This is a genomic window from Peribacillus sp. NPDC094092 (genome assembly GCF_050279365.1).
Taxonomy (GTDB): domain Bacteria; phylum Bacillota; class Bacilli; order Bacillales; family DSM-1321; genus Peribacillus.
Window position 1 is genome coordinate 57,672 of sequence record NZ_JBNNUC010000002.1, and the last position, 230,686, is coordinate 288,357.

Annotated in this window: 223 protein-coding genes, 1 pseudogene, 2 riboswitches and 1 other annotated feature (1 of these 227 running past the window's edge); of the genes and pseudogenes, 164 read left to right on the top strand and 60 right to left on the bottom strand. The window is 41.1% G+C overall.

Annotated elements, in window-relative coordinates; genetic code table 11:
• The first annotated feature begins 319 nt into the window (after positions 1-319).
• The 4 genes from ACQKNS_RS09250 (at position 320) to ACQKNS_RS09265 (ending at position 2,801) form a co-directional block, all read left to right on the top strand.
• The gene (locus ACQKNS_RS09250) at positions 320-583 is read left to right on the top strand and encodes a hypothetical protein (RefSeq protein WP_427642262.1); all 264 of its coding nucleotides are present in this window, start codon (positions 320-322) and stop codon (positions 581-583) included.
• 63 nt (positions 584-646) lie between these two features.
• Positions 647-859, top strand: a complete 213-nt coding sequence (locus tag ACQKNS_RS09255) for a hypothetical protein (protein ID WP_427642264.1) — start codon at positions 647-649, stop codon at positions 857-859.
• A gap of 404 nt (positions 860-1,263) precedes the next feature.
• Entirely contained in the window at positions 1,264-2,268 is a 1,005-nt protein-coding gene (locus ACQKNS_RS09260; protein ID WP_427642266.1) for a phosphotransferase enzyme family protein, read from the top strand.
• A gap of 11 nt (positions 2,269-2,279) precedes the next feature.
• Positions 2,280-2,801: an N-acetyltransferase family protein gene (locus tag ACQKNS_RS09265; protein ID WP_427642267.1), complete on the top strand. Its 522-nt coding sequence runs from the start codon at positions 2,280-2,282 to the stop codon at positions 2,799-2,801.
• Between the two features lie 92 nt (positions 2,802-2,893).
• Here ACQKNS_RS09265 and ACQKNS_RS09270 read toward each other — a convergent pair whose 3' ends face one another.
• A complete protein-coding gene (locus ACQKNS_RS09270; RefSeq protein WP_427642269.1) occupies positions 2,894-3,691 on the bottom strand; it encodes a peptidoglycan-binding protein in 798 nt (265 codons plus the stop codon).
• Between the two features lie 291 nt (positions 3,692-3,982).
• On the opposite strand from ACQKNS_RS09270, the gene ACQKNS_RS09275 reads away from it, so the two are divergent.
• The 8 genes from ACQKNS_RS09275 to ACQKNS_RS09310 all read left to right on the top strand — a co-directional run bounded on the left by ACQKNS_RS09275 (position 3,983) and on the right by ACQKNS_RS09310 (position 9,229).
• The gene (locus ACQKNS_RS09275) at positions 3,983-4,636 is read left to right on the top strand and encodes an HAD family hydrolase (RefSeq protein ID WP_427642271.1); all 654 of its coding nucleotides are present in this window, start codon (positions 3,983-3,985) and stop codon (positions 4,634-4,636) included.
• A 104-nt stretch (positions 4,637-4,740) separates the two neighbouring features.
• Complete coding sequence (locus ACQKNS_RS09280) at positions 4,741-5,247, top strand: GNAT family N-acetyltransferase (RefSeq protein ID WP_427642273.1); 507 nt, start codon at positions 4,741-4,743, stop codon at positions 5,245-5,247.
• 50 nt (positions 5,248-5,297) lie between these two features.
• The gene (locus ACQKNS_RS09285; protein WP_427642275.1) at positions 5,298-5,537 is read left to right on the top strand and encodes a hypothetical protein; all 240 of its coding nucleotides are present in this window, start codon (positions 5,298-5,300) and stop codon (positions 5,535-5,537) included.
• Positions 5,538-5,898: 361 nt separating this feature from the next.
• Positions 5,899-6,831, top strand: a complete 933-nt coding sequence (locus ACQKNS_RS09290) for an ABC transporter ATP-binding protein (RefSeq protein WP_427642277.1) — start codon at positions 5,899-5,901, stop codon at positions 6,829-6,831.
• Positions 6,831-7,787 (top strand): ABC transporter permease, encoded by a 957-nt coding sequence (locus ACQKNS_RS09295; RefSeq protein ID WP_427642279.1) that lies wholly within the window; start codon positions 6,831-6,833, stop codon positions 7,785-7,787. Before ACQKNS_RS09290 ends, ACQKNS_RS09295 begins: the two co-directional genes overlap by 1 nt.
• A 142-nt stretch (positions 7,788-7,929) precedes the next feature.
• Positions 7,930-8,082 carry a hypothetical protein gene (locus ACQKNS_RS09300; protein ID WP_427642281.1) on the top strand — a complete coding sequence of 51 codons (153 nt, stop codon included), beginning with the start codon at positions 7,930-7,932 and terminating at the stop codon, positions 8,080-8,082.
• A 62-nt stretch (positions 8,083-8,144) separates the two neighbouring features.
• Entirely contained in the window at positions 8,145-8,684 is a 540-nt protein-coding gene (locus tag ACQKNS_RS09305) for a hypothetical protein (RefSeq protein ID WP_427642283.1), read from the top strand.
• A 341-nt stretch (positions 8,685-9,025) separates the two neighbouring features.
• Positions 9,026-9,229, top strand: a complete 204-nt coding sequence (locus ACQKNS_RS09310; protein WP_427642285.1) for a zinc ribbon domain-containing protein — start codon at positions 9,026-9,028, stop codon at positions 9,227-9,229.
• Between the two features lie 72 nt (positions 9,230-9,301).
• On the opposite strand, the gene ACQKNS_RS09315 is transcribed toward ACQKNS_RS09310, so the two are convergent.
• Positions 9,302-10,168: a LysR family transcriptional regulator gene (locus tag ACQKNS_RS09315; RefSeq protein ID WP_427642287.1), complete on the bottom strand. Its 867-nt coding sequence runs from the start codon at positions 10,166-10,168 to the stop codon at positions 9,302-9,304.
• Positions 10,169-10,304: 136 nt separating this feature from the next.
• On the opposite strand from ACQKNS_RS09315, the gene ACQKNS_RS09320 reads away from it, so the two are divergent.
• Positions 10,305-11,438: an NADH-dependent flavin oxidoreductase gene (locus ACQKNS_RS09320; protein ID WP_427642289.1), complete on the top strand. Its 1,134-nt coding sequence runs from the start codon at positions 10,305-10,307 to the stop codon at positions 11,436-11,438.
• Between the two features lie 43 nt (positions 11,439-11,481).
• The gene (locus tag ACQKNS_RS09325) at positions 11,482-12,378 is read left to right on the top strand and encodes a DMT family transporter (protein ID WP_427642291.1); all 897 of its coding nucleotides are present in this window, start codon (positions 11,482-11,484) and stop codon (positions 12,376-12,378) included.
• Positions 12,379-12,412: 34 nt separating this feature from the next.
• On the opposite strand, the gene ACQKNS_RS09330 is transcribed toward ACQKNS_RS09325, so the two are convergent.
• On the bottom strand, positions 12,413-13,816 hold the full coding sequence (locus tag ACQKNS_RS09330; RefSeq protein ID WP_427642292.1) for a LysM peptidoglycan-binding domain-containing protein: 1,404 nt from the start codon (positions 13,814-13,816) through the stop codon (positions 12,413-12,415).
• 530 nt (positions 13,817-14,346) lie between these two features.
• On the opposite strand from ACQKNS_RS09330, the gene ACQKNS_RS09335 reads away from it, so the two are divergent.
• From ACQKNS_RS09335 to argS, 3 genes are all read left to right on the top strand, one after another.
• A complete protein-coding gene (locus ACQKNS_RS09335; RefSeq protein WP_427642294.1) occupies positions 14,347-15,378 on the top strand; it encodes a fatty acid desaturase in 1,032 nt (343 codons plus the stop codon).
• A 92-nt stretch (positions 15,379-15,470) separates the two neighbouring features.
• Complete coding sequence (locus ACQKNS_RS09340) at positions 15,471-16,016, top strand: response regulator (RefSeq protein WP_427642296.1); 546 nt, start codon at positions 15,471-15,473, stop codon at positions 16,014-16,016.
• A 67-nt stretch (positions 16,017-16,083) separates the two neighbouring features.
• Positions 16,084-16,302, top strand: a binding site (T-box leader).
• Positions 16,303-16,336: 34 nt separating this feature from the next.
• Positions 16,337-18,016 carry an arginine--tRNA ligase gene (gene argS, locus ACQKNS_RS09345; RefSeq protein ID WP_427642298.1) on the top strand — a complete coding sequence of 560 codons (1,680 nt, stop codon included), beginning with the start codon at positions 16,337-16,339 and terminating at the stop codon, positions 18,014-18,016.
• Positions 18,017-18,218: 202 nt separating this feature from the next.
• Here argS and ACQKNS_RS09350 read toward each other — a convergent pair whose 3' ends face one another.
• Both ACQKNS_RS09350 and ACQKNS_RS09355 read right to left on the bottom strand, forming a co-directional pair.
• Entirely contained in the window at positions 18,219-19,400 is a 1,182-nt protein-coding gene (locus ACQKNS_RS09350; protein WP_427642300.1) for an NAD(P)/FAD-dependent oxidoreductase, read from the bottom strand.
• A 38-nt stretch (positions 19,401-19,438) separates the two neighbouring features.
• On the bottom strand, positions 19,439-19,870 hold the full coding sequence (locus ACQKNS_RS09355; protein ID WP_427642302.1) for a DUF1641 domain-containing protein: 432 nt from the start codon (positions 19,868-19,870) through the stop codon (positions 19,439-19,441).
• A gap of 316 nt (positions 19,871-20,186) precedes the next feature.
• Between ACQKNS_RS09355 and ACQKNS_RS09360 the strand changes: the two genes are divergently transcribed.
• From ACQKNS_RS09360 to ACQKNS_RS09370, 3 genes are all read left to right on the top strand, one after another.
• Positions 20,187-20,357 (top strand): hypothetical protein, encoded by a 171-nt coding sequence (locus ACQKNS_RS09360; RefSeq protein WP_427642304.1) that lies wholly within the window; start codon positions 20,187-20,189, stop codon positions 20,355-20,357.
• Between the two features lie 483 nt (positions 20,358-20,840).
• Positions 20,841-22,880, top strand: coding sequence for a hydantoinase/oxoprolinase family protein (locus ACQKNS_RS09365; protein WP_427642305.1), 2,040 nt, complete (start codon positions 20,841-20,843; stop codon positions 22,878-22,880).
• A gap of 34 nt (positions 22,881-22,914) precedes the next feature.
• On the top strand, positions 22,915-24,879 hold the full coding sequence (locus ACQKNS_RS09370; RefSeq protein WP_427644145.1) for a hydantoinase B/oxoprolinase family protein: 1,965 nt from the start codon (positions 22,915-22,917) through the stop codon (positions 24,877-24,879).
• A gap of 190 nt (positions 24,880-25,069) precedes the next feature.
• On the opposite strand, the gene ACQKNS_RS09375 is transcribed toward ACQKNS_RS09370, so the two are convergent.
• Positions 25,070-25,654 carry a DJ-1/PfpI family protein gene (locus tag ACQKNS_RS09375; protein ID WP_427642307.1) on the bottom strand — a complete coding sequence of 195 codons (585 nt, stop codon included), beginning with the start codon at positions 25,652-25,654 and terminating at the stop codon, positions 25,070-25,072.
• A 149-nt stretch (positions 25,655-25,803) separates the two neighbouring features.
• Here ACQKNS_RS09375 and ACQKNS_RS09380 point away from each other — a divergent pair, with 149 nt between their 5' ends.
• Positions 25,804-26,235, top strand: a complete 432-nt coding sequence (locus tag ACQKNS_RS09380; protein ID WP_427642309.1) for an Lrp/AsnC family transcriptional regulator — start codon at positions 25,804-25,806, stop codon at positions 26,233-26,235.
• Between the two features lie 109 nt (positions 26,236-26,344).
• The gene (locus ACQKNS_RS09385; protein WP_427642311.1) at positions 26,345-27,175 is read left to right on the top strand and encodes an STAS domain-containing protein; all 831 of its coding nucleotides are present in this window, start codon (positions 26,345-26,347) and stop codon (positions 27,173-27,175) included.
• 258 nt (positions 27,176-27,433) lie between these two features.
• Here the strand turns inward: ACQKNS_RS09385 and ACQKNS_RS09390 are convergent, their stop codons facing one another.
• Positions 27,434-27,958, bottom strand: coding sequence for a GNAT family N-acetyltransferase (locus tag ACQKNS_RS09390; protein WP_427642313.1), 525 nt, complete (start codon positions 27,956-27,958; stop codon positions 27,434-27,436).
• A gap of 157 nt (positions 27,959-28,115) precedes the next feature.
• Between ACQKNS_RS09390 and ACQKNS_RS09395 the strand changes: the two genes are divergently transcribed.
• Together ACQKNS_RS09395 and ACQKNS_RS09400 are read left to right on the top strand one after the other, a co-directional pair.
• The gene (locus tag ACQKNS_RS09395) at positions 28,116-28,262 is read left to right on the top strand and encodes a hypothetical protein (protein ID WP_141994063.1); all 147 of its coding nucleotides are present in this window, start codon (positions 28,116-28,118) and stop codon (positions 28,260-28,262) included.
• A gap of 117 nt (positions 28,263-28,379) precedes the next feature.
• Positions 28,380-29,345 (top strand): quinone oxidoreductase family protein, encoded by a 966-nt coding sequence (locus tag ACQKNS_RS09400; protein WP_427642315.1) that lies wholly within the window; start codon positions 28,380-28,382, stop codon positions 29,343-29,345.
• Between the two features lie 397 nt (positions 29,346-29,742).
• Here ACQKNS_RS09400 and ACQKNS_RS09405 read toward each other — a convergent pair whose 3' ends face one another.
• Positions 29,743-31,134 carry a hypothetical protein gene (locus ACQKNS_RS09405; protein WP_427642316.1) on the bottom strand — a complete coding sequence of 464 codons (1,392 nt, stop codon included), beginning with the start codon at positions 31,132-31,134 and terminating at the stop codon, positions 29,743-29,745.
• A gap of 202 nt (positions 31,135-31,336) precedes the next feature.
• Between ACQKNS_RS09405 and ACQKNS_RS09410 the strand changes: the two genes are divergently transcribed.
• Positions 31,337-33,139 carry a hypothetical protein gene (locus tag ACQKNS_RS09410; RefSeq protein WP_427642317.1) on the top strand — a complete coding sequence of 601 codons (1,803 nt, stop codon included), beginning with the start codon at positions 31,337-31,339 and terminating at the stop codon, positions 33,137-33,139.
• A 100-nt stretch (positions 33,140-33,239) separates the two neighbouring features.
• Here the strand turns inward: ACQKNS_RS09410 and ACQKNS_RS09415 are convergent, their stop codons facing one another.
• Entirely contained in the window at positions 33,240-33,932 is a 693-nt protein-coding gene (locus ACQKNS_RS09415) for an FHA domain-containing protein (protein WP_427642320.1), read from the bottom strand.
• A 1,097-nt stretch (positions 33,933-35,029) separates the two neighbouring features.
• A complete protein-coding gene (locus ACQKNS_RS09420) occupies positions 35,030-35,470 on the bottom strand; it encodes a CoxG family protein (protein WP_427642322.1) in 441 nt (146 codons plus the stop codon).
• A 516-nt stretch (positions 35,471-35,986) separates the two neighbouring features.
• Here ACQKNS_RS09420 and ACQKNS_RS09425 point away from each other — a divergent pair.
• The gene (locus ACQKNS_RS09425; RefSeq protein WP_427642324.1) at positions 35,987-37,444 is read left to right on the top strand and encodes a protein adenylyltransferase SelO; all 1,458 of its coding nucleotides are present in this window, start codon (positions 35,987-35,989) and stop codon (positions 37,442-37,444) included.
• Positions 37,445-37,523: 79 nt separating this feature from the next.
• On the opposite strand, the gene ACQKNS_RS09430 is transcribed toward ACQKNS_RS09425, so the two are convergent.
• The gene (locus ACQKNS_RS09430) at positions 37,524-37,952 is read right to left on the bottom strand and encodes a MarR family winged helix-turn-helix transcriptional regulator (RefSeq protein WP_427642326.1); all 429 of its coding nucleotides are present in this window, start codon (positions 37,950-37,952) and stop codon (positions 37,524-37,526) included.
• Positions 37,953-38,073: 121 nt separating this feature from the next.
• On the opposite strand from ACQKNS_RS09430, the gene ACQKNS_RS09435 reads away from it, so the two are divergent.
• On the top strand, positions 38,074-38,661 hold the full coding sequence (locus tag ACQKNS_RS09435; RefSeq protein ID WP_427642328.1) for an NAD(P)H-dependent oxidoreductase: 588 nt from the start codon (positions 38,074-38,076) through the stop codon (positions 38,659-38,661).
• 346 nt (positions 38,662-39,007) lie between these two features.
• Here ACQKNS_RS09435 and ACQKNS_RS09440 read toward each other — a convergent pair whose 3' ends face one another.
• The 7 genes from ACQKNS_RS09440 to nikC all read right to left on the bottom strand — a co-directional run bounded on the left by ACQKNS_RS09440 (position 39,008) and on the right by nikC (position 45,750).
• Complete coding sequence (locus tag ACQKNS_RS09440; RefSeq protein ID WP_427642330.1) at positions 39,008-40,336, bottom strand: sodium:solute symporter family transporter; 1,329 nt, start codon at positions 40,334-40,336, stop codon at positions 39,008-39,010.
• Positions 40,337-40,339: 3 nt separating this feature from the next.
• Positions 40,340-41,038, bottom strand: coding sequence for a response regulator transcription factor (locus tag ACQKNS_RS09445; RefSeq protein WP_427642332.1), 699 nt, complete (start codon positions 41,036-41,038; stop codon positions 40,340-40,342).
• A complete protein-coding gene (locus tag ACQKNS_RS09450) occupies positions 41,035-41,802 on the bottom strand; it encodes a sensor histidine kinase (protein ID WP_427642335.1) in 768 nt (255 codons plus the stop codon). Before ACQKNS_RS09450 ends, ACQKNS_RS09445 begins: the two co-directional genes overlap by 4 nt.
• Before the next feature lie 88 nt (positions 41,803-41,890).
• Entirely contained in the window at positions 41,891-42,880 is a 990-nt protein-coding gene (locus ACQKNS_RS09455) for an ABC transporter ATP-binding protein (protein WP_427642337.1), read from the bottom strand.
• On the bottom strand, positions 42,880-43,902 hold the full coding sequence (locus tag ACQKNS_RS09460) for an ABC transporter ATP-binding protein (protein ID WP_427642339.1): 1,023 nt from the start codon (positions 43,900-43,902) through the stop codon (positions 42,880-42,882). The genes ACQKNS_RS09455 and ACQKNS_RS09460 overlap by 1 nt, the downstream gene beginning before the upstream one ends.
• Positions 43,903-43,914: 12 nt before the next feature.
• A complete protein-coding gene (gene nikB / locus ACQKNS_RS09465; RefSeq protein WP_141994078.1) occupies positions 43,915-44,835 on the bottom strand; it encodes a nickel ABC transporter permease in 921 nt (306 codons plus the stop codon).
• A 12-nt stretch (positions 44,836-44,847) separates the two neighbouring features.
• Positions 44,848-45,750 (bottom strand): nickel transporter permease, encoded by a 903-nt coding sequence (nikC, locus tag ACQKNS_RS09470; protein WP_427642342.1) that lies wholly within the window; start codon positions 45,748-45,750, stop codon positions 44,848-44,850.
• A 210-nt stretch (positions 45,751-45,960) separates the two neighbouring features.
• On the opposite strand from nikC, the gene ACQKNS_RS09475 reads away from it, so the two are divergent.
• The 8 genes from ACQKNS_RS09475 (at position 45,961) to ACQKNS_RS09510 (ending at position 57,923) form a co-directional block, all read left to right on the top strand.
• The gene (locus ACQKNS_RS09475; RefSeq protein ID WP_427642344.1) at positions 45,961-47,517 is read left to right on the top strand and encodes a glutathione ABC transporter substrate-binding protein; all 1,557 of its coding nucleotides are present in this window, start codon (positions 45,961-45,963) and stop codon (positions 47,515-47,517) included.
• A 67-nt stretch (positions 47,518-47,584) separates the two neighbouring features.
• Positions 47,585-49,093, top strand: coding sequence for an amidohydrolase family protein (locus ACQKNS_RS09480; protein WP_427642346.1), 1,509 nt, complete (start codon positions 47,585-47,587; stop codon positions 49,091-49,093).
• Position 49,094: 1 nt separating this feature from the next.
• Positions 49,095-50,594, top strand: a complete 1,500-nt coding sequence (locus ACQKNS_RS09485) for a chlorohydrolase family protein (RefSeq protein ID WP_427642348.1) — start codon at positions 49,095-49,097, stop codon at positions 50,592-50,594.
• 100 nt (positions 50,595-50,694) lie between these two features.
• Complete coding sequence (locus ACQKNS_RS09490) at positions 50,695-52,260, top strand: glutathione ABC transporter substrate-binding protein (protein WP_427642350.1); 1,566 nt, start codon at positions 50,695-50,697, stop codon at positions 52,258-52,260.
• Between the two features lie 165 nt (positions 52,261-52,425).
• Positions 52,426-53,673: an amidohydrolase family protein gene (locus ACQKNS_RS09495; RefSeq protein ID WP_427642351.1), complete on the top strand. Its 1,248-nt coding sequence runs from the start codon at positions 52,426-52,428 to the stop codon at positions 53,671-53,673.
• Positions 53,674-53,696: 23 nt separating this feature from the next.
• On the top strand, positions 53,697-54,947 hold the full coding sequence (locus ACQKNS_RS09500; protein WP_427642353.1) for an amidohydrolase family protein: 1,251 nt from the start codon (positions 53,697-53,699) through the stop codon (positions 54,945-54,947).
• 29 nt (positions 54,948-54,976) lie between these two features.
• Complete coding sequence (locus ACQKNS_RS09505; RefSeq protein WP_427642355.1) at positions 54,977-56,224, top strand: amidohydrolase; 1,248 nt, start codon at positions 54,977-54,979, stop codon at positions 56,222-56,224.
• Positions 56,225-56,627: 403 nt separating this feature from the next.
• Complete coding sequence (locus tag ACQKNS_RS09510) at positions 56,628-57,923, top strand: uracil/xanthine transporter (RefSeq protein ID WP_427642357.1); 1,296 nt, start codon at positions 56,628-56,630, stop codon at positions 57,921-57,923.
• A 242-nt stretch (positions 57,924-58,165) separates the two neighbouring features.
• On the opposite strand, the gene ACQKNS_RS09515 is transcribed toward ACQKNS_RS09510, so the two are convergent.
• On the bottom strand, positions 58,166-58,951 hold the full coding sequence (locus ACQKNS_RS09515) for a response regulator transcription factor (RefSeq protein WP_427642359.1): 786 nt from the start codon (positions 58,949-58,951) through the stop codon (positions 58,166-58,168).
• 605 nt (positions 58,952-59,556) lie between these two features.
• On the opposite strand from ACQKNS_RS09515, the gene ACQKNS_RS09520 reads away from it, so the two are divergent.
• The 7 genes from ACQKNS_RS09520 to ACQKNS_RS09550 all read left to right on the top strand — a co-directional run bounded on the left by ACQKNS_RS09520 (position 59,557) and on the right by ACQKNS_RS09550 (position 71,347).
• The gene (locus tag ACQKNS_RS09520) at positions 59,557-61,020 is read left to right on the top strand and encodes an aldehyde dehydrogenase family protein (protein WP_427642361.1); all 1,464 of its coding nucleotides are present in this window, start codon (positions 59,557-59,559) and stop codon (positions 61,018-61,020) included.
• A 52-nt stretch (positions 61,021-61,072) separates the two neighbouring features.
• Complete coding sequence (locus ACQKNS_RS09525; RefSeq protein WP_427642363.1) at positions 61,073-63,388, top strand: stalk domain-containing protein; 2,316 nt, start codon at positions 61,073-61,075, stop codon at positions 63,386-63,388.
• A gap of 439 nt (positions 63,389-63,827) precedes the next feature.
• The gene (locus ACQKNS_RS09530; RefSeq protein ID WP_427642365.1) at positions 63,828-64,082 is read left to right on the top strand and encodes a heterocycloanthracin/sonorensin family bacteriocin; all 255 of its coding nucleotides are present in this window, start codon (positions 63,828-63,830) and stop codon (positions 64,080-64,082) included.
• A 149-nt stretch (positions 64,083-64,231) separates the two neighbouring features.
• Positions 64,232-66,181, top strand: a complete 1,950-nt coding sequence (locus ACQKNS_RS09535) for a putative thiazole-containing bacteriocin maturation protein (protein WP_427642367.1) — start codon at positions 64,232-64,234, stop codon at positions 66,179-66,181.
• Positions 66,178-68,121, top strand: coding sequence for a TOMM precursor leader peptide-binding protein (locus ACQKNS_RS09540; protein WP_427642369.1), 1,944 nt, complete (start codon positions 66,178-66,180; stop codon positions 68,119-68,121). Before ACQKNS_RS09535 ends, ACQKNS_RS09540 begins: the two co-directional genes overlap by 4 nt.
• Positions 68,122-68,144: 23 nt before the next feature.
• Positions 68,145-69,713, top strand: coding sequence for a SagB family peptide dehydrogenase (locus ACQKNS_RS09545; RefSeq protein ID WP_427642371.1), 1,569 nt, complete (start codon positions 68,145-68,147; stop codon positions 69,711-69,713).
• A 203-nt stretch (positions 69,714-69,916) separates the two neighbouring features.
• Positions 69,917-71,347: a PLP-dependent aminotransferase family protein gene (locus ACQKNS_RS09550; RefSeq protein ID WP_427642373.1), complete on the top strand. Its 1,431-nt coding sequence runs from the start codon at positions 69,917-69,919 to the stop codon at positions 71,345-71,347.
• 55 nt (positions 71,348-71,402) lie between these two features.
• Here the strand turns inward: ACQKNS_RS09550 and ACQKNS_RS09555 are convergent, their stop codons facing one another.
• On the bottom strand, positions 71,403-71,615 hold the full coding sequence (locus tag ACQKNS_RS09555; protein ID WP_427642375.1) for a hypothetical protein: 213 nt from the start codon (positions 71,613-71,615) through the stop codon (positions 71,403-71,405).
• 308 nt (positions 71,616-71,923) lie between these two features.
• Between ACQKNS_RS09555 and ACQKNS_RS09560 the strand changes: the two genes are divergently transcribed.
• Entirely contained in the window at positions 71,924-72,118 is a 195-nt protein-coding gene (locus ACQKNS_RS09560) for a hypothetical protein (protein ID WP_427642377.1), read from the top strand.
• A gap of 257 nt (positions 72,119-72,375) precedes the next feature.
• Entirely contained in the window at positions 72,376-72,825 is a 450-nt protein-coding gene (locus ACQKNS_RS09565) for a YfmQ family protein (protein ID WP_427642379.1), read from the top strand.
• A gap of 93 nt (positions 72,826-72,918) precedes the next feature.
• Here ACQKNS_RS09565 and ACQKNS_RS09570 read toward each other — a convergent pair whose 3' ends face one another.
• Positions 72,919-73,797 (bottom strand): MurR/RpiR family transcriptional regulator, encoded by an 879-nt coding sequence (locus ACQKNS_RS09570; protein WP_427642380.1) that lies wholly within the window; start codon positions 73,795-73,797, stop codon positions 72,919-72,921.
• Positions 73,798-74,101: 304 nt separating this feature from the next.
• On the opposite strand from ACQKNS_RS09570, the gene ACQKNS_RS09575 reads away from it, so the two are divergent.
• The 9 genes and pseudogenes from ACQKNS_RS09575 to ACQKNS_RS09615 all read left to right on the top strand — a co-directional run bounded on the left by ACQKNS_RS09575 (position 74,102) and on the right by ACQKNS_RS09615 (position 82,948).
• Positions 74,102-75,688 (top strand): PucR family transcriptional regulator, encoded by a 1,587-nt coding sequence (locus ACQKNS_RS09575; RefSeq protein ID WP_427642382.1) that lies wholly within the window; start codon positions 74,102-74,104, stop codon positions 75,686-75,688.
• 536 nt (positions 75,689-76,224) lie between these two features.
• Positions 76,225-76,866: an aspartate/glutamate racemase family protein gene (locus ACQKNS_RS09580; RefSeq protein ID WP_427642384.1), complete on the top strand. Its 642-nt coding sequence runs from the start codon at positions 76,225-76,227 to the stop codon at positions 76,864-76,866.
• 3 nt (positions 76,867-76,869) lie between these two features.
• Positions 76,870-78,426 (top strand): OPT/YSL family transporter, encoded by a 1,557-nt coding sequence (locus tag ACQKNS_RS09585; RefSeq protein ID WP_427642385.1) that lies wholly within the window; start codon positions 76,870-76,872, stop codon positions 78,424-78,426.
• A gap of 13 nt (positions 78,427-78,439) precedes the next feature.
• Positions 78,440-79,489 (top strand): DUF917 domain-containing protein, encoded by a 1,050-nt coding sequence (locus tag ACQKNS_RS09590; RefSeq protein ID WP_427642387.1) that lies wholly within the window; start codon positions 78,440-78,442, stop codon positions 79,487-79,489.
• 14 nt (positions 79,490-79,503) lie between these two features.
• Positions 79,504-80,445, top strand: a complete 942-nt coding sequence (locus ACQKNS_RS09595; protein ID WP_427642389.1) for a DUF1177 domain-containing protein — start codon at positions 79,504-79,506, stop codon at positions 80,443-80,445.
• Positions 80,442-81,107, top strand: a complete 666-nt coding sequence (locus tag ACQKNS_RS09600) for an AroM family protein (protein ID WP_427642391.1) — start codon at positions 80,442-80,444, stop codon at positions 81,105-81,107. Before ACQKNS_RS09595 ends, ACQKNS_RS09600 begins: the two co-directional genes overlap by 4 nt.
• Before the next feature lie 120 nt (positions 81,108-81,227).
• A pseudogene (locus tag ACQKNS_RS09605) lies at positions 81,228-81,737 on the top strand (EamA family transporter); the annotation flags it as partial.
• Between the two features lie 54 nt (positions 81,738-81,791).
• Complete coding sequence (locus ACQKNS_RS09610; protein ID WP_427642393.1) at positions 81,792-82,025, top strand: EamA family transporter; 234 nt, start codon at positions 81,792-81,794, stop codon at positions 82,023-82,025.
• Positions 82,026-82,027: 2 nt separating this feature from the next.
• Complete coding sequence (locus ACQKNS_RS09615; protein ID WP_427642394.1) at positions 82,028-82,948, top strand: aminopeptidase; 921 nt, start codon at positions 82,028-82,030, stop codon at positions 82,946-82,948.
• An 80-nt stretch (positions 82,949-83,028) separates the two neighbouring features.
• Here the strand turns inward: ACQKNS_RS09615 and ACQKNS_RS09620 are convergent, their stop codons facing one another.
• Both ACQKNS_RS09620 and ACQKNS_RS09625 read right to left on the bottom strand, forming a co-directional pair.
• The gene (locus ACQKNS_RS09620) at positions 83,029-83,721 is read right to left on the bottom strand and encodes an N-acetylmannosamine-6-phosphate 2-epimerase (RefSeq protein ID WP_427642396.1); all 693 of its coding nucleotides are present in this window, start codon (positions 83,719-83,721) and stop codon (positions 83,029-83,031) included.
• A 31-nt stretch (positions 83,722-83,752) separates the two neighbouring features.
• Entirely contained in the window at positions 83,753-85,288 is a 1,536-nt protein-coding gene (locus tag ACQKNS_RS09625; RefSeq protein WP_427642398.1) for a maltose/glucose-specific PTS transporter subunit IIC, read from the bottom strand.
• 417 nt (positions 85,289-85,705) lie between these two features.
• Between ACQKNS_RS09625 and ACQKNS_RS09630 the strand changes: the two genes are divergently transcribed.
• The 9 genes from ACQKNS_RS09630 to ACQKNS_RS09670 all read left to right on the top strand — a co-directional run bounded on the left by ACQKNS_RS09630 (position 85,706) and on the right by ACQKNS_RS09670 (position 94,791).
• On the top strand, positions 85,706-86,011 hold the full coding sequence (locus ACQKNS_RS09630; protein WP_427644147.1) for a DUF2294 domain-containing protein: 306 nt from the start codon (positions 85,706-85,708) through the stop codon (positions 86,009-86,011).
• Between the two features lie 192 nt (positions 86,012-86,203).
• Positions 86,204-87,241 (top strand): ABC transporter substrate-binding protein, encoded by a 1,038-nt coding sequence (locus ACQKNS_RS09635; RefSeq protein ID WP_427642400.1) that lies wholly within the window; start codon positions 86,204-86,206, stop codon positions 87,239-87,241.
• Between the two features lie 21 nt (positions 87,242-87,262).
• A complete protein-coding gene (locus tag ACQKNS_RS09640) occupies positions 87,263-88,192 on the top strand; it encodes a nucleoside hydrolase (RefSeq protein ID WP_427642402.1) in 930 nt (309 codons plus the stop codon).
• Between the two features lie 24 nt (positions 88,193-88,216).
• Positions 88,217-89,041 carry an ABC transporter permease gene (locus ACQKNS_RS09645; RefSeq protein WP_427642404.1) on the top strand — a complete coding sequence of 275 codons (825 nt, stop codon included), beginning with the start codon at positions 88,217-88,219 and terminating at the stop codon, positions 89,039-89,041.
• Positions 89,042-89,047: 6 nt separating this feature from the next.
• The gene (locus tag ACQKNS_RS09650; RefSeq protein ID WP_427642406.1) at positions 89,048-89,836 is read left to right on the top strand and encodes an ABC transporter permease; all 789 of its coding nucleotides are present in this window, start codon (positions 89,048-89,050) and stop codon (positions 89,834-89,836) included.
• 14 nt (positions 89,837-89,850) lie between these two features.
• Positions 89,851-90,915 (top strand): ABC transporter ATP-binding protein, encoded by a 1,065-nt coding sequence (locus ACQKNS_RS09655; RefSeq protein ID WP_427642408.1) that lies wholly within the window; start codon positions 89,851-89,853, stop codon positions 90,913-90,915.
• 16 nt (positions 90,916-90,931) lie between these two features.
• Positions 90,932-92,650: an adenine deaminase gene (locus tag ACQKNS_RS09660; protein WP_427642410.1), complete on the top strand. Its 1,719-nt coding sequence runs from the start codon at positions 90,932-90,934 to the stop codon at positions 92,648-92,650.
• Between the two features lie 211 nt (positions 92,651-92,861).
• Positions 92,862-93,014: a hypothetical protein gene (locus ACQKNS_RS09665; RefSeq protein WP_155726505.1), complete on the top strand. Its 153-nt coding sequence runs from the start codon at positions 92,862-92,864 to the stop codon at positions 93,012-93,014.
• Between the two features lie 904 nt (positions 93,015-93,918).
• The gene (locus ACQKNS_RS09670) at positions 93,919-94,791 is read left to right on the top strand and encodes a MurR/RpiR family transcriptional regulator (protein WP_427642412.1); all 873 of its coding nucleotides are present in this window, start codon (positions 93,919-93,921) and stop codon (positions 94,789-94,791) included.
• A gap of 70 nt (positions 94,792-94,861) precedes the next feature.
• Here ACQKNS_RS09670 and ACQKNS_RS09675 read toward each other — a convergent pair whose 3' ends face one another.
• Positions 94,862-96,115 carry a dicarboxylate/amino acid:cation symporter gene (locus ACQKNS_RS09675; protein WP_427642414.1) on the bottom strand — a complete coding sequence of 418 codons (1,254 nt, stop codon included), beginning with the start codon at positions 96,113-96,115 and terminating at the stop codon, positions 94,862-94,864.
• 19 nt (positions 96,116-96,134) lie between these two features.
• Complete coding sequence (locus ACQKNS_RS09680; protein WP_427642416.1) at positions 96,135-97,436, bottom strand: aminotransferase class V-fold PLP-dependent enzyme; 1,302 nt, start codon at positions 97,434-97,436, stop codon at positions 96,135-96,137.
• 714 nt (positions 97,437-98,150) lie between these two features.
• Here ACQKNS_RS09680 and ACQKNS_RS09685 point away from each other — a divergent pair.
• From ACQKNS_RS09685 to ACQKNS_RS09700, 4 genes are all read left to right on the top strand, one after another.
• Complete coding sequence (locus tag ACQKNS_RS09685; RefSeq protein WP_427642418.1) at positions 98,151-100,055, top strand: endonuclease MutS2; 1,905 nt, start codon at positions 98,151-98,153, stop codon at positions 100,053-100,055.
• A gap of 202 nt (positions 100,056-100,257) precedes the next feature.
• Positions 100,258-100,671: an Rrf2 family transcriptional regulator gene (locus tag ACQKNS_RS09690; protein WP_427642420.1), complete on the top strand. Its 414-nt coding sequence runs from the start codon at positions 100,258-100,260 to the stop codon at positions 100,669-100,671.
• A 66-nt stretch (positions 100,672-100,737) separates the two neighbouring features.
• Entirely contained in the window at positions 100,738-101,643 is a 906-nt protein-coding gene (locus ACQKNS_RS09695) for an NAD(P)/FAD-dependent oxidoreductase (RefSeq protein ID WP_427642422.1), read from the top strand.
• 180 nt (positions 101,644-101,823) lie between these two features.
• Complete coding sequence (locus ACQKNS_RS09700; protein WP_427642424.1) at positions 101,824-102,456, top strand: class I SAM-dependent methyltransferase; 633 nt, start codon at positions 101,824-101,826, stop codon at positions 102,454-102,456.
• 385 nt (positions 102,457-102,841) lie between these two features.
• Here ACQKNS_RS09700 and ACQKNS_RS09705 read toward each other — a convergent pair whose 3' ends face one another.
• Positions 102,842-102,985, bottom strand: coding sequence for a YrzO family protein (locus ACQKNS_RS09705; RefSeq protein WP_427642426.1), 144 nt, complete (start codon positions 102,983-102,985; stop codon positions 102,842-102,844).
• A gap of 31 nt (positions 102,986-103,016) precedes the next feature.
• Positions 103,017-103,982 carry a DMT family transporter gene (locus ACQKNS_RS09710; protein ID WP_427642428.1) on the bottom strand — a complete coding sequence of 322 codons (966 nt, stop codon included), beginning with the start codon at positions 103,980-103,982 and terminating at the stop codon, positions 103,017-103,019.
• Between the two features lie 134 nt (positions 103,983-104,116).
• On the opposite strand from ACQKNS_RS09710, the gene ACQKNS_RS09715 reads away from it, so the two are divergent.
• The 5 genes from ACQKNS_RS09715 (at position 104,117) to ACQKNS_RS09735 (ending at position 108,043) form a co-directional block, all read left to right on the top strand.
• Positions 104,117-105,010, top strand: coding sequence for a LysR family transcriptional regulator (locus ACQKNS_RS09715; RefSeq protein WP_427642430.1), 894 nt, complete (start codon positions 104,117-104,119; stop codon positions 105,008-105,010).
• A gap of 223 nt (positions 105,011-105,233) precedes the next feature.
• A complete protein-coding gene (locus ACQKNS_RS09720; protein ID WP_427642432.1) occupies positions 105,234-105,410 on the top strand; it encodes a hypothetical protein in 177 nt (58 codons plus the stop codon).
• A 319-nt stretch (positions 105,411-105,729) separates the two neighbouring features.
• Complete coding sequence (locus tag ACQKNS_RS09725) at positions 105,730-106,434, top strand: hypothetical protein (RefSeq protein ID WP_427642434.1); 705 nt, start codon at positions 105,730-105,732, stop codon at positions 106,432-106,434.
• 171 nt (positions 106,435-106,605) lie between these two features.
• Positions 106,606-107,472, top strand: a complete 867-nt coding sequence (locus ACQKNS_RS09730; RefSeq protein ID WP_427642435.1) for an RNA polymerase sigma-70 factor — start codon at positions 106,606-106,608, stop codon at positions 107,470-107,472.
• Positions 107,473-107,581: 109 nt separating this feature from the next.
• On the top strand, positions 107,582-108,043 hold the full coding sequence (locus ACQKNS_RS09735; protein WP_427642437.1) for a carboxymuconolactone decarboxylase family protein: 462 nt from the start codon (positions 107,582-107,584) through the stop codon (positions 108,041-108,043).
• A 71-nt stretch (positions 108,044-108,114) separates the two neighbouring features.
• Here the strand turns inward: ACQKNS_RS09735 and ACQKNS_RS09740 are convergent, their stop codons facing one another.
• From ACQKNS_RS09740 to ACQKNS_RS09750, 3 genes are all read right to left on the bottom strand, one after another.
• Positions 108,115-108,342: a hypothetical protein gene (locus tag ACQKNS_RS09740; protein WP_427642439.1), complete on the bottom strand. Its 228-nt coding sequence runs from the start codon at positions 108,340-108,342 to the stop codon at positions 108,115-108,117.
• Positions 108,342-108,662 carry a YbjQ family protein gene (locus ACQKNS_RS09745; protein ID WP_427642441.1) on the bottom strand — a complete coding sequence of 107 codons (321 nt, stop codon included), beginning with the start codon at positions 108,660-108,662 and terminating at the stop codon, positions 108,342-108,344. The genes ACQKNS_RS09740 and ACQKNS_RS09745 overlap by 1 nt, the downstream gene beginning before the upstream one ends.
• Before the next feature lie 297 nt (positions 108,663-108,959).
• Positions 108,960-109,658, bottom strand: coding sequence for a response regulator transcription factor (locus tag ACQKNS_RS09750; RefSeq protein WP_427642443.1), 699 nt, complete (start codon positions 109,656-109,658; stop codon positions 108,960-108,962).
• A gap of 423 nt (positions 109,659-110,081) precedes the next feature.
• Here ACQKNS_RS09750 and ACQKNS_RS09755 point away from each other — a divergent pair, with 423 nt between their 5' ends.
• The 6 genes from ACQKNS_RS09755 (at position 110,082) to ACQKNS_RS09780 (ending at position 116,506) form a co-directional block, all read left to right on the top strand.
• Positions 110,082-110,315, top strand: a complete 234-nt coding sequence (locus ACQKNS_RS09755; RefSeq protein ID WP_427642445.1) for a hypothetical protein — start codon at positions 110,082-110,084, stop codon at positions 110,313-110,315.
• 12 nt (positions 110,316-110,327) lie between these two features.
• The gene (locus ACQKNS_RS09760; protein ID WP_427642447.1) at positions 110,328-111,443 is read left to right on the top strand and encodes a GerAB/ArcD/ProY family transporter; all 1,116 of its coding nucleotides are present in this window, start codon (positions 110,328-110,330) and stop codon (positions 111,441-111,443) included.
• A gap of 272 nt (positions 111,444-111,715) precedes the next feature.
• Positions 111,716-113,545 (top strand): LytS/YhcK type 5TM receptor domain-containing protein, encoded by a 1,830-nt coding sequence (locus tag ACQKNS_RS09765; RefSeq protein ID WP_427642449.1) that lies wholly within the window; start codon positions 111,716-111,718, stop codon positions 113,543-113,545.
• Entirely contained in the window at positions 113,517-114,263 is a 747-nt protein-coding gene (locus ACQKNS_RS09770) for a LytR/AlgR family response regulator transcription factor (RefSeq protein ID WP_427642451.1), read from the top strand. Before ACQKNS_RS09765 ends, ACQKNS_RS09770 begins: the two co-directional genes overlap by 29 nt.
• 141 nt (positions 114,264-114,404) lie before the next feature.
• Positions 114,405-116,198 (top strand): carbon starvation protein CstA, encoded by a 1,794-nt coding sequence (gene cstA, locus ACQKNS_RS09775; protein WP_427642453.1) that lies wholly within the window; start codon positions 114,405-114,407, stop codon positions 116,196-116,198.
• Between the two features lie 152 nt (positions 116,199-116,350).
• On the top strand, positions 116,351-116,506 hold the full coding sequence (locus ACQKNS_RS09780; RefSeq protein ID WP_065310844.1) for a DUF1540 domain-containing protein: 156 nt from the start codon (positions 116,351-116,353) through the stop codon (positions 116,504-116,506).
• Between the two features lie 212 nt (positions 116,507-116,718).
• Here ACQKNS_RS09780 and ACQKNS_RS09785 read toward each other — a convergent pair whose 3' ends face one another.
• The gene (locus tag ACQKNS_RS09785; RefSeq protein WP_427642455.1) at positions 116,719-117,369 is read right to left on the bottom strand and encodes an O-methyltransferase; all 651 of its coding nucleotides are present in this window, start codon (positions 117,367-117,369) and stop codon (positions 116,719-116,721) included.
• On the bottom strand, positions 117,356-117,691 hold the full coding sequence (locus ACQKNS_RS09790; RefSeq protein ID WP_427642457.1) for a hypothetical protein: 336 nt from the start codon (positions 117,689-117,691) through the stop codon (positions 117,356-117,358). The genes ACQKNS_RS09785 and ACQKNS_RS09790 overlap by 14 nt, the downstream gene beginning before the upstream one ends.
• Positions 117,692-118,025: 334 nt before the next feature.
• Between ACQKNS_RS09790 and ACQKNS_RS09795 the strand changes: the two genes are divergently transcribed.
• Entirely contained in the window at positions 118,026-118,658 is a 633-nt protein-coding gene (locus ACQKNS_RS09795) for an MFS transporter (protein ID WP_427642459.1), read from the top strand.
• Positions 118,659-118,703: 45 nt separating this feature from the next.
• On the opposite strand, the gene ACQKNS_RS09800 is transcribed toward ACQKNS_RS09795, so the two are convergent.
• Positions 118,704-119,147 carry a MarR family winged helix-turn-helix transcriptional regulator gene (locus ACQKNS_RS09800; protein ID WP_427642461.1) on the bottom strand — a complete coding sequence of 148 codons (444 nt, stop codon included), beginning with the start codon at positions 119,145-119,147 and terminating at the stop codon, positions 118,704-118,706.
• A gap of 133 nt (positions 119,148-119,280) precedes the next feature.
• Positions 119,281-120,372, bottom strand: a complete 1,092-nt coding sequence (locus ACQKNS_RS09805) for a low temperature requirement protein A (RefSeq protein WP_427642462.1) — start codon at positions 120,370-120,372, stop codon at positions 119,281-119,283.
• A gap of 225 nt (positions 120,373-120,597) precedes the next feature.
• On the opposite strand from ACQKNS_RS09805, the gene ACQKNS_RS09810 reads away from it, so the two are divergent.
• Together ACQKNS_RS09810 and ycaC are read left to right on the top strand one after the other, a co-directional pair.
• On the top strand, positions 120,598-121,158 hold the full coding sequence (locus tag ACQKNS_RS09810) for an NADPH-dependent FMN reductase (RefSeq protein WP_427642463.1): 561 nt from the start codon (positions 120,598-120,600) through the stop codon (positions 121,156-121,158).
• Positions 121,159-121,335: 177 nt separating this feature from the next.
• Positions 121,336-121,974, top strand: a complete 639-nt coding sequence (gene ycaC, locus ACQKNS_RS09815) for an isochorismate family cysteine hydrolase YcaC (protein ID WP_076372250.1) — start codon at positions 121,336-121,338, stop codon at positions 121,972-121,974.
• Positions 121,975-122,443: 469 nt separating this feature from the next.
• Here the strand turns inward: ycaC and ACQKNS_RS09820 are convergent, their stop codons facing one another.
• Positions 122,444-122,584, bottom strand: a complete 141-nt coding sequence (locus ACQKNS_RS09820) for a hypothetical protein (RefSeq protein ID WP_427642465.1) — start codon at positions 122,582-122,584, stop codon at positions 122,444-122,446.
• Positions 122,585-122,987: 403 nt separating this feature from the next.
• Here ACQKNS_RS09820 and ACQKNS_RS09825 point away from each other — a divergent pair, with 403 nt between their 5' ends.
• From ACQKNS_RS09825 to ACQKNS_RS09950, 26 genes are all read left to right on the top strand, one after another.
• The gene (locus tag ACQKNS_RS09825; RefSeq protein ID WP_427642466.1) at positions 122,988-125,054 is read left to right on the top strand and encodes a BglG family transcription antiterminator; all 2,067 of its coding nucleotides are present in this window, start codon (positions 122,988-122,990) and stop codon (positions 125,052-125,054) included.
• Positions 125,051-125,317 (top strand): PTS sugar transporter subunit IIB, encoded by a 267-nt coding sequence (locus ACQKNS_RS09830; RefSeq protein ID WP_063594735.1) that lies wholly within the window; start codon positions 125,051-125,053, stop codon positions 125,315-125,317. Before ACQKNS_RS09825 ends, ACQKNS_RS09830 begins: the two co-directional genes overlap by 4 nt.
• A 17-nt stretch (positions 125,318-125,334) precedes the next feature.
• On the top strand, positions 125,335-125,601 hold the full coding sequence (locus tag ACQKNS_RS09835) for a PTS sugar transporter subunit IIB (RefSeq protein ID WP_427642469.1): 267 nt from the start codon (positions 125,335-125,337) through the stop codon (positions 125,599-125,601).
• 31 nt (positions 125,602-125,632) lie between these two features.
• On the top strand, positions 125,633-126,901 hold the full coding sequence (locus tag ACQKNS_RS09840; RefSeq protein WP_076372259.1) for a PTS ascorbate transporter subunit IIC: 1,269 nt from the start codon (positions 125,633-125,635) through the stop codon (positions 126,899-126,901).
• 119 nt (positions 126,902-127,020) lie between these two features.
• Positions 127,021-127,866, top strand: a complete 846-nt coding sequence (locus ACQKNS_RS09845) for an HAD family hydrolase (RefSeq protein WP_427642470.1) — start codon at positions 127,021-127,023, stop codon at positions 127,864-127,866.
• A 541-nt stretch (positions 127,867-128,407) separates the two neighbouring features.
• Positions 128,408-129,433 carry a LacI family DNA-binding transcriptional regulator gene (locus tag ACQKNS_RS09850; RefSeq protein ID WP_427642472.1) on the top strand — a complete coding sequence of 342 codons (1,026 nt, stop codon included), beginning with the start codon at positions 128,408-128,410 and terminating at the stop codon, positions 129,431-129,433.
• A 245-nt stretch (positions 129,434-129,678) separates the two neighbouring features.
• On the top strand, positions 129,679-130,446 hold the full coding sequence (locus ACQKNS_RS09855) for an SDR family NAD(P)-dependent oxidoreductase (RefSeq protein ID WP_427642474.1): 768 nt from the start codon (positions 129,679-129,681) through the stop codon (positions 130,444-130,446).
• A gap of 34 nt (positions 130,447-130,480) precedes the next feature.
• Complete coding sequence (locus ACQKNS_RS09860) at positions 130,481-131,668, top strand: iron-containing alcohol dehydrogenase (RefSeq protein ID WP_427642476.1); 1,188 nt, start codon at positions 130,481-130,483, stop codon at positions 131,666-131,668.
• A 3-nt stretch (positions 131,669-131,671) separates the two neighbouring features.
• The gene (locus tag ACQKNS_RS09865) at positions 131,672-133,105 is read left to right on the top strand and encodes an aldehyde dehydrogenase family protein (RefSeq protein WP_427644149.1); all 1,434 of its coding nucleotides are present in this window, start codon (positions 131,672-131,674) and stop codon (positions 133,103-133,105) included.
• 62 nt (positions 133,106-133,167) lie between these two features.
• Positions 133,168-133,791, top strand: a complete 624-nt coding sequence (locus ACQKNS_RS09870; protein WP_427642478.1) for a cupin domain-containing protein — start codon at positions 133,168-133,170, stop codon at positions 133,789-133,791.
• 2 nt (positions 133,792-133,793) lie between these two features.
• Positions 133,794-134,507, top strand: coding sequence for an alpha/beta fold hydrolase (locus tag ACQKNS_RS09875; RefSeq protein WP_427642480.1), 714 nt, complete (start codon positions 133,794-133,796; stop codon positions 134,505-134,507).
• A 49-nt stretch (positions 134,508-134,556) separates the two neighbouring features.
• On the top strand, positions 134,557-135,333 hold the full coding sequence (locus ACQKNS_RS09880; RefSeq protein ID WP_427642482.1) for an HpcH/HpaI aldolase family protein: 777 nt from the start codon (positions 134,557-134,559) through the stop codon (positions 135,331-135,333).
• A gap of 57 nt (positions 135,334-135,390) precedes the next feature.
• A complete protein-coding gene (locus tag ACQKNS_RS09885; RefSeq protein ID WP_427642484.1) occupies positions 135,391-136,629 on the top strand; it encodes an ester cyclase in 1,239 nt (412 codons plus the stop codon).
• 64 nt (positions 136,630-136,693) lie between these two features.
• Complete coding sequence (gene hisD / locus ACQKNS_RS09890; protein WP_427642486.1) at positions 136,694-137,947, top strand: histidinol dehydrogenase; 1,254 nt, start codon at positions 136,694-136,696, stop codon at positions 137,945-137,947.
• 361 nt (positions 137,948-138,308) lie between these two features.
• A complete protein-coding gene (locus ACQKNS_RS09895) occupies positions 138,309-139,517 on the top strand; it encodes an MFS transporter (protein ID WP_427642488.1) in 1,209 nt (402 codons plus the stop codon).
• Positions 139,518-139,568: 51 nt separating this feature from the next.
• Positions 139,569-140,930 (top strand): amidase, encoded by a 1,362-nt coding sequence (locus ACQKNS_RS09900; RefSeq protein ID WP_427642489.1) that lies wholly within the window; start codon positions 139,569-139,571, stop codon positions 140,928-140,930.
• Between the two features lie 162 nt (positions 140,931-141,092).
• Positions 141,093-141,287: an aspartyl-phosphate phosphatase Spo0E family protein gene (locus tag ACQKNS_RS09905; RefSeq protein WP_427642491.1), complete on the top strand. Its 195-nt coding sequence runs from the start codon at positions 141,093-141,095 to the stop codon at positions 141,285-141,287.
• Positions 141,288-141,749: 462 nt separating this feature from the next.
• Positions 141,750-143,096, top strand: coding sequence for an ABC transporter substrate-binding protein (locus ACQKNS_RS09910; protein WP_427642493.1), 1,347 nt, complete (start codon positions 141,750-141,752; stop codon positions 143,094-143,096).
• Positions 143,097-143,248: 152 nt separating this feature from the next.
• On the top strand, positions 143,249-144,127 hold the full coding sequence (locus ACQKNS_RS09915; RefSeq protein WP_427642494.1) for a carbohydrate ABC transporter permease: 879 nt from the start codon (positions 143,249-143,251) through the stop codon (positions 144,125-144,127).
• The gene (locus ACQKNS_RS09920; RefSeq protein ID WP_427642496.1) at positions 144,127-144,996 is read left to right on the top strand and encodes a carbohydrate ABC transporter permease; all 870 of its coding nucleotides are present in this window, start codon (positions 144,127-144,129) and stop codon (positions 144,994-144,996) included. The genes ACQKNS_RS09915 and ACQKNS_RS09920 overlap by 1 nt, the downstream gene beginning before the upstream one ends.
• Before the next feature lie 99 nt (positions 144,997-145,095).
• Positions 145,096-146,208 carry an ABC transporter ATP-binding protein gene (locus ACQKNS_RS09925; protein ID WP_427642498.1) on the top strand — a complete coding sequence of 371 codons (1,113 nt, stop codon included), beginning with the start codon at positions 145,096-145,098 and terminating at the stop codon, positions 146,206-146,208.
• A gap of 158 nt (positions 146,209-146,366) precedes the next feature.
• A complete protein-coding gene (locus tag ACQKNS_RS09930) occupies positions 146,367-147,782 on the top strand; it encodes an MFS transporter (RefSeq protein ID WP_427642500.1) in 1,416 nt (471 codons plus the stop codon).
• A gap of 521 nt (positions 147,783-148,303) precedes the next feature.
• Complete coding sequence (locus ACQKNS_RS09935) at positions 148,304-149,272, top strand: ABC transporter substrate-binding protein (protein WP_427642502.1); 969 nt, start codon at positions 148,304-148,306, stop codon at positions 149,270-149,272.
• Positions 149,273-149,356: 84 nt separating this feature from the next.
• Positions 149,357-150,361, top strand: coding sequence for a FecCD family ABC transporter permease (locus tag ACQKNS_RS09940; RefSeq protein ID WP_427642504.1), 1,005 nt, complete (start codon positions 149,357-149,359; stop codon positions 150,359-150,361).
• A complete protein-coding gene (locus ACQKNS_RS09945) occupies positions 150,358-151,371 on the top strand; it encodes a FecCD family ABC transporter permease (protein WP_427642505.1) in 1,014 nt (337 codons plus the stop codon). Before ACQKNS_RS09940 ends, ACQKNS_RS09945 begins: the two co-directional genes overlap by 4 nt.
• Before the next feature lie 15 nt (positions 151,372-151,386).
• Complete coding sequence (locus ACQKNS_RS09950; protein WP_427642506.1) at positions 151,387-152,175, top strand: ABC transporter ATP-binding protein; 789 nt, start codon at positions 151,387-151,389, stop codon at positions 152,173-152,175.
• A gap of 77 nt (positions 152,176-152,252) precedes the next feature.
• Here the strand turns inward: ACQKNS_RS09950 and ACQKNS_RS09955 are convergent, their stop codons facing one another.
• Positions 152,253-152,591 carry a YmaF family protein gene (locus ACQKNS_RS09955; protein ID WP_427642507.1) on the bottom strand — a complete coding sequence of 113 codons (339 nt, stop codon included), beginning with the start codon at positions 152,589-152,591 and terminating at the stop codon, positions 152,253-152,255.
• Between the two features lie 166 nt (positions 152,592-152,757).
• Between ACQKNS_RS09955 and ACQKNS_RS09960 the strand changes: the two genes are divergently transcribed.
• From ACQKNS_RS09960 to ACQKNS_RS10005, 10 genes are all read left to right on the top strand, one after another.
• Positions 152,758-153,735 carry a zinc-dependent alcohol dehydrogenase family protein gene (locus ACQKNS_RS09960; RefSeq protein ID WP_427642508.1) on the top strand — a complete coding sequence of 326 codons (978 nt, stop codon included), beginning with the start codon at positions 152,758-152,760 and terminating at the stop codon, positions 153,733-153,735.
• Between the two features lie 162 nt (positions 153,736-153,897).
• Positions 153,898-155,208, top strand: coding sequence for an amidohydrolase family protein (locus tag ACQKNS_RS09965; RefSeq protein ID WP_427642509.1), 1,311 nt, complete (start codon positions 153,898-153,900; stop codon positions 155,206-155,208).
• A 402-nt stretch (positions 155,209-155,610) separates the two neighbouring features.
• A complete protein-coding gene (locus ACQKNS_RS09970) occupies positions 155,611-155,979 on the top strand; it encodes a DUF4440 domain-containing protein (protein ID WP_427642511.1) in 369 nt (122 codons plus the stop codon).
• Between the two features lie 101 nt (positions 155,980-156,080).
• Positions 156,081-156,563: a GNAT family N-acetyltransferase gene (locus ACQKNS_RS09975; protein WP_427642513.1), complete on the top strand. Its 483-nt coding sequence runs from the start codon at positions 156,081-156,083 to the stop codon at positions 156,561-156,563.
• A 128-nt stretch (positions 156,564-156,691) separates the two neighbouring features.
• A riboswitch (SAM riboswitch) is annotated at positions 156,692-156,803 on the top strand.
• Positions 156,804-157,044: 241 nt separating this feature from the next.
• Complete coding sequence (locus ACQKNS_RS09980; RefSeq protein ID WP_427642515.1) at positions 157,045-158,067, top strand: methionine ABC transporter ATP-binding protein; 1,023 nt, start codon at positions 157,045-157,047, stop codon at positions 158,065-158,067.
• Positions 158,068-158,080: 13 nt separating this feature from the next.
• Positions 158,081-158,731 carry a methionine ABC transporter permease gene (locus tag ACQKNS_RS09985; protein WP_095391521.1) on the top strand — a complete coding sequence of 217 codons (651 nt, stop codon included), beginning with the start codon at positions 158,081-158,083 and terminating at the stop codon, positions 158,729-158,731.
• Positions 158,732-158,752: 21 nt separating this feature from the next.
• Complete coding sequence (locus tag ACQKNS_RS09990; RefSeq protein WP_427642517.1) at positions 158,753-159,625, top strand: MetQ/NlpA family ABC transporter substrate-binding protein; 873 nt, start codon at positions 158,753-158,755, stop codon at positions 159,623-159,625.
• 74 nt (positions 159,626-159,699) lie between these two features.
• Positions 159,700-160,902: a M20 family metallopeptidase gene (locus ACQKNS_RS09995; RefSeq protein ID WP_427642519.1), complete on the top strand. Its 1,203-nt coding sequence runs from the start codon at positions 159,700-159,702 to the stop codon at positions 160,900-160,902.
• A gap of 203 nt (positions 160,903-161,105) precedes the next feature.
• Positions 161,106-161,315: a Fur-regulated basic protein FbpA gene (locus tag ACQKNS_RS10000; protein ID WP_427642521.1), complete on the top strand. Its 210-nt coding sequence runs from the start codon at positions 161,106-161,108 to the stop codon at positions 161,313-161,315.
• Positions 161,316-161,340: 25 nt separating this feature from the next.
• Positions 161,341-161,535, top strand: a complete 195-nt coding sequence (locus ACQKNS_RS10005; protein ID WP_427642523.1) for a Fur-regulated basic protein FbpA — start codon at positions 161,341-161,343, stop codon at positions 161,533-161,535.
• A gap of 15 nt (positions 161,536-161,550) precedes the next feature.
• Here ACQKNS_RS10005 and ACQKNS_RS10010 read toward each other — a convergent pair whose 3' ends face one another.
• From ACQKNS_RS10010 to ACQKNS_RS10020, 3 genes are all read right to left on the bottom strand, one after another.
• A complete protein-coding gene (locus tag ACQKNS_RS10010) occupies positions 161,551-162,144 on the bottom strand; it encodes a dienelactone hydrolase family protein (RefSeq protein ID WP_427642525.1) in 594 nt (197 codons plus the stop codon).
• A 17-nt stretch (positions 162,145-162,161) separates the two neighbouring features.
• Entirely contained in the window at positions 162,162-162,545 is a 384-nt protein-coding gene (locus tag ACQKNS_RS10015) for a VOC family protein (protein WP_427642527.1), read from the bottom strand.
• Positions 162,546-162,709: 164 nt separating this feature from the next.
• Positions 162,710-163,234, bottom strand: a complete 525-nt coding sequence (locus ACQKNS_RS10020) for a histidine phosphatase family protein (protein WP_427642529.1) — start codon at positions 163,232-163,234, stop codon at positions 162,710-162,712.
• A 290-nt stretch (positions 163,235-163,524) separates the two neighbouring features.
• Between ACQKNS_RS10020 and ACQKNS_RS10025 the strand changes: the two genes are divergently transcribed.
• Positions 163,525-164,139, top strand: coding sequence for an undecaprenyl-diphosphatase (locus tag ACQKNS_RS10025; RefSeq protein ID WP_427642531.1), 615 nt, complete (start codon positions 163,525-163,527; stop codon positions 164,137-164,139).
• Between the two features lie 139 nt (positions 164,140-164,278).
• On the top strand, positions 164,279-164,704 hold the full coding sequence (fabZ, locus tag ACQKNS_RS10030; protein ID WP_427642533.1) for a 3-hydroxyacyl-ACP dehydratase FabZ: 426 nt from the start codon (positions 164,279-164,281) through the stop codon (positions 164,702-164,704).
• Positions 164,705-164,986: 282 nt separating this feature from the next.
• Here fabZ and ACQKNS_RS10035 read toward each other — a convergent pair whose 3' ends face one another.
• Positions 164,987-165,568 (bottom strand): TIGR00730 family Rossman fold protein, encoded by a 582-nt coding sequence (locus ACQKNS_RS10035; protein ID WP_427642535.1) that lies wholly within the window; start codon positions 165,566-165,568, stop codon positions 164,987-164,989.
• A gap of 163 nt (positions 165,569-165,731) precedes the next feature.
• On the opposite strand from ACQKNS_RS10035, the gene ACQKNS_RS10040 reads away from it, so the two are divergent.
• A complete protein-coding gene (locus tag ACQKNS_RS10040; protein ID WP_427642537.1) occupies positions 165,732-166,181 on the top strand; it encodes an NUDIX hydrolase in 450 nt (149 codons plus the stop codon).
• Positions 166,182-166,234: 53 nt separating this feature from the next.
• On the opposite strand, the gene ACQKNS_RS10045 is transcribed toward ACQKNS_RS10040, so the two are convergent.
• Positions 166,235-167,638, bottom strand: a complete 1,404-nt coding sequence (locus tag ACQKNS_RS10045; protein ID WP_427642539.1) for an NCS1 family transporter — start codon at positions 167,636-167,638, stop codon at positions 166,235-166,237.
• A gap of 504 nt (positions 167,639-168,142) precedes the next feature.
• Between ACQKNS_RS10045 and ACQKNS_RS10050 the strand changes: the two genes are divergently transcribed.
• Positions 168,143-168,274 carry a DUF3953 domain-containing protein gene (locus ACQKNS_RS10050; protein ID WP_427644151.1) on the top strand — a complete coding sequence of 44 codons (132 nt, stop codon included), beginning with the start codon at positions 168,143-168,145 and terminating at the stop codon, positions 168,272-168,274.
• Positions 168,275-168,397: 123 nt separating this feature from the next.
• Positions 168,398-169,084 carry an MBL fold metallo-hydrolase gene (locus ACQKNS_RS10055; protein ID WP_427644153.1) on the top strand — a complete coding sequence of 229 codons (687 nt, stop codon included), beginning with the start codon at positions 168,398-168,400 and terminating at the stop codon, positions 169,082-169,084.
• Positions 169,085-169,176: 92 nt separating this feature from the next.
• Here the strand turns inward: ACQKNS_RS10055 and ACQKNS_RS10060 are convergent, their stop codons facing one another.
• Positions 169,177-170,565, bottom strand: a complete 1,389-nt coding sequence (locus ACQKNS_RS10060; RefSeq protein ID WP_427642541.1) for a PLP-dependent aminotransferase family protein — start codon at positions 170,563-170,565, stop codon at positions 169,177-169,179.
• Positions 170,566-170,743: 178 nt separating this feature from the next.
• Here ACQKNS_RS10060 and azlC point away from each other — a divergent pair, with 178 nt between their 5' ends.
• The 4 genes from azlC (at position 170,744) to map (ending at position 173,332) form a co-directional block, all read left to right on the top strand.
• A complete protein-coding gene (azlC, locus tag ACQKNS_RS10065; RefSeq protein ID WP_427642543.1) occupies positions 170,744-171,499 on the top strand; it encodes an azaleucine resistance protein AzlC in 756 nt (251 codons plus the stop codon).
• Positions 171,496-171,828 carry a branched-chain amino acid transporter permease gene (locus tag ACQKNS_RS10070; protein ID WP_427642545.1) on the top strand — a complete coding sequence of 111 codons (333 nt, stop codon included), beginning with the start codon at positions 171,496-171,498 and terminating at the stop codon, positions 171,826-171,828. Before azlC ends, ACQKNS_RS10070 begins: the two co-directional genes overlap by 4 nt.
• Positions 171,829-171,907: 79 nt before the next feature.
• The gene (locus tag ACQKNS_RS10075; protein WP_427644155.1) at positions 171,908-172,357 is read left to right on the top strand and encodes a PaaI family thioesterase; all 450 of its coding nucleotides are present in this window, start codon (positions 171,908-171,910) and stop codon (positions 172,355-172,357) included.
• Positions 172,358-172,591: 234 nt separating this feature from the next.
• The gene (map, locus tag ACQKNS_RS10080) at positions 172,592-173,332 is read left to right on the top strand and encodes a type I methionyl aminopeptidase (protein WP_427642547.1); all 741 of its coding nucleotides are present in this window, start codon (positions 172,592-172,594) and stop codon (positions 173,330-173,332) included.
• 234 nt (positions 173,333-173,566) lie between these two features.
• Here map and ACQKNS_RS10085 read toward each other — a convergent pair whose 3' ends face one another.
• The gene (locus ACQKNS_RS10085) at positions 173,567-174,928 is read right to left on the bottom strand and encodes a D-serine ammonia-lyase (protein ID WP_427642548.1); all 1,362 of its coding nucleotides are present in this window, start codon (positions 174,926-174,928) and stop codon (positions 173,567-173,569) included.
• A 148-nt stretch (positions 174,929-175,076) separates the two neighbouring features.
• On the opposite strand from ACQKNS_RS10085, the gene ACQKNS_RS10090 reads away from it, so the two are divergent.
• From ACQKNS_RS10090 to ACQKNS_RS10120, 7 genes are all read left to right on the top strand, one after another.
• Positions 175,077-175,622, top strand: coding sequence for a cupin domain-containing protein (locus ACQKNS_RS10090; RefSeq protein ID WP_427642550.1), 546 nt, complete (start codon positions 175,077-175,079; stop codon positions 175,620-175,622).
• Between the two features lie 214 nt (positions 175,623-175,836).
• Complete coding sequence (locus ACQKNS_RS10095; protein WP_427642552.1) at positions 175,837-176,481, top strand: MBL fold metallo-hydrolase; 645 nt, start codon at positions 175,837-175,839, stop codon at positions 176,479-176,481.
• A gap of 131 nt (positions 176,482-176,612) precedes the next feature.
• A complete protein-coding gene (locus ACQKNS_RS10100; RefSeq protein WP_427642553.1) occupies positions 176,613-177,020 on the top strand; it encodes a YbaN family protein in 408 nt (135 codons plus the stop codon).
• A gap of 555 nt (positions 177,021-177,575) precedes the next feature.
• On the top strand, positions 177,576-179,141 hold the full coding sequence (locus ACQKNS_RS10105; RefSeq protein ID WP_427642554.1) for an APC family permease: 1,566 nt from the start codon (positions 177,576-177,578) through the stop codon (positions 179,139-179,141).
• A gap of 32 nt (positions 179,142-179,173) precedes the next feature.
• Positions 179,174-180,493: an argininosuccinate lyase gene (gene argH / locus ACQKNS_RS10110; RefSeq protein ID WP_427642556.1), complete on the top strand. Its 1,320-nt coding sequence runs from the start codon at positions 179,174-179,176 to the stop codon at positions 180,491-180,493.
• A gap of 199 nt (positions 180,494-180,692) precedes the next feature.
• The gene (locus ACQKNS_RS10115; RefSeq protein WP_427642557.1) at positions 180,693-181,988 is read left to right on the top strand and encodes a hypothetical protein; all 1,296 of its coding nucleotides are present in this window, start codon (positions 180,693-180,695) and stop codon (positions 181,986-181,988) included.
• A gap of 390 nt (positions 181,989-182,378) precedes the next feature.
• Complete coding sequence (locus tag ACQKNS_RS10120; RefSeq protein ID WP_427642559.1) at positions 182,379-182,786, top strand: DUF1259 domain-containing protein; 408 nt, start codon at positions 182,379-182,381, stop codon at positions 182,784-182,786.
• Positions 182,787-183,222: 436 nt separating this feature from the next.
• Here the strand turns inward: ACQKNS_RS10120 and ACQKNS_RS10125 are convergent, their stop codons facing one another.
• Entirely contained in the window at positions 183,223-184,392 is a 1,170-nt protein-coding gene (locus tag ACQKNS_RS10125; protein ID WP_427642561.1) for a hypothetical protein, read from the bottom strand.
• A gap of 414 nt (positions 184,393-184,806) precedes the next feature.
• Here ACQKNS_RS10125 and ACQKNS_RS10130 point away from each other — a divergent pair, with 414 nt between their 5' ends.
• The gene (locus ACQKNS_RS10130; RefSeq protein WP_427642562.1) at positions 184,807-185,091 is read left to right on the top strand and encodes a DUF4183 domain-containing protein; all 285 of its coding nucleotides are present in this window, start codon (positions 184,807-184,809) and stop codon (positions 185,089-185,091) included.
• 94 nt (positions 185,092-185,185) lie between these two features.
• Here the strand turns inward: ACQKNS_RS10130 and ACQKNS_RS10135 are convergent, their stop codons facing one another.
• The gene (locus tag ACQKNS_RS10135; RefSeq protein WP_427642563.1) at positions 185,186-185,560 is read right to left on the bottom strand and encodes a DUF4183 domain-containing protein; all 375 of its coding nucleotides are present in this window, start codon (positions 185,558-185,560) and stop codon (positions 185,186-185,188) included.
• A gap of 491 nt (positions 185,561-186,051) precedes the next feature.
• Positions 186,052-186,267 carry a hypothetical protein gene (locus tag ACQKNS_RS10140; RefSeq protein WP_427642565.1) on the bottom strand — a complete coding sequence of 72 codons (216 nt, stop codon included), beginning with the start codon at positions 186,265-186,267 and terminating at the stop codon, positions 186,052-186,054.
• A 362-nt stretch (positions 186,268-186,629) separates the two neighbouring features.
• On the opposite strand from ACQKNS_RS10140, the gene ACQKNS_RS10145 reads away from it, so the two are divergent.
• From ACQKNS_RS10145 to ACQKNS_RS10165, 5 genes are all read left to right on the top strand, one after another.
• Positions 186,630-187,073, top strand: coding sequence for a MarR family winged helix-turn-helix transcriptional regulator (locus tag ACQKNS_RS10145; protein WP_427642567.1), 444 nt, complete (start codon positions 186,630-186,632; stop codon positions 187,071-187,073).
• Position 187,074: 1 nt separating this feature from the next.
• Entirely contained in the window at positions 187,075-188,151 is a 1,077-nt protein-coding gene (locus ACQKNS_RS10150; protein ID WP_427642568.1) for a threonine aldolase family protein, read from the top strand.
• Positions 188,120-188,335, top strand: a complete 216-nt coding sequence (locus ACQKNS_RS10155; RefSeq protein WP_427642569.1) for an alanine--tRNA ligase-related protein — start codon at positions 188,120-188,122, stop codon at positions 188,333-188,335. Before ACQKNS_RS10150 ends, ACQKNS_RS10155 begins: the two co-directional genes overlap by 32 nt.
• Before the next feature lie 68 nt (positions 188,336-188,403).
• On the top strand, positions 188,404-188,571 hold the full coding sequence (locus ACQKNS_RS10160) for a hypothetical protein (protein ID WP_427642571.1): 168 nt from the start codon (positions 188,404-188,406) through the stop codon (positions 188,569-188,571).
• On the top strand, positions 188,556-188,840 hold the full coding sequence (locus tag ACQKNS_RS10165) for a hypothetical protein (RefSeq protein WP_427642573.1): 285 nt from the start codon (positions 188,556-188,558) through the stop codon (positions 188,838-188,840). The genes ACQKNS_RS10160 and ACQKNS_RS10165 overlap by 16 nt, the downstream gene beginning before the upstream one ends.
• Before the next feature lie 423 nt (positions 188,841-189,263).
• On the opposite strand, the gene ACQKNS_RS10170 is transcribed toward ACQKNS_RS10165, so the two are convergent.
• Positions 189,264-189,668 carry a VOC family protein gene (locus tag ACQKNS_RS10170; protein WP_427642575.1) on the bottom strand — a complete coding sequence of 135 codons (405 nt, stop codon included), beginning with the start codon at positions 189,666-189,668 and terminating at the stop codon, positions 189,264-189,266.
• Between the two features lie 622 nt (positions 189,669-190,290).
• On the opposite strand from ACQKNS_RS10170, the gene ppsA reads away from it, so the two are divergent.
• From ppsA to ACQKNS_RS10200, 6 genes are all read left to right on the top strand, one after another.
• A complete protein-coding gene (gene ppsA, locus ACQKNS_RS10175) occupies positions 190,291-192,906 on the top strand; it encodes a phosphoenolpyruvate synthase (protein WP_427642577.1) in 2,616 nt (871 codons plus the stop codon).
• A gap of 339 nt (positions 192,907-193,245) precedes the next feature.
• Entirely contained in the window at positions 193,246-193,947 is a 702-nt protein-coding gene (locus ACQKNS_RS10180; protein ID WP_427642579.1) for a response regulator transcription factor, read from the top strand.
• Positions 193,944-195,287 (top strand): ATP-binding protein, encoded by a 1,344-nt coding sequence (locus tag ACQKNS_RS10185; RefSeq protein WP_427642581.1) that lies wholly within the window; start codon positions 193,944-193,946, stop codon positions 195,285-195,287. The genes ACQKNS_RS10180 and ACQKNS_RS10185 overlap by 4 nt, the downstream gene beginning before the upstream one ends.
• An 80-nt stretch (positions 195,288-195,367) precedes the next feature.
• Positions 195,368-196,102 (top strand): PepSY domain-containing protein, encoded by a 735-nt coding sequence (locus tag ACQKNS_RS10190; protein ID WP_427642582.1) that lies wholly within the window; start codon positions 195,368-195,370, stop codon positions 196,100-196,102.
• A gap of 299 nt (positions 196,103-196,401) precedes the next feature.
• Entirely contained in the window at positions 196,402-197,010 is a 609-nt protein-coding gene (locus tag ACQKNS_RS10195) for a beta-class carbonic anhydrase (protein WP_427642584.1), read from the top strand.
• Positions 197,007-198,764, top strand: a complete 1,758-nt coding sequence (locus ACQKNS_RS10200) for a SulP family inorganic anion transporter (RefSeq protein ID WP_427642586.1) — start codon at positions 197,007-197,009, stop codon at positions 198,762-198,764. The genes ACQKNS_RS10195 and ACQKNS_RS10200 overlap by 4 nt, the downstream gene beginning before the upstream one ends.
• A 141-nt stretch (positions 198,765-198,905) precedes the next feature.
• Here the strand turns inward: ACQKNS_RS10200 and blaOXA are convergent, their stop codons facing one another.
• Entirely contained in the window at positions 198,906-199,697 is a 792-nt protein-coding gene (gene blaOXA / locus ACQKNS_RS10205; protein WP_427642587.1) for a class D beta-lactamase, read from the bottom strand.
• A gap of 197 nt (positions 199,698-199,894) precedes the next feature.
• On the opposite strand from blaOXA, the gene ACQKNS_RS10210 reads away from it, so the two are divergent.
• The gene (locus ACQKNS_RS10210) at positions 199,895-200,554 is read left to right on the top strand and encodes an alpha/beta hydrolase (protein ID WP_427642588.1); all 660 of its coding nucleotides are present in this window, start codon (positions 199,895-199,897) and stop codon (positions 200,552-200,554) included.
• A gap of 45 nt (positions 200,555-200,599) precedes the next feature.
• Here the strand turns inward: ACQKNS_RS10210 and ACQKNS_RS10215 are convergent, their stop codons facing one another.
• On the bottom strand, positions 200,600-201,196 hold the full coding sequence (locus tag ACQKNS_RS10215) for a TetR/AcrR family transcriptional regulator (protein WP_427642590.1): 597 nt from the start codon (positions 201,194-201,196) through the stop codon (positions 200,600-200,602).
• A 258-nt stretch (positions 201,197-201,454) separates the two neighbouring features.
• On the opposite strand from ACQKNS_RS10215, the gene ACQKNS_RS10220 reads away from it, so the two are divergent.
• The 3 genes from ACQKNS_RS10220 (at position 201,455) to ACQKNS_RS10230 (ending at position 203,421) form a co-directional block, all read left to right on the top strand.
• Positions 201,455-202,225 carry an SDR family NAD(P)-dependent oxidoreductase gene (locus ACQKNS_RS10220; protein WP_427642591.1) on the top strand — a complete coding sequence of 257 codons (771 nt, stop codon included), beginning with the start codon at positions 201,455-201,457 and terminating at the stop codon, positions 202,223-202,225.
• A 242-nt stretch (positions 202,226-202,467) separates the two neighbouring features.
• Positions 202,468-202,857: an iron chaperone gene (locus tag ACQKNS_RS10225; RefSeq protein ID WP_427642592.1), complete on the top strand. Its 390-nt coding sequence runs from the start codon at positions 202,468-202,470 to the stop codon at positions 202,855-202,857.
• Positions 202,858-202,929: 72 nt separating this feature from the next.
• The gene (locus ACQKNS_RS10230; protein ID WP_427642594.1) at positions 202,930-203,421 is read left to right on the top strand and encodes a PTS sugar transporter subunit IIA; all 492 of its coding nucleotides are present in this window, start codon (positions 202,930-202,932) and stop codon (positions 203,419-203,421) included.
• A gap of 98 nt (positions 203,422-203,519) precedes the next feature.
• On the opposite strand, the gene ACQKNS_RS10235 is transcribed toward ACQKNS_RS10230, so the two are convergent.
• Positions 203,520-204,086, bottom strand: a complete 567-nt coding sequence (locus ACQKNS_RS10235) for a hypothetical protein (RefSeq protein ID WP_427642595.1) — start codon at positions 204,084-204,086, stop codon at positions 203,520-203,522.
• Positions 204,087-204,644: 558 nt separating this feature from the next.
• Here ACQKNS_RS10235 and ACQKNS_RS10240 point away from each other — a divergent pair.
• Positions 204,645-205,061 (top strand): VOC family protein, encoded by a 417-nt coding sequence (locus tag ACQKNS_RS10240; RefSeq protein ID WP_427642597.1) that lies wholly within the window; start codon positions 204,645-204,647, stop codon positions 205,059-205,061.
• A gap of 67 nt (positions 205,062-205,128) precedes the next feature.
• Here the strand turns inward: ACQKNS_RS10240 and ACQKNS_RS10245 are convergent, their stop codons facing one another.
• A complete protein-coding gene (locus ACQKNS_RS10245; protein WP_427642598.1) occupies positions 205,129-205,659 on the bottom strand; it encodes an N-acetyltransferase family protein in 531 nt (176 codons plus the stop codon).
• Positions 205,660-206,036: 377 nt separating this feature from the next.
• Positions 206,037-206,115: riboswitch (ZMP/ZTP riboswitch) on the top strand.
• 137 nt (positions 206,116-206,252) lie between these two features.
• Here ACQKNS_RS10245 and ACQKNS_RS10250 point away from each other — a divergent pair.
• A complete protein-coding gene (locus ACQKNS_RS10250) occupies positions 206,253-207,452 on the top strand; it encodes a phosphoglycerate dehydrogenase (protein ID WP_427642600.1) in 1,200 nt (399 codons plus the stop codon).
• A 179-nt stretch (positions 207,453-207,631) separates the two neighbouring features.
• Here ACQKNS_RS10250 and ACQKNS_RS10255 read toward each other — a convergent pair whose 3' ends face one another.
• From ACQKNS_RS10255 to ACQKNS_RS10265, 3 genes are all read right to left on the bottom strand, one after another.
• Positions 207,632-207,799: a hypothetical protein gene (locus ACQKNS_RS10255; RefSeq protein ID WP_427642602.1), complete on the bottom strand. Its 168-nt coding sequence runs from the start codon at positions 207,797-207,799 to the stop codon at positions 207,632-207,634.
• Positions 207,796-207,927, bottom strand: a complete 132-nt coding sequence (locus ACQKNS_RS10260) for a hypothetical protein (protein WP_427642604.1) — start codon at positions 207,925-207,927, stop codon at positions 207,796-207,798. Before ACQKNS_RS10260 ends, ACQKNS_RS10255 begins: the two co-directional genes overlap by 4 nt.
• 360 nt (positions 207,928-208,287) lie before the next feature.
• Positions 208,288-208,758 carry a hypothetical protein gene (locus ACQKNS_RS10265; RefSeq protein WP_427642605.1) on the bottom strand — a complete coding sequence of 157 codons (471 nt, stop codon included), beginning with the start codon at positions 208,756-208,758 and terminating at the stop codon, positions 208,288-208,290.
• A 316-nt stretch (positions 208,759-209,074) separates the two neighbouring features.
• On the opposite strand from ACQKNS_RS10265, the gene ACQKNS_RS10270 reads away from it, so the two are divergent.
• The 4 genes from ACQKNS_RS10270 to ACQKNS_RS10285 all read left to right on the top strand — a co-directional run bounded on the left by ACQKNS_RS10270 (position 209,075) and on the right by ACQKNS_RS10285 (position 211,934).
• On the top strand, positions 209,075-210,133 hold the full coding sequence (locus ACQKNS_RS10270; RefSeq protein WP_427642607.1) for a M4 family metallopeptidase: 1,059 nt from the start codon (positions 209,075-209,077) through the stop codon (positions 210,131-210,133).
• A 32-nt stretch (positions 210,134-210,165) separates the two neighbouring features.
• Entirely contained in the window at positions 210,166-210,477 is a 312-nt protein-coding gene (locus tag ACQKNS_RS10275) for a protealysin inhibitor emfourin (protein ID WP_427642609.1), read from the top strand.
• A 464-nt stretch (positions 210,478-210,941) separates the two neighbouring features.
• A complete protein-coding gene (locus ACQKNS_RS10280) occupies positions 210,942-211,496 on the top strand; it encodes a competence protein ComK (protein WP_427642611.1) in 555 nt (184 codons plus the stop codon).
• A gap of 168 nt (positions 211,497-211,664) precedes the next feature.
• Positions 211,665-211,934 (top strand): excalibur calcium-binding domain-containing protein, encoded by a 270-nt coding sequence (locus tag ACQKNS_RS10285; RefSeq protein WP_427642612.1) that lies wholly within the window; start codon positions 211,665-211,667, stop codon positions 211,932-211,934.
• 360 nt (positions 211,935-212,294) lie between these two features.
• Here the strand turns inward: ACQKNS_RS10285 and ACQKNS_RS10290 are convergent, their stop codons facing one another.
• Positions 212,295-212,879 carry an NAD(P)H-dependent oxidoreductase gene (locus ACQKNS_RS10290; RefSeq protein ID WP_427642614.1) on the bottom strand — a complete coding sequence of 195 codons (585 nt, stop codon included), beginning with the start codon at positions 212,877-212,879 and terminating at the stop codon, positions 212,295-212,297.
• A 139-nt stretch (positions 212,880-213,018) separates the two neighbouring features.
• Here ACQKNS_RS10290 and ACQKNS_RS10295 point away from each other — a divergent pair, with 139 nt between their 5' ends.
• On the top strand, positions 213,019-213,366 hold the full coding sequence (locus tag ACQKNS_RS10295) for a winged helix-turn-helix transcriptional regulator (protein ID WP_427644157.1): 348 nt from the start codon (positions 213,019-213,021) through the stop codon (positions 213,364-213,366).
• 14 nt (positions 213,367-213,380) lie between these two features.
• Here ACQKNS_RS10295 and ACQKNS_RS10300 read toward each other — a convergent pair whose 3' ends face one another.
• A complete protein-coding gene (locus ACQKNS_RS10300; RefSeq protein ID WP_427642615.1) occupies positions 213,381-213,638 on the bottom strand; it encodes a hypothetical protein in 258 nt (85 codons plus the stop codon).
• A 440-nt stretch (positions 213,639-214,078) separates the two neighbouring features.
• Here ACQKNS_RS10300 and ACQKNS_RS10305 point away from each other — a divergent pair, with 440 nt between their 5' ends.
• The 4 genes from ACQKNS_RS10305 to ACQKNS_RS10320 all read left to right on the top strand — a co-directional run bounded on the left by ACQKNS_RS10305 (position 214,079) and on the right by ACQKNS_RS10320 (position 218,938).
• Positions 214,079-215,401: an Nramp family divalent metal transporter gene (locus ACQKNS_RS10305; protein WP_427642617.1), complete on the top strand. Its 1,323-nt coding sequence runs from the start codon at positions 214,079-214,081 to the stop codon at positions 215,399-215,401.
• Between the two features lie 94 nt (positions 215,402-215,495).
• Entirely contained in the window at positions 215,496-216,473 is a 978-nt protein-coding gene (locus tag ACQKNS_RS10310) for a 2-hydroxyacid dehydrogenase (protein WP_427642618.1), read from the top strand.
• Between the two features lie 276 nt (positions 216,474-216,749).
• A complete protein-coding gene (locus ACQKNS_RS10315) occupies positions 216,750-218,021 on the top strand; it encodes a sensor histidine kinase (RefSeq protein ID WP_427642619.1) in 1,272 nt (423 codons plus the stop codon).
• Positions 218,018-218,938, top strand: coding sequence for a response regulator (locus ACQKNS_RS10320; protein WP_427642621.1), 921 nt, complete (start codon positions 218,018-218,020; stop codon positions 218,936-218,938). The genes ACQKNS_RS10315 and ACQKNS_RS10320 overlap by 4 nt, the downstream gene beginning before the upstream one ends.
• 184 nt (positions 218,939-219,122) lie before the next feature.
• Here the strand turns inward: ACQKNS_RS10320 and ACQKNS_RS10325 are convergent, their stop codons facing one another.
• Positions 219,123-219,380: a zinc ribbon domain-containing protein gene (locus tag ACQKNS_RS10325; protein ID WP_427642623.1), complete on the bottom strand. Its 258-nt coding sequence runs from the start codon at positions 219,378-219,380 to the stop codon at positions 219,123-219,125.
• Positions 219,381-219,733: 353 nt separating this feature from the next.
• Between ACQKNS_RS10325 and helD the strand changes: the two genes are divergently transcribed.
• The 4 genes from helD to ACQKNS_RS10345 all read left to right on the top strand — a co-directional run bounded on the left by helD (position 219,734) and on the right by ACQKNS_RS10345 (position 226,100).
• A complete protein-coding gene (gene helD / locus ACQKNS_RS10330; RefSeq protein WP_427642625.1) occupies positions 219,734-222,070 on the top strand; it encodes an RNA polymerase recycling motor HelD in 2,337 nt (778 codons plus the stop codon).
• A gap of 79 nt (positions 222,071-222,149) precedes the next feature.
• Positions 222,150-222,386, top strand: coding sequence for a hypothetical protein (locus ACQKNS_RS10335; protein WP_427642626.1), 237 nt, complete (start codon positions 222,150-222,152; stop codon positions 222,384-222,386).
• Between the two features lie 138 nt (positions 222,387-222,524).
• Positions 222,525-222,656 (top strand): small, acid-soluble spore protein L, encoded by a 132-nt coding sequence (sspL, locus tag ACQKNS_RS10340; protein ID WP_034304091.1) that lies wholly within the window; start codon positions 222,525-222,527, stop codon positions 222,654-222,656.
• A gap of 273 nt (positions 222,657-222,929) precedes the next feature.
• Positions 222,930-226,100: an ATP-binding cassette domain-containing protein gene (locus ACQKNS_RS10345; protein WP_427642627.1), complete on the top strand. Its 3,171-nt coding sequence runs from the start codon at positions 222,930-222,932 to the stop codon at positions 226,098-226,100.
• Between the two features lie 204 nt (positions 226,101-226,304).
• Here the strand turns inward: ACQKNS_RS10345 and ACQKNS_RS10350 are convergent, their stop codons facing one another.
• On the bottom strand, positions 226,305-227,573 hold the full coding sequence (locus ACQKNS_RS10350; RefSeq protein WP_427642629.1) for an ATP-binding protein: 1,269 nt from the start codon (positions 227,571-227,573) through the stop codon (positions 226,305-226,307).
• Positions 227,574-227,942: 369 nt separating this feature from the next.
• On the opposite strand from ACQKNS_RS10350, the gene ACQKNS_RS10355 reads away from it, so the two are divergent.
• Positions 227,943-228,956 (top strand): LLM class flavin-dependent oxidoreductase, encoded by a 1,014-nt coding sequence (locus tag ACQKNS_RS10355; RefSeq protein WP_427642630.1) that lies wholly within the window; start codon positions 227,943-227,945, stop codon positions 228,954-228,956.
• A gap of 211 nt (positions 228,957-229,167) precedes the next feature.
• On the opposite strand, the gene allD is transcribed toward ACQKNS_RS10355, so the two are convergent.
• Together allD and ACQKNS_RS10365 are read right to left on the bottom strand one after the other, a co-directional pair.
• Positions 229,168-230,220, bottom strand: coding sequence for an ureidoglycolate dehydrogenase (gene allD, locus ACQKNS_RS10360; RefSeq protein ID WP_427642631.1), 1,053 nt, complete (start codon positions 230,218-230,220; stop codon positions 229,168-229,170).
• 86 nt (positions 230,221-230,306) lie between these two features.
• Positions 230,307-230,686: the 3' portion of a GntR family transcriptional regulator gene (locus tag ACQKNS_RS10365; protein ID WP_427642633.1), read on the bottom strand. 286 nt of this gene lie beyond the right edge of the window; only the last 380 of its 666 coding nucleotides appear in the window; its start codon lies off the right edge, out of view — the gene reads right to left on this strand; the stop codon is at positions 230,307-230,309.

Here is a 230,686-nt window from a genome sequence, read left to right on the forward strand (position 1 = left end):
ACGGTTAAACATCCTGATTCCCATCGATTCCTGCTGCAAGCGATTACAATATGATCGAAGCAATACAGTAAAAAATGGAATTACGGTGTGGGAGTTGAATTACAAGCTTGGCATTGGAATCTGGAATCAGGAGAAACGATGCCCGCCGTTTCACGAGTAATTGAGGAAACTCACTCGTAAATCGGCGAAATTCACGAGTCAAATAAGTGATTCAGATTGCTGAAAAGCCTTATTTAATAATTTTTGTAATGATTTATTTAGCCTTGGACATACTTAATGAAGATATTAAAAAGTAACATTCATTTAAGGAGGAAACCCAATGGCTAACGAAAATATACAAATGAAAATGGAACATATTTGGCAGGATACGTGTGGATCATGGGAAAACTGTACCGAAACCACCATTCAGTCATTCTTGGCGAAATCGCAAGAAAGCAATATAGACCCGCAATATTGCATGAGCTGGGTGGAACAACATAAAGCCCAAATTCCTGAGTGGAATGCCGTTTCAAAGGTGTCGCTGAATTGGGTTAATCAACATACCTCAACGGGTTCACCCATTTCAATCAAGGAAGATTTTTAAAAGAGTTACCTTTTTCTGCTTATGATTGGTACGAACTCCACTATGTTTAAGAGGTGAAGATAGTTGTCAAATAACGAGGAACAAAACGGCAAATCAAATACTCAAGGTTCAGAGCATAATAATGATCCAGATTACAGAGTTAATGCTTGGGATGAAATGAATGATGAAGATAAATTTGTACAATCAGCCATCCAAGAGGAATTCAATAATCCAGTAATCGAAGAAACGATCTTGAAGTTCAATAAAATAGCGAATGAAGAAGAAAAGGAAACTTGATTTTGTATGCGCCCCTATAGGGCGCTTTTTTTTTTGAGAAAATCTCTTTACCCTTGTAACCATAAAGATTAAAAAAAGAATGATATACAAATAAAGGGAAAAGGCATTTTGGTATCGTATAAAGCATAGTATAAATCGTTTTTATTTTTGGCTCTTTTCGTAAAGATCGTTGTTTTTAAAACGAAACGATTTAAGGGTGATTGGAGCGCAAGTGCGAGACTCCTGCGGGAGCAGCGGGACAGGTGGGACACCACAGGCGTTTACGCCGAGGAGGCTCACCGCCCGCCTCGCGGAAAGCGTGCATCTGGAGGGGAAATCAACCACACCGCCTTACTTGTTAAATCGCAACAAAGTATGCGAAAACAGCCTTTTTTTTAGCAATATCATTAATGGGAGTGACGATCATGGAAGCATCGGTAGAGCGGATTTTTTCTAAGGAATTGGTGAAATTGGCCGGGCATCTTTTTCAAGTGAATGCTGGGGATCCAGTAAAACTTGGAGATGCAGAGAACTATGTATTTGAGGTTTACAGGGATGGAACGCCATACATTTTAAGAATGACACATCAATCACATCGTACAATAGGTCAAGTGCTTGCTGAGTTAAAGTGGATTGAATATTTACAGAATAATAATGCTGAAATTCCTAAGGTACTCTCTTCGAAAGAAGATAACTTGGTTGAAATTGTTAAGGGTTCGGATGGTACGGAATTTTATTGTTGCCTGTTTGAAAAAGCTCCTGGTGCAAGGATGAAAGTCACCGATGAAAATTTCGGTGAACCTTTATTTTTTGAATGGGGAAGAACGATTGGCCAAATGCATAAACAAACAAAAAATTATCAGCCGGAAACAAAATATAAAAGGCTGGATTGGCATGAAGAGGAACTATTGAATGCTGAACTCTACCAATCCAATGTTCCAGAGCAATTGATGCACCAACAAGAATTAATCAAGAAGAAAGTAAATGCCCTTCCAGTTCATCAAGATAATTTTGGATTGATCCATTCTGATATACATAACGGCAATTTCCATTTTCATGAGGGGAAGGTACATGTTTTTGATTTTGATGACTGTTCTTACCACTGGTTTGCCAGCGATTTGGCCATACCTCTGTACTATCTGATATGGAGCTTGGAACGTGAAGGAATAAAAGGGCTCGATGAATATGCCGCCAAGTTCATGAGGGAATTCATAAAAGGCTATGAGACGGAAAATATCATGGCACCTGAAGAATACGAAACGATTCCTCTATTCTTAAAGTTAAGGGATTTAACGTTATATAACTTTTTTCATAAAAAGTATGATTTGAAGAATGCGGATGGTCCATTATACAAAACGGTCAAAAGTATCGAACAAAGAATCATCGAAAGCCGTCCTATTGTTCACTTCGATCCGAACATGGTTCATTAAGGGGGATTGGAATGTCAGAAATGAAAAATCACATCATTCGGACTGGTGAATTGGAGGATGCGGAAGCGGTTTTGGATGTACAGAATTCCGTTATTTCCGAAGGAGAGTATTTTATTGCGGTATCGGAGGAGTTCGATAAAACACCAGAACAACAAAGGGATTGGATACGAAGGTTATTGGAAAATGAACGAGAAACCATCATCGTGGCCGAAATAGATGGCGAGGTCATTGGATGGATAGTGTTTCAATCTGAAAATAGGAAGAGAATGTCTCACAAGGGCTCATTTGGAATGATGATCAGGAAAGATTGCAGAGGGTATGGAATTGGAAAAGAGCTTATAAAAGCATTATTGGAATGGGCAGAAGCAAATCCGTTCATAGAAAAGGTGAGCTTGGGAGTTTTTTCAACAAATCAGCGGGCCATATCACTGTATAAAAAGATGGGATTTGTTGAAGAGGGCCGTAAAATAAAGGAATTCAAGATGAGCGAACGTGAATACGTCGATGATATTATCATGTACAAATTGGTTTGATCATACCGAAAGAGCATGCATTGATTCAATACATGCTCTCGCGGTTTGGTTATGTATCCATTTCTATATGAAAACGATGTGTATGTCACGCATCATCTAATTATTTTCACGTTCACTTGCTTTCTTCCCCACGTTAAAGCATCCGATTCACTCGCGATGAATACATCGATTCTGTTTCCTTTGATCGCACCGCCCGTGTCTGCAGCGATTGCTTGTCCATAGCCTTCGACTTCAACGATGGAGCCTAGCGGAATCACGTTCGGATCGACTGCTATCAGTTTGGCATCATCATATTTTTTTAGGTCAACGCCCATTCTTGTAGTGCCTGAGCATCCCTCGCAGCTCGCTGTATATGCTGTACTTGTTACCGTTATTTCTTTGACGGCAGAGCTTGCTGAACTTGCTCTTTCTTTTAATTTACTGAAGGTCCGTGCACCTGCTATTCCATCAGCGGATAATCCTTTTTGCCTTTGAAAGTTGATGACGGCTTGCTTTGTACCTGTTCCATAAATGCCATCGATCGTTGATGTGTAAACATCCCAGGCTTTCAATAATCTTTGCAGTTCAGCTACAGGTCTTCCCATATCCCCGCTTTTTAGTACCTGAATTTTCTGATTGGTTTGTGTTCCTGCTATTCCATCGACTTTCAGTCTTGATTTTTCCTGAAACTTCTTTACGGATTCTTTTGTAATCGGTCCGTAGTAACCTGTTGCTTCATGATAGGGAAAAACCCCTTTTGTCAGTAATAATTCTTGTAAGTCTTTAACATCACTATTACTCATTCCAAATGAAAGTGTGCGATCCAAATCAGCGGCTTCGCCTTTTGTTGGCATGCATACTCCTAGAATGAATACAGAAGCCGTTAGGATCGTTAATAAAATTTTCTTCATGTTTATCCTCCTCGTTGTTTCCTGCAATTAAACCATTCGTTTAACTATCATTCTTTTAGGCGCTGTTAAGGAAAAACACCGCGAAGGCACTAAGTAATTGTTAAAACATGTAACATATAAAAAAGAAATGAGGCGGACATCGGGTTACCATATCCTTAGTGATTAACTAATTATGGAAAATGAAAAAGTTTCCCGTGGAACGAACGGAACCGTTTTGTTGAACTAGGGAATTCATTCATGTACGTTTATGTTAATAGAAATTCCATTTCAACGGTAAAGGAGGAAATCATTATGATTAAAGCAGTTATTTTCGACTTTGATGGTTTAATTTTAGACACAGAAACGGCTTGGTATGAGGCTTATAAAGAAACGATGGCTTTTTATGAATCTGATTTGCCTCTTGAACATTTCGTAAAATGTATCGGAACGGATAATACGGAACTTAATCAGTACTTCAAGGATCAGCTGGGGGAAAGTTGTAATATCGAAGAAATTGAATCCAGAGCAAAAAGCCTTCATGAAGTCAAAATGAAAACATCCCTGGCACGTGAAGGTGTGAAGGATTATTTAGACGAAGCAAAAAACAATGGATATAAAATCGCCCTCGCTTCAAGCTCGACAAAAGAGTGGGTCACTCATCATTTAGGGGAACTTGGACTGTTAAACTATTTTGAAGTTCTTATCACGGGGGATGATGTTGAAAAAGTAAAACCTGCGCCTGATTTGTATGTAAAGGCAATCGAAGTCCTGGGCATTCGGCCCACAGAAGCCGTAGCATTTGAAGATTCGTTAAATGGGCTTCAAGCGGCCCTGACTGCAGGTTTAAAGTGTGTAATCGTTCCAAATCCGGTTACGGAGGCTTTAGCTTTTGAAAATCATCATTTACGTCTCCGGTCCATGAGGGATAAGAGCTTGTCTGACGTTATCAAGCATATTGAGCCATAAGCGTTCGTAGTAAATTATAGTATGATATAGGAAAGTAACCACGCCGAAGATGGCAGCGTCTTCGGTTTTTCCGGTTTTTAATGAATGGGTGGGAGAGTGACATTATGGGAGTGCAAACCAATGGCGAAGGAGTCCTGCTGCGGGAGGTCAAGGAGAGTGATCTGCCTATCCTTTTCGAGCAGCAACTAGATCCTGCCGCAAACTATATGGCTGCTTTCACATCCAAGGATCCATCAGACAAAATGGCTTTTTTGACACACTGGAAGAACATCTTATCGAACCGGGATATTCTAAAAATGACCATAATCCACAACGGATGTGTTGCCGGCAGCATTCTCAAGTTTGAACAGTTTGGCAACCCTGAAGTGTGTTATTGGATCGGGAAGCAATATTGGGGTAAAGGAATCGCTACAGAAGCACTTCTCCATTTTTTGCCGAAAATCAAAGCCCGCCCACTTTATGCTCGCGCAGCCAAGGATAATCTCGCATCCATCAAGGTGCTGGAAAAGTGCGGATTTGAAAGATTCGATGAAGACAAAGGATATTCCCATGCAAGAGGGGAAGTGGTTGAAGAATTCATTTTGAAACTTGAATCAGGAAACCCCAGTTAAGATAAGATAAAACAAAATCGTTAAACCTATGAGGAAATGGGTGGCATACTATGGGATATAAGATTTTTTCCATCATTTTTATTTTATGCGGTCTTTTTGTAATGTGGTTCGCCATTTTTGGCAAAAAGAAAGAAATCAAAGAGTTCGGCTCCGGAATACCCACGAATTTCATCGATGTAATTTTGATGATGATATATAAGCTTTTACCTTCTATTGTTAGAAAAATCCTTCTTTTTTCATTAGGTCTTGCCATTTCTCTTGGCTTTACTTATATATTGCTTAACCTGTGATTATGAGTAAAATTTCCTAATAAGATCAAATAACCCTGAAACTTTATTCATACAAAAACGTATTAAAAGAAAACGGTACATAGGAGTTGTTTCTATTTAGAGGAAAAAAGTGATGGAAGGGTTTATGAAAATGGGGCGGGAAGCGGACGCCGGCGGAAGGTTTTAATGAGAGTTTGATGTTATTGCGCAATAAGGATCGGATGGGAAATGATCATGGAATAAAAGACCGGTAAAATTCAAATCTATTGATTGCAGCTGTGCATATATCCATATGGAAGAATATCAGTATAGTAATAATATGCATAATATGGTAATGTAGGAATTGTGTGATTTTGGAAAAAATGAAAAAGGAAGGTATTATATGTCTGAATCGGTTCTTAAGGTTCAATCCTTAACTAAAAAAATTGGAAAAGCAACCATTGTGGACAATGTTAGCTTTGAAATAAAAAGCAATGAAATATTTGGTTTGCTTGGCCCGAATGGTGCAGGGAAGACCACTATCATCCGTATGATCACAGGTCTCATCAATCGTACGGGCGGTACGGTCATGATCAATGGAAGTGACCTCGATCATGATTTCGAAGGTGCGATGAATCAATTGGGGGCCATTGTTGAAAACCCGGAGTTCTATAAGTACATGACAGGCAGAAAGAATATCCTGCATTATGCCCGAATGTCATCCAATGACATATCCAATGAGAGAATAGAAGAGGTCATCAAGCTTGTCAAACTGGATCATGCCATCGATAAGAAGGTTAAAACCTATTCATTAGGGATGCGTCAGCGTCTTGGCGTGGCACAGGCCATTTTACATAAACCGTCGTTATTGATTTTTGATGAACCGACGAATGGCTTGGATCCACAAGGGATTCGAGAGTTTCGTGATTATTTGAAAGTGCTGGCGAGTGAAGGCGTCGGGATATTGATTTCATCACATTTACTATCGGAAATGCAATTGATGTGTGATAGTTTTGCCGTTATCGAAAAGGGAAAACTGATACATACGAAAGAACATATTGTTGATGAAAAAACCGAAACGATCAATGCAGTTTCATTCACTGTCAGTGATGGGAAGCTAGCTAAAAAAATCCTTCAAAAACAGTTTGGGGATATTACGGTTTTGAAATATGATGCGAAGACAATCTCCGTATCGGCCACTCGTGAACAAACGGCCAATATTAATAGGAGTTTTATTGAAAATCAACTGGATGTCTATGAAATTGGCATCACTAGAAAATCACTGGAAGACAAATTCTTTGAAATCACTGAGCAGGAAATGAGGGAGTCTGTATGATGTCCTTAGTAAAAAATGAATGGATGAAAATCTTTTCAAAAGTATCAACTTTTATATTCATCGCTTTTCTTTTATTGGCAGCATTAGGGGCTGCAGTCATCGATTATAAACTAAGTCCCGAAGAATCGGGGAAAGATTGGAAGCAAGAGTTAAAGGCAGATATACAAGAACAGGAAAAGGCTTTGAAAGCTAAGGAAATCAGTGAAGATGAAAAAGCCATGATCATGGAAGAGATCAATGTCAACAAGCAAATGCTGGCTGATGATATAAACCCTGACTTGAACACGAATTGGACCTATATGGCGGAATGGACTACATCATTAACTTCATTTGTCACTTTATTCGTCGTTATTGTTTGCAGCTCGCTCGTTTCCTCTGAATTTTCGGATGGCACCATTAAACAACTTTTGATCAGGCCTTATAAACGTTGGAAGATCTTACTTTCCAAATATATTACTTCCTTATTATTTGCAGCGTTATTACTTGCGAGCCTGCTTATTTTCAGTTATCTAATCGGCATCATATTCTTTGGCAATGGCTCGTATTCGGACAAAATCATGGATCCCGCATCTTTCGGTGAATTCAGTCCGGTGGTGGTCGGCGAATATTTCGTGGACATGATCGTTTACTGGATACCAGGATTCTTGGTCATCACCACCATCGCTTTCATGCTGAGCACATTATTTAAAAACCAAGCACTTGCAGTTGGTATATCCATTTTCATCCTATTTGCATCTTCGACATTAAATATGGTGATTCAATCATTCATCGGAAAATACGAGTGGTTAAAATTCGTCTTATTCCCCCACCTTGATTTAAGGGGATATATTTCCGGAACCATAGAAATGTTCGATGGAGCTACACTAGGATTCTCGATGGGTGTACTGGGAATCTATTATCTTATCTTTTTAGCGCTAACTTTCTTCTTCTTCCAGAAAAAAGATATCACGAATTAAATAGAGTGAAAAACCGAAATCAGTAGCTGATTTCGGTTTTTCTTATGCAACATTCAGTTGCAGCTTGATAAAGTGAAACTTTTATCCAAATTTATCCGTATAAGATAATATGAGGATAATTAGTAGTGCATTGGGGTGTAAAATGAAAAAAAATAAGGTTCTGTCAATGGGGCTTATAGGATTCTCTTTATTTCTATTAGGCATGATCATTTCACAATGGACGGTTGTTGGCGTAGTGATCGGGATAGTCGGAGGGCTCATAATGGGGATCAGTTCCTACCTGTTCGCTAGTTAGTGGCTCCATTTACAGATAGCGATCTACGGAAATAATCAGATGGAGATGGAGTAGATTCAAAGATGGGAAAAATGCATGATAAACGAAAGTTAATAATTGTACTTATTATTGGAGCGGCATTAGGTTTCTATGTGTTCTCGGCATTCTCTGAAAAATTGACAAAATCAACAGATTTGACAGATGAATCCATCGGGGGATTTAAGGTTTTGGATAACATATCGAGTCCAGAATTCATTAGGGAATATGGAGAACCCATCGATCAAGATAATAATAATGCATATGATTATTATTATTGGAAAGGCGGGCTAAAAACGGCTTCTATCAATACAGACGAGGATAAAGGGAAAATCATGCGGTTAATCATTTCAAGTACGGATGACGATCTATTTGACAACCCCCTACAAACAAGCAAAGGCATTAAATTAGGAAGTAAGAAAGCGGACGTTCTTTCGAAGTATGGAGATCATTATTATAAAAGTTATGAACAGGGGGCGGATATTATCGGTTACATTGACCATAAACGGAATATCACTTTAGAATTTTGGTGTGTTCAAGGTGGAAGGGTTGCGGAAATACGGTTGGATGATGCAGAGGTCTTGTAATGCTTTTCTCGAGTGTCCTCGCTTAAAAGGGGTTTGGCCGTTTTCTCATTTATTCTGAAAGTTTCGCGTTATTCCCTCTTAACTATCTCTGCTGATATTTTGCTTTTTCGCCAGTTTATTGAATTTCTTTAAACGTTCTTTATCATTTTTAGCCAAAATAAAATTGCCCCTTGAATAAGGGACGGGTGTGTTAGCGTCAAATTTGCATAACTGGTGTATATTTTTCATCGAATACTGGAATTTATTTCCGTTCCATCCGTATATTTAATTGGGTACGGTGCTGGGGAGCGCCGGTATTTAGCGGCATTTATTATTTTTATAAATTTGGGAGATGAAGGATTATGAGTGAAAAAGGTTGTGTGAAATGCGGAAGCAATGATGCTGCCAAGAAGGATGTAGCCATGACAGGAACAGGGTTGTCAAAAATGTTCGATGTCCAGAATAATCAATTTACGGTTGTGTATTGCAAGAATTGCGGTTATTCCGAGTTTTATAATAGGCAATCATCTGCAGGCAGTAATCTGCTGGACCTATTCTTTGGATGATCACTGACATGACAAGAATCCCCTTTTTAATGAAAAGGGGGTTCTTGTCTTTTTTTTCATCATGTCAGCTCATTACCCGATGAAATGGTCTTGAACGACTTTTGTAAATTCCTTTGCGACGGGTGAAAGGTGTTTAGATGATTTCATGACCAAGCCTATCTCCCGGGAAAGTTCCGGATTCAAGGGCAGGCTTTTGATGCGTTCGGGTTTTTCCGGTAAAGCCAGGTCGGGCATAATCGTGATGCCTAATTTTCCTGCTACCATTGAGAGCACGGTTTGATTGTCTTTTATGTCGTATGAAATGTTTGGTTTTATCTTGGCTTCCAGGAATCTATCTTCTATGAGTGTTTCACAGCCAGATCGCAGCATGATGAATGGATGTTCAACGAAGTCTTCTAGGTTCAATACGGTTTTCCCTGAAAGTGGATGGCCTTCGTATACGACAGCTGATAAAGGATCATTTAGCAGAGGGATGAATTCCGCGTTCTTCACCGGTTTTGCTGCAAAGCCGATGTCCACTGTTCCTTCTTCGATCCATTTTAAGATTTCCTCATATCCACCTTCATGAATCAGCAAATCGATATTAGGGTATTTTTCTTTAAAGGCAGAGAACAGCAAAGGTATGAATCTGGCAGTGAAGCTTGGAAAACTGCCGATCGTTATTTTCCCGATTTCCATTCCATTCACAGCTGCAATTTTTTGTTCGATATGTGCAAGGTTGGCGGCGATGGCCCGCATATGTGGAATGATCTGTTCTCCCGCAGTCGTGAGAGTAATACCTTTTCGGTCACGCTTTAATAAAGTCACACCAAGTTGCGTTTCAAGTGCTGTAATGTTATGGCTGACGCCTGATTGAGTCAGTCCGATCCGGTCTCCCGCTTTCGTAAAACTTCCGTGTTCAACAACATGTAAAAATACTTCCAGTTGAAAAAAATTCAAATGCCCCACACCTTTCCTTCTAATTGATTATACATGAGAAACTCTAATCTAAATGATGAAAAACATTCATTTTACTTATGAAGTGGTCGGGAATACAATAAAATCACAAAAATAATATACGAATGGGTGATGAAAAATGATGAAACGGAAATACGGGCAAATTTTTTCACCGTACACGCTTTCTAATGGAACGGTTCTTAAAAACAGGATTGTTGTTGCGCCAATGACCACTTATTCAGGTCAAGAAGATGGCTTGGTTTCTGACGAGGAATTAGCTTACTATAAAAGAAGGGCAGATGGACCTGCGATGTTCATTACAGCCGCTGCCGCCATTTCCCCTGTTGCAACAAGCTTTCCCCGGCAAATGAAAGTGTATGATGAACAAAGCATCGCTGGACTCACAAAGCTTTCAAAAACAATCAAATCGAAAGGTGCAAAAGCCATTCTCCAGCTTCATCATGGCGGAAGCGAGAGCCTGCCAAGCTGTACAGGCGGAGAAAAAATGGTTAGTCCGAGCGGAATCATTGCAAGCGTTTATCAAGAAATGGGCGGGGAGTATATTCCAAGGTCAATGGGCCACACCGAGATTCTATCCACTATTCAAGACTTTGGAAGAGCCACCCGCCATGCCATTCGTTCAGGATTCGACGGCGTGGAAATCCATGGAGCGAATGGATATATCCTTCAGCAGTTTTTCTCACCCCACTCTAACAGACGGAGAGATCATTGGGGAGGGAGTTTGGAGAATAGAATGCATTTTCCACTTGCCGTCATCTCGGAGGTGAAGCGGATCCGTGATCAATACGCAGACAAGGAATTCGTTATTGGGTATCGCTTCTCCCCCGAAGAACCGGAAGAAGGCGGATTGAAAATGGATGATACAGCTGCAATGGTAGATAAATTGGCAACTCAGGGGCTTTCCTATTTACATCTTTCTGTTAAAAATGTCTGGTCCATGCCTAGAAGCGGATTGAACAGGGGAGTGACAAGGACCGAAATTCTCCGCGATATCATCGCTGGCAGGACCAGTTTCATATCACTTGGATCGATTCATACTCCAGAGGAAGCAAATGCTGTGCTTGAGAAAAATATACCGCTTTTCGCATTAGGAAGAGAATTACTGATGGAACCGGACTGGGCCGCCAAAATAAAAGAAGGAAGGGAAGACGAGATCATGACGACATTGCCGCGTGATAGCAGATGTACATTAATGATTCCCAATCAAATGTGGGCAAATATCATTACTCGTGACGGCATGCCAGAGAAATGATAGTATGAATGTAAAAAATGGAAATTTTATGAGGGGAAATTAAATGAATAAAATAGCACTTTTTCAACTGTCTCTAGCCATGACAATCTTTGGTTCTGTCGGTTTCTTTTCTGAACTATCAGGACTTCCTGCATTGGAACTGGTTTTTGTTCGCTGCATTTGTGCTGCCGTATTCTTATGTGCAGCATGGATGATTACAGGCCATTTCAAGAACGAAATATGGAATTCCAGAGAGGTAATGCTCATCATTTTTTGCGCGGTGACCAATTTGTTAAACTGGATATTCCTTTTTAAATCTTTCGAACTGATATCCGTGACAATAGCCATTTCGCTCTATCATTTAGCCCCGATCATTGTACTCATTTTCGGGAGCTTCATCTTCAGGGAGAAAATGGGCTTATTCTCCATCCTGGCCATTACCCTTTGCTTCATTGGCACATTATTCATTATGGGAACAGATGGATTTCGATCATCAACCCCTGAATGGGAAGGGATCATTTATGGGATCATTGCTGCATTTTTCTATGCGGCAACCATGCTTTTAGGAAAGAGCATTTCAAAGACCAGTGTATACGCGACCACTTTTTTGCAAATGTTCATTGGATTTCTATTACTGATTCCTTTTGTCGATTTTTCAGTTTACACAACACTAAAATCTTCCGAGTGGTTTTATACGGTACTTACCGGCATCATCCATACAGGCGTCGTGTATCTTCTGTTTTTTAATAGTATCCGCCATTTGCCTACAAATGTAGTATCTTTCATGATTTTTGTCGATCCGGCAGTGGCCATCCTTTTGGATATTCTGCTTTCAGGATTTCAACCGGACAGGATTCAAATCTTGGGCATTTCATTGATATTCATCGGTGTGCTCTATTCACTTAAGACGACAAGACCGACTGAAAAGGATGTCATCGAAAAAAGGCCTTACACAATGTGAGGCCTTTTTTCTTTATCGTTTTTCTATCAATCTATTAAAAATGATATACATCCCAAATGTCAGGGGTTTCTGATCCAAGGTACCAAGCGGATACACCGCCTAAATGATTTTGGTTTACCAGGTCAATACGGAGCTTCATCGATTTTTTATCTTCTATCCATATTTGATGCTTTTCCCCTTTGGAAGTATACTCCACGTAATTTTGTTGAGTCTTTTTATCCCATGCCTTTTTAAGTTTATGAGATGAAATGATTTTGTTGACCTCAGCCATGGTACGGTCATGACTTTTCACTTTTTTGGTCGATAAATCGGTTACCCATTCTCTCGTATAAAATGGAACGGCCAATATGATCTTATGGGCAGGTACTTCTTTCATCAAAAGCTTGGTTCCTTCTTTGATCCAGGGCAACGAGGAAACGGACCCGGCTACTGGGCTCCCTCCCCAATGCTCGTCATAACCCATTATGATGATGTAGTCTGCTATTTTGCCAAGAGCTTTCCTATCCAGGCTTTTTGACCAAAAAGGGTCTTCATTTTCTCGGGTGACATCCACGGATACTTTAATTCCATGCGGTTTTAGTGCCTTTTTCAGTTCGCCTATGAAAAGTACAAAGTCCTTCTTGTTTTTTGGATCGATGTTTTCAAAATCTACATTTATTCCATCACTTTTAGTTTTAACAAGTGAATCACGTAAAGTTGAAACTAATTTCTGGCGTTTTCTTGTATTGCCTAGTACAGAACCAGTTAAAACAGGGTCAAATTGATTGCCGATAAGCTGCCAAACTTGTTTTCCTTGTTTATGGGCGTTTTGGACGAATTTTGCATCCGCAGAAACGGAAACGAAATTACCTGAATCCTTCAGCGTATAGGAACGGGGAGATACTACATTTAAATTAGGCTGTTTAATTTGTTGGGTGTAGTTTTCTTTCGATCCATTATGCGTCCAGCCCATGACGATAGGTTTTTGCGCCTTTTTTTGAATCTGGGATGTCTTTATCCATCCCTTTTTACCATCAAGCAATTGAACCTGGTAGTAATAATCAGGAATCTTCAATTTTTGGCCAACTTTAAGGGTAACCGTATGTAAGTTGTTTAATTTCGTCAAATCACTTGTGGTTACCTTATATTTAGTAGAAATCTTCCACAATGTATCTCCTGATACAACCTTATGGATCTTATATTTCTGGGGAACCTTCAGGTTTTGGCCAACCATTATTTCGGTCGAGGTTAATTTATTTTCTTTTTGTAGCTCACTTAGTGAAACACCATATTGATTTGCTACTTTCCATAATGTGTTACCAGCCTTTACTTTATGGATGATAGGCCCCGCGGAATCCCCAACGGAAGTAGAGATGAGGGGAAACTCCTCGCCCTTTTTTAAGGGCTTTAATTGAGTGGAACCTAATTTAGGAGAACTAAAAACTTTTGTATTGTCCACTTTAACAGAACCTATGTAAAGGGTTTTGCTTGATGAATTACCACTGGTTGGAAAGAGGCATGCACAAAGAAGGCTTAATATAATAAAACATCCAAAGAATTTTTTCACAATTATTTTATTCCCCTTTGTAAAATTTAACTTTACTAGTTTACTATGGAGAATCGCCATAAAATAGAGGTACATTGTGGAAAGGCCCTATATAGAAGAAAAGAGTGGATCTAATGAGGATTCTGTGTTGCAGTTCCACTCTATGGTAGGGCGGATTATTTCTGCTTACTGCTGGGAATATAAGCCTGATATTAACAGTCATGTTCTTAAAGGTAGAATGCCTGTTATTTCAAGATAACGAAATCCTGCTCATATGAACAGGTCAATCGGTTTTTACTGGTTGGCCTTTTTTACGCTTGCCGTTGAAAATACTTGTACATGACATTTGTCATCTTCTAGTCATGACACCTGGTACTAATAAATTCAGGTTGCTTTCTTTATAATATGAAATAACGACAAATAAAAGGAAGTGCAATTGACTAATGACCTTGCAAAATACGAAAAACTTGAGAAAACAAATTGCTCCTTTTGAACAATCAACGACAAAGCAAAGTATATGGCAGATCGTCAATACCTTGGTGCCGTTCATCATTTTATGGTACCTAGCATATATAAGTCTTTCCGTTTCTTATTGGTTAGCTTTAATTCCAGCTGTGTTTGCTGCTGGCTTCTTGACAAGGATATTCATCATTTTTCATGATTGTACGCATCACTCATTTTTCAAGAACCGCCGTGCGAATAGAATAGTCGGTACGATCATGGGTGTTTTGACTTTATTCCCGTTTGATCAATGGGGACATGATCATTCTGTGCATCACGCAACAAGCGGTAATTTGGATAAGCGGGGTACAGGGGATATTTGGACCCTTACGGTGGATGAGTATTTGGCTGCACCGCTTAGAATTCGTTTTGCCTATCGTTTTTATCGCAATCCATTTGTTATGTTTGGTTTGGGACCGATTTATGTTTTCCTTCTTAAAAACAGATTCAACCGTAAAGGCGCTAGAAAGAAGGAAAAAATGAACACGTATTTGACGAATGTAATAATCGTCGCTTTAGTGGCATTGCTTTGCCTGGCAGTAGGCTGGCAGTCGTTCCTTCTGGTACAAGGTTCCATCTTCATGATTTCTGGTTCAGTGGGCATTTGGCTGTTTTACGTCCAGCATACATTCGAGGACTCTTATTTCGAAGTGAATGAGGAGTGGGAATATGTATTGGCGGCAGTGGAAGGAAGTTCTTTTTATAAGCTTCCAAAACTGATGCAGTTCCTTACTGGCAATATCGGATACCATCATGTTCATCATTTAAGTCCAAGGGTACCTAACTATAAATTGGAAATGGCGCACAATAATACGGAGCCTTTAGAGAACGTTCCAACGATCACTCTTGCGACAAGCTTGCGCTCACTCCGTTTCCGTTTATGGGATGAGGAATCCAAGAATTTTGTCAGCTTCAAGGACATTAAATATTTAACGAAAAAAAGTGTCCCCGTTCAAGTGAAATCTGAACTGTAACGGTCATTATCATTCCAGACTCCCTTCATAATCCTTGGATTTTGGGGAGTCTTTGCTTCATATTAGGAACTCGATAAAGGAGAGAACTTAAAATGATTCGAATTGTCATTGCAGAGAATCAGCAAATGCTGTTAGAGGCAATAAGTTCTCTACTCAATCTTGAAGAAGATATAGAGATTGTCGGGAAAGCCAGCAATGGGGAAGAAGCGATGGCCCTTGTCCGCCATTTACAGCCTGATGTGTGTATCATGGATATGGAGATGCCTGTAATGAGCGGACTTGAGGCAGCAGAAGCATTAAAGTCATATGCATGCAAAGTGGTCATTTTAACGACATTTCGAAAGACTGGTCATTTTCAACTTGCATTGAAAGCTAATGTAAGTGGTTATTTATTGAAGGATAGCCCGGGTGAAGAGTTAGCCTGCTCGATTCGCGGCATAATGGGCGGCAAGCGAATTTACTCCCCAGAACTTATAGATGATTCTCCCGGCAATAATGACCGGGAAATGGGAGTGTTAGGGCTGTTGGCCGATGGTCAATCCAAAATGGAAGCGTCCAATAAGCAAAGCGACACAATGGGGACAGTAAGGAAATATTTTTCGGCCATCAAGGATAAAATGAAGGTGCCGGCTGGTTAGGATTTGTTTCTAAAATCCTGTTGACACGTATTTTTAAATTGTGTACGATGGATTAAATTATAATATTGAAAATTCTGTGATGAAGAGAGTAGTTCATTTCGAAATGGAAAGCGAGTTAGGGATGGTGGGAGCCTAATGCAGGACGGATGAATGAAGCGCACTTTGGAGAAATTTCTTGAAACGTTTAGTAGGGAACATCGGGGAGTCACCTCGTTAACAATGGAAAGTGGTCACAATTTGTGGCAACTAGAGTGGTACCACGGGAATTCATGCTCTCGTCTCTTATTTAGAGGCGGGGGCTTTTTTGTTTAGGAGGGAAAATGTCGATGAATAAGCCAATTGCAGAATTGATTTCAACTGCTTTGAACAATGAAATGCCAGCAAGTGATATAGAAAAATTAATGGAAAAGCCTAAATTGATGGAATTAGGTGATGTCGCCTTTCCATGCTTTACTCTTGCAAAGAAATTCAAAAAATCGCCTCAAGTGATTGCGTCTGAAATAGCCCAGCAATTGAACAGCGAGTTGATTCAAGAAGTGAACGTTGTGGGTGGTTATCTGAATATCTTCGTCAATCAACAGATGGTGACGGAAAACGTGCTGCAAACGATATTAAAGGAAAAGGATCAGTATGGTTCTCTGCAGCCTGTACAGGAAAATGTCGTGATTGATTACTCATCCCCGAATATCGCCAAGCCTTTTTCCATGGGACACTTACGCTCAACGGTCATAGGGAATGCACTGGCTAACATTGCCGAAAAAAATGGCTACAATGCCGTGCGTATTAATCATTTGGGAGATTGGGGCACGCAATTCGGCAAGTTGATCGTCGCGTATAAGCTGTGGGGCGATAAAGAGGCCATCGAAGCTGCGCCGATCCAGGAATTATTGAAAATCTATGTGAAGTTCCATGAAAGAGCTGAAACGGATGAATCGTTGAATGAACAAGCACGCGCCAGCTTCAAGTCGCTTGAAGATGGGGACGAGGAAGCACTGGCGCTGTGGAAATGGTTCAGGGATGCGTCTTTAAAAGAATTTGAGACGATTTATGATTTATTGGGCATCCGTTTTGACTCCTATGCCGGCGAAGCATTTTACAATGACAAAATGGATGCTGTTGTCGGGGAGCTAAAAGAAAAAGGCTTGCTTTCCCTATCCGAAGGTGCCTATGTCGTGGAATTGGAAGATATGCCTCCTTGTCTGATTACGAAAACCGATGGGGCGACACTTTATGCGACGCGTGATTTGGCTGCAGCCATGTATCGTAAAAAACAGTATGGGGCGAAGAAAACATTTTATGTTGTCGGAAATGAACAATCCCTGCACTTTAAGCAACTTTTTAACGTCATTGAAAAAATGGGATATGATTGGTCAAAAGATTTGCAGCATGTAGCATTTGGCATGATGTTAAAAGACGGCAAGAAAATGTCGACACGTAAAGGGAAAGTCGTGCTGCTAGCGGATGTATTGGCAGAGGCGATCGAAACGGCGAAGCGCAATATTGAAGAAAAAAATCAAGCGCTTGAACAGAAGGAACTGGTTGCAAGACAGGTTGGTGTAGGGGCGGTCATCTTTAATGATTTAAAAAATAACCGCATGAACGATATTGATTTTTCATTAGAGCAAATGATGAATTTTGAGGGGGAAACGGGTCCATATGTACAGTACACATTTGCACGGATTTCCTCATTGCTTGAAAAAGGTGAATTTAAAGAGCAGGCAATCACTTTTGAAGCTTTAGGAGAATATGCGTGGCCTGTCATCCAGCTGTTGGAGCAATACCCGATCATTGTCCAAAAATCATTTGAACAAGCCGATCCTTCTCAAATCGCCAAATTCAGCCTGCATTTATCGCGTGCATTCAATAAGTATTATGCACATTCGAAAATCTTGGTTGAAGATGAATGGAAACAAATGAAGCTATCATTCGCTTTTTCTGTAGCGATTGTATTAAAGGATGCGCTAAGTTTATTGGGAATTTCTGCGCCGAATAAAATGTAAGTTCAAATATCCCTGTAAAAAAGAATCCATTTCGATCTTTCGAAATGGATTCTTAAAAATGATGACATCGAAGATCGTGATATAAAGTGAAAGATGGCGGGAACCCTATAGCGGGTGCCCGCCTTTTCGAAATGAAAAATGCCCTTACTCCCAAATGGGAATAAAGGGCATGTACCCGTGAACAGATCACGGCGATAATGAATTAATAAGCCAGGCTGAATAGGGCTTTGATGTGTGATAGATAGCGAACATTACTTGCTTCTTTCATCAATGTAGCCGGCAGGCCTTTAAGGGAAGTGTTATTGGCCCCAACGGTTGCCACCGCATCCTTACGGCCCAGGCTCGCAAGTGTACCTGAGTTTACAGGTGAAAATTCTTCAAGTTTCTTGCCTTCAAAGGCTGCATAAAGGTTGTATCCGACTAGCTCACCCATTTGCCAAGCATTTTGTGCAGTAGGGGCGTATGGACGGCCGCCTTCTGGAGGGAACGCAACGGCACTGTCCCCGACAACGAATACGTCAGGATGGGATTTGGATTGCAAATACTCATTAACGGTCGCTTTGCCGCGATCCACTTCAAGGCCTGATTCGCCTACGATAGGAAGAGCCGCAACTCCGCCTGTCCATACAAGCGTATTGGCCGTTATCGTTTGTCCATCTTTCAATTCGATTTGATTTCCTTTAACACCCGTTACAGGCAGACCTGTCAAGAATTCAACGCCGCGTGCTTCCAAGCTTGTCATCGCACGTTCGATCAAGTGGTCAGGCAGGACCGGAAGGATTTTTGGACCAGCTTCTACAAGCTTGATTTTCAAGTCCTTGAAGTCCACTCCGAATTTTTTGGCGATTTTAGGGAAATGGTCCACGATTTCACCGATTAACTCGACACCCGTCAATCCGCCGCCGCCGATCACGATGGTTGCGTCCGCTTCATTATTCGTTTGTGCATATTCGCGGATGCGATCTTCGATATGTTTGTAAATCTTGTTTGCATCGTTTACGGATTTCAGGACCATGCTGTTTTCCTCAAGTCCCGGAATGCCGAAGAATCCTGTTTGGCTTCCTAAAGCAACAACCAGGGCATCATAAGATAAAGTGGAACCATTGGCAAGTTTCACTTCTTTGTTATCGACGGAGAAAGACTTCACTTTGGAAATGATAAGGTCGATATCTTTTCCTTTGAAAAGCTTTTCCAACGGAATGGAAACGGCTTGTTCAGAAATGGATCCGCCTGCAAGACGGTGCAATTCAGTGATGATTTGGTGTGTTGGAAATTGGTTCACCACTGTAACCTGTACTTCATCTTTTTTGTAATATTCACGTACGGATAAGGCAGATAGCAATCCAGCGTAACCTGCACCTAAGATGACGATTTGTTTTGACATAGTTAATCCCCCGTCCTTACTGATTGAAAGTTTTCAAATTATTTTTGGTTTTTATGTTCTGAAGAGACTTCAAGAAAAGCTTGGGCGAAACGGAAAAGTTTTTGTGCTTGAGGGTCTTTCATCATTCTTAACAGACCAAAAAGACCGATCACGTCATGATTCACTTCAGCACGATCCTTGGCTTCGATGGCAGTAGCCGCAAGCCCTTTCACTGAATGGACTACAGGTGTCGCGATCTCTGAAATGGCGCTGACCGTATCATTTTTCAAAACATCATCAGTCGCAACCGATTGAGCGAAATCATAAGACTTTGTTAAAATATTCACTAATTCAGTTAGTTTTGGTAACTGCTCAACTAAAGTGTTCAATGATTCCTGAACCTCAGGCTTTAATAATTGGTCCAGTACATCTAATTGTTTTTGGCTGGCATTAAGTTGTTCAGCTTTTGATTGGGTAATCGTTTCTGACATATCCAATTCTCCTTTGCAATAAGCGTTTTGTTGATGTAAATAGAAAAACTTGTAAAATATTACACAATGTGTGGCAAGAAAAATACTAACAAAAATGTAATAAAAGCTAAACTATAGTATATCCCTTTAGTTCCATGAAAACAGCTGATTTTTAAAAAAAGATTCATAAAATAATCTTTTCTCGCTTATTTAAGTACAGATTCTGCTGGAAGATTCCATTCTTTACCTAAAATGGCCTTTGAGGGTGTCTAACAACATCGCCTGTCATACATATATCCATCTTGATTTGCCATCCTAAATGATGGAGGTGAAAAATGTGACTGATTCAGAATCTACACTTACAGAAGAGAATGATGATAAGAGGGGTAATAAACTGGTTGGCAGTATGGAATATACCAAAGCACAACTATTGGAAGGGATGAATGGAATTTCTGAAGTTTACCTCAAAAGCAGTGAGGAAGGCACATCGGAAACACCTGATAAATAATCATGTTGTGTAAGCATGGAGAAACAGTCAGGGGTACTTGATTTCACTGATTTTTGTACGCTTCTTAATCCTGAAAGTTGTTTGACTATTCTAAAAATAACCTTGACTTTATGATGGATTGACGTAAGATAAAGTATATAGCCATAGTGAACAGGGAGTTTTTATCTAGCGAATACTACTCTGTCATCGCCTTAAAGGGACTTGGTGATTTAAAAGATGAATGCTATAAATAACTGTCGAATCTAATAGACTTCGCTGCCCAGCGAAGCTAAACCTAGATCAAAAACCAGTTATATCAATGATTTCTTATTGATATGACTGGTTTTTTTATTTCATCATTCATCTTGTTCCTTTTTTGGCCTAAGAAAATCCAGCGGCTGGCTGACACTCTTTCACACAGTTCCATTAAGCGGTGAAATGGGCACGAAGCAATGTCAAAAGGTATGAATTTATTTTAAATCTTGTAGCAGAGGTGGGAATTAAATGATAGGTACGAAGCAAACTAGGCTCGCAATTGATGTAGGGGGAACATTTACGGATGTGTTCGTTTTTGATGAAAGCACGAAGGAAATTTCCATCACGAAAACATCGTCGACTCCTCTGAATCCCGAAATCGGCATTTTGGATGGAATTGCAAAGGCGGAAATAGATTGTGAAAATATTAAAGTATTTTCCCATGGTACAACAGTGGGCACCAATGCCTTGATTGAAAGGAAATTGCCAAAGACAGCATTGATCACATCCGCTGGATTTCGGGATGTATCGGAAATCCGCAGAGGAACCAAGCTTGAGTTATGGGATACATATGATGATGTAGCCAAACCGTATATCCAAAGAAGAGACCGTTTTGAAGTGGAAGAGCGAATCGATTTTGCAGGGAATGTCTTGACGGAAATCAATGAAGAGGAAGTACGGTCACTGGCAAGGAAATTAAAAAGGCGCGGTACCGAATCCATTGCGGTTTGCTTCATGAACTCGTATGTAAATGGAAGCAATGAGGCGAAAGTGAAACGAATCATCCAGGAGGAGCTCCCGGACGTTTATATATGCATTTCAAGTGAAGTCCTTCCTGAGATTTTTGAGCATGAGCGCATGAGTACGACGATCGTCAATGCGGTTTTAGGACCGACTGTCAGCAACTATATTAAAACCCTTGAAGGTGAAATGACTAAACGGGGGTATGAGGATGACATATTAGTGCTTCACTCCGGCGGAGGGGTAATGACATCCCAAACGGTACCCCGTTATGCGGCAAGGCTTGCAAGTTCCGGAATCGCCGCAGGTGCGATTGCCAGTAAACATATCGCCCAGCTTTGCGGGTTCAATCATGCCATCGGGCTGGATATGGGAGGAACGAGCACGGATATTTCCTTGATGCATGATGGTGATTTGCGGATTACTAAAGATTGGTATATCGAGTATGGATATCCGATCGGTTTCCCAAGTATCGAAATCTTGACGATAGGGGCAGGAGGAGGAAGCTTGGCTTGGGTGGATGAAGGCGGTTCATTACGCAATGGCCCTCAAAGTGCAGGAGCGGTTCCTGGACCTGCTTGCTATAGCAGGGGTGGCGTGGAACCGACCAATTCCGATGCGAACATTGTATTGGGACGACTTGGCACAAAACTATTGGACGGACAAATGGAACTTGATAAACAAAAAGCGATTGAAGTCGTGGATAAGATCGCCAAGAAATTCGATTATACGATTGAAGAAGCGGCGAATGCCATCACACGGGTGGCCAATGCCAATATGTGTGATGCGCTAAGGCTGATTTCAGTCAGAAGGGGATACGACCCCCGCGACTTTGCACTTGTGGCTTTCGGCGGGGCAGGCCCATTGCATGGGGCGTACCTGGCCAAGGAAATGGATATTCCGACTGTCATCATCCCGCCGCACCCGGGTGTTGCCGCCGCAATGGGATGCCTGTTGGTCGATGTTCGTCATGATATATCCAAAACCTATGTCAAGAATGTCAAGGATGTATCATTAAAGGATTTAGAGAAGGAATTCATCGGAATGGAAAAAGAGGCCGCGGCGTTATTGCAAGAAGAAGGGGTAGCTAAGGAAGCTTCCACATTGGTGCGCTATATTGACATGAGGTATATGGGACAGTGGCGTTCATTGGCGATAGAAGTCGATTGCCCGATTTCTTCAATGGAAGAGACACTTGACCGTTTCCATCAAGAGCATGAACGGGAATTTTCTTTCTCCGATAAAGAACAGACCGTGGAAATATACGGGCTGCTCGTTACGGCTATCGGAACTGTGCCAAAACCTGAGTTCCCGACTTATGAACCAGGGGGCACACTTGCTGATGCCTTGAAAGAAACGCGTGATGTCTATTTCGAAGAGGAAGGGTATGTGACTACGAACGTGTATAACCGGGAACTCATTCCGGCCTTTTCTGAAATCTCGGGGCCTGCCATAGTCGATCAGCTTGATACAACGACTGTCATTCCGCCAAATTTCACGGCAAAAGTTGATAAATACAGAAACTTGATTCTTTCCCAAAATAAATAAAAAGAGGTGGATCTCATTGTCGAATAAACAGTTAATGGACCAATCTGGAGTTGGAACAAGTTTAGATCCGGTGACATTTGAAGTGATAAAAAATGGCTTCGTTAACCTTGTGGATCAGATGGCTGAACAAATCCTTCGGACATGCTATTCCTTCGTCATTTATAATCGGGATTTCAGCTGTGCGCTTTGTGATGCAGAAGGGAATACAGTCATGCAAGGCACGCAGGATATATCGGTCCATGTTGGGACACTGCATCTAACGGCAAAGGCGGTGCTCGAGGACTTCGAGGGTGATATCCATCCCGGGGACGTATTCTTGGTCAATGACCCGTATCGGGGCGGTACTCATTTCAATGATACAAGGGTTCTCTTGCCAGTCTTTCATGGTAACAGGCTCATTGCATTCATGCAGACGAATGGCCACTGGGCAGATATGGGCGGCTCGACACCTGGCTCATTCGATATCAATGCCAAGGAACATTTCGGCGAGGGAGTAAGGATTCCGCCGCTAAGGATATATAGTAAAGGAACATTTCTAAAAGATGTGGTCAATGTGGTCGTTTCGAACATGCGCGTCCCTGAGGAACGTGTCGGCGATCTTCGGGCTCAAGTGGAAGCGGCCAAGGTAGGCGAACGCCAGCTGTTTGCCATCATCGAGAAGTATGGAATCGATACGACTTTGTCTGCCTTTGCGGAAGTGCAGAATTATGTGGAGCGCTTGGCAAGGGCCAAGGTTGCGGCTTTACCGAATGGAACCTGGGAAACCGTTGATTATATTGATATGGACCCGGAAGCCGGGGACGGCCTGATTCCGATCCGTGTTAAGATGACCATCACGGATGACGAGATCCATTATGATCTTTCAGGATCGCATTCTTATATCGGCTGCTTTTTGAATGCCGGTTTCGGGGCATCTTTATCAGCTGCATACTCGGGAACCAAGACATTCTTTCCTGAAATACCTCTGAACTCCGGCTTTTACAGGGTGGTGAAGATCGAGCTCCCGGAAAACTCCGTCGTCAATGCGCCGGCTCCGATTGCCGTAACCGGTTTTTGTTCAGGGGCCTATGAAAAAATCATGAGTGCGTGCTTCGAACTCTGGTCCAATATCATGCCGGAAAGAGCCATCGCATGCTCATTTAACCTGGAGTATTTACTTATCGGCGGTTGGGATCAACGCCAGGAGCAAGATAAATACTTCATGTGGTATGACTGGATGGCCGGCGGTCATGGAGGCCGCTATGACCGGGACGGTGTGAATGCCACTTCGCCGACATTCGGTTTGGGCCTAAGTGTACAGCCTTGCGAAGGGCAAGAAAGATTATCACCTGTCGTGACGATGAAGCATGAAATCATCACCGACTCTGCCGGGCCGGGGAAATACCGCGGCGGGTGCGGTGTAGAAAAGGGCGGTACACTCACGAATGTCAAAAACACCGTCATGTCCTATTGCTGTGACCGTTCCCGTTCAATAACATGGGGGATTTTTGGGGGACTGCCTTCTTCCCCGCATGGAGCATGGCTGAATCCGGGCAAGGAAGACGAACGCTATTTAGGTGCGATTTTCTCAAATGTGAAAGTGCAGCAAGGAGATTCCTTTGTACGCCCATCCGCTGGGGGCGGGGGACTGGGAGATCCGCTTGAAAGAAGTCCCGAAGATGTTTTGGAAGATGTGATCGATGAGTATGTTTCAATGGAGCGAGCCAAAAAAGATTATGGAGTCGTAATCAAGGAAATCGATAAAGATCTCGATTTATTCGAAATAGATGTTGAAGCAACAGAACAAGCGAGGTCGTATATCAGGAACAACCGTAAACAATGGCTTGAGGAAAACATACAAAGCGTCGAAGATAAATTCGCCAATGGCGAGCTGGATAGTCTGGATGTCATTCGCCAGTATGGTGTCATCATCGATTATGCAACGAATAAAGTCCTGCCAGAATCAACAAAACAGTTCCGTGAATCCATGAAAACCCGTTCATTGGCTTATTGGAAGTAACGTGAAAAAGGTTCCGAATTCATTCGGAACCCCTGACTGCAGATGAACTCGAAAAAAACGAGTTTGCCTGCAGTTTTTTTCTAAGAAAACTTGAAGTTGATTGGAACGGTTGGAAGGAGACCCCGAGGCTCAAGCCGAGAAGGCTCCCCGAACGCCCGCGGAAAGCGAGTGACTGGAGCGGAAAACAACCTTAATGGAAACCCATCAACTCCTTCACATGTTTACAATTATCTTTGGAAGTGAGCATTTCCAAGAGCATAAAGGCAACATCGAATGCTGTGGAAGGATTGTAGGATGTAATGATATTGTCCGTGATGACAATCGGTTCATTAACGACAATCGCACCAAAATCTTTTAGCTGACCCTGTCTTTTACTTGTTGGATGGTTGTATGTTGTGGCCTTTCTTCCATTCAATATCCCGCTTTTTCCTAGTGGGAGAGAACCGACACAGATGGTTGCTATGATTTTGTTCTTATCATGAAAATGCTTGATCACATCAAGAAACCTCTGATCATAGGCATCCTCATAGAAACCGGCTTCTTCAAAACCTCCTGGAATGGCCAAAGCATCGAAGTCATCAAGGTTCACTTGATCGAGGGTCAATTCGGGCTGCACGATGAAATTCCATGTGCATGTCAATTGTTCATGAAGTCCTGCCGTAACCAGATCAGTCGTACCATCACCCTCTAATTTATTCCAGCCCAATACATCTGTAAACACACTTGCTTCAACCGCTTCGAATCCATTGGATAGCAGCAGCAATACTTTTTTCATCGTGAATCCCCCTTATTTATATTTGTATTTATTATATAAAAAGCGAATTCCCTAATACATACGATAAATTACGTAATCATTTCATTTCAGTTTATTTTATAATGTATTTATGTGAATTCATTTAATAATAAAAAGTGGGAGTGATTGAATTGGATCGAACGGATAAAAAGATCCTTTCCTTGCTGGAGAATAATGGGCGCATGTCCATGAAAGAACTGGCACAGGAAGTTTCCTTAACGGCTCCAGCAACGAAAGAACGTGTGAATAAATTAGAGGAAAGCGGAGTGATAAAAGGATATAAAACGGAAATATCACTTGAAAAACTTGATAGGAGCATAACGGCATTCATATTATTCGAAACGGATAGATGCAAAGACTTTTATCAATTTAGCTTGAACCATCCGGAAGTATTGGAATGCCACCGCTTAGCCGGTCAATACAGCTATTTGATTAAAATAAGTACATTTTCCATGGAAACACTGGAAGACTTCGTCGATGAAGCCATTCAATATGGGAAATCGTCCACACATCTAATATTTTCTTCCGCATTGAAAAATGTTTTTTCTGGTGAGGAGATGTAACCGGTTTTTATTTTATATAAGGAGCAATTAGCAGGAAAAAACTCCACCCATATAGAAAGTAAATAGTAACAAAAATCACAGTTGGAGTTCAAAAAGGGAGTGGGGAAGAGTGAGTTTTGTTTATGAGGAAGAAAAGTTTATGGATTTCCTTTTGCAGAATAAAAGTGAGTTCGAAGAATATCTTTTATCAGCAGCGGTCAATGTCAGGGATAAAATCGAAGAAATCCTGCTGATTGGAAATGTCGACCTTTTGAATAATGCACATAAGCTCATCCGTTATATAGTGGAACGGAATGAAACGGATATGATTACCTTTGCCGAACAAGAGGGAGCTACATGGGCCACCCACTCCTTGACGCTTTCATTCAAGCTGGAATGGATTCAAGCCCTCCGCAGAACGCTTTGGACCTTTCTATATAAGTTTGAACAAGAAAAGAAAGCGTTTATTGAGGATTCCAAGGTCTTTTTTGATTTAGAGAAAATAGTGAATGAAAAGGTTGATGTATTTCTTAAATCCTTTTTCGTCAGTTACTCAGATTATAAAGACAAATTGATTCTCGCTCAGCAAAACTTGGTGGAAAATCTATCCGTCCCGATCATTCCAATCACTTCCACCACCTGTGTCCTTCCGTTAATTGGGACAATCGATTATTCACGAATACAGATAATCGAAGAAAAAGTATTGATGGAGATAGGGAAACTGCGGATACAGACATTGATCTTGGATTTGTCCGGTATCATCGAAATGGAAGTTGAGATGATCAATGACTTGATGAAAATCCTCGATGGAACGGCAATGATGGGGTGTAAAGCTGTTGTGACTGGATTACGCCCAGAGGTTGTTACGAAAATGATCCGTTCAGGGATTCAGCTCGATAATAAAGCAGAAACAATGGGTACGCTGCAGCAGGCTTTGAAGAACTATCTTATAGTCACCTAAATCTTGAAGTTGGGGTCGCCATGTTTGGTGACTTTTTTTTGTAGGTAATATGGAATATATAGGTAATTTATTTACCGTTTTTTTCGACTTGGATAAGTAATTGGAATGGGGAAACGGATGCTCCGAACAGAACCGAATAAGTTTCAGTTGATTTCGGGAATCCGCTCCCTTTCCGCCGACTGTCTGCCAGCCTCATCAAAGCAAACGTTTCGGGGGTCTTGGCTAGACATTTATTCGGCAGGAGTGTTGCAAATTTATTCACTTCAGCAAGGAATACACATATGTATCATGAGGGATACCATTTTGGTAAATATAACTCCTTAATATTCCTTCCTGAATGAAGCCCAGCTTAAGCAAGAGCTCACTTGATGGCTGGTTTTCCAGAAAAACGACCGCGCCGATGCGGGTTAAATCAAGGCCGTTGAAACCGTAAGCGATCATTTCTTTAAGAGCTTCTGTCGCAAATCCTTTCCGCCAATGTGCTGGATGGATTTCATAACCGATTTCCGCCCGTCTGTATTTGGGGCTATAGGCATGAAAACCGATGGTACCAATCAACTCCTTTGTATCTTTTCTTTCAATTCCCCATCGGATAGCACGTTTTTCACGATAGTTTTTCGCAAAAGACGCTATGATATCCTTCGCCTGTTCGACATTTTCCAATGAATCCTGGCCATAAAAGCGGGTGACTTCATCTTTTGATAAGCATTGGAAGACAGCTTCCGCATCCCCTTCATGAATTTCCCGAAAGCGTAACCTTTCCGTGTTCAATACAGGAAACATGTTTTTCCCTCCTCATATATCAGTTTTACATCTATTCGGCCTCCGCGACGGTTTTTCCTTTATTATGAAGTGCCTATTTTGCCGGTATTTTCGGTGGTAATCGGACAAGCTAACATTAGTTCAACATAAATAGCTTTGAATGAAGGGGAGATAGATGATGGGAAAAAAACATCGTAACCGTACCGGTTCACCGAAAAAGAATAACCATATTCCGAAAGCGGACATCATTGCAGAACATGAAGCACACGGTAAGGAATATTCTGCGAATAAACGAAAGAACGGCCCTGGTTCCAATACAGATTGAGTAAACTTAGTGACCGCTCTCGCCTTTAAAGGGCAGGGCGGTTATTTGTGTTTCTTGCCACCAAAGGGTTCATCCTATATCTTAAAGAATGAAGAAGCATTGAAGGGAGTTAGGATGATGAAAGCACTTGTCTTTGATGATTTCGGCGGGCCGGAAGTTCTGTCTGTAAGGGAAATGGCAGAACCTGAACATTCTAGAACAGCCGTGATCGTTCGAATGAAAGCAATCGGATTGAATTTTGCTGATGTATATAGAAGGAAGGGGAATTATCATTTGGTAGGTGATCCCCCATTCATTCTAGGTTATGAGGGGGCAGGGGTCATCGAATATGCCGGGGAAGATGTCCATCATGTGAAAGTCGGTGATCGTGTCGGATTCGCTGATGTTCCCCATGCCAATGCGGAGCTGGTTTCAGTTCCAGCTGATAAACTGTTACCTCTGCCTGAGGGCATTTCCTTTGAAACGGCCGCATCGGTTTTACTTCAAGGATTGACTGCCCAATATTTAACCCATGACAGTCATCAAGTTAAAGCAGGTGAAACCATCCTGGTCCATGCCGCAGCTGGTGGAGTCGGTCAATTATTGACACAGATGATCAAGATGAAGGGCGGTCAGGTCATTGGCTTGACCTCATCAAATGATAAAGCGGCTGTTGCCAAACAAATGGGTGCGGATCATGTTTTCCTTTACGGATCGGATTGGGTGGATTCCGCCAAAGCTGTAAACGGCGGTAAAGGCGTTGATGTCGTTTATGAATCAGTGGGACAAACCTTGATGGATAGTTTCGAGGCGACCAAGACTGGAGGAACTGTTGTATTTTTTGGGATGGCAGGCGGTGATCCAGAGAAAATCGATCCAAGAATGTTAATGGATACATCAAAAGCATTAATAGGCGGGGACCTTTGGAACGTCCTGACTACCCATGAAGAACGGACAAGAAGAACAGCAGAGCTGTTCCAATGGATTATGGCGGGGGAAATCCTCATCAAAGAACCGACTCTTTTCTCTTTGGAAAATGGGGCGGATGCACATAGACATCTTGAAAGCCGGAAAAGTTCGGGGAAAATATTATTAATGCCATAACAAGACATGTGGGCTTTCCATTTTAAATGGGGCCCATTTCTTTTACCCGTATAGCTGCATGCCTAGATTCAACACCTTATTCATACTGATGATCAAAACCTTTTTCAGTTCCTTTATATAGCCCCATTCTTAGACCTTTAGGATAACTCCAGATAAATAACCTTGCCCATGCAGGGGTCGTGGCCTGCCGTTAAAAAAAACGGCTGACCAAGTTCCCTTATCCACAAGATCCATATGCAACATACGAATTCAGGGGAGAAATCCACAATGGGCCAATGACCAAGCCACAATCGTCATTCTGCAATTCACAGTCGGCTTTCCTTACAAGCAAAAAAAAGAGAACGAATCCGTTCTCTTGGAAAACAAATGACATATTAAAAGGCGTACACCTTTGCTTTTAAGAGGAAATGGAAAGAACGTCGAGACGCTCCTTTTGGATCGCAAAATAGGATTGGAGGGTTTCCTTTTTCTTAGTGAGAGGGAAGTTCCGGTCAGCCGGGGCAACTGCATGATTGCCGTATTTAAGAAGCAAGGTCAACAGTCTGTCCAACTGGTCATATGTATCATTCCTGATGCGCGTTATATATTCGGCCGCGGCCTGCTTATCAGCATCGGTACTTTTCCTTATTCCTTCAGCCCGGAATTCTTCTGTCACTGTCTTTACACGGGAAATGAGCCACGTTTCGCACCAGTCGTTCAGTACATGACGGATGAAGTCTGCTTGATGGTATTTTTGGTGAATGGGCTTGATATGTTCAGCCATTTCCAAATCATTCACTTCCCGGCAGTGAGCTTTCTCGGAGATGTTTCTATGAAAATGAACGCGTTCAAGCAGGCTTTTGATGGATTCTGCCTGGTGGGCATACTTGACCATCTGTTCCAATGTTTCATTGTACATGATCTTGCTTAAATAAGCAGAGGCTTGTTTTGGGGCAAGAAGTAACTGCTCATTGGCAGGAATCGCCTGGCCAAATTTCTTAAGTGAATGAGAATAGACGAAACGGGCTAACTTCTGCAGTTCCTTTTGGATATCAGTGGAGATGTTTTTCGTTTCCTGCAGAAATGAACGGAAGATATATTTGCCTACCCGTTCCAATTCCCTGCATACAGAATCATTGATATGCCCAAGGTAGCCAGAGTTAAAAACCGTTCTCCGCAGCCATGTCCGTTCTGCCCTATTTTCCTTATACTGCTCCAAGACGCCTTCGGTAAAGATGAATACCAGAACTTCTTTCTTTGAAAAAGCCCTGCTAGCAAAAGAAATCGTCACTACATGGCCTAAAGCGTCATGGATGGCATCGACTGCATCCAATAAGCGCTTCCTCGTGAATGGCGAGTTGGAATCAGGAACGATTTCATGATAATCGAAAAGCACTTCTTCAGACTTCAAAACGGACATTCGGAAAGCGCCCATAAGCAGCAGCCGTTTTCCATGAATCGTTAAGGTTTTGAAAGCATCGCAATAAAAGAATCGGTATTTCTTGCAATAACGGTCTGTCTTTCTGTTATAGCCAAGATTACTTGCAGGACCAAGGTTAAACTTATATAAAGTATCTTCACCTTGATGAACAGGCACAAACACTTTTTTTAGTGATCCTTGTGGTGCGGTGAATTTAGTGATGATCTGCCTTAAGTACTTTTCTGTCGTTCCGACTCCTCGGGCCATCATATGAAGCGGGCTTTGGATGACCCCGTCCCAATCACTGTGGAGCAAGGCGTACAAGCACGTATCGAATTCAGTGGAAGATACATTTCTTAATAGGTATTGGTAAGTTTCTTCATAAATCATAAGGCTTCGGCCCCCTTTGGCTTTTATCTTTTTCTAGAGTCTATATAAACTTTGAATCGATAAAAGTAGCATCTTTGGAACAATTGATTCCGGTAGTTTTTTTACGTTAGTTCGATATATTTAAAAAATAGTAAATTAGTTGTACATAAGTGATAAAATGGGTATATGGGAACATACATGACAAGGAGAGATTTTTAAAACCATGATACTTTCACTGCTCGTTTTCATCTTGAAAGGAATTTTATTGAAAATGCCATTTGCGATATTGGGGCTTTCCTTGATTCCGCAGAGATGGACAAATGCAATCGCCAAAAAGGAGATACCTTTTTTCATTGAACAGGTGCTTAGACTTTTAGTTTCTGCTGCCATACTTTTTTTCGTTATCGATATCATGCTGCTGGACCTCACTCCCGCTGCATTCTTTTCGAGTTTTGCCATTATTCTAGGGCTCATTCTCATCATCGATTCAAGCATATATGTGTACAGTGCCAGTGAATCTTCAAGCACCCGACGGAATCGTAGGGGAAATGAAGCTTTGAAGCAACCAAAAACACCTTGGAATGTACATTTCAACAGTTTGCTGGGTGTCGTTTTGATAGTGGCATGGGTCATCATGCTGTTTTACCCGATCACATTTGCCGCTGATCTGCACGGATTGGCGAAGGTCGATAAGAAACAAGAGCTGGAGGAAGTTCAAGATATAAAAACCATGCCGCTTGTTACAGTGAAAATGGCTGACGCAAAAGGCGATGCAGCGATTAATAAAATAGAAAATGCATCATATTTCACTGAAGGCGAATACCGTCTAACCAATATCAATGATGAATTGGCTTATACATCCCCCATTGAAATGGACGGGTTTTTGAAAGCCGGGAAAGCGGAATACACGCCAGGTTATAATCTGATTTCCGCCGTATCGACGGATAAAGGGGCAAGTACTGTCAAAGGGAAGATGCTGTATGCTCCCTCACAGTACCTCGATCATGATTTGGAAAGAACCATCCGCAAGGCATATCCGAATAAAATCATCCATGATTCCTATTTGGAACCGAACGAAAATGGAAAGCCTTTCTTCGTAGCTTCAGTCGGACATTATTTGAAATACCGCAGCGGTCCCGTAGTGGACGGGGTGGTATTGGTGGATCCGGAAACGGGGGACACGAAATACTATCCAAAAGGAAAAGAACCTGAATGGGTAGATCGGACATTCACATTGGAAACAGCCCTGGAATATTGGACCTACTGGGGAAAATATGTTCACGGGTGGAAAAACCAGTCCCTGATTGGACCGAAGAAAGATGTCCTGATTCCTAATGAGGATAATATGCAAGTTACGTTTAACGAAAAAGGCGAATTGATTTATGTAGTGGACTTTACCCGGGCTAAATCAAAAGGCAACTCCAAAACCCTTGTAGGGTATGGTGTGTTCAATGCCAAAACCGGTGAAATGACGTACTATAAAGGCGTCACGTCCGTTCTGACTGGAAAGGAGGCAAAATCCAACGCAAATGCGAGTGAGTTTTTGTCTAAATATCCAGGCTGGAAAGCCACTAATGGAATTTTCTATACGATATACGGTGCTCCCACTTATGTGATTCCGGTTACAAAGGGCAGCAAGTTCCAAGGTGTGGCAATCGTTTACGCCAATAGCGATAATCCCCAAGTGGTTTTTGGGAAAACGAAAGACGAAGCTTTCCGCAATTATAAAAAACTGATTTCCTCTTTAGGGAAGGTGAGCGGTGTGACGCCTCAAAAAGGCTTTGAGATGAAAGAAATAAAGGGGAAGGTAATAAGGATCAATGATGCCAATCTCTCCAATGGATACGTATTCCATTTAATCGTCGAAGGCAATGCCAAGAGGTTCTCGGTGGACCCTGGTGTCAATGCGCTATCAGATATTGTGTTGACGAATGTAGGGGACCGGGTTGTGCTGAAGGTGATGGATATGGAAGAAGACATCGTTCCAGTCGATGAATTCACTAATCTGGACTTACCGAAGAAATGATAATGGACCGGCCGGACACCTGCCTGCCGTCTTCGATATAAACATGAAAAAAAGCATTGTTTTCAGCAATGCTTTTTTTCATATCTTCGTATGATTGTCATTATAAGTCCGATAGATTGAATGAATGGATGGATTCCATATAATATCCTTTTTGAATGACGGCTTTTATTGCGAAGTGCCCATTTATCCGTTTCCGCACCCGGTACAGCAGTGAAGCGATTTCTTCTGCCGTCACAATTTGCTCGGGATCACCGATTCTCTCTGGCCATACTTGCTGGACAATCTCTTCCTTAGAAATAAGGTTGTCCAAATTTTCATAAAGCAGCTTAAAGCAATTGAATTCCTTTGTCGGCATTTTAATGGGTGCTTCTTCATTGATGATCACGGTCTGAAGGTGCTCATTGATAGTGACGGTTTGCAGGAACTCGGGGTTCAACGGAGTGAAATCCCTTGTTAAATCGTTGTCGATGGAAATCATGAATTCAATCAGTCCATTGATCAAAGTAATCGAATCCCCCGGTTCAATGTGACAGGGATTGCCCGGCACGAGCGGCATCTGGTTCACCGAGGTACCGTGTTTACTTGCCAAATCCTCAATGAAGAGCTGTCCTTCCTCCATATAAATTCGGCAATGTTCCCTGGAAACGAAGTCATTGTAAAGCTTGAAATCAGCTTTGGAGTGCTGGCTTGCACGGCCGATCAGCAAGCTTTTCCCTTCAAAAACATAAGCGAATTCCTCGGTTTGGCCTTTGTGCAAGGCTCTTAATACAACCTTGAAAGTTTTATAGATCATTCACTTCATACCCCTTAAAAAGTCTGAATATTTAAATTATTTTTATGGATTTATCATTTTGGCTACATGGCTGTTTAGCGGGTTCAATTTTATAATTATAAATTATCAGTCGCTTACTTACTAACGAAAAATACAAATTAGGCATAAAGCCATTATAACAAAGTCGAATGAAGGATGAAGAAGAAACTCTATTTTGGCTGATGTTCGCTTTGACTGTGGGAGGAGTGCTTCCTCAAAGCCGGACAGGCAGCACCGGAAGAAGTTTGCGATGAAAATGTACCTTGCGCTTGTGGAAAAGGAGTTGACCAAAGGTGAGTATGTGGAGAGATAGGATAAATGCCTTCAGCATCCTGCTGATGATCATTAGTATGATCGTATATATTATTTTTCCCCAGCCCTTTACCCTCATTCTGTACTGTATATTTGGCATTGCCTTTATCAGCCTGACTTTACTGAATTAAGCCTATCCTTGAATGGAAGAGGGAAAGAAGACAGAAAAAGGTGGGAGGCATTCTGAAAACATGAATGCTCCACAGCAAGTTTCTGTTCACCTGATTGGGAAAATCATAGATGTAAAAAAAAGCTGCCGAATCACCGGCAGGCTCAAACTGTAGACAAATTCGAAGAAAGCGAGTTTGACTACAGTTTTTTTTCTTTGAAAAACGTGCCAGTTGATTTTAGAAATCCGCCCCCTTTCCGCTGACAGTCTGCCAAGATTCATCAAAGCAAGCGTCTGTGGGGTCTCGTTTTCGGCAGGAGTGTCGCAATTTATTCAATCCAAATGAGGGTTTTATCCATTTAAAAAAGTAAAAAAACATGAAGGATAACCAAGTCTTCTTTAAAATCATGGTTCGGGATGGGAGTTATTCTTTTTAGATAAGTATGAGATTTTCAAACAAGTTTGATGATTTTGGTGATCCTTATGCCATTAAAGCACCCGATTCTGGAGTATTGAAAAAAAGGGGCCATCCTTTTTTGGACAGCCCCCTTTTTACTAATTATAAAATCTCCAGTAGTACATTGGTCACTTCAGAATGTTACCATCTATGTTTGAGAGAAGGTATCTCTAAAATAAATCGGCTTTCAATCTTTGAAAACTATGAGAATACTGCAATTTTACGTGCGATAGATTCTGTTAAACGAGATGCTACTTTTGGAACGGCCCATTTAATAATCGGTGTTAACACCGCACCAGATAATCCGCCTGCATGGACTTCCACCGTACAAGTCATTAGTGTTTTACCATTAACATCTTCTGCAGTGAAGCGACCGCTTCCTGTGAAATTATCGGATAAACCTTTTAGTTCAAACTTAATATTTGAAGGTTCATTCCATTCGGTAATATCTACTTGCGCTTGTATTGTCTTTTTAATACCTTTCACACTACCTTCAAATGTCCAAATAGATTGCTTATCATTTATGATTTCATGTTCTTTATAGGCTGGTACTGTCGTTGCCCATTTTTCGAGATCACTGACATAATCCCAAACTGCTTGTACGTCTGCTGGAACTACTACAGTATGCGTTCCCGTTGCCATTTTGATCCCCACCTTCACTATGTATGAATTGTAATTTACATTTCTACAAAATAATTATTACATAAAAAGCATAAACTTACACACTATTTATACATGGCTTTCCTTCTTCCAATCCTCCACAATCAACTTGTTCATTAGTGCCCCTTTAAATTCAGATGTTCTTTCCTTTTCCTATAAAAACACCCCTTTAGATAAACATCCAAAGGGGACACTTAATAGCTTAGTTGCCAATTATGAAACAATAGTTTTTTTCATTTTCGCCGAAATATAATGTGTGACATTATATAAAAACAGTTAGTTTTGGAATTCCGCTTTAGAGTATCGTTTTATGAAAACCTGGGAGTCATCATGGATTTAATGCTACTTTAAAAGAGCCATTTTTATGAAGAAACGGTATAATTAATTGGCAGAAGTAGACATTAATATGGACTGCAACTGAGTTTTATCGTGTGTTTTAATATGAATCTTGAGGGAAAGAACATGTATACAAAAGTCAAAATAAGAAAAGGAGAAACCATGTCTAATGAAACAGGATGGAATTTAGACAATAGCTATGCGCGTCTTCCGGAAAAGTTTTTCACGAGCACGAACCCGACTCCTGTACGTTCACCGGAGTTAATCATTCTGAATGAACCTTTGGCGGATACTCTAGGTTTGAACGTTCAAAAGCTTCAAAGTGAAGATGGCGTGGCGGTGTTTGCCGGAAACGGGGTTCCCGAAGGTGGTTCGCCTCTTGCCCAAGCATATGCTGGGCATCAATTCGGACATTTTAACATGTTAGGGGACGGCCGGGCGATATTGCTTGGCGAGCAGGTCTTGCCAGAAGGCGGGAGGGTCGATATCCAGCTGAAGGGCCCAGGAAGAACGCCATACTCCCGCGGGGGCGATGGCCGGGCTGCACTTGGACCGATGCTGCGGGAATACATCATCAGCGAGGCGATGCACGGACTCGGCATTCCTACCACCCGAAGTCTGGCAGTTGTGACGACAGGTGAAACGGTAATCCGTGAAACCGGGCTGCCTGGTGCCATCATGACCCGTGTGGCATCGAGTCATCTTCGTGTCGGAACCTTTCAATTCGCTGCAAAATGGGGCACGCTTGAGGAACTCCGGACACTTGCCGACTATGCCATTAAGCGTCATTTTCCGGACATTGAAGCCGATGAAAGCCGTTATCTTTCGCTGCTGCAGGAAGTGGTCAAGCGTCAGGCTGAGCTCATCGCCCAATGGCAGCTGGTTGGCTTCATTCATGGGGTGATGAACACCGACAACATGACGATTAGCGGGGAAACCATCGACTATGGCCCATGCGCCTTCATGGATGCCTATGACCCTGCAACGGTATTCAGTTCAATTGATAGACAAGGCCGCTATGCCTATGGCAACCAGCCGATTATTGGGGGATGGAATCTTGCGCGATTCGCTGAGTCCCTATTGCCGCTGTTGCATGATGACCAGGATCAGGCCGTTACACTGGCCCAGGATAAGATTTCTGTTTTTAGCGATCTGTATCAAGCTAATTGGTTAGCGGGAATGAGGGCGAAGTTGGGGATATTCAATGAAGAGACCCAGGATGAAGCCCTTATTAATGGCATCCTCAGTATGATGAAGAAGCATGGTGCCGACTATACCAATACGTTCCGTGCTTTGACCTTTGATAAAGTGGAGGACACGGTCCTTTTCGGGACATCTGAATTCGCTCAGTGGCAAGAGCTTTGGCAGGCGAGACTGGGCAGGCAGAAGGAATCGAAAGAATCTTCGGCACAGTTGATGCAGAAAAGCAATCCGGCAGTGATCCCACGGAACCACCGGGTGGAAGAGGCTTTGGAAGCGGCAGTGGAACAAGGGGACTACAGCGTGATGGAACGGTTTTTGGATGTTCTTGCAAAACCATATGCACACTGCGAGGAACAAGCTGAATACGCCGCACTGCCTGAGTCAACAAAGCCATACCGGACCTTTTGCGGTACCTGATTATAATGGAGATTATGAAGGAGCTCCCGAAATTGAAGTGGATTCTTTGTCTACTTCATCTCGGGAGCCATTTTTTTATTTAGTAAAAAAGTTTTGTTTGAAGAATGTCCAGGGCACGGTCGATATCCGCTAAATCTTCCTTTGATGCATGTTGCAGCCGGCTTTGGAAACGGGATTCCACGATTGCAAAAGCCTCGTTCATCATCATTTCCCCCTCTTTGGAAAGGCGGATATATTGTTTCCGTCTATCTTCCGAATCACTTATTTTTTTAATTAAATTCTTTTCGCTTAATTTTTTCAGTTCACGGCTCGTGTTAGGCATGGAGATGTGCTGACAGTCACTGATTTCACTTGGTGTGACAGGCTGACTGACTGTTATATATTCAAGGATTTTATATTGTACCGGCGTGATGGAATCGGATTTGGCGTTTTGGGTCAATTCGTGTGTCACTTGATGTACGGAAGTTGTAAATGCGACCATTTTTTCAAAAAGAGCTTTTTTGTCCATAACTTTCACCTCTTTAGTGAAGATATCAAAAGTGTTATCAAAATACAATTATCATTTGACAACAAAAAGGAGGTGTTGTTATATTATTGTTATCAATTGATAAGTAAAAAGGGGGTACGTCATGAACGTGCTGGTCATCTACACATACCCAAATCACAAAAGCTTAAGCCATGCTTTTTTAGAAAAAGTCATCAAGGGCAGTAAGGAGAATTCGAACATAAAGGGGCTGCAGGTCTTGGATTTATATGAAGAGGGCTTTAATCCGCTCCTGGAGTTCAATGAGCATAAAAGAAGGCGTGATATGCATCGTGATCCTCAGCTTGAAAAATATAGAAATCAAATTACCTGGGCCGACAAGATTGTCTTTGTTTATCCAATCTGGTGGGGGAGGCCTCCGGCCATGCTGATGGGATACATTGATCAATTATTTTCCGCGAATTTTGCTTACAGGGATAAAAAGGGAGTGTTCCCAGAGGGTCTTCTAAAGGGAAAGTCGGTCGTATGTGTGTCCACGATGAAGGGACCTGCAAAGTATCCGCTTCTCTGGTTGAATGATGCGCATAAAATTTTGATGAAAAGAGCGTTATTCAATTTTGTCGGAATCAAAAAAGTGAAGTTTTTCGAATTCGGTAATATGGAAAGCCCAAAGGGGAAACAGTCTCAAAAGCTGGAAAAGGTTTATCGGTATTTCAGGAAGGTGGCAAGCTAAGTTTTAGTGGGATTCCAGGCGTAGACAAACTAGTGATAATTGGTTTTGCAAACGGTTTGTTGATTTCCGCTCCAGGCACTCGCTTTCCGCGGGCGGTCCGGGAGCCTCCTCGGCGCTTTTGCGCCTGGGTCTCCCTTGGACGCGCTTTTCCAGCAGGAGTCTCGCACCTTCGGTTCAATTAACTTTGCTTTGAAATATAGTTAATACCCCTATACTGTCTTGATCTATAAAGATTAGGCTTTTTTTATTTTGTGATATGGACACCTCTGAAAAACTCGGTGCCAAATACACGCAGAGGTTTTCAGAGGTGTTTGTTATGTAACCACTTTGCCATCCGCCTTCTTGATCAATCCCGTTTTGTTTTCACGGGCCTCCATTTTTTCTTGATGAGGGTAAAGATCATGCAAATCACCAGGATCGTCAATGAAGCCAATCCGCTGAACCAAATGCTTTGGAATTCACTTACATAAGGCTTGATGATGTATGAAGCCACAATGGCCAGGACCGCGCTTATCGGTATGTAATCCGCGACTTTCCCCTTGCTGAATACGATAACCAGGATTGGGGCGAGCAATGCCGAGTATATATTGCCTGAATAAAATAAGAGCTCCAATAGGTTTGGGGAATAGAAGAGTGTAGCAACGAAAATCAATCCTCCAATACAGATGGAAAGCAGGCAGGCCATCCTTATTTTTTGCTGGTCGCTTTTTTTTGTTTGTAATGGTCCAAGAATATTGGCTACGATCAGGCTTACCAATGAATGCAGGCAGGCACCGAATGTTGAGGTGATTGCACTGAAAGCGCAGAGCACAAAAAGGATGAAAAAGAATGGTGTCGTTATTTTGTTTGCCAATCCAGCCAGGATCGAGTGTATATCAGTGAAGCCGCCCGTAAAGATAACCATGATGAACAGGGATGAAAAGGAGAGCGGGAATATGATCCAGATCAGGCCGGATAAAGAGAAGGTTAAGGGGACCTTTTTCATTTCCAACATGAATAATCGCTGCCATGATGTCAGGTCAAAGAAAAACTGGCCGAACCCGACAATAAGTCCTGCAAAAAGAAAACTCCATAAATCATACTTATTGATTACGAGCATGTATGGATGGTATAAACGAATCCCATCATAAACAGGCTGAATCCCTTCCTTGACGAAAAAGTATAAAGGAATCAAGATTACCGCGGCAAACATGAAGATGACTTGAAATGCGGCGAATCCATGAATGAGCTTTAACCCGCCGAATCCAGCATAAAGGACACAAAAGCCGAAAAAAAAGAACAATCCGACATACAGCGGGGTATCGAAAAGAAACTGACATAGGGTGGACGCAGCCATTCCCTGAATGAATAAGATGTGTAAACTGGTTATGACCAGAATCACGATCAATATCCAATATCCAAGGGGATGAAGCCGGGCTTTTAAATAGTCCCCGATGGTCAACCCCACGGGGAAATCCTGCCGAACCCTCTTCCCGATGAAGCTGAACATGGACAGGGCGATCGCTCCCATCAGGGCGTATCCAATCCCTCCGAAAACTCCATACTTCACCATCGATTCGGGGGAGGATAATATCGTGGTTCCTGTCACCCAGCGTGCCAGCAGGGAGATGATCCCTAAACCCATCCCGATTTGAATGGGGCCTTGAACGTATTCTTGAAATGTACGTGATCGCAATGTTCATTTTCCTTTCTCGCGGAACTCCTTGGGCGTGATTCCCTCTATCTTCCGGAATAACGTGCTGAAATAATGCTGGCTATTGAAACCCGAGTTTTCAGCGACGTCTGATATGCTCCAGCTGGTGTTATTGGTCAAGGCCCTTTTAGCGGCCTTTATTCTATAGTGCATTAAATATTCCGAAAAGGAAGTGCCGACTTCTTCATGGAATTTCCTGCTTAAATAAGTCGGATTGGTGTGCACTTCACGAGCGATGTCCGAAAGGGAGAGTTTTTCGGCATAATTTTCGTGAATGAATGAAAGGGAATGGTGAATAAGGGTTGAATAGTTTTGAGACGATTCCCTTTTGTCATACTTGGCCAGGACTTTATGCAAATCACTTTCTATGACGGGTTTCGTTAAATAATCAACCACGCCTATCCTGATGGATTGCTGGGCATAATCGAAACTTTGGTGCGCGGTCACCATTATGATTTCGACTTCTTTGTTCAGTGCCCTTAGGTCTTCACCAAATTCAAGACCAGATCGCCCCGGCAGATTAATATCAAGGAAAGCGAGGTTGATTTTATGATTTTGGTTGAGGGTCAGTGCCTGACAGGCATCAGCAGCTTTGTGAAACGTCCAAAAAGGGTATAAGGATTGAATCATATATTCCATTTGTTCAAGGACCAATGGTTCGTCATCGACTAATAATACATTCATTCCGGCTCCGCCTCCTCCAATTTCTTATCAAAAACAAGTGGCCATGATACCTCTACCTTAGTTCCCGATTCATTAGAAGCTATATTCAATTGCGCACGGTCATTGAAATACAAATATAAACGTTTTTGGATATTATCGAGTCCATGGCCGCCTTCGTCCGTAACGGAAGATTCATTTCCCATTAATCCATTATCCGCCACTTCCAGATATACCATCTGTGAATCCAGATAGAACCGGATATGCAGCAGGGCTTCCCCCACTTTTTTTTCCAATCCGTGTTTAAACGAATTCTCCACCAATGTCTGGAGGATGAAGGGCGGGACAAGTGCGTTTGATAATCGTTCCGGGCACTCCATGTCAATCTTGAGCCGATCACCGAAGCGAAGGGTCTGGATGTCGAGATAATGTTGGGTATACTGGATTTCCTGGGAAAGGGGGATCAATGGTTCTGATGCTTTATATTTGAATTTCAGGAATTGTGAAAATGCCTCCAATGCCCGTATCAATTCAGCTTTCCTGTTCAGGCGGGCCAAGCCCAGTATGACATTCAGCGTATTGAACAAAAAGTGTGGCTGGATTTGCTGGTTCAATTTATTATACTGTGCTTCTTGCAGTGCTTGCTCCAGGCGGATCTCTTTGTTTTTATTTTCAAGAAGGTCAATCCTTTTCTCGAATATGAATAGAAATAAAAGAGCGATAGCCCCCATGATGGGAGCTAAAATGAAGAGCATGATAATTAATGTGAATCCTTCGTAACTTAGCATGGAGAACCTCTGCTGGTTATATTTTTAAATAACTTGAATGATTCTGTTTATTAATATCTTACTAAAGACCTCTTCGGAAATCTACAGCTTATGACACGATGTGACAAGCCACTTGATGATTTTGTGCCGATCTTTTTAGTTCGGGCAGCTGTGTTTTGCAGATATCCTGAACAAAAGGGCACCGTGTATGGAAGCGGCAGCCGCTTGGAGGGTCGATGGGTGAGGGGACATCGCCCGTCAATAGGATCCGTTCCCTTTCATGCACAGGATTCGGTACTGGGATGGCCGATAGCAATGCCCTTGTATATGGATGCTGCGGCTGTTCGAAAATGGACTTTTTATCGGCTATTTCGACTATCTTTCCGAGATACATGACCATTACCCGATCCGAGATATGCCTGACCACGCCTAAATCATGCGAGATGAAAAGAAAGGTGAGGTCGAACTGGCGCTGTAAGGATTTTAATAAATTCAGCACTTGCGCCTGAATGGAGACATCCAGTGCAGATACAGCTTCGTCACATATGATCAATTTTGGGTCCACTGCAAGAGCCCGCGCAATGCCGACCCGCTGTCTCTGGCCGCCGCTGAATTCATGCGGGTATCTTTCCATGGATTCCGGTCTCAGACCGACATGTCCCAATAATTCCTCAATTCGGCTCTTTCGGTTTTCTTTAGGCACTACATTTTGAATGGCCAAAGCTTCCCCGAGAATTTGGCCGATCGTCTGCCTCGGATTGAGGGAGGCGAATGGGTCTTGAAAAATGACTTGCAGATCCTTCCTGGTACGCCTCATTTCTTTTTTTCCTAAACTCAGTAAATCCTTATCCTGAAAGTGAATGCTCCCGCTTGTTGGTTCATCCAATCGAAGGATGGCCCTTCCGGTAGTCGACTTTCCGCAGCCGGATTCGCCGACGATGCTTAAGGTCTCGCCCTGATGGATATCGAAGGTGATGTCATCAACGGCTTTAACATGATTGATGGTTCTTCCGAAAAAACCGCCCTTGATCGGAAAATATTGTTTCAATTGGTCCACTTTAAGCAGAACCTTTTTCTCTGCAGCAGGTACTCCCATCATTACATTCCCACCTTCTCTTGAGCGTCATATTCCTTCTCCCATTGGGGTGTGAACATCCAGCAGCTGACCTCGGTGCTTGGCCCGATAGCTTGGAGATCCGGTACGGCCCGCTCACAGATGTCTCTCGCATGTGCACAGCGGGGAGCGAAGCTGCAGCCCTTGGGCATGTTGTAAGGACTTGGAACGGTCCCGGGGATTGTAGTCAGTTCTTCCTGGTCCATGTCCAGACGCGGAAGGGAGTTCAATAAGCCAATGGTGTATGGATGTTTTGGGTTTGTGAATATTTCCTTGGCCAAAGTGTATTCGACGATTTTTCCAGCGTACATGACGGCAACCCGGTCACAAGTTTCGTATACGACACCCAAATCATGAGTGATCAAAATGACTGCCGTCCCGAAATCCTTTTGCAGCGTCTTGATCAGTTCGAGGATTTGAGCCTGGATCGTCACATCCAGTGCTGTTGTAGGTTCATCCGCTATTAAAACCTCAGGATGGCAGGCAAGTGCCATGGCGATCATGACCCTTTGCCTCATTCCGCCGCTTAGCTCATGCGGCTCCTGTTTTGCCCTTTTTTCGGGTGAGGGGATGCCGACGAGCCGAAGCATGTCGACCGCTTTATTCCATGCTTCCTTTTTTCCCAGCTTTTGATGGAGCCGGATCGCTTCCGCAATTTGCTCGCCCGCTGGATATACAGGATTCAATGATGTCATCGGTTCCTGAAATATCATCGAAATTTCATTCCCGCGTATGGACCGCATCTGTTTTTCAGACTTCGTAAGCAAATCCTCGCCTTTAAAAAGGATGCTGCCACCGGCAATCTTGCCGGGTGGCGATGGAATGAGCCTTAATAATGATAGAGATGTTATGCTTTTCCCGCTTCCCGACTCCCCGACGATTCCAAGCGTTTCCCCTTTATTAAGGGAGAAACTGATTCCGTTGACTGCTTTACTCGTTCCTTCGTCAGTGAAAAAGTGGGTCTGCAGATTTTTTACCTCCAGAATTTTATCATCAACCTGTTTCATCATCATACCTCCTTAGTTCAAGTCTATTCTTTTGTTAAAGTATCGATAGAGGACATCCACTGCTAAATTCATGAATACGAAGATAACGGAAGCAATGAGGACCCCGCCTTGGACCATCGGCAAATCCCTCGTTCTGATTGCATCGACTATCAATCTCCCAAGTCCATTGATGGCAAAAACGGACTCTGTCAAAACAGTGCCGCCAAGGAGTGCGCCGAACTGGAGGCCAACGACTGTAATGACGGGGATAAGCGCATTTTTCAGGCCATGTTTATAAATGATGATGTATTCTTTTAATCCCTTGGCTCTTGCGGTCCGGATGTAGTCCTGGCGAACGACTTCAAGCATGCTCGACCTGGTCATCCTTGCGACAATGGCCGCTCCGCCTGCCCCAAGGGTTATGGCTGGGAGTATCATGTGCCTGAAAGTTCCCCAACCTGAAACCGGAAACAAATGAAGGTTCACGGAAAAGAAGTAGATAAGCATGAGGCCCAGCCAAAAACTAGGTAATGAGATTCCCAGTAAAGCAACGATCATGATGGAAATGTCAGCTGCCGAGTATTGTTTGGTGGCCGAGATGATTCCTGCAATCATTCCAAGCACGACGGTTATGAAAATGCTGGCAAGTGCCAGTTCAAGGGTGATGGGCAAGCGGACCATGATTTCGTCCAAAACAGGGCGGCTGCTGCGGAGTGATTCCCCGAAGTCGCCTTGAACGGCATGGAGGATATAGTCGACATACTGATAGAGGATTGGACGATCCAAGCCAAGCTCATGCCGCAGCGATTCAATCGTTTCTTTAGTTGCTCCTTCACCAGCAAGCAGTGTTGCCGGATCTCCAGGGACCATTTGCATGATGAGGAAAACAACAAGACTCACTCCCAGTAAAACCGGTATGGTTTGAAGTACCCGTCGGATAATAAATACGAACATTTTCTCTCCTCCTTATTTTTTCATTCTTGGATCAAGGGCATCTCTTAGTCCATCCCCGAAGATGTTGAATCCAAGTACCAGTGTTGATATCGCTATCCCCGGAAACAAAGCGATGTGGGGGGCGCTGAACAAATAATCCCGGCCGCTGCTCAGCATCGCTCCCCATTCTGGCGAGGGCGGCTGGGCTCCAAGTCCCAGAAATGATAATCCGGCTGCGGACAGAATGGCCGTTGCCAGACGTAATGTGGCTTGAACGATGACTGGTGATAGAATATTCGGAAAAATATGCTTGCATATGATCGTGATGTCAGTGGCACCCAATGCACGAATGGCATCGATATATTCCAGCTTCCTTACTGACAATGTGGAGCCGCGTACAATCCGGGCAAACATCGGTATGGAAAAGACGCCGACCGCTACCATTACATTGATTAAACTTGGACCAAGGGCACTGATGATGGCAAGAGCAAGCAAAATTCCCGGGAAAGCCAGCAGAACATCGACAATCCTCATGATGACGGTATCGATCCATTTTCCGTAATAACCGGCTGTTAACCCGAGGAGTATGCCAATGAACGCCCCGAAGAATACAGAGACAAACCCGACCGTTAATGAAAGCCTTGTCCCATATAATAATCTGCTTAAAATATCCCTTCCCTTATCATCCGTACCCATCAAATGTTCGGCTGACGGAGGCTGGAGTTTGTTGACTAAATCAATTTCATACGGATCCTGCGGTGAGATCAAAGGTGCAAAGATAGCCAATAAAATATAAAAAAGTACGATGTACCCGCCTACCAATGCCAATTTATTTCGTTTGAATTTTTTATAAAAAGCCTTCCAGTGTCTTAGTTTCGGAGATTTTCTTTCGTTTACATTCAATTCGGTATTATTGATTACGACCTCTGGCTTCATTGGACTTCCTCCTTTTCTTTCATTCAATTTATTCAAAAAAGGAATTGAAGTAAATATGATGCGGAAAAGCAGTAAAGATAATTTAAAAATGAGTAAAGATTCTGAAAATATAAAATTCCGTTTTTTTTTATAATTTACATTAAGCCCGATGTACCCGTAGCTGAAAGTTACTTGGAGAAACAAAGGGAGGATGAAAAGGGAGGAAATAGAATGAGAAAAGGTATGATTGGGTTGCTTTTTGCCTCTTTATTAGGCATCTCATCCATTTTATCAGGGTGTGCAACAGAACAATCCGGAAGCAAGGAAACAGAGGAAAAAGCGAAAGAAGGAGGAACGCTGATCGTCGCGCGATTATCTGACGCGACCACCTTGGACCCTCATTTCATAACAGACATTCCATCTGCAAACGTCATTTATGAAAAGGTTTATCAAACATTGGTCGTTCCTGACAAAAACATGAATCCTAAACCGCTCCTCGCAAAAGAGTGGAAACAACTGGATGATGTCACGTGGGAGTTCAAATTGCAGGAGGGAGTCAAGTTCCATGATGGGGCACCATTCAATGCTGAAGCGGTGAAAACCAATTTCGACAGGATACTGGACCCGGCAACAGCTTCGCCGCAGGCTGGTAAATTGGAAATGATCAAAGAAATTAAAGTCGTTGACGAAACGACCGTACAATTCAAGCTGAAATATCCTTATGCTCCGCTGTTATCGATTTTAGTAAGTAATGAAGGAAGCATCATCAGCCCCAAAGCCATTAAGGAAAATAGTGACAAATTGGCTCAAAACCCCGTCGGTACAGGACCATTCGTCTTTAAATCGTGGAAGCCTGGTGAAGAAATCACACTTTCGAAAAACAAGGAATACTGGGGGGATAAGCCTAAGATCGATGGGGTCGTATTCAAGGTTGTCCCTGAAGATGCCACAAGGATTGCGATGATTGAAACGGGTGAAGCACATGTGACAGATCAAGTGCCAGTCACGGAGATTGATAGGATCGAAGCGTCGGGCACGATGGATTTATATCGCACGGAAGGACTTGCCGTTGAATACTTAAGCTTCAATGTTAAGAAAAAACCTTTTGATGATGTACGGGTCCGCAAGGCGGTCGCTCATGCCATCGAGGTGGATTCCATTATCAAAGGGGTTTATAACGACGTCGGTACGAGGGCAAGTTCAACAATGAGCCCAAAGGTGTTTGGTTATGATCCGGATATAAAAGGCTACGACTATGATATTAATGAATCGAAGAAGCTCTTGACTGAAGCAGGGGTCAAGGATGGTTTGGAGTTTACATTGACGACGAGTGATCGCAAGGAAAGGATCAATATGGCCGAGGTGATTCAATCCCAGTTAAAAGGGATTGGAATCAAGGTCAAGATTCAAGTCCTTGAGTATGGGGCTTACATTGACGCGACAGCCAAGGGTGAGCACCAGGTAACGATAGGCGGCTGGGGCAATGCTACCGGGGATGGAGATTATAATCAATTCAATCTTTTCAATACTAAATCCCAAGGTGCTGCGGGAAATAGTGCATTCTACAGCAACCCGGAAGTGGATAAATTGATTGAAAATGCACGTAAAGAATCGGATGGCGATAAACGTAAGGAACTATATTCGAAGGCGCAAGCCATTGAAAGGGAAGAAGTACCATATGTTCCTATCCGTAATTATGAACACTTGGCCGTATATGGCGAAACGGTTAAAGGACTTTGGCTGAATCCGGCCAATTATTTAATGCTTGATGATGTAACCGTGAAGTAGGAATTCATCACAAAAAGGAAGGCAGCATAAGGACGTTATGCTGTCTTCTCAATTAGGAGGGGAAAATATGATAGATTTACTGCTAATCCATGGGACCGTGATAACCATGGATCAAGATAGGAGAATTCTCCCGGATGGCGCCGTCGCCATACATCAAGGAAGGATTTTAGCCGTTGATTCCACCGAAAAACTGAAATTGCAGTATGAGGCTGTAAAAGTCATCGATTGCAGCCATCAATGCATATTGCCGGGATTGATAGATGTTCATGGGCATGGGGGTCATTCCATGTTCAAAACGATCGCAATGGAGAATATTGATTTTTGGATGCCGATCATGACGAATGCGTATAAGCATTTTGTTACAGATGACTTTTGGTATTACGAAGGAAAGCTATCCTCCCTTGAGAGATTGAAGGCGGGCGTGACGACTGGAGTGAGCGTGTTAGGATCCATGCCGCGTTCCGATGAACCGATTTTTGCCATCAATCATGCAAAAGCATACGCCGAAGTGGGGATCAGGGAAGTGGTATGCACAGGTCCTTGCAATCCCCCATGGCCCCATTCATTCAGCCGGTGGGTTGACGGAAAGAGAGTGGTGAAGGAAGTTTCTTATGAAGAAGTGTTACAGGGGGCGGAAGCTGTAATCGAGGCGCTGAACCATGCGAATGAAGACCGCACGAGAGCCTTCATAACACCATTTGTCATCGTGACATCCGTGGATCCCTCCAATCCCACATCTCCTGACAGGCTTTATGGTCTGACTGATCATGACCTTTATCAGGCGAAGAAAATAAGGGAGATTGCCAGGAAATATAACACACGCATTCACTCTGATGCCTTTGGCGGGATGGTTCATTTAGCGATACAGGATAAGGAAAATGCCCTATTGGGTCCAGATGTCCATTTACAGCACTGCCGGGGCATTTCCTTCGATGAGGCAAGAATACTGGCTGAAACAGGTACCAACGTCAGTGCATCACCTGGATTTGGCCAGGTTCATGCCCGGACCCCGATAACTGAATTATTGGAGATGGGTGCAACTGTGGCAATCTCCACGGATGGGACTTCCCCCTCCACAAGTTTCGATATGTTTCAGGCAATGAGGAAAACACAGTTTGTTCACCAGGCAGCGCTTAGGGACTACTATTATTTACCGCCGGGCAAGCTGTTGGAAATGATTACGATAGATGCTGCGAAATGCATTGGCTGGGATGATGAAATAGGCTCCCTTGAGATCGGGAAAAAAGCGGATGTCATTACGGTCAATCTGCATCAGCCTCATCTGACCCCTGAATTCATGCATGTTCACCGGCTTGTATTTCAAGCAGTGGCGAATGATGTGGAGCATGTCATCGTGGATGGGAAATTGATCATGGAAGGGAGGAATGTACGGACGGTCCATGAAAGTACAGTGCTGGATGAAGCGAATGAGGAGGCCTTTTCAACGATAAAGCGTGCGGGGCTCGAAAAGTACATGCAACCGACGAAATATTTCTGGGGCCATGCCAGGGCATATGTAGATGAAAAGCGATATGACGAAAGAGAAGACGCTGCCGCGATGGTGAAAGGGGAATAAGATGAAAACCAAGCTTAAAGGAAGATATGTAATTGGGTATGATGGATGCGATCATGTCATTTTGGAAAACGCGGAAATCGTTTATGAAAAAGAAACGATTCTGTATGTCGGAAAAAATTATCCAGGTGAAGTGGACGAAGTAATGGATGCCGGTAATGCCATTATCAGTCCCGGGTTCATAGATTTAAATGCATTAGGGGACATTGACCATGATATTTTACATTTTGAAGCCGATGCCGACAGACAGAAAAACCTTCTCTGGTCAGAGAATTATGTTAAAAGCGGACATCCTGAATGGATGACTGGGGAAGAAGAAGCGTTTAAATCACTATATGCTTATTCACAACTCATTCTTCATGGCGTGACGACGGCGATGCCCATTACTTCCGTTTTTTATAAAAGCTGGGCTGAAACCTATGATGAATTGGCAGCTGCCGCAGAGCATGCAGCTGGATTGGGGTTAAGGATTTACCTTGGACCGAGTTTCCAATCAGGAATGAGAGTCGTCCAGCCTGACGGGAATATTAAACTGCATTGGGATGAAAAAGCCGGGGAAGCGGGTTTATGGAAAGCGGTCGAGTTTGTGGGAAAATTCGATGGGGCTTATGAAGGCATGGTCAGAGGGATGTTTGCACCGGAACGTATAGAAACCCAAACGGCAGATCAATTAAAACAGATTAAATATTACAGCGAAAAATTGGACGTACCGATAAAGCTGCATGCTGCACAAGGAAGTTTTGAATTCAACACCATTTGGAAAGCCCATCAAGTTACACCGATCAGATATTTGTACGACCTTGGCTTTCTAGGACCAAGAACAGGAATCCCGCATGCCCACTTTGTTTCAGGATATAGTAAAGCGAAATATGGACAGGGTGATGACTTGGCGCTGCTCCGAGAAACGAATACAACGGTGATTCATTGCCCTCTGATCATCGGGAGGCATGGGGAGGCGTTAGAATCTTTTGCTAAATATAAACGGGCTGGGATCAATATTGCCCTTGGAACGGACACATTCCCTCCTGATATGTTCCAGAACGTTCGGGCAGGCAGCATGCTCTCACGGATGGTGGAAGGAGAAACGGAAGGCTCTGTCTATGCCGATTTCTTTCGGTCAGCCACACTGGATGCGGCCGCTTTTCTTGGCAGGAACGACTTAGGACGCATCGCAGCGGGGGCCAAGGCGGATATCATCGCGATTGACTTGGACGGTTTTCATATGGGGATAATCGATGATCCCATCCGAACCATGTTCGTAAGCGGTTCTGGAAGGGACGTTAAATTATCGATCATAAATGGAAAGGTAGTCATGAAGGATCAAATGATCCCCAATCTGGATTTGACGGAAATCAAATATAAGGGGCAACAATATTTTAAGAAGATGAGAAGAGGATATATGGAAAGAGATTATCAGGAGCTTCCCGAGAAAGAATTGTTTAAGCCATCATTCAAGGTCGTGGAATCGATAAGCGAGACGGAAGCTATCCTTGACAACAAGTAAAGAAAATGAAAAACATAGTAAAGATATTCGAAAAGAATAGTCAGAATATTTACTATAATTAGATAAATGTTCGAAAAATGAAATTGGGAGGTAGAAGACCATGGGGTTAAAACGTGGGACAGGTAAGCTTTTTCTAGTCATGATCATGGCTATCATCATTACGGGCTGTTCGTCTAACAATGACGTAAACACAACGGCAAGTGATCCGAACCGGGCATCAAACGAAGGGGGTACATTGGTCATTGCCCGCTTATCCGACGCTGAGAATTTGGATCAGCAGTTCATGTCCACGATTAACGCCGCTAGCGTCACTCACCATAAAATCTATGAAGGTCTTGTACAACGGGATGAGAATAGTGAGATACAGCCAATGCTAGCAGAAAAATGGAAGCAAATAAATGACACGACATGGGAATTCAAGCTTAGGGAAGATGTAAAGTTTCATGATGGCACGCCATTTAATGCGGACGCAGTAAAAAAGACGTTTGATCGACTATTAGATCCGAAGGTCGCTTCTCCGAGGGCAGTAGTGTTCGAAATGGTAAAAGAGGTGAAACCAGTTGATGAATTTACCGTGCAATTCATTTTAAAGGAACCGTTTTCCCCCCTCCTTTCCATATTGGCGAATCACGAAGGCGGAATCATCAGTCCGAAAACGATTGAAAAGTACGGCAAAAAGATCATCCAGGAACCGAATGGCACCGGTCCTTTCGTTTTTGATTCATGGTCCCCAGGCCAGGAAATCACATTGACGAAAAACGACAGCTATTGGGGAGACGAGCCAAAAGTGGACAAGGTCATCTTCAAGGTCGTCCCGGAAGATTCCACGAGGATATCGATGATTGAAACCGGTGAAGCGCAAATCGCAGAACCTCTTCCCGTAGCTGTCATGGACCAGGTTGAATCTTCACCTGCAATGGATGTTTACCGCAGTGAAGGGTATGGTACCGAATATTTAGGGTTCAATGTCACTAAAGAACCGTTCAAGGATGTAAGGGTCCGCAAAGCCATCGCCCATGCCATTGAAATGGACTCGATCATCAAGGGTGTCTTTAATAATGTCGGCGTGAAGGCGAACTCCTTGATGGGCTCTAAAGTATTCGGTTACAACGAAGATCTAAAAGCCTATGATTACAACCTGAAGGAAGCGAAGAAACTGATGGCCGAAGCCGGATATTCAGAAGGCTTGGATGCAACCATCCTGACAATGGACAGTAAAGAAAGAGTTAACTTGGCCGAGGTCCTGCAATCCCAACTAAAAGGTATCGGGATTAATTTGAAGGTACAGGTGATGGAGTACGGTTCCTTCGTGGAACAAGTGAATAAAGGGCAGTCGGAAATGTTCATCATCAGTTGGAGAAACGCGACCGGCGATGCTGATTATAATCAATATAATCTATTTCATACGGATTCACAGGGAGCGGCCGGCAATACATTCTTTTACAGCAATCCAAAGGTTGACAGTTTAATAGATACCGCCAGGAAGGAAAAAGAAGAAAAGAAACGCAAAGAACTATACGCAGAGGCACAGGAAATCGAGATGGGTGACACCCCGTATATTCCTGTAAGGGTCATAGAAAATGTCGCTGCGGTCGCGAAAGATGTTAAAGGATTTTCAATCAGCCCTTCAGGCTATCTGGAAATAAATGACGTAACGATAAAGTGATGCGCAAATAAGAAGAAAAGGTTCATCCATTAGGGTGAGCCTTTTTCTTTGGCACAATAAGTAAAAATAACATAAAAACGAGTAAAAATTCTGAAATTATTTGTTGATTTTTAGAACTATAATGAAAGTGATGCATATTCAATCTGAAGTGGAAGGGTGAGTTTAATGTCTCAATCATATTGGTTGACGAATGTACGCTTGGAAAATGGTTTTACTTATAATGAAAATGAAACGATCACCGGCACTGAAACCGGAAATTACCACATCAAGATTGAAAATGGAAAAATATCCTCGATTTTATTGGCAAAGGAATCGATAACGGATCAGGACCCGCAGCATGATGTACACGGTCTCCTGATGGTCCCCTCATTTAAGGAAATGCATATCCACATTGATAAAACCTACTATGGCGGTCCGTGGAAGGCTTGCATGCCTGCCATTAATGGCGTGAAAACCCGGATAGAAGAAGAGCAGGTCTTACTGCCCGAATTATTGCCTACCGCTAAAGTAAGAGCGGAAAAAATGCTGGATTTATTATTGGACTTCGGATCTACCCATATACGCACACATTGCAACATTGACCCCGTCATCGGTCTGAAAAACTTGGAAGCCACCATTCAGGCTCTGGAAGGATATAAGGATAAATTGTCGTATGAAATCGTCGCATTTCCACAGCATGGACTATTACGCAGCAATTCCGTCGGATTGATAAGGGAGGCCATGAAGAATGGAGCGAATCTGGTAGGCGGCGTGGATCCCGCCACCATTGATGAAAATATAGAGCGGTCGCTTGAAACGATCATGGATATCGCGGTTGAACACAATTCCGATATCGATGTCCATTTACATGATCCGGATCATCTTGGACTCTTCACGATGCAGCGTCTCGCTTCACTGACGGAAGAGGCAGGCTGGCAAGGAAGGGTCACGGTTAGCCACGCAAGCGGTCTGGCAGATCTATCAGTCCCGGAGGCAACGGGCATCGCCGAAAGGTTTTCGGAAACAGGAATATCGATTACATCCACAGTGCCGATCTTCAGAACGATTCCCATCCCCTTGCTTCATGAAAAAGGGGTGAAAGTCGAATTGGGTAATGACAGCATCACTGATCATTGGACACCCTTTGGCATCGGGGACAATCTGGAAAAGGCCGGACGCCTTGCCGAGAGGTTTCGCATGATTGAAGAGCGTTCCTTAGCGCAAAGCCTGCAATTCATAACAGGAGGGAAGACCCCATTAAACCAAGACGGGGGCAAGGCATGGCCTAATGTCGGGGATGAGGCGAATATCGTGTTGCTTGAAGCCGGCTGTTCTGCGGAAGCGGTGGCTAGAAGGGCAAAACGTGCCGCTGTCATCTTCAGGGGCAATGTTGTCAGCGGATCTATTTCATCTTTTGAGACGACAGGTGTTTAATCTTTTTTAAAGAGAGTGATTTGATGAATGAAGCATACTGGCTTACAAACGTTATACTTGATAGTGGATTTGTTTTTGAGAATGAACGAATTGACCGGTCGAAGACAGCTGCCTACAATATGTATATAAAAAATGGGATCATAAAGGAATTGCAATTGGCTTCAAGTATGCCTTTGAAAACGGATGACCCTGTTCACGACGCGGGAAGGCTGCTTGCACTTCCTCCTTTCAAGGAGATGCATAACCATCTTGACAAGACTTATTTAGGACTGCCATGGAAATCATGCACTCCGGTTCCGAATTTGATCGAACGTTTAAAGTTAGAAGCCAAAGAGCTTGCTGAACTGGCTGAAACCGGTCGGCTCCGGGCTGAACGGATGCTTCAACTATTGTTAAGCGGCGGTGCGACGCATGTAAGGACGCATGTTAACATCGACCCTTACATCGGTATGAAGAACTTGGAGGAGATTCAAATTGCATTGCATCGTTTCAAAGGGAAAATGACGTACGAGATCGTTGCTTTCCCGCAGCATGGACTGTTAAGAACGAATTCAAAAGGATTGATGAGACAAGCGATGAAAGAAGGGGCGTCTTTGGTGGGCGGCCTGGATCCAGGGGGCGTGGATAATAATATAGAAGCTTCCTTATTTGAAATGGTCGATTTGGCCGTTGAATTTGATGCGGATATTGATATTCATATACATGATCCCGGTCATCTAGGTTTTTATACGATCAAGAAACTGGCTTCCTTGATCGATGAAGCAGGGTGGAAAAACAGAGTGGCCATCAGTCATGCTTTTGCACTTGGTGATGTTTCAGCAGGAGAATCAAATGAACTGGCCTGTGAATTATCAAACCTTGGGATAGCCATCATGTCTACAGTTCCGATCAACCGGGTCATTCCGCCGATTGATTCACTGCATGAAAAAGGTGTCCATGTTGCTCTCGGATGCGATGGCTTTTATGACTCCTGGTCACCGTTCGGTACAGGAGATATGCTGGAAAAGGCAGGCCGGTTGGCCGAAAGGTACAACTGGAAGGACGAGTATGCATTGTCCCAATCCCTCCAATTCATTACGGGAGGGGTCAAGACACTGGACCTTGAAGGAAATCGTTTATGGCCGAAAGTGGGAAATGACGCAAGTATGGTTTTTGTGGATGCATCATGTGCTGCCGAGGCGGTTGCCAGGAGATCGAAGCGTGCTGCGGTTATGGTCAATGGAAATCTGGTTTACGGCGGACTCGATCGCGAATCTGCCTTAGAGTCGAATTAAAGATCTATTTTAAAGAAGGGATGAAGATCATGAATACAATCTATTGGTTAAAGAATGTTCGTTTGGAATGTGGTTACCAAAAAGAGAATGAAAGAGTAACAGGAACGATGACCGGGCTATTTCATCTGTTGATGGAGGATGGAAGGATCACGAAGATTGTCAAAGATGGGGAAGCCATACATGATGATTTACCGGTGGAGGATGCAAAAGGATTGCTTGCGTTACCATCCTTCATCGAAAAGCATGTTCATCTTGATAAGACACTGATGGGGGATGTTTGGAGAGCGTGCACACCTTCTTCAAGTGTCATTGAACGCTTTGAAAATGAGAAAAGGGTTCTGCCTTCCATTGCAACAAGCACCCGTCAACGTGCAGAATCTTTACTGGAAATCCTTTTAGCTTCCGGCTCTGCACATGTACGGACGCATGTTGATATTTATCCGGAAGTGGGATTGCAAAACCTAGAGCAGGTACAACAGGCGCTTGCTGGCTATTCTCATAGACTCAGTTCAGAAATCGTCGCATTTGCGCAGCACGGATTGTTGCGGTCCGGTTCTGTCGAGCTTGTCAGGGAAGCATTGCGAAACGGGGCAGGAATCGTCGGGGCGGTCGATCCAGCCACAGTCGATAACAATATTGAAGCATCGCTGGTTCAAATGATGGATTTAGCAGTGGAAGCGAACGCCGATGTGGACTTGCATTTGCATGATCCAGGCCATCTGGGCACATTCACCATGAAGCGTTTGGCAGATCTGACCAAGCAGGCGGGCTGGGAAGGCAGGGTAGCATTAAGCCATGCTTTCGGTATCGGGGACGTGTCCAAGGAAGAAGCCCGTGATCTGGCTGACATTCTTAAGGATGCGGGGATTTCCATCGTCACCAGTGTCCCTATTAACAGGCAGATGCCCCCTGTCGATTTATTACATGAAAGAGGGGTTGAAGTATCAGTAGGAAATGATAATATCTTTGATGTATGGTCCCCTCTTGGGAATGGTGACATCTTGGAGAGAGCAGGAAGGCTCGCAGAACGTTTCAAATGGGTTGATGAAGTCTCACTTTCCCGGGCACTCGGGTATATAACCGGCGGAAAAACCCCATTGGACGAAAAGGGTAACCAGGCATGGCCGAAAGCGGGGGATGCCGCAAGTCTGGTGTTAGTTGACGCAAGCTGTTCTGCAGAGGCAGTTGCCAGGCGTTCTGAACGTAAAGCGGTCATTTACAAAGGAAACTTGGTTTCCGGTTCACTCTATAAACAAAAGCAGTCAATTGAACGGTAAGACTAACCCAAAAAGGATTTCTGGATACTTCCGGATTTCCTTTTTCGTTTTGGTTATGGAACGGCTTCCATGTACTTTTACTTGCTTATGTTATATGCTGTGGAAGTGATTTTTTTTCTATATTGGTTAAGGACCCCCTCCCATGTCATTATCGTTATTTCCCCGATATCGTTTAAACGGACTGGCTTCTGCTTGTCCATTTGCCTTGCAGCCTAAGACAAGCAAACAAATTAGCAGGGAGCCGCAGTCTTTGTTACTATTAATGGTAACGTTATCATATCGCATGCCCCCGTCCGGGGATCGCGTTTATAAGCATGGTGCTCTCTTATCGCCTTTTTCAAGGGAAGGGCAATGAAATTCACCATGGGCTTCAAAAGTATCATGTTCAAAGGAGATGGAATCTATGAAAAGTTGGAGTTCTTCTGTGACTCTATTTTCTTCTTTTCAATGGTTGTTTTTTATTTTTGCAAATACGGTAGTAGTGCCCATATCGATTGGAGCAGCTTTTGATCTTCCTCCCAATGTCACGGAAATGACCATGAGAAGCTCGCTCATCTTCACTGGGATCGCTTGCGTGTTTCAGGGGTGGAAGGGGCATAAGTATCCACTCATGGAAGGTCACTCCGGTCTATTGTGGGGAGTGATGTTGAATTTGGGGTTATCAGCACCGTCCATAGGGCTCGGTTATGCTGAGATAGGAGGGGGAATTGCTACTGGCCTCATTGCAGCTGGCATCGTGACCCTCATTATTGCTGCCTTCAACCTGATTTCCTATGTCCAGAAGATTTTCACTCCCATGGTCATGACGGTTTATTTATTCCTTCTGACATTCCAGCTCATCTTTGTCTTTTTCAAGGGGATGCTGGGGATTACGGAGAATGGGGAAATTAATATCCCGGTCAGTTTCCTATCAGTGGGGATTGTACTTTTAGTAAGTATATTAAAGATAAAAGGACCAAGGACCATTAGCAATTTCTCCATATTGATCGGAATCATGGTGGGATGGATCTTTTACGAGCTGCTATTTCCGGAGGCCGGGGGAGAAATGGGATCGACGGGTTCCGCTTTTTCACTTTTCCCATTAGGTGCTCCAAACCTGGAATTCGGGATAATAGCGATTTCCTTTTTTGCAGGATTACTGAATTTGTGCAACACATTCGCTTCCATCCAAGCCGCATCGGAATTGATCGGCGATGAAGCTGAACACAAGCAGTATCGCAATTCTTTATTCATGACTGGCGGTTTTACCATTTTCGCCCCGTTGCTTGGCCTTGTTCCGTATACACCTTTTACTTCATCCATCGGGTTTTTGCAGAGCACTCAAATCTATGAGCGGAGGCCCTTCTTGCTTGGAGGCATGTTATTGACCATAATTGGGCTCATTCCCCCTTTCATCTCTTTCCTGGCCACCATGCCGATAACCGTCGGGAATGCCGTATTGTTCGTTGCGTACCTTCAGCTGTTCGGAACGGCTTTCAACAGCGTCAAGGGCCAGCATTTCACTTCAGACACGATATTCAGGCTTGCCGTGCCCGTATTGATTGGCGTGAGTTTGATGAATATCCTGCCTAGTGCATTTTCGAATGTTCCCACGCTTTTACTGCCATTTTTGACGAATGGGCTCATAATGGGCGTATTGATATCGATCGTGCTGGAAAAATCGGTGAACTGGAATCGTTATGAACAACTAGAGAACTAATTGGAAAGAGTGATGTGTGGAAATCCTATTAAGCACAAAAGGTAACTTCTTATAAAAGATTCTATACATGAAGAAATGCCTGATTGGTCACGGCAGTACATAAGTGAATCTCCCATCAATAAGGGGCAATCTTTATAATAACGATTTTTTCATTGTAAATGACGAAGAAAAAAGTTACTTGTAAGGCAATTAATATGAAAACCAGAAGGGTGTTGGGGACCTTCTGGTTTTTTTGATTGTGTTTAAGGTTTAACAATTTTATAGCATAGACTTGTTCGATTTGAGACATCAAACTTTCTATAAAGATTTTGCAAATGTCTTTTTACTGTATTAACACTAATGAATAGTTCGCTGGCAATGGTGATATTGGTATGCCCTTTTAGAACCAGTTGTAATATTTCTGCTTCTTTTAATGTTAAATCTGGTTGTTTGAGATCTTGGGAACTGGCCAGGTTCTTATTTTTCAAAGGATTAATTAGGTTTTCTTTGAAAGCGCTTACAGTGTGATTGGGGAAATCACTTGTTTTTTGCGATAAGAACCTGGAAATAACCTCTAGACACATAATATCGGATGTACTAAAAGGCTTCTCCTTTTTGGATCTAACGAAGTTCAGAAAACCTTTAATACTGTTTTTATCATATAAAAAAACACCCACATCATAATAAAATCCATATTTTAGCATGAAATCATTGTAGTATACACTTTTTTCATATAATTCAGGAGGAAGTAAATCAAGGTTTTTTATAACAGTCTGTTTACTAGCTTTTTGCATGGTATATTTTGGTACTAGCAAATCTAATTGATAAAAGTTATTAAGATAATCATCCATAACATTTTTATCTATATTTAACGTAATAGGTTCGAACAAGTCATTATTATCATCACATAACCAAAAAATAGATTGGCAGTAACCGAATAAATTTTCGAAAGTCTGCAGTACTTTTTCACGGAAATTTTCATCGGAAAAGGTGATTTCATCCATAAAAGATAAAATTTTTTTGTAGCTGCGGTTAGACATTTCCTTCATAGGCTTTCCTCCATGTTAATTTTTTTTGATTATATAACATTTTAAAATAAAATGAATTACTTTTTGATATAAAATGACCCATTTGGGTAATAGTAAATTTTCTGATTTTTCTGGATAATATAAAAATACTTACATGTAATTGTTAATAAATTAGAAAGGCTTTTTAAAATTAACCTAAGGAGATGAAAGAAACCGCAGTGTGTGAGGTAGGAAGATAAACATCTCCTTATCAAAATTGAATAAGTGGATGCATAGTACAATTTTGATTTTGATTTAAGGTTATTTGAAGGAGAGTAATGTTTATTTGTATAACATTTCTGTGACGGTTGATGAATTTTTGTATGTTTTTGTGTTGAAACGCTAACTCTTGCTGAAATAGAAGCACTATAAATGAGCATATTTCAGCCTGCATTACTTAAGAGTTCATCATCCGTGTTTAAAAACCATAAAAATGTAATCGCTTTCCAACGCTGCGTGTAAACAAATTAGGAGATTTTAGCTTATTCAAGATATGCATCACATAAGGAAACCTAGCAATCTATGTCTTTTAAAATTGGTTAGTCTTTTCGAAGTTTGATCAAAAAAATAAATAAGAGGTGGAGAAAATGAAAAAATATCAACTATTTATCGATGGAAAATGGATAGATTCACTCTCAGGAGAAACATTTGAAACGATTAATCCTGGCACAGGAGAAGTTCATGCCCTTGTTTCGCAAGGGGGCGAGGAAGATTTAAACCATGCAGTTAAAGCAGCTCGAAAAGCGTTCGTATCCGGACAATGGGCGACTATGTCTCCTAGTGACCGAGGTAGACTTCTGTATAAAGCAGCTCAGAAAATGCGGGAGAATTCAGACTTTTTAGCGGAAGTAGAATCAAAAGATAATGGTTTACCAATCAATGAAACCAAGCATATAGCGCTTCCCTCTACTATAGATGTACTGGAGTTCTATGCAGGACTTGCAAATAAGGTTCAGGGCGATACATTAGCATCACCTCACAATCGTTTCAACTACACACTAAAAGAACCATTAGGTGTAATTGGCGCCATTGTCCCTTGGAACTTTCCTTTAATGCTGACGATGTGGAAATTAGCTCCTGCTTTAGCTGCTGGAAATACAATTGTTATTAAGCCAGCAAAAGAAACATCTACAAGTATTTTAGAACTGGCTAAACTGTTCCAAGAGGCCGGTATTCCTGATGGGGTGATTAATATTGTAACCGGTCCAGGTTCAACCGTGGGATCTGCTTTAGCTTCTCATCCAGACGTCGATAAAATTGCTTTTACGGGGTCAACGGACACGGGTCGCTTAATTATGCAAGCAGCTACAAAAAACTTGAAACCGGTTTCTTTAGAACTGGGAGGGAAATCACCTAACATTGTATTTGACGATGCCGCTCTTGAAGATGCAGTTAATGGAGCGATGTTCGGCATTTACTTTGCACAAGGTCAAGTTTGTGCTTCTGGTTCTCGTTTATTTGTCCAAGAAAGTATTTATGATAAATTTATGGATCTTTTTACTAGTAAAGTACAATCAATACGGGTAGGAAATCCCCTTGAAGAGACAACACAAATGGGTCCGCAAGTTTCCGCACAACAGTTAAAGACGATTGAAAAGTATGTAGCGGTTGGTCTTGAAGAAGGTGCGGAATTAGTGACAGGTGGCCAAAGAGGCAAGAAAAATGGATATTATTTCACACCTACCATCTTTGGGGATGTAACCAACGCAATGAAAATTGCACGTGAAGAGATATTTGGGCCAGTTGTGTCGGTTATTCGCTTCAAAGATGAAGAGGATGCTCTACGACAAGCAAATGATACCATTTACGGTTTAGCTTCAGGGATATGGACCAGTGACTTAAAAAGAGCTCACCGTATGGCGCGCGGTATCCAAGCAGGAACTGTCTATGTGAATACGTACAGTATGCTAGATAGCACAACTCCTTTTGGGGGAATGAAACAAAGCGGATTTGGTAGAGAGTTAGGGGCACAAGCCATGGATATGTATACACAATCAAAGAGTGTATGGATTGATTTAGGTGAAAAAGGCTTAAATTGGTACGGTGGCTAAGACTATATTTAGCTAATGAAAGTTAAAAATAAAAAATGAAAGGAAACATTCTATGAAAACAAAGCAAAGAACTTTCAAAGCAGCAATTATTGTAATGACTGCACTAACTTTCATAATCTCTCCTAACTCACTAATCCATAATAACCATGCTTCTGCTCATGGCGGTGAAGTGGAATTAATTAAGCTAGAAACAGCTTTAGAAGGTACTGGTGCAACTGTTAAATCTGATTTTTGGAGTTTTTTTACAAAGAAAATCACCATTGAAAAAGATGATACGGTCGTAAAAATAAAACCTGATTCCGATAAAGCGTATATTAATGGAAAAGAGATTACACTGGAATCAAACGTGATAGAAAAAGGTGAGAAAATCTACGTAACTCATCATTTTGTGAATGAAGTTCTCCCTGATATCAAACAAACAGCTAAAATAAAAGAAGCTTATCATCCTTTAGATCCTTTAACTCCTAAAGAAATTAAAGCGGTGGTTAATGTAATCAAAGAGGCAGGGAAATATAAAGATACTCTTCGTTTTACAGAAATTACACTGAAGCTTCCCGAAAAAAAGAAAGTGTGGGAGTGGGAGTACGATAAAGAGAAAAAAGACAACGCATTTACAAGAAAAGCAGAGTTCATTGCTTTGAATGGCAAACAAGTTATTGAGGGTGAAGTGAATATATCATCAAAAAAACTAGTTTCATGGAATGAAATGGACGGCGTTCATGGCATGTTAATCCTAGATGATTTTGCTACTGTTCAAGGAGCCATTGAAGCAAGTGAAGACTATGCAAAGGCGCTAAAAAAGCGGGGGATAGATGACCCTAAAAAGGTCGTTGCGACCCCTTTGACAGTAGGTTATTTCGATGGTGAAGATAAATTGGAGCATGATAAGCGTCTATTGAAAATAGTATCTTATTTGGATACAGGGGATGGTAATTTTTGGGCGCATCCAATTGAAAATTTGGTCGCTGTTGTAGATCTTGAAAAGAAAGCGGTTATTAAAATAGAAGATGAAGGTGTCATTCCAATCCCGATGCAATTAAACGCATATGATGGAAGAGATTATGAGAAGAAATCCGATGCAAAACCGCTAAATATTACTGAGCCTGAAGGCAAGAACTATGAAATAAAAGGTAATACGATTAGCTGGCAAAACTGGGATTTCCACTTGCGATTGGATACTCGGGTAGGACCTGTGTTATCAACCGTTACTTATGATGACCATGGAAAAAAAAGAAAAATTATGTATGAAGGGTCGCTGGGTGGGATGATCGTTCCTTACGGAGATCCTGACGTTGGCTGGTACTTCAAATCCTATTTGGATGCTGGTGAATATGGAATGGGCACATTAACTGCACCGCTAGAACTTGGAGCTGACGTACCAGAAAACGCCGTGCTGCTAGATGCAACAATTGCAGATAACTCGGGCAATCCTTACGTTATTAAAAATGCGATTGCAGTATTTGAACAATATGCCGGGCCAGAATATAAACATGCCGACCTTGCGACATTTAAAGAAGAAAATCAAAGCCGTGAACGCCGTGAATTAGTGGTCCGCTGGGTTAGTACAATAGGAAACTATGATTATATCTTTGATTGGAAGTTATCACAAAATGGAGTAATTAATATTGATGTAGGAGCATCCGGTATTGAAGCAGTAAAAGGCGTTAAATCAAAAACAATGCATGACAAAACTGCAAAAGAGGATACAAAATATGGTACTCTGCTTGATAATAATATTGTCGGAACCACACACCAGCACATTTACAATTTCAGGCTTGACCTAGATGTTGATGGCGAAAGTAATTCCCTAATGGAAATTAATCCAAAGGTAGAAAAAAATCAAGAGGGCGGTCCACGCAAAAGTGTTATGGTAACAGAAGAAAAAACAGTAAAGACGGAGCAAGAGTCGATTCAAAAATTTGATTCTTCCACGATTCGGCTGTTCAGTAATCTTAATAAGGAGAATAAGGTAGGAAATCCAGTTTCCTATCAAATCATCCCTTTTGCAGGAGGCACTCACCCGATTGCCAAAGGAGCCTTATTTAGTGATGATGACTGGCTTTTTAAGCGAGTTAACTTTATGGATAAGCAGTTGTGGGTCACAAATTATGACCCGGATGAGCGATATCCGGAAGGTAAATATCCGAACCGCAGCAAAACAGATACAGGATTAGCACAATATTCGGCAGACAACGGTTCGATTGACAATACAGATAATGTGGTATGGATGACCACAGGTGCAACTCATGTAGCACGAGCTGAAGAATGGCCAATGATGCCAACGGAATGGGTACATGCCATGTTAAAACCGTGGAATTTCTTTGATCGCACTCCAACATTAGACTTACCAAAAGAAAATTCAAAGTGATTAAATAAAGTCCTTGCATAAGTTTGTGCAAGGGCTTTATTTTGGTTCCAAGCGCGATTGAATTCATACATTATTTGTTTGGGGCAGCATCGTAATTCATGGATGAAAAGGATATTGAGGTTCTAAGTTCTAACTTGTACAAGTTGATAAGCTAGCTTTTATCCTAGGCTTGCCAACTTAGTTCCAGGTTCTTACAGATTTGTTCGAAGTTTTTCATTTGTACCAAGCCACATAATTAATATAGTGATTATCCTGTTTCCGTCTTGAACCGTTTTAAGGAGATTCAAGGAAATTAGGCGCTTTATTCAGTGGCAATACCCACTCCCCTGACATAATTTGTTGGAGGGAATACTTGATATGGTGTTAAATTCCCTGACCATTTCGTTCAGGTTTCCGGTTCTAGGCACTACCTTAAAAAAATAGACGGAGGTTATATAAAATGTATGAATTTCAAAATCAATTGCAAAATCTGAATGTAGATGATTTCCAGGTAACTCAGCCAGTTCCTTGGGATCAAAACCAGTACAATCTGGATGATTCGTCCCGACAATTCATTGGTGTGGGTGGCTGCTTCGGCTGTTTTGGCTGTTTCTTGTGCTTTGGTTGCTTTGGTTGCGGAGGTCGCTGCGGTCGTTGTGGTCGCTGCGGTGGATGCGGACACTGCGGCGGTCGTTGCGGACGTTGCGCCGGTTAAGTATCCAGGTTTTCTAAAGGAAGTCCCTGCATGTGCAGGGACTTTTCTTTATAGCATGAGACATAAGGGACAAATTGTCGTACATAGGATTAAAGTGAAGTGCTGTGCTAAAAGCAGTACTTAGAATGCATCGGGTTAGGAGGAGCGGAATGGTGAATTTGACCCCTTCTATGCGTTTGAAAGTGAAAAGGGATACGTTTTTTCTTCCGGAACCGAACAGAGGTGTGTATTTCAGGAATAACATAAGTTCGTTCCGTATGGAGGGCAGCTCGATCGTCCAGTGGATAGAAAAGTTATTACCGATGTTCAACGGGAACCATACATTAAGCGAGTTGACGGACGGATTGCCTGACCCATACCGGAACAGGGTGATGGAAATTGCCGAGGTTTTGTACGGTAATGGATTTGTTCGGGATGTAAGTCAGGACAGTCCCCATCAATTAAGGAATCAAGTTCTTGAAAGGTATGCTTCACAAATCGAGTTCCTGGAAAGCTGCGGCGATTCCGGGGCTTACCGTTTTGAAACGTATCGAAAGAAAAAGGCGTTGGCTATAGGCTCTGGCCCATTGTTCCTTTCATTGGTGTCCTCGCTGATGGAATCCGGATTGCCCGCATTCCATATCTGCATTACGGACACGGTACCGACCAATAGAAAAAGATTGAATGAAATCGTGGCGCATGCGCGTAAGACGGACGACGAGGTTTCCATAGGGGAGGTTGTGCTTGAAAAGGGGGAGGAGATTGAATGGCAGGAGATCGTGCAGCCTTTTGACTCCATATTATATGTGTCACAAGAGGGGGATATAGAGGAGTTAAGAGAACTTCATTCGGTTTGCAGGCAAGGGAAAAAAATACTGTTTCCTGCATTGATCATCAATCAAGTAGGCATGGCTGGTCCGCTTGTCCATCCGGATTCCAATGGGTGTTGGGAGTCAGCTTGGCATCGTTTGCATCAAACTGAACTGGAAAAGGATCAGGCACCATCTTCCTTTTCCGCCACAGCCGGAGCGATGTTGGCCAATATAATGGTATTCGAATGGTTTAAAGATGCTGCTGGCGTAACGAAAGCAGAACAAGCCAATCAATTTTATCTGTTGAATATGGATACAATGGAGGGAAAATGGCATCCGTTCATTCCCCACCCGGGAGTGACGGGAAAAGGGACTGCTGCATGGATTGAAGATTTTGATCTTCGGCTCGAACAGAAATCGGAACCGAGTGAGCCGGGGAAGGTGTTTATGTATTTCAGCCGGTTGACGTCCTCGGAATCCGGGATCTTTCATCGTTGGGATGAGGGAGATTTAAAGCAGCTGCCGTTGGCACAATGCCGCGTTCAGGTTGTTGATCCGCTATCGTCTGGTCCGGCCGAACTGCTGCCCGAAATGATCCGTTCAGATTTGACGCATGAGGAAGCGAGAAGGGAATCAGGTCTTGCAGGAGTTGAAGCATATGTATCCCGATCACTCAGCCAGCTTGTTTCGGCTCTTCCGCCTCTTCAGGGGGCAGGCGATATAAAGGAATCCGTCGGTGTCGGAGCGGGGGGAACATTCGCTGAATGTGTTTGCCGTGGACTGCAAAGCAGTTTGGATAAAGAGTTTGGGAATAAGCGGTTCAACCAGGAGAAACTCGTGACGGTGCAGTTGGCTGAAGTGGAGGATGAGCGCTGCAGGTATTATCTACAAGCGCTGACCCGGCTGCAAGGAGAACCGATCATCGCGTTGGGTGAGGAAGTGTCCGGTTTCCCGGTGGTTTGGGCAGGAACGAGCGACGGCTGGTCCGGAGCTGTCGGTTTGAATGTAACGATCGCATTACGGAATGCCTTGCAAAAGGCCGTCATGAAAATCCAAAACCAAACCGTTTGCTTAACAGATCCAGGTATAGTGGTATCGCCCGTTCTTGAGGAAGAAAGGATGCCCCGGAAACTTGTGATTCCTTCATGCGAGGTGAAAGGGAATTCCGAACTAGTACAGTCTGCCATTCAAGTATTGAAGAAGAACGGTAAGCGGATCTGTGTTTTTGAATTAAATCTGGAACCTTTCTTGAAGGAAGAAATGGCAGGAGTGTTTGGGGTGTTTTTGCGAGGGGAGGAATCAGGGTGAAAACTGACGTATTGGTTGTCGGGGAAGGAGTTTTGGCCGACCATGTTCATGGGGACCTGTCCGGCCAATATCAGGTGAATCGCCAAACCGATTTCGAGGCAGGAATACCGCAAACGACGGCTATGGTCCTTCTGCTGCAAGATGCCTGGAATCCAGCTGTCCATTTAGAGGCGGAAGAGGTGATAAGGCAAGCGGGGATTCCATGGCTGCGGGGGTTCGTATCATTTGGAGAAGGAGTGATAGGGCCATTGGTGCGCCCGGATATTCCTGGCTGCTCACAGTGTGCGGACCAAAGGCATCTCATGGCCGGGCGTGATCGAAAAGAAATGTGGGAAATCCGCAAACAGCTGGAGGAAAATGGGGGAATGGACCGTGATGCGGCTGCATCACGCACGGGCCTTTTACAGATGGCCCATGTGATTTGTGCGGAGGTAAACAAGGCGATGAACGGAGAATGCGCCCGTTCGGAAGGGCGTGTATCGATCATCAACTTGAAAACGCTGAATGGCTCGTGGCACTCATTTTTACCAGATCCATTGTGTCCGGTTTGCTCAACATTACCTGAAGACTCGAAGGAGCGTGCCAGGATTTCGCTGCAGCCAAGTCCGAAAATCAGTCCCGACAGTTACCGCACCCGTTCAATGGAGGAGCTGAGTGAAGTTCTGGCCAAGGATTACTTGGACCATCGCACAGGTTTCTTGAATAATAAAATGATAGACCTTGTGCCGCCATTTGCCGATGTAAGTGTTAATTTGCCTTTATTCATAGGAGATGAGGGGGCGGCAGGACGTACACTCTCATATGAGGTCAGTGAGATGACTGCCATATTGGAGGGGTTGGAACGGTATTGCGGAATGGAGCCCCGCGGTAAACGGACGGTCATACATGACAGCTACAATAACCTTAAAGATTTTGCGCTCGATCCGATCATGATAGGGGTGCACTCGAAGGAAAATTATGCACAGCGGGATTTCCCGTTTCAACCGTTTAATCCTGACCGCTCGATAGATTGGGTGTGGGGCCACTCATTTTTGCAAGAGCGGCCGATCTTGGTTCCGGAATTGCTTTCCTATTACAGCTTGGGCTGCGGTCATGGGTTTGTCTATGAAACTTCCAATGGCTGTGCTTTAGGTGGAAGTTTGGAGGAGGCCATTTTCTACGGCATCATGGAAGTGGTCGAACGTGATTCGTTTCTTCTGGCCTGGTATGCGCAGCTGCCCCTCACACGGCTTGACCCATATTCTGCTAATGACAAAGAACTTGAGCTGATGATTGACAGGGCAAGGGCGGCTGCGGGGTATGATATCCATTTGTTTAATTCGACCATGGAGCATGGTATCCCGAGCGTATGGGCGTTGGCGAAAAACAGGAAACAAAAAGGATTGAATATCATATGTGCGGCAGGGGCCCATCTGGACCCGATCCGGGCCGTGAAAAGCGCGGTCTTCGAGTTGGCTGGCATGATGCTGACACTTGACGATAAATTGGAAGAGAATCAGGATGAGGTTGAGAAAATGCTGCATGATTCCTCACTGGTACGGAAAATGGATGATCATGGCATGCTGTACGGTTTACCGCAAGCCGAAGAGCGACTGCAGTTTCTTCTGGATGATGACCGCCCGATGCGAACATTCTCTGAAGAATTCGGGGAAAAGGTGAACCGTCCGGACTTGACGGATGATTTGCAGGATATCCTTCAGGCGTTTCGCCGATTGCAACTCGAGGTGATTGTGGTGGATCAGACGACACCGGAAATTGCACGTAATGGATTACATTGCGTGAAAGTGCTGATACCGGGGATGCTGCCGATGACATTCGGCCATCATCTTACCCGCATAACGGGGCTTGAGAGAATACTGAAGGTTCCGATGGAACTTGGATATGCTGAACGGCCGCTTGAATTCGAACAGCTCAATCCGCATCCGCATCCTTTTCCATAAGCGGTGATTTAGGAGGTTGGAGGATGAGTCTAGAGGCATTTTTACACAATTTGCATTTTGATATCGAAAAGGCAAGTCCGCCGGATTGGGAAGTGGATTGGGACGATGCACCGCTGACGTATAAGCTTTACCGTGACTTGCCTTTTTTTCCGCTATCACTGGAGGTGCCGCTGACGCTGGAGGGGGGCAGCGTGCCTTCAAAACAGGATCTCAAAGGAATCGGTCATTTCCTCTGGTATGCATATGGCCTAACCCAAGTCAGTCAGGTACCGAGATCATCGGAATCCGAGGATCTCATGCAGTCATTCCGGCGTTTTCCGCCATCAGGGGGAGCTTTGTATCCAAGCGAATTGTACGTGTACTTGAAGATGGAGGGATTGCCTGCTGGTGTATACCATTATGATGCGGCACACCACCGGCTGGTTTTGCTGCGGGAAGGGAATTTTGATTCATATATAACCAAAGCTCTTGGTGAAAACGTTGATATGTCCGCCTGCTTTGGCTCGGTTTTTGTATCGACGATGTTTTGGAAAAACTTCTACAAATATAATAACTTTTCATACCGTCTGCAAGGTCTGGATGCAGGCGTGCTTCTTGGACAGTTGCTCGAAGTGGCGAAACGGTCTGGAATCGCCGCTGGGGTGTGCTTCCAATTCCTTGATCGGGCCATTAATCATATGCTCGGGCTTTCGGAAGAGGAAGAGAGCACGTATGCGGTGATCCCCTTATCGGGAGAACCTTCTTTTAGTTTTAGTGAAGAAAGGAGTATGCACCGACCTGTCACTTCAACGGAATTATTACAGGAATTGACGGATATTCAGCCTGAACACTATGTTCGGTCGCAAAGAATCAGGGAATTTCCAATGCTGACTAAGATGAATGATGCATCCATGATTGAATCCACCCAATCATTCCGGCGGATCAGTCCGAAGAATGGGGCGAAATCCGAAGGACATATTGTAGCCCTTCCTATCGTGAAGCGGTTGTCCTATGACTTGGCATCCGTTTGCCGGAAGCGGTTTTCACCTGAAATGGACTTCGTACTCGGGAAAGTCAGTCAATGGCAGCTGGCTTCTCTCCTGCAGGAGGCAACCGCTTCGTTCTCCTATCGAAATGACTTGGATGGAAAAAACGAGAACAACGAACATCGCGTTTCATTATATGCTTGTTTGTATAATGTGGAAGACATTCAAGATGGTGCATACCATTACGACAGCGCGACACATTCATTACAACAGATACAATCAGGAGATCAGCGGCTCCGATTGCAATACGGAATGTCCCTCGATATCATGAATTTTCAGCAAGTGCCGATCTGCATACATGTAGTTGGAGAGCGGGACCATTTCAAAACGCAACTTGGATATAGGGGATACCGCATCCAGCAAATGGAGGCGGGGATGCTCGTACAGAAATTACTGCTAGCGTCGTCAGCCCTCGGAATGAACGGGCACCCCCTGCTCGGGTTTGATGTGAATATGTGTGATGAACTTTATAAGATAAGCGGTCCGCAAAGGAAAACGAGCCTGATCCAAATCCCGATCGGACACTATCAGGATCGCCCTTGGCTGAAGGGGAGCCTGCATAGTTGAAAAAGATGAAACGAAAGCTTCCATTCATTTAAGGAATGGGGGCTTTCGTTTTTATTTTGCAGGACAGTTTTTATCCTAAAAGTGCAATAATCCCGGCTGAAGATTATACTGAATAAAAGGTTTTACTGCTTTTGGGAATGAATAAGTTTATAAAGTTATTCATGTAGTACGATTTTGACTAAACATTTTAAAGGATGTAGCTTATGGAATGGAAAACTGACAGAAAATCCAAGAAGCCATTATATAAACAAATAGCCGCTTACATCGAGAGCGGCATTGCGGATGGAACATTTTTATTGGATAAGCCGCTGCCGTCTGAACGCTTCTTGGCAAGTGAACTGGGAGTTAACAGGAGCACAGTTGTTGCGGCTTATGATGAATTGGAAGCCAATGGACTTGTTGAACGAATCAAAGGAAGCGGAACGATGATCAGCAAGGATATCTGGGGAATTACACGAAAACGTATACCTAGCTGGAATCGATATATTGAAGCGGGTTCTTTTTTGCCCAATATGCCAGTAACCCAAAGAATACGCAAAGAGACGGAAGGGCATAACCTTATTAACTTAGCTAGCGGAGAGCTTTCAGAAGACTTATTTCCAGTTCAATCCTTACGTGAAATCATTTCTAATAGGTCCTTCATTGGCAGTTTGGGTTATGATCACCCTCAAGGCAATGCGGTTTTGAGGGAAACGATAACCCAACATGTTAAACAGTATAGGAGAATTGATACACATCCATCTTCCATACTCATAACTTCTGGTGCACAGCAAGCCCTGCATCTGGTGGTCCAATGCTTGTTAAAGCCAGGAGATGCCGTTATTTTGGAAGATCCATCATATAGTTACAATCTTCCCATCTTTCAATCCGCGGGGCTAAGGATTTTTCCGTTACCAGTTGATAAAGATGGCATCAACCCGGAGGATTTACTGGAACTCCATAAAAAACATCGGATCAGGATGATTTTTTTGAACCCTGTATTTCAAAACCCTACAGGAACTGTCCTTCATATCAACCGTCGCAAACGGATCCTGGAACTTTCATCCGATTATGGAATACCGGTCATAGAAGACGATCCGTATAGTTTAACTTCCTTTGCCGGTGAAGAAATTGCCACTCTTAAATCGATGGACAGCAACGGAAATGTTTTATATATAAGCTCCTTGTCAAAAATTGTTGCATCCGGTTTAAGAATTGGGTGGATTATCGGACCGAAACCCGTTATAGAGAGACTATCTGATGCTAAGCAGCAGGTTGACTTCGGACATGGCTCATTCACTCAATGGATAGCGAATGATTTTTTTGAATCAAAGTATTTTCCTGTCCATATTGCCTACTTAAGGGGGCAGCTGGAAAAAAGAAGGGATGCAATCGTTTCGGGTCTTCATGAATTCCTGCATGAAGAAGTTGAGTATTATTCGCCAAATGGCGGAATTCATTTGTGGTGTAAGCTGAAGGTGCCATTGAACGAAATAAAGTTACTGGAGGAATCCATCAAAAGAGGGGTCATCTACGTTCCCGGTTCAACATTAGGTACAAATAAGGGATATGTACGCTTTACTTTTGCAAGGGAAAATGAGGATTCCATTCACGAAGGCATCAAAAGGTTTGCAGAGGCTGTAAAAAGTTTATAATACTTTGGTTTGATATTCTTAGACTGTAGACAAACTGGATGAACATCGAGTTTGTCTACAGTTTTTTAGGGGTTAGTGCAATATGAAGGTTGATTTCCACTCCAGGCACTCGCTTTCCGCGGGCGGTCCGTGAGCCTCCTCGACGCTTCGCGCCTGCGGGGTTCCCCTGGACACGCTTTCCTGCAGGAGTTCGCGCCCTCCGTTCCACTCCACTTAGTTTTAACTTTTGGATAGTACCCTTTTGCCTAAATTCATTGAATAGGATCATGTTTTAGAAAGCCTCCTCATCTCTAAAACAATAGTCTTTGCACTTTTCTATGTATATGAACGGAAAAATTCTGCAAGTGGATGGTGGAAATTTCACTTAATTGGATGGTCCTAAAATTGGCTGTTCTTTTATTATAGAGAAGTAGGGTTTTCTACTATATTTACGATGAGTGATAGACCTGGCAGTTTAATTTTGCCCTGCCAATCAGGAACGATTTTTTGTGTAGTTTCACTGCGATATACGATGAGAATCGGAATAATTTGAAATGGCTCAAGGAAATGGATAATGATATGGGGAGGCGTTGAATCATGACGATAAGTATAATAATAGTTGTGGCCATTAGTTTAGTTGCCCTGATTGGCACCCTTTCGTTAGCGGGGAAGAGTGATAGTGATTATTCTGCATCAACAAGAGGGAATTTGCTGAACCTTAGTTATATTTATATGGGTCTTGCCCTAATATTAACTGTGGGCATCATCTACTTCGTAATAAAATTAACCTAAGCTATCACGTGAATGATTGCTATAATAGCCTATCAAAATGCATGGATATAGGCTTAATTGTATAACACTCATGTTTGTATGGATGGTTTACAAGAATACTCTATTTGTGGGGAAATGTGAATTTGTTCACAAATGTGACGGAAATGTGAACGGAAAGAGTCTGAAAGAAACACGGCAATAGAATGGTCAATTCAAAGAAAAATGGACCGCCTCTTTCAATGGATCATGAATTTATAACGTAGCGGAGATGATGAAATATGACAGTGCCTGTATTGATTTTGACAATTATCTTAAGTTTGCTTAAATTATTGGTTACCTGCCTTCCAACCGATGCAGTGAATTGGATTTTGAGTAATTTTAAAATACATTCGGAAATTAGTGACGCGCATGCAATCGTAACCTTTGATGGAAATCGTTTGGAAGGGGAAGAAAAAATTCAAGTAATTGATTATTTTAACGAAGCTAAGTTTTTGAAAAAAAATCATATATTCCCAGGGAACGAGCAATTGTTTTTACATCCAGAGAACAGTGGGATTCCAATAATGATTGATACTAAAAGAGGAAAAAACGATGTTCGATTATTTGTGTACATTTACAACGACCGCGTGGATGTAGTCAAACAGTACAAGAATAAAGTAGTTTCGTATAGTCTTCTTTCCGAGAGGCTCCAAGAACGTACCATGCCTGCAATAAGGAATTTGGTTTAAAAGGAACAGATAAAGTGGACTGCACCCCAATTGCTAGTAACACAAAGCAATTGGAGATGCAGTTTTTTGTATGATTCGTGATGTACGTTTGAGTCAGTCGTTCTCGGTCAATACCTTTAAAGTCTTTTCCCTGATGCTGATCCTGTTTTTATAATCTTTAGCGACCAACTCTGTATATATTAAATCAAATAGTAATAGCAGCGGAAGCAATGGAGAGATGTTTTGCCCCATATGCATGCTGTTCTTGCTCGTGACCAATAACGATATATCGCCAAGCTGTGAGAGCTCGGAATTTTTATCTCCAGTAAAGATCAAGATGCGTGAGCCTTGCTTCTTTGCAATTTTAACGGCTGAAATCACTTCTTTCGTTGTTCCGGAAATGGAAATGCCGATGACAACGCTATTCGCGTTACTTAAAGCTGCATCCATCATTGACTGGTGGGGGTCTGTAATAGCTTCGACAGTCAAGCCGATACGGAAAAACTTTGACTTGAACTCCTGGGCCGCTATACCTGAACTCCCTATTCCATAAACATGAATCTTATTTGCTTGTGTAAGGTAAGATACAGCTTTTTGGATATCGTCATATGTGGTTATATGAAAGGTATTATCAATGATACTTAAGTGATCTTGATACAGTTTAGCGAAATAGTCCACCTGCTTGATGTTCTTCATATTTTTCGGTGTATTTCGGAGGTCCACGAACCTTTTTAACTCATGCCTGAACTCATTGAAGCCGGAAAAGGCTAGTTTCTGGCAAAAACGCGTAATGGTTGCCGGTGAAATATGTAGCTTTTTAGCGATTTGACTAATGGTTAACTGACTTACTTCTTCAGGGCGCTGCAGAATGTAATGGGCCAATTCTTCTTCTGTTTTGGTGAATTTGTCCATGCTGCACTCAATGCCATATATAAGGTTTTCTGCGAGATATTCCATTCGATCACCCATTTCAAGTTTCTTATATGTATACATAGTTTAATGTATCCATTAAGGACGTCAATAACCTGATGATTGTTTAAAGGGTTGTTGCAACAGTCATAATAGTAAAATAAGATATTATCCATTCCCATCTCCCCACTATTCGATCAATTTGTGCCAGTGACATTTGGTTCGTAAGATTGAGGCACCGACTTAATTTTTGACCCTGCCGTACCTTTGGAAAGCTGAATCGTCTATACTTAAGGAAAAAAACGAAAGGCACTTAATGATGAAAAGGGACTTTCTCCTTCTTAGACCGGAGGTAACAACAATCTAGTTTCTTGAAAGGGGCAGAACAATGAAAATCTCGGATGCTTTAAATATTGGTGAACTCGCAACTGGAACAGTCATTGCTGGCAGAAAGGGAATAACACGCGAGATACTGTCAATCGAGGTTATGGAAGTACCAGAAGTAGGAAGTTGGGTCATGGGAGGAGTCCTCATGATGACGACTTTTTACTCTGTTAAAGATGATTATCAAAAGCAATGTGAAATCTTAAAAGCACTAATAGAAAAAAATGCGTCAGGTCTGGTAGTTAAGTTAGGTCGGTTCGTTAAACAACTCCCAAAAGAAATGATCGAGTTAGCGGAGGCTCATTCTTTTCCGATTATATCACTCCCCACAAATGTATCTTACATTAATGTGTTAACTCCATTATATGAAAAGCTCTATGAAGAAAAGAAAAAAATGAAACAAAACTTATTAAACCCCTTCCATTCTTTTATAGAAGAGGAGTATGCTACTGTTTCGGACGCCATTGAAAGTATATCGGATATCTTGGAATCTCAAGTCTATATAGAGAATTGTGAAGGGAGATTGTTATACTGCACTCAGAAGTTTTCACCAGATGGATGGAGAAAATCCAAATTGTTATTATCCAAACCTGCACATTCAAGATATAAAGAGTTAATAGATGAATGGAGTATTGAATTAAAACAATGTACGCTTAAACGAATGAAATTTTCAGATCAAAAAAATCGGTTGATCGTTCCTCTGATTTCTAAGAATAATGTATTCGCTTTCATTCATCTTCCTTATAAAAATCAGTCCGAATTTAGTGAAATTGAATCTCAGAATGTGAATGGCTTGATTCGAAAACTTTCCGAAACCGTAATGAGTGAGCAATTAGAATTGCAAAAAGAACGGATAAAGGATTTAGAAACTTTAGAATCGCTTTCTCATAACAATTTAGTGAATGATGATGCGTTTTATACACTGTTATTTTTCACAAGAAAAGACCTCGAACCTTCATTTTTTTCGCCATCGACCTTAATGGATGGTAATGTTTTAATTCGAAAAAAAATAAAGGAGTTGGTAGAAAACCTCCCGTTTGAAAAAAATATCGTATTTGAAAAGAGCAGTCATTTTTTTTCACTTGTCCAAAACCCAATTAATAATCAAAAAGTATTGGCACAATTAACAGTGGCTTTTCAGTCTGCAATGCCAGATTCTTCTATTGAAGATATGCATATTTCAATTAGTGCACCCTTCCAAGATTTAAAAGATCTTGATGAGAAGATTAAATCTGCAACGAAAATCATGGAAATGGGTCTGAAATTTCGGCCTAACGAAAAGATTTACGCTTATGACAAGCTGGGAATTTACGAAATTCTTATCAATATGAGTAACGATACATATGCTGTTAAGTATGCAGAAGAGGTACTAAAGCCGCTCGCAAACCACGATGGACATTTGTTAGAAACATTAATTGTATTTTTAGATACCAATGGAAACGTAACAAGAACGGCTGAAAAGTTATATATACATCGAAGAACTATGACCTATCGCCTCCAGAAAATCAAAGACCTCATAAATATGGAGCTTGATGATCCAGAAAATCTTTTTATTTTACGTTTTTGTTTGAAAATGAAAGAGTTATCATAGTGAAAAAAAGTCGGGTATCACCCGGCACACACTGTAGACAAACTCGATGAAAAGTCAGTTTGCCTGCAGTTTTTTAATTAATAAACGTTACAGTTGATTTCAGAAATCCGCTCTCTTTCCGCCGACTGTCTGCCCAGCCCCACCAAAGCAAGCGTCTGTGGGTCTCGGCTAGCCAGTTATTAGGCAGGAGTATCGCAAATTTCTTCAGTCTAATGAAGTTTCACCGGTATAAACAAGTAAAAAACATGAAGGATAATCAAGTGTTCCTTAAAATCATGGTTTTGGGGAGAGACCATTCGAACCTTCTTTGTCGACAAACTGAGTCGGGTTTCACCCGCCTTTTTTTTATGGATTCGTTTTGGTCGCTCTGTATAAGGTCAAGAATGCGCAGGAATAATAGGAAACGTAACGCAATGAGAATTTCTACAAAAAGTTAATTGTGAGAATAGTGGGAAAAAACCAAATAAAAAGTTTTCTCACTTTATGCATACAGATTAATAGTTTGAATTTTTATAATATAAATAGGGAGGGGTACTATGTTAGGTATTATTAGGGTTTTAACAACTGAAGATGAAAATGTTCTTCTGGAACACGGGAAGAAAATGCATGAATATGCAGGGGTCCAATCAATCACACACTGTATACAGAATCAACCGAACGGAATATATGATGACGAATCTGAGCAAGAGGCAAACCCGAAAATTATCCAGCTGGCAAAAGAGATGGAAGAAAAGTTAAAAGTGGACGCCATTACCATTAGTTGTGCAGCTGACCCGGCAATTGAAGAATGCAGAAGGGCTGTCAACATTCCTGTATTGGGGGCTGGTGCGTGTGGTGCCCGCTCAGCTTGTATGGTCGGAAGTAAAGTAGGGGTCATCGGAATTACGGAAAAGCCTCCAGGCCAAATTATAAAAGAATTAGGTGAACATTATCATTCCTATGCATTTTCTGAAAAGTTAAGGAAAACGACAGATTTATTGGAAGAAGGTGCAAAAGGAGAATTAGTGAATGTAGCGCAAGGTTTGATCGATTCTGGTGCAGACGTTATTTTATTTGCTTGTACAGGATTTTCTACAATTCGTTTAAAGGATCATTTTCGGCAAAATTTAACTGTACCTGTAGTGGACTTAGTTGAGGCGCAAGCAATTGCTTATCAATTACTTGGACAAGGAGGGTAACCAATGAATCAAAAAACCTTTGACCTATCGTTTATCGTTTTTTCCATTGTCATTGCCGTTTTTGGGGCAATCGTAGGTATGCAGCTAATTACAACACTCGGAATTACGCCAAATACATCAATCATCGGTGCCTTAATTGCGATGTTAATCTCACGTATTCCATTGCAAATGTTCTATAAATACAAGTTGCTGGATAACCAGAACTTAGTTCAAACGACAATTTCCGCAGCAACGTTCGGTGCGGCAAACAGTTTATTAATCCCGATTGGGTTACCTTATGTTTTAGGAATGCCTGACCTAATCATCCCGATGTTAATTGGTGCCGGGATTGCATTATTTGTTGATGGTTTCATTCTTTATAAAGTATTTGACTCGAATTTATTTGGTTCGAATGAGGCTTGGCCTCCGGGTATTGCTACAGCTGAAGCTCTTAAAGCAGGTGATGAAGGCGGACAAAAAGGGAAGTACCTTGGATTAGGTATTTTAGGTGGTCTTGTAGGTTCATATTTTGCTATTCCAATGTCTGCTTTTGGTGTCGCTTTCATAGGAAATATATGGGCCCTCTCCATGTTTGGGATCGGTTTGTTATTGACAGGTTACTCCAGTGCATTGTTTGGTGTGGATTTAAATGCGTATTACATCCCACACGGAATGATGATTGGCGGTGGTATTGTGGCATTGTTCCAGTTCATATATGTTTTTGTGTCTTCCAAGAAGAAAGTGGTGCGGGATACAGATCACGAATATACGCGAAAACAAGTGGATGTAAAAAAAGGGTTTGGATTAGGTTTCCTACTTTATATTGCGGGGGCTACCCTTCTTGCAATCATGGGCGGAATCATTAGCGAAATGCCTGTTTGGCAGATAGCGTTATTTGTATTATACGCTGCTCTAGCAGCCTTAATACATGAAGTCATTGTAGGGATTGCAGCCATGCATTCAGGATGGTTCCCAGCGTTTGCCGTTACGTTAATCTGTCTTATCATCGGTATGCTGATGGGGTTCCCGCCAGTTGCTTTAGCCTTATTGACAGGATTTACTGCGGCAACGGGACCTGCTTTTGCTGATTTGGGGTATGACTTGAAAACGGGTGTACTGATTCGCGGAAGTGTTGGGTCTGCTGAGGAGCTTTTCGGACGCAGACAACAATTTAAAAGTGCAATGATCGGATTTGGAGTAGCAATTGTGATGGTAGTCATTTTTGCGGATTCATTTTTCTCCCAGGACTTGGTTCCTCCAGTTGATCGGGTTTATGCAGCGACCATTGAAAAGGGTGTCACAGGAAACGTCGGCATGTTGTTATTCTTATGGGCCATTCCCGGTGCGATTATCCAGTTAATCGGAGGTCCTAAAAGACAAATGGGAATCATGCTTGCGACAGGATTGTTGATTACCAATCCGATTGCAGGCTGGGCAGTCATAATTGGAATCTTGATCCGGGTCATTATCTTGAAAGTTCGTGGTCCAGAAGCTGAAAATGCGATGTTCACGACTGCGGCAGGATTTATTGCGGGAGATGCTTTGTATAGTTTCTTTACATCTATTTGGAAAGTTCGATGATGAGGTGAAAATAATGGCAAAAAGAATTTTGACAAAACAAGATGCAATAAAAGCAGTATATGGCGGTTGTATTTTAGGAGGCGGAGGCGGGGGCTGGATTTTAGATGGACTTCAAAAAACAGAATCTGCTTTTGAAGTTGGTTCGCCTACACTTATAACGATTGATGAACTGCAAGATGAGGATTATGTTGTTTGTGTTTCCTTAGTGGGTGCACCTTCAGCAAAAGAACAATATGTTGATTCCCAACAACTTGTGGAAACGGTTCGACGAATGCAAAAGGAATTTCCACATCCAATCAAAGCAATCATGACGAATGAAAACGGGGCATCCACTTCGATAAATGGCTGGTTGCAAGCTGCCGGCACCGGTTTACCGGTTCTTGATGCTCCTTGTAATGGAAGAGCACATCCGACTGGTTCGATGGGTTCATTGAATTTATCGGAAGTCGAAGGATATCAATCACTGCAATCCTATTCAGGAGGAAAAGCAGATAACAAAGTTGAGGGGTTTGTTTCGGGCGTCTTAGACAAATCATCCAATGCTGTTAGATATATGTCCGTTGAGGCAGGCGGAATGGTTGCAGTTTGCAGAAATCCAGTAACAATGGGGTATGTAAAAAATCACGCTGCGGTTGGCGGTATTACACAAGCGATAGAGCTCGGCAACGCATTCCTTTCAGTACCTGAGGGACCAGAGAGAATTGAAGCAGTTGCATCGTTTTTAAAAGGCCGCGTCATCCATTCTGGAAAAGTACGTGCATTTAACATGAATCAAACTGGAGGATTTGATGTTGGGGTAGTGATGATTGATGATTTGGAGCTGACTTTTTGGAATGAGTATATGACAGCTGATATGAATGGAGAGCGTAAAGGAACATTCCCTGATCTAATTATGACGTTTGATGCAAAAACCGGACTTCCTCTGGTAAGTGCCGAAATTCAAGAGGGACAGAGTATCGCCGTTCTTTCAGTACCGAAAGAAAACTTGAAATTAAGTTCTACGATGTTTAATGAAAAACTATTAAAAGCGGTGGAACCTATTATTCAAAAAAATATCATTTAAAGGAGAGATTAAGAATGTCTTTGAAATATACGATGGAAGTTATGGAACTGCTGGATGATCCTAAAATAAACGGAAAGATGGTAATTGAACTTTTTACGGAATTTTCCCATGTTGAAGCATCTTATCAAACAGTGGCAGGTGATAGCGGGTCAACGGACTTTATTAAAATCCTAGTAAAAGGTGCTGAAGGAAAATCAACTGGAGGAAATGCTCCTTCATTAGGGATTGTCGGGAGACTGGGAGGATTGGGGGCCAGGCCTTCCCGTATCGGATTCGTATCTGATGGGGACGGGGCAGCCGCAGCCATTACAGCTGCTCTAAAGCTTAGCCAAATGGCTGAAAAAGGTGATCGACTTCCAGGGGATGTCTATATCACGACTCATATTTGTCCGGATGCTCCAACAATACCGCATGAACCTGTAGTTTTCATGGGCTCGCCTGTCGATATCTTCACGATGAACCAGTATGAAGTGTTACCGGAGATGGAAGCTGTATTATCAATTGATACAACAAAAGGAAACAAAGTATTCAATCATCGTGGCATTGCTCTTTCACCAACAGTAAAAGAAGGGTATGTATTGAAGTTCAGTGATGATCTAATCCGAATCATGGAGATGACAACAGGAGATTTACCAGTCACATTTGCTGTGACAACTCAAGATATTACACCTTATGGAAACGATGTATATCATATCAACAGCATTTTACAGCCAGCGGTTACGACGGATGCGCCAGTTATAGGACTTGCGATAACAGCAAAGACTGCGGTCCCTGGATGCGGAACTGGTGCAAGCCATGAGGTGGATGTGGCGCAAGCCGTTCGTTTTAGCATCGAGGTTGCTAAAGAATTTACAAGGGGCGAAATTGAATTTTACGATCAAGCGGAATTTCAGCATCTTGTGAATTTATACGGATCGATGAAGAAGCTGCAAACATTGGGAAGTACAGCAAAATGACAAAGAAATCTGTTGGTGTCTTGACGATTGGCCAGTCACCAAGGGTTGATGTCACACCTTCCATTCAACATATTTTAGGGAACACAGTCGATATTGTAGAAGCTGGAGGTCTCGACCGAATCAGGGATGATGACCTTTATTCCATTACACCTGATAAAGGTGAAGTGACGTATATTTCTAAGTTAATAAACGGGCAATCAATTAAAATAGGAAAATCAAAATTATTACCGTTATTGCAAGAGGAATTAAACAAATTGGAAGAGCAAGTATCTGCTGTCATCATGCTCTGTACAGGAGATTTTCCAACAATACTAAATAAAAAACCATTAATTTATCCTGATAAAATATTAAGCCATACCGTACAAGCCATTTTATCGAAAGGAAAACTTGGATTAGTCATTCCATTAGAAGAACAAAGAAATACTTTAACCCAAAAGTGGAAAAGCACTGGGGCAGAGCCTTGCGTAGAAGTCGCATCACCTTATGAAGACAGTGATATAAAAAGGGCTGCTCAAAAGTTGAAAAATCAAGGCGCAGAGCTCATTGTCCTTGATTGTATGGGATATAACGAAACACATAAAAAAGAAGCCATGGGGGGAAGCGGCTTACCTGTTCTTCTTCCCCGGACCTTAACTGCACGCATTGTTGCAGAATATTTATAGGAGAGGTGATCCGGTTTTCCGGATCTCTTTTTTCTGAAATTTAAGGAGAAGAATGCAAAAATGCTTATCACGGCTCTATTCCTTTTAAGTCTTCTATGGGGGTAAACGTTTTATTTAAAAAAATTGCTTCTCCCTGATTTGCATCCTCTTTCAATTGTGTTTTATCGCTGTTTTTTTGGAATGATTGCGTTATTACCCTTTTTTGTATGGAAAAAATCAAAAAAAGATTTTCAAAAAGTTCCTGCTCTCTTACTTATAACATTAATAAGTGCAGGAATTCCATGGGTCTTCATGAGCTTAAGCTTAAGAGGGCTCGATACGACTATCGGTGGGGTGCTGAATGCATCAGGTCCGATAGACGGGATTGTATGGAGTGTGTTAATTTTTAAAGCGACTGTTACTCGGCAGGTTTTATGGAGCGTAGTGATTGGATTCGGTGGAATCTGGGATGAATGGAAGCGCTCCAGTCCATTTTGGGACAGCAGGACTGCTTTTAGTGGCAGTTTGTTTCTATTCCATGTCTGCCGTGCTTTCTGCGAAGTATTTGAAGCATTGTTCCCTTATCACGCTTTCATTTATGACGATGCTTGTAGGCAGCATTTACTCTGGCATATTCATGATGTTTGTTGAGCCAAAAAGTTTTTAGCATTTCAATGATTTGAAACCATTTTTACTGTTCATTGTTTGGGTATGGTCATCTCAGGGTTCGGGAACGTTTTATATTATTATTTAGTTAAATCAGGCGGGGCACTTTTTGCATTGCTGGTTACTTATTTGATGCCGATCATGACCATTCTATTAGGTGTTCTGTTTCTTGAAGAAAAGGTAAACGGCGGTATACTCTTTGGATTGTTGTTTGTGTTTACAAGTGTTTATATGATGAATAAAAAAATGTTTAAAGAAATGGGGAGAGAATAAGCATGAGCGAGTTAGACACTATTGTTGCAAATATCATGGCAAATAATTTAAATGTCACTATAGCTGATTCCATTTTAGTATTAACGGATTATAGTACCTCATCATTAGCAAAGGAATTCAGGAATGCTTTATCAACAAACGGGTGGAGTGCTTCTTTTTATGAAATGGAAGATCGAAAGAAATCAGGAGAAGAGCCGCCGGAGGAAGCTTCTGATGAGATGCTGAAACATGATATTGTCTTTTGTTTAACAAAACATTCCTTAACACATACAGTAGCACGGAAAAATGCGAACCTTCACGGCATAGGTGTGATTACAATGCCGGGAATTACGGAAGATATGTTTTTACATGGTGCAATAAATGCAGATTATAAACGAGTGGAAAAAGAAACATTAGCAATGACGGAAAGGTTATCACAAGCTGAAAAACTAATCATAAAAACCGGAAAAAACCAGTTAACCATACCGCTGCATATGAGGAAAGGCGTTCCAAGTACTGGCGTTTTCAAGGAGAAATCCGCTTCAGGTAACTTACCTTCAGGTGAAGCCTATATTGCCCCTGTGGAGGGCGAAGCAGAAGGAAGAATTGAAATTAATGGGTCAATTGCAGGTATTGGGCTTTTGGAAAAGCCGATCGTTTTAACGATTCAAAAAGGCAAACTTGTCGAAGCAACAGGTGAAGCGGGGAAGAAATTGCTCTCAATGCTTGGGGATGGAGATGGAAGATTACTTTGTGAGCTGGGAATCGGAACAAACCATGCTGCAAGAGTAACCGGTAATATTCTGGAAGATGAAAAAGCCTACAATACGATTCATGTTGCTTTCGGTTCAAACCATACCTTTGGAGGCACTATTAAATCAAATGTTCATATTGACTGTGTAACGGTAAAGCCGGAAATGGCATGGATATTCCCTGGAATTTGAAGAATCGAGGCTTTGAATCCAGATAACAAAAGACCCAAACTGTTGCCAGTCTGGGTCTTTTCATTACTATGTGCAGCGTTCTATTCTTGGATGGCGTCCACGAATCTTTTAGTGATTTGCTGCGGCCTGGTGATCGCACCGCCCACTACTACTGCATGGACATTCATATCCAATACAGAGCGCGCGATTTCCGGCGTTATGACATTTCCTTCTGCGATCACTTTCGCTTTTTTCACTGCTTTCACTATTTCTTTTAGCACAGCATAGTCATCCTGATATATTTTCTGGCCGAACGTTTCGTCCGTATAGCCGTATAAAGTCGGCGCTACGATATCGAATCCTAATTCGTCAGCGAATATGGCTTCCTCAATGGTGGATACATCCGCCATTAGTAAAACATCCGGATATTTTGCTCTTATTTCACCATAAAACTGTTTTAGCGTTTTACCGTCCGGCCTTACCCGGGATGTAGCATCCGTCGCAATGATTTCAGCTTTCGTTTTCATCAATGCATCAATTTCGGTCATGGTGGGTGTGATATAGACATCGTTTTGTCCATACACCTGCTTAATGATCCCTATGACTGGAAGGTCCACATTTTTCTTGATTTCCATTATGTCAGCTACAGAGTTTGCGCGAATGCACTTCGCACCGCCTTCTTTTGCAGCAATGGCCATGCGGCCCATAATAAAAGAGCTATGCAGCGGCTCATTCTCCAATGCTTGACATGATACAATTAAGCTTTTGTGAATTTTATCCAGCACCTGTTGCATGTTTAACACGTCCTTATCGTTATCTATGTTCTCAATGACCCAAGTATTCTTCCACTTCATTTTTGATGATCGTCACTTGGGGACCGTATACTATTTGAATGCCATTTCCTTTTTTTACGACGCCTTTTGAGCCGGTTTGTTTAATGACGTCTTCTTTCACCAATGATTCATCCTTTACCGTGACACGCAGACGGGTTGCACAGCAATCGACTACATCGATATTTTCCTGTCCGCCTAAACCATTGATGATGGTCTGGGTTCTTTCTGATGCGGTTACTTGTGTAACGGCGGCCTGTTCATCATCTTCACGGCCGACCACTTTCAAATTCTTCTTCCTGATCAAGAATTTAAAGGTGAAGTAGTATAGGAAAAACCATGGAATGCCGACGAGCAGTACATAAATCCAGTTTGTTTTACTGATTCCCTGGAGTATCCCGAATAAAGTAAAGTCAATAAATCCTCCAGAAAAGGTTTGACCGATCGTTATATTGAATATATCTGCCATCATGAAGGCAAGCCCGTCAAACAAGGCATGAATAACATAAAGGATCGGGGCGACGAATAAGAAACTGAATTCAAGCGGTTCGGTGATGCCTGTTAAGAAAGAGGTCAAGGCAGCTGAAAGAAGCAAGCCGGCCACGACTTTCCTATTTTTAGGTTTAGCGCAGTGATAAATGGCCAAAGCCGCACCCGGTAAACCAAACATCATCGTGATGAACCGTCCGGACATGAACCGGGAAACACCCTCATAGTACTTGACGGTAGTCGGATCGGCCAATTGTGCAAAGAAGATATTCTGGGTTCCGCTTACAATCTGCCCTTTTATCTCCATCGTTCCGCCTAAAGCTGTTTGCCAGAAGGGAAGGTAGAAAATATGGTGCAGTCCTAAGGGCCCGAGCATCCGTAATATGAAACCGTAGAAGAAAGTCCCGATCGTACCCGTGCTCGTTACCAGCGCACCTAATTGGTTTATGAAAAGTTGGAAATAAGGCCACACGATGAAAAGCACGGCTCCAACCAAGATGGATGCGAAGGAAACGATGATCGGAATGAAACGGGAACCACCGAAAAACCCTAAAACTTGCGGAAGCTGAATTTTATTAAATTTATTGTGCAAAAGTGCGGCAACGATACCTACTACGATACCGCCAAACACACCGGTCTCCAGTGTTTGGATCCCGACCGCCATTCCCTGTCCGGCACCTGCCAAGTTCTCTTTGGCAAGTTCCCCGTTTATTTGAAGCAGTGCATTTATTGAACTGTTCATGACGAAGTAGCCGATCATGGCTGCAAGTGCAGCGGTCCCTTTATCCGAACGTGCCAATCCTACTGCAACACCTACGGCAAAAATGACCGGCAAGTTTCCGAATACGATGCTTCCTGCAGAACTCATGATCGTGAAGATGGCCTGCAGCCAAGCAAAGTCTAAAAAAGGATAGGCCTCAACTGTATTTGGATTGGAAAGAGCACCGCCAATTCCCAGCAATAAACCGGCCGCTGGCAAAACGGCAATCGGGAGCATAAAAGATTTACCGAATTGCTGCGCTTTCTCAAAAGCTTTCTTCATAATAATTCCTCCCTCATTTAACGAGCCTTTGATACTCTCTATTTTTTGTTCGCTCTATACTAGCTATATTAAATCCAGATGAGAGCGTTTTCAATGAGGTGCAAGGTTATATCAATTGTTTTCAACCTTGCGCTGATTTCTCTGAAAAAGTTTTCAATACAGGAAATCGCATGGCCATTCGTTGGCAAGGAAAAAGTTATATGATTATATTGAAATCCCCATATGCTTATTTTTATAATTCGTGTATTGATGAGTAAATGTACTATTTGATTAAAAAAAAACATTTTTTTGTGCGAAATCCGAATATTATCTTGTGCAATGAAGAAAAAGTATATATAATTACCTCAAACGATAGTTTGGCAGGTGATAGTCATCTTACCGATAAACTCTAACGAAACGAAGAAATTGCTTTCTCATATGTATAATGAGGTATCGAAGGAATTGTTCGGCTTTGGTACGACGCTGCTGAAGGTTACTGTTGAGCAGAATGTGATTACATTCCAGGCCAAACATCGACGGGCCCCGCGCTCTGAGGCTTTGGAAGGGGAAGTTCCCAGCCTGAAGCAGGAGGTTGACTTCCATATGTCCCTGCTTTATAAAAAGAAACTGAAACAAAAGCTGGAAACGCAAACGAATTGGGATATTGAAGCTGTCCTGAGGGATTATGACTCAGCAACGCAGCTGGCATTCACCAATATCGTATTGAAGGAAAAAACCATATAATCATATAAATGGATTTCCCTACGGATTTATCTGGAGGGAACGCCACTAGAGAACCAAATGATAAGTTTTATCTTTGTTTACAAAGAAAAGACAATCTTGGGTAGAATTTAAATTCTATTTAAGATTGTCTTTTTTTACATTTATATCAGTAAAAAGGAAATTTTAAACAATATAAACTTGGAGGTTTGAATGATGAAAAAAATATTGATGATGTTATCGCTTTTCACATTAGTGTTAGCTGCATGCTCTTCAAAAGAGGATGGAAAGGGAAAACCAGCCAAATTAGTCGTTTCCACTTGGGGATTCGCCGATGATTTCTTCCGTCCGGAAGTATATGAGCCATTTGAAAAGGAGCACAATGTCGAGATTGTCGTTGATTCCGGAAATAATGCAGATCGATTGAACAAAGTACGCCAAGCGAATAGCGATGTGGATGTTATCTATTTATCCGACTACTATGCACAACAGGGCATTGATGAAGGGTTATTTGAGAAAGTGGACCATAGCAAAATTCCGAATATTGACCATATTTACGACAAAGCAAAAGCGCCGAATGGCGATGACTTTGGACCAGCTTATACGATTGCACAATTTGGCATTGCCTATAATCCCGATGAAGTGAGTAAGCCGATCACCTCTTGGAAAGATCTTTGGAGCAAGGATTTGGCAGGGAAGATCACGATTCCGTCCATCACTTCAACAACTGGACCGATGTTTTTGGATGCCGCTTCAAAAGTTAGCGGAAGTGAAGAATTCAATGAAGATAAAGCCTTCGATCAAATGAAAAAGATCATGCCGAATGCGGTTAAGGAATATGGGCAAACATCAGAGTTCGTCAACATGTTCTCGCAAGGGGAAATCGCTGCAGGTCCGATCATGGAAATGTATTTTGGCGATTTACAGGAAGCCGTTCCTAATGCCAAGTTCATTTCCCCTGAAGAAGGCGGCTATGCAGTGATGAACACGGTGAATATCGTTAAAGCCAGCGATCAAAAGGAATTGGCCGGCGAATTCATGAATTACATCTTAAGCAAGGAAGTTCAGGAAAAATCAGCGAAAGCGAAAGTGGATTCTCCTGTCAATACCGAAGTCAAGCTCTCTGAAACGGAAGCGAAAGGCTTAACCTATGGGGATGACGTCATTAACAGCCTGCGTGTATTGGACATGAAGTTTGTAAATGAAGACTCTAAACAATGGATCGATCGTTGGAATCGTGAACTTACACACTAAGAAAGAAACGAGGTGTGCTTGATGAAGAAAAAAATGATTCTTGATGTGGATACTGGAATAGATGATGCGATCGGGATCATTCTTGCTGTGAAAAGCCGTCAATTCGACATATTGGCGGTAACGACAGTGAACGGGAATGTATCGCTTGATACGGCCACATTGAATACATGCAAAATATTGGATTTATTGGGTGAACAGGACATTTCAGTCATAAAGGGGGCAGATAGCCCAATTATCAGGAGCCCCTTTTTTGAACACCGGATCCATGGCGAAGACGGGATTGGCGGAGCCTTGAAGGATGTGCCAGTCAAAAAGCGGCCAGATGATGGATTTGCTTCTGATTTCATCATCAATTCCATTTTGAATTTTCCTGGTGAAGTGACGCTTGTCATGACGGGGCCGCTTACGAATTTGGCATTGGCGGTGAAAAAGTGCCCGCAAATCACCAAGCTCGTAAAAGAAGTCATTTTCATGGGAGGAGTCGTTCAAGGGGTTGGCAATGTCACGCCAACCTCCGAATATAACACGTATGTCGATCCGGAAGCTGCCAAAATCGTTTTACAGGCGGGATTTACATCCATCACGCAAGTTGGTCTTGATGTCACGAGAAAGGTTCTATTGGGTGAAGAGCATATCCAATTGATTCAAAACGATGCACTTGCTGACTATATAAGGGAAAGTACATCAGATTATCGGAAAAGGTATTTTGAACGTAACGGTATATGGGCTTGTGCGATGCATGATCCATTGGCTGTTGCCATTGCTTTGCAAGAAGATCTTGTCACCAGAGAAGAATATTATGTGGATGTTGAAACAAAGAGTGAGCTTTGTGACGGACAGATGGTTTGCGACTTTCAAAATAGGCTGATGAAGCCGCCAAATGCGCATGTTTGTCTGGATGTCGATGCGGAAGCGTTTTTCGACCTGTTCATTCGCATAATCAATTCATAAATAAAACGGACAGGGGGTTCCGAGGTGAAAAAACGCTATTTATACCTGTTGCTGTTTCCAGGCGTTCTATTTTTAACGATTTTCATGATCATTCCGATCCTAATGACGATTGGCACGACATTCTTTAATGAAAGCGGCGGCTTTTCCTTACAAGGATATCTCGATTTTTTCCAAGATCGATACTTTATTGAAATTCTGCTGACGACACTTAAGGTGAGTCTGTTCACGACAATCATTTGCATACTATTAGGATTTCCAGCAGCTTATTATATTTCCAAACTGAAACAACGAAAAAAAGCCATCATGCTTTTACTGACGATCTTCCCGCTATTGACAAGCCCTGTGGTCCGTTCATTCAGCTGGATGGTGATCATCGGTAAAAACGGTGTGGTGAATAAATTGCTTATGGGCATGGGCTTGATTGAAAAGCCGCTGGATATTTTGTATACGCCTACGGCCATCATCATCGGATTGGTCCATTTATTCCTGCCATTGATCATCGTGACGCTGGTGGGTGTGATGGAGAACATCGAAACGGATCTATTGAAAGCGGCGGAGAGCCTTGGAGCATCAAGGTTGGCCGTATTCTCAAAAGTGATCATCCCGCTTTCGGTCCCAGGTTTGGTCATTGGCAGCATCCTGGTATTTGTAGGGAGCTTCACGGCCTATACAACGCCTGCTTTATTAGGTGGGAAACAGCGGGTCATTTCGACATTTCTTTATCAAAACGCGATTACATTGAACGAATGGCAAGTGGCATCGATTGTCGCTACCATCATGATTGCGGTGACCGTCCTTATCATATCGATCATGAACGGTTTGGCAAAAAAATTAAATCCAAAGGGGTAGAGGTGTATGCAGGAAAAAAATCGAGGATTGGCCCTGTTTACTATCCTGGTGTTCCTTTTTTTACTAGGGCCTTTGCTGATCATATCCGTTACGTCATTCGAAGGCGGAAATATTTTGAAATTCCCGCCAGAAGAGTTTTCTTTAAGATGGTATGAAAATATTTTTAATGTGGAAATGTTTTTGGTCGCTTTTAAAACGTCCATCCTAGTTTCACTGGCAGGCAACCTTTTGGCACTGTTACTGGGAGTGCCGGCCGCCTATGCATTGAGCCGGTTTGATTTCAAAGGGAAAAGCGTAATTAATGCCTTTTTCGTTTCTCCCATATTAATACCTGGAATTGTGCTTGGCTTTGCGTTTTTACGTTATATTGTGGGGGCTTATCAGCTTCCGATTTATGCGGCACTGTTTGTGGGACATACTGTTATCATGCTGCCGTTCATCATCCGCGTGATTTCTTCAAGCTTATCAAACTTTGACTTTTCCATTGAAGAAGCGGCGGAGAGTCTCGGCGCCAGTAAATTGGGCACGTTCTTTACAGTCGTCCTTCCGAATATAAAATCAGGAATTCTTGCGGCTATCATGATCGCCTTCTTGGAATCCTTCAATAATGTGGACATTTCAGTTTATATGACAGGCCCTGGGGTAAGTACGTTTCCGATTCAGATGCTGACGTATGTAGAGAACTATTTCGATCCTACCATTTCGGCCATTTCCGTATTACTCATGTTCATAACGGCTTTCTTCATGTTTATAGTAGAACGGCTCATGGGATTGTCTTATTTCACAAAACGATAAGGAGGTAATGATGGATGGCTTTATTCACTTTACAAGATGTATCTGTAGCATATAACAAACAGAATATATTAAAAGATTTCAATCTTGAGATTGAAAAAGGGAAACTGGTATCCCTTCTTGGCCCGAGCGGCTGTGGGAAAACGACGACCCTGCGTTTAATTGCCGGGTTTTTACAGGCGAACGAAGGGAAGTTTTTATTCAAGGAAAAGGACTATACGAAAGTGCCCGTCAACAAGCGGAATTTTGGCTTTGTGTTCCAAAACTATGCATTATTCCCGCATTTGTCGATATTCGATAACATTGCATTCGGTCTCCGTCTGAGAAAGAATTCCAAAAGTGAAATCGAAAAAAAAGTAATGAATGTGCTGGAGATCGTTAATTTAAAAGGGTTTGAAAAGAGATACCCCCAAGAGCTTTCCGGAGGCCAAAAGCAGCGGGTTGCGATTGCCAGGGCGCTTGTGATTGAACCGGACATCCTATTATTTGACGAGCCATTGAGTAATCTTGATGCCAACTTAAGGGTGAATATGAGGGTCGAGATTCGCCGTATCCAACAAGAGCTGGGGATTACAACCGTATATGTTTCCCATGACCAGGAAGAATGCTTTTCGATATCCGACCAGGTGGCGATCATGAATAAAGGGATCATCGAGCAGCTTAGTGACCCTGCGACCATTTACAAATATCCGGAAACCAAATTTGTCGCGGACTTCATCGGCTTCAAGAACTTCATTGACTTCGATAAGCGGACAGATCATGACGGTAAAATTGAATTGAGCAAATCCGGATACTCATTCGTGCTGCAAAAGGATGCACAGATGACCAATACTACGGGAAAAGTAGGCGCCATCAGGCCGGACGATCTGTTGATCAGGGAAAAAGATAACACTGGAGCCATTCAGGAAAATAGTTTACCTGGCCGGGTTAAGGTAAGTACCTATCTGGGAAGAAGCTATCAATATGTCGTTGAAACTCCAATAGGGGATTTCACCGTGAACAAGGAAATGGCGGAATCCTATCGGACGGGTCAGGAAATCATCCTTGAAATTCCGAAAAACCAGATGGTGCTTGTTGACTAGCTTAGGAGGGTAAGTTATGCGAATGGATATGCTTGTAAGAGATATCAACGTGTTTAACAGCTATTTTAAAAGATTTATTAAAGGGAATGCCGCCATCAAGGATGGAAAGTTCTATTATATTGGAGAACGTGAATTGGATGCCTTCGAGCCGGATCGAATCATCGATGGGCAAGGGAAGTATATGGTTCCCGGACTGATCGATATCCATCTCCACATTGAAAGTACGATGGTGACGCCAGCGACTTTTTCCTACGGGCTAATCAAGAATGGCGTGACGACGATCGTGCCGGAACCGCATGAAATGGCCAATGTTTTCGGAATTTCCGGTGTGAAGGAAATGATCAAAGCGAGTAAAGAGTGCGTAGCGGATATGTTTTATGCCATTCCGAGTTCCGTTCCTGCCACATCGATGGAAACAACAGGCGGTTCTATCGAAATAGAGGATATAGATGAATTGATGCAAACGGAGGACATTAAATGTCTCGGCGAGATCATGAATTACTATGAGGTCATAACCGATCCTGATTGCAAAACGAATCAGATTTTGTCCCATATCCGTTCCCGTTATCCAGATCTGATCATAGAGGGGCACGTTCCAAAGCTGCTCGACTTGGACTTGCAGAAGATTGTTTATGCCGGAGTGAATTCAGATCATACGCACCAGACCGTGGAAGGGATGGATGCGAGGATCGCTGCCGGGATGTTCATTGAGATCCAAGAAAAATCAATGACTGAAGAAGTGATAGATTACTTGAAGGAAAATCAAGTGGATGAGCATTTCTGCTTTGTCACCGATGATGTCATGACCGACTCTTTCCAAAACAGGGGACATTTGAATGTCCTTTTAAAGAAAGCGATTCAAATGGGGATGGCTCCGGAAAAAGCGATTTATGCATGCACCTATACACCTGCACAGCGGATGAGGATGTATGACCGGGGGGCCATTGCACCTGGAAAAACGGCAGATTTCCTGCTGCTATCGGACTTGGAAACATTTGAAATTGAACAAGTATACAAAACAGGCGAGCTCGTTTATGAATCTTCACGGCCATATGTACAAGAAGTGAAGGAAAGACAATTTCCTGAGCATTTCTATCAAAGTGTGAAGCTTGCGGAACTTACGGAAAATGATTTTACCATCACAATTCCGGATAAGCTTGATAGCAGCAAGTGCCGGATCATAAACGTACAGAATGGTTCCACTTTCACATCTGAAACCCATGATCGTTTAGATGGGAAGAATGGTCAATTATGCTGGGAAGAAAGCCCTTATGGCCTAATCGCCACATTCGAACGATATGGGAAAAACGGTAATCGCGCGCATGGGCTGATCACCGGCGATGTCTTGAAGCGTGGAGCGGTCGCCACCACCTACTCGCATGATAACCATAATCTTTTGGTGATTGGCCATAATAAGCAGGATATGATGATCGCCGCTAACGAAGTCATAAGGAAGCAAGGCGGAGTCTGCTGCGTTGAAGACGGCAAGGTCCTATCCATGATTCCGCTTCCGGTAGGGGGGATCCTTTCCGAAGAGCCAATGGACATCGTATCCAGACAGGTTCAGCATCTGACAGATGCACTTAAATCGTTAGGCTACGAACATTATAATGTCATCATGTCATTAAGCACCTTATCGCTTCCAGTCAGCCCGGCCCTGAAAATAACCGACCATGGATTGATCAACGTCAATGAAGGGAAAACAGTCCCTCTCATAATGAGTGAAGAAGCGTAAACAGCAAAGGGGATTATCCAATGGATAATCCCCTTTTTTAAAAAGCGAAACAGGCGTCAAAAAGATGCAAGCCCTCTTTTTTATTCCATTCCTTTTTCATATAATTACCATATCGTGAAAAATGTGATAAAATAGAGGGACAACTGAGGATAGAGTGGTAGGTCACATTTTGCTTTTCCATCTACTGATAGATGGGGAAGGAGGTGGCCGTATGATTCATTTCTTATTGAACTTAATTACGGATATGGGTAAAGAGATTTTTGTTGCAGTAGCAACCAGCCTCATCCTGTCTGTGTTCGCCAAGAAACGGAAAAAGAACCACTCATCCTCCCAAGATGGCAATGGTTCTTCTTCTGACGATTAATTAAGTTAGTTGTGACCAACCACTCTTGCTAGTTGTCAGCCTCATGTTAGCGCATGGGGCTGTTTTCAGTTTATGTTAATATAAGGATAACATACCCCCTTTTTAATGTAAATATTCATACACTGAAAAGGGAGTTACTTATCATTTAAGATCATGGGCTTGTCTGCATCTTTTTCTTGAATAGGGTGATCCATTGCATTACCTCTTTTAGAAATTATTCAAAATCTCCTTTTCATTTACATTAAAATGTAAATGAAGGAGATGATATATATTATTTAAGTGCTTTAAAATCCAGCTAACTTCATAAAAGGTCAGCTGGATTTCTTCATTTTTACTGTTTTTCTAAATACCTATACACTCCATTTTTCTGCTACGTCTTTATTCGGGATACCATTTTCAATTAGTGACTTCATCGTTTCAGGAGGTCCTCCAAGGCCACCACATGCTACATCTATTCCGGCAGCCGAACGTTATTCAATTAAATACAAATTCCTCAAATAGATGAAACATCAAATTGCTTGTGTATCTATGGCTGAATTTTCTTCTGACTGTGGAAGCCCACACCACGTTCATTTATGCTATTACAATTTAAATTAAATCTTGCATTGCTGGCTAGGGTTTCCTATTCCAATGGGTATAGAATAGAAGTCACTATATATGGCAATTTTACATTTTTCTTAATTTGATTTTACTTTGATTAAGAATAGCTTAGGAAAGACTAAGACCTTTTGTGAGATAGGTTAAGTTCCTTAATCCCTTTACGAATCACTTAGGAAGAATAATGGATTGACCAAAGTTGATTTGATTTTTTTAGGTTGTTAATCATGGTATAAAAATGCTTCATGCTTTTAATAATTCTAATTTCTTATATAATAACCAATAGAGGAATATGGAGGTATATTAGATGGATTCATCACAAAAGTCCTTAAAAACAATTATAAGTAACTCCAAGCTCACAAAAAAAGAAGAAGAAATAGCAGAATATATTTTAAGTAATTTAACAGATGCGTGTCTTGTAACGTCAATAGAATTGGCTAATAGGTTAAATGTTAGCAATGCAACGATTATCCGATTCCCTAAAAAATTAGGCTTTTCTGGATATAGTGATTTTCAAAAGTATCTAAGAGAACAGTGCTATGAAGGAAGTTTGGCAATATCTGATGATGTTACCATACCTTCTGAAAGATTAAAGCTGAGTTATGATAAAGTTAAACAATCAGATTTATTAAATGATAATTTGAAAATACTTGAAAAAAATATTTTCTCTATATCAGAGAAAAACTCATCTGCAGAATTCAACAAAGCAATAAATCATATCATTGATGCTAGAAGAGTTTATATTTTAGGTAGTAGAGCTAGAACTGGTTTGACGGAGATAATGGGAGTATTTCTTAATCAGATTATTGATAATATAGTTATTAATAGTACTAATTCATTTACACCGTTTGATACCTTAGCTTCCTGTAGTAAGGATGATTGTGTCATTATTTTTTCATTTCCGAGATACTCTGAAGTAGACATTGCAGCAGCTAAAATGGCAAATGAGGCCAATGCAAAAGTTGTGATCATTACTGATAAAGCCACAGCACCCATAGCACATTTTGCTGATGTTTTACTTTTAGTTTCAGTGGATAGTAATGCTTTCTTCAACTCTTATACGCCGGTATTATTTTTAGCCGAATTAATATGTACACATGTAAGTAGAGCAACAGTTATTCAAAGTGAGGAAAAGTTAGAAAGAATTAATAAACATATCAGTCAGTTTGGGATGTATTAATAAAAAAAGGGTTGTAAAAAATAAATTTTTTACAACCCTTTTTTTATGATTAATTTAGTAAATTATTATTTTATAATGCGTTCGTTTTATTAACAACCTTATCTATAGGTTTAAGATACTCATCTTCAATCATATTTTCACTACGTGCTATACATAATGTGCTTACTACGTCACCAGTAACATTTAAGGTAGTGTGCCCCATGTCTATTATCCTGTAAATACCAGCGATCATTCCAACGATTTCCATTGGCAGTCCTAATGTAGTTAGCAACATAATTGTCATAACAATACCACCGCCAGGAATGCCAGGGGATCCAACGGATATTAATGTAGTCATTAAAATAATAAGTAATTGTTGACTTAATGGCATTTCAATTCCATATATTTGGGATACAAATATGACTGCAGCAGCATAATACACAACGGCACCATTCATGTTCATAGTTGCTCCAATAGGAAGTGTAAACTGTGCTAGTTCCTCTTTTACTTTATAGTCTTCTTTGGTAACAGAAATGGTAACGGGTAAAGTTCCGGAACTACTTGTTGTACTTGCAGTCACTATCCAAATCTTACCGATTGATTTGAAAAACTTAGATATCGGAAATTTAGCGATGAATTTTAACATAAATAGGTACATCAAAATGATTACAAAGATCAAGCCTATATAGTCAACTAAAATAAATTTGCCCAAAGGTCCAAATATTTTCAAGCCGTATTCACCAATGGTACAAGCCATTAACGCAGCTACACCTATAGGAGAAAATGCCATTATGATACCCGTCATCTTATACATTACTTCGGTACCCTCATCAAAAAACTTCTTAAGAGTTTCGGATTTGTTTCCGATTAATACGATGGAGATACCTAAGAACAAGGAGAAGATAATAATTTGCATCAGGTTCCCTTCTGAAAGAGCCTGTACAGGATTTGATGGAAATAAACCTAATATCGTTTCTCCAAAAGAAGGAATTTCAGAAGCTTTAAATTCAGATGAGGCCTCTATATTAGCTATATTTATTCCTTTTCCAGGTTTAAATAAGTGTGCAACTAGAAGGCCGATAGCACCAGCTAATAATGTCGTTCCAATATAATAGACTAAAGTTTTTGTTCCGATCCTCTTTAATTTTTGGACATCACCAATACTAAAGATCCCAGAAGTTATGGAGAAGAATATAAGTGGGACAACAATCATTTTAATTAGTGTTAAAAAGATATCTCCAATAGGTTTAACGATTAGTATTTTTTCTTTAAAAATTAAACCTAGTATAATACCAATTAAAAATCCAATAAAAACTTTTGTACCGAGCCCTAATTTTTTCTTCATTAATAGCCCTCCCCATAATTTATGAATTTGCCAATTCTCTAGTGACAGATAATTCTTTTGTTACAGATAAAAATTTATCGATATCCACTACTGTATGACAATGGAAAGGGGAAACTCTTATAGCACCTGTTAAGCCAATCGCTTCTAGTATACGTTTGGAATAAACACTAGTATTGACACGTTCGTATACAGTAACTCCTCTATCCTGATAATCTTTTCTAAGTTGTTCATAATCTCTCCCCTCAATTCCAATTGCAACAATGAGGTCTCTTTTCGTCAAATCTGGATAATCTGCAAAAACTTTTACCTTATCCATGTGTCTCAATCCTTCAATTTTATCACTTCCTTCAAGTAGTCTATGCAGCAGTGCTCTTTCATGTAAGACTATTTTTTCCATACCCTTAAGGTACAAATCTCTTCTAGACTTGTCTCCTATACTGTCATATGAACCTAACCAGCATATATAATCGATAACTGCGGACATGGATGCAAATAAAGCAGGTGTAGGTGAACCGAGTTCCCAAACACTGTCATCCTTTGCATACAGTTTTTGATGTGAAAGTTTAGATAATCTATCAGAAACATAGGCAAATCCAATTCCTCTTGATGCCATAAACTTATATGGTGCAAAGTTTGCTCCATCTATACCGAGCTTTTCTACATTGAGAGTTCCATGTGGCATGTGCTGCACGGCATCGACAATAATATATAAATCTGGCTTTTTCTCTCTAGCTGTTTTTATAATCTTCTCGAGATCCATTATATTTCCTGAAATATTACTTGACGCTATTACACTTAACAAAATTGTATCCTTATCAATTTTTTCGGTGATTGATTCAGGGTCAACAAACCCTGTATGAACATTTGCTTCAGCGACCCTAAATTCTTTATTGTTCTTTTTACAATAGAATTTTACTGCATCATAAGCAGAGGGATGTTCGATATTAGTAGTGACAGCATTGGTTCCTTCAACATTCTCAATAACAGTTGAAACCATTTTAAACATTGATTGAGATGCAGTTAAATCGGTAATTAGGGAACCAGACTTTGCCCCAAACATTACATTTAATACATCTTTAGTACATCTGTCCATAATGCTATTAAAATCTATTGCTCTTTGATGATACCTTTCAGGACAATCTGGTAATGAGTCGATTTTCCCCTTAATTTTAATAGCCTCTCTTAATCGTAAAGAACCACCTGAATTATCAAAAAACAGTCTTTCTCCATAGTCTGGATCGTGGTCAACAAAAGTAATTTTTTCACGTATTTCGGCTAATAGTTCCTCATTCATTAGTTTTCCAAATTTGTAAACGTTCATAATTGAGCCTCCTCTGTTTAAAATGCTTTTAATTCTTCAATAATAATAATAATTGAAGAATTTTCTTCATTTTGACTTTATCATAGCTATTTCTTGATTACAATGAAATGTTTAAAAATTTAAATAATTATGAAAGTTATGGGGGGCTCATATAAAAAATAGCTGTTTTTTTAGTTGGCGTGCAAAATAACACTTTTACAGATACGTTAATTATCGCTCAAAGTGACACAATAAAATGAGTAAACATTGGAAAATGGCAAAAAGGAATTGACTCTTTCTTACTGATATGGTATGTTAATTCCAATCTAAGAAAAGGTGTGGTGTTTTATGTCGGGAGTAGGTATCAACTAATTTAGTTGAATAAGGTATTTAATCACTGATATGTCAGTGGATTAAGTATGCCTTTTTTCACAGTGCAATTCCGCATTGTGGATACCTACCTTAAGACTGCTTCCTTTTCCATAAATCGTGTAACATGCAGGTGTTACGGCGAAAAGCATGGTGGGATTTGTCCTATCATGCTTTTTTGTGTACGCAGGTCTATTCGAGCTGCCCAATTTGTTATCGATTTTAGGTACTTATCCATGGATAAGTCCGTGCCCGCAGGAGCTTTCTACTCAAATGGCTTGTTCATTTGTAAAGGTAGGGGGACCATTGCGGGCATTTTTTGGATTCGGAATTTTAATCACTCACTCATTCAAGGAGGAACATTAGATGAATACAATGACTTATGAAAAATTACAATATATCCAACTCAAGGAAATGGTGAAAAACCATTGCGTAAGCGGTTTAGGAAAAGCGTTATTGGATCAGCTTAGGCCGAGCAGCATGTTGAAAGTCGTTAAAAATCGTTTGAACGAGACAACGGAGGCAAGGAACTTGCTGAATGCGGAAAGCCATATTCCTTTGAAAGGCATTTCACATATTGGACTCCATATCGACAAACTGGAAAAAGGAATGATTTTGGAGCCGTCAGAGTTAGTGGCGATAGCAGACTTCTTAAGAGGCTGCAGGAATATCAAGAAATTCATGACCGATAAAGAGTTCTTCGCTCCAACACTGCATGCCTATGCCCGCTCCATGACTGAATTCAGGAGCATTGAAGAAGAAATCCAATTCACCATAAAGGGAAATGCCGTCGTTTCCGAAGCAAGCAAGGACCTGAAACGGATCAGGAACCAAATCATCAAGACAGAAAGCAAAATAGAGGAACGGCTGAATAAGTTCTTGAAGAGCGGGGCCAATAAAGAGTTCATTCAGGAATTTTTCATCAGTAAAAAGGATGATCGCTACACCATCCCGATCAAAGCCTCCTATAAAAATCAAGTGGCCGGAACGATCGTGGAAGTATCCGCAAAAGGGGCTACCGTGTTCATCGAACCTGCCTCGGTGACGAAATTGAATGTAGAATTGGCCAGTCTAAAAGCGGAGGAATCGATGGAAGAATATCAACTTCTGGCCACATTATCCGGAACGGTTTTCGAACAGCTGAAACCGATCAAGATAAACATCGAGTTAATCAGTCAATATGACATGATCTTCGCAAAAGCCAAGTTCAGTAAAAGCATGGATGCCATCGAACCGAAAATCAATGATCATGGTTATATTAAATTGATGGGCTGTAAACATCCCCTTTTGCCGCAGGACAGCGTACCTTTGGATTTTGAAATCGGTAAGGACTATCGCAGCTTGATTATTACAGGACCTAATGCCGGGGGGAAAACAGTCGTCCTGAAAACGATCGGCATCCTTACATTGGCCGTCATGTCAGGGCTGCATGTCGCGGGGAAAGAAGGAACGGAGCTTGCCGTCTTCGACCAGGTATTCGTCGATATCGGTGATAATCAAAGCATGGAAAATGCACTGAGCACGTTTTCATCGCATATGAAAAACATCTCGGAAATCATGGGGGCCGTAACCAATAATTCCTTGCTGCTGTTCGATGAAATCGGGAGCGGAACGGAACCGAATGAAGGAGCCGCATTGGCGATTAGCATCCTCGAGGAATTTTATCAGAGGGGCTGCATAACCGTCGCGACCACCCATTATGGTGAAATCAAGCGCTATTCGGAAATACACAGTGATTTCATGAATGCGGCCATGCAATTCAACAGTGAAACACTTGAACCAAAATACAAGCTGTTGATCGGTCAATCCGGGGAAAGCAATGCCCTCTGGATAGCCAAAAAAATGAATGTCCGTGAAAAGGTTCTGCAAAAGGCAAAGCTCTATATCGGCAATAAAGACTACGACTTGGAGCGTGTCCAGGAAACTAAAGTCAAAAAATCGAAGCCAGAGGCCGTTCCTAAGGAAGCATCCTATGAATATGAAGTCGGTGACAAAGTGAAGGTAAGCGAACTGAACGGATATGCAATCGTGTATAAGAAAAAGGATTCCTACAATAATGTCGTCGTTCTTTTCGAAGATACCTTCAAGGAAGTTCATGCCAGTAGGCTCGAGCTTGAAATAAAAGCCGTCGATTTATATCCTGAAGGCTATGATCTCAATACTTTATTTGTCAGCTACAAAGAAAGGAAATTGAACCACGACCTTGAACGGGGATCAAAAAAGGCATTAAAGAATGTAGCAGCGGATATCCGGAAGAAGCTTGGAGAATAACCTGATGTAAAAACCAACATCGGCATGGTATGAGTTCTTTTTTACAGGGCTCATACTTTTTTTGCCTTACTTTCTCGTGTGGATTGTAATCTGTTGATCAATCATTAGGTGAGGTAAAAAAGTTTGCGGTTTTTTGCAGCTTGAGTTACAATCAATTACAGATATTAAAAGTCTGTAATAGTTTTAATTATGAGGTGCATCAATGAAGTATTCAAAGGCAACCAATTATGCACTGCATACAATGGTGCATTTAACGGTGGAACCAAAAGGTCAGACGGTGAGCGTGGATCAGCTGGCGTACATGCAGGATTTGTCTCCGACGTACTTGTCGAAGATTTTGACGAAGCTTGTGAAGGCAGGATTAATTGAATCAGTGCCAGGGGCAAAAGGCGGCTACAGTATTTCACGACGCGCACAGGACATTTCGTTTCTTGATGTTATTGAGGCGGTGGAGGGTCAGTCGGTGCTGTTCAACTGTGCATTTGACCATGACAAAAGCGAGTGTTTAATTGAGCGTGTGATGATCGAAGCGGAAGGCAACATGAAGAAAGAACTGGCTGGACGAACGATTCAAAGCATTGCGGAGCAGTGTCAGGAGACAAAAAAAGAAAAATAAATTTTTTTGCCGTAATTAAGGATATTAAGGGTCTTTAATAGACATTATAAAGAAGGAGTGTTTCATGTGCTGGATTGTGTAATCATTGGCGGAGGACCTGCAGGACTGAATGCCGCATTGGTCATGGGGCGTGCTGGACGGAAAACGATTTTGTTTGATGAGGATAAACCCCGTAACCGGGTGACGCAGGAGTCGCACGGCTTTATCACACAGGATGGGGTAAGGCCGTCAGAGTTCAAGAAGCGGGCAAAAACGGATGTCCAGAAATATCCGTCCGTCTCCATTAAAGAGGAGCGGGTGGAGAGTATTGAAAAAGCCAGTGATGTGTTCCGAATTCAAACGAAAGGCGGAACGGAATACATGGCGAAAAAAGTGCTTCTCGCAACAGGGCTTCGGGATGTTTTGCCGGGTATTCCAGGCATACAGAATGTATATGGAATGAGTGTTTTCAGCTGTCCGTTTTGTGACGGCTGGGAAATGCGGGACCAAGCATTGGCGGTGATTGCAGAAAATGAACGGGCTTTTCATATGGGAAAACTGCTGTCAAACTGGAGCAGAGATGTAATCGTGTTTACAAATGGCTATCAGGTGCCTGATAAGGAGAAGGGTATCTTGGCTAGGCAGCATGTGACAGTCGTGGAAGAAAAGATAGAAAGCCTTAAATCGAATGGAGGGCAGCTGACAGCGATCCGGCTGCAAAACGGACAGGAAATCAAAAGGAAGGCAGGGATTGTGGTGACAGACTTGGTGCAGTCTGCTCCTTTTGCGGAACAGCTCGGCTGCGAGACCACTCCGAACGGCGGGATTAAAGTGGATTCATTTGGACGAACAACGGTTGAAGGAGTATATGCATGCGGGGATACATCACTCAGCACGCCCTCTCAGCTGGTGATTGCGGCGGCGGAGGGCAATAAAGCGGCGGCCGGAGTCATCATGGATTTAGTTGAAGCTGCATTTCTTTTGGAGGCATAAAACCCTTGACTGCATAAGAGTAATTTTCAAAAGAAAAAGCTCTTTTCGTAAAGATTGCTGTTTTAAAAGAAACGATTTAAGTTTGATTGGAGCGAGCATCGGAGTACTTGGTGAATAGCAACAAAGTATGCGAAAGCATCCAAAGAAAAAGAGCTAATGTTTGTAAAGGGAGATTGAAGCATGACAGAATTCTGGGAAGCAAGTTTTATAGAAAATCAAATGATGTGGGGATTTGAACCTTCAGACTCCGCAATCTTGGCAAAGGACTTTTTCCTTGAGAAAAAAGGTAAGGATATATTGATTCCTGGTATTGGATATGGCAGAAACGCAAAGGTTTTTATTGATAACGGAATAAATGTAACAGGGATTGAGATTTCAAAAACAGCGATTGATTTGGCAAGGCAAAATGGGCTTAATAGCAGTATTTTTCATGGTTCGGTAACCGATATGCCTTTTGAGGACAAACGTTATGATGGTATATATTGTTATGCACTTATTCACTTATTGAATAAACGTGAGAGAGAAAAGTTCATTAAAGATTGCTATAATCAGTTAAAACCAAACGGGTATATGATTTTTACTACTATTTCAAAAGAAGCGCCAATGTTTGGCAAGGGCAAACAACTGGATAAAGACTATTTCGAGATAATGGAAGGGGTAAAAATGTTTTTTTATGATTCCGATTCGGTAAAACAAGAATTTGGAAAATATGGATTGATAGAATCTTCGGGAATTGTCGAGCCGCATAAGAATATGGAACATAAACCTCCATTTAAATTTACAATGATAAAATGTCAAAAAGGACTATCATAAAAAAATAAATAAGGCGTATGAATTGCTTACGCCTTATCCATAAAAAGGGCATGTTTTGATCAATCATTTTTCAACGCATGTTCTTTTCTATTTTTCTCGCGGCCGCCGACAAAGTGAAGGTAAGCGAACTGTGGATATGGAATCGTTTAGGATTCATGGATGATGTCGTCTTCTTGTGAATAGTACGATTATCAAAAATGCAAAAAAGCCTCTCTAAAAGGCTTCAGTTATTAGATCTAAATTTTAAAAAAGTAGATTTGGAACGGGTTTTCGAGACGCCGTGGAAAGTGAGTGCGTGGAGCGGAAATCAACGGTCAAACTGTCCACGGTCTGAAGCCTATGTCTAATGACAGGCTTTTTTGCGTTGGATCGCCAAAAATCTATTTTACGGAACTCTTTTACTTCTATTATGATATAGATCAATTAATTCTGCATTTTGCTTATTCATCTTTTTCACATTCTTATTTATTGTGGCCAATTCCCACAGTCCAGCTAATCCAATGATTAGCATAAGCGTTAATAAATCCATCGTTGCCCTCCTAGATGTTGTGTACCTTTCATTAAATGACTTTTTTCAATTTCTCTGGCTTCAATTTCTCAACTTGGGAAGGCAAGTTTTTTCTTTGATAATAATTGTTTTGAATCAATGCATATATCACTAAGAAAGTTCCCAATAATTCGAATGATGATAGTGATTTTCCTTGGATAAAAACGATGACCAACGTGGTTATTGGAACTAGATTGATAAATAGGATCCCATTGATCGGCGTTAGAAGTTTAATGCCTAAATTCCAGCTTAAAAGGGCAATGGCACCTGGGAAAATAATCATGAAAATCATTTCGCCATAAATGGATTGCATCACCTCTGCTGTAGGGACAGACAGGCCCATTGCAGTTGCGAGGAATGTTATGATCGCTGATACTGCAGTTCCCAAGATGCACGTTATAGTCGAATAGCGGAGTGTTGACCATCCATTAAATTGGTCGCCGCCCATCGTATATATAACCCAGCCGATAACCCCGATGAGAATGAAAAGGATGGGGATGAGACTATCTTTCAATAAAAATACGAATGATAAGCTGCCATTGGTTATGACAAGAATGGCCCCTATCAAGGCAAGGAACATGCTGGCGATGGTATACTTCATGGGTCTGGCATTTTTGAAGACCCAAAGAATTAAAATGGAAATCAAGGGCATTAATGATTCCATGATGGAAGCGACAATTACCCCGTTATGTCCGAGTAAGTCTTGACCTGCGAAAATGAGGAAGTTGTATACAGTGAACGCCATCGTTCCAAAAAACAATAGTTTCTTCCCTTTCCCTTCCAGGCTAAAAGATTTCTTCCCCTCTTTCATTAAAAGCAATATCGCCAAAATTACGCTAACAGCCAAATAACGCAAAAAAGAGAAATAAAATGGATCAATATACCTTAAGGCCCTTTCTGCAACTGGAAACATCGCTCCCCAAGAAACGCTGGCTGTCAAACATAAAAGTGCACCGATTAAAACTTGATTTTTTTTCATAAAAGCTTCCCCTCAAAAATAATGATTGATTACATTCCTATACACACCTTATGATAAAGTCATTATCATGTAAAATGACTTAAAATGAATATAATCATCATTATTAATGATAGTTGAGAAGGGGGGGCACTTTTATGGAAATGCGGGATTTGCAAATATTCCAGTGCGTCGCTAAATATGGAAGCATAAGTAAGGCGGCTGTTGAATTGAATTACGTCCAATCCAATGTAACGGCAAGGATCAAGCATTTAGAGCAGGAGTTACGGACGCCTTTATTCAATCGGCATAAACGTGGCATGTCTTTAACTGCAGAGGCTAGAAAAATGCTTGAGTATGTAAATAAAATTTTGCTGGATGTGGAGGAACTCAAGCAAGTATTCCTGGATAGTGAAACACCGACAGGAATTTTGAACATCGGTACAGTTGAAACGGTCAGCGATCTTCCCAAGATACTAGCCTCTTATTATAAACAGTATCCAAATGTCGATTTATCCATAAAGGCGGGGATAACCGAGGATTTAATAAAAGATGTCATCGAACATCGGCTGGATGGCGCTTTTGTTACAGGACCGATAAAACATCCGCTCATTCAGCCATACGATGTGTGTACTGAAAAACTTGTATTAGTGACCAGAAGTGAAACATTTAACCTTGAAGAAATCATAACAGAACCATTTTTAGTATTCAGTCAGGGGTGTGGCTATCGCTCTAAACTGGAACAATGGCTGAAAGAAGAAGAAGTGATGCCCAAAAGGATCATGGAGTTCAATGTATTGGAAACGATCTTAACCAGCGTGACACTCGGCCTTGGCATTACCCTTGTACCACAATCGGCGGTAAATCACCTAACAGCCGCTGAAAAAGTGCACGTGCATGCAATTCCGGAAGAATACGGCAATATCTCGACTGTCTTCATTCACCGAAAAGATGCCTATATGACAAACTCCATGCAAAGCTTTTTACAAACCATCGAAGCTCATCATGACAACCGATTTAAGCATCTTGAATACGCTCCTGAGCTAATATGAAGGGTGAGGAGCAGCATATTCTGAAGATAACTTGGAAAAGTAGACAAAAAGCCAACGATTTCGTTGGCTTTTTGTCTTTACGATCATTTCAATTTTCATACATTCAAATTAGAGAAAAAAATACCCTTCTTAAACTAAACTGGTAGTTTGGCTAAAGAAAAATTGTATTACTTTTCACGAATTGGGAAAATATATAAATAATAGAAAAAAGGAGGGAACAGAGATGGAAGTAAATATGAGTGTTGAAGAAGTCGTGAATCAAATTGCTGAATTAGTAGAAAAAGAAGGGAAGCCACCTCGAAAGAAAGAGGTAAAGAAGTCAGATCCGGAGTTAATGAAAAATGCATTGTATTATTTTCCTAGTTGGGATACGGCAGTAGAACATAGCATTGGATCTTAACCATAAACATTTATTTTTCAATTAGTATATATAAGGCAAGGGAAGTTATGAAGGCTGCCAATTGGCGGCCTTTTGAACGTGCGATTCTTTACATTATCATACATTCAAATGGAGGATTCCTTTTCCAGCCTCCATTTGAATGGTACAGTTATTTCTTATTAACGTAAGGGTAAGTTTTCATTGAGATAGTCAATGAATCAATTTCGGAAAGAGTGAAGTATCGATCACTTTTTAGTCTAAATTGCAAGAAGGATAGTGTAACTTTTTTCCATATGGGGCCGTATAATAATTTGTTAAAACACAGGAAAAGAGGGTTCCGATGAAAAAGATATTGTTGATTTTGGCAACCGTTTTTTTGGTAACAGGACTTAGTGCTTGTATAGAAGTCCAGGAGGGAAATAAGGAATCTCCGCCAATTTCAGAAAAGCCAAATGATAATCCTAAGCAAACCGACGGGCAAGATGAAGATCCTCCAGGTGAAGCGGTCGATGAGCCGACAAAAGATCGGCCAAATACGAAAACGGATATGATCATATTAGAAGGTATGGAAGAATCATTCCCATTCACGCTTCATCATAGTCAGGCATTGGGATTCTCAACCTACATCGTGGATGACATGGTCGTTGAAGAGGCTAGTTCTGGTGAAGGAGATGCAATGATAGTTTTTGCCAATTTTGCAGGCAAGAGAAATGAGGAGGCCAAAGTTCAGATATTTTCCAAAAGGGAGGGCACGAATGCGACAATAGAAGAACAGGAGGAGTTTGCGAGGGAAGTTGTGTTAAGCAACGGCTTTGAGGTTAAACAGCGATCTGATAATGCGCCTAACCGATTTGATTGGTCTGAGGCCGAATTTGACATTAGTCAGAAGGGCAGTAATTATTCTATATTGGGTACAGTGTCGGTTTTTCAACATGGCGACCGCGTTTACCATGCAATCGTTCAATACCCGGAAGAATATGAAGAAGGCTTCATACCGCGGGTTGTAAAAATGTTTGATGATATCGTATGGTATGAGGCACCTTGATGGATGAGTAACCGAAATTGGAATAATGATCGATTTCGTCTCCAGTCTGGGAGCAGCTCTTTTGCTGCTCTTTTTAAGTTGTGGATGGTGAAGAAGGATAAATGATTGGGTTAGAGAATAATTAGTCATAGGTTTTCGAAAAACTAATTTGATAGAAAATAGGTGAAGCAAGTGGAGCTGGATACATTATATAAGACATATCAACCTTTTCTTTTTTCCATCGCATACAGGATGCTCGGATCGGTTACCGACGCAGAAGATATCGTTCAAGATTTATTCCTGCAGCTTAAGCTTGATACCGAACAGATTAAGGACATGAAAGCATATCTTGCGAAAATGACGACAAATCGCTGTCTGAACTTTTTAAATTCAGCCCGTAAGAGAAGAGAGGTTTACACAGGACCTTGGCTGCCTGAACCTCGGGTAAGCGAAGCAGGCCTGCCTTTAGATAAGGTGGTAACGGATGAAACGGTTGCATATGCCTTCCTCGTTTTGCTGGAACAGCTTTCACCTGTTGAAAGAGCGGTATTCGTGCTTAGGGAAGCATTCGCTTACAGCTATGGAGATATTGCCGAAATGCTGGAAAAGAATGAAGTGAACTGCAGAAAGATCTACAGCCGGGCAAAGAGGAAATTACAGAATGATCTGCCAGTCCATCCGGAGGATACGAAACATGTCGATCTATTGGCAAAAAAATTCATAAAAGCATCTACGACAGGAAATTTTGAGGAGTTTTTGGATATCCTTACAGAAGATGTTGTCCTTGTTACAGATGGCGGAGGAAAAGTGCTTTCTGCATTAAATCCGATTGTAAACAAACAGCGCGTATCCTCCTTTCTTAAAGGGATTTCTGCTAAAGGAAGTTTCGTAGGAGAACTTTTTCCGGTGATGGTCAATGGTCAGGAAGGAATTTTGCAAATGAAAGAAGGAAAGCCTGTCAAAGTCATCTGCTTTGAATGGGATTCAAAACAAAAAAATATCCGAAAAATCTTTATGGTCACCAATCCCGATAAATTACATCATATTCCTATTCCATAATAGGTCAGACTGAGGGCTCATAACGGGCTCTCTTTTTTGAATGTCACAAATCAACCCCCCTATTTTGTCTTATAAGTGGAACTAAAAAGATGTAATGGAGGAGATAGACATGGAACAACGCATTAACTACATGAAGACAAATCGGGAAGTGGTCAAATTAATGATGGGGTTGGAGGAATACAAGAAAACAACGGGAATCGATAGCCACTTAATCGAACTGATTAAAATTCGCGCATCTCAAATCAATGGCTGTGCGTACTGCTTGGATATGCATACAAAGGATGCCCGGGCAATGGGTGAAACGGAACAAAGAATCTACTGCTTGAGCGCTTGGCGTGAATCACCATTCTATTCTGAACCTGAAAGGGCAGCGCTGGAATTGACGGAAGCGGTCACGGCCATTTCTGCAAACGGTGTACCTGATGAACTGTATGAACGGGTCCGCCTTCATTTTGATGAAAAACAATATATCGATCTCGTTGCCATCATCATCACGATCAACGGCTGGAACAGATTGGCCATTTCAGCCCAAAACATCCCGGGGCACTATAAGCCTGTCATGCAAAAATGATTAACTTCTGTGAAACCATAAATATGTAAACGATAAAAAGCCACGTTTTATTAAATCGTGGCTTTTTATGATCATTTTTCTTTTTTATAAAAGCGTTCACCCGTATCAGGATTATAATATACCCTTGTTCTTTCACCAGACACAGGGTCTATATTTATTTCATCTGTCGATTGGAATCCATTAGGAACTTTTATGCCGTGATTCCGTTTAAACCGTTTATCATAGATAAAGTATCCAAGTAAAATGCATAAGATAACTATAACAATTTGTAATATATAGTACCCTATGATGAATTTCATTATATTGCCTCCACAATGACGGCAGTTCCATATGCAACGATTTCACTCATGTTTTTACCGATTTCCCCAGAATCATATCTCATCATGATAATCGCGTTTGCTCCCATTTGATTGGCATTTTTTATCATACGGTCCATAGCTTCTTTTCTTGAATCTTCAAGCATGGCCGTATATTGCTTGATTTCTCCGCCTACTAACGATTTTAACCCTGCCATGATATCGCCGCCGATCCCTCTGCTTCTTACAATTAAACCAAAGGCCGGTCCTTTTACTTCTATAATTTTGTACCCTTCAATTTTTTCTGTGGTAACTACCAACACATTAATCGCCTCCATCTTATTTACTTTATTGAAAGTAAGTCCACAATCTCATTTATATCTATATGCTGTGAAGCCCTATAACTTTTTTTTTAGTATTTCTCCATAAACAGAAGATAATGATTTCCTTTTTATCAAGCACAAAAATCATACCATTCCTTTAAATCTTAACATAATATAAGCTTCCCCTACTTATACAATAGGAAGTTCGCTTATGTAATACGCAGCATATTCCGTGTAAACATAAAAAATCCCATTTCGCTGAAAAGAAATGGGATAAAAGGGTTAGTTTTTGCTGCATCATAATTCCTCTATATGATCGGTTTTTATCTTCTTTACTTCATGAAGAATGTCACACAATTTATTTTCATAGTACAAGCAGATTAATTGTGATCTGGAGGTTATATCCAACTCTTCAAACAATTTATTTATATAATTACGAACTGTAGAAACACTTATATGCAGATTATCGGCTATTTCTTTATCTTTGAGACCTTGAGTTATATGCTTTATGATTCGCAATTCCATTGCATGTTGTTGTTGTTCCCTGGTGATTAAAGATAATGTATCTGTTTTTATTATTTCTTCGATTACTAGTTTCTCACTCTGCACATGCAACTCGTAGGAGAGTTGAATGGCCAGCATTTCAGAAATCATTTTGAAATTTTCACTATCATCCGTTGTGATTATCCCTACATAGCCTTGCAATTCCTTATTTTTAATTTCATGAATCGGGGAAGAGATAACAATAAAATCCTTCCCGGAGATTTGATTTTTAGTTTTTACAGTAGTATTTTGCAATGAACTTAAAATAAATGCATTATTTTCAACAGATTCTTTAATAATCAATTTACTTAAATCTTTTTCTTCAAAATTACTTTTTGAGTATAAAACATTCATTTCTTTATCAAAGATAAAAAAAATAGTTTCAAAATTGAATTTGAAATTCTTAATACTGTTCAATATCTTTTTACTGATATAAATGATTTGATTATTCATATTCATACCTCATACTTGTTCCTAAAATGAAATACCCTGTTTACTCTTCTCGTTTCAAGATAAACTATTTTTGGATGTGGCGGGTTCCAAAAATGACGACTGCTATTTCAGAAATGATACCGGGGGGATGAGGATGCGGCGTTTCCCGATAACGAAACTTTTCGGATTCCTCAAAGTTTGAAAGCCAGTTAGGGCAATTCTATTAAATATAAGAAGGGCATGTTTTGATTCATCTTTTTTCAAAACATGCCCTTTATTTCATGACAAATTATTTTATTTAAATGGATATATTTGCATCCAAGGTGAAACCATAACCGTAACATTCATCTTGCCTGCTATATGTTTAAATGGCCAAGTGAATGTGTGGGTTAAAGCAAAGAGGATAACCTGAATCCTTCAAAAAGAAATCGAGGAGTAAAATCAATGTGGGCAATGATTGGAACAGTGTTTACTGGAGCTGTTATTTCATATTTCGAATTACCTCAACTTATTAAAGAGAAATGCTGGAGGGAAGTCTCCGTTTATATTCTATTGCTTTTAGTTGGCATGACGTTATGTATTTTATTAATCAAGGATATGACCATTCCTAATCCCTTGGACTGGATAACCATATTTTTTGATCCATTCACATCTTTCATGGAACGGATTCTGTCTTAAGGGGGACTGTTCATGCTCGAGAAAGGAAAAATTAGCTCCGGGGAATTTCTTATATTGGTCATCATATTCACGATTGGGGGTTCGATACTTAATGTGCCTGCTCTACTTGTCACATTAGTGAAGCAGGATGCCTGGATTTCCTATTTCATAACGACACTCATCAGTTTGTGTTTGGTATTCTTATATAATAAATTAGCCTCCATTTATCCGTCTAAAACGTATGTCGAAGTTAATGAAAAAATATTGGGGAAATGGGTTGGGAAAATCTCGGCACTGCTCTTTCTTTTTTATATTTTATACCTTTTGTCTGCTTTATTGTATGAAATAGGGAGTTTTTCAACGACACAAATTTTGGTCGGAACTCCTATCGAAATGATTATGGTTCTTTTTTTATTGACAAGCATAATCGGTGTACGCTTAGGATTGGAAGTCATCAGCCGAACTGCATCCATCTTTTTCCCTTGGATCGTTTTTATGCTTATCATGTTATTTTTGCTTCTTATCCCTGAGATCAAATTAGAACATATACAACCTGTTTTCGAAGACGGCATGAAACCAATTATTAAGGGCTCCTATCATATTTTGGCGCTCCCTTATGTACAGCTCGTTTTCCTTTTGATGATCATGCCATTTGTAAAAGAAAAGGATGAAATGAAAAAAAACTTTTATCGCGGAACATTATTAGGGGGCATGGTTCTATTCTTGGTGATTATTTTCAGTATTCTCGTATTGGGTATTGATCTAACAGCACTGCAAAACTATCCTTCTTATAGATTAGGGAAGAGGTTGAATGTGGGTCATTTTTTGGAACGTATTGAAGTCATTGTAGCCTTCATTTGGATTCTTTCCGTGTATTTCAAGCTAACGATTTGTTATTATGGACTGTCCTTGGGGTTAGCTCAAGTACTGGGATTAAAAAATCACAAAATCCTTCACTTCCCATTAGCATTTATCATTCTTGCCTTCTCCATCATTACACATCCAAATACAGTACATAGTCATACCTTTACTTTCAAAGCATGGACGCCATTTTCCTTAAGCATTTGTTTTCTGCTCCCGGTGTTATTGTTATTGATAGGAATATTGAAAAAAAAGCGTTCCAATTCAAAGGCGGTCAAAGGGTGCTAAAAAAATTCAATCACTGCCTTGCTCTAATAGCATGCAGCTGAAAAACTTGATTCTACATGAGGATGTTGACACGTTCGACTCAGTGATTTAAAAAGCCTTGGTATTTATAGGATTTTTTTTTGAATGATCACCGGAATTGAACCAACCGCAGCATTCTCATGTTAAGGAGTATTTCCGTTAAATGGATGTCAGTCTTTTCGTTTCCATGTTCTTGGATTATCGGTGTTTATCGTAAAAACAAAATTCGACAAGGATTTCATGGCTGGTGTAAGATGAATGAAAAAGCCAGAAATGGGGTGAATGCTTTGGTTGATTTATTACCGTCACTGTTTGAAAAAGTGGGAATCATCGTAATTGCCGCATTCCTGCTTTCCTACATGAAACCGTTTCGGCAAATGATAGGCCATGAACATGATATGTCAAAGAAAATCATGTTTATCGCACTTTTTGGAACGTTCGGCATCATAAGTAACTATACAGGGATCGAAATCGGGAATCAGGCCATGCCGGAGTGGGATTGGCAGGGGAATTGGCATGCTGGGATTGCACCCGAAAACGCGATTGCCAACACAAGGATTATGGGCGTGGCTATCGGCGGTTTGCTGGGGGGACCATTTGTTGGATTGGGAGTAGGTTTGATTGCGGGGATTCACCGTTATTTCCTCGGGGGTTTTACGGCGGGAGCTTGTGCGATCGCTGCGATTTTGGCTGGGGTTTTATCGGGTTTTTTGGGGAAAAGGCGCCGAAAGCATGGAACGATCACCCCTTGGTTTGCGCTGCCCATTTGCATGGCATTGGAAGCGATCCAAATGGGCATCATCCTGGTGACGGCCAAACCATTTGAAAGGGCATGGGAGCTCGTACAAGTAATCGGCCTTCCCATGATCATCATCAATGGGTTCGGGACTTTACTGTTCATGCTCATCATTCAGTCGATCACGAGGGACGAGGCACGGACGCGGGCCGTACAAACGAATCTTGCGTTCCTGATTGCGGATCAGACTTTGCCCTTCTTCCGGCAAGGTCTGAATCAAACTTCATGCAAGAGAATAGCCGAAATCATCTTGGGGCTGACTGAAGCCGACGCCGTGGCCATTACCAATGAACATAGTGTACTTGCCCATGTGGGTGCTGCGTCCGATCACCATGTCCCAAAGGTGGGAATTGCGACAGGCTTAACGAAAAAAGCTCTTGAACAAGGGAAAATCATCGTGGCCAAAACAAAAAAGGATATTTATTGTTTTCATGGTCAATGCCCATTGGAAGCGGCCGTGGTCCTGCCGTTGCAGGTCCAGCAGAAAACGGTCGGGACGTTAAAGATGTATTTCGAGCATCCGGATAAATTAAGCCAAGTGGAACAAGAGTTAGCTGAAGGGTTGGCCAAACTATTTTCCACTCAATTGGAACTCGCAAAAGCAGAAATGCAAACGAAATTATTGAAGGATGCTGAAATCAAGGCCTTACAGGCACAGGTCCATCCTCATTTTTTATTCAATGCAATCAATACGATTTCCGTTCTATGCCGGACGGATGTCGAGAAGGCAAGAAATTTATTGCAGGAGCTTAGTGCTTTCTTTCGTTCTAATTTACAAGGTGCCCGACAAATACTCGTGCCGCTGGAAAAGGAATTAGAGCATGTTAACGCTTATTTATCACTGGAGCAGGCGCGTTTTCCCAATAAATATCATATCGACTATCGCATTGAGCCGAGGCTTAAGGAAGTTCTCATCCCTCCATTCACCCTACAGCCGCTAGTTGAGAATTCGGTACACCATGCATTTCCACCTGTGAAAGGCAAAGGTGAAATCATCATTCACGCTTACTTTAAAGACGATTCGATGCAAATAGTTGTGGAAGATAACGGAAAAGGGATTTCAAGCGGGAGAATAGATGAGTTGGGCCAGCATGCTGTAGAATCGACTAAGGGTACAGGAACGGCCCTTCATAATATCAGTGAACGGCTGGAAGGAATCTATAAAGGACAGGCCAGCCTCTCGATCGCAAGTGAACCGGGGCACGGAACACAAGTGAAAATATCCATACCACTCAACGAAAAAGGAGCATATGTCAACGATGATGAAAGCATTTATCGTAGAGGATGAACCACTGGCAAGAGATGAATTGAAATATCTATTGAAGAGAAGCAGGCAAGTTGAAGTCGTGGGTGAGGCCGAGGGAATAGAAGATGCCATGAGGGATATCTCCCTCCTTAAACCTGAACTTGTCTTTTTGGACATTGAGCTTGCAGAAGGCAATGGCTTGCATTTGGCTAAGCAATTGGCGGAACTTGACCATGCACCTTCGCTCATTTTTGCGACCGCTTATGATGAGTTTGCCCTCCAAGCTTTCGAGTTATATGCATTTGATTATCTATTAAAGCCATTTAATGAAAAAAGGATTCGTCAAACATTGGATAAGCTCATGAAGCAGCGGCAAGTCGGGAAAGACGAATCCGGGACAGCACCTCCCGCCAGCCGTACGGCGGTGGAACAGACAGGTAAATTGGCTGTATCGATAGATGATCGGATCGTTTTAATCGACCGGGATAATATTTTGTTCATAGGACTCGTGGAAGGAAAGACGATCATTAAAACCGAAGAAAATGAATATAAAATCGGTGAGCCGCTCATCGTGCTTGAAAGGAAGCTAGATAATCGCTCATTTTTACGGGTGCATCGCGGTTTCATCGTGAATGTCATCCATATATCTGAAATACAGCCTTGGTTCAACTCGACTTATAATCTCATTATGAGTGACGGATCAAACATTCCGGTAAGCCGCACATATGTGAAAGAGCTAAGGCAGCTTATCGGTTTTTAAAAATTTTCATAATTCTGCATTTTACCTTCTTCATATTGCAGTCCATCCCCCGATATCTGCATTATAACTTGAAAACCCATTGAAGCCGCTTTCATTGTGATATCATCATTTTACGATGTAAGAAATAAAGGGGGTTCAAATATGAATGCGGTTACAATTGTCATAGGCTCCATTTGTATATTAATGATTGCCTACCGTTTATACGGGACATTCATAGCACTCAAAGTATTAAAACTCGATGATTCGAAGCCGACTCCGGCCCATAAATTAGAAGATGGAAAAGATTATGTTCCAACAAATAAATGGGTGGCATTCGGCCACCATTTTGCAGCCATTGCAGCGGCCGGTCCTTTGGTGGGTCCGATCCTTGCTGCACAATTCGGCTATTTGCCAAGTTTACTATGGCTTTTAATCGGGGCTGTAATCGGGGGAGCCGTCCATGATGCCGTCGTGCTTTTCGCGTCGATGCGGAAAGACGGCAAATCCCTTTCGGAAGTTGCGAAAGAAGAACTTGGGCCTGTAGCAGGATTCTGTACAGGACTCGCGATGCTTTTTATCATTACGATCACGATGGCAGGACTTTCAATGGTCGTTCTGCATGCTTTGGAAAATAATCCATGGGGGACGTTTGCAGTCGGGATCACCATTCCCATCGCCATGGGAGTAGGGCTTTACCATAAAAAAACCGGCAATCTGAAAGGTGCGACCATCGTCGGGTTTGCGCTTATCATGGCCGCGATTTTACTCGGTCCGAACATTCAAGGAACGGCACTTGGTGACTTATTGACACTTGAGGCGAGCACACTTGCCATCATCTTGCCGATCTATGCTTTCTTCGCTGCCGCATTGCCTGTTTGGCTGCTGCTGGCACCTCGTGATTACTTGAGTACATTTATGAAAATCGGTGTTTTTGCCGCATTGATTATCGGTGTTTTCGTGGTGAATCCAGAAATCCAGTTTCCTGCGTTTACCGAATTCATCAATGGAGGTGGCCCGATTGTTGCCGGACCCGTTTGGCCATTCATTTCAATAACGATTGCCTGTGGCGCGATTTCAGGATTCCATGCATTTGTCGGATCGGGCACAACTCCAAAAATGTTAAACCGGTGGAGTGATATCAAATCCGTCGGTTTCGGAGCGATGCTTGTGGAATGTGTCGTTGCCATCATGGCATTGATTGCTGCGGTTTCGCTGCAGCCAGGCGATTATTTTGCGATTAACTCTTCACCTGAAGTATTTCAAACATTAGGTATGGAAACCGTACACCTTAACGAACTCAGTGAAGAAATCGGCATTAATCTGGAAGGAAGGACAGGCGGGGCAGTTACACTTGCTGTCGGCATGACCTATATTTTTACCGAAATCCCCTTCTTTGACAAACTGGCGTCGTTCTTCTTCCAATTCGTCATCATGTTCGAGGCGGTGTTCATATTAACCGCAATCGATTCAGGGACACGTGTTGCCCGTTACTTAATCCAGGATTTCTTCGGGGAATTCTATAAACCATTAAAAAGGGTCGACTGGCTGCCGGGTAACATCTTCGCCAGTGCGTTAGCCTGCTTTATCTGGGGATACCTGCTTTACTCTGGGGACATTAGTTCAATCTGGGCACTCTTCGGCGTATCCAACCAGCTCATGGCCTCGATTGGTCTCATCATCGGTGCGACCGTCGTATTGAAAATTGCAGACAAACGCTGGTATATGTGGACATGCCTCGTACCCCTTGCCTACTTATATGTAACGGTCAATGTAGCAGGGTACTGGATGGTCAGAAACGTATACCTGAACCCGGACTCTGCAGGATTCAGCATCTTGAACGGAATATTATCGATTACGATGTTAATACTGGGCTTGATCATTCTGGTTACCGCCTTCAAAAAATGGCGGGAGCTTTGGAAAATCCCTCAAGCAGAACTACTGAAAAGATCAGCATGAACATAAAAAATCCGGGCGGAAACTGCCCGGATTTTCGTTCGTTGCGAATGTTAAAAAAGGCCCTCAATTCCAATCAGAAACAAAAACCTGAAAAAGGAAAGTATCAATAACCCCAACTTTGTTAATGATAGCAAATGAGGAGGTGTGATAAGATGGCAAAAGATGTACTATGTGAAGTGAATAATTGTAAATATTGGGATTCTGGAAACAAATGTAGCGCTGATGCTATTTATGTTGTAAGTCATAAAGGGAATCAAGCATCAAATAGCAAAGAAACGGATTGCAAAACATTTGATCCAGAAATTTAAATCATCGGAGGGTAACCATCAACTGGTTACCCTTCTTTCTTTTTATTATTGATAATAAAAATCATTTTCATTCAAGAATATAGAAATTCATTTTATTTTTCTTCATGAAAAGGAAATTTGGCGATAAATATTGATCGACAAATTTGCAAGTTTGATCGATATCCACGTGGGGGCGGGCGTTAGTTCGCACATTACTCGTGAGATTGAGCGCTTTACTCGTAAATTCGAGCATTTACTTTTGAAATGGTCAGCCCATCTCCGATAGGAATGAGCATGGATTCCAATAGTGGATGATTGGCCACCGTTTCATTGAATGCCTTCATAAATGCAGTATAGCGTTTGGGTTCAGCATCCGGATCTGCGACACTGCCTCTCGCAAGTACGTTATCCATGACGATTAGAGCACCCGGTTCTGCCAGCTTAATGCAATATTGCAGGTAATTTTCATAATTGTCCTTGTCGGCATCTATAAAGAAAAAATCAAATTTCTTGTTATCATGAACGAGTTTTTCAAGGCTTTGCAGAGCTGCTCCTGTCATATATGATACTTGATCGCCAAAGCCGGCTTTGGATAGATTGCCATAAGCTAACTTTGCGTATTCCTCCATTAATTCAAGGGAGGTCAATTTTCCTTCGCTGCCGAATCCCCTGGCAAGGCAAATCCCGCTATAGCCCCCAAGAGCGCCTATTTCCAAAACATTTTTAGCTCCTGAAATGGATACAAGCAGGGTAAGGAGTTTCCCCGATGAGGGGGATACCGATATGGACGGCATTCCGTTTTCCTGTATGGACGTAATGACTTCTTCCAAAAGGGCATCTTTGGTATAAAACACTGAATCGATATAACTGTTAATTTGTTTCATTATTTTCCATTCCTTTCTCACCATTATTGGAAGGTTCCTTTTCATCAATTTTCTTATCGGCTGCTTCATTTTCTTGTATTTCAAATAATTGTATGAATTCGTTGATCAACATATCAATGGCTTTCAATTCACCGACCAAGATTTGATTGATGGATTGAAACTCTGGTTTATCCAACTGTTCCTTAATGGTTGAACGTTTAACATTCATCATTTCTAAAAAAGCGATGGCCCTCCCGCGGCGAAACGTTTTTGGGCCACGATGATGTGAACCATGGTCTTTTCCTTTGTGATGGCCATCCCTTTTAAGTTTTTCATTTCTCATATTAAAACCTCTTCCTTTGTATACATATGTATACATTTTTTCTTATGTTAAATGTATACATACATACGTATACAAAATGTCAAATGATAATCGAATGGAGAAATCAAAAAATCGTTTATAAAAAGTTTGTCTAAATTATGAAAGCGTTATTTAGAGAGGCAAAAAAGTACTTACATCGAAAGAATTTTTTTTATTATAGTAACAAATAGACCGGTTGGTATAGTGGGGGTGTGCTACGGAAATGGATACAAAATCGTTGATAATCGAGAATGCAACGATTCTTTTCCAGAAAAAAGGCTGTCATCATCAATGCCATTTGAGAAGCTAACTCTCGATGTTGAATTTAAAAGCATTCAAATATTCACTATTTGTGCTAGGTCTTGCGATGAACATGATTACATTCCTTAACATGTTATCGATGCTGGTTGTGTTACCAATGTATATGCAAATGGCGTTATTGGTTTCTGCATTCGCCACTGGGCTAATCATGCTGCCAGGCAGTCTATTGAACTGCGTTTTTGCCCCGATCATAGGCAGGCTGTTCGATAAATATGGACCGCGTGCCGTCATTACACCAGGAACGATTCTGGTTGTCATTGGCTACGGGCTATATGCAATGTATGGAACAGACACGGCACTCTGGATCATGGTTGTTACGCATATCGTGATGATGCTTGGCATTGGCATGGTACTCGCTTCCGTACAAACGAATACATTGAATGCATTGCCAAAACAATTCTATCCGGATGGCATCGCGATTACGCAAACATCACAGCAAGTATCAGGGGCAATTGGGATAGCGGTCATGGTTTCGCTATTTTCTGCAAAGCAAAACGGCTACTTGACTGATGTCGCAAATGATTTACCGGCAGCTGCTGCCTCAGGCTCATCTCTTGTATTTAAAATTAGTTTGATTTTCGCCATCGTGAATGTGGCGTTTTCATTGTTCATGAAAAAACCGAAGTAACAAAGATAAAAAAAACAGATCACCATTCTAGCAGGTGATCTGTTTTCATTTTTGAACTTTACTAAGTAAATCCAAAAGCTGTTGTTTTTCCGCCTCATTCAAGTTGGCAAACTGTGAGGCCTGAAAATGCTCTTGTTTTGGAACAACTTCATGAAAAAATTCTTTTCCTTCCTCAGTCAATGACAGGTATTTTGTTTTCCATTCCTGTTCCCGTTTAATCAACCCCAACTCTTCCATTTTCCTTAATAGTTGAGTGATATTGCCTTTTGTCACAAAAAGCTTGTTTGCCAGTTCTTGCTGAGACAATCGTTCATGGGAACCCACTTGAACCAAGATATCGAATTGGGCTGCCGATAGATTCCATTTCTTTAAATGTTGATTGGATTCCCTGATACTCTGGTTATAGATTCGTGTTATTCGGAACCATAACATTAAACCTAGCTGTTCCTCATTATTAGATGCGGAGGGATTCGTTGTGTTTTCTTTCATGAATGTCACCTCATTCTTTCTTCGTCAAAATCAGTTTATGAATAAACCAACATCGTGTCAAATGCAAAAAATTCCATCTTTGAATCAAAGAAACCAGCATTATCGTTTAATACTGGTTTCTTTAGTTCCTTTATTATGTAGTCGTTAGTTTAGCAAAGATGATAAAAAACAGCGTTAATTCGCCTATTATCACAATATTCGGGACCCCGACAAACAAATTAATAATAAAAAAGACAGCTAAAATCCCTAAAAATAATCCTAAATGATATATTTGCAACCGCTGGTGCTTATGTCTATATTGGTGGAAAACAAAAGTGGTCGACATGAAATAGAGCAATACGGAACCGAAAACAAAATAGAGGATGAATGAATAATGGACCTCATGTAAATACAATAATCTGATGGCTGCTGCAATCATGCTTATAGACATTAAAATAAACAGATGACCGTAAATGATGATCTGGCCGGAAGATTGTACAGATTTATCGACTTTTTTCTCCATGTTATCGAAATATTGCCACCACATAGCTATTATCAGGGCAAATGAAATGATGGAAAAGGCTATCGAATCCCAATTTCCTTGTTTAGGTTGAATGACCGCAAGAGTGCTCACCAGAGCTTCCCCAAAGAGAATGATGGTAAATAGACCAAAGCGCTCCAACAAGTGGGCCGTATGTGTAGGAACCTTTTTCAAGCAATTTCTTCCAATGATTGGAACAATGATATCGATCAGGATGCCCAAATACAGCACAGCATAGCGAAGCCAGGAATCAAAAAGGACGGAGAATAATGAAATGGCGATTCCAATCCAAAAATACCTTCCCAAAAAGAGTGCTGCCTTTTTTCGAACTCCCTCTTCTATCCGCTGTACAACAAGATATTGGATGGCAGTTACGGCTCTTAAGCCAATATAACCAATTAAAAAAGAAAGATAATAAGGATCAAAATCAACAGATAAGCTTGATGTCATGATTAGGACAAAAAACATTTGCAGTATCAAAAATAGCCGTTGATGAAATACATCCTTTCCAAACCGGTTAATAAATATGGTTTGCCCTACCCAAGCCCACCAGATAGGAATGAAAATCAACACGAACTTTAATAAATACTCTGGATGGATATATCCACCTTCAACATGCAGTAAAACATGAGTGGCGCCTGCTACGGCCGCCACAAATAATAAATCATAAAAGAGCTCTAACCATGTAACTTTCTTTTCATCCATTTCCGTACTCCTCCCAATCGCCTTATAGATTATAGTATGTTGTAAATATTCAGAAAATGGAAGAGGGACTTTGGTGATGCAATGTAAAGTTCATGGTCATTTTTGGAAGTTCTTTTTACCTAGCAATTATGTTTTGCCAAATTTAGTGATTAGGAATAACGTCACTTTTTGGTGATGGTATATTATGGTACTATAGGAGATGATTTCAAACAAGGAGGGAAGTAGATGACCAGAACCATCGGCCTTATTTGCGGCAGTTTACGGGAAAATTCTTATAATCGAATCATTGCTCAATCATTGACGGATATGGTTGATTCTTATCAATTTCGCTGGATCGAAATTAATGATCTTCCGTTGTTTAACGAAGACTTGGAGATAAGTGGCATTCCAGAAACGGTGACATCATTTAAATCCGCCATTCAGGACGTTGACGGTATCATTATCGTAAGCCCAGAGTACAATTCTGGAATACCGGGCGTATTAAAAAATGCATTGGACTGGGCATCAAGACCTCGGGAGTCCGCTGTACTTACCAAAAAACCAGTTGGCCTGATCGGAGCTACTCCTGGGGGAATGGGCACTGCATTTGCTCAAATGCAAATCAGGCAAATACTGGAGGCCATGCAAGTTCATGTTCTTCCATTTCAGAAAATGCTGATATCGCAAGTACATAAAAAGATTGATTCTGATCGGAAAGTGCTTACAGACGATCAAACAAAACGTTATCTGGAGCGTTATTTACAACAATTCATTCATTGGATCGATCACACTCCAGTTCTAGATTAATTAGCCGCAGTCAATGAATCTTATTATATATATGATTGACAGGATATAAGTTTATAAGTAAACTTATAAACAACAATCAGTTAAGTTATAAACTGATTGCGACCAACGAAGGGGTTGGGGGAACTTCCCTACATATGGACTTTCTTCGATAGCTTTAATAAAAGGAGGACTTTAAAAATGTCTGATCTCTATTCTCGTATTTCCAAAGATGATGCCGCCGTTCTACTAGTGGATCATCAAACCGGTCTTATTTCAGGGCTAGTGCGTGATTATGGCGTGGATGAATTCAAGAACAATGTCATGGCTCTTGCCAACACCGCAAAGTTTTTTGATTTGCCAGTCATTTTAACAACGAGCTTTGAAAATGGACCAAATGGACCGCTCATGCAAGAATTGGAGGAACTATTTCCTCACGCACCAAAAATAGCCCGGCCTGGACAAATTAATGCATGGGATAATGAAGATTTTGTTAAAGCAATCGAAGAAACCGGAAAAAAACAATTAATCATCGCGGGCGTGGTCACGGATGTCTGCGTTGCTTTCCCGGCACTTTCCGCTTTGAACGCTGGATATGAAGTATTCGCTGTCACGGATGCTTCTGGAACAGTCAGCAAACAGGTGGCTGATGCAGCTTTAGCGCGTATGGCCCATGGCGGTGTGCAGCTTATGAACTGGTTTAGCGTAGCGTGCGAATTACAACGCGATTGGCGCAACGATGTCGAAGGGTTTGGTGCTTTACTTTCCAGCCAGCTTCCTGGTTATCAAAATATAATCGGAAGCTACAGGGGAGCTCAGCGCGATTTCAGCAAGATATAAAGAAAGATTTTACTTGTGTCCTTATACAGAACAAAAAGGTTTCGGAATGTTCTCATTCCGAAACCTTTTTAATTTTTTGACCGGATTTGAAGCTTATTTCCGATAGTGAATCCTTCGTTTCAGCAGAAAATGAGGTTCCAGTTATAGAAATGGCCTCAGCTAATGCGTGCAAGTATAAAAGTCCGGGGAAGTATTATGGAAGTTCAGCTGTACCTAAAAAAAGGTGTTTCAGCATTTGCAGCTGCAAGTGTTGTTGGCTCTGTTCCAAATAACCAGTTGCATAAATGAGAAGTATGGGGACGGCTTGGTTTTGATCCCGTATTAATTGATCCAGATTACAACGGGCAGCGTGTTTATAATGAACATCAAGAAGGGCTGTTTGTTCAATTAAAACGCCCTTTTATGGAATAATCATTGTAAAAATCCACTTAAAGTTTAGCTGGGACACTTTATTGACAAAAGTCATGATTTATTTATTTTTATTTTTATTTTCTAATTCCTCGACTCTCCTTTCCATGTTTTTTATTTCTTTGATTGAGTGAAGGGCGAGCCCTAAAGCTATTCCGCCTAAAGTGAATGCTGGAAAAGCAAAAAAAGTAAACCATTCCATCTTTTAATAACCTCCCTAAAGGAACTGTGAAATTCTATAAAGATAAGGCACGTAAATTACAAGTAGGAAAACAAGTGTGAGTTATCAAATAAACAGGTCCGGTTGGCATATTTCTTAATGGTATGAAAAAAGTGGCGGACGTTTAATCTCAAAACTTTCACCACTTTTTTGTTTTCTTTTAAGGAGTGTATGCCATTTCATTTTAATCATGCATACCCCACTTTTAATTCACCCTCCAGGTTCCCGCTAGCTCCTTTTCTGTTAGGCTGAATCGTAATAAGGATTGTGCACAAATGTTTAAAGAGTATATTATTGTGCAGTACCTATGACAACATTCGGACTTAGAAACGCTACATTTTTAATAAGAAGTGAGATATCGTAGAAGCAGGGAGAGGGATTGAGAATGTTTTTAGATGAAAGAAGCGCCAATTTACTAAAACTATTACAGCATTCGCCCATTTCAAAAATGAAAGAACTTGAAGCCCAAACAGGTCTGACGAGAAGGCAAATCCAATATGGTCTAAGCAAAGCGAATGACTGGCTCCAATTTCATGGATATCAACCGATTCAATATAATCGTGAAATGGGCTACTCCTTTTCTGAAACGATCAGGGATGAAGAATTGAATGTAAAACTGACAAAACGCAATTATATATTTTCAGAGACAGATAGGGAAAAAGTCTTTTACCTCATGATGCTGTTAAGCCCAGAAGAATTGTCCGTCTATCATTTCCAGACGATCACCGGGCTCTCACGTAATACGGTGTTGAAGGATTTAAAAAGTCTTAAAGAGAAGAACAGGGACATATCGCTCAAGATCCAGTATTCCAAACAAGATGGCTATGTGGTGATTGGGGAAACCCGAGTAAAGAGATATATCATTGAACGTCTCGTGCATGATGTCCTGAACGGTCCCAATAGTGAATTGATCATGGAGTGCATATGGGGAAATCATGAAAAGCAAATCAGCTCGATCCGGTTACAGCTTGAAAGGATCGAACGTAATTTAGGCATCACCTTTACGGATGAACGGCTTCATGAACTGAGCTATTTATTTCTATGTACAGATCAGCTCATAGGAAAAGGGGAAGAGTTACAGGCAGACCAGAGCTGGGCGCCGTTTGTTGCGACGGAAGAATACAAAATGGTCGAGGAAATGACCAGTACGAATGCCTTTCAATCAGTATGGAGCGAAACGGAAAACCTATACGCAACCTTGCATTTACTGAGCATGAATCGAACGAAGGATATTTCGCCCCTTAAGGATGATGAAGCCATTCAACACCTTTTGCAGGAGATCGTGGCAGAATTCGAGAGGCTGGCATTTGTTCACTTGAAAGACAAAGAGCAACTATGCCAACAATTATACGTTCATTTTAAACCGGCATATCATCGCCTGCGGTATGGCCTCCCACAATTGAATCCGATGACGGGGCGGGTGCAGAAGGTCTATCCTGAATTGCATCATTTGACAAAAAAATCCCTGTGGGTGTTGGAAAAAGAGATTGGCTGTCCGGTATCAGAAGAGGAAATCGCATACTTCACAGTCTATTTTGGAGGATGGCTGCGCAGGCAAGGGACGACATTGGATGATCGAAAACGGGCAATTGTCGTATGCCCGAATGGCATTGGCATCAGCAATATCCTCATTTATACATTGAGGGAATTATTTCCGGATATATTGTTCCTGGACGTTCTGTCCGTTAGAAATGCGGCTGAATATCCACTGTCGTACGATCTTGTTTTTTCAACGGTGCATATGAGAACAAAAGCGGCATTATTCGTTGTACCGCCCATTTTGGAAATGCAGGACAAACATACATTGCGCCAGCAGGTCATGCAGGAATTGTATGGATATACGACGGAAAGTGTGGATGTTGCAGCTTTATTGAAGATCATTTCCAAGTATGCAACCATCCATGAACAGGATCAGCTTGAAAAGGCTTTGAAGTCGAATGTGTATACCCATACACCAAAAATAACCCAATTTTCTTTAAAGGAGGCAGAGAAGCCTGTGTTAGAAGAACTGCTCAATATGCAAACGATTCAATTACAGCCGCATGTTTCCGATTGGAAAGAAGGCATTCAAGTTGCGGCCAAGCCTCTCGTGGACTTAGGAACCGTAGAGGAACGTTATGTGGATGCCATGATCGAGGCCATAGAAACGAATGGACCATATGTAGTGATAACGCCTGGAGTGGCGATTCCGCATGCACGTCCGGAACAGGGGGTCAGGTCTTTATCCATGAGTTTGCTGAAATTGGATGAAGCCGTGGACTTTGGACCGGATAAACCAGTTCGCCTGATTATCATTTTGGCGGCAGTGGATAACGATTCACATTTGCGGGCATTGATCCAGCTCACACAATTATTGAATGAACCAGCCAATATAGAAGAAATTTTAAGCACTTCAGATAAATCGGTCCTTATGGAGTACGTTCATAAATATTCGAAGGAGGAAGCGGAATGAAAATCATGGTAGTATGCGGGAACGGATTGGGAAGCAGCTTCATCATGGAGATGAATGTGAAGAAAGCGTTGACGGAAATGGGTAAGACAGCCGAGGTGGATCATACGGATCTTGCATCCGCAAAAACGGTTCAGGCGGATATTTTCCTAGGAGCGGCGGATATAGTCGGTCAGCTGGATGATGGAACCCGGACGATCGTCACATTGGAGAACATGATGAGCATCCCTGAAATCAAATCTAAATTGGACATGCATGTAGGATAAAAAAAGGAGAGATTGATATGAAGAAAATCATGGTAGTATGCGGGAACGGATTGGGAAGCAGCTTCATCATGGAGATGAATGTGAAGAAAGCGCTGACGGAAATGGGTAAGACAGCCGAGGTGGATCATACGGATCTTGCATCCGCAAAAACGGTTCAGGCGGATATCTTCCTGGGAGCGGCGGATATAGTCGGTCAGCTGGATGATGGAACCCGGACGATCGTCACACTGGAAAACATGATGAGCATTCCTGAAATCACAACGAAATTGGCTTCACATCTATAAGAAGTAAACATAAAGAAGAGGGGGAGAGGCAATGCTGGAACTTATCATGAATGACATCTTGGGTACACCTTCCATACTTGTGGGGCTGTTTGCCCTCATTGGACTGCTGTTACAGCGGAAATCCAGTGCGGATGTTGTATCTGGAACGCTAAAAACCGTAATGGGCTTCATTATCATTGGAGCGGGAGCGGCAGTGCTCATCGGCGCCCTTGATATATTCAGTAAAATGTTCGATCATGCATTCAATGTACAAGGCGTCATACCGAATAACGAAGCCATTGTCGCAGCCGCCCAAAGTGATTTTGGGACTTCGACTGCACTTATCATGGTTTTTGGTATGGTTGTCAATGTTTTGCTGGCTCGTTTCACGCCATTTAAATATATATTCTTAACGGGACACCATACTTTATTCATGGCTTGTTTACTTGCAGTCACGCTATCGGTCGGCGGGCTCAACGGATTTCCGCTTATCTTGGTCGGTTCCATTCTATTGGGAGTATGCATGGTGATGTTCCCAGCCCTCCTTCAGCCATACGTACGGAAAATTACCGGAAGCGATGATTTTGCCATCGGACATTTCGGGACAATCGGATATTTTGTATCCGCGACTGTTGGAAAATGGTTTGGAAACAAGGAAAAAACGACAGAGCAAATCAAGGTTCCCAAATCTTTAGGATTCCTGAGGGATACATCAGTCGCTGTATCGCTTACGATGACGATGTTCTTCGTGATTGTGGCATTGTTTGCCGGACAGAACTATATTGAAACGGAATTATCCGGCGGTTCGAACTTCATCGTATTCTCTTTCATCCAGGCGATAACATTTGCTGCAGGAGTGTACATCATCCTTGCGGGGGTACGGATGTTAATTGCTGAAATCGTCCCTGCATTCAAAGGGATTGCCGATAAAGTCGCGCCGAATACAAAACCTGCATTGGACTGTCCGACCATTTTTCCATTCGCTCCAAATGCAGTGATCATCGGGTTCCTATTCAGTTTCTTGGCTGGACTATTATCGATGTTCCTCCTTCCGGCACTTGGATTGAAAGTAATCGTTCCGGGGCTTGTACCGCATTTCTTCACCGGAGCTGCAGCAGGTGTATTCGGGAATGCCACAGGAGGCAGACGCGGAGCGATGCTTGGATCCTTTGCCAACGGACTCATCATTAGTTTCCTGCCGGCGATACTCCTGGTCTTCTTGGGGGATGTAGGGTTTGAAGGCACCACATTTGGCGATTCGGACTTCGGTGTGGTCGGTCTCTTGATCCTAAGCGTCATGAAACTTTTAGGATTATCCTAAACTGTTATACTGATAAGGTAAAGAAACAAAAATAAATGAATGAAACCAACAGCCTAAGATCTTTATTGATAATGGGCTGTTGGCATTTTCATATCTTTCGGATTTTTGAGGTGATTTGCATGACCAATAAAGCAATTGTGCTCGATTTGGATGGCACGACATTGAACGAAAGAAATACTGTGAATGAGACGCTGGAACAATACATAGGCGAACTCAGGGAAAGAGGTAAGCTGGTTTTCATTGCAACAGGAAGAACGCTGGAAGAAGTGAGGGATGTTTTACCGTCCGGCATGGAAGCCGATGGAATGGTGACCGCCAATGGAATGTCCGTATTCATAGGAAAGGAACAGATCGTCGAACACGCCCTGCCGATGGAACTTGTGGAGGAATTGGTCGCCAAAGCAGGAGCGGAAGAGATTTTTTACGAAGTTCATCCGAACGATGGAACACGGATGGCATTACTTAAAGATAAAGACTATATGGTTAAACAAGGCTTGGTGCCAAAGCCAGAGACAGTCGATGAAAATGAATGGCTATCAAGACAGGATGCAGTGGAAGACAAAATAAGATGGTCAGAACAACTGGATATAAGCAGCGTAGCCAAAATCTACTTTTTCAGCAATGAAATGAATACGATTCGAAAATGGAAAGCGGAGTTGGGGAAAATCAAGCAGTACAATGCCTTTACCACAGCTTCCTCCACCCATCATAATGTAGAAGTGACCGTGGAAGGCATCACGAAAGCAACAGGCGTTCAACTGCTGCTGAAGCATTTCCAGCTAGCACCGGAAAATATCCTGGCAGTAGGCGATGGCGAAAATGACCTCCCGCTATTTAAACTCGCCGGACATTGTGCTGCCATGAAAAACGCCACGGACCTGGTCAAAGAACAAGCCGATGAAGTGACGGAGCATTCATATAGAGAAGATGGACTGTATCGCTTTTTAAAGGGAATATTTCACTAAAAATACCTGGAAGGCAATGAAGATCCAATCTTTAGTGATGGGAATCCTGATTACCACAAATTTTAATCCCTCTATTTTAAAACAGAAAAAAGTCTGTCAAAAAAAAGTTCCATCTAAATTCAAAGCAAAGTTAATTGGAACGGAAGGTGCGAGACTCCTGCGGGAAAAGCGAGTCAAAGGAAGACCACAGGCGCAAAGACGCCGAGGAGGCTTCCGGACCGCCCGCGGAAAGCGAGTGCCTGTAGTAACGATTTTTGCAAACTCAATTATCTATCGAGCTTATCTCCAGTCTGGAGCCCATCTATAAAGATCGGCTCTTTTTCCTATAGGATAAGGTAAGCAGCAACCGCTGTTTCATTCACTTTATTTTGCGAACGTGCAACCTCAATTAATCCAAAACCCAAAACAGTTCCATAACTGGAAGTAAAATTTTAAATATTATGATATATTAAAGGGAAATCATAATGTTTATATTGATATAAATACGTTATTTTAGTTTCCTAGGATAACAATTTCTTGACGTAGAAAGGATTAATGAAGCATGAAGAGAGTGACGACAGAAGATGTGGCAAAAATAGCGGGTGTTTCGCAATCAACAGTTTCCAGGGTTTTAAATGATTATCCTTATATTAAGAAAAATACGCGTGACAAGGTTCTTGCTGTAATCGATGAACTGGGATTTACAAGGGATGAAATTGCCAGAAGCCTCGTTGAAAAAAGAACCAAATCAATAGGTTTAATATTAGGGAGCATTTCAAATCCATTCTTTGCCGAAACGGCGGAAGTCATCATAGAAAGGGCACAAGAATTAAAATATGATGTCATCGTTTACAACACTGGGCATAAAGATGAAAACTTGGAACAAGCCATTAATTTGCTGATTGGCAAAAGGGTAGAGGGAATCATCCTTACAAGCGTTAGTAAAAATTATACTGATAAAATCAAGAAGCTACATGATAATGGATTTCCCGTATTATTATATAATAGTTTCCTCGATATCAAGGACGTTAACTTTATCGTAATGGACAATAATAAAGGTGCCAGGCTCGCTGTCCAGCATTTAATAAAATTAGGACATAAAAAAATAGCGAAAATATCCGGCCCATCCAAATACTTGGCGACTTATGAGCGGACGGTGGGTTATAAAGAAGAGCTGATGGAGAACGGATATGAAATCGATGAAGGGTTGATCTTCAATAGCGAATTTTCCTATGACAAGATTTATTCATTTACAAAAAAACTTCTGAAGAAGAAGGACAGGCCGACTGCTATCATTGCCGCATCCGATCAGATGGCTCTCGCAGTCCTAGATGCAGCTTCAAGCCTGAATTTGAAAATCCCTGCTGATTTATCCGTTGTTGGGTTTGATAATATAAGATTGTCCGCTAATGAATTTATAGGACTGACCACAGTATCCCAACAAATGGATCAAATGTCTTTAACAGCATTGGAAAAATTAATCTATCTCATAGAAAATAAAGAAGCGACATCTTCATCGATACAAATTTTCCTTAAGCCTGAACTGATGGTCCGTAAAACAACAGGGCCAGCCCCCAACCAGGAATAAGGGTAAAGGCCGATTTTGGATTGGACCTTAAGTGTTTTAACACTCCTTTAAAAGAAATCGGTCATTTTTAAAATTTTTAGACTTATTATCATTTTTACTATTTACAAAAGTCAGAAAGTTGTTTATATTTTAACTTGTAATCGCCAACAAGTATTTTGTTTCATTTTGAATACGTATTCAAAATGAAAATGCAAAATGCCTGAATGTAAAAAAATCGCCTCGTTGAGGTAAAGATAGGTGATAGATTGGATATAAATCATTTATTTAATTTAAGCGGTAAAGTGGCCATCATAACAGGTGCAAGTAAAGGAATCGGTAAAGACTTAGCCCATTTGCTTGCGCAGGCTGGGGCCGATATAGCGATAGTTGCCCGCAATAAAGAGCAACTCGAAGAAGCGGCACATGAAATTGGGCAAACCGGTGCAAATGTTTTACCTGTTTCATTTGACTTAACAAAGGTTGATGAAACGGCGGAAGTGATGGAAGGCATATACAAACACTTCGGTAAGATTGATATTTTAGTAAATAACGCAGGCATAAACGTGGCAAAGCCAGCTGAAGTGTTGACATCGCAAGATTGGGATACAGTACTGGACATTAATTTAAAAAGTGTATTTTTTACGAGCCAAGCTGCAGGAAAGTATATGATCAACCAAAGAAAAGGCAAGATCATAAATATGTCTTCGCAAATGGCATTCGTCGGCTATTACAAACGGGCTGCATACTCCTCCAGCAAAGGAGGCATTACACAGCTGACGAAAGCGCTTGCGATAGAGTGGGCTCCGCATCAAGTCAATGTCAATGCCATTGCTCCAACCTTCATTGAAACACCGATGACCAAACCGATGTTTGAAGATGAAACATTCAAAGAGGAAGTATTGAGCAGGATTCCGCTTGGCAGGCTTGCCAAAACGGAGGATTTATTTGGCGGCGTGGTATATTTGGCATCGGATTGTTCAGATATGATGACTGGACAAACATTGGTGGTTGATGGCGGTTGGACTGTCTGGTGAGTTTTTTGAATACGTATTCAAAGGAGGGTGAATAATGTCAGCTGCTCAAAATGTAATCCATGATTTTCGAATGCCGACAGTTTTCCGGGTTGGTGTTGGAGCATTTACGACGTTAGTAAAGGAAATCGAATCGCTGGGAGCAAAGAAGGCAGCGATTGTAAGTGATAAAGGTCTTGAAAAAGTGGGCGTCGTTCAAAAAGTGTTGGATCACATGATGCCCCTTTCCATACCAACCATCACATATACGGAGATTTCGGGAGAGCCGACGTTTCAGCTATTGAAGGATGCCGTACAAACGCTAGATGCCGAAAAGTGTGATTTAATCATCGGAATCGGCGGGGGAAGTGCGTTGGATGTAGCGAAAGCAACAGCAGCTCTATGCGGGAAAGGCGATATAACAACATATATAAACGGCGAAAAAGTGGTTGAATCGAGAACGGTCAAATGCATTCTTTTGCCGACGACTTCAGGAACGGGTTCGGAAATGACGATGAATGCCATTTTCGGTGATGAAGAGCAGCAAGTAAAAAGGGGGATCGTAAGCCCGGAATTCCTTCCGGATGTAGCGATCATCGATCCGGAATTGACCATTTCCTGCCCGGCACGAGTTACTGCGGCATCAGGGGTGGACGCCTTTACACATGCTATCGAATCGTATATTGCCATTAAGGCTACGCCGCTTACGAAAGTTTATTCAGAGAAAGCGATGAAACTATTTCCTGAGAACATTACGAGAGCTGTCCATAACGGAAATGATTTGGAATCCCGAACCGGAATGAGCTGGGTAAGCTCGTTAGCGGGTGTGGCCCTGGCAAATGCAGGGGTTGGAGCGGTTCATGCACTGGCATATCCGCTAGGCGGTAAATATCATATTGAGCATGGAGTCGCAAATGCCCTTTTAATGCCATTTGTTTTCGAAGTGATTGGGAAAACATGCACGGAAGAAATGATGGATGTAGCATCCTTTTTACAGCTCGGTGATTTCAAGACACAACCAAGCGAAGCGTTAAAGGCAGTTGTTGATTATATGTATCAGCTTCTGGAAGATCTTGATTTACCTACATCGCTATCAGAACTTGGGATTGAAGAGGACTCATTACCGATGCTGGCGGAACAGGCTGCAAAAATTGATCGCTTGCTATCGAATACTCCTTATAAGCTAAATGAACAAAAGATTCTCGGAATCTACCAAAGCGCCTTTAAAGGAAGGGTGGGAAACTAATTGATCACGACCAATTCCGATAAAAAGAGATTATACATTGGCGGGGAGTGGCTGGAAGGAAATGATCATTACGACCTTCTATCACCTTATTCGGGAAAATTGATTGCGCAAGTGCCCTTGGCAGAAAAGGAAACCGTTCTAAAAGCGATAGAATGTGCTGAACAAGGTGCAAAAAAAATGAAAAAGTTAACGGCCCTTGAGCGCTCAAATATATTAGAACGGGCAGCAGGAATTTTTAAGGAAAGACTTGAGGAGTGTGCACGAATACTCGCTAAAGAAAATGCTAAGCCCTTGAAAGCGGCAAGAGGGGAAATTTTACGCACGATTGAAACATACAAGTTTGCAGCAGAAGAGGCAAAACGGATCCATGGTGAAACGATCCCGATGGATGCCGCTAAAAATGGCAAAGGCCGTTTTGCTTATACAAAGCGTGAGCCGCTTGGCGTTATTGCCGCCATTACACCTTTTAACTTTCCATTTAATTTAGCGGCACATAAACTTGGACCTGCGTTTGCCGCTGGCAACTCAGTCATTTTAAAGCCAGCTTCACAGACACCGCTTAGTGCATTGGCTGCAGCTGAAATATTTGAAGAAGCAGGTTTACCTAAAGGCGCACTGAATGTTGTCACAGGTAAAGGAAGCGTCGTCGGCGATCTATTGGTCACTGATCCGAGAGTTAAAATGGTTACATTTACAGGAAGTGTCGAAGTCGGGTTGGGTATCAAAGAAAAAGCGGGTTTGAAAAAGGTGACATTGGAGCTTGGTTCAAATTCAGCTGTCATTATTGACAGTGCTGATGACTTGGATGCCGTTGCACTGCGCTGTACAGAAGGTTCCTTTGCCTTTTCAGGTCAGGTTTGCATCTCTGTCCAACGAATTTATGTACAGGAAGCTTTATATGAGGCATTTTTGCAAAAGTTTATAGAAAAGACGAAGCAGCTTAAATTTGGAGATCCGGAATCAGAAGATACAGACCTTTCCGCGTTGATCACCATAAATGAAGCAAAACGAGTGGAAGGGTGGATCGAATCGGCTAGAAAGGCTGGAACGGAAATCGCATATGGCGGTCAAAGAACAGGTGCAGTCCTTCATCCTACCATTATCAAAAATGCAGGGCCAGCACAGGAGATAAGCTGCCAAGAAGCATTTGCCCCAATCGTTTCAGTGAATTCCTATGGAACATGGGATGAAGCGATCGACCTAGTGAATGATTCATTATACGGCCTTCAAGCAGGTGTATATACGACTTCGATGCCAAAAGCTTTCGATGCTGTTGAAAGGCTTGAAGTCGGAGGTGTCATCGTGAATGACATACCATCCTTCAGGGTTGACCAAATGCCATATGGCGGTGTGAAAAACAGCGGGACTGGCAGGGAAGGTGTTAAGTATTCAGTTGAGGAAATGACAGAATTAAAACTAGCCGTCTTTACTCTCTAATTAGATATGTCATGCAAATGGAGCAATGATAAAAATTAACGAACACGGAAGGGGAAATTAAAATGTCAGTACAAGAGCCTAAAGTAAAAAAAGCGGTAACGAATGAGGAAATGGAAAACAATTGGATCGTCCGTTTCGATCAAATGAAAGCAAAAGGAATACCGTTAATGTTCATTGATAGTATCATTCCGGGTCATCAACGCATCAACTATACATTAATAGGCGATACAGCAAGTGAAAATGATAACTTCACTCCTGAAATTACTGAACCGCATGGTTTTCAAATTGGAATGGTGAAAGCCCAAAAAGGAAACGGGCCTGCTTACCATACGCATGATTACATTGAATCCTTCCTGCCCCTTTCAGGAAAATGGCGTTTCTACTGGGGCAAGGGTCCAGATGAAATTGATGGCGAAACGATCATCGATCAATGGGACTTAATTTCATTACCGCCAGGCTTATGGAGAGGTTTCGAAAACATCAGTGAAGAAGATTCTTGGATTTTCGCCGTTCTTGAACAACATAAAGTATTTGATGGAAAAGACCCTTACTGGTCGCCAAAAGTGATCAAGGATGCAGCTGAATATGGATTTTTTGCCAATGATTTAGGGAAAATGATTAAACCGGATAACTTTGAAGAACTTGAAAAGGAAATTGCCGATAAATTGAAAATGGGTGAAAAATAAGGATGGACAAAGTACCGCTCATTTTGCTTCCGGGTACACTTTGTGATGAACGTCTATGGGAAACTGTGAACCTGTCAGATCTTGCAGATGTGAGAATCTGTGATGTGTCGAAGGCTGATACTATAGAAGGAATCGCTCAGGCGGTATTGGAAGAGGCCCCTGATAAGTTTGCACTTGCAGGCTTATCACTTGGTGGCATCATTTCTCTGGAAATCATGCGCCTTGCACCGGAACGGGTCATGAAATTGGCCTTGCTTGATACAAATCCAAATCCTCCGACCTTGGAACAAATCGAAGGTTGGGAGAGGTTCATCGATATGGCGAATAATGGTCAGTTTCTGGATATTACAACCCAGCACCTTCTGCCGGTGTTAATCCATCCAGACCGCAGAAATGATGAAGCATTAGTTTCCAAGATTATCGATATGGCTGAAAAAATCGGCATTGCAGGGTATATCAATCAGTTAAAAGCAGTGATGACGCGTTCGGATCAACGTCCCATCCTTCCTGCCATTGCATGCCCGACCATGATTTTGGCGGGAAGGGAAGATAGGGTATGTCCCCTGCATATGTCCGAGTATTTAACGGAAAACATTCCGTCGGCCAGCCTTGAAATTGTAGGCCATTCAGGACATTTGAGCCCTTTGGAACAGCCTGAAAAAGTAAGCGCTGCATTGAGGAAATGGTTGTCAGGTGATGGAAGTGCCGGTAACTGAATGCAATCTTCACAGCATTGAACGAGTCTGTGGAAAGAGAGGGAAGACGATGAATAATAATGCCATAAAGGAAAAAATCAAACGTGGGGAACAAGTTCTTGGTGCATTTTTAGGAATAAACTCCCCGCCATTAGTCGAAATGCTCGGTTATGCAGGCTTTGATTTTGTCGTAATTGATGACGAGCATGGTGCATTCAGTCCATCAGAGCTTGAAAACATTATCCGTACGGCAGAGTCTGTTGGGCTTGTCCCGATCGTCCGGGTTTCATATGACCCTTCCAGTATTCAAAAGGCTTTGGATCGCGGGGCAAAAGGTGTACAAGTACCGATGGTCAATACAAAAGAAGAAGCCCTTGAGGTAGTTAAGCGGGCTAAATTCCCTCCATATGGAAATAGAGGCGTATCGTATTCAACCAGACCGGCCCGTTACGGAAAAGATAGTGGAAAACCCTATTTAGATGAGAGTAATGAAAATGTTATGATAATTGTGCATATTGAAACGCTTGATGCAGCCAATAATTTTGAAGCCATTGCAACAGTCCCTGGAATTGATTTGGCATTCATCGGTTCCACAGACCTCTCGGTGAACATGGGATATCAATTGGAAGGTGCAAGTCATCCCAAAGTGCAAAAGGTCATCAATGAACTGTTCATAAAAGGTAAAGAGCTCGATGTGCCGATCGGTACCGTAGCCAATAACAGTGATGCTGCTAATGGGGCTTTTGACAAAGGAGCAAAGTTTGTTTGCATCGTGTTGAATAATGTGATTACAACTGCGTTATCGGATGTTATCTCTGCAAGCAAGGCCACTCAATCTGTTAAATGACTTTATAAGAAGTCCTGCATTTTGACGAATTTACTTTATACGAAAAGGATGGGTATTATGGCAGAAAAGAAGACAGGTTCAATCGAAGTTGCTCTAAAAGAAGAAAAAACAGCAAAGAATGCAAGCCAACCGGTCAAGAAATCAGCAAACTTCATCTTCTATGCAGATGCGGAAGACGTTAATATGCTCGATACGAAAGATGATTATGATTACATTAATATAGAAGAAACAAATCAAAAGAAACAGAGGATGAACGGTTTTAACCCAGAATACAATAACATCGTCGATTATATTGTGAAGATCACACGGCAAATCTGGAAAGAGAAAGACATCGGGCTTATTTATGATACGTATAGCACAAGCATATCTGTACATAAAGGGTTGATTAATAGTCATGGGGTTAACGAAGTCATTTCAGGTACGCTGCAAACATTGCATGCTTTTCCGGATCGGAAAGGGCTGGGATGGAGTGTAATCTGGTCAGGAGATGATGAAGCAGGATTTTTCACCTCACATCGAGGACGTTCTGTTGCAACGAACCTTGGAGATAGTTTATACGGTCCTGCCACTGGAAAGAAAGTGATGTTCAGAACAAGCGCCGATTGTATGATTTTAAATAATAAGATTTACGAAGAATGGCTTGTGATGGATACATATCATCTTGTCCTGCAACTCGGATTGGATCCGGTCGAGTTTGCTAAAAAAATGGCTAAAAGTACACAGAAGCTTGCTCCGGCTATACAGTTTGGATTTAAAGAGACAGCAGAAACGGGACTTCCTCCAAAACTATTCACTCCATCTTCTGATGAGTTCGAGATAGGGGAGTTCATGCAGCTAGTATTCAATCGAATTTGGGCTCGTCGCTCATTTAATTTTGTTCGCGAATTTTATGAAGATAATGCAGTCGTTCATTATGTCTGCAACAAGGATGTAATCGGAGTAAGTGAAATTCAAGGAATGTTCATGAGCCTCTTTGCCTCCATACCGAATGGGAAAGTGATACTTGAAAGGGTAACTTGTAATAGACGCGGATCTGATAGTGATTGGGATGTAGCGGTTCGCTGGAGGATACAAGGCGTGCACGAAGGAACAGGATACTTCGGAGCCCCTAGCGGAAAAGCCATTGATATTGCTGGCATCAGCCACTATAAAATCCGTAATGAAAAAATTTCGGAAGAATGGCTATTGTTTGATGGAATGGAAGTGTTGCGTCAAATCTATTTGCCTGATGAAAACGAAACACAACAAGATGGTGAATCCACAATCGATGATGGGAATTTTACCGGTGTATCTTGATTGACCAGTTGACGGCTGTGCTGCAGCCGTCTCTACACTAAACAATGACTAGGGGGAAAATAGGATGGAATATATGAAAAAAGCGGACGTGTTTGAACAGACCTCTTCACATGAAGTAGAACAAACGGTGAAGTCCATTATTGAAAATGTAAAAGCGGGCGGGGATGATGCAGTCCGGGAATATGAAAAAAAATTCGGTGATTCCGATCGTCCGGTCCGGGTTAGTGAAGAAGAGATCGAGCGTTGTATCAGGACACTTCCAGAAGAGGTAAAAGTGCTGATTGACCGGGTCGTGGAAAGAGTATCCGATTTTGCTAAAGCACAGTTGAGCTGCCTGACTCCATTTGAAAAGGATTTTGGCGATGGGATCAGGATGGGACATAGAATCGTACCGATCGAAAAGGTGGGAGCTTATGTACCAGGCGGAAGGTTCCCGTTATTATCATCAGGACCAATGGTCGTTGCCCCAGCAAAGGTAGCAGGAGCAAAAAGGATCGTTGCCTGCAGCCCGGCCAATTACGAAGGCGGCATCCATCCCGCAGTTTTATACGGCTTGCTCCGCTCCGGTGCTACAGACATTTTTGCAATTGGCGGGGCGCAGGCCATTGCCGCCATGGCATATGGAACCGAATCCATCCCGGAAGTGGATATCATCGCTGGACCAGGAAACCGGTTTGTAGCAGAAGCTAAACGACAGGTTTTCGGTAAGGTGGGCATAGATCTTATTGCTGGACCGAGTGAAGTGATGGTTTTTGCGGATGATTCAGCGTCACCTACGAAAATAGCGGCCGATTTACTAGCCCAGGCTGAACACGATCCGTACGCACGGGCCATTCTTGTCACAACGTCCCGAACAATTGCCGAAGAAACTGAAAAAGAAATCCAAGGCTTTTTGAAAACCTTCTCACCATCTTCCCCTGCACACGAATCATGGGAAAAAAGAGGGGAAATCATCCATGCGGATTCATTACAAGAAGGACTGGATATTTGCAATGATTATGCCATTGAACATTTACATTTGCATATTGAAAATAGCCGCGAATTGATGGAAAAACTAAATAACTATGGATCATTGTTTCTTGATGAAGGCAGTTCCGTCGTCTTCTCTGACAAAGTCTCTGGAACGAACCATACATTGCCGACTCAAAAGGCAGCAAGATATACGGGGGGACTTTGGGCAGGAAGTTATGTGAAAGTCATGACACATCAGGAAATCACAGGCCAAGGCATTCAATTCCTGGCATCCCATGCTGAAGATCAATCCGAAATCGAAGGCTTGGAAGGCCATAAATTATCGGCCACTGTCAGGTTGAAATAAAGAGTATCAATAGATAAAGTAAAATATTATTCTAGTAGTTAAATGTAAAAAGCAAACAAATGCCCATGATATTGTAATTCAATGTAGGGGGGCTGGAGTCAAAGCGCGGATTTTATACTCGGGATAATATCTGCGTTTTTGACTCTGCCCCTAAATCTATCTTACACCCAAAGTATGGTAATGAATTCAAGCCATATTGCTGTTCCTTGTTGGATATTATGGCTGTGGTACCTGTGATTTCAGGACAGGATCTACTAAGCATTCGTTAAAGGTCATCAGTCAACACAAAATTACGAGCCTAAATCAACTGCTCGTTTTTTGGGGCAAGAGTTAAGTGAAAAAATAACAATGAGGTGACCTAATGAACAAAGTCCAATTTCGGTTGAATATTATTTTATTTTTTATCATAACCGTACTCTTTTTTATTAGCATTTCAGCCTTTGATCCTTTTATTTCATCATATGCCAAAGATTTAGGGATCTCACCCGCGGTGATAGGCAGTGTGATGGGAGTGACGGGGCTGGCATCCATGTTCTTCCGTTTCCCGCTTGGCGTTTTCTCGGATATACTGAACAAAAGAAGGTTGATTATTCAAGTTGGGCTATTAGTTACAATCATTGGCTGGATAATCGCTTTTATTGAACCAAACGCCAATACTTTATATCTAGCGAAATTTTTGGATGGTATAACGGGGGCTACATGGGTTCTTTATACTGTAATGTTCGCCTCTTATTTTGGTGTCCATAATTCTGCAAAAGCTGTTGCTTTTTTAACTTTGGCAGATTACATTGGAGCTTTAGTAGGTTCGATAATAGGAGGAATAGTCGCAAACGGTTACGGATATTCATATTCTTTTCTTGTTGCGGTTTTTGCTGCTTCCATCGCCTTTATTTTAACGTTCTTTTTGAAAGAGATAAAAGTTACGGTGAAAAGGGAAAAATATCATGTAAAAAAAATCGTGAAGGAACAAATAACCGATAAAAACTTATGGCTTTTATCTTTGCTCGCAATCATAGCACTGATGGCTTCTTTTGGAATGAGAGTTACATTTACACCTCTTGTAGCAAGAGATTTAGGGGCTGAAGCGATTGCTCTAAGTTGGCTATCAAATACGTTTTTAATTGCAGGAGGGATTGCTGCCGCATTATGTGGAAGCTTTTTTTATAAAAAGTTGGGCTTGGTGAATACAGCTGTTGCCGGAGCATTTTTACAATGCATTGTTGCAATTTTAACACCATTTGCACCTAATTTACTTTTGCTCTTTTGTTTGCAAGCGCTTTCCGGGATCGCATTTGCATTGAATTTTACTGTTTTAATGTCATTAAGTATCATGGATATTCCAGAACATAAGCAATCTACGAGGATGGGATTTTTTCAAAGCGTGTTTTCGTTTGGAATGTTTTTTGGCCCGGTTTTGATGGGGATATTGACAGAGGCTTTCTCAAGAAGTTTTAGTTTTATAATAATAGGAATCCTTTCGGCTGTTTCAGGTATTTTAATAAAATGTTTCATTAAAACGAAGGCAAATGAAAACCAATACATTCTGACCGAAACGGATAGGGTTAGTTAATGGAACTATTCGGCCTTTGAAATTAAGCACAGGTAAAAGGGGTTATGCAAATTGATTTTAACGATAAAAGAACTAATGGAAGGGTATAAAAATAAACGGTTTTCCCCTACTGAAATAACAAAATGGTATATAGAAAGAATAAAAGAATTAAATCCTGCGTTGCATGCCTACATTACAATAACCGAAGAAAAGGCTTTTGATCAGGCGAAAAAGGCGGAAGTGAAGATTAGGGCTGGAGAAGTAAGCGGATTGTTAGGTGTACCTATTTCATATAAGGATTCGATCGATACGGAAGGGGTCTTAACAACTAGCGGCTCGATCATCGATGAGAAGCGAATCCCGGCTGAAAATGCTGAAGTTGTCACAAAGTTAGAGCAGGAGGGCAGCATTTCACTTGGTAAAAATAATATGTATGAGTATGCATTTGGCATCACCTCTCAAAATCCTTTTTTTGGTGATGTCATAAACCCGTGGAATAAAAATAAGACTGCTGGTGGATCAAGTGGTGGTTCAGCTGCTGCCGTAGCAGCAAATCTCTGCTTAGGTTCCATCGGAACAGATACTGCTGGATCAATTCGTGTTCCAGCAGCTTGTTGTGGCGTTGTGGGTCTGAAACCCACTTATAACTTAGTTAGCATGAAGGGTATGACCCCATTATCGTGGACTCTTGATCACGGAGGACCGATTGCAGGTAACATTGAGGATACAGCGATAATTTTGGAAACCCTTACAAGCATCCCTTACACAACGGCATGTCTGAATGGACTGGCAGGAATGAGGATCGGTCTGCCGACACATTATTTCAATGAAAATATGCAAAGCGATGTCAAGAAAATGTATGAAAAAGCTGTTCAGCATATGACCGATTTAGGAGCTGCCATAGTGGAAGTGGACACTTCTTTTTTAACAGATGTAGTAAGTGTTGCAACGACTCTTGGGACATCTGAAGTTGGGGTTGTTCACGATGAACGTATTCAATCCTCCATTCATCTTTACAGTGAAGGGGCCAAAAAAACCTTTGATAAAAGTCGGCTTATTTCGGCCTTTGACTATATAACTGCTTTGCAAAAAAGAGCGGAATGGACGCGTAGAGTGTCAGAAATCTTTTTTGGTGTTGATGTAATGATGACACCGGCGATGCCTATTGCAACAGCTGACGTACAAACAGAAGAAGTAACCATTGGGGGACAAAATGAATCTCTCGGGGATTGTATGATTCGCTACACCAGTCTTTTTAACATCACCGGACATCCGGCATTATCGATACCGTTTGGGCTTACAGAATCTGGAGTTCCGCTCGGTTTACAGTTAATCGCTAATCACAATAGGGAAGACCTCTTATTTCGTGCTGGCTATGCTTATGAGCAACATGCCTTGAAAAGTTTTTACTCTGGGAGGCACCGATTGCCCTGAAGAAAGCCGGAAGGAATAAAAAGAGTGATGATACATGTCTTATTTGCTAGTTTTCCTAATGCATTATGAGACTCGTATATATTATTACGCTATATAAAAAAATCTTATGTTGGAATTATCACATAACAAGTTTCTTGGTTTAATCGGGAGGATACAAGATCAATGATCTTAAAGAAAATATTAGAATTAAGTAAGATGATAGATGGGCACCGTAAGGATATATATGTATTGACGAAGAATAAAGGGACCTCTCATCCAGAGGTTCTAAAAATCAGTCAGCAATTGGATGAGGATATCATGAGGATGCAAAATTTCATTGATGAAATCAATCCCCGCCAACAAACATTGATTCGGTAGTGTATCCTTGAAGCAAATTAACAATCGGGATACCCGTTACATGACAATGCGCCTAAAATTGTGCTGGGGATACTTATGAAAATATACCTAAATAGTTTTTCCTTAGAGTTGAACTTTTCAAATGCAATAAACAATCAACCCACTATAAATTTATTATTGACAGAATTTTCTCACACTATTATGATAATGTTTATAAAGAATACGTATTCCTTATAATGTTTTCAGCACTAAAATATAGTTGAAAGTTTCATACTATTTTGAATACGTATTCAAAATGTTTCATCAAAGGAACTATGCAATAAGCACTAGCAACCTACATAGGTTTCATGAGTGTTGGACTTCTAAAGAAAGCGCATTCATCACCAAAATTGAATACGTATTCAAAAGCTGCAATTCAGTAATTTTTAGTTTAAGAAAAATGCAATACATCAATTCAAAACCAAATCAGAAAGGAACATGATGATGAAAAAAAGAAAAACCTTTCGTTTGATTACGGTACTCGTGTTGATACTAACTCTATTAGTCAGCGGCTGCAGCAACTCTGGTTCAGAGAATACGTCAGGTGTGAGCTTGAAAGGAAAGACAGTAAAAGTGTTATTGTCTGCTGGGGGTGTCGGTCAGTTCAATGCATGGAAAGCAAGAAGTAAAGATTTTACCGAAAAGACGGGAATTAAAATTGAGTTTATTGAAACGCCATATGAAAACCTGCTAGAAGATATCACTTCAGACGGTATTGCATCTGCTGGGGCATATGACTTGGTTGTGCATCTCGATACAATGGGTTCCTCCATAACACCATTCTTGGAGCCGCTTGATGAATATGTTAAGCGTGATGATTTCAATACTGATCGCTGGCCAGCACCGATCCTGGACCTATCGACATTCGATGGAAAGTTATACAGCCTGCCAGTCAGGGCACATGTGCAAATGCTTTTTTATCGAAAAGATATCTTTGATCAGCTAGGGCTGACTCCTCCTGCCACTTGGGAAGAGCTTGACAAGGTCAGTAAGGAAATTACGGATAAGACCGACCTTTCTGGTATCGTTCCTTATTACGGTGCAGGAAATAATGGGCAGAATCTACCTATGTGGACTTCGTACTTGTGGAGCAACGGCGGTGATATTTTGGATGATAAAATGAAGCCCGTTTTTAACAGCCCGGAAGGCATTGAAGCTACGCAACGATATTTAGATCTTCTTGTAACAGATAAAGTGGCACCGTCTGGCGCTGTCACATTTGGTGAACAAGACTCCAGAACTTTCTTTAAACAAGGGAAGGCAGCAATGTGGCTTGGCTGGTGGTGGGTGTACTCTGAGTTCAATGATAAAGAAGCATCTGCAGAAGACGTTGCTGGAAATGTGGGATTCGCCTCAGTACCGGGATGGGAAGGAAAAGGAAGCCAAGCGAACGTCGCTACATTCCCTCTGGCGATGATGAAAGGTTCAAAAAATAAAGAAGCGGCATGGGAAGTGCTTAAGTGGATTGCGGAACCTGATGAAGAGCTGGACATTGTTCTAAAAACAGTGAAAAACGAAAGTCCTTCAGCTGAGCAGTCAACTGTTATCACGCAAACGGAGAACTTGAGAAACGAAGAGTTAAATGAATTGACAGATGGATTCTACAATGTTGCTGCCGATAACTTTGATCATGCAAAAGCGCTTCCCAAAATGAAGGAGTGGCCTCGCATAGCGGATATAATTAGTGGAGCGATTTCGAAGATGGCCACTGGTGAGCCTGTAGAGCCAACATTGAATGATGCAGCAAAACAAGTGGAGCGGCTTTTAGATAAAGCTGGTTACTACGATTGATGAACAAGTTGTGTACATTCCTAGAGAAGAAGTTTATCCCTCTTCTCTAGGAGATTATGGGTGATGGGGAGCGAAGAACTCAAACAAAATAAATCGTCTTGTCTGTTAAAAGCATCACATCTTGTTCTCAAACATGGTAGGGGGAAGCTGAAATGAACCAAAAGCTCTTTAAATATGTACTATTAGCCCCGGCTTTTATGCTTATCGCCGCTACGACCTTTTATCCATTAATGAGGTCATTCTGGATCAGTTTACATGAATGGGATTTAAAAACGTCTGTTGGAATGGGCGCTTTCATTGGCCTCGATAATTATATCCGCGCTTTTTCCGATTCGCAATTTTGGAATAGCGTAAGGGCCACGCTGATTTTTGCTGCCAGTACAGTGGTGCTTACATTAATATCAAGCCTTATTGTCGCGCTCTTATTAAGTAAGGATAAAAAATATCTATCATACCTACGTGCTGTCCTTATCATTCCATTTGCAATGAGTCCGGCACTCATCGGGTATTCCTGGAGATTTATGCTAAATCCTGATTATGGATTATTTGACAAAATCATTGGGTTCCTGATACCGCCACTTTCAGATGTAGTATGGTTAGGGACGAACTCTACAGCGATGATTGCCCTCATCTCTGTAGTGGTATGGATTTGGCTGCCTTTTATGAGCCTAATGTTCATAAGCGGCCTGATGGGAATGCCAAGCGAGGTTTTTGAAGCAGCTAAAATGGATGGTGCGACTCCTTTAAAAACACTCTTCCATATCACTCTGCCCATGCTGAAGCCAATTATTCTCATAGCCTCCATATTGATGACGATGTTCACTCTTAAAGCGTTTGATCCGGTTGTCACGATGACGCGTGGAGGTCCAGGAGATTCAACGGAAGTGTTGAACTTCTTCATCTATAAGACGGGATTCCGTTATTTCGATATGGGTTATTCCTCAGCATTGGGTTACATTTTAGCCCTTATAACAATCGTGTTTGTTATTATCTACATGAGAAAATTGGTGAAGGGAGATGATTGGAACTAATGAGTCAGGTAGTTACAATACCCCAAAAGAAAAAGGTCAATACAAAAAAAATCAATTCAAAAAAAATGATGTCAGTTTTAGAAGTGATATGTGTCCTTATTATTGTCACCTTCTTGTTTCTTCCAATTTTCTGGATAGCGTTAACCGCCTTTAAGCCAGAGTCCGAAGTATATACCACTAGTATATTCTTTCAGGCAACATTAGATAATTTTAGAACCGTCTTCGGATCAGCCTTTAATTTGGGCAAATACTATTCAAATAGTTTAATTGTTGTTGTAGTGACACTTCTTATTACGATCCCGGTAAGTATTTTAGCCTCTTACAGTCTTTCGCGTTTTCAAATGCCATTCAAACAATTATTCATGTTTACGATACTTGCTACTCAGTTCATCCCGTTAATTGTAAATGTGATTCCCTTCTTCACTATGTTTCGTGACTGGGGGATTTTGGATACAACCCTTGCGTTAATTATTGTCAATCTGGGTCATACGATTCCTTATGCCATCTGGCTGACAAAGGGATTCATTGATCGAATTCCAATTGATATGGAGGAAGCAGCAACGATCGATGGGGCTAATAGATTACAAGTGCTATGGCATATTCTTTTGCCGCTTGCAAAGCCTGGCATCATTACGGCTACTGTTTTTTGTTTCGTGATCACCTGGAATGAATTCATGTTTTCTCTCGTGATAACCCAACAGGAAGCGGTTACTCTTCCGATAGCATTGTCTTTCTTTATTGGGGAAGAGGGAGTTTTATGGAACCAAATGGCTGCAGCTGGAATTATTTTCGTTCTACCAACGGTGATCTTCATGCTGCTTGTACGCAAACAGTTCATTCTTGGCATGACTTCAGGCGGTATCAAGTAATACGATCATGTAATTATCAAAGGTATGCGTGGAAGATGCGTCCAGATATTAAACCTAAAATAACCGGTTAAAGGAATCGCTTCAAGGGGGAGTTATAAGATGGCAGAGTTACGCTTAGAACACATTTATAAAATCTATGATAAAAATGCTGCAGCCGTTACCGATTTTAATCTTCATATTATGGATAAGGAATTTATCGTATTCGTAGGTCCGTCTGGCTGCGGTAAATCCACGACCCTCCGTATGGTTGCAGGTCTTGAAGATATTTCTAAAGGTGATCTATATATTGACGGAAAACGTGTAAATGATGTGTTTCCTAAAGACCGCGATATCGCCATGGTGTTCCAAAACTATGCATTATACCCTCATATGAGTGTATATGATAACATGGCGTTCGGTTTAAAATTACGCAAGTTTCCAAAAGACGAAATCGAACGGCGGGTAAACGACGCTGCACGTATCCTTGGTCTTGAACAATATTTAAAACGTAAGCCAAAGGCCCTTTCAGGTGGTCAGCGACAGCGCGTTGCTTTAGGCAGAGCCATCGTGCGTGATGCAAAGGTATTTTTAATGGACGAGCCGTTATCTAATTTGGATGCGAAGCTTCGTGTTCAAATGCGTTCAGAAATTGCGAAATTGCATCAGCGTTTACAAACAACCACTATTTATGTAACGCACGACCAAACAGAAGCAATGACGATGGCTACTCGTCTTGTTGTTATGAAGGATGGCATCATACAGCAGGTTGGTGCCCCAAAGGACGTATATGAATATCCAGAAAATATATTCGTGGGCGGCTTCATTGGATCTCCCGCAATGAACTTTTTCAAAGGGACATTAAAGGATGGAGCCTTCCAAATTGGAGAAGTAAGCATTGAAGTGCCAGAAGGGAAAATGAAGGTATTACGTAATCAAGGGTATGTTAATAAAGACATCATCTTGGGTATCCGCCCGGAAGATTTTCACGATGAACCACTTTTCATCGATGCATCCCGAGGTACAAAGGTGACTATCAAGGTAGAGGTATCAGAGTTAATGGGAGCCGAAACCATGCTATACTCCCAAATTAGTGATCAAAACTTTGTTGCACGTGTGGACGCCCGAGCAGAGGTGCAACCTGGACAACTGTTAGAACTAGCCTTGGATATGAATAAAGTCCACTTCTTCAATCCGGAAACAGAGCTTCGTATTCACCCTGGAAAGAATAGCTGAAAAAATGGCACGTTATCTGGAGATCGGACCTTTTCAGGTACAAGAAATACGGAAAGGTTGATCTCCTGGTACAATATCTTCTATGTTTACGCAGATGAAATGAATATACTTATATAAAAAATGAATCTGAATACATAATAATAGAAGATACGAAAGAAATGAAAAATAGGATGAACTGGGTTTCACCTATAATAGCCGCCGATTTACTTGACCAGGTTATCAAGGTGGGGTGTATCTGCAGATTGGCTGTCAGTCCTGGAAACCATATAGGAATATTGGTAAACATTAATAGATTCGCCCTTCGTCTAGCAGAGACGAAAGGGAGCGAGATTGAAAGGATGGAATATATGAACAAAACTAATAAAATTAATAATCGGAAAGAAACCATCTTATTCTTTATCATTAGCTTGTTGTTCTTTGTCACCATTACGGCATTTGATCCATTTATCTCCTCTTATGCTAAAGATCTTGGGTTCGATTCAGTTGTGATAGGCAGCATTATCGGCATTTCAGGGATTGTTGCTTTATTGACACGGCTTCCGGTAGGCGTATTTTCGGATATGCTGCATAAACGAAGATTGTTTATCCAAATGGGGTTGCTGGTAACCATCGTAATGTGGACGCTGGCCTTTTTCATACCAAGTTCAACAACATTGTACCTTGGGAAAATTTCGGATGGTTTAACTGGTTCCACCTGGGTCATTTACAATGTCATGTTCGCCTCTTATTTTGGTGTGAAGGAAGCGGCAAGAGCAGTGGCGATATTGGGTGTTGCATCGCCGGTTGGTTCCATACTCGGGACGACCATCGGTGCAGTAGTGGCCAATAGTTATGGGTATCGGTATAGCTTTTTAGTGGCGGTGGCCGCCGCCATACTTGCGCTGGTTTTAACCTTTTTCACAAAAGACCTAAGTATTAAAGGGGTAAAAGTTAAATACGATAAGAAAATACTTGTCGAGCAAATCACCGATAAAAAAATCTGGGTCATTTCTGTTTTGGCAACAATTGCATTGATGGTCACCATTGGAACAAGGGATACGTTCACACCTTTAGTCGCAACCGACCTTGGAGCAAATCCACTATTGATTGGCATGCTGGCAAACACTCACCTGATCATATATGGCTTAGCGGCAGGATTATGCGGGGCCCTCTTTTATAAAAAAATCGGTTTGATGAATACAGCCATTTTGGGAGCGGTTTTACAAGGGGTCATCATCATATTGATTCCTTATGCTGAAAATTTAAAGATGCTTTTTCTATTACAGGCATTTCAAGGCTTCGGATACGGACTGATCTTTACGGTCGTCACTTCCTGGGCTGTTGAAAATATCCCGGAGATTAAACAATCGACGAGAATGGGCTTGTTCCAAAGTTTATATTCTGCTGGAATGTTTTTAGGGCCCGTCCTAATCGGCATCTTGATTGAAGTGTTTTCAAGATCGACAGGCTACCTGATCATGGGGGCATTATCAATTGTTTCTACCATTCTTATTAAAACCTCCATAAAACGCTCAAAAAAAGAAGCGGTAAATGAAGAATATCCTCTTGAAGAGATGCTGATTGAAAGAAAATAGATTCTTTGAAAAGGCAAGGCAAGACAAGGAGAGCAGACCTTAACGGGTTTGCTCTTTTTTTACTTTTTTTAAGGCTCTTTTCGTAAAGATTGTTGTTTTTAAAACGAAACTATTTAAGGTTGATTGGAGCGGAAGTGCGAGACTCCTGCGGGAGCGGCGGGACAGGTGAGACCCCACAGGCGTTTACGCCGAGGAGGCTCACCGCCCGCCCCGCGGAAAGCGAGCATCTGGAGTGGAAATCAACCACACTGCATTACTTGGTAAATAGCAACGAATTATGTGAAAACAGCCTTTTTTAAAGTTCAGCTTCAAGCCCTTGCCGAATCCATACTTCAATTTCCTTCACGCAAACAATAAACTGCATACAGGTTGCCTTAATGGCCAAAATGATCTTTATTCACAAAATTTCATTAATATTGACGGTATCAATCTATGACTTTATCATAACAACAGGATAATGATAATCATTTTCAATTATGTTGGAAGTTAAATAGGCATAGAGGACGGAAAGGGTGCAAAAAATGAGAGAATCAAGAAAAGTAAGATCGTTTGGGGGAGGAGCATTAATCCTGTTATTCACGATCATGATGATGTTATCAGGATGCAATAATTCTCAAAAAACGACAGAAGCAGAGAAGACATCTGCCGAAACAAGCAATCAAGAAACTAGGACGATCAAGCATGAAATGGGAGAAACGGAAATTAAACATACTCCTAAAAAAATCGTTACGCTTGAGTTATCTTTCGTTGATTCTTTAAATGCCCTAGGGATAAAACCTATCGGGATTTCAGATGACAACAAAAAAGATATGATTACAAAACTTGTAGGACAAGAGATGGATTACACTTCTGTAGGAACACGTGAGCAGCCTAATTTAGAGGTGATCAGTTCTTTACAGCCCGATTTAATCATTGCAGATGCTGAACGGCATAAAGGGATTTATAAAGATTTACAGCAGATTGCTCCTACCATTGTCTTAAAAAGCCGGGAATCTACATATCAAGAAAACCTGGATTCTTTTAAAACGATTGCAAAGGCAGTGAATCAGGAAGATGCTGCAGAAAAAAGATTGAGCGAACATGAAAAAACGATTAAGGAACTTAAAGCAAAACTTACGGTTGATTCTAATATGACGGTTTTACCTGCAGTTGTACGAGATACTTCATTCCAAGCCCATACTTCTTCTTCTTATGATGGGGAATTGCTTGAACGCATGGGATTGAAAAATGCCATTCAGCAGGAACAGCCACATGCCGAGATGAACCTGGAGCAGCTTGTCGAGATTGATCCGGATGTGCTGCTTCTAGCGAACAATGAGGGTAAGTTACTTACGGATGAGTGGAAAGACAATCCTCTTTGGAAAGGGTTGAAGGCTGTAAAAAACGGACAAGTGTATAGTGTTGATCGGGATCTATGGACGAGATACCGTGGTGTTGTATCCGCGGAGGCCATTGCTAAAGACACTTTAAACATGCTTGGTGAAGAATAAAGGAACAAAAGCGAAGTAAGAGATCCCATTCTTACTTCGCTTTCCATTAGGTGTAAATTTAGTTAGGAAGTGTGTTGTATAGCGATGGAAACTGTAGCTAGAAGTAAACTGAAAGTGTATTGTACCGCTATAGCTGGGATCGTTTTGCTGATTTTAGGAGTCCTGGCGAGTATTTCTGTAGGAGCGGCCGATATAGATGCATCCATGGTTTTGAAGTCTTTTTTTGATGCCGACTCGTCCAAGGAACAGACTATTATAAGGACGCTTCGATTGCCCCGGGCTTTAGTTGGAGCATTGGTCGGTGCCAATTTAGCGGTGGCGGGCGCCCTCATGCAGGCTATTACCCGGAATTCATTAGCTTCTCCACAAGTGTTTGGCGTTAATGCCGGTGCCTCATTTTTCATTGTGTCCGCGTTCGTTTTCTTTCCCGCCCTTTCTTCCGTCTCTCTAGTTTGCGTTGCCTTCATTGGCGCAGCCGTGGGAGGGATGGCCGTCTATTCTTTCGCTTCGGGAGGAGGGATGACCCAAGTAAAGCTGGCCTTGGCCGGAATGGCCGTTCACTTTTTTTTATCTTCTTTAACGCAAGGTATGATCATCTTTAATGAACAGGCGAAAGATGTGCTTTATTGGTTAGTCGGGTCTATTAATGGTAAAACATGGGCGCATGTTAACATGATTCTTCCTTGGTCTTTTTTCGGGCTACTTGTCGCTGTCATGTTCTCTCGATCCGTTTCTATCCTTGTTTTAGGAGAAAATATGGCGCAGGGACTTGGGCAGCGGGTGTACCGAATCCGTATATTAGCAGGAATATTGGTGATCATTTTGGCAGGATCTTCGGTTGCCGTCGCAGGACCGGTGGGCTTTGTGGGATTGATCATTCCTCATATTGTCAGGAGACTGGTGGGCGGGGATTATCGGAGAATCATCCCTTTTTCTGCATTATTCGGCGCTTTACTCTTGGTTTACGCAGATATTCTCGCCCGGTTTATCGCTTATCCTTTTGAGTCGCCGGTAGGCATCGTAACGGCTATAATCGGTGCGCCATTCTTCCTTTATTTAGCGAAGAGAGGGAGGAATATTAAGCAATGAAACGAAAACGGACATTTGAGTTGAAATCGGCTTTGCACCCTTATTCTATTCTCCTGATGCTGACGGTCACCATGATGATTTTAGCATTGGTGAGCCTGGGCTTAGGGGCCATTTATATTTCACCTTTGGACATTCTCCAAAATTTCCTTGGAAATGGCATGCAAAGCCAGGCATTCATTCTGCACAACTATCGCATACCACGTATTTTAATTGCCGTGATTGTGGGGGCCGGATTGGCAACGGCTGGAGCCATTCTGCAAGGGGTCCTTCGAAATCCATTGGCTTCCCCAGATGTGATTGGGGTAACAAAAGGGGCCGGTTTGGCAGCTGTTGCAGTCATCGTTTTATTTCCGCAATCGCCCATTATCATTCTGCCTCTTTCAGCTTTTGTCGGAGCGGCGGTCATGGCGGCCATTTTGATGATATTTGTTTATAAAAAAGGAGCCCAGCCAAATACTATAGCATTGGTGGGAATTGCTTTAGGGGCCATATGTCAAGCGGGGATAGAGTATTTCATGGTCAAGTTCCCGGATGATGTGAACACGACATTGCTGTGGCTGACTGGAAGTCTATGGGGAAGAGGATGGGATCAAGTATTCATTTTGCTTCCATTTCTTGTCCTTGTCCCGGTATTGATTGCCTTAACTTCCAAAATGGATGTACTTAGCCTTGGCGACGATATCGCTACAGGTCTCGGTGAAAGATCAAAATTACTGCGTTATATATTGTTAAGCGTTTCCGTCATTTTAATCGGAGTCTGTGTAGCTGCGGTTGGTTCCATCGGGTTCATCGGTTTAATTGCCCCCCATATCGCACGGAGGCTGGTAGGGTCGAAATTCAAGGTTTTGCTTCCCGCTTCAGCTCTTTTCGGTTCCATCTTTCTACTCGTTGCCGATAGCTTGGGAAGAGGATTATTCCCTCCAATAGAAATACCTGCGGGAATCATCACTGCGGTGATTGGGGTGCCATATTTTTTATATCTATTACGCCGGGAACGAAAAATAACATAAGGAAGGCTGAATATCATGACAACATTATCAGCAGAGCATCTTTCCCTCTCTTATGGATCAACTCAAATCATCGATAATATCGATTTGGAAATTCCTGAAGGCAAGATCAGTATAATCATAGGCTCCAATGGTTGTGGCAAATCTACCATTCTAAGGTCCCTAGCCAGATTATTAACACCCCAGAAAGGTACGATCTATTTAGATGGAAAAGCCATTCATCTTCAATCTTCCAAAGATGTGGCAAAGAAATTGGCTATCCTGCCCCAAGCTCCGGAAGCTCCTGAAGACATAACCGTTAAAGAACTATGCTATTATGGCAGGCATCCGCACAAAGGCTTATTTTCCAGACAAACCCCGGAAGATCATGCCATTGTCGACCGTGCATTATCCGCAACAAAAATGACGGAATTCGCTGACCGGACATTGGATGCATTATCTGGAGGGCAAAGGCAAAGGGCTTGGATTTCAATGGCTTTGGTACAGGAAACCGACCTGCTTCTATTGGATGAACCGACAACCTATCTGGACTTAGCGCACCAAATTGAAATATTGGAATTACTGCGCGATTTAAACGAAACGCATGGGCGCACGATCGTCATGGTACTGCATGATTTGAATCAGGCGGCACAGTATGCCGATCATCTGATTAGCATCAAGAAGGGGAAAATCTATAAAGAAGGGCCGTCTGAAACAGTCTTTACAAAAGAGATGATCAAGGACGTCTTCGGACTGGAATGCTGCATTATTGAAAATCCTGTTGATCAAACGCCCCTATGCATCCCGATTGGTTTATCTCAAGATTAGTGAGATGCATATAGAGTTCGGAGACAAGAAAACATCAGGGGGATTTCACATCCCCCTGATGTTTTTTATCATGTATTTTATTTATTCCCTGGGGCAGGTTGGTCGACCCCTTTAATTCTATGTCTATGGCCATCATCTTCCGTTGTGTAAAAATCGTAGTAGTGAACGTGCATTCCATTTCCAACCGGAATGGGCGGTCCCGAATATGCCTTATAATAATGTGTATGTCCATCCTCAAATAACACATATCCTTCAGTATAATGAATATGTTCTCCCTCTTGTGATGGAATTGGCGGGGAAGTTACATCTAAACATTGATGGACATGGCCATCCGCTATGGAAGTATAATCAACAGACCCATGATTATGATGTGGTACGAACCCAGATACAAAATCATTTCTTCCTACTTTATTCAATCTCTTCACCCCTTGTATAAACAAATGTTTTATAAACCATATGCTTGGAAAAATAAGAAGATTCTTAACGAAAAATTTATGCAAGGTAAAAGCTCTTTAAGTGCCGGCTGGGATCCGTTTAAATGATAAAATAGAAAGACTTATATATTAGAGGAGGCTTATTATCTTGGAAGCCAAATGTGTTAAATTCTATGAGTTCGGGAATCCGCAAAAGGTATTGAAGGTTGAAAATAGATTTATTCAAAGTCCTTTCGAGGGGGAAGTCCTCGTTCGGATGACCGCACGTCCCATTAACCCGTCTGACTTGCTGCCCATTCGCGGTGCATATTCCCACCGCATTCCATTGCCTTCCATACCTGGTTATGAAGGGGTCGGCATTGTAGAAGAGGTGGGCCCATCGGTTTCGAAAGAGCTGATAGGCAAGCGTGTACTGCCTTTGCGCGGTGAAGGGACCTGGCAGGAATATGTTAAAACATCTGCGGACTTGGCCATCGTCATTCCCGATTCGATCGAGGATTATGTGGCAGCGCAATTATATATAAACCCGGTTACCGCATGGTTAATTTGTACAGAAGTATTGGCATTGAAACCGGATGATGTATTACTCGTAAATGCTTGCGGATCTTCCATCGGCCGTATCTTTACCCAGTTATCCAACATTCTTGGATTTAAGCTGATTGCTGTAACGAGAAACAATAAGTATACGGAAGAACTGCTTAAGCTTGGTGCTTCATATGTGATCGATACGTCCCGATCATCTTTGCATGATGCAGTGATGGACTGGACGAATGGGCGCGGGGCGAAAGCGGCCATAGATTCAGTGGGCGGCATCGATGGTTCAGAGCTAGCTTTTTGTGTTAGGCCTAATGGCATCTTATTAACGATCGGCCTTTTATCAGGACAGTCTGTAAATTGGGCCGAGATTTCACAAAGGACAAAAGTGGATGTGAAAATGTTTCATCTTCGCCATTGGAATCAGCAGGCTTCCGTACAGACTTGGCATGAAACGTTTAACCTTTTGATGGGCTTCATCCATGATAAAAGATTGAAGTTCATGATGCCGGCTTCCTGCTACAGCCTTCAAGATATGCAGAAAGCCATTATGGCTACGGACAATGAAGGGAAGATTTTCTTAAGCAACTGATTTCCCATGCTAAAATTGCAACGGACAGCTCTTCCAATAGGTTCCTAAGGTAAATGGAAATGTTGCCTGATAATATGGAATTACTTGATTACCTGTAAGGTGCTAGTTTAGAATGCGGAATAGAACATGTTGATACATGATACGACTTTGGAGGAAATACTTATGAAAACCATATATGTGAATGCTACATTTTTTACTATGGACAAGGAAAATCAAATCTTTGAAAACGGCATGATGATTGTACAAGGTGATACCATATCCTACATCGGCCAGCATGATGAACAACAATTGGCAGATGCAGATCAGGTGGTAAACCTTGGCGGGAAATGGATCATGCCAGGCCTTGTGAATGCCCATTCGCATATTGTAATGACCCTTTTACGCGGTATCGGGGACGATATGCTGCTGAAGCCATGGCTTGAAACGAAAATATGGCCCCTTGAAAGCCAGTTTACAACGGAAATCGCCTCTGTAAGCTCTCAGCTGGGCATTATGGAAATGATGAAATCAGGAACCACGACATTTTCGGATATGTTTAATCCTAATGGAATAGATGCAGGTGCTGTCATGGAAACGATAGGTGATACAGGAATGCGCGGGGCCTTTTCCTACACGATCTTCAGCTTGGGTACCGAAAAAGACCAAAAAGCGAACCTCATGGGGGCAGAAATGTTTTCAAAAAACTATAAAACGTTTGCCGATGGCCGCCTGACTACCATGGTCGCACCACATAGCCCATATGCCTGCACACCTGAAGCGATCATGGAAAGTGCACGGATTGCAAAAGAGAATGATTTGATGGTGCACATCCACGTATCGGAAACGGACTTTGAAATCCTCGACATCGAAAAGCGTTACGGCTCCCGTCCTGTCGAGCACCTTCGCCGTCTAGGCCTGTTCGATCAGCCTACCGTGATGGCACATGGTGTGGTTCTCAATGATGAAGAGCGGGCGATACTGAAACAGCATGATGTGCGCGTTGCCCATAACCCAATCAGTAACCTGAAGCTTGGATCGGGAATTGCCGATGTCGTCAGCCTTCTTGATGCAGGCATTAAAGTGGGAGTGGCAACAGATGGCGTCGCCTCCAATAACAACTTCGATATGTTCGAAGAAATGAGGACAGCTGCATTACTGCAAAAAGGAATCTATAAGGATGCCACCAAATTCCCTGCCCAAACAGCACTCGCCATGGCCACAAGAATGGGCGCAGAAGCGATAGGGATGGGCCATACCGGATCACTCGAAGCTGGTAAAAAAGCAGATTTCATCACCATTTACCCATATGACAAAGAACACCTGCAGCCGCTGAGTGAAGCCTATTCGCACCTGCTTTATGCAGCACGCGGAAATGATGTATGTGATGTATACATCGATGGCAAAATGGTCGTGAAAGAAAGGCGCTGCTTAACGATCGATGAAGAAAAAGTAATCGCCGAAACGAATCGCCTGCAAGGTACCCTATCACGTTAACGCTGATGGGAAAACAAACGGATGCACAGAAGAAGGAGCTGCCATTTGCAGCTCCTTTTTTTAGATTAGTCAAAAAGGAATGGCCGCTAGTATTGTGGAATTATTTTTAACACTTAGAAATCCGTCGTGAGTCCAGTTTCTTTGAAATATATAAACAAAGTAAGCCAGTTAAAAATATTAATAAGAAAATAGGGAGGGCAAAAACGGTTAAAAACGAAAATATGAAAAAAATGCCGCTTACCGCAAATATGAGCCAACTGCTAATCAGCAAGCAACTGGATAAAAAATCTTTAACCGCATGGATCATGAATTTCACCACCATATGACAATCTATGTATTGATTATACACTATTTTCCAATTATGTTACTTCGAGAAATAGCTGAAAAAGGAGGGCAAAATGAATGGAAAGTGAATCTCCGTTGTTAAAAGAGCATTTGTATGAGCTTGAGGAGAAATTGTTAAAATCTGAAGTCCGTACATCCCCGGAAGAGCTTTCATTATTATTGAAAGATGATTTCTTTGAGTTCGGCAGCTCGGGTAATATATGGTCTAAGAGCGACTTTTTGGGGCAAGAGGGAGCTCGACCGGTGAAAATGACACTAAGTCAATTTGATATGCATCCATTGTCTGAGGATACCGTGTTAACGACGTACCGGATTTTTGATGAAGATAAAGAGGAACATACCTTAAGGAGTTCAATCTGGAAATGTACGAATGGAAGATGGCAAATGTTTTTTCATCAAGGCACAAAAACGAAAAGGTCCCCTTAAGCCTATTATTCATGAAAAAGAAAAAATAAATATTTTAAATGAGCGTAAGTAAAATGAATTTTGCTTAATCAAAAACTATTTCACTAAAATGATAGGGGCGGATGAAGCTGATTTTTCGTACTATTGATACCGACAAAGATAAAGATATCATCCTTACATTCAGGAAAGATTCCTATGTTGTAAGTTTTGGATCTGAAGATGGTTTCGGAGATGAAAATACATATTTGCAACGGATGAAAGAACGGGTCCGCAAATTTCCGGGCGGACAGGTGATCATTGAAAAGGACCAAGAATCGATTGGACAAATGGAACTTCAAATTCGGGAGTATGAAGGAAAGGAAATCGGCTATGTGAATCTTTTTTATCTTATTCCCGATTACCGCAGTAAAGGCCTTGGCAAGGAATTGGTTCGCTATGCAGAAAACTTTTACAGGCAATTCAATGTCCCGGAATATCATTTAAGGGTTTCTCCGGATAATGGAAGGGCGATTCGTTTATATACGAATTCAGGCATGAAGAAGATAAGCGAAGAAAATGAAAAGTACCCTGTATGGAGAATGAGCAAATCATTAAAAATGAAATAAAGTTATATTGTTATAACTTTAAAAGCGTCATTTCACTATATTATGAAAATGTTTAGTGCGAAAAAAATAGGGTTGACTTTAGAGAAATTTGAATATATAGTGAAGGACATAATTAAATACAACGTTAATTCTTATCAAGAGATGTGGAGGGACTTGGCCCTATGATACCTCGGCAGCGGGTTTTTACTTTTGTAAAAATACTGTGCTAATTCCAACGGACGAAAGTTTGAAAGATAAGAAGGAGCTTTTCTTAGATAATTAATTTAAGAGTTTACTCTTTTTTATGTCTAAAAGAGGCCTCTTCTGTCTGATGACGGAAGAGGCCTCTTTTGTTTATTCAAAATGCAGAAGGTTAATTGGAGAATTGGTTTTCTCAGGTTTACTCGTGAATTCCAAAATTCAGCCCTACCATTATGAAACTTTGCAAAGCTCTTCTCTGGATAATGAATTCGTACAAATAAACAGCATGGGGGGAGATTGAATGATTGAGTTTCAAAATGTCAAAAAGGTTTATCAAACAAAGAAACAGACTGTCGAGGCTTTGAAGGGCATCAATTTGACAGTGGAAAAGGGCGATATATTCGGTGTAGTCGGTTATAGCGGGGCCGGGAAAAGTACGTTGATCAGGTTGGTCAATTTGCTTGAACAGCCATCAGACGGTTCGGTGATTGTCGGGGGCATGGATTTAACCAAATTGAACCCGAAGGAATTGCGGGCAGAAAAGAAAAAGATCGGGATGATCTTTCAGCATTTTAATTTGCTGAACTCAAAGACCGTTTTTGATAATATCGCCATGCCGCTGATTTTATCGGGAACCCCTGGAAAAGAAATCAAAAAGCGGGTAGGCGAGCTGTTGGAGTTCGTTGGCTTATCGAGCAAAGCAAAGAGTTATCCGGAACAATTATCCGGCGGTCAAAAGCAGCGGATCGGCATTGCGAGAGCATTGGCTACCAATCCATCGATCTTATTGTGTGATGAAGCTACATCTGCATTGGATCCACAAACAACGAGCGCCGTTCTCCAGCTCTTAAAGAAAATTAATAAAGAATACAATATTACCATTCTGCTAATCACCCATGAGATGTCAGTCATTCGGGAAATCTGCAATAAGGTAGCGGTCATGGAGGGCGGATGCGTCGTTGAACAAGGTTCGGTTTTCGAAGTGTTTGCGAAGCCGCAAACGGATATTGCAAAAAACTTCGTGAGAACGGTCATACATGACGAAATTCCACAAAGTTTCCTGAAAAGCATAGGGTCCCATATCCCGATAATTTGGAAAATTAATTTTATTGGGACTACTTCGGGTACTCCTTTGCTTTCAACCATCTCGAAGAAATATGATGTTCATTTAAGTGTTTTATCAGCCAATATTTCTGAAATTCAGGAAACGCCTTTCGGGAATTTGATCATCGAAGTGACCGGGAACAAAAATGAGGTGGACAAGGCTTATCAATATATTAAAGATGAGGGGATTCTCGTCCAGGAGGTGCAAATAAATGGGTAATACGTTATGGGGAATGGAAATAACGGCAGATCAGCTGTCAACAGCTTTCGGTGACACACTTTACATGGTAGCCATTTCATTGATATTTTCCGGATTGATTGGGCTTCCGCTCGGTATCCTGCTTGTCATTACAAGAAAGGGCCACATCCTGGAGAATAAATGGGTCTTTAATATATTGAACCCGATCATCAATATATTACGGTCGGTTCCTTTCATCATCTTGCTTGTAGCACTTATTCCGTTTACCAGAATGATTGTTGGCAGTGCGATCGGAACGAATGCGGCCATTGTTCCGCTAATCTTTTACGCGGCTCCTTATATCGCCCGGCTTGTGGAGAACTCCCTGTTGGAAGTGGACAAAGGGATCATCGAGGCGGCTCAGGCGATGGGGGCGACGACATGGCAAATCATTTATCGCTTTTTGATTCCCGAGGGACTTAGTTCGTTGATCCTTACATTTACAACAGCGACAATCGGGCTTGTTGGATCTACGGCCATGGCAGGTGCGGTCGGGGCTGGCGGGGTCGGAGATCTAGCTTTGGCTTACGGTTATCAAAGGTTCGATACGATGACGATGATCGTCACAGTGGCGGCGCTCGTGATCATCGTTCAATTATTGCAATCCACCGGGAATTTTGTTTCAAGAAAAATCAGAAGAAGATAAACATAACAGGAGGCAGGAGAAATGAAGAAAATTTTATTAACGATCATCGTATTGGCATTGGCCATCGTGTCTGCAGCATGCGGGAACAAAGAAGGGGCATCAGGCAGTTCGGATGATGTGAAAACAGTGAAAGTCGGTGTCAGCAGCGGGGATACAAGAACATGGGAATACATTGTCGACTTAGCGAAAGAAGAAGGGCTTAATATCGAACTGGTCACTTTCAATGATTATATCCAACCGAACCTTGCGCTAAGTGAGGGGGAAATTGATGCCAATTCATTCCAAACGGTCGCTTACTTCGATGAATTCATTCAAGATCAAAATCTGAAATTAGAGGCCATCGGGTCGACTGTCATTGCGCCTATGGGCCTTTATTCGAAAAAACATAAAGATCTTAAAAGTCTTCCGGATGGCGCTACGATTGCCGTTCCGAATGAAGCAACAAACTTTGGCCGTGCACTGCTTCTTCTTCAGGAAGCTGGGTTGATTACATTGAAAGAGGAATTCAATGGATCGGGATCATTGGAAATCATTAAGGAAAATCCGAAAAACTTGAAAATCCAACCTGTTGCTGCCGGCAATACACCGCGTCTATTGGATGATGCCGATGCTTCAGCCATCAATAATAACTTTGCGGTCGAAGCAGGCCTTACTTTAAAAGATTCTTTATTCCATGAAAGTAAAACGGCGAAACCATATATTAATATCATTGCAGTTAAAAAGGGAGATGCCGATCGTCCTGAGCTGCAAAAGTTAGTGGAGCTTTATCAATCGAAAGAAGTGGAAGCGTTCATTGAAAAAACGTTTAAAGGAAACACCATTCCTGCCTATGTTTCTGTAGATGAATTAGTGAATTACCAGGATGCCTGGACAAAACCAGCTAATGAAAAATAAGAACAAGTGAAGGAATGCCGGATGGATTCAAATTACCCATCCGGTTCCTTAAACCAAAAAGGGGAGATAAGAAAATGGCGAGAGAATTAGTGCAGAAGCAGCATCAGCAGATCATTGAAGATCACATCGACCTTCATTCCAAATTATATATCGAAACGAGTCAAGCCATTCATGCCAAACCCGAAATTGGGAATCAAGAATTCTTCGCTTCGGATACATTAACAGGAATCCTTCTAAATGAAGGATTTGAAGTGACCCGCAATATAGCCGGACATGAAACAGGATTCATCGCCAAAAAAACCTCTTCTAAGAAAGGCCCCACCATTGCCTTTTTAGCTGAGTATGATGCATTGCCGGGTCTAGGTCATGCTTGCGGCCATAATATCATCGGCACAACAAGTGTTGCAGCAGGCATTTCCTTGGCTCAAGTGCTGGAGGAAACCGGCGGAGAGGTGATTGTTTTCGGAACACCGGCTGAAGAGGGCGGGCCGAATGGAAGCGCGAAAGGCAGCTTTGTGAAGCACGGTCTATTTGATGGGGTGGATGCGGCCATCCTTATCCATCCAGCCGGAAAAACAGGTGTCACAAGTCCGTTTTTGGCAGTCGATCCACTTGATTTTCACTTTTATGGGAAGTCGGCACATGCAGCAGCTGCACCTGAAAAAGGCGTGAATGCACTTGACGCGGTGATTCAGCTGTTCAACGGCATTAATGCTTTGCGCCAGCAGCTCCCGGCCGAGGTCAAAATTCACGGAATCATCACAAATGGCGGGGAAGCGCCTAACATCATTCCTGAATATGCTTCTGCCAGGTTTTACATTAGGGCAACAACATGGAAACTTTGCCAAGAAGTATCCAATAAAATACGTGCTGTTGCCGAAGGTGCAGCACTCGCAACGGGAAGTACCGTAAAAGTTGACCGTTTCCAAAATGAAGTACTCGATTTTGTCATTAATTCAGTCCTGGATGAACTGTTAAAAGAAGAACTGGCTCAATTAGGGGAAGCGGTGGCTCCTCGAAAAGAGAGTGGCTTTGGCTCGACGGATGCTGGTAATGTAAGCCATGTAGTGCCCACAGCACATCCTTATATAAAAATTGGCCATGATGAGCTGATTGCCCATACGAATGAATTCCGCGACTGTGCCAAATCTCCTGCTGGAAACAAAGCCATCCTGACCGGGGCAAAAGCCCTTGCGCTTACAGGGTATAAATTGATTTCGGATCAAGACCTGTTGGATAAAGTGAAAGCGGCATTTCATGAAGCGAAGCAAAAATAATGAGATGCAGGAAAAAAATGTTGACTGCGGATCACAGAGTTAGTATTATTAAACTAATAATACCGAGTAATTAAATAGGAATTATGGGTTAATTGACCGGAAAACCGGAGACTTTTCTTTCATGTAAAGAGGTGTCTCCGGTTTTTTGTGAATGGGCAAGTCGAAAGATTCTCTTTCAAACATCCTATAAAGGGGGATTTATCATGGGGATATTATTACGTAAAGCCATTGAGAAAAAAAGAAATTTCCTGATCAACAAGTTGATTAACAGGGGAGTGTATAAAAAGAATGACATCCATCTTTTTGAATTAACCTTAACCGATTTAGAGAATGAATATATTAAAATAACGAAAATCGAAGAGAAGGAATCCGATGATCATTCCCCCTGTCTGAGGATACATCATTTCATATAATGTCAAAATAAAAGGAGAGGGTGAAATGAAGAAGGGCGTGGAAGAAAGACGTAAGGCATTGATTTATAAACTTATGATCCATACCGTAAATATGAGTGTGGAACAGCTGATGAAGTTAACCTTGAAAGAATTGGAAATAGAATATAAAAAGGTTCAAAATGACTGTCATCCCCATAGTGATGCGGGTTCGATACAATGGATCAATGCAAAACGGCAATAGGGTGAATGTGGGACCTCAATTCATCATAAAAAATTTCATCATTTTGCTAACGGCTTTCTCTGCTGATTCTGCATGATAGTTTGAATTATAAGGGTCACTGAATCCGTGTTTTCCTCTGAATTTATGAAATTCGACATTCTTTATTTCCAAAGCTGAAAGTAACTCGTCCACATTAAATGATGGCTCTTCTAGTGGGAAAAATAGCAATGCAGGGCATTGTGGCGCTAATTCTGCATAATTCCTAATACGTGAACCATAGTAACCAACTATTCCATCGACGCATTCTTCCTCACTGCACAGCCAAGCTACAGTTGCCCCTGCACTGAATCCAAGGATGAAAATCTTTTGGTATACATCTTTTATATCCGATAATATTTCCTTTATTTTTTGGATAGCGCCTGTGAAACCCACGTTCTCCATAAAATGCCGATAAGCAGCTTCCTCTTGGGAATAATCAAAAGGCGCCTCACGTTCTAACAGATCCGGACAGATCACATCATACCCCTGTTTTGATATGGACTCGCAAAAACCGTGAATATGTTGGTTCAGTCCATATATTTCGTGAATGACAATGATGACAGTATCGGAATTTTTCTCAATGTGCAGCATGTTTACCCTCCTCTAACTTAGCAATTGCAAATCATAAGTACATGACCATCAGGGTCTTGAAAGTTAAAATATGCAAAGTCTCCAATTCGCTCTATTTCTTTAACAATAGATATGTGATTCCCCTTAATGAATTTATAGGCTTCGTCTATATCCTTTACGTAAAAATTAAACAATACATTGTTGGATGGTTGAAATTTAAAACCAGGATCAAATGTATGGTCATCTAACGTTAATCCAGTTTCATATGTTATAGGAATATTGTAAACCGGCGATTCTACAGAATCACTATTATGAGGAATGCCAAGGAGATTACAATACCATCCAGCCGATTTCTTTAAATCTTTAACATGAATGAAAACATTGTTAACTCTAGGGTGAATAGGAGAATTTATTGATTTCATACTTTTTCCACCTTTCATTGAACCTTACCTAAGAATTCAACGAATCTCCATAAAAACCTTTTTTAAGCGTTAAATAGACTTACAAATTCAACAGCTGCACAGAAACGTCCATTTTTTTAATGAGTGTCAGCCTTAGAAAGACTGCCTTGAGGCAGCCCTGATCGTTAGCTATGTTCCAGATGCGTAGTACTATTTAAAAATCTTATAAGTTTGTATGGATGATCCGTATACTCAAGAAGATGTATTCCTGTATTATGAGAATTGAACCACACATCATCAATTGCGGGTGGTAATTGAAGAAAGCTTTCAATTATTTTAGTAATCATCCCTCCATGGGATATGATAGCAATTCGTTTATAATTTGCACTGTTTTCCCTAATGTAAGAAAGTACACTTTGAGCTCGTAATCTAAAATCTAAATTATTTTCCTTATCCTGCATCTCTCGTAAATCTTCCAAGAATGTTACGGGACATTTAATAGCAGTTGATAAAGTTTCGGCAGTTTTACTAGCCCGAAGCAAGGTGCTTGACCATATGAATTCAGGTGGAAACTCTTCGGATACACGTCTGCACATTTTTTCTACTTGTTCTAGCCCTTTTATAGTTAGGGGTAAATCAGTAGTTCCTTCATAATCTTCTTCTAGAAAATCGTCTTCTGACTCACCATGCCGAATTATGAGTATCTGCAAGATATCACCTCTATATTGTTTATTTATCCCAATTAATAATTCTATTCAACTTTCATAAAACCTTTAAAAGAATGGAGCTAATAGTTATTTCTCCATTAAAGTTTATTAGATCGTATGCTTTTGACAAGTAAACTTCCACACTCCATGAAGCTGAGTGAAGGGTCTTGAACCAGCATTACAACCACGTGACAAAAATGTAAGATAATGGAGTTGATTGTTAGGAAGAACGATGGAGATTTACAACCTTTCTCTTTAATATGTAAGAAAAAGAGGAAGGTTGGGTATGAAAGATGGATTTTTATGAGCTGAATATCAATGTATTTAGAATGATCAATGACTTAGGGAAACAATACGCTTATTTAAACCCTTCTGCCATTTTCATTGCCGAGTACATGGTTTTTTTCTTCGCTTTAGCTGTCATCGTAATATGGTTCACCCGGAATGAACAGAGCAGAATGATGGTTGTTTGCGGGATGATTGCATTTGTAATAGCTGAAATGATGGGGAAAATGGCAGGGCAATTGCATTCGAACAATCAGCCATTTGCTGAATTGACCCATGTTAATAAGTTAATCGAAAAAGCGGTGGATAATTCATTTCCAAGTGACCATACCATTTTGTTTTTCTCGTTTTGTGTGTCCTTTTGGCTTTTCAAAAGAGGATGGTGGATGTTATGGATCATGCTGGCTTTCCTGGTTGGCATTTCCCGTATTTGGGTAGGTGTCCACTTTCCGGCGGATGTGCTGGCAGGAGCTGTCCTGAGCACCATTTCAAGCTTGGCGGTTTACCATGTTGTTCCTAAAATAAGCTTGATTCATAAATTATTAGGGAGTTATGAGAAGTATGAACAAATGATTCTATCCCCGTTAACTAAATCGAAGGAAAGAAAAGCAAAGGATTTGTAAGTGGAATCAAAAAAAACAGGGTTGCTTAGGCAGCTTTTTGGTTGAACGAAGTGCGTTGTGGTATATACAAAAATACCCAATGATGATATTGGATGGTAAAATGAAGTGAAAGCAAACCATTGAAATGGGGGAATTAATATTGATTGATATCCAAGAAATCAAAGACATAATCAGGCATCGCTATCCATTTCTTTTAGTTGATAGAGTACTGGAATTGGAGGAAGGAAAGAGGGCGGTGGCCATTAAAAATGTCACGGCAAATGAAGAGTTTTTTACTGGGCACTTTCCAAATTACCCAGTGATGCCAGGTGTTTTGATCGTGGAGGCTTTAGCGCAGGTTAGTGCTGTTGTTATGCTTACAAAAGAAGAAAATAAAGGACGGATCGGGCTTTTGGCTGGAATCGATGGATGCCGTTTTAAAAAGCAGGTAAGGCCTGGGGACCAATTACGTTTAGAAGTAGAGATTACTCGCTTGAAAGGTCCTATCGGTAAAGGAAAAGGAAGGGCTGTTGTCGATGGAGAAACTGTATGCGAGACAGAGCTCATATTTGCTTTTGGTGATTGATCTATCATATGCAACAACGTAAAAAAAGCCTGGTGCCGTACATAATAGATATTTTTATCAAACACGTGTATATCATGTTCCTGATGAATGGGGTCATCAGCCGACGGGTGGAGGAGATGAAGAGGGGCTGACATTCCATTTCTGCTGGATTTCATCCGAACATGAAGTGCAGCTTATTGAAGGGCATGGAGATTATTTAAACCTGATATTCAATGAACCCTGTGCAGCGGTTTAACACAACCGGCCAAGATCATGATTGATCTTGGCCGGTTGTTTTTATGATCAGGTTTGTTTTTCGGTGATGAAAGTTTTTACAGTTGGCGGTTCATATGTATTCAATTGATCAAGAAGTCCATTTGGTTCAACATCTACGAGCGCCATGGAACGGAATTTTTCATGCAGGAACTGTTCGTCGGCCATATGATTGAATAAAGCGACCAAAGGATCATAATAGTGATTGATATTTAAGAGTCCGCAAGGTTTTTGATGAAGACCAAGCTGAGCCCAAGTGAAAATCTCAAAGAATTCTTCCAATGTTCCTGGCCCGCCTGGCAAGGCGACGAACCCATCTGCAAGCTCAGCCATTTTTGCTTTTCTTTCATGCATGGATTCCACGACGATCAGTTCGGTTAAGTTCTTATGTGCGATTTCCTTTTTTTCTAGAAAATCCGGCATGACTCCAATTACATTTCCGCCTGCTTCCAGAACGGAGTCTGCAACTGCACCCATGAGTCCTACGCTTGAGCCTCCGTAGACAAGGGTAATATTACGTTTTGCCAGTTCCGCACCCAGTTTTTTAGCCTCTTCTACATAGACAGCAGATGCACCTTTGCTTGATCCACAAAATACAGCTAGACTTTTCAAAATATCACATCTCCCATTTAGTAATCTTCCTTTCTTATCATACAAAATTCATGAAGATTTGTTAAACTTGAATTAACTGACTCACGGGTAAATAGCGTGAATTCACGAGTAAAACAGCACACGGCCATGTGGTTAATTAATGATAAAGGGGTCACTTTGAATCATGTTTACGTATACGGTTTGTTTTGTAAAGAGGAATGATGAACTGCTCATGCTTAACCGGGAGAAAGCTCCTATTATGGGGGTTTGGAACGGGGTGGGGGGCAAAATCGAGAAAGGTGAAACGCCTGATATAGGTGCACGGCGTGAGGTGTTTGAGGAAACGGGCATAGAGGTAGGGCCCTTTTTTTCTAAAGGAACGGTAACCTGGGAAACTCCAGATGGTGAATTGGATGGAATATATGTGTATTTGTATATGGTGGATGAGGATTTAATATATGAAACACCGAAAAAAACGCGGGAAGGCATTCTTGATTGGAAGTCCATTGATTGGATCCTTCATCCGCTTAATCTTGGAATTGCCGAGATGGTCGCGCAGTATTTGCCGGTTTTATTGAAAAAGGAAGGAAACCATGCATTCACTTACAAAGATGGCCAGACATATATTTCTTGAAACCAGCCTTACTTAAAAAGGGATACTGCCTGCCTAGTATCCCTTTCGATCTATTAAAGTTCGTTCTCGAAGATCGTACCCTTTTTGAATCTTGAACCCTTAAAAGTGAACTTCATCAGAACAATATAGGCAATGCCTGCCACGACGACGCCGATGATCCAGGCCAGCTCTACTTTTATAAAGGCAGCGCCGGCGCCGATAAGCATGGCGAGCAGCGCGCATGGATTATATCCTGCGAATGGCCCGTCTTCTCTGTACAAATCGGCGACATTCATTTTTTGTTTTCTTAATATATAATATTCGACTAATAATATCGAAACGATCGGACCTAAAAACGCGGAGTAAACCAGAATGAACACTCCAAGGCCCTTCGCGGAAGAATCCTGCACAAGCACCCAAGGGAATGAGCAAAAAGCAAGAATTCCGGTTATGATAACGGCAACCTTATATTTCAACTTTGTAAGCAAAGTAATGACATATGTCGGCGGAATAATATTGGCAACCATATTTACCGCAATTGCACCTATAACGATAAATGCAGAAACACCTACCGTGATATAAGGATTATCCACCACAATGGCAAACGCCTTAACGGGATTGGAAATGCCGGTAGCGGAAGCGAGCATTACACCGATTGTCAGTACGAAGCCGTATGCCAGTAAAATGGGCGAAAAGTACAGAAACCCCCGTTTTGCATCACTTATGCCAGACTTAAGCTCTCTTGAATAGTCTCCTGCGCTTAAAAAGATAGCCGCATAATTTCCTAAAAACATCATGATGAAAGCAAAGAACGGCAAGCCCCATGAGCCTTCAGCGTGCACCCATTTTTCCGCGATGATCTCGCTATGTGATGTAAGAAGAATGCCAAATACATAGACTAGCGCAAGCATGATAACGATGGATGCAAGCATTTCCACCCATTTGATGGCATGGAAGCCATACAGCGAAAGTGCAATTTGCAACAATTGAATCGCGATAAAGCAAATGACGGCATTATCAAAAGCACCACCCGTAATGACCTTCACGATTTCATTTAAAGCGGTGCCGCCGATCCAACTTTGAAAACCGTACCAGATGATGGCCGGAATTCCGCGTAAAAGTGATGATATGATGGAGCCTTTCATCCCGAAAGACATTCTGAGCTGAACAACATAGGGAATGCCTGTCCTATATCCAATCCTGTCATTTAAAGCGAAAATCACGGAAATGATGGCGATGGCAATGGCAGCTGCGGCAAATGTCTGAATGATGTTCAACGTTGCGGTTCCCGCTACGACCAAGCTGGCCCCCAGTGTCATATTTCCTAAATTGACGCCGTCCCCGATCCACATAAATGTATAGGATATCGGGCCAACCGTCCTATCTTCTTTTGACCTCGGCTTCAGGGATTCATCCAAATCCGCATTATTGTGGAACTCCGCCTCTTCTAAAGTTTGACTTTCTAGATATGTAGACAATTTACACTCAACTCCCATTCATAATGTTATATGATATATCTAACGGTGTTATAAAAACTAACATGGGAAAAGTATACAGGTTTCATATTCAGGAATCATTAGAAGAAGTGTGAAATTTCAGATTTTATTTTGTACTTTTTAACTAAAGGAATAACAAAAAGGAGAGGGATATATTTCTCTCTCTCCGCGTTATTTATAGTAGGATTAATTAGAAATTTTTTTGGAACCATACATGTAGTTATTCAGTAAAACAGTTGTTAAGTAATCCCCCTAATAAGAGTTTTATTAAAGCCAGTCGGCTTTATATTGCAGAAAAGTGGGTTGGTGATTGAAGGAATCTCCATTTTCTGCACAATCAAGAGGTGTTAACTGGTATGCTTAAATAAAAAATAGTACTTAAGGGGAATATTTTTGAAAATAATTAAACTCATCTTAGTCATAATCGTACTTGCATTATCAATCTATCAATTAATTACTGGGAATTTCAAGTTGATGCCGTATTCTATGTTGTTCTTGGGCGCACTTATGTTAGTAACGGGATTAGCCGAATTTCAAAAAGGTAGAAAAGGAGGATTTTTGGGGTGCGTTGTTGTCTCATTGTTCCTTTTCTTTGTTTCCATACAGGGTTTCGTTTAGAACGAACAGGTGCTTTACTTCAATAATTAAGTCAGTGAATCACCCTTTTTGTTACGCAATTAAAGGGAGATTTTGTTAAAATTAATAGTTGATGAATGTATAAATGGGAGGTTGGATGTGGAAATGAAGATCGTGGAACTGCCCATTGAATTTGAATTCAATGGTCAAAAAAACTACATTAATCCTAGCTTGATCATAAGGAAGAATGAACTGACTTTGGTCGATACAGGGTATCCTGATTTTTTACCTTTAATTGAATATGAAATTTTAAAGAATGGTTATGAATTGAAGAATTTAAAGAATATAATCATTACCCATTATGATATTGATCATATAGGTTCCTTATTTGATTTCAAGGAAAAGTATCCTTTGATTAACATTATAGCCAGTGAAGTGGAATCGAAATTTATTAGTGGTGACATGAAGTCGGAGAGATTGGTTCAAGCCGAAGGAATGCTAGAAAATATGCCGAATCAAGAAATCGAATTCGGTAAATGGTTCATACAGCAATTAAAGAAATTGAAGCATGTTTCCATTGATGAAAAGGTGCATGATGGTGATTTGATTTTAGATGATGAATGCAGGGTAGTAGCAACACCGGGGCATACTTCAGGGCATATATCATTATATTTTCCAAGTTTGAATAGTGTAATAACGGGTGATGCCGCTGTAAAAGAGAATCGTGAATTGGGCATTGCCAATCCACAATTTTGTTTAAATGTCGAGGAAGCAGAACAGTCTTTAAAGAAGATTAAAGATCTTAAAGCTGAACATTACTATTGTTATCATGGTGGGACATTCCCTTCATGAGGATACAATTTGATTTCCACTCCAGGCACTCGCTTTCCGCGGGCGGTCAGGAAACCTCCTCGGCGCTTGCCTTTGGTGAGGCTCGGTTTGAGTCAGTTGAGATACTGTTTCAATATGTCTAATCCAATTTTTAGCTCATCAAATGAGTTGGTCGAAGATAGTGCAATACGCAGGTGCATATCAGGGGTGGTCTGCCCGCTTTGAAAACGATTGGAATGAAAGACTCGAATACCGCGCCTTTTCAGATCCGTTTCCAGCTGTAATGCATCGTTATGTCCTTGAATGGGAAGCCAACGATAAAGACTGAGAGGATGTCCAACATCCTGTCTTAAAGGAAAATATTCCGAATAAATGTCATTTGCTGTCTTTGCAAGCTGTTTCTTTTGAGAAACAATTTCATGAGCCTTTCCGGATAGGATAAGCTCTGTGATAACCTCTGCATCAAAAGAAGAGGTCTTTACATTTATGTTGAAAATGGCCTGGGAAATTTTCTCGCGCAATGCATCCCCATAGACCATATAGGCAACCCTTAACCCAGAACATATTGACTTAGAGGTGCCGCAAATATAAACGCACTGTTCTGGGAGCAAGCGGTACATAGGCTGCCGGTAATCGGAGATAATGCCTGCCGTCAGAAATGCATGGATATCATCCTCGATCAAAATTAAACGATGCTTACGGATGACCGCTGCTATTTCTTGCTTTCGGATATCTGACATCATGATTGTGGTTGGATTGTTGCAAGAGGGCATCAGAAAAATGCCGTTAATATTTATTTGGGAACACTGCTTTTCAAGTTCATCTGGCAGCATTCCGGACTGGTCTCCGGGAATGGGCACTAACTTAATATGGAACATCTTTGCCAACTCGATGAAGTTTGAATAGGTGTATAAGTCGGTCGCAATTCTATTACCAGGCTCAAACAATGCAGCCAAGGCAATTGCCAATGCATTTTGGGCACCGGAAACGATTGCCATATGCTCTTGATCCGCGTGAATGCCGAAAGATTCCATCCAATTTAGGGCTGCTGTTTTTTGATGTGGAATACCAGTCGGATCGTTGTAATTCAGCAGCTGCTCCAAATAACTTTTGTTCACGGTTTTTTGAATGGTTTCCGATACAATATCATTGGTCTGCTCAAAAGAAGCCACAAAACCAAGATCAATGCTGTTTGCCGTTTTATCCGCGGAGATGGTTATAGAACGAGTGGCATTGGGAGCCACAAAGGTTCCGCTTCCCGTAACGGCATATATTAATCCCTTTACCTCGCATATTTTGTAGGAACGGGTAATCGTGGTGAAGTTCAAATCAAGAAAATCTGCCAATTCTCGTTGCGGAGGCAGCTTTGTGCCAGGTGCTAAAAAACCATTTGTTATATCTTGTTCAAGTAATGATGCAAGAGATTTATAAAAAGGACGCTTTAATGCTTTCTTATCAGGTTTCCAGGACATTGGATAATTGTCGAATGAATTTACTGGCATACTTCACCTCTGCAATCTTAGTCCATACAATCATAACATTTTTTGTATGGAATTCTAATCATGAACGAGATGATTTATTTCATGAATATCTATTGGTACCCCCCATTTTGATGAAATGGGGGTTATTTTATTTTAATTGTAATCCATACAATTAACTTGTTTTTTGTACGGATTTTGTATGTTAAGTTTAAATAAATTTAGCCATCAGGATGTGAAATATATGAAAAAAAGAACGCAAATGCTAACTGCATTTCGTGCAGCCTTTCCGTACACAGTACCCATTTTTGCAGGCTTTTTATTTTTAGGCATCGCTTATGGAATCTTTATGAATTCATTGGGTTTCAGTGCGATTTACCCAATATTGATGAGTCTAACAATATTTGCAGGATCAATGGAGTTTATTGCAGCCAATTTATTGCTTGTCGCATTCAATCCGATTAACGCCCTTTTTCTAACTTTAATGGTGAATGCACGGCATTTATTTTATGGCATTTCCATGCTGGATAAATACAGGGGAACAGGGAAAAAAAAGCTGTATCTGATTTTTGGGCTTTGCGATGAGTCTTTTTCCATCAATTGTACCGTTGATGTTCCGAAAGATGCAGACAAAGGCTGGTTCATGTTCTTCGTCACATTGCTCAATCATTCCTATTGGGTGATAGGAGCGGCGATTGGGGGCATTTTTGGATCCCTTGTCAAATTCAACACAGAAGGACTCGATTTTGTAATGACGGCGCTTTTTGTAGTCATTTTCATTGAACAGTGGATGAAAGAGAAAAACCATCATAGTGCTCTCGCAGGGCTTGGGCTGTCAGTGGTCTGTCTTATTATTTTTGGCGGAAGCAATTTCATCATCCCTGCCATGTTTTCAATTTTGGGGGTGCTCACCTTATTAAGGAAGCCATTAGAGAAAGTTGAGGTGAGAACGATATGACAATGACTTTAACACAGCAAATCATTACAATAGCAATGGTTGTTCTTGGCACGATGCTTACAAGGTTTCTTCCATTCATCGTTTTCCCATCAGGTAAACCTACCCCGAAGTATGTACAGTATCTCGGTAAAATACTGCCATCCGCTGTAATTGGGCTTTTGGTCATTTACTGTTTAAAGGATGTGAGCTTACAATCCGGAAGTCACGGCATCCCTGAATTCATGGCGATAGCGGTAGTTGCCCTGCTTCACATTTGGAAGAAAATGATGCTTCTCTCCATAGCGGGGGGGACGATTGTCTACATGATGCTGGTTCAATTGGTTTTTTAAATGGATAATAATCAGCAAAGCCAATTCACGTCAAAGTTACTGATATCAATTGTATTGGAAGGGGCAGGTAATAGTGAAGATGAAAATTGATGAATATCAAATTTATGAAAAACACTATGAACAAATTCATGAGCAAGTGAAAAACGACCCGTATGCTAAATCGTTAGGTATCCAGTTAACCAAATTCGAGGCAGGTACTGCAGAAGCGACGTTAGAAGTGCAAAGGCATATGGTAAATGCATATGGAACTGTTCACGGTGCGGTTATTTATGCTATAGCAGATCATGCTTTTTCCGTAGCCTGTAATGCCTATGGCAAAACATCATTAGGACTCTCGACAACCATCCAGTTTATTGAATCAGCTAAACCCGGAGACAAGATAGTAGCCCGTGCAACGGAAATTAAGCGAAACTATCGGACAGGATTTTATCGAATAGACGTCTTTCATGGGGAAAACCTGATTGCGACCATGGAGGCAGTGTCATACCGTAAGGATCATTATTTTATTGAACTTGATGAACAAGATTAAGCAGTTTGATAGTTAGTGTTCAAAGCTGTCCTCAAGACAGCTTTTTCTTATGGGGCTATAATATATTTGAACGTTCCTGGAATTTGTTATGGTAAACTACTAGTGACTTTGTAAAAAAAGGGGTATTGTACCAAATCCTTTACATCGCTTTTATTTTTCGAGAAAATAAAGGTACAATTAATACTTATTTAGCTTAAGGATTATAGATTATAAAAGATAATGAGGTAGGAAAAAATGATTGCAAAAACAGAAGAAGATTTTAATGGTTTAAAGGAAATTGGCAAAATTGTTGCTTCGATTAGAGATGAATTGGTGCAAAGAACAGTTCCGGGGATAACGACCAAAGAACTTGATGATGCAGCTGGAGAACTTTTAGAAAAGGCGGGGGCAGTTTCAGCTCCAAAAGGTGAATATGATTTTCCGGGCTTTACTTGCATTAGTACGAATGAAGAAGTGGCACATGGTATTCCGGGTCAACGGGTTATTCGTGAAGGCGATCTAGTGAATATAGATGTATCTGCTTCAAAGAACGGTTATTTCGCAGATACAGGAATCTCATTTGTAGTAGGGGAGGGAGAAGAAGTATTAACGAGATTATGCGACGTTACTAAAAAGGCATTTGAAGCAGGTCTTAAGAAAGCAAAACCTGGTTCCAAAAAAAGCAGAATCGGAAAAGCAGTATTCGAAACAGCGAGACAGCATGGATTCACTGTTATCAAAAACCTTACAGGACATGGTGTTGGACGTGGAATACACGAAGCACCCGACCATATTTGTAATTATAATGATCCATGGGATAATGAACTATTAAAGGAAGGGATGGTTATCGCATTCGAACCATTCATCTCAACCTTTGAAGAAGAAGTATTCCAAAAAGAAGACGGTTGGACCTATGCTACAGAAAAAAGCTATGTAGCTCAATTGGAACATACGATTATCCTTACTAAAAATGGTCCGATTATTGTCACACTTTAATTCAATTTTCGATCGGTGAACGTTAAGGGAGTTGCTTTAGCAACTCTTTTTCTTATGCAGGGCAGCATTCCTGCAGTCTACAGAATAGTTTTTTTAGGAAAATTCGAACGTTGATTGGAACGTAGGGTACGCACTTTCCCCGCAGGAGTCACGAACCTTCCATTCCAATCAACTTTGTTTTAACAGGTAGATAGAATTCCATTTGATTTCAGTATTTTATTTTATATCCACGTACTACTTCTGTTTCTCTAACGCTAATTTCAACCCTTTTTGATAATATTGCTTCATCATTTCTTCAGGAACCATGCTTCCGCCAGTCCCCCAAATAATGTGTGTACCATTACTCATCTTTTCCGTTAAATCATGCTTCAGTAAATAATCGATGCCCTCATTGCATAATTTACTTGGTCCTATCATGCCTGCTAGTGCGGAAGGTTCTAAATGAATCCCCTCTGTATCAACCAGTTCTTTTAGCCATTTATATAACTGTTCATCGCTAACCGTATAATTGCCGCTTAAAAAGGGTTCCATCGTTTTACCGACAAAGCCAGATGGCCTTCCAACAGCAAGCCCATCCGCGTCTGTCACATTATCGATGCCAACATCTTGTACAGAAACTTTATCATGGAGTCCGGTCATTAATCCGAGTAGCATGCATGGCGAGTGGGTAGGTTCTGCAAAGAAACAGTGAATATGGTCTTGATACAATAATTTCAACCCAAAAGCTACGCCTCCTGGACCGCCGCCCACTCCACATGGAAGGTAAACAAACAAAGGATGATTTTCATCTACTGTTATCTCTAGTTCTTCCAATTGTTTCTTTAAACGGGATGCAGCCACTGCATATCCTAAAAATAAGTCGTGAGAATTTTCATCATCCACAAAATAACAGGTTGGGTCACTATCCGCTTGGATTCGGCCTTCCTCTACAGCTTTACTATAATCAGCTTCATATTCAATGACATTGACATTTTTGCTTCTAAGCAAGTCTTTTTTCCACTGTTTTGCATCGGCTGACATATGAACGGAAACATTAAAACCTAACTTTGCACTGATGATGCCGATACTAAGTCCTAAATTTCCAGTCGAGCCTACTGCGATTGAATACTTTGAGAAAAGGGTCCGGAACCTATCACTATCTAAAATCGAATAATCATCTTGAATGGTTAACAATTGATGTTGGAAAGCTAATTCTTCCGCATGTTTGAGAATTTCATAAATCCCGCCTCTTGCTTTAATGGATCCTGATATAGGAAGATGACTATCACATTTTAGTAATAATTCTCCTAATATAGGTTGTTGATGATCCTGTTCCAAGGATTGTTTCATGGCAGAAATTCTCACTAAAGGAGACTCTATGATACCGTTCGTTCCTTTTGTTTCAGGGAAAACCTTGGCGATATATGGAGCGAAACGTTTCAACCTTTCCTCTGCATCTCTAACATCTTCTTGAGTAAGGGGGGATTTTTTAATTCCGGTTTGAAATTTTTCGGCATTTGGATTGAGCCAAAATACTTCATCCGTCGAAATGAGCTTCTTTAATAAAGGGTATTTGTCTTTCCATGATTGTAATTCTTTGCTTTCCATCTCTTTCATTGGGACCCTCCTCATTTTCTTGTAACAAATTGTTTGGTGAATTATAATTAAATAAAATTTAATACAGTTTAACACACAATCATCTCGTTGTTAATTTATATTAATTTTATTTAAGTATGGTTTAATATGTCGTTAAGGAGTAACGGGTATGGAAAATATAGATATTGGCAAGAAAGTTGAAAAATATAGAAAAGTTAAAGGATTGAGTAGTAGAGAGTTAGCGAAATTAGCTGAAATTACACCATCCATGTTAAGCCAAATTGAACGGGGTTTGGCGAATCCTTCTATTCAAACCTTAAAGGTTTTAGCCAAAACCCTGAATGTTCCAACATTTAATTTTTTTATTGAAGAAACGATTACGGAGGATTTAATCGTAAGGTCCGATAAACGTAAGAAAATGATCATTGATCAATTGTCTTATGAGTTATTGTCACCTGATTTTACGGGGAATTTGGCAACAGCGATTATGAAAGTTCCTCCGAATATTTCCTCGTCAGAAAGCCCTATAGAACATAAGGGGGAGGAAGTAGCATTTATTTTGGAAGGGAAAATCAAGCTGTATTTAGGTGAAGAGGAATATATATTGGAAGCTGGTGACAGTGTGAAAATACCAGCAAATTTCAAACATAAATGGGAAAATAATTTTAGTCAGAACGCAGCCGTTTTATTTTCCGTTACCCCGCCTGCATTTTAATGAAAATATTTTTCTTTCACAATTGGACGCGATTCTTTAATGAGGATCGCTTTTCTTATGGAATTAAAGGGGCAATTCAGGTGTATAAGGACTATTTAATGAATATTGGAATTATAATGAATGGAATAAATATTGAACTGCAGGTCTGGGGTTCCTTAAAAGTTGCTTGATTTTAATCTTGTTGAATCATTTGCATAGTGGGGAGATTTTTAGTATGAAAATAAAATGGTTTGGACATTCTGCCTTTTTGTTAACATCCGAAAGTGGAACCAGGGTTCTTATTGATCCATATCATCGCTTCATCCGTTATCGTATGCCGAGCGTTGAAGCCGATATAGTTGCCGTTACACATAATCATTTCGATCACAATAAAATTGAAGCTGCAACAGGTGATTATTTGCTTGTTAATGAGCCAAAGGAATACATCCGCGAAGATGTAAGAATTAGTGGATTCAAGACATTTCACGACAAGATGAATGGCGAGAAGAGAGGTCCCAATATTTTATATCGTTTCCATATGGACGGTCTAACCATCTGTCACTGTGGAGATTTAGGGCATCTACTATCAGAAGAACAAGTAAATGAAATTGGGAAAGTGGATATTCTCATCATTCCTGTAGGTGGTACATTCACGATTAATGCACTGGAAGCCACTCAAGTGATGGGGCAATTGAAATCTACTATTACCATTCCCATGCACTATAGAACAAAGGCATTGCCGGTTGTTGGCCTGATGTTTTCAAAGGTAGATAAGTTTCTTCAGATTTCCGGACAGCGAATAACCGAAGTTGGGACATTGGATATTTCCAAAGAAAACTTGTCAGACTATGCTGGGGTCGTAACTATGCTATATGAATGAATGGATAAGAAAACCTGTTTATATAACGGGGCAGGTTCGTGCAAAAAGAAATAGGGAAGATACTAATTAATGGAGTTGAATCAATTAGACTTCCTCTTTAGGGTATAAGGGGATAGAATATAAATAAAAAGGTGATTACAATTAAAAAAGTAAAAAGTATCCTATTTTTTCTTCTTGGGTCCATATCTCTTTTGATTGGTATTGCGGGGACAGTGTTACCAGTTCTTCCGGGCGGTCCGTTTTACTTATTTGCTGCTTTTTGCTTTGCTAAAAGTTCCAAGTCGATTGAGAACTGGTTCAAACGCACCTCGTTATATGAAAAATATGTTGAAGCATTCCTGCAAAAAAAAGGCATGACTCGAAAAGAGAAAATCAGAATAAATTTAATAGCCGATTTCTTCATCGTAATTTCTGTATTTTATGTGGACATCCTATTAGTGAAAATCTTGTTGATAGCGCTCGCCCTCTATAAACATTATTATTTCATTAAAAAAATTAAGACAATCGAACCGAACAATACAAAACAAAGCGCTTTTTGAACCTTCAAATAACGGGTCCTTACTCTTCAACAAGGGAGCTGCTTCGGCAGCTCCTTTTTCCTATGGAACTAACGGGGCAGGGGAGTAAGAAAATCAATGTACTTTGGATAAGAAGGCCCCTTGATCAGCTCTTGCCGCATAACCATCAAGTTAAAAATCCATAACTCCCCCGAACTTTGCAAAAAAAACCTTTTTTGTTTGGGGGTATGGGCCCGCATGAAGCGGATCATGCCTATCTTAAATGAGTGAATGAATTCCTTTGTTGTGTGTGTTGTGAATTTTCAAAAAATAGTATTGCAAAATGTAAACGGTTCAAATAAAATCAATTTAAGGTAATTACGTTTTTTTAACCTTAAAATAAACAATTGGAATTAATCCTTCCGGGTTTAGCTAATATGTCCTGGTTGTTTTTGGGGATTTGTCCCAGGCGTTAGGTGAAATTAGCTTCTCGAAGTATTACCTTGAAAAAATTTGAAAGGAGTCAATGATTAGTAAAGTACTAAGCTATCCATGTTTGCAAATAATAATATACCCCATTAAGAGAGAGGGAATTTCATGAATCAAGAACGATATTTGAAAAAGAAAATGGGCTTTTGGTCACTCACTGCATTATCTCTTGGAGGAATTATTGGATCAAGTTGGCTTTTTGGACCATGGAATACGGCAAAAATGGCTGGTCCAGCTGCTATTATGTCTTGGATTATCGCTGCATTCGTCATTACTCTAATCGCTCTTGTTTATGCTGAATTAGCAAGGGTAAGACCAGAAACGGGTGGGTTGGGCCGCTATCCCCTTTATTCCCATGGGAAATTGCTTGCTACAGTGACTAGTTATTCGATTTGGCTTGGATACTGTGCCACTGCACCCGTTGAATCATCGGGAGTTATTCAATACGCTAATGAGTTCTGGCCAGGCCTGTATGATATATCCAAGGAGCAACTGACGACAACTGGAATTCTGGCATCGACTGTCTTAATGGTGTTCTTTGTAGTGGTGAACTATTTTGGAGTGAAATTATTTGCTGTCACGAACACCATAATTACCACGATTAAATTTTTGGTGCCTGTCCTGACCATCGTTGCTTTTTTTATGACAGGTTTTCATGAAGAGAATTATACAAGTCATGGGTTTGCCCCTAATGGATATGGCGCAGGATTAAGCGCAATCTTAACCAGTGGTATATTCTTTGCCTATACAGGATTCGGGAATGTGGTAATGATGAGCGGCGAGGTGGTAAATCCAAGACGGAATATTCCGCTTGCCCTTATCACATCGCTGTCAGTCTCAGCCGTTTTATATGTTTTGCTTCAAATCGTTTTTATAGGGGCCGTACCGCCCGAAATGCTGGCTAATGGTTGGAGTGGAATTAAATTTGACTCTCCATTTGCGAATTTAGCACTTATGGCGAATATGGTTTGGCTGTCCTGGACCATTACAGCGGACGCCATGATTTCCCCGACTGGGTCGGCGCTTGCTTATACAGCTGGAACTTCAAGACATGTTTTTGGAATGGCGAAGAGTGGATTCATTCCTTCTTATTTCGGAACTATTAATAAAAGATTTGGAGTGCCGACACGTGCACTCACGCTCAACTTCCTCATTGGGCTGCTTTTCTTGTTCCCTTTAAAGAGTTGGACTGCAATTGTAGCCATCGTTGGAGCGATCGGGATCTTTAAATACGCCTCAGCATGTGTCACGGTAATGGTGTTTCGTAAGGTTGGTTTGACAAAAGACAACGGTATCCCAGGCATGAATTTTATTGCTCCTTTAGCCTTTGTATTTGCGACTCTCCTTATTTATTGGACAAATTGGAGCAGGGTTCAACTTGCCATTTGGGGATTGGCAATTGGAATTGTTGGATATTTGATTACTCATTTTATCAATAAACATAAATCGATGGAAATCATTGGCGGGATCTATCTTGTCATTTATATTCTGATGCTCGTTGGGATTTCGTCAATCGGGAATTTTGGTGGCAAGGGTATTATTCCAGAGCCATTTATGTCCTACATCGTGGCCATAATTGGATTCATTTTTTACTATTTTGCTGTTTATAACGGAGTCTGGTACATGAGGAAAAAGGGGAATGTACAAGAATTGCTGGATATGGATAACGATTAAATGCAACTCATTTTACAAAAGGAGAAATGGTTATGAAGCTTTGGGGCGGACGTTTTAGAAAAGAAGAAAATAAATTAATGGAGGACTTCAATAGTTCACTTCATGTTGATATGAGGCTTTATTCTGAAGATATTAAAGGGAGTATTGCACATGTAAATATGCTTGTGAAATGTGAATTGCTTACGAAGGAAGAAGGAGAAAGGATTATAAAGTCCCTTCTTTCTATATTGGAAGATATCGAGAGCGGGACATTAGTGATCGAAGGGGATTATGAAGATATCCATAGTTTTGTTGAAGCGACATTAACGGAACGGATAGGGGAAACGGCAAAAAAACTCCATACAGCAAGAAGTCGAAATGATCAAGTTGCTTTAGATATCCGGCTTTACGCTAAAAATAAGGCTTTGGAAGTGATCGAGTATATTGAAGAACTTCAAAATAACTTGGAAGAAAAGGCAAAAGCAAATAATGTGATTATGCCCGGATACACCCATTTGCAACGAGCGCAAGTAGTCACTCTTAAGCACCATTTAATGGCCTACTTTAATATGCTGGATAGGGACCGGAAAAGAGTGCTTAATGCAATTGAAATTTTGAACGAAAGTCCACTGGGCTGTGGAGCATTGGCAGGGACGACTCATGTCATAGACCGGGAAATGACAGCGGAGGAGTTGGGATTTTCAAAACCAGTAAACAATTTCCTTGATGGTGTTAGTGATAGAGATTACCTTTTGGAGTTAATGTCCAGTTTTTCGATCATCATGATGCATTTAAGCAGATTAAGTGAAGAACTGATTTTATGGAGCAGTCAAGAGTTTAAATTTATTACTATTGATGATGCATATTCTACAGGGAGCAGTATTATGCCTCAAAAGAAAAATCCTGATGCAGCAGAGCTAATAAGAGGAAAAACAGGAAGAGTATATGGTTCTCTTACTTCACTTTTAACAACGATGAAAGGGCTGCCATTGGCTTATAATAAAGATATGCAGGAAGATAAAGAACCATTTTTTGATGCATTGGATACGGTTTTGTCATGTCTGGAAATCATGTCCAAAATGATTTCTACCATGAAGGTGAATGCTGAAAATATGAAAAAAGCTGTAAAATATGGTTTTCTCAATGCAACAGAGGTGGCTGATTACTTAGTAAGCAAAGGGGTTGCGTTCAGGGATGCCCACAGTATCGTTGGTTCAATCGTCATTTATTGTGAAGATCATAATAAAGCAATAGAAGAGTTGACCCTGGATGAATTGAATAGCTTAAATCCAATTATTGAAGGGGACTTATATGACTTTATTGATTATCAAAATATATTAAATAAAGGCATTAAGGTGAACTTACTAAAATAAATTCGTTTTTTCCAATTGAAGAGCTATAGCATAGAGATAAGTGCAATCTATGCTAATGGCTCTTTATATTTTTTAAAAAATCAAAAGGTACAATGCCCTGTGATAAATGTTTTTCCAATAGAAGAAGGATTAAACTTTAATTTCTTTCATTTTAAAGATAAGATTAAAGAAATTAAGTTTTTGAACTAAGGAGAAAAATATGTATAAAATTGGGGTAATTGGTCCTAATTCATCCGTTGAGCGCATTATTAATTTAAGTAAAGAATATGAGTCGATCATGGAATTTAAAGCCTACCCATATCAAGATTTCAGAGAAACTGAAAAAATCGTTTTGGAATTCAATAAAAATGTGGATGTCTGGTTTTTTTCTGGTCAAATTTCATATATGGTCGCAAAAAACACTGTGGGAATAGGGGAAAATCTATTATATATTCATCATACAGAATCAGGCATCTATAAAAGTCTTTTGCATATGGGCTATTTTCAAAAGGAATTTTTAAGTAAAGTAAGTATCGATGAAATAACGACAACCCATTTAGAACAGGCGTTAAAACAAATTGATATTACTCCAAAAGAAATGTACATAAAAAACTTCAATATTAATTCAAGCACGGAAGAATTAATCGCATTCCATCTTGATTTATGGAAAGCCGGAAAAACGGAAGGTGCAATAACTTGTTTCGAGGCTGTATATCTAAATTTGAAAGAAGCAGGAGTGCCAACCTATCGAATATCTACAACTGATATGGAAATTCGCCAATCATTAAGAATTCTTGCAGAAAAATCGAGAACGTTTTACTTCAGGGACACCCAAATTGGTGTTCAAATTATTGAAATTGAACATTTTGAGAAAATATTCGAGAAAGCTAAAAGCTCGTACCATCTACAATTTTTAGAGATAAAATTAAAAGAAACCCTTCTTAGATTTTGCGAACAATTGGAGGGGTCATTAGTCGAGAAGGGAAACGGCCGTTACTTTATCTTTAGTACACGTGGGACAATTGAATCCAAAATCAAAGATTTAAAAGATACGGTCTTCCTTTTGTCAAATGAATCCAATGCTACTGTAACCGTAGGGATTGGATATGGCCAAACACTTCACTCAGCGGAAATAAATGCCCAGCGTGCCATCCAGCTTTCAAAAGAAAAGTCAGAAAAGGGCATCGTCATTGTGCAAGAGGATGGAACAATGATCGAGTCTGCGGGGGAAGAGGAAGAATTACGCTTTTCTTACCGGATAGATGACAAGGGTTTTATGGAAAAGCTAAAAAAAGCCAAAATAAGCGTGAAAAATTATAATAAATTATATGCTTTAGTTAACAGATTGAAACTGAACGATTTTACAATCAAAGATTTAACAACGCATCTCTATTGGGATGAAAGTAATGCCCGGCGTATTGTAGTAAGTTTATGTGATGTTGATTTAGCAGAAATCATTGGTGAGGAATCTTATTCTTCTCGAGGAAGACCAAGTAAAATCTATCGCTTAAAATAGCCTCCATTTTTCCTGGTGTTTTTAGACTTTCAACGGCAGCATTAAACTAGATCTTAAAATGAATGTTACCGTTATATTGCCTAAGGACTTCTATAAAGAAAATGAAATCCGAGATAGCTCGACATTTAAAGGCATCCAGTAAGGGTGCCTGATTTTTTTTATGTGAACCTGACGACCGTATAGGCTTTTTTATAATGCCTGTCCAGGTATAAATACATGTAAGGAAAGATAAAATTAAAGGATGTGTCTTAGCTTATACAATCCATATTGAATTCGAATAGACCCAATTAGGTTTGTTATTTCCGCTCATTTGCCCAATCTTAAATAATCCGCCCGCATACAATGAAACCAGATTGCGAGGTTCAAATGGTTTTATTATAAGGAGTGAATATGTTGGGGAAGGACTCGAAAAGGGATTTATGCAGTGAATTTGCAAGGATTCTTGACGGTGATGCAAGTTTTATGAATGGAGTATGTTTAGTTCAAAGATTTAGAGACATACCATTTAAAATACTTGGAAGGAGAACGAATTCACCGTTAGTAAACCCTCAATTTTTCAGCTTTGAGAATATAGATAGTAAAGGAAATGCACTGAATCTAGGTGAAACAGTTCTACTTCAAGCAGAGGTAAATCCATTGTTAACAGAATTAAGGGAAAGGGATATTATTGTAACGGCAGTTCATAATCATTGGCTGTTTGAAAATCCTAGAGCCATGTATATGCATTTTGAATCAATCGAACCACCATTGGAATTTGCCCGGAAAGTTCGGGAAGCATTCAAAGTCTTAAAAGCTTAAATTGAAAAATTTTAATCAGGAGCTAAAAGAATCTCTTATGCAATTAAATGGTGCGTTCGTATTATAAGGTTAGCCAGTTTTCACTGGGCTGGCCTTTTTTAATAAAATCTATTATTTCAGTAACCTAGGGTACGGGTGTGTGGGAAGTGGATCTCGTATAACGAACGAAGCTATGACACTTCATGGAGGTCTAGAGGGACTGCACAGAGGATGAAAAACAGTGGATCATCCAGTTGTTGGTCTGGATGTGGAAAAAGGGGAGAGTCAAGTTCAGACATTTTTACCAGAGACACTTCTTGGGTTTGGAAGACCGTATAGTGTCCCTGGCAAATGAAATGGAAGAATTTAAGAACATCCAATCGATTCCCGGTATAGGAGAAAAAATAGCACCCGCGATTATCTCTTTCTGGAATCATTCTTTCTTCTTATCTATCTTCTAAAAAACATCGACTTGAAGAACGGTATCTGACACGGCGGTTCCGGAACTTGTCGTTACTTTTAATGAGAGATTATCTCCTGCTTGAAAAGAAACGGAAACATTATTATTAATATTGGAGGTTTGTGAACCTGACAATGAAACGGTAAGGGGTGTATCAACCCCGTTTTTACGAATTGTCCAAGTATCTGTATTAGAAGTTCCCGGTCCAATAACAGCTCGTACATCCAGCGCTTTCAAAAGGCATTTTTGACTTAATCGAATGAAAATTTCCGTATTTGCAACAGAAGCTGATCCTGGCCGATAAAAACGGACTGTTCCTTTTGGCAAGCTGCCTGGATCGCCCCAAATAATGGTGGAAGGCTGTAAAACGGTAGAAAACCCCAAATTATTGGCATGCGAATTGGACAAATTTGTAGTGCCGATACTCAAAATCCCTGCTGTTTGGGAGACATCCGCTGTAACTCCTTGGACAGTCGATGCACGTATAAAAAGCTGTGCTCCTGCCTGATTTACTTCAGCGCCTATATAGGAACCAGCTCCACCTGCATTTGTTAGTAAAAGATTACTATCACGGCAATTGAATCTATGTGTATTTGTATTTACCAACAATGCCCGTTTTATACCAAGGCCAGCTGAATTTACTGTTATTTCCGAAGATCTGACAGCATCGACGTTGTCAGAAGTATTTCCTGTACCAAATGAATGAATCCCATAAACATTGGAGGTACCTGTAGTCGGGGCAGTAGAATTATCCACTTTTATGGATGTTGTTCGTATTTTAGCTGTTTGTGAAGTCGTTCCAGGGAAAGCGACTCCAATTAAATTAACATGATTGGATGAAGTTAGCTGCAAAGAGATATCTTCTACTCTTGTATTCTCACCCATGGTTAACAAAGTTGTGTTTACTCCTACATTTTGTTGGCGGATTGTTACAGTCAAGGAACTGATCCCTCTTAATGAATTCCCTGCAGGCATGATGATCTTTTCATCATAAATACCTGGAAGTACAAAGATTGTTATTCCGGTTGCGCCCGTTGCATTAATTGCTGCGATGGCCCCATTAATTGTTTTGAAAGGACTTCCGCCAATAGCTGCTTCTGAGTCATTCCCTGTTTTCATTACCAAAGCTGTATTAGCTCTGGATATTATCACTTCTAATATTCCCATTTGCACCTACCCATTCTCTTAATTTATGTTTTTAAAGTAGTCTCGTTCTATAATATGTTGTGTAATAAATCTATGCATGGGTAGACATATCATTATGTGCTCCTGACTATAGTTTAAGGCTGAAGGGCTTTCTTGCAGACTTCTAAATACATAACGCTCCGATAAAATTAATGATCTTGGGAAATTATTTATACCGTATAAATTGTTTTGCTATCCGTGACCTTGTAAAACCAATATCCAATCGTTTTTCATAAAGTGGTTTCACATTTGTATTGAGGCTAAATCGAATCAATTTGAATGATTTGCCGTTCCCTAATCCGAAATATGAAATAAGATAAATAATAGGGGATGGACAACCTCTTAAGGACTGTCTGGAAAGACCCCGTACATTTGATAGAGAAAGGAGTGAAATAAATGCCAATAATTAAACCTTTTATGGCATCCAGAAAGTATACTGCCACAATAGGAGACGGTACAGGTACAGGTGCAACGTTTGCCATTCCAGCAACAACCTTTACGGATGACACTGGTGCAGCTGTAACTGCATTTCCAGCTTCATTTGCTTATTATGTTTTATATATAAATGCTCAGATCCAAACAGCTGATACCTCAACCCTCACTACTACTACTATAACTATTCCGGATGGCGATACACTTGATGATGCAACCCCAATCGTTATTGAAGTTGTAGTCAACTAATACTCATGATTTGCTAATGAAAAAATGCCGGTAATCCATATAGGATTGTCCGGCATTTTGTTTGTTGGATGCGTAAAAACTTTCCGCTTTTTCTTTATCCATAAATTATTACAAATTGAAGAATGATAGGGGCGCCGGATAGGGGTAACTCGTTAGAGAATGTAAGTTTTCCTTGTTGCACGGTGTAATTTATATTTGGCTGTAAAATTCCATTTATAAATAAGTTTATATAGGATACGCTGTTTGGATCGAGAATCCCGGAGCTTCCGTATGTTAATACTCCATCTTGATCGGTATAAATCCTTTTTATACCGTCAGAAATTGCAGTATATTGAAAAGTTTTTACCTTTAATATGTTGGCTGGATCTGGGTTTTCCCTCACTGGATAAATATTTGGACAACCTCTTGGCGGACTTGGTGATAAACAAATATTATTATTCAATCTTGTTTTCTTTTGTTGCTGGTACATGCTGTGATAACCGATTAATCTCTTGGTCATGACTTGCTATTCAGTCCTCCTTTTTGGATAAGATGCTTCGCAAACCTCTGTATTTGTTCATATCTCCCTTACCCTTATATATTCATTTCTTTTGGTTCAGGTATGGGTTCTACAGCCTTTATAATTTTCATATCGTACACATTTATTTTCTCTTTCCGGCCTTCTGCTCTTTTATCTTCAAGCTACCATTCTTTTTACTTTCTATCTCTTTCCCATTCGGTTTTATACATAACACTTTCTAGCTGCTGTCTGCGACCGCTTATAAGCCGTGTAACTACAATAAGACCAAAACCTAGATGGAATGAATAACTTGAAAAATATGGGGTAGTACTTAACCTAAAGGAAAACGGTCACAATAAAAGAATCCATTTTGATCAACCTCAAAATGGATTTTTTTATTTACGACAATATGGGGGTTAAAGAGGACATTTTGATTAATCTTTATTTTAAAGCTGCAGCAGTTAAAACATTTCATTAATTTCCCATGATTCGACCATTTGATGCGCCATCCTTGGATCATATCCTTTACCCATCAGATAGGCAATAGCTGCAATTTCCATCATTGCATGCGGGATAGAAGTTTTTTGAGCTTCGTTTAAACCATATTGTACCCAAGGGCCAACCTGTGATAATGTTTCTTGTTTGAGATGGTGTGGGTTAGTGTAAGGCGGATACATAAGATTACATCCTTTCAAAAATAGTTAAATATCACAATCCTATTTTATGCACCTTAACTCATCCCGTGTTCGATAATCTTTAATTTTATAGCTAAAAGTTGTGAAGCAAAGGATTCCATTTTTCAACAATAGAGGAGTGCAGTTTAAACGGCTAATTTACAATTATTTCTAATTGGTTGTAAATTGCTTGAGAAGAAATCACCCTAAAAAACTAAATCAGGTTCAAGCAAAAAGTGAATTTTTGAAATGGGTTAAACTAGTGTTATCGATTGATTCTTCATAGATTGATAAAAATGTTGACAAAGTCCACTAATCGCAATAAAGTATTAGTGGATAAAGTCCACTAAAAAAGGGAGTCAAGAATGAGTATTAGTAAAAATACCATGGCTGATATACGGCAATTCAATAGATTTTATACGAATATACTTGGTGTATTGGATAAGCATATTTTGGATTCCGGATATTCTTTCACTGAGGCACGCGTAATTTTGGAAATCGGTTTGATGGAGCAGTGTATAGCGAACAATTTGGTTGATAAGCTGGAAATTGATCGCAGCTATATGAGCAGAATAATTAACAAGCTGAGTAAAGATGGACTGGTTATGAAGGAAAACTCGACCTTGGATAACAGAACTAGTCTGATTCGGTTGACTCCTGAGGGGTTGACCCTTTTTAACCAGCTTAATGAAAGATCTGACGAACAAATAGTGAGGTTATTCCAAGGGTTATCACAAAATGAAATAAAAGAAATCCATGCTTCTATGATGTTCATTCAGAAGAAACTGGATAGTTTGGGGAGAATATAGGATGATACGTTTTGAAAATGACTATACAGAAGGTGCCCATGAGCGAATTCTGAAACGATTACTAGAAACCAATGAAGAACAAACGCCCGGATATGGGGCGGATGAGCACTGTGAAAAAGCGAGAGCCTACATTCGGAAAGAGTGTGATGCGGCGAATGCGGATATACACTTTTTAGTAGGGGGAACACAAACGAATACAACGATCATCGCTTCAATTTTACGGCCGCACCAAGGTGCAGTTGCTGCTATTACCGGTCATATCGCAGTGCATGAAACAGGAGCGATTGAAGCCACTGGCCATAAAATACTTACCTTGCCGAGTGATGATGGAAAAATTCAAGCAGAACAAGTGAAAGAATTGTATGATGCTCACTGGAATGATGTTACTCATGAGCATATGGTACAGCCAGGCTTGGTTTACATTTCTAACCCTACGGAAAATGGGACGACTTATAGTAAAGCCGAATTGGAAGCATTAAGTAAAGTTTGCCGGGAATGTGGTTTGCCATTGGTATTGGATGGCGCCAGATTAGGGTATGGTTTGGCTTCACGAGACAGCGATTTAACCATGGCGGATATTGCAAGGCTATGTGATGTGTTCTATATAGGGGGAACGAAAGTTGGTGCAATGTTTGGTGAAGCGGCAGTCATCATGAATGATGCCCTGAAAAAGGATTTCCGGTATTTTATCAAGCAAAAGGGAGGATTACTGGCTAAAGGGAGACTATTGGGAATCCAGTTTGAAACCTTATTTGAAGATGGCTTATACTATGAAATTTCCAATCATGCCGTCGAAATGTCCATGATGATACGAGAAGCATTTGTTGAAAATGGGTTTTCATTACGATATGATTCCACATCAAATCAGCAGTTTCCCATTTTGCCTGAAGATGTAATTTTGGAATTAGGCAAAAAGTATTCATTCTCCTTCTGGGAAAAGGTCGATGCTACACACAGTGCTGTGAGATTCTGCACTAGTTGGGCTACGAAAAAAGAACATGTTGAAATGCTGGTAGAGGATATCAAGGTAACAAAAGGAGAAAAAAATGGCCACGATAGAGTTATATTTAGAGGATAGTTATCTAAAAGAATGTTCGGCAAATATTGTTTCGATACAAGACCGGTTTGTCGTATTTGATCAAACCATTTTTTATCCTGGTGGCGGTGGGCAGCCTTGTGACCGAGGGGCTATTAAACAAGGTGATGAAACCTATAATATAGTAACTGTAAAAAAATGGATGGTGAAATCATTCATGAACTAGAACGCCCATTACAGGATATCAATCAAAAGGTAGACATGCAGATTGACTGGTCTTGGCGGTTTCGAAATATGCAGTATCACACATTATTGCATGTCATCGCAGGTTATGTATACCAACATTACAATGCTTTAGCCACAAGCAGTCAAATTGAGAAAGATCATGCGAGATTAGAGCTGTCTTTCGCTCCTGAAGTAATGGAAGAAATCCCCCATTTGCTTCCTTGGAACGATCGATAAAAAAGGTCCTGGCCCAGCCCCATAATGTTTACACGAAAACAATTAGCAGGACGGAGGCAGAGCAAAAGGAAGGATTCATTAAAACGGTCATTATTTTACTTCCAGCTTCTCTTAACGAAATTCGGATCGTTCAAATAAAAGATATTGATGAGCAAGCATGTGGCGGAACCCACGTCAACAACACAAATGAAATGAAAGACTTTTCCATCATGAAAATTCAGCAAAAAGGCCCGACGAAAAAAAGGATTAAAATTCAACTATTGGATTAAGCTATGCTATCCAATCCTTCTTCATTATATGGCGGGCTATTGTGTAGGGTCAGGGGGATGTTCGTGAATAGAAAGAGGAAAAAGTCTTTGATACTATGTTTTATAGTTTTTTCATTTTCTGCAATTGTTATCATCTCAAACTTTCATTCACTTGAAAGCACCAAAAGTGCATGTATTGAAAACAATAAAACACCTAACGTTGAAAAGGGCTTCTTGGCAATTAACTGGTCCGTATCATGTGAATAATACTGCATCAATAAGGGAGTTGCATCGGCAGCTCTTTTTTTATGGAGCTAAAGCCAGATTGTTGAGGAACTTTTTAATGAAATGAGGGATGTATATTTTAAAGGATTGTGAGCCGAATAATAAAAAACAACCAGTCGCATAACGGGTTGTCTTTTGGCCTTGGATTCAAGTATCGTTTTAATTGACAGTAAACATCCATGAAATACCAAACTTATCCTTCAACGAACCGTGAAGTTTCGCAAAAAATGTTTCATGAAGATCCATATGTATAGATCCATCTTCTTTTAATAAGTCCCATGCCTTTCTGGCTTTTTCCTCAGAGTTAAGCTCCACGCTTACAACCACTTTGTCACTATCATTCAATTCGCGTTTTGAATCAGAACCCAAAATAAATCCATCTTCTGTTATTCTTAATTGTGAGTACAGAACAAGGTCTTTATCACTCTCTTCAACAGGAAAGTCTGGACTTGAAGGGAGCTCACTATATTTCTGCATCGCAATAAGTTCCCCGCCAAATGCCTCAATATAAAGTTTGAAAGCCTCTTCACATTCTCTATTAAACATTAAATACGGTTTAATCATTTTCATTCTCCTTTGAATTAAGATTGGATTCCTTTGTGATAACTGATTGTCCTCTTATCAGTATATCCGAACGTAAGTTCTATTTTCAAGTGAAAGCTTCTAAAGCGTAAACCTGTATCATTATGTACAAAAATAACATTGTTTTATTCTCCTCGTGCAACATGGTGAAAGGGTTTCTGTAATTGTACTATGAAGCGACCAGCAATGATTTTCCGCAATCGTGCGAATGATTAGCGCTCATTTTTTAGTCTTTTCTTCATTGTTCTTTTTAATTTAATGGGGGGTAACGAAAAAAGCCCGATTTCTTAATATAGAAATCGGGCTTTTTAATATAGGAATTCATGATCATTTTTGTAGTTCTGTGATATTTTTCTTCCTTTAATCATTGATAAAAAAGAAAAACTGTGGTAATTTTATATAGTTATACACTATTTAAGGATTTTTGTATGAATTATCCCTATTTTAATTATACTTCATAAAATCCTTTTCAGTCAACCCCTATTTTTATTTTTTTAAGGAGTGTTTGATGTACAGCACAGGAGCTAGAACGAGCGGACCCTGCAATTGGTCGATCAGATTAACATTTTTTCTTGGTATGGAGCGATAAATGGGAGGGAAAGAAATGAAACCATATGTACTGGAGTTTCGGGAAATCGATAAAACGCAGCTTTTGCTTGCAGGAGGAAAAGGGGCGAATTTAGGGGAATTATCGAAAATTCAAGGAATACAAGTGCCAGAAGGATTTTGTGTTACAACGGAAGGTTATCAAAAAGCCCTCGAACAAAACGGAGGCTTCTACGAATTGGTGGATCAACTAACACGGCTGAAAGTAGAGGATCGAGATCAAATTTCCGAAATCAGCAGGAAGATTCGGAAAATCATCATGGAAGCAGATATTCCTTCCGATGTAGTGAAGGCTGTTGCTCACTGCCTCTCCAAGTTTGGTGATGAACATGCTTATGCAGTGCGTTCTAGTGCGACTGCTGAGGATTTGCCACATGCCTCTTTTGCGGGTCAGCAAGACACCTATTTAAATATCATCGGCAAAGAAGCAATCATGCAGCATATCAGCAAATGCTGGGCTTCCCTGTTTACGGATCGTGCGGTAATCTACCGTATGCAACATGGATTTGACCACAGTCACGTTTATTTATCCGTTATCGTCCAAAGGATGGTTTTCCCGCAGGCTTCAGGGATTTTATTTACCGCTGATCCGATTACTTCTAACCGAAAGCTGCTATCGATCGATGCCAGTTTTGGACTTGGAGAAGCACTGGTCTCTGGCTTGGTATCTGCGGATTGTTATAAAGTTCAGGAAGATGAAATCATCGATAAGATGATAGCGACCAAAAAATTGGCTATCCATGGACTAAAAGAAGGCGGAACGGAGACCCGGCAGATCGATCCCGAGCAGCAAAAGACTCAAACGCTTACTGAACAACAAATTTTACAACTGGCACGCACAGGGAGGCAGATCGAAGCTTATTTTGGCTGTCCGCAAGATATCGAATGGTGTTTGGCTGATGATACATTTTATATTGTCCAGAGTCGGCCGATCACTACTTTATACCCGATTCCTGAAGCGAATGATCAAGAAAATCACGTTTACGTATCTGTCGGCCATCAACAAATGATGACCGATGCCATGAAACCGCTGGGATTGTCTTTTTTCCTGTTAACGACTAATGCACCCATGCGTAAAGCTGGGGGAAGGTTGTTTGTTGATGTCACACATATGCTGGCTTCACCTGACAGCGGGAAAATGCTATTAGATGGCATGGGACAACACGATCCGCTCATGAAAGACGCACTCATGACCATTATAGAGCGAGGAGATTTCATAAAATTTTTACCAAATGATAAGAAAGAACAGAGTTCCGGTAAAAGCAATAAAAATGTGTCGTCTGCGGGTTCTAGGGCACAAATCGAAAATGACCCGACCATCGTTTCTGATTTGATCAAGGGCAGTCAAACATCGATAGAAGAGTTAAAACAAAACATCCAAACGAAATCAGGATCGGAATTATTTGATTTCATTCTGGAAGATATCCAGATATTGAAGAAGATTTTATTTGACCCACAAAGTTCAGCCGTGTTCATGGCTGCTATGGATGCTTCATCATGGATCAATGAAAATATGAACGAATGGTTAGATGAAAAAAACGCTGCAGATACGCTTTCACAGTCTGTACCAAACAATATTACTTCGGAAATGGGTCTGGCGCTATTGGAGCTCGCAGATGTGATTAGGCCTTATCCTGAAGTCATTGATTATTTACAACATGTAAAAGATGATACCTTTTTGGATGAACTGGTTAAGTATGATGGTGGACAGGAAACCCAAGACGCTATCTATGATTATCTCCGCAAATACGGAATGCGATGTACCGGGGAAATCGATATTACTAAAACTCGTTGGAGCGAAAAACCAACCACACTCATCCCTATGATTCTCAGTAATATCAAAAACTTTGAACCTAATGCCAGCAATCGGAAATTTGAGCAAGGGCGACAGGAAGCTTTGGAAAAAGAACAAGAGTTATTAGATCGATTGAAGCAATTACCGGATGGTGAACAAAAAGCCAAAGAAACAAAACGAATGATCAGCCTAATCCGGAATTTCATCGGTTATCGGGAATATCCAAAATACGGCATGGTTAATCGCTACTTCGTTTATAAGCAGGCTTTGATGAAAGAAGCCGAACAGCTCGTACAAACGAAAGTCATTCATGAAAAAGAAGATATATACTACCTCACTTTTGAAGAACTTCACGAAGTCATACGCACCGATAAATTGGATTACCAGATCATCAGCAAACGAAAAGAAGAGTACAAATTATATGAAAAACTAACTCCGCCACGTGTTATCACGTCTGATGGTGAAATCATTGCAGGGGAGTATAAACGAGAAAATCTCCCAGCCGAAGCTATTGCAGGTCTACCCGTTTCTTCCGGAGTTATCGAGGGACGTGCGCGTGTCATCTTAAATATGGAAGATGCTGATCTAGAAGAGGGAGATATATTGGTCACCCCCTTTACCGACCCTAGCTGGACACCATTGTTTGTATCCATAAAAGGTTTAGTTACCGAGGTTGGCGGACTGATGACCCATGGAGCAGTTATCGCACGTGAATATGGCTTACCGGCGGTTGTCGGGGTTGAAAATGCCACCAAGATCATAAGAGACGGGCAACGGATCCGCGTGCATGGAACAGAAGGGTATATCGAAATGATATAATTCATTACATTTAAATAAGAAGACCATTCGCTTTCACGTAGTACCCAAAGCCCCATATCCCGCTTGCAACAACGGGATATGGGGCTTTTTTATAGTGGGATTTTAATAACGTCGTAAATGAGCGGTTATCCATTCAAGTGATGCTATTTCATTCGGTTGGCGGGGAATCATTCCGAGAAAAATTGTTTCCATGTACTCACGACAGCCTCTGGTATTGGGCCCTATTAACTCGTTATAATACCCTATTTCCTTAGTATTCCAACTGTAGTATCTTTGTTTCACAGAATACATAAATAGGAACAGTCCACATAAACAACCCCTTCATAGGAGGCAATACAAATGGGTGAAGAATCAATACTAATCGTGGAAGACGAAGAAAAAATCTTGAGACTGCTTGAATTGGAGCTTGAAATCGAAGGCTACCAAATCGGAAAGGCAATGGACGGAAATGAAGCCCTTGAAGCGTATCGATCAGGAAAATGGGATTTAATCTTATTGGATGTGATGCTTCCGGGCATAAGCGGGATCGAGCTGCTTCGGAAAATTCGCATGAAAAACAATTCCACACCAGTCATCCTGTTAACTGCAAAAGGCTCGGTTGAAGATAAAGTTTCCGGTCTTGATCTCGGCGCGAATGACTACATCACTAAACCTTTCCAAATTGAGGAATTGCTTGCCCGAATTCGTGCAGTGTTAAGAATGCGGACCGCTGTAACTTCACTGGAAGATGAAGACGATGGATGGCTCAATACCGCTGATTTAATGGTGAATGTCAAAACACGCGAAGTCATTAGAGGTGAAAGTCAAATTGACCTAACGCCCAAAGAGTATGATTTACTTCTTTATTTACTGAAGAATAAGCGTCAAGTGCTGAACCGGGATCAAATTCTGGAAGCGGTTTGGGGGTATGATTTCTATGGAGAAACAAACGTGGTGGATGTATATATCCGGTATGTACGCAAAAAACTCGAATATGGCTTTGATACGCCGCTTATCCATACTGTAAGAGGCGTTGGCTACGTCATGAAGGATGCAAAATGAGAATTCGGAAGAAAATAAATTTATATACAGCGGTGTTATTCATTTTCCTCCTCCTATTAATGAATGTTTCGATTTATTTTGTATTCAGTCATCTGATGATGGTGAATGAACTCAATCGTGCGAAGGCGGAGACAAAGAAAATTGCCTTTGATGTTAGTAAAAATGTTAATGATATTACACCAAATGATTTACTTCGGGCCTATCTGCCTATAGATGGCATGATCGGTATTGTAAACGGAGGACAACGAAAAGGAACGGTCGTTACATCTGATTCTGAAAAACAATTAAGCAATCGAGATAGCAGCTTTTATCAGGGTGAGGAGAGCGCGATCATCACTTATCATCAGAAAAAGTATGTATTCGTTTCAAACCCGATCGTTTGGGGGGATGGAAGTGTAGTCAATCTGCAAATCACCAAAAGCATGACGGCAACCGAAGAAATGCTCGCCGTCCTGCGCATCGTATTAATCGCTGTAACGGTCATTGCCATGATACCCGTTCTGATTTCAAGCACCATTCTTAGTAACTTCATCGCCCGACCGATTCGATCGATGATTGATACGATGAAGGAGATTCAAACAAGCGGCCAATTTAAGCGGCTGGGCCTAGAGGAAAAATCAAAAGATGAACTTGTGGAAATGGGGAAAACCTTTAATCACATGATCGATTTGCTGCAAGCCAACTTCGAAAAACAGGAGCAATTCGTATCGAATGCTTCACATGAATTAAAAACACCGCTCACTGTCATCGAAAGCTATGCAAGTCTTTTGAAGAGAAAAGGGTTGGAGCGCCCTGATTTATTTGCTGAATCCATAGAGGCCATCCATTCTGAAGCCATAAGAATGAGAGAGATGACAGAGGAGATGCTCCTGCTTGCAAAGCATCAGGAAAAATGGAATATAGAGAAAGAAACCATCATTCTGAACGACATCATTGCAGAGTTAGCGAAAGTGTATAAAAATGCGTACAATCGAACAGTGGAAATTTATAGCGGCGATGCAATTAAAGCAATAACGGACATTCAAAAATTAAAACAGCTTTTGTTCATTTTTTTAGACAATGCAAGAAAGTATAGTGACGAGCATATCTCAGTCTACATAGGGCAAACAAGTGATGAAGCATATATCCGCATCGAAGACAGAGGGGATGGAATTCCAAAGGCTGAATTGCCAAAAGTGTTCGATCGCTTTTATCGTGTAGATAAAGCAAGAAGCCGAAAGCAAGGCGGATCAGGATTGGGGCTTTCCATGGCAAAGGAAATTGCTGATGCCATCGATGTCCGGATTGAAATGGATAGTCTCGAAGGCAGGGGAACGAGCGTCACTCTTTTATTTAGTTAAGTCTTTAAATAGTGAATTCTTATATAGTTATCATTTCATCAAGATGAATAAAGTCAGAAGGACGTTGGATGGGGGATACGATGAAGAGTGGAAAAATGCTGATAACAGCTGGATCAACTCTCGTTTTCGTTCTGTTATTATTCGTCGGATTTCAATGGTGGGCTCCATCATTATCCGCGGAAAGCTTGACGAAAGAAGAAGTGAACCAGACTGCACAGGAAAAATACCCTGGAACCATTTTAAAGACAACGAAAAGTGAAGGTGAAGAATATCGGATTGAAATGCAGCTTGAAACCGGGGTGTATCAAATCAGGATGGATGCGAAAAACGGTGAAGTTCGTTCTTTAAAAAAAGAATCCATTGTTCATGCAGCTGAAGAGACGGAAAACATCCCGCAAAAGCAACTGACCCAAAAAGAAATAATGGCACGTATTTCCTCACAAGGTGATCTGGAACAAATTGATTTTGTGCAGGAGAAGGACAATCCCTTTTATAAAGCAGTGGTAAATAAGAATGACGAAAAAATCACATTAATACTCGACCCATATACTGGGGCTATTGTTGACTCGAAAATGGTGGCAGATAGTATCATTTCAGAAAAGGAAGCAATTACGATTGCTGAAAAACATGTAAAAGGGACAGGTGATGATACAGAATTTTATCAGCCCCCAGATCAGGCACCTTATTATTTGATCGAAGTTGAATTAGAGGATGATCGAGACGCAGTCGTCCAAGTTGACGGCTACACAAAAGAAGTAAAAACAATCACATGGGAAGATGATGAAGAGAATGATAATGATGGCCCTGAAAACTAATGGGTGATAAGGGTATATGAATCTAGTAAATGGAATAAATCATAAAAAAAGGGTGATGCCTAATAATGGGCATCACCCTTTTTGGCTGCGGTGAGTAAGAAAAATGCAAAAGAAAAGAGAAGAAAATGTAATAATTCTCACTAATTTCTAATCATTCTATCATTTAACTCTAATTAACTATCTCTAACATGGAATAAAGCACCAAATGATAAACAGAGTCAAATAAGTTGGTTGAAGGCGTCTGGATAATTGTACATAGAACATTTCCGGCATATTCCAACGAGAAAGGAGAATAAGTAATGTCAGTTATTTCTAGCATTCTGGATTACAACAAAATGTTTGTCGACCAAAACAAATATAAAGAGTTTCAAACGACAAAGTATCCGGATAAAAAGATCGTCATCATAACGTGCATGGATACCCGTCTATTGGAATTGCTTCCAAAGGCGATGGGTTTAAGGAATGGAGATGCGAAAATCATTAAAAACGCTGGAGCTATTGTTTCCCATCCTTTTGGCAGCATTATGCGCAGTATTCTTGTCGCTATTTATGAGCTGAAAGTGGAGGAAGTATGTGTGATCGGACATCACGGATGCGGTATGGTGGGACTTCAATCCTCCTCACTTCTTGATGCCGCAAAGCAGAAGAAAGTGAGTCAGGAGCATATTGATGTCCTTACAAACTCAGGTATCGATTTATCAAAGTGGCTGTCAGGTTTTCAATGTGTTGAGGAGAGTGTAACGAATAGTGTCCGTTTGATCGAAAGTCATCCGTTATTACCGGATTCCATTGCCGTTCACGGTATGGTCATCGATCCTGAAACGGGAAAATTGGATCGAATCATAGATGGATATAGCAACATTGTCAGCAAGGACGAAATACATATAAAAGAAGGAGCGGTAAAATGAAGGGATCTAGCAGGCTTGAAGGATATAACTTAGGCCATTTTCAGAAAGACCTGGTTGCCGGTGTGGTAGTTGGGATTGTAGCGATTCCTTTAGCGATGGCTTTTGCCATTGCATCTGGGGTAAGACCGGAGTACGGACTGTACACATCCATTATTGCGGGAATCATGGTCTCCCTTTTTGGAGGATCCAAATACCAAATTGCAGGCCCGACTGGAGCCTTTGTCCCGGTCTTGTTAGGTGTGGTCATGCAGTACGGATATGAAAAACTGTTAATCGCCGGTTTCCTGGCAGGCATCATGATCTTTCTTATGGGTGTTTTCAAATTGGGAAGATTCATCAAGTTTATACCCCGTCCAGTTACCATCGGCTTTACCGCTGGAATTGCCGTGATCATCTTCTCTGGGCAGATTGCCAATTTCTTTGGACTCAGTAACTTAAAAAAAGAAGAAGTCTTCCTTTTAAATATGAAAGAAATCATATTGAACTTCCATACAGTGAATGTCTATAGTGTACTGGTTGCTGTCATTAGTTTAACTCTCGTCATACTGACTCCTAAATACGTACCGAAAATCCCTGGAGCATTGCTGGGATTGATTGTATCAACCCTAGCAGCCAGCTTATTCTTTCCAGGTCAGGTAGCGACCATCGGCTCGGCCTATGGCGCCATTCCTAATGCATTGCCCCATTTTCAGTTTCCCCAAATCACTGGCGGCCTAGTGATTGAACTCCTTCCGGCTGCTTTAGTCATTGCCATGCTTGGAGGAATTGAATCACTATTATCAGCCGTAGTGGCAGACGGCATGACCAACAGTAAACATAACAGCAATAAAGAGCTGATGGGGCAAGGCTTGACCAATATGATTACGCCTTTATTTGGCGGCATTCCAGCTACAGGTGCCATCGCGCGTACCGCAACGAATATTAAAAACGGTGCAGTTTCCCCTATATCAGGTGTGGTTCATGGGCTGGTGGTATTGCTCGTGTTGGTCTCGCTGGCCCCTTATGCTTCGGCGATCCCATTGGCCAGCATGGCCCCCATTCTCATGTTTGTCGCATGGAACATGAGCGAAAGAAAGGAATTTTCGCATATCTTAAAAGCAAAAACGATGGACTCGATCGTATTGATCGTTACCTTCATGTTAACCGTATTGATTGACTTGACAACAGGTGTCGGGATCGGATTGCTATTAGCGATTCTATCTTTCGTTAAACTGATGAGCGGTACATTGAAATTATCGAAGGTATTACCAGATCCAGCTGATAAACTAGTGAAACCAGAAATGGTGCAGCAAGGTTCAAGCTGTCCGCAGATTAACATATATACGATAGAAGGACCATTATTCTTTGGTTCGATCGAAAGGCTGCAAGAGGAAATCGAAGAAATAATGCGTTCAAAACCTAAAGTCCTCCTATTAAGAATGAGCAATGTGCCATTTATCGATACATCGGGAGAAGCCCTTCTCACCGAAATCGTGAAGCAATTCAAGTCTCATCATCTACAAGTGTTGATTTCCGGGATTCAACAGGAACCAAAAGAAATGCTGAAAAAAACGGGATTCATTAAACTGGTAGGTGAAGAACAATTCTTTTCCAGTACGGGTGATGCCATTAATGAAGCTTTATCCAAACTGGACGAGAACCGTTGTAAAGGATGTAAACAGTTCTCTTTTGCTGAATGTACCGCACTTTCTCAGCAAGTCCAAAAGCCTGCGTTATTAAAACAGAAAAGAAAACGGGAGATTGGTTTAACATGACTTCTGTCAGGAAGATGAGGCATCTGCTTTTGGCAGATGCTCTTTTTCTTTGATATAAAGCCTGCCTATAACCCATGGTTCATCAGATCCTTTAAGACAAAGCAAAACGCATGCCCAAGAATTTTGAGCATGCGTGAACGATTATTCTTTAATGATAGCCAACTCTTTCAGGGCATCAAGTGTAATCGTTTTGGCTTTGCTTCCGCTGCCATCCAAGTTGGTGGCGAAGGCCCATTTGCCTTTGGCCGTTTCGATGTACCCTATATACCAGCCCAATCCCATATCAGAAAGGCGTGTACCGGTTTTTCCATGGAGGACATATGAGTCCGCTTCTTCATTGATCATGATTCTCTTTACGGTTCTCATATGCTGTTTATCGATAGGCAGTTTTTCCTCTACAAGGTTTTCGATGAATTGGACTTGTTCCAGGGCAGAAATCTTTATGCTGCTGTCGAGCCAGAACTGATCGATCCCGCCGGAGATATCACGATTGCCGTAATTGAGCAGGTTCACATATTGCTGCATGTTTCCCGCCCCGATATCGCGGGCCATTGCTTGATAATACCAGATCACGGAATGCCTCATGGCTGAAGCGAGCGTATGATCTCTGTTCCAATCTGCAAATTCCCTGATTACCCCATCCCAGCGCTTCACTTCATATTCATCGCTCACCGCTTTTGTCTGTAAGCCAATTAATGCATTCGCCACTTTAAATGTCGATTCTGGAGTGTAGCGTACTTTACTTCTCTGTTTATTATAGATATATACTTTATCATTTTTTAAGTTTTGGAGTACCATCGTGCCTTCCGCACCATCGAAAGACTCCGCGATATGCAGTTCTTTCACCTTTTGATCGTTTGCACTTGCATGAATCGTACTCATGGACCCAGTGACTAGCAGGACAAGAATGAAACATAACGTTTTGATTTTCATTACACACTCTCCTTTAAGGCATGGATTGATCAATCATCGGAAATTTCCATAAAATAGGTTGATAGCTAAAGTATACCTATTCCCGATAAAAAACAAAACCTTATTCTTGGATTCTATCTAGATAGTATCGAGCAAGGAGGAATGCGGCGGGCAGCTAATGAATATATAATGCAATCGAAAGAATGGAGGAATCTATCATGGAGGTTAACCAAAGAAAAATAAATAGGAATGAAAAAGAAATTACATACACATATATTGAAAACGGAAGTCCTGCCGTTTGTTTTATGTTTTCAGGTGCGGGGTACACGTATGATAAGCCGTTATTCTATTATTCGACGATGATCATGCTTCAAAATCAGTATGATGTCGTGCATATTCATTACGCTTACGACCAGGATATATTCAAGCATCCATTGGTGGATATCACAAAAGTGATCGTTAATGATATCAATCCCGTCATAATGGAAGTACTTCAAAACCATGAATATCATGGAACCGTGTTTCTAGGTAAATCACTCGGCACCATACCCATCATCAACGGAATTATGAAAAGTGATCGGTTTATGAAAGCCAAAATGATTTTGCTTACGCCGCTATTGAAGTTCGATTCGATTTTTGATGGGCTATTGAGCAGCAATCATTCAGCACATATAGTTATAGGGGATAAAGACCATCATTATATTCCAGGTAAAATTCAAGCAATTGAAAATAAGACGAACATAAGCATGGATAAAATCCCGCATGCAAATCATTCATTGGATATTGAACCATTGAACACTTCAAGGTCGATTGCCATGCTGGAAGGTGTAATGAATAGAATGGAAGAGTTTATAAAGGGATCGGACAACCGCGATTAAACGATAGGGGGAAGGCAAGGGAAAACAACAAAAGCTATGTGGGGGTCAGCGGTCTTTTAGATAGAATTTCGGTGTGTGAAAATTCAATATTTGAATAAGCTGGTCGCCCATATACGCAGGTGATTGTTCGAAATCATTGTCAATCCATTCTATTATCAATCCAATGATGCCATGGATCCGGTATGTGCTAAATAAGTCAATATCAATATTCGGATTTACCTCAGTCGAGTATTTATAGTCTTCCCTGAATAATTCAGCTAATTTGTTTGTCATTTTTTCACGGAAGTTATAGGCAGTTCCTGGGTTTAACATCACTTTATAAAATCTTTTGTTTTCTAAGAAATGATGAAATAATACAATTGATTTTGATGGTAAGTTATTGAATTCGACGACTGATAAACCGCGATAAGGTTTACGGTAAGCCTCATTCAATTTTTCGAACATCTCCCCGATTATTTCATCTAATAAATCTTCCTTTTGATCGTAATGGGAGTAGAATGTTCCTCGATTATAATTCGCCATATTCACGATTTCAGTAATGGTAATATTATGGAAGTTTTTTTCTTCCATCAAAGATAATAAAGCCGCTTTAAAGCTCTCTTTTGTTCTTCTTACTCGTCTATCTGGATGCTGAATGGACATGGAATACCCCTTCCGAATTTTTAATGAACAAAAAAGATGAATCTGTCGGGTATCGTACATTTCTTATAGTATTGCATATTGAAGCCCTTTCATAAACATTTTATACTTTAATTGTTTCATGATATCTCAATGTCGAGATAGTTTCTAATTTGGATAAAGTCCATGATAAAGGGAAGGTTAGGTGCGATAAATCACCTGAATCCCGGTTTGGATGAAAGTACACGCTACTCTAAGATACGGAAAGGAAGAGTGATTGGAATGACATTTCCAGTATTACAAGATAAGGTGGCAATCGTAACAGGAGCCGCAATGGGCATGGGTCTTGAAACGGCTAAACTATTTGCAGAAGCAGGTGCCAAAGTGGTGGTAGCTGACCTTAACGAAGAAAAAGGTAAGCAGGCAGTTTCGGAAATTGAGGCCAACGGCGGAATCGCATTTTTCCAAAAGGTCGATATTTCCAAAACGGAACAGGTACAAGCACTAGTCGATGCAACTGTTGCGAAATATGGAAGGCTGGATGTTGCGGTCAATAATGCAGCCCTGACACCCGATGACAAACCAGTAGCCGAGTTTGATGAAGATTATTGGGACAAGCTCATGGCAATAGATCTTAAAGGAACAGCACTATGCTTGAAATATGAACTGCAACAGATGATTAAGCAAGGCAACGGTGGATCGATCATCAATATTTCATCCGTCAGCGGCTTCCGTCCTCAGCCGGATAATGTGGCCTATGTCGCGGCAAAGCACGGAGTTGTCGGAATGACGAAAGTTGCTGCACTAGAAAATGGAGACAAAAACATCCGTGTTAACTCCGTGGCCCCTGGTGCCATTGATACTCCGATGTTGCGTGGAGCATTGGAACAGTTTGGTTTCACCGAAGAAGAATACGCGCCGCAGCTTAGCCTGTTGAACCGGTTCGGGCAAGGAAGGGAAGTCGCACAGGCTAGCTTATGGTTAGCTTCAGACCAATCCTCTTATGTAACGGGCACAACCTTGCACGTCGATGCAGGTTACACGAGCCGTTAATGACAAAAAATCCAAAACCCCTGAATTCACTCGAATTCGGGGGTTTTGTCATTCACATGCAATATGTCCATCTAAGCAGCCGGCTCGTTAATTATGACACTTCCAGCTTTTATTGATTAGTATCCAAGGCGATAGCCCGGGTTCCGTTTGGAGCACGTTCCTTAAGGGTAACGGAACATGATAGTGGTGGGGGGAAATGTTATAATAAAGGTATTGTAGTTGGTTTTATGAAAGGAGAAATCATGGAAGGAACCAATACATTTCATTCAATTGATGAATACATTATACAATTTCCCGAAGAAGTTCAGGAGAGACTGCTAACATTAAGAAAAGTCATAAAGGATGCAGCACCGGATGCAGAAGAAAAGATAAGCTATCAAATGCCTACCTTTGTTTTATATGGAAACCTGGTACATTTCGCTGCCTATAAAAAACATATAGGTTTTTATCCAACTCCAAGCGCCATCACTGCTTTTGAAGCTGCATTATCTGAATATAAATGTTCAAAGGGTGCCGTCCAGTTTCCGCTGAACAAGCCAATTCCTTATGAATTAATAACCGATATGGTTATATTTAGAGTGGAAGAAAACAAAAAGAAGAAAGCGGAAGGGAAATGGAATAAGAAAAAATAACAGAAACTATTATCGGAATTCACTAAATATTTAACATTTAGATTCAAGACGATAGAGAAGGGTGGAAACAATATGTTCAAAAAATTATTCAGTAAAAAAGAAAGTGTGGAAAAGCTGCTTGCTCCTATTAATGGACAAGTAATAAATATTGAAGATGTTCCGGATCCGGTGTTTTCCGGTAAAATGATGGGGGACGGAATAGCGATTCTTCCTGAGGAGGGCTTGGTCGTATCTCCAATAGATGCTGAAGTCATCCAGGTTTTTCATACCAAACATGCTCTAGGCCTCCGTACAAAGCATGGCATTGAATTGTTGATTCATATTGGATTGGAAACAGTTAACCTTAATGGTGAGGGATTTGAAGCCCATGTCACAGAAGGTCAACATGTAAAAGCAGGAGACAAGCTTGTAACATTTGATATCGATTTTATAAAATCCAAAGCCCCAAGCATCGTAACTCCGATTGTTATCACGAATGGCGAGCTAGTTGAAAAACTGGAAAAAACGAATAGTACTCAAGCGAATAGTAAGGAAACGGAGATTATGAGTATTTATTTGAAGTAAAAGAAATGCTGTTTATTGAAGTTTAATGCCTCTAGTATAGTAGAAAAACAGTCCTTGCTGGCGAATGCCGGCAAGGACTGTTTTTACTTTGGCTTCACTTAGAACGGGTGAACGATTCCAATTGATTTAAGATCGTTAATTAACTGGTTAATATTTTGGCTTGGACCGCTATCATATAGGGCATTTCTGAATGTTAAGTACTTAGTTCCCTTTTCTATTATTTTATTTACTAGCAAATTTTCAGGGAATCTTAGTGTGGATTTAATTGGAGTATCACTCCATTCCTTGCTTGCGAAACCATGGTGCCATGTAAATGATATGGCTGGATTTTTTTCCAATAGCTTTTTCATTTGCCACTCCATAGAGCGTTCGGAAAAACCGCTGTTGCCAATACCGGTATTTAAACAATCATACATTGTCTGTAAAATGGAAAACCAAATACCATCCACATCATCCCAATCATAAAAGCTCGAGAGAAATTGATCTTGATAAGATATAATGACCGTGCCAAATAAGGAAGTTCCTTTTGAAGTAAATAACTGCTGGTTCCCCACCTGCTTAGCACTTGAGTGATGGATTGGGATAAAATCCCCGTTAGCTAATAAATGTTTATTAACCATGGCATCATAACTGCTTTTTGATATATATGTTTGAATGGTAACCATCTATGAACCACCTATCCCATACGGTAAAGTTGTCGTTTCCCATCTGTTTTTGAACTGTGTGCATTTGTAAAACGAGGAGTGCTCTTACTTGCATAATAGGTGATGCTTCGAGCGGTTGGTTAGCTATCGGAGGACGAAATGATTGGGCTGAATCCCGGTAAAGAAATGTTCCGGATATTTCACGTTTTCATACAGTTTTTCATATGCTTACCCCCTTGAAAGTATGTAATTTTAGTAAAACATGGAACAATATCGTTTTCATTTCAAAAAAGAAAATGTGTGTTTTAGTTTTGAAACCATCTCGTATAATATGCAAAAGGCGGCAGTCTGAAGAAGCAACAAGGGAAGAGGCAAATACATTTGAAAGTTTACAAGGTACACTCCCGGAATGTTTTAAAATCGATTCATCCTGCTTAATATTTGAGATAATCATTTGTTCCTCATGGCTAAGGTTGTATCCATTACAAAGTGATTGCAATGACTGCTGCAAGCAGGATAATCGAAAAATGCAGCGAATAATAGGTGAGTGAACAAATAAATCAAGCGAGGGTGAATGGGATGGGAGTTCAAGCAGAAAAGATTTTTGTAAACTTGCCTATTAAAGATTTGGATGCCTCAGTAGAATTTTTCACAAAGGTCGGCTTTGAATTTAACGAGCAAATGACCAATGAAAATGCAACATGCATGGTTATCAGCGAGTCCATATATGTCATGTTATTGGTGGAAGAGTACTTTAAAACGTTTACCAAGAAGGAAATCCCGGATCCTGCAGCTAGTACGGAAGCCATCGTCGCCCTGTCCGTTAAAAGTAAGGAAGAAGTCGATGAGATCGTGAATAGGGCACTGGATGCTGGCGGAAAGCCTTTCAATGAAGCCATTGATCATGGCTTCATGTATGGTTGGAGTTTCCTTGATATCGACGGACATTCTTGGGAAGTATTTTACATGGACGAAAGCGGATTCAATCAAAATTAAATCAAATGCAAGGCACAATCCTTCGTGAAGGACTGTGTCTTGCATTTGAAGTGTTAAGTAAGTGATCTTATCTGGAGCTCATTCGTAACAATACAGGGCTAATGTCTTTCCACTCATAAACCAATAGATTCAATTCAGCGCCAGCCATTTTGATTTTTTCGGTTTTAAGCAATTCAGCACCAAATGCCTCATAAAAGTATCGGGATTTATTATCTTCAAGCACCTCAACGAAAATATTCTTAAATCCCAGTTCCTTGAATTTAAAAAATAATTCTTTGATGAGTTTCTTGCCTATCCCCATTCTTTGAAAATTTTCGAGGATATATATCGCAGTTAAATCACCCGAATCCTCAACTTTATTTTTTTCCCTTTTCCCGCCACTTATAAATCCTACTATTTTTCCCTCGTTATTTTCAGCAACATAAACATGATTTTCATCACTGGATATATTCTTTTTCCACAATTCTTTCCTTTGCCCATAGGACAGATTATCTAAAAGATCACCTGGCATTATATCTTTATAAGTGGTTCTCCAGCAATCCACATGGACTATTGCTATTCCTTCGGCATCAGTCATCGTTGCCTCTCTTATTAGCATATTGATTCCTCCTTTTTTAAGTTTGCTATACTTCTAATCATTTTTTACTAATATTATCCATATTGCAACTGGCGTGCCTGAGATAGTCCGAGACTTTTTAACAATGATCATTTATTGTAAATGATTTTCTATATATCTAATTACGGAAATAAACCTTTCGAATTCGTCGATATATTCCTAATTTCGGAGATAAACCATTGGAATTCGTCGATATATTCCTAATTTCGAAGATAAACCATTGGAATTCGTCGATATATCTAATTTCGGAAATAACCTGTAAGTTTCGTTGATTATTTCTGGATTCTGAAAAAAAGAGATAAACCTTTAAAATGATATTGAAGATTGCTGAATACTTTGATAGAATAAAATAAATGAAAAAGACTATGTGCAACTGGCGAAACACGGATAACCGTGAGGGAACACATAGTGTCGTAGCCGTTCGCCTGGGCAGAGGTAAGGGATTTTATCCCTTGCCTCTTTCTGTATATTAATAGATAGTGAAGGTTTAAAGTATGCAGATTTTCATGGGCTTAAAAATCTTGTCAGTATTTTGAAATTTCAAAACTATCATAATCAAAAGAGGAGCAAACAAAATGAGCACATTACTTTTAGAAAAAGTCAAAACGATCAAAGCGTTAAATAACATTGCCGAAAGCGGGCTGAATGTATTCAATAAAGGCGATTTTAAGGTCGACAACGACAGTGAAAACCCTGATGCAATCGTTCTTCGCAGCTTTAACATGCATACTATGGAATTCGGCGATCAGTTAAAGGCAATCGCAAGGGCAGGGGCTGGAGTCAATAATATTCCGGTCGATAAATGCACTGAGCAAGGAATTGTCGTTTTCAATACACCTGGTGCTAACGCTAACGCAGTAAAAGAAATGGTGCTGACGTCATTAATGGCTTCATCTCGTAACCTTTTTGCCGGTGTGGCCTGGACAAAGGGGCTTGAAGGCGAAGGAGAACAAATTCCAAAGCTTGTTGAAGCAGGAAAGAAACAATTCGTTGGTAAAGAAATCAAGGGGAAAACTCTTGGCGTAATCGGTTTAGGTGCGATCGGTGCACTTGTAGCGAATGATGCCCTGGATTTGGACATGGATGTCATTGGGTTTGACCCGTTCATCTCTGTTGATACAGCTTGGAACTTGTCCCGCAATGTACAGCGCGCCATGACGATTGAAGAATTGTTTGCAGAATCTGATTACATTACAGTACATGTTCCATTAACGGACGACACAAGAGGAATGTTTAACCAAGAAACATTCAGCATCATGAAGCCGGGCGTACATATCTTGAATTTCTCTCGCGGCGAGCTAGTGAATGAAGATGATATGCAAGCTGCACTTGAAAGTGGAAAAGTAGGCAAGTTCATCACTGACTTCCCGAATGAAAACGTGTTGAAAATGAATAATGTCATTCCAATTCCGCATCTTGGTGCCTCTACGCTTGAATCAGAGGAAAACTGTGCCATCATGGCAGCTCGTCAGTTGAAGAACTTTTTAGAAACAGGGAACATCAAGAACTCTGTGAATTTCCCAAATACTTCCCTTCCTTATACAGGAAACCGTCGTGTGGCAACTTTCCACGAAAACGTTCCGAACATGGTTGGGCAGATCACACAGGCTGTATCAAGCTTCAATTTGAACATCGCCGACATGGTTAACAGAAGCCGTGGGGGATATGCATATACGATCATCGACATTGACGGTGAAGTAAACGGCGATATCATTCCTGGCCTGGAAGAAAAAATCAAACAAATCGAAGGCATCGTTACAACTCGTATTATCTAATTTGAACAGGAAGATTTTCTTGCTCAAATAATAAGTGAAAGCCCCAATTCCTTTAAGGAGTCGGGGCTTTTTTTAGGCCTTGTTAAAGAACTTATCCTGGCAGTTCAATATATTCAGTTGAGGTCAAAACTTCTTCCATCACGAATGCTAAGCATCGAAATTCTCCAATAAAAAATCCGTTATGGTTTCACATCCGGATTTTCTTCATAATGTACAAACAACATCAAGTAGATTGCGAACAGAAGATGCAAATAAAGTGGAATATTCCTATCGTTTTGAACAACAACAAATATGTAAATTCCATATAGCAAAATTGGAATGGTTAAAAGGATTCTGAGCTTAGTCATAGGTCATCCTCCCAGTTATCCTCGGATAATAATACATCAAGCATTTGAGCCACTTGAAAATCATTTTCTGCTAGTGCGTTCATTAAACTTGCACAACTATTTTCCTTAAGATCATCTGCTGGTTTCATAGTTTCATCCTCCGTTTTTACTGAATATTCTGTCTCTTCTGTTATTACAATAGTATGAAGGACAGGGAAAATGATGTCAATCTATATTCCATTTGTACTCTTTTTGAGTTGATGGTTCAAAAGTTGTCTGCCAAACTGTCTATCTCATATATATTGATCAGCTTAGCGAGATGGGCAAAATGGTACATTTCTGAAATGACAAGGAGTCACTTGCTGCGAACCTGAATCAATGTAATCCCTATATGCCCCAGCCATCCTGTCAGTTCAATAAAGCTTTTGGTAAATGCCATAGTAAAGAATCGTCCCAATGAGATCCAGAGACGATTCCTTATGTTAAACACCATTTCTACATAGAATGGATTACCCTCCCCCAAAATTCTGATGAAGGATATTCGATGTTAAAAAAGCTCCAACAGGAGGTAATTGCTCGGTATAGAAGCTGCCGCCAGCAGGAAATTGATTCAATGGTATATCAGTGGTGGCAATCCAAGACCCAGACTCACCTGCTTGCAGAGAGGGAGGCTTCATAAGGAAACGTCCTTGGAGAATAAAATGCCGAATCCTAATCTGGTTATCATCAAGGATGGTTAAATGGCCAGAAAATGTGGCATAAGGTGAATCAAATGAGATTTGTTTAGTGCTTTCATTCCAAAATCCATTAATAGGTATAGGTGTACCTCGAAAATTAACCGTACCAATTACCCTGTTATCCGTAATAGAGCTAATGGCAAGTGTACCAAAAATGATCGTTCTGCCAGCTATTGAAGAGTGGATACCCCACAATGATGGGAATGGAAAGCTAACCGAAGCAGTACCCTGTGAAGTTACCAATGCTATGCCCTCCCTTAAAGGTTGTTTATGTTCCGAGGAAGCTTCCTTGTTTAAAGGAACAATCCAGTATATGCAGCACGGGCAGAATAATCCAATAAACAAAGGTGAACTATTACATCCCTGCCTGAAAAAGGATTGAACGGGCCGCAAGGAATGGAATGAAGGGAAATGAGGTGAATACGGCGAAAGTAATCTATAGAAATGCGTTGAAGCTAGGAGGAGCATCGAAATCTCTATGAACGGATATTGAACCGATGTTGAAGGCAAACGCATGAAGAAAAGCAGCGCGTAAAAAAACTTTAAAGGAGTGACGAATATGCATAATAATGATTGTTCCAAAAAGTGTCAGTGTTTCATCGTACCTAACTATATTCTTGAGAATTTGGCACAAAATGAAGTGGAAGAAGCACGGATCAGTTTAGCGAAAAGCCGTCAAATGCGCAGGCGCAGAATCTTTAAAGAATATGATATTGACGGTGTTGTCGCTTTAACGGATGCAGGATCTGAACGACAAGGTGAATCCGCCCGACATGTTTACGATTGTAAAGGGGGAACAAAACTCCGGCAGAATGAGGCAAGGAAAGAAGGAGATCGATCAAGTGCAGACCCTGTTGTTAACGCTGCATACGATTATAGCGGTGTTGTGCGTGACTATTTCAAGAATGTCTTGCACCGTAATTCAATTGATAACAAAGGCCTTGATCTCATTCTGAACGTTCATTATGGGAATAAATTCACGAATGCCTATTGGGACGGAGATGAAATGGTATTCGGTGACGGAGATGGGGTCATCTTTAGCAATTTTGCCAATTCGCTCGATGTAATTGGACACGAACTGACACATGGGGTTACGCAGTTCACAAGCGGATTGGAGTATGTAGGTCAGTCCGGGGCTTTGAATGAACATCTTTCAGATGTGTTTGGAGTTGCCATAAAACAATTTCACTTAAAGCAATCGGCAGCGGATGCCGATTGGCTAATCGGTGCTGATATAATGGGACCAACACTGAAAGGGCAGGCACTCCGTTCGATGAAGGCTCCAGGTACTGCATTTGACAATAAGTTAATGGGGAAAGATATTCAGCCTGATCATATGAAGAACTTCTATAAAGGAGAACGCGATAATCATGGTGTCCATATCAATAGCGGCATCCCAAACAAGGCCTTTTATCTAGTATCCATGGAAATCGGAACGGACAAGGCGGCTTTGATCTGGTTCAATGCGATGCAGAATTTATTTGCAACGGCAAACTTCAATCAATTCGTGCAAATTGTCAGCAAAGCGGCACAAAAACTTGTTGATAGCGGAGAAGTGCCTGAAACAGCCATAGGAACAATCGAAAATGCTTTTAAAGCGGTTGGATTGCCAGAGTAGTCATATTCCATGAATAGGAGGACTCATCTAACATGCATATCAAATTTAGCTGCACAGGGGGGTTTGCCAACCTCGACTTGAATTGCCAGATAGATACAGATGAATTGCCAAAAGAGCAAAATGAAGAATTGCAGAACTTAATGATGACAGCTGATCTTCCTAATGCTGCCGAAAGCAAAAAAGTAAAAGCGCAAGGGTTCGACTCGTTTTCATACCAACTGGATATAGCCGATGAAAAGAAGAAGCAGTCTTTCTCTTTTACTGACATAACAGCTCCAGAGGAAGTGCGGCCCTTATTGGATTATTTACGGAATTTAGCGATGGAAAAAAAGATGGCAGAATAACCACATCAAAAAAAGTCTATCATCATGATAGACTTTTTTTTTTGCGTCTTAAACCTTCACAAAAATGTCATTTTATTTCACTTTTGTATGAATTTTGGCTGTTTGTTCTCTAAATGGACACAAAATAACAAGGAAATAGCGATCTGAGCAGCAGATTTTAAAAGAAAATTCGAGATTTTTTATAGAGTGAGCCAATTAAACAGGCAATGCGGCCACAAAAGGGACGAAATTTGAAAAAGGTAAAACCAGATGGATTTTACAAAAAATACACAAAATAGGATAATAGTCGCATGGAGGTGAATGACATATCAAGAAATGATAGTGACGATAGGCGGAAATAAAAACCCCTAGGTGAGGACGTCCTGGAAGACATCACCTAAGGGCTTGCGAGCAGGAGTATACCTGCCTCTATATCCAGTATACTCCAAAAAAAATGAATAGGGAAATGGGGAGTGAACGGAACGATGATACGTAAAAACTATTTATTGAATATGGAAACGGTAGGGATGATGGAGCATTACGATTCCAATGGTGTGGAGATGACCACGGTAGTGGAAGGAGAGAACACATTCCAAGTAGCCCAACCGCGACAGGAAATCCTGAATAACACGCTGAACCACTTTGGCCTGGATCTGGATGGGGGACTTGCCGCAGCCAAATCCGTGCTTGGCGGTAAATACAGACTGCCGGTCTGCATAAACGCCCAGCTGGGAATGGTTTGGTTCTCCTCCCGATCATTCCGGAAAAGGGGAGGGATCTGGTTTTCCTATATCCACATTCGTGACTTAGAGGAAATGAACGAAAAAGAAACATTGGTCCACACAAACTACGGACATTGCCTTCCTGTAAACTTAAGCAAAAATCAGCTCGCCTTCAAGAGGGACCAAGCATCCTATCTGCAAACGACTTTCCATGAACGCTCATTAGGCAAAAAGACCTTTTATTACGAACCGGGAAGCGGAATCACCTTTTGCAAAGAACCTGGGGAGGTCCATTACAGGGTGAAAGGGAAGGGATAATTATATCGAGGAAGACCGCCGAACTGGCGGTCTTTTCTTAGGAGTAGATCAAGTGAGAGCGGGATTTATTTGCGAAAACTCTAAATATGGAAATATAGTGATTGTAAAAAATGAAATGATACATTATGATTAGATAAAAGTTAATTTTTAGGAAAGGGAGTACATATTTTGAAACGATTATTTGCTATTTTACTATCTTTTGGACTAGTTTTGGGTCTCTCGTTTGGCGCGAATGATGTTGCCGGTGCCAAAACAAAGGTGAGGACGTATAAAAACTGTACAGCATTGAATAAAGACTACAAAGGAGGCGTGGCTCGTACATCTTCCGTTAAAAATAAAGGCGGAAAAACGAAATACAAACCTTACGTTTCAAAGGCGCTATATGATGCAAATAAAAAAAGCGATCGTGACAAAGACTTGATCGCTTGTGAAAAATAAGGATTATTCTAAGAGACCTGTTAAAAGAAGGTCTCTTTTTATTTAGATTGCTGCTTTACATAATTAGTTGTGGTAAAGTAATGCCCCACTCTTGATCCTGGTAGCAAATGGTGGAGCAGCCTCCGTACCTTCTATGGCATGACCGTTTGGGGTACTGGCACCAGCGGTCTTTCCTATCATCTTCTGATAAAAACCGTGTTCTGAACCAATCTAGCCTTTGTTTCACCATAACTCCATCCTATAATTTCCAGGTGGGTTCTCCTGAAAAGATGTTCGAAGAACATAGCACCTGCTAATCTGCCCCTTCGTTAAGAACCTGTCTAGACTTCCTGGATAGGAGCAGTATTTTTCAACATATGTTTATGAGAAATGGGAATTAATTGTATCTTCAACTTTCTTTAACATGCCTTTATATGCTTCTTCATCAAGGTATCCAATACTTCCGAATAGTAAATGATCCACAGGTTCAATTCCAGTAAAATCAAATATACCCATGTCAGAGGTAACTTTCAAACCAGCTGTCATACCCACCGCGTCGTAAACCTCGTTAGGAGTTCCGTGTGTATTGATGATTAGACCCTTTTTACCCTTCAATAACTTGATTACACCTTCTTCTCCAGCAGAATAGGCAAACCCGAATGCAAATACTCGGTCTACATACCCTTTAAGAATTGCTGGAAGACCCGTCCACCAAATAGGGTAGATAAATGTTATAGCTTCTGCTTCAGAAATGAATTCTTGTTCCGTTTTAATATCATCAGGAGTTTTTCCCGCTTTCATGGCTGCTGTATCTTCCGGTTTCAGTACAGGTTGAAAATCAAGTGCATATAAATCACGGACAACAACTTCGTGACCGTGTTCCTTTAATGTTTTGACTGTTGTTTCCAAAATAGAGTGATTTAAGCTTTCGGCGTATGGATGTGCATAAACAACTAGGTGCTTCATTTCGGATCTCCTCCAAGTAATTTTTATTTAATTATTAAGCGTTACCTAATATTATAGTGTTAAACATTTTTTTGAAAGTAGTCACTTTTTTATTACATAGTCACAAAAATGGTACCATTTAGAAAGAGAGGTATACATGATGGCACGAAGCAGGTTCAGTGAACCTCCAGAGGAACAAGTAGGGGTTTGTCCAGTTACACAAACTCAAGACATAATTGCAGGGAAATGGAAAATCATCATTTTATGGCATTTAAGGACAAATACAAGAAGATTTAATGAACTTCAAAAGCTGTTACCAGGTATTTCAAAAGGAATACTGACACGTCAGTTGAGAGAATTGGAAGAAGACCAAATGGTTCACAGAGAAGTATATAAAGAAGTCCCCCCAAAGGTGGAATACTCGCTAACACCTTTAGGGAAAAGCTTTATTCCCATACTGGATAGTATGGGAGAGTGGAAAAAATATGAAAAATTAATAAAAAGCTAAAGCCTAACAGGGCTTTAGCCTTTTTCTCGTTTTATAAGTGCATCACCAAGATCGATTCTGCTCATAAGTCTCTCATGATCAGAAGGAAAACGTTCTTGAACATTTGCAACTCCCTCTATTGTAGCAGTACTACCATTAGGCACAGGACGTTCTTCCCTTTGAAATCCGGGGTTCAAACCATCATCAATCCTTTCAGCTCTGTCAATAGTATCGTTGTCATCATTATTATTAGCAGGATTATTGAATGGATCGATGGTATTATCTTGTGGCATATATTTCACTCCTTTGCTTTTATTATCCGCTGATGGCATTAATCTATTCGCACGCTGGACTTATCCCTTATTCGTATAGGTATGAATCCTGTTTTTTTCTAATCCGCAACAACGCCAATTCTCTAATACGATAGGTACAAGGATTTTTTGATGAATGGATTATAAATAAACTAAAAAATATTATTATTGACTTACATTTTATATTGTCTTACAATTTCAATGTAAATAGTCAAAACATTCAATTAAATGGAAGGGGAGCTTTTTTAACAAGCTGATTCACTTCAACATGAAGCATGACAACATCCTGCAGCGTACACTTTATGTCAATTCGAAAATGACATGAAGTCTTGTCATAATTTCAATAACTGTATGGTCTAGAGTGATCAAAGTATGAATGCTTTAGAAAAAATGAAAGCGAATACATTACTCGTTGGAATGGAGTGAATAACTTGAAAAATCAATCAAACCTTGCTGAATCTACTGTGATTGTTCCGGAGGACGTTAGTGCGAAACCAAGTTTCATCACGAAGTTTAAAACATCTTATGGTCCGGGGATCCTTGCCGTGTTAACGTGGCTTGGAGCCGGAGATCTGGTGACTTCATCGGTTGCCGGGGCAGATTATGGATATAGCTTAATGTGGATTTTAGCTCTGTCATTAATCCTTCGTTTTCTTATCGTTAATGTTATTGCAAGGTTCCAGCTTTGTAACACAGAGGGGTTAACCATACTTGAAGGATATGGCCGTATTCATCCATTTTTCGGTTATTTCATGTTTGGTTATGCACTGATAATGGGCCATCTTTTTAATGCCTATATGATTAAGGGAGCTGGAGAGGTTTTATCGACCTTATTCCATGTTAATCAGCCATTCCTAGCTTCAATCGTAGTTGTAGGATTAGTTTTTATGCTCATTGGCAGAAATATTTATAATAGAATTGAAAGTGTCATGAAAGTGCTTTTGGCATTATTGACCATTGCCTTCTTGTTCCTGGCCATACAAGCAACACCGGATGCGGGGCAAATCATTAAGGGAACTGTTGGTTTTAGCATTCCAAGTGATACTGGCGTTCATGGAGCATTATTGGTGGCGATTTCAATTATCGGTGCAGTGGCAGGATCGATTTCGAACTTTGTTCATCCATATTTCATGAAGGAAAAGGGCTGGACGAAACCGAGTCATGTAAAGGTTCAAAGAAATGATTTGCTGTTTGCGATCGGAGTTTGCATCGTGATTAATTTGGCCATTTGGGTGGTTGGAGCAGAAATTTTAAAACCGAATGGAATTCATGTGGAAACGATTGATGACTTGGCCATGGCATTACAGATGTCGTTAGGACAATTTGGCTGGTACATTTTCTATCTTGGTGTATTTGGCGTTTTGTTCGCGAGTGTAGTGGGCAAGTCAACCGGTTTTCCTAGATTGATAGTCGATGCCTTTTACGTAATAAATAAGGATCGCCGCGAAAAGTACAATGGTAAATATGAAAAAGATCCAATGTATAAATGGGTCATGATTTTCGTATTGGTTACCCCAATCATTTGGTCCATTCCCGGCATGCCTGGTTTCATCGCATTGACAATTGGCGTAAATGCAATAAACATCATCGGTTTTCCTATTATCGCCATTGGGATGCTGGTGCTATCAAATAAAAAAAGTTTGATGGGAAAATATAAAAACAATTGGTTCGAAAATATCATTCTATCTTTAGCTTCCATTTTAGCGGTTTGGTCCGCCATTCAATTAGCTACAACCTTTTTTTAAATAATGGTAGATTAGAGATAGAGGTATTTCAAAAATCATGTGTCTGCATTTGATCCCGATGGGGTCCTACTTTATTGGAAGTGAGGTATCATTGATGAAACCGAAAGTAATCATCTATAAGAAAGTGGATCAAGAAGTGTTGAATTACGTTCGAGAGGCTTGTGATGTCGTTTATTTTGAAGGTCTTGACTCACAAAATTACCCTGAATTCCTTCAAGAGCTGAAGAACGCACAAGGTATATTAGGTTCAGGATTAAAGGTGGATAAAGCTTTACTGGATCAAGCGCCGCAATTAAAAATCGTCTGTAATTCTTCCGTCGGTTATGACAATTTGGATATAACGGAGCTATCCAATCGAGGAATCATGGCCACGAACACTCCCGAGGTATTGAATGAGACAGTCGCAGATACGATTATGGGTTTGATGCTGTCCGCGGCGAGAAGAATGCCAGAGATGGATCAGATGGTAAAGTCAGGGCAATGGACTTCGAATATCGGAGAAAAATCATTCGGGTTGGACGTCCATCATAAAGTTTTAGGGATTATCGGCATGGGGGGAATAGGCTCTGCCGTTTCAAAAAGGGCCCGTTTTGGATTCGATATGAACATCCTATATCACAACAGATCTAGAAACGAAGAAGCAGAACAAAAGTATGGAGCTACATACTGTTCCCTGGAAAATCTGTTAAAGCAATCGGATTTTGTCTGCTTGATGACACCGCTGACACCCCAAACTGAAAAGATGATGGGGGAAAAAGAATTCAAGCTCATGAAAGAAACCGCCATCTTCATCAATTGTTCAAGAGGGAAAACCGTTGATGAAGAAGCCTTGATCACTGCGCTGAAAAACGGTGAAATTCACGCGGCAGGACTGGATGTCTTTGTACAGGAGCCCGTCCAGGAAGACAATCCATTGCTTTCGATGAAGAATGTCGTCACTTTGCCGCATATCGGTTCTGCAACATATGAAACCCGCGTGAAAATGGCTATGCTGGCAGCAACCAACCTTGTAGCGGGATTAAAGGGAGAAACTCCGCCTACCTTGATTAAAGCTGGTGTAAAGGTGAAGTGATTTCTTAAACAGCATTTATAAATTACGCTGGATAGCCTTATTTGCGGCTATCCATTTTTTGATTTTTCATAAAGCGCACAAACTTTTTCATTTCCATTCCTCCTATCATTTTGTTGACGCTTTCATTTTTTGGGTTATTTTAAGTTTATGATCAGCCTGCCGGAACCTACTGATATTTACAAGTGATAGAAAAAATAAAATTTTCAGTTAATTCCCCCTCTCTTTTTTGCCATTCCATGTGTTATGTTTTTATAAAGTGACTGGGGAGGAACCGTGTTGAAGAAGAGTATAAGAATAATATTATTGATTATGATTGCGGTGCCTCTAGCGGGTGAATTCAAGTTTTATCCCTTCGACGGTACATTCAGAGTCAGTTTGGGAACCCCCGTCTTTTTCTTGTTTTTGCTATGGGGGAGGGGAATCCATCCGATTATTGCAGGCATTTTAACGGGGATGAGTGTGTTTGTTTTTCGTTTTTCACTGGCTGTCGGAATACGGGACATATCTGTTGAGGAAGCGATGTATCTTCATTTTCCCGCCTTTTTCTATTATTTCATCTACGCGTTCGCATTTCATAAGACTAAAATGAATGAACGCCACGACCAGCCTTTGATGATCGGGCTTTTAGGGGTATTGATCGAGCTTATTGCAAGTGTATCCGAAATGGCGATCCGTTCCTTCTTGGCGAATCAGGACACACCCTTGCTAGCCATTGACCAACTCGTTTTAATCGCCTTTATTCGAAGCTTTTTCGTTCTCGGCTTTTTTAATATATTAAAGCTGAGAGAAGCGAAGTTCGCAGCAGCGGAGCAACGCATGCAAAAGGAACAAATGCTGCTTTTCATTTCAAGTTTGTATGAAGAATCGGTTCAACTGAAGAAAACGATGCAAAATGCGGAAGAAATCACCCGCACTTGTTATGACTTATACCGTCGATTAAAATCAGAGGGGACTAATGGAAGCGATGCGCAAACGGCGTTGCAGATTGCTGGTCTCGTGCATGAAATCAAAAAAGATAACCAGCGGATTTATGCGGGGCTGTCGGAACTCATGTCCTCCGAAAACCTGCAGGAATACATGAATATCGAAGAGCTTGGTAACATCATGATCGTGTCCAATAGACGATATGCAGAGTCCCTTCGCAAAGATATCTCATTTTCCTTGCATATAGATGGTGACCATCCGCCCTACCATGTATATATGGTATTATCATTAATAAATAATTTATTGGCCAATAGCGTGGAAGCCATCAAAGAAGAGGGATATGTATCATTGCATGTGAAAAGGAAAGGTCAATTCGCGGAGTTTTGCATCAGTGATAATGGTCCCGGTATTGCACCGAAGCAGAAGGAAGTCATTTTTACAGCAGGATATACAAAGAAATTCGATGAGGCGGGAAACCCTTCGACAGGAATCGGGTTATCGTATGTGAAACAAACTGTTGAAAAATTTGGAGGACAAATCAGGTTAATGGATAACTATAAAGAAACCGTATTTATCGTAGAACTTCCGATTGATGAGATTATGGGGAAAGGGTTAACGAGATGAATTATTTCATTATAGATGACGATCCTGCCATTCGAGGAATGCTGACAGAGATGATTGAAGACGAAGATTTAGGCAAAGTTGTGGGAGAAGCAGAAGACGGATCGTTAGTGAATAATGGTGTACTGTCTTTTAAAAAGGCAGACATTGTCCTAATTGATTTGCTTATGCCAATTAGGGACGGAATTGAAACGATCAGGGCTCTTGCTGATGGGTTTCAAGGAAAGTTTGTGATGATTTCGCAAGTGGAATCGAAAGAACTGATAGGAGAGGCGTATAGATTAGGGGTGGAATACTACATTACAAAACCGCTGAACCAAGTTGAAATTTCATGCATATTAAACAAAGTGAACGAGCGAATACTGGTGGATCAATCGATCCAGGGCATTCAAAAATCGTTGAACGTGTTTACGGGCCGCCCGAAGCCTTCGAAAGTGCCCCCCTCTCAGACAAAAAATATTATGGAAGCCGGACGTTCCTTAATGTCCGATTTAGGTATGATCGGCGAAGGGGGAAGCGAGGATTTACTAAACATTTTAGGATTCCTTCAAAGTGAAAAGAAAAGACTTGGTTCCGCCTACACGTTTCCATATTTAAAGGAAATTTTTGCTGCGATTGCTGCTGAAAAGCTGGGAAATCAAGCGGAAGAGGCCGAAATCCAGAAAGAAATGAAAGCCTCTGAGCAGCGTGTCCGCCGCGCCCTTAACCAGGCCCTCATCCATATCGCTTCATTAGGATTGACGGATTATCTGAATCCAAAATTCGAAGCCTATTCATCCACATTTTTTGATTTCTCGGAAGTCCGCAAAAAAATGCTGGAGCTAGAAGACAAAAGCAAAAAATTAAGCAGCCAGAGCCGGAATAACATGAAAAAGTTTATCCAAGTGCTGTTTATAGAGGCAAGACAGATGCTGAAATAATAAACCAGAAACACAAATATAATAGATTGAAAATTCATAAAAAAATTTCATATTTTTCAATGGAAGAAATAAAAAGGGCAAATCCGTTTATATGGATTTGTCCCTTTGTTTCTTCGCATTTTTATAAACAGTAACTTTCTTTCAAATCTATAGATAAAAAAGTCATTCGTGCTCTAGTAGTTGATTATTTCCATCGCTCTAACTTCGGGATGCCTCTGCTAAAAAACTTGGCAATAAATTTGGGCATTTTCATATTTTCCATCATATGATTTTGAACAAATTTTTGCATTTCCATCGCCGTAATATTTTGAGTGAATTCACCATTCATATAACAATGACTGCAATATTTAGTGCTTTTACTGCCATCTTTTTCAGTTCCTCCACCTATTTCATCTTTAGAAAGCGGCATTCCACAACTCTGACATGTTTTATATTTCTTCATTATAAATTCTCCTGCAAAAAGTTTTATCCTAAACATTACCTAACAAACAAAATTAAGTCAAGTCAATATGAATCACACCATTGTTGTGGGTGTCGCCTTTTACTAGTCATAAAAATAACCAGTCAAGCTACTGCTCAACTGGTTATGGCTATACATGTTAAATTAGAGTGTAAAATGACGATTCATTATGGCAACTGTTGTGCAATATACATTGATATAGTTCAGAAAATGTGATAAATTAGTATAGAAACACATTTATCAATATACAAAATCAGTTTACCCCTTACTATAAGTATAAGGTAAAACTCACCTCTAGTCAACCCCCATTTTTATTTTTTGAAGGAGTGTCTGATATGAACGATGAAATTCGGCAGGAGCAAGAACGTTTGGATGAGGTGATGGAAACCATTACGAAACAAATCGGCAAAATTGAAGGAGAAACTTCCCAGCGCAGAAAAGAAGTTGTTAATATCCGTAAACACTTTTGGGATGACCTCAAGGTTAATATGGATACGTTCGATGATTACCTCGAGACCATCATTGGCTTAAGGCAGCAGGCTCAAGCCTTGTCAGAACGTGAAGGCGCACATAGATATTCCTACAAGAGGTTGTCTACACTGCGACGCATGCAGGAAGTACCATATTTCGGCCGGATCGATATCACTGAAGAAGGGTCCGGATTTACGGAACATATTTATATTGGAACCTCCACTCTTACTGATGCATCAGGAGAAAATTTCATTGTCTACGATTGGAGGGCCCCGATTTCGAGTGTTTATTATGACTTTCCGCCCGGTCCCGCAGAATACTCTACTCCCGGAGGCATGATTTCTGGGATGTTGGAGAAAAAGTGGCAATATATCATCAAAGGCGGCGTTATCGAATCAATGTTTGATACGAGTCTCACCATTGGGGATGAGATACTGCAGCAGGTGCTTGGCAAGGGAACAGATAAGCATATGCACAGTATTGTGGCCACCATTCAACGGGAGCAAAATAAGATCATCCGGAATGATCGCGGACGTCTGCTCATCGTTCAAGGTGCCGCTGGCAGCGGCAAGACATCAGCTGCGCTCCAACGGATCGCTTACTTGCTCTACAAGAATAGGGAATGGCTAAAAGCCGACCAAATCCTTTTATTCTCTCCTAACTCCATGTTTAATAACTACGTATCCAATGTGCTGCCAGAACTTGGCGAAGAGAATATGCAGCAGGTAACATTCCAGGAATACTTGGATCATCGCCTGACTGACTCGTTTCAAGTTGAGGATCCTTATGATCAATTGGAATTCTTGTTGACTGCAGGGGATGATCCTTCCTATAGCACCAGGACAGCGAGCATCCAATTTAAGGCATCGATTCGCTTCTTTGAGATCATCAAAACATACAGACAATCACTGGAACGATCTGGAATGATCTTTAGAGGGTTAAAGTTCCGGGGGGAAACGCTCGTCTCCGCCCAACGAATCTCGGAACGATTTTATAACACAGACACCACATTAAGATTTCACAATAGGGTTGAAAAGCTGAAAGAGTGGTTATGTGAGATTCTTGATGAAACGGAAAAGTCCGAGTTGAAAAAACCTTGGGTCCAGGAGGAAATCGAGTACCTTAGCAAAGAAGACTATCAAAAGGTATATAATTACTTACAGAAGAAACGCGGCATTGATGAGGATTCCTTTGACGATTATGAGAAAGAGCATAAAATGCTCGCGCGTATGATTGTTCGCAAGAAATTGAAGACGTTACGCAAACGGGTAAAAGCACTTCATTTTATCAATATTAAAGGAATATACAAGCAACTTTTTGACGAACAAATACGGAGCGAACTTTGGAATGAAGGTGAAACACCTGTCGAAAGGGAAATATGTTTAGCAACGCAAAAAATGCTGGACGAAGGTAAACTGCATTACGAAGACGCGACTCCGTTTTTGCTGCTGAAGGAGTTAATTGTAGGATTTCAAACGAATACTTCTATAAAATACGTGCTTGTCGACGAAGCGCAGGATTATTCTCCATTTCAGTTCGAGTTTTTGAAACGGTTGTTTCCATTTGCAAGGATGACCGTGCTCGGTGATTTTAACCAGGCAATCTTTGCTCATGCCAGCGAACGGGTGGATTTCCAGACTCTTAGCAGTTTATACGGGATTAATGAAACCGAGAGTATAACCTTGGATCAAAGCTACAGATCCACGAAGCAGATTATAGAATTTACACGTGAACTAGTTCCTGAAGGCTACCGAATCAAGGCATTCGATCGTGAAGGCGAGAAGCCGGTACTGACTCAAGTGACCAGCCGTGATGAATTGCACCGCAAAATCGTGGATAAGGTCAAAGACTTTCAAAGTCGTGAGTATAATACCATCGCAATAATATGTAAATCCGCTGCCGAAAGTGCCGCCGCATACGATGGCCTTAGCAGCCTTGGTGAAATTAAACTCGTGCAGAAAGGCACAAATGAATATGAACAGGGTGTTGTTGTCATTCCAGCTTATTTGGCAAAGGGCATCGAATTCGATGCTGTCATCATTTATGATGCATCTGTGCAAACATACGGTGATGAGAGCCTGCGAAGATTGTTCTATACCGCATGTACCAGGGCTATGCATAACTTACACTTATATACGGTCGGTGAACCCAGTCCTTTCTTGCAAAACGATGCAACGAAGCGTTTCCTTCTGACAGATTAACGCTTCCTTTTTTCTCCTTTCATTTTATTGTTCTTTTATCAAATACTATAAAAGAGTCTATAGAAAAGGAGGAGATGAATTGATTAACAATAAAGAAAACAAATCGGTAAGAATTGATGGCGTGGAAACGGGAGCAAGTCATGCGACTGGTGAATCAACAACGCAATCAGTTAATGATGGTCATTATCATTACCCAGGACCCATAGAAGAAGGGTATAGTGGAAATACAGGAAGAGCGGTACAGCCTGCCGGGAAAAAAGATCCTGACGTTCCTCAGAACAAGGATACATTCAATTACACTCGTCTTTTAAAGTAGGTCCTTCCAACGGACGGCTGTTTTGAAATCTGCGTGGACCTTTGTTCTGTGCAGGTTTTTTATTGGGTGGTCTTTATAGAAACGACCTCGTTTTTAATTTATAACAGTTCGGACATAATATACTTGGAGGTGAAGGAAATGAGTAAAAAGACAGGAAGAGGCCGAATCGCACCAAGTGTTAACCCGCAGGGTCATGGAAAAGATGTGGAATTCTCCACTGAGCCAAAAAGCGATCTTGAAAACAAGGCAAAAAAGTCCAATACAAAATAAGCGCGTTGGGCAAAAATATGGTCATATTTCATAAAGAATGCCCTTCTCTTAGTGGAGAGGGGCTTTTATAATCTATTAGACGGCTCAATCCTCATTGAATGGAATATATCCTATATCCAGCACTAAATCCACGGTTTTTGTCGATGGATCATACGTTTTTGAAGCAATGAAATGTGAAAGAATGGAAATGGACCTGCCTATAAAAAACACCAAATACATTTGTCGCTGTGCTAATATGAAAGACTGAGCTAATAAAATGGAGAGGAGCTACAAATGAAAATCAATCGATTAATAGCGAACAATATAAACCATTTAGATGCAGCGCTGCCAGATGATCAATCATTAGGAATTGCTGGTTTATCAGGTTCCGGGAAAACGACTTTTTGTCAAACCATTGGGGAAGAATCGAAGAAGCGTCTCGTTTCCTTATTGCCGAAGTCTGAATATCAGTATTTATTTCCTAATATCATGGAAACCAACTTCAGTGCCATCAAGATGGAAGACATGCCGCTTGTTCTTTTTCTCGGCAAATCATCCATTTCAGCCAATCCCCGTTCAACCATTGGCACACATACTGGTGTGTTTAAAGAGATTCGTGTTTGTCTTGCTGAAAAATTCAATCTTTCCCCTGAAGTTTTTTCCTTCAATAATGCCTTAGGCTGGTGTCCCAGCTGTAAAGGGCGCGGTACGACGAAAAATGTCGAGTGTCCTAAGTGTGAGGGGAAACGCTACAAACAAGACGTCGAGCAATATACCATTGAATTATTAGATCGCCCGCATACTATTTCCGATATCAACGACTTAAGCATTGAAACTATCCTTTCGCTTGCAGAGACATTACATATTAGTGAAGCTAAACAGCATATTCTCCGAAATATAATCAATATGAATATTGGCTATTTAGGCTTGAACCGGATAATGGGGACAGTTTCAGGGGGAGAATTGACCCGGCTGTATTTGGCCGAATTCATGGCAACAAGTGAAAATACCGTGATCATCATTGATGAAATCTCCGTCGGTCTTGATCATCAAACCCTATTGAAAATTTTGGAACAGATTGAGCAATTAGGTAATAAAAATCAAATTTGGCTCATTGACCATTCAGACACGGTGTTGGATAGCACTGATGAACAACTATTCTTTGGACCTGGCAGCGGGAAGTATGGCGGGAAAATCGTTGAGGAATCACCGCGTCCCAAACCAATCAGCTGGGAACGAAATGAAGCGGCGCCAACGGAATACTATCAATTTCAGGATCTATACTGCCGTAATATTCAAATGGAGGAAATCCGGATTCCCAAGAATAGGCTCGTTACCTTTACGGGTGAGTCGGGATGCGGTAAATCTACACTTGTCAATGAATGTATCTCCAAGGATTTTCAGAAGCGGTATCCAAAGGATAAGCTGGTCATGGTCGGCCAGGATCGAAACAAATCGATTACAAGTCGATCGACCGTCGCCACGTTTCTTGATATTAAAAAGAAACTCACCAAATACAGTGATGAAATTGATGATATTTTTCTGCGTTCGATCGAAGATATCATCGAAGAATTGCCGAAGGAAGACATCGCCCATAAACGCTTGAGCTTATTGATCAAACTTGGGCTTGGTTATTTGACGTTAGAAAGAAAAACACAAACACTATCGACAGGGGAATTTCAATGCGTCCACTTAGTTTCCGAGCTGTTCGCGAAGACAAGGAACCCACATACGCTGTTCATTTTTGACGAGCCTTCAAAAGGATTATCGCAAAACATTTTAAACCAATTCATCGATAGTGTCAGGGTCATCCTCGAGGATGAATCCGTCTCCATCATCATGATTGAGCATAATGGTTATATGCTGGAAAGTTCGGATTATATCGTTGATTTTGGTAAAAGACAGCTAACGCCTGTCCAACATCTTGATGTTGTCAGTCATGATGAGCATTATCGTCACAAAGACAGTGGAAATCGAGCGGAACCATTGCATATCTCTTCCGCACTTCGGTCAAAAAAAGGTATCCATTACTTACAGGAAAATCATTTGGACTATTTCAAAAAGGCAGAGAATGTCTATAAGGGCGGCATATTAAAAAGCTTATCACCAATTGCACGTGTGATTTATGGTGAATACGAGTCAGACACGATTGCACCAGTGATCGCCATCGATCTTGAGCGGCACTTGTACAGCCAATATACATTTCTATATGAAGTGGGCGGAATGATCAACCATATAGTCGCTGCACATCCGACCAATAAAGATACAAGAAGCTTTGATTTCTATTCTGCAGAAAATCATTGTCCAAGCTGTTCGGGCCGCCGGGTCATTGAAAAGTTTGACTTCGATGTCGTCATTCAAGACAAAAATGTGCCATTTTGGGATGGCTTATTACATCCGGACGTGATGGAAGTACTGAAATATTATCAACATTCAAAACTGCAATTCCTGTTTGAGGAGATCGAGAATGAACTCGGTCACGACATTAGTAAAAGCTATAATGAGATGACGGAAGCGGAAAAGCAAACCTTCTTATATGGATATTGGGAAAAGTCCTTTTATGATAAAGCGGGCAAGGCATCAAGAATTTGGGAAGGTTTCAATTTCATCATTGGACGTTATATGTTCATATCGAAATCGATCATTAAAGAGCAGATGAAAGCATCAAAAGAAATGATCGCCTGTCCAGTCTGTCATGGAACGATCCTGAACCATCATAAAAAACTGACATTTGGTGATACGGACATTCGCGAGATCATCCAACAGCCAATTGATGAAGTCATCAAAATTGTCGGGAAGCTGCCAGAACTGGAAAAACTAAAAGCGGTCACAGGCGGCGATATCGCACTTACGGATGATGTCTCATTCCTTCCTCGAGAAACGAAAGCGGCGTTGAAAATGCTCGAACTGGAACTGGCAAGCCTCAAAGGCTATGAAGTGGTCTTGCAAAATACCCTGCCATTCTGGGGCAGCATCAAAGGCAATATCGAAGCAATCAGCAGCAAAAACCAAATCACCATCTGTGACTTTGCCGATATTGATGAAACAAGAGAAACCATTATTGATAAATACTTCACCAATGGCAAATACAAAAAACTAACCTATGTCTATGAAGCGTTCGGCTACAAAAAAATCGTCACCCAAATCAATAAAATTAAAGCAAGTCATAAATGCCCATTCTGTAATGGCAAGAAAGTCATTTCAGAAGACAATATCCATGACGGCGTGTATAAATTAACGATCCCTTGTGTGAGTTGCCATGCCAGTGGCATCGATGAAGAAGGGCGTAAAGCAATCGTCGAAGACATTGACGTACAAACCTGGCTGACAGGGAAAGTAAAAGATGTTGTGGCTGGAAGTGAACGAACCGAGGCCGTTGCCGATATCCCCATTTTCGCCCGGATTCGTGAGCTGAACAAACGAGATATGATGGCCGTTTATCAATGCCTTGAACAGAAAAAATAAATAATGTCAGCATTCTATTAAACAGAAGGGGTACCATCTAAATTATTTAAACAAGACTGGATTATCTTTCAAATTGGATTGAAGAAATTTGCGACACTCCTGCGAGTCTCGCACCCTCCGTTCCAATCAACTTTGTTTTAAAATTTAGATAAAACCCTTTTTGTCTGCAAACTAAAAGTCCGCCTTAAATGGCGGACTTTTTTATTATTTTGCAGAATAACCGTCTTGATAAACGGGAAGTGTTACTGAAATCGTTGTTCCCTTATTCAAAAGGCTGGTTATATGAAGTGTACCATTCATCGTTTGGATGGTTTTGACAGCCACCATTGATCCCAACCCTGTCCCTTTTTCTTTGGAACTGTAATAAGGTTCTCCAAAGCGATTTATTTGTTCTTTGTTCATACCTATTCCATTGTCACTTATTTCGATAATGATGTCGAAATTATTTATATAGGAAACAATACTAAGCTCTCCGCCGTCTGGCATCGCCTCTATACCATTTTTGATCAGGTTCAGGAAGCATTGCTTGAAATGTTGAACATTCCCCCGGGTAATGCCTGGAGTCATCTGTTCAGAAATAGTAACTAAATTCATGCTGGCCAATGGTTTGATCATTTCAAGTACATATCCTATTTCACGATTGATTGAAATGGTATCCACTTTTTCAATTGCTGGTTTTGCAAATGCCAAATATTCACTAATAATGGATTCTGCACTATTAAGCTCTCTAACGACATGCTGTATATATTGTTCTTTTACTTCTTGAGTAAGATCAGGAGCCTTTAGCAGTTGAACGAATCCCTTCACGACTGTTAAAGGATTTCTGACTTCGTGTGAAATGCTCGCTGCAAGCTGACTGACTACCTCCATTTTTTCAAGCCTTATCATTTGTGTTCGGATTAAAATGGCATCTTTTAAAATTTCCATTATATATACAGCTAAACCGATAATGAAAGGAGGGAGGATGATGAAGTAAAATACATACGCATCCGTTATCCGAAAATAATCAGATATACCGAGTGAAATAGAGCTGGTCAGTATTCCTAGAAACAAAATTAATAGTATGGAGCCATTTAGCTTATTTTTTCGATTGAAATGATTGAATTTGGAAGAAAATAGAGCCGTTATAATAAAGATAACGATATAAACAATTAACGTAAGGAAATTGAAACCATAAAAAGCAAACCTAAAAGTCAATATGATGACTAACAGAGCAGCCCCTACAGGCCAACCTCCATAAAGTGTCCCTATTATAAAAGGAATTTGCCTGAGATCGTGGACACAATATTCATCTATATAAATAGGAAACTTCATGCATAATATGATAGGAATGCTCATGCATGCAGTAATAAGGGTCTTGCCATACTGACTTAACCTTTTGCCATGATCTAATAAAATGTAATAAATCAAAATGCTTACCAAGATATAAAAGAGGTTATCTAATATGTTTTGATTAATATAAATAAAATTCATAGGATTCTCCTAAAAAAGTAACCGTTTCGTTTATTATACAAGAATAACACTAAAAAAGAGAATCTTAATAAAGTAATTTATTTACAGAAAGCCAAGTAATTTCAGAAAAAAGAGTTATTCAATAATGGAAAGTTTGTCGTTAGATTGTTTTATAGGGATGGCTGAAGCGGATCTTGTGATTTTGCTGAATATAAAGAAGGAAATAATTGAGGATAACAAGGTTATGATAAAAATTGAATGTCAGCATGCTTGAATGTTGATAGTTTAATGAATTAAAAGGGCGATAATGACGACGATCAGCTCTTTTCTTATGCGACGAACAGCAACTTCATTATAATAATAAACAAAATCAAATAAAGGAGTTCGAAAATGATTTCTTTGAGCGTACTGGATTATTCCCCGATTGACGAGGGATCGAATGCTCATGAGGCTTTGTGGCAAACTACGGAATTGGCGAAGTGCGCAGAATCTCTCGGTTATAAACGATTTTGGGTATCCGAGCATCACTTTGTTGATTCCGTGGCCAATAGCAGTCCTGAACTGCTTATGATGCATTTAGCATCTTCAACAAAAGAAATACGAATCGGATCTGGCGGGGTAATGCTGCCGCATTACAGCAGTTATAAAGTGGCTGAAAACTTTCGGATGTTGGAAGCTCTTCATCCGAATCGAATAGATATAGGAATTGGAAGATCACCAAGTTATCGAATTGTAAATCAAGCATTAAATGATGGGAAGAGCAAGAAGCAATCATATGATCAACAAGTAGTTGATCTAAAAAAATATTTTACAGACAATACAGTGGATGAACATCGTTTTCAGTCACTGATTGCAACACCAAGAATACCTACCAAACCAGAAATGTGGTTGCTTGGAACTGGTGAAAAAGGGGCTGAAGTTGCTGCAGCTCTAGGGACAGGATACGTATTTGCCCATTTTGCAAAGCCAGGAACAAAAGGGATACATACCGTAAAAGGATATCGGAGTAAATTTCAGCCTTCTGCTTTTCTGCAACGTCCTAAAACGATCATTTCATTATTTGTCATTGTTGAAGAAACGGAAGAAAAAGCTGAAGATTTAGCAAAAGCATTTGATCTATGGTTACTCTTTGTAGAGTCGAATAACCAACCGCCCTATTATCCATCTGTTCATACAGCAAAAAGCCGCGGTTTTAGTTCAGTTGAAGAACGAAAAGTAATACAAAATCGCAAGCGGATGATTGTTGGGACGCCTAAGCAAGTGAAAGAGGAGATTGAAAAGATAGCAGAAGCTTTCGAAACGGAAGAAATAATGATTATACCTAATGTATCAGGAGTCGAAAATCGAAAGAAAGTCATTTCTTTGCTCGCGAAGGAATTTAAACTTCATGGAAGAAAGGATTAGCATAGAATGGTTTTCTATCATGATTCATAAATGGTGAGACAATAAATTTCAATGTCTATTGCCATTTTAAAAACTCTCTTTTTTAACATAGTGAAATGCCTTTCAGCTTTGCTGAAAGCAAAAGCTGAAAGGGCAAATTGAGCTTGAATGAGTGAGAATGGACAATGGTCATTAAATCGTCTAGATGCATCAATGAAGTTTGAGTTTTCGGTCATTTACTTGCAAAAGGATCTTTGTTCCCATATTTATCACTGTGAATGACGTTGGATGTGAGGTAGTTATAGATCTCATCAACAATTTCGATCCCGTTTTGTTCACTTTCTTTTTCCCTTGAAGCACTCCCTTGACCGGGATATGTAACCTGATCGAATCCAGGTGCTGGCTTCATCCCGCTTAAATCAGTCATTGTCTGCGAAATGTTTTGCTTGAATATTTCGGAGTTTGTGAAGAATCCCGGATGTATGACGATATGCAGCTGCCCAAGATTACGGCCTTGGGAAAGGTCGCCATACAGAGTGGAGACCCGGTTCCCGAAGGGCAGTCCCAATAAAATGCCGGATAAAATGTCCACCATCATCGCCAGCCCGAATCCTTTTGCGCCGGCAATCGGCAATAATCCATTGACCTGAAAAGGGTCTGTTGTAGGTTCGCCATGTTGATCCACTGCCCAGTTATCCGGGATTGATTCGTTTTTTGAACGTGCATCGAGGATTTTTCCCCATGCCTTCACTGTGGTCGCCATATCAAAAGTGATCATTTCATTATCTTTTGACGGCGCGGCGAACGCGATTGGGTTAGTTCCGTAATAGGGCTCCGAACCGCCAAACGGGACTGCCATAGGATCGGCCTGGCAAACTGAAATTCCGATCAAACCTTCTTTTGCTGCTTGTTGGACAAAGTAGGATAGAGCCCCGCTGTGGGAAATTCTCTTTACCCCAACGAAGGCAACGCCTGTTTCTTTTGCAATCGCAATCGCTTCATCCATCGCTAGTTTTGCTGCAACATGACCAGGGCCATTATCACCATGATACACACCTGCACTTGGTCCCGTTTTCTCGAATGTAAAATTAGGGTTTGTGTTGATGCCGCCTTTGGCAATTCTCTCTGAATAATATTCAACCCGGATAGCTCCGTGTGAATGAATTCCTCTTGCATCTGCAAAGGCAAGCACATCAGCGACGACATCAGCGTGCTCTTCTTTGAGGCCTGCCTTGTGCAGTTTAGTCTTAATCAAGTTTTTTAAAGTTTCCTTTGGGATTTTCAACCATACCGCCCCCTGAAAATGAAATGAAATGTGAATAAAACCGTTACTGATATCAGAGGCAGTTAATCCTCGATAGCTTCCAAGTATTATCTCTTTTTCCTCTCCAGCAAACGATCTATGGAATCCTGTATATGGCTGGAGATTGCAATCTCGGCTCTATATACATCCCTTGTCCGGATGGCCTCAATGATTTCCATATGTTCCGATGGTGCGTCTTTTTGGTCGATCTCACCTTTAACATGATAAAACCGTCCTATATGAAGATGGCAGTGCATGCCTTTGTACGCCTCATATAAAAACGAGTTTCCTCCAGCTTTCATGATGGCATGGTGAAATTGTTGATCTAAATGGGTGAAATCGAGTATTTTTTTGTTGGAAGCACCTGTGTTTGTGGAAAACATCTCATCTGTAAGCGCGGCCATTTCTTCCGTCGCGCTTATATTGTTTAAGCGGATCATATTCCGGA

What these genes read in the sequence shown, in the direction of transcription:
- ACQKNS_RS09250 (WP_427642262.1), top strand. Translation starts at nt 320, where the DNA reads ATGGCTAACGAAAATATACAAATGAAAATGGAACATATTTGGCAGGAT.
- ACQKNS_RS09260 (WP_427642266.1), top strand. Translation starts at nt 1,264, where the DNA reads ATGGAAGCATCGGTAGAGCGGATTTTTTCTAAGGAATTGGTGAAATTG.
- ACQKNS_RS09265 (WP_427642267.1), top strand. Translation starts at nt 2,280, where the DNA reads ATGTCAGAAATGAAAAATCACATCATTCGGACTGGTGAATTGGAGGAT.
- ACQKNS_RS09270 (WP_427642269.1), bottom strand. Translation starts at nt 3,691, where the DNA reads ATGAAGAAAATTTTATTAACGATCCTAACGGCTTCTGTATTCATTCTA.
- ACQKNS_RS09275 (WP_427642271.1), top strand. Translation starts at nt 3,983, where the DNA reads ATGATTAAAGCAGTTATTTTCGACTTTGATGGTTTAATTTTAGACACA.
- ACQKNS_RS09280 (WP_427642273.1), top strand. Translation starts at nt 4,741, where the DNA reads ATGGGAGTGCAAACCAATGGCGAAGGAGTCCTGCTGCGGGAGGTCAAG.
- ACQKNS_RS09285 (WP_427642275.1), top strand. Translation starts at nt 5,298, where the DNA reads ATGGGATATAAGATTTTTTCCATCATTTTTATTTTATGCGGTCTTTTT.
- ACQKNS_RS09290 (WP_427642277.1), top strand. Translation starts at nt 5,899, where the DNA reads ATGTCTGAATCGGTTCTTAAGGTTCAATCCTTAACTAAAAAAATTGGA.
- ACQKNS_RS09295 (WP_427642279.1), top strand. Translation starts at nt 6,831, where the DNA reads ATGTCCTTAGTAAAAAATGAATGGATGAAAATCTTTTCAAAAGTATCA.
- ACQKNS_RS09300 (WP_427642281.1), top strand. Translation starts at nt 7,930, where the DNA reads ATGAAAAAAAATAAGGTTCTGTCAATGGGGCTTATAGGATTCTCTTTA.
- ACQKNS_RS09305 (WP_427642283.1), top strand. Translation starts at nt 8,145, where the DNA reads ATGGGAAAAATGCATGATAAACGAAAGTTAATAATTGTACTTATTATT.
- ACQKNS_RS09310 (WP_427642285.1), top strand. Translation starts at nt 9,026, where the DNA reads ATGAGTGAAAAAGGTTGTGTGAAATGCGGAAGCAATGATGCTGCCAAG.
- ACQKNS_RS09320 (WP_427642289.1), top strand. Translation starts at nt 10,305, where the DNA reads ATGATGAAACGGAAATACGGGCAAATTTTTTCACCGTACACGCTTTCT.
- ACQKNS_RS09325 (WP_427642291.1), top strand. Translation starts at nt 11,482, where the DNA reads ATGAATAAAATAGCACTTTTTCAACTGTCTCTAGCCATGACAATCTTT.
- ACQKNS_RS09335 (WP_427642294.1), top strand. Translation starts at nt 14,347, where the DNA reads ATGACCTTGCAAAATACGAAAAACTTGAGAAAACAAATTGCTCCTTTT.
- ACQKNS_RS09340 (WP_427642296.1), top strand. Translation starts at nt 15,471, where the DNA reads ATGATTCGAATTGTCATTGCAGAGAATCAGCAAATGCTGTTAGAGGCA.
- argS (WP_427642298.1), top strand. Translation starts at nt 16,337, where the DNA reads ATGTCGATGAATAAGCCAATTGCAGAATTGATTTCAACTGCTTTGAAC.
- ACQKNS_RS09350 (WP_427642300.1), bottom strand. Translation starts at nt 19,400, where the DNA reads ATGTCAAAACAAATCGTCATCTTAGGTGCAGGTTACGCTGGATTGCTA.
- ACQKNS_RS09355 (WP_427642302.1), bottom strand. Translation starts at nt 19,870, where the DNA reads ATGTCAGAAACGATTACCCAATCAAAAGCTGAACAACTTAATGCCAGC.
- ACQKNS_RS09365 (WP_427642305.1), top strand. Translation starts at nt 20,841, where the DNA reads ATGATAGGTACGAAGCAAACTAGGCTCGCAATTGATGTAGGGGGAACA.
- ACQKNS_RS09370 (WP_427644145.1), top strand. Translation starts at nt 22,915, where the DNA reads ATGGACCAATCTGGAGTTGGAACAAGTTTAGATCCGGTGACATTTGAA.
- ACQKNS_RS09375 (WP_427642307.1), bottom strand. Translation starts at nt 25,654, where the DNA reads ATGAAAAAAGTATTGCTGCTGCTATCCAATGGATTCGAAGCGGTTGAA.
- ACQKNS_RS09390 (WP_427642313.1), bottom strand. Translation starts at nt 27,958, where the DNA reads ATGTTTCCTGTATTGAACACGGAAAGGTTACGCTTTCGGGAAATTCAT.
- ACQKNS_RS09395 (WP_141994063.1), top strand. Translation starts at nt 28,116, where the DNA reads ATGGGAAAAAAACATCGTAACCGTACCGGTTCACCGAAAAAGAATAAC.
- ACQKNS_RS09400 (WP_427642315.1), top strand. Translation starts at nt 28,380, where the DNA reads ATGAAAGCACTTGTCTTTGATGATTTCGGCGGGCCGGAAGTTCTGTCT.
- ACQKNS_RS09405 (WP_427642316.1), bottom strand. Translation starts at nt 31,134, where the DNA reads ATGATTTATGAAGAAACTTACCAATACCTATTAAGAAATGTATCTTCC.
- ACQKNS_RS09410 (WP_427642317.1), top strand. Translation starts at nt 31,337, where the DNA reads ATGATACTTTCACTGCTCGTTTTCATCTTGAAAGGAATTTTATTGAAA.
- ACQKNS_RS09415 (WP_427642320.1), bottom strand. Translation starts at nt 33,932, where the DNA reads ATGATCTATAAAACTTTCAAGGTTGTATTAAGAGCCTTGCACAAAGGC.
- ACQKNS_RS09420 (WP_427642322.1), bottom strand. Translation starts at nt 35,470, where the DNA reads ATGGCAACGGGAACGCATACTGTAGTAGTTCCAGCAGACGTACAAGCA.
- ACQKNS_RS09425 (WP_427642324.1), top strand. Translation starts at nt 35,987, where the DNA reads ATGTCTAATGAAACAGGATGGAATTTAGACAATAGCTATGCGCGTCTT.
- ACQKNS_RS09430 (WP_427642326.1), bottom strand. Translation starts at nt 37,952, where the DNA reads ATGGACAAAAAAGCTCTTTTTGAAAAAATGGTCGCATTTACAACTTCC.
- ACQKNS_RS09435 (WP_427642328.1), top strand. Translation starts at nt 38,074, where the DNA reads ATGAACGTGCTGGTCATCTACACATACCCAAATCACAAAAGCTTAAGC.
- ACQKNS_RS09445 (WP_427642332.1), bottom strand. Translation starts at nt 41,038, where the DNA reads ATGAATGTATTATTAGTCGATGACGAACCATTGGTCCTTGAACAAATG.
- ACQKNS_RS09450 (WP_427642335.1), bottom strand. Translation starts at nt 41,802, where the DNA reads ATGCTAAGTTACGAAGGATTCACATTAATTATCATGCTCTTCATTTTA.
- ACQKNS_RS09455 (WP_427642337.1), bottom strand. Translation starts at nt 42,880, where the DNA reads ATGATGGGAGTACCTGCTGCAGAGAAAAAGGTTCTGCTTAAAGTGGAC.
- ACQKNS_RS09460 (WP_427642339.1), bottom strand. Translation starts at nt 43,902, where the DNA reads ATGAAACAGGTTGATGATAAAATTCTGGAGGTAAAAAATCTGCAGACC.
- nikB (WP_141994078.1), bottom strand. Translation starts at nt 44,835, where the DNA reads ATGTTCGTATTTATTATCCGACGGGTACTTCAAACCATACCGGTTTTA.
- nikC (WP_427642342.1), bottom strand. Translation starts at nt 45,750, where the DNA reads ATGAAGCCAGAGGTCGTAATCAATAATACCGAATTGAATGTAAACGAA.
- ACQKNS_RS09475 (WP_427642344.1), top strand. Translation starts at nt 45,961, where the DNA reads ATGAGAAAAGGTATGATTGGGTTGCTTTTTGCCTCTTTATTAGGCATC.
- ACQKNS_RS09480 (WP_427642346.1), top strand. Translation starts at nt 47,585, where the DNA reads ATGATAGATTTACTGCTAATCCATGGGACCGTGATAACCATGGATCAA.
- ACQKNS_RS09485 (WP_427642348.1), top strand. Translation starts at nt 49,095, where the DNA reads ATGAAAACCAAGCTTAAAGGAAGATATGTAATTGGGTATGATGGATGC.
- ACQKNS_RS09490 (WP_427642350.1), top strand. Translation starts at nt 50,695, where the DNA reads ATGGGGTTAAAACGTGGGACAGGTAAGCTTTTTCTAGTCATGATCATG.
- ACQKNS_RS09495 (WP_427642351.1), top strand. Translation starts at nt 52,426, where the DNA reads ATGTCTCAATCATATTGGTTGACGAATGTACGCTTGGAAAATGGTTTT.
- ACQKNS_RS09500 (WP_427642353.1), top strand. Translation starts at nt 53,697, where the DNA reads ATGAATGAAGCATACTGGCTTACAAACGTTATACTTGATAGTGGATTT.
- ACQKNS_RS09505 (WP_427642355.1), top strand. Translation starts at nt 54,977, where the DNA reads ATGAATACAATCTATTGGTTAAAGAATGTTCGTTTGGAATGTGGTTAC.
- ACQKNS_RS09510 (WP_427642357.1), top strand. Translation starts at nt 56,628, where the DNA reads ATGAAAAGTTGGAGTTCTTCTGTGACTCTATTTTCTTCTTTTCAATGG.
- ACQKNS_RS09515 (WP_427642359.1), bottom strand. Translation starts at nt 58,951, where the DNA reads ATGAAGGAAATGTCTAACCGCAGCTACAAAAAAATTTTATCTTTTATG.
- ACQKNS_RS09520 (WP_427642361.1), top strand. Translation starts at nt 59,557, where the DNA reads ATGAAAAAATATCAACTATTTATCGATGGAAAATGGATAGATTCACTC.
- ACQKNS_RS09525 (WP_427642363.1), top strand. Translation starts at nt 61,073, where the DNA reads ATGAAAACAAAGCAAAGAACTTTCAAAGCAGCAATTATTGTAATGACT.
- ACQKNS_RS09530 (WP_427642365.1), top strand. Translation starts at nt 63,828, where the DNA reads ATGTATGAATTTCAAAATCAATTGCAAAATCTGAATGTAGATGATTTC.
- ACQKNS_RS09535 (WP_427642367.1), top strand. Translation starts at nt 64,232, where the DNA reads ATGGTGAATTTGACCCCTTCTATGCGTTTGAAAGTGAAAAGGGATACG.
- ACQKNS_RS09545 (WP_427642371.1), top strand. Translation starts at nt 68,145, where the DNA reads ATGAGTCTAGAGGCATTTTTACACAATTTGCATTTTGATATCGAAAAG.
- ACQKNS_RS09550 (WP_427642373.1), top strand. Translation starts at nt 69,917, where the DNA reads ATGGAATGGAAAACTGACAGAAAATCCAAGAAGCCATTATATAAACAA.
- ACQKNS_RS09555 (WP_427642375.1), bottom strand. Translation starts at nt 71,615, where the DNA reads ATGATCCTATTCAATGAATTTAGGCAAAAGGGTACTATCCAAAAGTTA.
- ACQKNS_RS09560 (WP_427642377.1), top strand. Translation starts at nt 71,924, where the DNA reads ATGACGATAAGTATAATAATAGTTGTGGCCATTAGTTTAGTTGCCCTG.
- ACQKNS_RS09565 (WP_427642379.1), top strand. Translation starts at nt 72,376, where the DNA reads ATGACAGTGCCTGTATTGATTTTGACAATTATCTTAAGTTTGCTTAAA.
- ACQKNS_RS09570 (WP_427642380.1), bottom strand. Translation starts at nt 73,797, where the DNA reads ATGTATACATATAAGAAACTTGAAATGGGTGATCGAATGGAATATCTC.
- ACQKNS_RS09575 (WP_427642382.1), top strand. Translation starts at nt 74,102, where the DNA reads ATGAAAATCTCGGATGCTTTAAATATTGGTGAACTCGCAACTGGAACA.
- ACQKNS_RS09580 (WP_427642384.1), top strand. Translation starts at nt 76,225, where the DNA reads ATGTTAGGTATTATTAGGGTTTTAACAACTGAAGATGAAAATGTTCTT.
- ACQKNS_RS09585 (WP_427642385.1), top strand. Translation starts at nt 76,870, where the DNA reads ATGAATCAAAAAACCTTTGACCTATCGTTTATCGTTTTTTCCATTGTC.
- ACQKNS_RS09590 (WP_427642387.1), top strand. Translation starts at nt 78,440, where the DNA reads ATGGCAAAAAGAATTTTGACAAAACAAGATGCAATAAAAGCAGTATAT.
- ACQKNS_RS09595 (WP_427642389.1), top strand. Translation starts at nt 79,504, where the DNA reads ATGTCTTTGAAATATACGATGGAAGTTATGGAACTGCTGGATGATCCT.
- ACQKNS_RS09600 (WP_427642391.1), top strand. Translation starts at nt 80,442, where the DNA reads ATGACAAAGAAATCTGTTGGTGTCTTGACGATTGGCCAGTCACCAAGG.
- ACQKNS_RS09615 (WP_427642394.1), top strand. Translation starts at nt 82,028, where the DNA reads ATGAGCGAGTTAGACACTATTGTTGCAAATATCATGGCAAATAATTTA.
- ACQKNS_RS09620 (WP_427642396.1), bottom strand. Translation starts at nt 83,721, where the DNA reads ATGCAACAGGTGCTGGATAAAATTCACAAAAGCTTAATTGTATCATGT.
- ACQKNS_RS09625 (WP_427642398.1), bottom strand. Translation starts at nt 85,288, where the DNA reads ATGAAGAAAGCTTTTGAGAAAGCGCAGCAATTCGGTAAATCTTTTATG.
- ACQKNS_RS09630 (WP_427644147.1), top strand. Translation starts at nt 85,706, where the DNA reads ATGTATAATGAGGTATCGAAGGAATTGTTCGGCTTTGGTACGACGCTG.
- ACQKNS_RS09635 (WP_427642400.1), top strand. Translation starts at nt 86,204, where the DNA reads ATGAAAAAAATATTGATGATGTTATCGCTTTTCACATTAGTGTTAGCT.
- ACQKNS_RS09640 (WP_427642402.1), top strand. Translation starts at nt 87,263, where the DNA reads ATGAAGAAAAAAATGATTCTTGATGTGGATACTGGAATAGATGATGCG.
- ACQKNS_RS09650 (WP_427642406.1), top strand. Translation starts at nt 89,048, where the DNA reads ATGCAGGAAAAAAATCGAGGATTGGCCCTGTTTACTATCCTGGTGTTC.
- ACQKNS_RS09655 (WP_427642408.1), top strand. Translation starts at nt 89,851, where the DNA reads ATGGCTTTATTCACTTTACAAGATGTATCTGTAGCATATAACAAACAG.
- ACQKNS_RS09660 (WP_427642410.1), top strand. Translation starts at nt 90,932, where the DNA reads ATGCGAATGGATATGCTTGTAAGAGATATCAACGTGTTTAACAGCTAT.
- ACQKNS_RS09665 (WP_155726505.1), top strand. Translation starts at nt 92,862, where the DNA reads ATGATTCATTTCTTATTGAACTTAATTACGGATATGGGTAAAGAGATT.
- ACQKNS_RS09670 (WP_427642412.1), top strand. Translation starts at nt 93,919, where the DNA reads ATGGATTCATCACAAAAGTCCTTAAAAACAATTATAAGTAACTCCAAG.
- ACQKNS_RS09675 (WP_427642414.1), bottom strand. Translation starts at nt 96,115, where the DNA reads ATGAAGAAAAAATTAGGGCTCGGTACAAAAGTTTTTATTGGATTTTTA.
- ACQKNS_RS09680 (WP_427642416.1), bottom strand. Translation starts at nt 97,436, where the DNA reads ATGAACGTTTACAAATTTGGAAAACTAATGAATGAGGAACTATTAGCC.
- ACQKNS_RS09685 (WP_427642418.1), top strand. Translation starts at nt 98,151, where the DNA reads ATGAATACAATGACTTATGAAAAATTACAATATATCCAACTCAAGGAA.
- ACQKNS_RS09690 (WP_427642420.1), top strand. Translation starts at nt 100,258, where the DNA reads ATGAAGTATTCAAAGGCAACCAATTATGCACTGCATACAATGGTGCAT.
- ACQKNS_RS09700 (WP_427642424.1), top strand. Translation starts at nt 101,824, where the DNA reads ATGACAGAATTCTGGGAAGCAAGTTTTATAGAAAATCAAATGATGTGG.
- ACQKNS_RS09705 (WP_427642426.1), bottom strand. Translation starts at nt 102,985, where the DNA reads ATGGATTTATTAACGCTTATGCTAATCATTGGATTAGCTGGACTGTGG.
- ACQKNS_RS09710 (WP_427642428.1), bottom strand. Translation starts at nt 103,982, where the DNA reads ATGAAAAAAAATCAAGTTTTAATCGGTGCACTTTTATGTTTGACAGCC.
- ACQKNS_RS09715 (WP_427642430.1), top strand. Translation starts at nt 104,117, where the DNA reads ATGGAAATGCGGGATTTGCAAATATTCCAGTGCGTCGCTAAATATGGA.
- ACQKNS_RS09720 (WP_427642432.1), top strand. Translation starts at nt 105,234, where the DNA reads ATGGAAGTAAATATGAGTGTTGAAGAAGTCGTGAATCAAATTGCTGAA.
- ACQKNS_RS09725 (WP_427642434.1), top strand. Translation starts at nt 105,730, where the DNA reads ATGAAAAAGATATTGTTGATTTTGGCAACCGTTTTTTTGGTAACAGGA.
- ACQKNS_RS09735 (WP_427642437.1), top strand. Translation starts at nt 107,582, where the DNA reads ATGGAACAACGCATTAACTACATGAAGACAAATCGGGAAGTGGTCAAA.
- ACQKNS_RS09740 (WP_427642439.1), bottom strand. Translation starts at nt 108,342, where the DNA reads ATGAAATTCATCATAGGGTACTATATATTACAAATTGTTATAGTTATC.
- ACQKNS_RS09750 (WP_427642443.1), bottom strand. Translation starts at nt 109,658, where the DNA reads ATGAATAATCAAATCATTTATATCAGTAAAAAGATATTGAACAGTATT.
- ACQKNS_RS09755 (WP_427642445.1), top strand. Translation starts at nt 110,082, where the DNA reads ATGTGGGCAATGATTGGAACAGTGTTTACTGGAGCTGTTATTTCATAT.
- ACQKNS_RS09760 (WP_427642447.1), top strand. Translation starts at nt 110,328, where the DNA reads ATGCTCGAGAAAGGAAAAATTAGCTCCGGGGAATTTCTTATATTGGTC.
- ACQKNS_RS09765 (WP_427642449.1), top strand. Translation starts at nt 111,716, where the DNA reads ATGAATGAAAAAGCCAGAAATGGGGTGAATGCTTTGGTTGATTTATTA.
- ACQKNS_RS09770 (WP_427642451.1), top strand. Translation starts at nt 113,517, where the DNA reads ATGATGAAAGCATTTATCGTAGAGGATGAACCACTGGCAAGAGATGAA.
- cstA (WP_427642453.1), top strand. Translation starts at nt 114,405, where the DNA reads ATGAATGCGGTTACAATTGTCATAGGCTCCATTTGTATATTAATGATT.
- ACQKNS_RS09780 (WP_065310844.1), top strand. Translation starts at nt 116,351, where the DNA reads ATGGCAAAAGATGTACTATGTGAAGTGAATAATTGTAAATATTGGGAT.
- ACQKNS_RS09785 (WP_427642455.1), bottom strand. Translation starts at nt 117,369, where the DNA reads ATGAAACAAATTAACAGTTATATCGATTCAGTGTTTTATACCAAAGAT.
- ACQKNS_RS09790 (WP_427642457.1), bottom strand. Translation starts at nt 117,691, where the DNA reads ATGAGAAATGAAAAACTTAAAAGGGATGGCCATCACAAAGGAAAAGAC.
- ACQKNS_RS09795 (WP_427642459.1), top strand. Translation starts at nt 118,026, where the DNA reads ATGTTGAATTTAAAAGCATTCAAATATTCACTATTTGTGCTAGGTCTT.
- ACQKNS_RS09800 (WP_427642461.1), bottom strand. Translation starts at nt 119,147, where the DNA reads ATGAAAGAAAACACAACGAATCCCTCCGCATCTAATAATGAGGAACAG.
- ACQKNS_RS09805 (WP_427642462.1), bottom strand. Translation starts at nt 120,372, where the DNA reads ATGGATGAAAAGAAAGTTACATGGTTAGAGCTCTTTTATGATTTATTA.
- ACQKNS_RS09810 (WP_427642463.1), top strand. Translation starts at nt 120,598, where the DNA reads ATGACCAGAACCATCGGCCTTATTTGCGGCAGTTTACGGGAAAATTCT.
- ycaC (WP_076372250.1), top strand. Translation starts at nt 121,336, where the DNA reads ATGTCTGATCTCTATTCTCGTATTTCCAAAGATGATGCCGCCGTTCTA.
- ACQKNS_RS09820 (WP_427642465.1), bottom strand. Translation starts at nt 122,584, where the DNA reads ATGGAATGGTTTACTTTTTTTGCTTTTCCAGCATTCACTTTAGGCGGA.
- ACQKNS_RS09825 (WP_427642466.1), top strand. Translation starts at nt 122,988, where the DNA reads ATGTTTTTAGATGAAAGAAGCGCCAATTTACTAAAACTATTACAGCAT.
- ACQKNS_RS09830 (WP_063594735.1), top strand. Translation starts at nt 125,051, where the DNA reads ATGAAAATCATGGTAGTATGCGGGAACGGATTGGGAAGCAGCTTCATC.
- ACQKNS_RS09835 (WP_427642469.1), top strand. Translation starts at nt 125,335, where the DNA reads ATGAAGAAAATCATGGTAGTATGCGGGAACGGATTGGGAAGCAGCTTC.
- ACQKNS_RS09840 (WP_076372259.1), top strand. Translation starts at nt 125,633, where the DNA reads ATGCTGGAACTTATCATGAATGACATCTTGGGTACACCTTCCATACTT.
- ACQKNS_RS09845 (WP_427642470.1), top strand. Translation starts at nt 127,021, where the DNA reads ATGACCAATAAAGCAATTGTGCTCGATTTGGATGGCACGACATTGAAC.
- ACQKNS_RS09850 (WP_427642472.1), top strand. Translation starts at nt 128,408, where the DNA reads ATGAAGAGAGTGACGACAGAAGATGTGGCAAAAATAGCGGGTGTTTCG.
- ACQKNS_RS09860 (WP_427642476.1), top strand. Translation starts at nt 130,481, where the DNA reads ATGTCAGCTGCTCAAAATGTAATCCATGATTTTCGAATGCCGACAGTT.
- ACQKNS_RS09870 (WP_427642478.1), top strand. Translation starts at nt 133,168, where the DNA reads ATGTCAGTACAAGAGCCTAAAGTAAAAAAAGCGGTAACGAATGAGGAA.
- ACQKNS_RS09875 (WP_427642480.1), top strand. Translation starts at nt 133,794, where the DNA reads ATGGACAAAGTACCGCTCATTTTGCTTCCGGGTACACTTTGTGATGAA.
- ACQKNS_RS09880 (WP_427642482.1), top strand. Translation starts at nt 134,557, where the DNA reads ATGAATAATAATGCCATAAAGGAAAAAATCAAACGTGGGGAACAAGTT.
- ACQKNS_RS09885 (WP_427642484.1), top strand. Translation starts at nt 135,391, where the DNA reads ATGGCAGAAAAGAAGACAGGTTCAATCGAAGTTGCTCTAAAAGAAGAA.
- hisD (WP_427642486.1), top strand. Translation starts at nt 136,694, where the DNA reads ATGGAATATATGAAAAAAGCGGACGTGTTTGAACAGACCTCTTCACAT.
- ACQKNS_RS09895 (WP_427642488.1), top strand. Translation starts at nt 138,309, where the DNA reads ATGAACAAAGTCCAATTTCGGTTGAATATTATTTTATTTTTTATCATA.
- ACQKNS_RS09905 (WP_427642491.1), top strand. Translation starts at nt 141,093, where the DNA reads ATGATCTTAAAGAAAATATTAGAATTAAGTAAGATGATAGATGGGCAC.
- ACQKNS_RS09910 (WP_427642493.1), top strand. Translation starts at nt 141,750, where the DNA reads ATGAAAAAAAGAAAAACCTTTCGTTTGATTACGGTACTCGTGTTGATA.
- ACQKNS_RS09915 (WP_427642494.1), top strand. Translation starts at nt 143,249, where the DNA reads ATGAACCAAAAGCTCTTTAAATATGTACTATTAGCCCCGGCTTTTATG.
- ACQKNS_RS09920 (WP_427642496.1), top strand. Translation starts at nt 144,127, where the DNA reads ATGAGTCAGGTAGTTACAATACCCCAAAAGAAAAAGGTCAATACAAAA.
- ACQKNS_RS09925 (WP_427642498.1), top strand. Translation starts at nt 145,096, where the DNA reads ATGGCAGAGTTACGCTTAGAACACATTTATAAAATCTATGATAAAAAT.
- ACQKNS_RS09930 (WP_427642500.1), top strand. Translation starts at nt 146,367, where the DNA reads ATGAAAAATAGGATGAACTGGGTTTCACCTATAATAGCCGCCGATTTA.
- ACQKNS_RS09935 (WP_427642502.1), top strand. Translation starts at nt 148,304, where the DNA reads ATGAGAGAATCAAGAAAAGTAAGATCGTTTGGGGGAGGAGCATTAATC.
- ACQKNS_RS09940 (WP_427642504.1), top strand. Translation starts at nt 149,357, where the DNA reads ATGGAAACTGTAGCTAGAAGTAAACTGAAAGTGTATTGTACCGCTATA.
- ACQKNS_RS09945 (WP_427642505.1), top strand. Translation starts at nt 150,358, where the DNA reads ATGAAACGAAAACGGACATTTGAGTTGAAATCGGCTTTGCACCCTTAT.
- ACQKNS_RS09950 (WP_427642506.1), top strand. Translation starts at nt 151,387, where the DNA reads ATGACAACATTATCAGCAGAGCATCTTTCCCTCTCTTATGGATCAACT.
- ACQKNS_RS09965 (WP_427642509.1), top strand. Translation starts at nt 153,898, where the DNA reads ATGAAAACCATATATGTGAATGCTACATTTTTTACTATGGACAAGGAA.
- ACQKNS_RS09970 (WP_427642511.1), top strand. Translation starts at nt 155,611, where the DNA reads ATGGAAAGTGAATCTCCGTTGTTAAAAGAGCATTTGTATGAGCTTGAG.
- ACQKNS_RS09975 (WP_427642513.1), top strand. Translation starts at nt 156,081, where the DNA reads ATGAAGCTGATTTTTCGTACTATTGATACCGACAAAGATAAAGATATC.
- ACQKNS_RS09980 (WP_427642515.1), top strand. Translation starts at nt 157,045, where the DNA reads ATGATTGAGTTTCAAAATGTCAAAAAGGTTTATCAAACAAAGAAACAG.
- ACQKNS_RS09985 (WP_095391521.1), top strand. Translation starts at nt 158,081, where the DNA reads ATGGAAATAACGGCAGATCAGCTGTCAACAGCTTTCGGTGACACACTT.
- ACQKNS_RS09990 (WP_427642517.1), top strand. Translation starts at nt 158,753, where the DNA reads ATGAAGAAAATTTTATTAACGATCATCGTATTGGCATTGGCCATCGTG.
- ACQKNS_RS09995 (WP_427642519.1), top strand. Translation starts at nt 159,700, where the DNA reads ATGGCGAGAGAATTAGTGCAGAAGCAGCATCAGCAGATCATTGAAGAT.
- ACQKNS_RS10000 (WP_427642521.1), top strand. Translation starts at nt 161,106, where the DNA reads ATGGGGATATTATTACGTAAAGCCATTGAGAAAAAAAGAAATTTCCTG.
- ACQKNS_RS10005 (WP_427642523.1), top strand. Translation starts at nt 161,341, where the DNA reads ATGAAGAAGGGCGTGGAAGAAAGACGTAAGGCATTGATTTATAAACTT.
- ACQKNS_RS10010 (WP_427642525.1), bottom strand. Translation starts at nt 162,144, where the DNA reads ATGCTGCACATTGAGAAAAATTCCGATACTGTCATCATTGTCATTCAC.
- ACQKNS_RS10015 (WP_427642527.1), bottom strand. Translation starts at nt 162,545, where the DNA reads ATGAAATCAATAAATTCTCCTATTCACCCTAGAGTTAACAATGTTTTC.
- ACQKNS_RS10025 (WP_427642531.1), top strand. Translation starts at nt 163,525, where the DNA reads ATGGATTTTTATGAGCTGAATATCAATGTATTTAGAATGATCAATGAC.
- ACQKNS_RS10040 (WP_427642537.1), top strand. Translation starts at nt 165,732, where the DNA reads ATGTTTACGTATACGGTTTGTTTTGTAAAGAGGAATGATGAACTGCTC.
- ACQKNS_RS10050 (WP_427644151.1), top strand. Translation starts at nt 168,143, where the DNA reads ATGTTGTTCTTGGGCGCACTTATGTTAGTAACGGGATTAGCCGAATTT.
- ACQKNS_RS10055 (WP_427644153.1), top strand. Translation starts at nt 168,398, where the DNA reads ATGAAGATCGTGGAACTGCCCATTGAATTTGAATTCAATGGTCAAAAA.
- ACQKNS_RS10060 (WP_427642541.1), bottom strand. Translation starts at nt 170,565, where the DNA reads ATGCCAGTAAATTCATTCGACAATTATCCAATGTCCTGGAAACCTGAT.
- azlC (WP_427642543.1), top strand. Translation starts at nt 170,744, where the DNA reads ATGTTAAGTTTAAATAAATTTAGCCATCAGGATGTGAAATATATGAAA.
- ACQKNS_RS10070 (WP_427642545.1), top strand. Translation starts at nt 171,496, where the DNA reads ATGACAATGACTTTAACACAGCAAATCATTACAATAGCAATGGTTGTT.
- ACQKNS_RS10075 (WP_427644155.1), top strand. Translation starts at nt 171,908, where the DNA reads ATGAAAATTGATGAATATCAAATTTATGAAAAACACTATGAACAAATT.
- map (WP_427642547.1), top strand. Translation starts at nt 172,592, where the DNA reads ATGATTGCAAAAACAGAAGAAGATTTTAATGGTTTAAAGGAAATTGGC.
- ACQKNS_RS10085 (WP_427642548.1), bottom strand. Translation starts at nt 174,928, where the DNA reads ATGAAAGAGATGGAAAGCAAAGAATTACAATCATGGAAAGACAAATAC.
- ACQKNS_RS10090 (WP_427642550.1), top strand. Translation starts at nt 175,077, where the DNA reads ATGGAAAATATAGATATTGGCAAGAAAGTTGAAAAATATAGAAAAGTT.
- ACQKNS_RS10095 (WP_427642552.1), top strand. Translation starts at nt 175,837, where the DNA reads ATGAAAATAAAATGGTTTGGACATTCTGCCTTTTTGTTAACATCCGAA.
- ACQKNS_RS10105 (WP_427642554.1), top strand. Translation starts at nt 177,576, where the DNA reads ATGAATCAAGAACGATATTTGAAAAAGAAAATGGGCTTTTGGTCACTC.
- argH (WP_427642556.1), top strand. Translation starts at nt 179,174, where the DNA reads ATGAAGCTTTGGGGCGGACGTTTTAGAAAAGAAGAAAATAAATTAATG.
- ACQKNS_RS10115 (WP_427642557.1), top strand. Translation starts at nt 180,693, where the DNA reads ATGTATAAAATTGGGGTAATTGGTCCTAATTCATCCGTTGAGCGCATT.
- ACQKNS_RS10120 (WP_427642559.1), top strand. Translation starts at nt 182,379, where the DNA reads ATGTTGGGGAAGGACTCGAAAAGGGATTTATGCAGTGAATTTGCAAGG.
- ACQKNS_RS10125 (WP_427642561.1), bottom strand. Translation starts at nt 184,392, where the DNA reads ATGGGAATATTAGAAGTGATAATATCCAGAGCTAATACAGCTTTGGTA.
- ACQKNS_RS10130 (WP_427642562.1), top strand. Translation starts at nt 184,807, where the DNA reads ATGCCAATAATTAAACCTTTTATGGCATCCAGAAAGTATACTGCCACA.
- ACQKNS_RS10135 (WP_427642563.1), bottom strand. Translation starts at nt 185,560, where the DNA reads ATGTACCAGCAACAAAAGAAAACAAGATTGAATAATAATATTTGTTTA.
- ACQKNS_RS10140 (WP_427642565.1), bottom strand. Translation starts at nt 186,267, where the DNA reads ATGTATCCGCCTTACACTAACCCACACCATCTCAAACAAGAAACATTA.
- ACQKNS_RS10145 (WP_427642567.1), top strand. Translation starts at nt 186,630, where the DNA reads ATGAGTATTAGTAAAAATACCATGGCTGATATACGGCAATTCAATAGA.
- ACQKNS_RS10150 (WP_427642568.1), top strand. Translation starts at nt 187,075, where the DNA reads ATGATACGTTTTGAAAATGACTATACAGAAGGTGCCCATGAGCGAATT.
- ACQKNS_RS10155 (WP_427642569.1), top strand. Translation starts at nt 188,120, where the DNA reads ATGGCCACGATAGAGTTATATTTAGAGGATAGTTATCTAAAAGAATGT.
- ACQKNS_RS10160 (WP_427642571.1), top strand. Translation starts at nt 188,404, where the DNA reads ATGCAGTATCACACATTATTGCATGTCATCGCAGGTTATGTATACCAA.
- ACQKNS_RS10170 (WP_427642575.1), bottom strand. Translation starts at nt 189,668, where the DNA reads ATGATTAAACCGTATTTAATGTTTAATAGAGAATGTGAAGAGGCTTTC.
- ppsA (WP_427642577.1), top strand. Translation starts at nt 190,291, where the DNA reads ATGAAACCATATGTACTGGAGTTTCGGGAAATCGATAAAACGCAGCTT.
- ACQKNS_RS10180 (WP_427642579.1), top strand. Translation starts at nt 193,246, where the DNA reads ATGGGTGAAGAATCAATACTAATCGTGGAAGACGAAGAAAAAATCTTG.
- ACQKNS_RS10185 (WP_427642581.1), top strand. Translation starts at nt 193,944, where the DNA reads ATGAGAATTCGGAAGAAAATAAATTTATATACAGCGGTGTTATTCATT.
- ACQKNS_RS10190 (WP_427642582.1), top strand. Translation starts at nt 195,368, where the DNA reads ATGAAGAGTGGAAAAATGCTGATAACAGCTGGATCAACTCTCGTTTTC.
- ACQKNS_RS10195 (WP_427642584.1), top strand. Translation starts at nt 196,402, where the DNA reads ATGTCAGTTATTTCTAGCATTCTGGATTACAACAAAATGTTTGTCGAC.
- ACQKNS_RS10200 (WP_427642586.1), top strand. Translation starts at nt 197,007, where the DNA reads ATGAAGGGATCTAGCAGGCTTGAAGGATATAACTTAGGCCATTTTCAG.
- blaOXA (WP_427642587.1), bottom strand. Translation starts at nt 199,697, where the DNA reads ATGAAAATCAAAACGTTATGTTTCATTCTTGTCCTGCTAGTCACTGGG.
- ACQKNS_RS10210 (WP_427642588.1), top strand. Translation starts at nt 199,895, where the DNA reads ATGGAGGTTAACCAAAGAAAAATAAATAGGAATGAAAAAGAAATTACA.
- ACQKNS_RS10215 (WP_427642590.1), bottom strand. Translation starts at nt 201,196, where the DNA reads ATGTCCATTCAGCATCCAGATAGACGAGTAAGAAGAACAAAAGAGAGC.
- ACQKNS_RS10220 (WP_427642591.1), top strand. Translation starts at nt 201,455, where the DNA reads ATGACATTTCCAGTATTACAAGATAAGGTGGCAATCGTAACAGGAGCC.
- ACQKNS_RS10225 (WP_427642592.1), top strand. Translation starts at nt 202,468, where the DNA reads ATGGAAGGAACCAATACATTTCATTCAATTGATGAATACATTATACAA.
- ACQKNS_RS10230 (WP_427642594.1), top strand. Translation starts at nt 202,930, where the DNA reads ATGTTCAAAAAATTATTCAGTAAAAAAGAAAGTGTGGAAAAGCTGCTT.
- ACQKNS_RS10235 (WP_427642595.1), bottom strand. Translation starts at nt 204,086, where the DNA reads ATGGTTACCATTCAAACATATATATCAAAAAGCAGTTATGATGCCATG.
- ACQKNS_RS10240 (WP_427642597.1), top strand. Translation starts at nt 204,645, where the DNA reads ATGGGAGTTCAAGCAGAAAAGATTTTTGTAAACTTGCCTATTAAAGAT.
- ACQKNS_RS10245 (WP_427642598.1), bottom strand. Translation starts at nt 205,659, where the DNA reads ATGCTAATAAGAGAGGCAACGATGACTGATGCCGAAGGAATAGCAATA.
- ACQKNS_RS10250 (WP_427642600.1), top strand. Translation starts at nt 206,253, where the DNA reads ATGAGCACATTACTTTTAGAAAAAGTCAAAACGATCAAAGCGTTAAAT.
- ACQKNS_RS10255 (WP_427642602.1), bottom strand. Translation starts at nt 207,799, where the DNA reads ATGACTAAGCTCAGAATCCTTTTAACCATTCCAATTTTGCTATATGGA.
- ACQKNS_RS10260 (WP_427642604.1), bottom strand. Translation starts at nt 207,927, where the DNA reads ATGAAACCAGCAGATGATCTTAAGGAAAATAGTTGTGCAAGTTTAATG.
- ACQKNS_RS10270 (WP_427642607.1), top strand. Translation starts at nt 209,075, where the DNA reads ATGCATAATAATGATTGTTCCAAAAAGTGTCAGTGTTTCATCGTACCT.
- ACQKNS_RS10275 (WP_427642609.1), top strand. Translation starts at nt 210,166, where the DNA reads ATGCATATCAAATTTAGCTGCACAGGGGGGTTTGCCAACCTCGACTTG.
- ACQKNS_RS10280 (WP_427642611.1), top strand. Translation starts at nt 210,942, where the DNA reads ATGATACGTAAAAACTATTTATTGAATATGGAAACGGTAGGGATGATG.
- ACQKNS_RS10290 (WP_427642614.1), bottom strand. Translation starts at nt 212,879, where the DNA reads ATGAAGCACCTAGTTGTTTATGCACATCCATACGCCGAAAGCTTAAAT.
- ACQKNS_RS10295 (WP_427644157.1), top strand. Translation starts at nt 213,019, where the DNA reads ATGGCACGAAGCAGGTTCAGTGAACCTCCAGAGGAACAAGTAGGGGTT.
- ACQKNS_RS10300 (WP_427642615.1), bottom strand. Translation starts at nt 213,638, where the DNA reads ATGCCACAAGATAATACCATCGATCCATTCAATAATCCTGCTAATAAT.
- ACQKNS_RS10310 (WP_427642618.1), top strand. Translation starts at nt 215,496, where the DNA reads ATGAAACCGAAAGTAATCATCTATAAGAAAGTGGATCAAGAAGTGTTG.
- ACQKNS_RS10320 (WP_427642621.1), top strand. Translation starts at nt 218,018, where the DNA reads ATGAATTATTTCATTATAGATGACGATCCTGCCATTCGAGGAATGCTG.
- ACQKNS_RS10325 (WP_427642623.1), bottom strand. Translation starts at nt 219,380, where the DNA reads ATGAAGAAATATAAAACATGTCAGAGTTGTGGAATGCCGCTTTCTAAA.
- helD (WP_427642625.1), top strand. Translation starts at nt 219,734, where the DNA reads ATGAACGATGAAATTCGGCAGGAGCAAGAACGTTTGGATGAGGTGATG.
- sspL (WP_034304091.1), top strand. Translation starts at nt 222,525, where the DNA reads ATGAGTAAAAAGACAGGAAGAGGCCGAATCGCACCAAGTGTTAACCCG.
- ACQKNS_RS10345 (WP_427642627.1), top strand. Translation starts at nt 222,930, where the DNA reads ATGAAAATCAATCGATTAATAGCGAACAATATAAACCATTTAGATGCA.
- ACQKNS_RS10350 (WP_427642629.1), bottom strand. Translation starts at nt 227,573, where the DNA reads ATGAATTTTATTTATATTAATCAAAACATATTAGATAACCTCTTTTAT.
- ACQKNS_RS10355 (WP_427642630.1), top strand. Translation starts at nt 227,943, where the DNA reads ATGATTTCTTTGAGCGTACTGGATTATTCCCCGATTGACGAGGGATCG.